We start from the raw sequence: 224,678 nt of genomic DNA on the forward strand, positions 1-224,678 counted from the left end.
CTTCTGGTCGGTGCCCGAGGCCGCCGCGCTGCTGGCCGCGCCGGGCGCCTCGGCCCTGATCGCGCGCATCCCCTCGCTGGCCCCCGCCGCCGGGGCCGCCATCGCCGGGCCGACCTACAACGAACACGCCGCCGCCTTTGCCGCCAATGGCTGGCAGGTCGGCCCGCCGCAGGACATGCCAGGGGCGCGGGCCTCGGTCATCGTGCATCCCAACAATCCGACCGGGCATTGGCACGCCGCCGCACCGGACTCTGCGCTGAGCATCGTCGACGAAAGCTTTTGCGACACCGATCCCTCGCGCTCGCTGATCGGCGCGGCGACCCGGCCCGGCAGGCTGATCCTCAAGAGCTTTGGCAAGTTCTGGGGCCTTGCGGGCCTGCGCCTCGGCTTTGCCATCGGCGACCCTGCCCTGATCGCGAGGCTTGCCGAACAGCTTGGCCCCTGGCCCGTGTCGGGCCCCGCGCTGGCCATCGGCACCGCCGCGCTGAGCGATCCGGACTGGGCCGCCGCGACCCGCCAGCGCCTGCAAGAGGACGCGGCGCGCCTTGACCGTCTGCTCACCCGCACCTTCACCGGCACCGGCGCGCGGGTCGCGGGGGGCACCCCGCTCTTCCGCCTTTACGAGACCCCGGATGCCGCAGCCCTGCAGGACCGCCTGGCCCGGCATCGGATCTGGACGCGCATCTTTCCCTGGTCGCCAACCCTGATCCGCCTGGGCCTGCCCGGCCCGTCGGGCTGGGACCGGCTGGAACAGGCGCTGGCGGGCTGAGCGCGGGCATGGACACCGCCGGACTGCTGACCCTTGCCCTGCTGCTCGACGCCCTTCTGGGCGAACCCGGCTGGCTCTGGTCGCGCCTGCCGCATCCCGCCGTGCTGATGGGCCGGGGCATCGGCTGGCTGGAGAGCCGTCTGAACCGCGGAACCGGGGCGCAACGCCTTGCCGCGGGGATCCTGACGCTGCTGGCGATCGTTGCCGTTGCCGGGGCAATCGGCTGGCTGATCCAGCAGCTTGGGCCGGTGGCGATCATTCCCGCCGCCGCCATCCTGCTGGCGCAGCGCTCGCTGGTCGACCATGTGCGCGCCGTCGCTGACGGGCTGCGCATGTCGCTGGCCGAGGGGCGCCGCGCCGTGGGCCGCATCGTCAGCCGCGACACCGCCGCGATGGACGGCCCCGCCGTGACCCGCGCCGCTATCGAGAGCGCGGCCGAAAACCTGTCGGACGGGGTCATCGCCCCCGCCTTCTGGTTCCTCGTCGCCGGTCTGCCGGGGCTGGCGATCTACAAGGCGGTCAATACCGCCGACAGCATGATCGGCTACCGCACGGACCGCTACGAACGGTTCGGCAAGGCCGCCGCGCGGGCCGACGACCTGCTGAACCTGATCCCCGCCCGGCTGACCGCGCTGATCCTGGCGGGCACTCACGGCGGGCTGGGCCACTGGCGCGACATCCTGGCCGAGGGCCGCCGCCACCGCTCGCCCAATGCCGGCTGGCCCGAGGCGGCGATGGCGCGCGCCATCGGCACCGCCCTGTCCGGCCCGCGCGCCTATGACGGGCGGATGCAGGACTTCCCTTGGGTCTTTCCCCAGGGCGACCGCGCGCCCGGCCCCGACAGGATCGACGCCGCCGTCGGGGCGCTCTGGCGGGTCTGGGCCGTGATGCTTGTGGCGAGCGCCCTGCTCTGGCTCGCCTGACCGCCCGCGCTCACGACTGCGCGAGGCTTTGCCGGGCCAGCCCTGCGCCATTGCCGATGCGCGCCAGACTGCTACGGTGCGGCGATTGCACAAACCCCGAGGCCGCCATGACCCTCCGCTCCATCGTCACTGCCCTTCTCCTGACCTGCGCCGCCTCTGGCCCGGCCCTGGCGCAATGCGGCGGGGGCTTTGGCCAGTTCGTCGCGGGGCTGAAGGCCGAGGCGATCCAGCGCGGCCATGCCCCCGCCGCTGCCGACCGCTTCTTCGCCGGGGTCCGCCAGGATCCCAAGGTGATCAAGGCCGACCGCGCTCAGGGCGTGTTCCAGCTGGATTTCACCACCTTTGCCCGCCGCCTGATCTCGGCCAACCGGCTGAACACGGGGCTGTCCAAGGCGAAACAGCAGGCCGCGACATTCGACCGGATCGAACGCGAATTCGGCGTGTCGCGCGGTGTGCTGCTGGCCTTCTGGGCCTTCGAGACAGATTACGGCGCCTTCCAGGGCGATTTCAACACGCTGAACGCGCTGGTCACCCTGGCCCACGACTGCCGCCGCCCCGAGCTGTTCCGCCCCCAGATTTTCGCCGCGCTCACGCTCTATGAAAAGGGCGATTTCGACCCGGCCCGCACCACCGGTGCCTGGGCCGGTGAAATCGGCATGGTCCAGATGCTGCCCGAGGATATCCTGGAAAACGGGGTCGACGGCGATGGCGACGGGCATGTCGACCTGAAGGGATCACCCCCCGATGCGCTGATGTCGGGCGGCAAGATGCTGCGTCACCTGGGATGGCGCCCGAACGAGCCCTGGCTGCAGGAGGTCACCCTTCCCTCCGGGCTCGACTGGGCGCAGACCGGGCTGAATCACAAGAAGACAGCCGCCGAATGGACCAGCCTGGGGGTCCGCCCCCGGTCGGGCCAGTTGCTGGCGCCGGGGCTGCCCGCCTCGATCCTGATCCCGCAGGGGCGCAAGGGGCCGGCCTTCCTCGTCTATCCCAATTACGACGTCTATTTCGAATGGAACCGCAGCTTTGTCTATGTGCTGACGGCGGCCTATTTCGCCACCCGCCTGCAGGGCGCGCCGGTCTTTGACGCGGGCAATCCCGATCCCGGCCTTTCGGGCCAGCAGATGCAGACCCTGCAGCAAAAGCTGATTGCCCGGGGCTATGACGTTGGCGCGGTGGACGGGATCCTGGGGGAAAAGACGCGCGAGGCGGTGCAGTCCGTGCAGCAGCAGCTTGGCCTGCCGGCCGACGCCTGGCCGACGCCGGACCTGCTGAACCGGCTCTGACCGGGGCGGCGGTTCATCCCGCCGGACCCCGCCCGCGCCACCGGGCCGGAATGGCCCGCGCCCCGGGTTTGCAAAGCACCGCGCGGCCGGACCGCGCGGGGTCAGGCCACCAGCGCCTCGGCCTTCTTCAGATCGACCGAAACCAGCTGGCTGACCCCCTGCTCCTGCATGGTCACGCCGAACAGCCGATCCATCCGCGCCATTGTCACCGCATGGTGGGTGATCACCAGGAACCGGGTGTCGGTGCGGCGGCACATCTCGTCCATCATGTCGCAGAAGCGGGTGACGTTGGCATCGTCCAGCGGCGCGTCGACCTCGTCGAGCACGCAGATCGGCGCCGGATTCGCCAGGAAGACGGCAAAGATCAGCGCCAGCGCGGTCAGCGTCTGTTCGCCGCCGGACAGCAGGCTGAGGGTCGACAGTTTCTTGCCCGGCGGCTGGCACATGATCTCCAGCCCGGCCTCAAGCGGATCGTCGCTTTCCACCAGCATCAGGCTCGCCTCGCCCCCGCCAAAGAGGTGGGTGAAGAGCAGCGAGAAGTTCGAATTCACCTGTTCGAAGGCCGTCAGCAGCCGTTCGCGCCCCTCGCGGTTCAGGCTGGCGATGCCGCTGCGCAGGGTGCGGATCGCCTCCTCCAGATCGGACTTTTCGCTCAGCAGGGTCGCGTGTTCGCCCACGACCTCCTTCATGTCCTCCTCGGCGCGCAGGTTCACCGCGCCCAGCGAGTCGCGCTGGCGTTTCAGGCGGTTCACCTCGGCCTCGATCGCCTCGACGCCCGGCATCCCCTCGGGGTCGACGGCCAGTTCCTCCAGCAGCTGCCTGGGCGACAGCTCCAGCTCTTCGGCGATCCGTTCGGCGGCAGCGGTCACCGCCTCGTCGGCGGCGTCAGAGCGCGCCTCGGCACGGGCGCGCGCCTCGCGGGCGTCGCTGGCGGCGCGTTCGGCCTCGCGCTCGGCGGTCACGGCCTCGCGCAGCACGGTCTCGGCCTCGGCCAGGGCGTCGGCGGCGGCCTTGCGGCGGGCCTCGGCGGTTTCGATCCCGCTCGCCAGGGTCTCGCGTTCGGCGGCGATGGCGGCGGGAACATCCGCGGCCTCGGCCAGTTCCGCCTCGCTTTCGTCGCGGCGTTCGGCCAGTTCGCCAACCCGCTTGCCGGCGCTGTCCAGCCGGTTGCGCCAGTTGCCCAGTTCCCGGTCGACCTCGCCCGCGCGGCGGGTCCGGGCCTCGCCCTCGCGGCGCAACTCGTCATGGCCGGCGCGGCGCGTCATCATCGCCATGCGCGCGCCTTCGACGGCGATCTTGACCTGTTCCACCGCATTGCGGGCGGCGTCCAGGTCGCCCAGCTCCGCCACCGCCTTTTCGGCCTCGGCGGTCTGCTTGCGGGCCATCATCGCGTCTTCCTCGTGGCGCGTGACCGCCAGGCCCAGGCTTTCCAGCCGGCTTTCCGCCAGCGCCTTGTCGGCCTCGGCCCGGCTCAGCGCGCGGGCGGCATCGGCGACCAGCCGGTCGGCATCGCGGCGGGCCTGGCGGGCCAGCTTGTCGGCCTCGGCCAGGTCGGCCAGACGCTTGGCCAGATGCTCATGCGCCGCCCGCGCGCCCTCGGCCTGGTTCGAGGCCCGCTCAAGCTCCTGCTTCAGCTCTTCCAGTCGGTTGAGCTGCTGCAGGCGAAGCGCCGCAGCAGAAGGCGCATCCTCGGCCCAGGCGCGGTAGCCGTCCCACCGCCACAGGTCGCCCTCGGTGGTCACCAGCCGCTGGCCGGGTTTCAGCTGCGCCTGCAGCCGTGCGCCATCCTCCGGGTCGACCAGCCCGATCTGCGAGATGCGTCGTTCCAGCACCTCGGGCACGGTCACGAAATTCGCCAGCGACTGCACGCCCGGCGGCAGCTCCTGCCCCGCGCCATAACCCGGAAGCCGGGTCCAGCCCGACGGGCCGTCGGCATCCACCACCGGCGCGCGCAGGTCATCGGCCAGCGCCGCGCCAAGCGCCTTTTCATAGCCGGGGCGGACCTTGACCAGGTCCAGCACCTGCCCGCCCTCGGCCGTGTCGCGGGCCACCAGCCGGGCCAGGGCCGAGACCTCGGCCCTCAGCGCATTGACCTCGCCATCGGCGGCGGAGCGGTGCGCCCGCGCCTCTGCCTCGCGCGACTGGGTGTCGGCGCGGGCGGTTTCCGCCGACACCAGCGCCTCTTCCGCCCGGGCCGCGGTGCCCTGGGCGGTTTCCTCGTCGGCCCTGGCCGTCTCGGCCGCCTCGGCCGAGGCCTGCAGCGCCGCGCGGCTCTGCTTCACCGCGTCGCGCGCCTTCTCGGCCTCTGCCTCGGACCGGGTCAGCATCTTGCGGCTGTCGTCCAGGAACCGGTGCGCCGACTGATGGCGCGCGGCCAGGCGTGCCACGTCCTCGGTCAGCTGCGACAGCTCGTCCTCGCGCTCCTGCAGCAGGGCGGCGGCCTCGCGCGATGCCTCGGCGGCAGCCTCCAGCGCGGCGCCGTGCCCTTCGCCAGCGGCGGCCAGCTCCTTTGCCTCATCCTCCAGCCGGGCGATGGTGTCCCCGGCGTCCCGGTTCAGCCCCGCTTCGCGTTCGATATCGCGGGAAAGTTGCGAAATCCTTGATTTCAGCGCCTCGATTGCCTGGACGGCGCGATTTTCCCGCTCCGCCAGGGTGTCGCGCTCCACCTGCAAACGCTGCAGCACGGCCGAGGCAATCGCCTCTTCCTCGCGCTTGGGCGGCAGGCCCTCTTCGGCCGCCTCGCGCGCCTTGGCAGAGGTGCGCGCGCCGGTCTCGGCCTGGGCGGCGGCCGAGGTGCGTTCGCGCAGGGCGGCGGCGGCGGCGGTGCGCGCCTCGTCGGCCTCGCACCAGCGGCGATAGAGCAGCAGCCCTTCGGCCTGGCGCAGCTCGGTCCCGATGGCGCGGTAGCGGGCGGCCTGCTTGGCCTGCCGTTCCAGCTGCGCGATCTGCGCGGCCAGCTGTTCCACCACGTCGTCGACCCGCGCCAGGTTCTGCTCGGCCCCGTTCAGCTTCAGCTCGGCCTCGTGCCGGCGGGCGTACAGGCCCGAGATCCCCGCCGCTTCCTCAAGGATACGGCGCCGGTTCTTGGGCTTGGCGTTGATCAGCTCGGAAATCTGCCCCTGCCGCACCAGCGCCGGAGAATGCGCCCCGGTGGAGGCATCGGCGAACAGCATCTGCACGTCCCGCGCCCGCACATCCTTGCCGTTGGCCTTGTAGGCCGACCCGACATCCCGGGTGATCCGGCGGACGATCTCGACCTGATCGGTGTCGTTGAACCCCGCAGGGGCCAGACGCTCCGAGTTGTCGATCTGCAGCGTCACCTCGGCGAAATTGCGCGCCGGGCGGCTGGCGGCACCGGCAAAGATCACGTCCTCCATCCCGCCGCCCCGCATCGCGGTGGGACGATTCTCGCCCATCACCCAGCGGAGCGCCTCCAGCAGGTTCGACTTGCCACAGCCATTGGGCCCGACGACGCCGGTCAGACCATCATGGATGATCAGATCGGTCGGATCGACGAAGCTTTTGAAGCCGGTCAGTTTGAGCTTGCTGAAACGCACGCGGCGGTCCCCTGTGAGTCCGGATGGATGATTCCGGTGGTACAGGGCAGCCTGCGGATGCACCCCCTGTGAGTCAACGCCAAGCGCGCTCCATATGGCTGCGCGACCTAGGTTATCCACAAGATATTGCGCCAAAGCAGCCAATTCGCCCCGAGTCCGGCAGGATCATGCCGGCCCGCAAGCCCATCGGGCGGACCGCCTGCGCTGCAGGCATTGCCCGGCGCGGCACTGCCGCCGCCCCGTTTCGCCCTTGACGCAGGCGGCCCCGAGGGCGCAATACGGTAGCTGTATGGTTCCCCGCCAAGGGCGCAAAGCGTCCGGGGAATAATCGGGAATGCGGAATGGACGACCCAACCCGGGATCCACAGCCGCAGCCGCCCCCGCGACTGTGAAGCGGAGAGCGGGCCCTCGGACGCCACTGGGAAACCGGGAAGGCGAGGGCCGGCACTGACCCGCAAGCCAGGAGACCGGCCATGCGATCGAAACCCATCCGCCGTCGGGGTTGACGGCAAAGGAGATATGACATGACCGCACTGAGCAAATCCGCAGGCCTCGTCCGTACCGAGATCCTGGGCATCGCCGCCGTTTTCGCCCTTGGCCTGGGCATCGTGACCCTTGCCGGCCACGTGCAGGCCGCGACCCTGCATGATGCGGCGCATGACACGCGCCACGCCACCGGCTTCCCCTGCCACTGACGGCCTGACCACAGTCAGATGTTCAGACAGGTTCTGACCAGCGCGTTGTTCGCTGGGTTTGCAGCGGGGCTGATTGCCGCCGCGCTGCAACTGGTATTCGTGCAACCCGTCCTGCTGGCCTCCGAACTCTACGAGTCCGGGGAGGTCGTGCATTTTGCGGGACAGGGCAGTTCCGCCCATGTCGCCTGGGCCTTCGACCCGGTGCGCGACATGCTCAGCATCCTCTTCGCCACGCTGATCTATTGCGGCTATGCCATGCTGCTGGTCGCCGCGATGGCGCTGGCCGCCCTGCGCGGGGTCGAGATCACGCCGCGGGCCGGGCTGCTCTGGGGCATCGCCGGTTTCGTCGCGGTGCACCTCGCCCCCGCCTTCGGCCTGCCGCCGGAACTGCCCGGCAGCGCCGCCGCCGATCTGGGCGCGCGGCAGGTCTGGTGGTTCTCGACCGTCGCGGCCACGGGGATCGGGCTCTGGCTCATCGCCTTCGGCACCGGCCCGGTGCCGCGCGTGATCGGCGCGCTGGCGATCCTGGCCCCGCAGGTCATCGGCGCTCCGCATCCCGACACCTTCGTCGGCCCGGTGCCGCCGGAACTCGCCGGCCTCTTCGCCGCGCGCGCGCTTGGAGTCGGCTTTGCGGCCTGGACGTTGCTCGGCCTCTTCGCCGGCTGGTTCTGGCAGCGCGAGGCCACGATGCAGGCACAGGAGGCCTGAGGTGAAGAACACGCTCTTCATGCTGGTCATCGGGCTCTTCTTCGGCACCGGCCTGGGCTTTCTGCTGGCACAGGCCGCTCCGGCCCCCGAGATGGCGCATGACCACTCCGCCCACGGCGCGCCGCATGACGACAACGGCCCGCTGGACGGGGCGATGGCAGGGCACGACCATTCCAAGCTGATCGAAACCGGGACCCCGGTCCCCTCGGTCAGCGCCGAGGTCATGCCCGAAGGTGGCGGCGGGCTGAACATCCATATCAGCCTGGAAAATTTCGCCTTCGCCCCCGACAAGGTGAACGGGCCCGCCACCCCCGGCGAGGGCCACGCCCATATCTACGTCAACGGCGTCAAGGAGCTGCGCGCCTACGGTCCCTGGGTGAACATCGCGGGGCTGAAGCCCGGCCCGGCCGAGGTGCGCATCACGCTGAACGCCAACAGCCACGAACAGCTCGCCCATGACGGTCAGCCGATCGAGGCGACCTATCAGGTGACGGTGGAATGAACTACGCCGGGATCCGCCCGATCAGGCAGAGCCTCAGCCGCCCCAGCGGGCGGGCGTCGGCGATCACCCCGTCGGGCGCCTGCGCGTACATCCGGGCAAAGGTGGCGACCGCCTCGGCCTCGTCCGGGGTCACGCCGCCAAACAGATATGCCGCCTTTCCCTCGGCCCGCGCCGCCACGGTGACGGGCCGGGAACACAGGTTCATGCAGGGGACCACGCGCACCTCGGCCCCGGGATCACGCGCGGCCACGGCTGCGGCCAGCGCCGCCCCGTCGCCCTCGCAGTCCCCGCAGATCGAAATCACATGCCGCATGGTCCCGGGCATACGCCCCGCCGTGCCCACGCTCAAGACCGGAGCCCAAAGATGCTGACCAAGACACCCGCCACGATCATCACCGGCTTTCTCGGCGCCGGGAAGACGACGCTGATCCGCCACATGCTGTCCAACGCCAAGGGCAAGAAGATCGCGCTGATCATCAACGAGTTCGGCGACCTCGGCGTCGATGGCGACATCCTCAAGGGCTGCGGCTCCGAGGCCTGCACCGACGACGACATCATGGAGCTGTCCAACGGCTGCATCTGCTGCACCGTGGCCGAAGATTTCATCCCCACCATGGAAAAGCTGCTCGACCGCCCCGACCGCCCCGATCACATCGTGATCGAGACCTCGGGCCTGGCCCTGCCGCAGCCGCTGGTGCGCGCCTTCAACTGGCCGGGCATCTCGACCCGGGTGACGGTCGACGGCGTGGTCACCGTGGTCGACGGCCCCGCCCTGCGCGACGGCCGCTTCGCCCATGACGAGGGGGCCGTGGCCGCCGCGCGCGCCGCCGACGACAGCATCGACCACGAGACCCCGCTGTCCGAGCTTTTCGAGGACCAGCTTGCCTGCGCCGACATGGTCGTGGTCAACAAGTCGGACCTGATGAGCCCCGAGGAGGCCGCGAAAATCCTCGCCGGTCTCAAGGACGGGGCCCGCTCCGGCGTGCAGGTGATCCCCTCCTCGATGGGCGCCCTGCCGGTGGAGGTGCTGCTCGGCATGGCCGCCGCCGCCGAGGCCGATACCGAGGCGCGGCACGAGGTGCACCACCATCATCATCACGACGATGACGAGGACGACGACCACCACGATCATGACCACGACCACGGGCATGACGAGTTCGAGACCTTCATCGTCACCCGCCCCGAGATCGCTGACGCCGGCGTCTTTGCCGAACAGGTGGCCGACACGATCCGCAGCCACGACATCCTGCGCCTCAAGGGCTTCGCCGCCGTCGCGGGCAAGCCGATGCGCCTGACCCTGCAGGCCGTCGGCCCCCGCGTCGACACCTATTTCGACCGCCCCTTCGGCGCCGAACCGCGCGAAACGCGCCTTGTCGTCATCGGCCAGGCCGGCCTGGACCGCGAGGCGATCACGGCGGCGCTTTCGGCATGAGCGAGGTGGTGACCATCGCGCCGGGCGACCCGCTCGACCCCGGCGCCTCCGCCCTGCTGGACGCAAGCCAGGCGCTCATGGTCCGGCTCTACTCGGCCGAGGAGAACCATTTCCTGTCGCATGAGGCCCTGCGCAGCCCCGATGTCCGCTTCCTCGTGGCCCGCCTCGGCGAGCGGCCCGTGGGCTGCTGCGCGGTCCGCCTCTGCGACGGCTATGGCGAGATCAAGAGCTTCTATGTCGACGAGGCCGCCCGGGGTCACGGCATCGGCCGCAAGCTGATCGCGGCGATCGAAGACCAGGCCCGCGCCGACTCCCTCCCCGTGCTCAACCTCGAAACCGGAGAGCTCCTCGACGCCGCCTGCCGCCTCTACCAACGCATGGGCTACACCCGCTGCCCGCCCTTTGGCGACTATGTGGACAACGGCTCCTCCGTCTTCATGACCAAGACGCTCTGACCCGCCAGACCCGGCCCCGGACATCCGCCCGGGGCGGGCCCGCGCGGCACACCTGAAAGACAGAAACGCCCCCCGCCAAACCACCTGCCTGCCACCTGCCAGACCAACGCCCCGCCCCCTGCCATACCAGCCCGTCCACCGAGGCCACGGCTCCACCCGAGCGCCCCACAGCCCAGCACCGGCACCCGCCCTCCCGGGCCCGCCGGGGCACCAGGCGCCATCCCGCCACCTGGCACCGGCCCCGAACCAGCCGCAACCGCCGCACCAGCAGCGCCCGACTTCGCACCCCGCGGCTCCACCGCCCGCAAACCGCCAGACGCCCGGACACAACACGGCCCCCAGCTTCATCTCGTCCCAAATACTCCCGCCGGAGGCGCCCGCCCCCTCCACCATCCGAAGGCCCGACCCATGCACCTCCTCGCCGCCACCCCAGGTTCCCACGACGACGGACAGGAGCCGGTCGACATCGGCCAGACCCCGGCCGACCTGGTGGTGATCTCGGCTGCCGACACCGAACTCGCCGCCCTGTCCGAGGCCCGCGCCGCCGGCGACGGCGCCCTCTCCCTGCGCCTGGCGAACCTCACCCACCTGCGCCATCCGATGTCCGTCGACCTGCACCTTGACCAATGCGCCACCGGGTCGCGCATGGTGGTGGCGCGGCTGCTCGGCGGGGCCGGCTACTGGCGCTACGGGCTCGACCAGTTCTCGGCCCGCCTGCACGAGGCCGGGGTGCCCTTCGCCGCCCTGCCCGGCGACGACAACCCCGACGCGGAACTCCGCGCGCTCTCCACCGTGCCGGATGCCGATTACGACCGGCTCTGGTCCTACCTGGTCGAGGGCGGCCCCGAGAATGCCGCCAACTTCCTCGCCCATGCGCGCCACATGCTCGACGGGGCCGAACCGCCAGCCCCGCCCCGCCCGCTGCTGCGCGCGGGTCTCTATTGGCCCGGCGCCAGCCAGCCCGACCTCGCGACGCTGCGCGCCCAATGGCCCGAGGGCGCCCCGGTTGTCCCCATCGTCTTCTACCGCGCGCTGGTGCAGGGCGCCGGACTCAACCCGATCAACCGGCTGGTCAAGGCGCTGCTGCGCGCGGGGCTGGCCCCGATGCCGGTCTTTGTCGCCTCGCTCAAGGACCCGGTCTCGGCCGCCACCCTCGACCACCTCTTCACCCAGGCCGCGCCCGCGCTGATCCTGAACTGCACCGCCTTCGCCACCGGCACCCCGCATCAGGGCGACACCGGATCCGGGAACCCGCTGACGGCCGCCTCGGCCAATGCCGCGCCCGTGCTGCAGGTCGTGCTCTCCGGCGGGTCGGAAGAGGCCTGGGCCTCCGGCCTCACCGGCCTTTCGGCGCGCGACATCGCGATGAACGTGGCCCTTCCCGAGGTCGACGGCCGCCTCCTCTCCCGCGCGATCTCCTTCAAGGACGAGGCCTATTTCGACGAGGCCACCCAGTGCCCGATCGCCACCTACCGCGCCCAGGGCGACCGCATCGCCTTTGTCGCCGAACTGGCGCGCAACTGGACCCGCCTGCGCCAGACCCCCGCGCCCGACCGCCGGGTCGCGCTGATCCTGGCGAACTATCCCAACAAGGACGGCCGCCTCGCCAATGGCGTGGGCCTCGACACCCCCGCCTCCACCGTCGAAACGCTGCGCCTGCTCGCCGCCGGGGGCTACCGGGTCGAAAACGCACCCGCCAACAGCGATGCGCTGATGCAGGCAATCCTCGCCGGCCCCACCAACTGGCTGACCGACCGCGCCACCCGTGCGGGCGGCGTCTCCTATCCCCTGGCCGACTACGAGAAACACTTCGCCAACCTCCCCTGGGAGGTGAAACAACGCATCACCGACCGCTGGGGCGAGGCGCGACAGGATCCCTTCATCTCGTCCCAAAAACTCCCCCCGGAGGGCCGCTCTCCATCCGCCCCCGATGCCGCGGAACCCTGCTTCAAGCTCTCCATCCTGACCCACGGCAATGTCGTGATCGGCATCCAGCCGGCGCGCGGCTACAACATCGACCCGACCGAGACCTACCATTCGCCGGACCTCGTGCCGCCGCATCATTACCTCGCCTTCTACTTCTGGCTCCGCCACCACTGGGGGGCGCATGCGGTGGTGCATATGGGCAAGCACGGCAACCTCGAATGGCTGCCCGGCAAGGCGCTGGCCCTGTCCGAAACCTGCCTGCCCGAGGCGGTTCTGGGCCCGATGCCGCATGTCTATCCCTTCATCGTGAACGATCCGGGCGAGGGCACCCAGGCCAAGCGCCGGGCGCAGGCGGTGATCGTGGATCACCTGACCCCGCCCCTGACCCGGGCGGAAAGCTACGGTCCGATGCGCGACCTCGAGGCGCTGGTGGACGAATATTACGAGGCCGCCGGCGTCGACCCCCGCCGGATCGAGCACCTGCGCCGCGAGATCCTGTCGCTGACCACGGCCACCGGGCTCGACAAGGACGCGGGCCTGACGGGCCAGGACAGCGAGGGCGACCTCGCAAAGCTCGACGCCTTCCTCTGCGAGCTGAAGGAGGCGCAGATCCGCGACGGGCTGCATGTCTTTGGACAGTCCCCGCAGGGCAGCCTGGCGCGCGACCTCGCCATCGCCCTGACCCGCATCCCGCGCGGCGACGGCAAGGGCGCGGACGCCGCCCTGCCCCGCGCCCTGGCCGCGGATATGGGGCTGGCCTTCGATCCGCTCGACTGCGACATGGCCGCCCCCTGGGACGGGGCACGGCCCGCGGCCCTTGCCGATATCGACCCGAGCCCCTGGCGCAGCCAGGGCGACACGGTCGAGCGGCTGGAACTGCTGGCGCAGAGCCTGGTCGACGGCGCGACCCCGCCGGGCCCGGCCTCGCAGGCGGTGCTGGACGGGATCGGGGCCTCCGTCCGCCCGACCATCGCCGCCTGCGGCCCGGCGGAAGGGGCGGGGCTCCTCACCGCCCTCAAGGGGCAGTTCGTCGCCCCGGCGCCATCCGGCGCGCCCACCCGCGGCCGGCTCGACACGCTGCCCACGGGGCGCAACTTCTACTCCGTCGACAGCCGCGCGGTGCCGACGCCCACGGCCTGGGCGCTCGGATGGAAATCGGCGAACCTGCTGATCGAGACCCACCTGCAGAAACAGGGCGACTGGCCGCGCGCTCTGCTGCTGACCGCCTGGGGCACGGCGAACATGCGCACCGGCGGCGACGACATCGCCCAGGCGCTGGCCCTGATGGGCGTCAAGCCGCAATGGGACAGCGCCAACCGGCGGGTCACCGGGTTCGAGATCCTGCCGCTCTCGATCCTCGGGCGGCCCCGGGTCGACGTGACGCTGCGCATCTCGGGCTTCTTCCGCGACGCCTTTCCCCAGCTCATCGCCCTGGTCGACCGCGCCGCCCGCGCGGTGCAGGCGCTGGAGGAACCCGAAGACATGAACCCCGCCGCGGCCCGCACGCGGGCGGGCGAACCCGCCACCCGGGTCTACGGCTCGAAACCCGGCGCCTATGGCGCGGGGCTGCAGGCGCTGATCGACGAGCGCGGCTGGTCGGACAAGGCCGACCTGGCCGAGGCTTACCTGCAGTGGGGCTCTTACGCCTATGCCGCCGAACGCGAGGGCGAGGCCGACCGCACCGGCTTTGAAACCCGGCTGAAACAGGCCGAGGCCATCGTGCAGAACCAGGACAACCGCGAGCACGACCTGCTGGACAGCGACGATTACTATCAGTTCGAGGGCGGCGCGGCCGCCGCCGTGGCCACCCTGCAGGGGCAGGACCGGCCGATCTACCACAACGACCACTCCCGCCCCGAACGCCCGGTGATCCGCACGCTGGACGAAGAGATCTCGCGGGTCCTGCGCTCCCGCGTGGTGAATCCCAAGTGGATCGCCGGGATGAAGCGCCACGGCTACAAGGGCGCCTTCGAGATCGCGGCGACGGTCGATTACCTGTTTGCCTTCGCCGCCACCACCGGCGCGGTGCAGAACCATCATTTCGACCTGGTCGAGGAGGCCTTCCTGAAGGACGAGGAGACCCGCGACTTCATCGCCGAACACAACCCGGCCGCCCTGCGCGAGATCGCCGAGCGGCTGCAGGAGGCCATCGAGCGCAACCTCTGGACCCCGCGTTCGAACTCGGCACGGCAGCGCATCGCCGGACTGCTCTGAGCCGGCTTCCAAGTTCCTCTGGCCGGAAATATCCTCGGGGGGAGTCGCACCCGGAGGGTGCGGCGGGGGGCAGACAGCCCCCCTGCCCCGCCAGACGAAAGCGCAGCCCATGACACCGATCCGCCTGACACCGCAAGACGACATGGCCCCGGTCCACCAGCTGCTGCAGGCGGCCTTTGCCTATATGGAGCCACGGATCGACCCGCCCTCGTCCCTGCTGCGCATGACGCCGGACAGCCTGGCGGAAGAGGCCGCGCGCAACGAGCTCTGGGCGATCCGCGACCCCGGGCCGGTGGCCTGCATGATCCTGACGCCGCAACCCGGTCACCTCTACCTCGGCAAGCTGGCCGTGGCCGCGACGCATCGCGGGCGCGGGCTGGCGCGCATGATGCTGGATCACGCCGGGGCGCGGGCCCTGGCGCTCGGGCTGCCGGCGGTGGTGCTGCAGACCCGGGTCGAGCTGGTGGAGAACCACGCCGCCTTTGCCCGGCTGGGTTTCGCGGAAACCGGGCGGACGGCGCATGCGGGATATGATCGCCCGACCAGCGTGACCTTCACGCGGATGCTGGGCTGAAAGGGAGCGCCGCGGGGGCCAGCCCCCGCACCCCCGGAGTATTTCGGACGAGATGAAGCAGGGGCGGGGCGCCAGCGGCAGACGGGCGGGCGATTTCCCGGCGCGGCTTGGGGACCCGGGCGGCCTGCGGCGCAGGGGACGGGTGGCGGATCAGCCCCTTGCGGCGGCGCGCAGTTCGCGCTCCAGCGCTTCGAGGAAGCGGGACCGGTCGGCCTTGGTGAAACCCTTGCCGCCGCCCTGGCGGAATGGGTCGGCGGCGCGCAGGTCGGTCATCAGGTCGCGCATCGCCAGCGCCTCGCGCACATTGGCCCCGGTCAGGGCCTCGCCGTTGTGCTTGAGCACCCGGGCCCCGGCCTCGACGCAGCGGGCGGCCAGGGGGATGTCGCCGGTGACCACCACATCGCCCGGCCCGGCGCGGTCCGCGATCCACATGTCGGCCACATCCGGCCCGTCGGGCACGATCACCACCTCCACCAGCGGGTTCTGCGACAGCCGCAGCCCGCCGTTGGACACGAGATACATGCGGATGCCGTGGCGGCTGGCCACGCGCTCGGCCTCGGCCTTGACCGGGCAGGCATCGGCGTCGATGTAAAGCGCACTCACGCCCAGAGCGCCTCGGCGTGGAAACTCACGTGATCCTCCATGAAGCTTGCCACGAAGAAATAGCTGTGGTCATAGCCCTGCTGCATCCGGAACAGGCCCGGCTGGCGGCGGGAGGCCATCGCGGCCGAAAGCGTTTCGGGTTTGAGCAGGTCGAGGAACTGGTCCTTGGTGCCCTGGTCGATCAGCACGGGTCCGTCGAACCCCGCCTCCTGCATCAGGACGCTGGCGTCATGGCCGGTCCAGGTGGCCTCGTCCGGGCCGAGATAGGCGGTGAACTGCTTGCGCCCCCAATCCGAGCCGAAGGGATGGCAGATCGGGGCGAGGGCCGAGACCGAGCGGAACCGCCCCGGCTGGCGCATCGCCAGGGTCAGCGCGCCGTGGCCGCCCATCGAATGGCCGGTGATCGCCTGCCGGTCCGCATCGACCGGAAAGGCCGAGCTCACCAGCGCGGGCAGTTCCTCGGCCACATAGTCCCACATGCGGAAATGCGGCGCCCAGGGGGCCTGGGTGGCATTGACATAAAACCCCGCGCCCTGGCCCATGTCGTAATCGTCGTGATTGGCCACGCCCTCGCCGCGCGGCGAGGTGTCGGGAAAGACCAGCGCGATCCCCTGCTCGGCGGCCCACATCTGGGCGCCCGCCTTGACCATCGCATTTTCATGCGTGCAGGTCAGCCCGCTGAGATACCACAGCACCGGCACCGGGCCGTCCGCCGACTCGGCCGGCAGGAACAGGCCGAAGGTCATGTCGCCGCCCGTCGCCTCGGAGGCATGGGTGTAGACGCCCTGCAGGCCGCCGAAACATCTGTGCTCGAAAAGTGCTTTCATCAATTGTCCTCTTGCCGCCCGGGGCGGGTTCAGCCGCGACGGATCGTCAGGATCTCGTCCAGCGGTTTCTTGATCTTGGCCACGGCAGGCACCGTGGCATCGGCATGGGGGTGCCCGACCGCGAGGATCATCACCGGCTTTTCGCTGTCCGGCCGATCGCAGAGGCCGTTGAGAAACCGCATCGGGTTGGGCGTATGGGTCAGGCAGGACAGCCCGGCAGTGTGCAAAGCGGCAATCAGGAAACCGGTGGCGATGCCGACGCTTTCGGGCACGTAGTAGTTCTTGTACCGCTCGCCGTCATGGGTGGTGCCGTAGCGCTGCGCGAAGATCACGATCAGCCAGGGCGCGATGTCCAGATGCGGCTTGCTGACCCCGGTCCCTATGGGTTCCAGCGCCTGCAGCCATTCGTCGCCCGCGCCGCCTGCATAGAATTTCTCTTCCTCGGCCTCGGCGGCGGCGCGGATCCGGGATTTCATCGCCGGATCGGCAATCGCCACGAAATGCCAGGGCTGGTGGTTCGCCCCGGAAGGGGCTGTGCCCGCGGTTTCGATGCAGCGCGCGATCACCGCCGCGTCCACCGCGCGGTCCGAAAACTCGCGCACCGTGTGCCGGCGGCGCATCAGGTCGTGGAAGGCATCCGCCTCGGCCTGCATCTGCCCGGGTGTGAGGTCGCGCCGGTCCGGCAGCGGCACAGGGCTGTAGCTGACCTTTCCCTTATGGTACATCTCCACCTCCGCTCTGTGTCCGGTCCGTGGTGTCACAGACCCCGATGCGGGGTCAAGCGCCGCCCGCTTCGCGCCGGAAGGCCGAGGGTTTCGGCCAGCCCAGCCAGTTCAGTTCCGGCCCCGGAGAGGGGGCAACCAGCGTGTCATGCCCGGCCTCGCGCGCCAGTTCGGGATCAAAGCGCGGACCCGAGGTGCGGCGCAGGGCCCTGGCCTCGTCCAGGATCACCGGGCCGAAGGGCGGCGGCAGTTCGCGCGCGAAATCCAGCACCACGTCGCTTTCCCGGCGCGACAGCCAGATCGGGGATTTCTTGAGGAAGGCAAAGCCCTGCGCCCGGTAGATCAGCCGGGGCAGCACGTAGCTGACGCCGACGCGGATGGCGACCGTCTTGATGATGCGCTCCAGCTCGGCCCGTTCGGCCGGGCTGCGGGCGGCGCTCAGGGCCGGGACATGGGCGTCGAGCCAGGCGACGGTTTCGGGCTGGTTCAGGGTGATCAGGTCGCGGGCGATACGGTCGATTTCGCTGTCACCGCAGGCGGCGAGGTCCTTGGCGAGCGACAGCACATCGTAGGTCGCGCCGTGGGAATGGCCGCTGTCGAGCACCCAGCGGGTCAGCCCGATCTCGCCCCGGCGCACGACCGTGTTCTTGACCTGCGTCAGCCGGTATTTCTGCCAGAAGCGGCGAAAGCCCGGATCGCGCAGGATCGCCGGGCGGATCGCCAGCGCGTAGGAGGCATAGTGGAAATGCCGGTGCCCGGTCGCAAGCCGCCAGTCGGGCCCGGCGGGATTGTCCAGCTCGGTCTTGGGCACGCCGTTCTGCGAGATCGCGCCGGCATAGTCGACATCCAGCGCCTCGGCCTGCTCCAGCCAGTCGCGCGCGCCGGGCAGCGGGAACCACGAGCTGTCGTTGATCAGCACCAGCCGCTCCAGCCCGTCGAGCCGGGGAAAGAGGTGCATCACCCCGTCGCGATAGGCGCCGAAATCGTAGCCGAAATTCGGGCGTTCGATGTAATGCCAGCAGGCTCCCAGCAGGCGCGTGCGGTCCGCCGCGCCAAGCGGGAGGTTCGACACGACAAGGCAGGCATAACCCCGGTCGTTGAAATAGCGCAGCATCTCGATATGCGAGGCCTCAAGCCCCTGCTGCGGGTAGATCACCACCACCGCAACGCGCTGGCTGTCGGGCCGCGCGCCGTCGTAATGGCGGATCAGGCGGGACAGGACCCGGTCGTAATAGGGCGTCGTGCCGTAGCGGTTCTTGAGCGTCACCGGCAGGGCGAGGATCTGGCCCTTCAGCCGCACCGCCTCGCGCTTCAGCTTGGACACCTGGCGGGGCTGACGCGCCTGCAGGATCGCGGCGCCCGAGGCCACACCGTCGAGAAACGCGCGCTGCTTGGCGCGTTTGCGGGCCGAGATCAGGTTCCACGGCAGCAGCATCTGGCCAAGCGCCGATCGCCGGGCGTCGCGCGCTGCGTTGCGATGGCCGTGCTTGGCCATGGCAAGGACGCGGCTTTCCCCCAGCAGCCGGCCCTTGAAGGCCGCCATCTCTGCCGTGCGGACCGAAGACCGCCCCGCCGCATGTTCCACCCGTGCCCCCGGGACGTGGATCAGCGGCCCCACGGTGCGGCGCAGGCGGATCGAAAGGTCGTCATCCTCGTGGTACATGAAGAGGTCGGGATCGAAGCCGCCAACCGTCTCGAAGGCGGCGCGGCGCAGGAACATCGCGGCGCCGGACAGGACCGGCATCTCGATCTCGCCCGCGGGCACCTCGCGCGGCAGCCAGTCGGATTTCGGCAGCAGGACCGAGCGGCGCTTGAACTGCACCTTCCCGTCCGAATTGGCCAGCGCGGGGTTGAACCCCGAGGCACGGGGATGCCGCGCCGCCGCCGCGACAAGTTCCGCCAGTGCGCCTGCGGTCAGGCGCGCGTCGGGGTTCAGGAACAGCAGGAATTCGGTCTCGGCCCCGGCGGCGCCAAGGTTGCAGGCCGGGCCAAAGCCGATGTTGCGCGGGCTTTCGATCAGCCGCGCGCCGTGGCCTGCGCAGATCGCGCGCAGCGCTTGCGCATCGGACGAGGCGTTGTCGACCACGACCACCGGCACGCCCTGCGGGATCGAGTCGAGCATCCCCCCGATCACCCCGGTCGAGTTATAGGCGACCGAGACGATGGTGACGGAAAGGGCGGGCGTGAGGGCGGGATCGGTCATGGCTGCCTTTGGCTGTGACCGGCTTATTTAACAACAGTTTCGCCGGAACGGAACCACCGCATGCAGCCACGCCGCAAGGCCCGGCGCACCCCCGCGGACCCGGGTGGATATCGCCGGCCGGATCAGCCAACCGTCCGGCAGGTTGAATTCATTTGACGGGTGGCGCGACTCGTCATAACGATCCGGATCGTGGCGCCATTCCCGGGCGTCATCTCTTCGCAACGGACGAACCCATGCTTCACCTGAAAGCTTACGCAGCCGCGGCTGCGCTCCTTGCGCTCGCCGGCACCCAGGCCCTGGCCAGCACCGATTTCACCTGCTCGTTCAAGGGCGGCAAACCGGGCGAGGAAACCGCCGATGGCGGCCTCGGCCCCTGGCAGGAAAACGGCAAGGATTATGCCGCCACCGATGCCACCGAACGCCTTGCGGCCCGGACCGCGCGGCTGGAATGCACCGCTGCCGAAGAGCTCGGCGCCAAGGGCTGCATGTTCGTGGCCTGTGTCGAAGGCGGCGCCGAGGCGAGCAAGGCCAGCAACTGACACCGCGCGCAGGGCGCCGGACCCGATCCGGCGCCCCCCGGTTTCAGCCATCGCGGCGCTTTGCCTTGTTGCCCGTCGCATTGCGGACCATCTTGCCGAATGCCTTGTCCCGCGCGCGCCTTTCGTGCAGCGCGGCAGAGTTGAACCGGTCCTCGGCCAGCAGCTTGCGCCAGCGCGCGATCCGTCCCGGCTCCAGCGCGCCCCTGTCGACGGCTGCCCGCACCGCGCAGCCCGGTTCGCTGTCGTGCCCGCAGTCGCGGAACCGGCACTGCCGGGCCAGCGCCTCGATATCGGCAAAGACCCCGGCGATGCCCTCGGCCGCATCGGTCAGCTGCAGTTCCCGCATCCCCGGCGTGTCGAGCAGCAGCCCCCCGCCCGGCATCAGGTGCAGCTGCCGCGCCGTGGTGGTGTGGCGCCCCCGGCTGTCATCTTCGCGGATGGCGCCGGTCTGCGCCGCCCCGGCCCCCATCAGCGCGTTGACAAGGGTCGACTTGCCCACGCCCGAGGATCCGACAAAGGCCACCGTCTGCCCGGTGCCGCACCAGCCCTGCAGGCGGGCTGCGGCACCCGGTTCCAGCGCATTGAGCGTCAGCACCGGCACCTGTCGCGCCACCGCCTTGGCCCGGTCGGCATAGCCGCCGGGATCCTCGCTGGCATCGGCCTTGGTCAGCAGTATCGCGGCCTCCACCCCCGCCTCATGTGCCAGCGCCAGGTAGCGTTCCAGCCGCGCGGGATTGAAGTCGTTGTTGCAGGAGCTGACGATGAAGAGCGTGTCGACATTGGCGGCGATCAGCTGCTCCTCGCGCCCCGTTCCGGCGGCGCGGCGGCGGAACAGGCTGCGCCGGTCCAGCAGCACGCTGCGCGCCGGGCGGGCCCTGTCGTGCAGCAGCCAGTCGCCCACCGTGACGCCCGGCATCGGCGGCAAGGTGATCTCGCCGTCCGCGCCAAGGGCCGTCAGGCCCGAGCGCTGGACCTCGCTCACCCGCAGGGGCGGGGTTGCGGCAAGGTCGAGATGTCCGGCCTGCCGGATGAAGAACGCCTGCCAGCCAAGACGCTGCAGCGCGTCGGGTTCACGGGCGGGTGCGCCGGTGTCTGCCGGCGGAAAGAAACGGGAATAGTCCCTGACCATGGTTGGGGTCTTTCATGTCCTGCTGCATCGCGATGCAGCCATCGTGTCGACGGGATCCGGTCACAGCCCCAAGGGCCCGGGAAATGCACCGGGACCGGATCGCTCAATTCGGATCACAGGGAAGGCGCGCGCGCCGTCCCTCCGACATCAGGACATAAACTCTCCATCGTTCACGGGCGAAATTAGGCGCCCCGCGGCGGGCTGTCAACGCAAGCGAAAGGGCCCCGGAGATCGCTCTCCGGGGCCCTTCATCCGCGAAACGGGTGAGGTTACTCCGCCGCTTCCTCTTTCTTGGCTTCTTCGCCGGTCTCCTGGTCGACAACTTTCATCGACAGGCGGACCTTGCCGCGATCGTCAAAGCCCAGCAGTTTGACCCAGACTTCCTGGCCTTCCTTGAGCACATCCGAGGGATGGTTCAGGCGGCGGTTCTCGATCTGCGAGACATGCACCAGGCCGTCGCGCTTGCCGAAGAAGTTCACGAAGGCGCCGAAATCGACGATCTTGACCACGGTGCCCTTGTAGGTCTTGCCTTCCTCGGGCTCGGCCACGATCGAATAGATCATGTCGTATGCCTTCTGGATGGCGTCGCCGTTCGGGCTGGCGATCTTGATGATGCCGTCGTCGTTGATGTCGACCTTGGCACCCGAGACTTCCACGATCTCGCGGATGACCTTGCCGCCCGAACCGATGACTTCGCGGATCTTGTCGGTCGGGATCTGCATGGTCTCGATGCGCGGGGCGTGGGCGCTGAACTCACCGGCGCCGGACAGCGCCTTGTTCATCTCGCCCAGGATGTGCATCCGGCCTTCCTTGGCCTGGGCCAGGGCTTTCTCCATGATCTCGGGCGTGATGCCGGCCACCTTGATGTCCATCTGGAGCGAGGTGATGCCGTTTTCGGTGCCCGCCACCTTGAAGTCCATGTCGCCGAGGTGATCCTCGTCGCCCAGGATGTCGGTCAGGATAGCGTAGGAGCCGTCGTCTTCCAGCACCAGGCCCATGGCCACACCGGCCACGGCGGCCTTGAGCGGCACACCGGCATCCATCATCGACAGCGAACCGCCGCAGACGGAGGCCATCGAGGACGAGCCGTTGGATTCGGTGATCTCGGACACGACGCGGATCGTGTAGGGGAAATCGGTGGCGGCGGGCAGGACAGCCTGCAGCGCGCGCCATGCGAGTTTCCCGTGACCGATCTCGCGGCGGCCGGGCGACCCCACGCGGCCAACCTCACCCACCGAATAGGGGGGGAAGTTGTAATGCAGCAGGAAGTTCGAGCGGAAGTTGCCGTGCAGCGCGTCGATGATCTGCTCGTCGTCGCCGGTGCCGAGGGTGGTCACCACCAGGCCCTGGGTCTCGCCACGGGTGAACAGGGCCGAGCCGTGGGTCCGGGGCAGCAGGCCGGTTTCGCAGACGATCGGGCGAACCTGGTCGGTGGCGCGGCCGTCGATGCGGCGGCCGTTCTTGACCACGTCGCCGCGCAGCACGCTGGATTCCAGCTTCTTGAGGGCGGAGCCCAGGTTCGCGTCTTCCAGCTGTTCCTCGGTCAGGGACGCCTTGATCTCGTCCTTGGCGGCGGCAACGGCTGCGACGCGCTCCTGCTTGTCGGTGATGGCATAGGCGGTGCGCATCTTGTCTTCACCGGCGGCTTTCACGGCCTCGTAGAGGGCGCTGTAATCCGGCGGGGTGAAGTCGAAGGGCTCTTTCGCGGCGTCCTCGGCCAGCGAGATGATCAGGTCGATCACCGGCTGGATCTGCTGATGCGCGAAGGTCACGGCGCCCAGCATCTCGGCCTCGGTCAGCTCATAGGCCTCGGACTCGACCATCATGACCGCGTCCTTGGTGCCGGCGACAACCAGGTCGAGCCGCTGCTCGGGGTTGTTGCGCAGGCCCTGCATGTCCTCGACATCGGGGTTCAGCACGTATTCGCCATCGACAAAGCCCACGCGGCAGCCGGCGATCGGGCCCATGAAGGGCGCGCCCGAAATCGTCAGCGCGGCCGAGGCGGCGATCATGGCCACCACATCGGGATCGTTGACCAGATCGTGCGACAGCACGGTGCACATCACCAGCACTTCGTTCTTGAAGCCGGGGACAAACAGCGGGCGGATCGGACGGTCGATCAGGCGGGCGGTCAGCGTTTCCTTTTCGGTCGGCCGCGCCTCGCGCTTGAAGAAGCCGCCCGGCACCTTGCCGGCGGCATAGTATTTTTCCTGGTAGTGCACGGTCAGCGGGAAGAAGTCCTGCCCCGGCTTGGGTGCCCGGGCGAAGGTCACGTTGGCCATGACCGAGGTTTCGCCCAGGGTGGCGATGACGGTGCCATCGGCCTGGCGGGCAATCTTGCCCGTTTCCAGAGTGAGGGTTTCATCGCCCCACTCCATCGTCTTCGTCGTTACATTGAACATCTAGCGTATCCTGTGAGGGAGCTCTCGCGGCCCCTGCCGCGTCTCCCGTTGGCTTGGCGGCCCCATTGCCGCCGCCCCCAATCCTTTTGCACAACGCCGGGGGCCGGAGCGTCACGTCTCAGATGGGCGGGCCATACAGGAGTTTTGTCCACAAGGAAAGAGGGAGCCGGGGGATCGCGGCTCTCGCGGGCATTTACCGGATGTTATCCAGGACAGTGTGAAATGGCCGGATGATGCAGAGCGTTCACACCCGGCCCCACAGCTGGATCGAGCATGTCTTTTCCGCCAAGGCGGTCCAGCGGGGCGCGGTGATCCGGCGGTCGGTGGCCTGGGTCGAGCACGAGATCGGGCGCGACAGGTTCGTCGCCGAAGTGCGGGCCCGGGATTTCCACCTGCTGGAAAGCGGCGGGCAGTTCATCGTGATCTGCAGCCGGGCTCCGATCCGGAGATTGGTGTGACATGCCGGCGGGGATGCGAATTTTCGTCGAAAATTCGGGGGCCGAAACGCAAAACGCCCGCTCGGTCCGAGCGGGCGCAGCCTGTCCGATCCGGTGCGGATCAGCGGCGGATGCCGAGGCTCTTGATCAGGGACTGGTAACGGCCCTCGTCCTTGCCCTTCAGGTAGTCCAGCAGCTTGCGGCGCTGTGCCACCAGTTTCAGAAGGCCACGGCGGCCGTGGTTGTCCTTCTTGTGGATTTTGAAGTGCTCGGTCAGCGTGGTGATGCGCGAGGTGAGGATCGCAACCTGGACTTCGGGCGAACCGGTGTCGCCTTCCTTGGTCGCGTATTCCTTCATCAGGCGGGATTTTTCTTCGACAGTGATCGACATCGGGGTCTCCTTGCGGTTGATGTTTCGGGCACAAGCCGGGATGTCGTCCAGCAGGGTCCATGGAGGTGTCCGCCCCAACGGCGCGGATCGGCAGCGATTAAGCGATTCATCCGAAAAAGAAAAGCGCAAACTTGGCCTGCGCGATCTTGGCCCAGGCGGCGTGGCACGGGCGTGCCGTCAGGCGCCAGGTTGCGCGATCATGGCGTCGGACGCGGTGAGCACGATATCCGCCTCGGTGACGGGCAGGGCGCTCTTGAGGCTCGCAAGCAAGGCGCCGTTCACCACCACGTGGGAATATCCCTCTGCACCCGTTGGCGCCACGATCTCGACCTCGGGCGGCGGGAAGTTCTGGTCGTAGAGCACGACAAGCTGATCCTGCCCCGGTTCGAAATCGAGCAGTTCGACCGGCGCGTCGCCATGGGCGCCCCCGGCACCGACGATGACCGCGTCCGCCCCTTCGCCCGCGGTGACGATATCCCCCGGGCCGGCCAGGATCGTGTCGGCCCCGCCCCCGCCGTTGAGGAAATCGACATCGCCCGCGGCGGGTTCCGGGTCTTCCGGCGATGCGATCCCTGCCCCGTCTTCTTCGGCCAGTTGGGCCGTGAGGCCCGAAATCCAGTCGTCGCCCCACCCGCCGAACAGCGTGTCGGCACCGGGCCCGCCGGTCAGGCTGTCGTCACCCAGCCCGCCCTGCAGCGCATCGGCGCCAGGCCCGCCGATCAGCACGTCGCCGCCCGGGCCGCCGACGAGGGAGTCATCCCCCGGACCGCCGGCGAGCCTGTCATCGCCGGGCATGCCGAACAGTTGGTCATCGCCGGGGCCACCCCGGACGGTATCATTGCCATCGCCGCCCCATTGCGTGTCGGACCCGGCCCCGCCGGACAGGCTGTCATCGCCGCCTTCGCCGCGGACGAGATCGCCTCCGTCACCGGACAGGATGGTATCGCCCCCCGGCCCGCCCGAAATCTGATCGGCGCCATCGGTGCCCACGATCAAGGACGGCGCCTCGCCGCCTTCGATGATGTCCTCGGGCCGATCCTCGGCAGGCGCCTCCGCGGGGACAGCCGGATCGGGGCCATCAGCGGGGCCCGCCATGCCAGCGCCGGCCGGACCGGTGGCAACATCGTTCAACAGGTTGGGGCCACCCGCCGGCCCGGGATCCGCCCCGCCGGGGGACTCGTCACCGTCAATATCCGGCCCGTCGCCGCCGAACCCGACAAAGGCCGTCGCGCCCACCAGTACCATGCCCATCAATCCCGCAAGGAACAGCATATCACCCGCCTTTCTCACCGTCGGGCATAAGGCCAGCATCGCGGGATTCGCACAAAACGTTTCGAAACAGTTGGTTAACAACCCCTTCAAAGGTAATCAGGCCCGCCCCCGGTGTCGGGGCGGGCCTGATCTGTTGCATGGGGTCTTGGTGTTGTCGTTTCTTGGGTCGTTTCGATCAGGCGGCGAGTCTGGGGCCCGCGTTCTGTTCCTGCATGATCGTCCGGTTGCGGCCCATGAACTTGGCCTTGTAGAGCCGCTGGTCAGCGATGTTCAGAGCCTCGGCCAGGTTCGGCTGCTCCCGGGTGCGGAAGTGGTAGCCGCCGACGCTGGCGGTGATCCGCATGTCCGGCTCGGTCGGGATGCAGACGCTGGCGGTGATCGCTTCACGGATACGGTCGGCGATCCGGCCGGCCTCTTGCTCGGTGGCCGAGGGAAGGTAGACCGCGAACTCCTCGCCGCCGATCCGGGCCAGCATGTCGCCCTTGCGGACCACCCGCTTCATCGCCTCGGCCGCCGTCTTGAGGACATCGTCACCCACGCTGTGACCGAAGGTGTCGTTGATGTTCTTGAACCGGTCGAGGTCGATCAGCAGCACGGCACCGCCGGTGTCGCTGTGGTGATCCTTGACCTCGTCGTACTTGCGGAAGAAGCCGCCACGGTTCAGCACGGTGGTGAGGAAATCGTGGTCGACGCTTTCCTGCAGCGCACGCTCCCGCTTGGCCAGCCGACGCTCGCGGGCCAGGAAGGTGCCAAAGGCGCAGGCCGCCAGGACGTTGAAGCCGGTGAGGCCGATGAAGACCGTCAGGAGCCCCTCCTGCTGGTTGAGAACCGGCACGAGGAAGACGGCGGCGAGCGGCAGCGACATCTGCAGGCCCATGAACACGAAGTGCTTCACCTCGATATCCTTGGGACGCAGCGCCGGGGCGCTCCAGAGCAGGCCGATGATGGCGGCCGACGCGATGGAGGTCACGTCGGTCACGGCGACCACGGTGTCCATGGTCATCCGGACGGCTCCGGTAACCAGGATGGCGATGGCGGCGCCGATCGGGCCGGTGAAGAAGGCAGCAAAGGCGATCAGCAGGTTGTGGGTTTCCAGGACGATGCCGGTCGACAGGACGATCGGGTCGAGCATGGAGTACCCGGCACTGGCCCCGAAGATCGCTCCCACAATGGTGTGACGCATCCACCGCGACAGGTTGCTTCGCTGAATGAACCCATAGGCGGTCGTGACAAGCGCCATGGCGCCGATACCGTGGATTATGGGAAGTACACTGAGCATTTGCGGGGCCTCCTTCTGTGGCACCCTCTGTTTGACCTGCTCAGAGGGCGCAACTTGGGCACCACTGTGACATTTGGATAAACACAAACAACTTCCGTTAACCCGGCCTTCACCGCAGTCTGGGCGTACCCCTCCAACCCTGTTAAGAATGCCCTAACGCCGCACCAAATGACGGCGAACAGAGGCAGAAAACGATGGCACGGACCAAGGCAGGTTCCCTCGCCCGGACAGGGTCGGGGACCCTCATTCCCATTCCCGTTTCAGGGCCCTATCAGGCCTTTGCCCCCCTCTCGACAGAGGCAGGGAACCCAGGGGTTTTCGCCCGAAATGCCGGTATACAGCTGAAAAACAAGGGTGTTTTCCCATCGGAAAGCCCCCGCCGGAAACATCCGCCTTCAGGGCATCTTTTCTGCACTTGCGAAATCGGCCGCGCCGCCGCCGCAGTTTCCCCGACGCGAATTCGCGTAAATCGACGCGATCCGGACGCTGCTTCGCGACACCCTGACGCCAGATCGCGCCAGGCTGACACGAAACGATTCAAGATGACGCCAATTCGCACCAAATTCTGTTCGAGCTCGTGTCAAATGATGACCAATTGTGGCACGTGCCACATTTTTGACACGCCTGACTCATCCCTCCGGCGAGCAGCCGCCACGATTCACCCTGGAATCGCCGCCGCCGGAAACGCCGATGACCCCTTCACCGACCGGGAGCCGATCTCATGACCATTGGAACCTACCTTCCTATCGCCAGACTGCGGGCCGCGCTCGCCGCCGGCGTCGCCCTGACCGCCCTGACCGCCTGCGATGATGTCCCGATCAGTATAGAGCGTTCGGCTCAAGAGACTCAGTATGTCGCGATCCCCGCGTCGCAGCTGTGGTTCTCGGTCCCCCAGGTCGCGGTGGCGATGGAACGCCGGATCCCCGGCGGCCGCGAACAGCGGGCCGGGCTGCGAAACGCGACGACGCTTGCCGGTGACAACTATCTACTGATGCAAGCCATGCCGCGGACCACCCGCCTGCAGTTCGAGAAGCTGGAGGAACGCATCGGCGGCTTCCCCGCGCCCTTCACCGACCTGGACGCAGGTACCATGCGTTCGACCACGGATTCCGGCGGGCAGTATTTCTGGGCGGATTATCGCGCCGGTGCCGACACTATATGTGTACTGGGCATTCGCCGCGTGGATTCCAGCACGCGCCAGATGCCCGCGGGCCTGCGCGCGGTGGACGTCATGCTGCGCAACTGCGTGCGCGGCACGGCCGAAGAGGCCCTTGTTCCCCTGAAAGAGCTGGGCATGCGGCGCGTCGGAGGGACCGTTAGCGGCGATTCTGGAAACAATAATCTCATGTTGTCGCCTTTGGCCGCACCGACGCCATAATGCGGCCCAACTTCATCTGCATAAGGCTTTGAATGACATCGTTAATCAAACGCTAACGCATTTCAGATGGGGTCAGAATGACGCCGATAGCACGCATAACTCTACTGCTCGCCTGGGGCGGGTTGCTCGCAGCCACATTACTTGTGACTTCGCTGCCCTCCTCCGTTCCGGCCCAGGCGCTGCTCGGGATTTCCACCGTTCTGGTGGTTATGCTGCTCAAGCCATTTGCCGAAAACACGGTCGCCCGTTTCGCCCTGATCGCCGTCGCGTCGGTTGTCGTGCTGCGCTACTGGATCTGGCGGATGACCACCACGCTGCCCGAGCCGGGGATCACCCCGTCCTACATTCTTGCCCTGATGCTCTTCGCGGTCGAGACCTACTCGATCCTGGTGTTCTTCCTGAACGCCTTCATCACCGCCGACCCGACCGAACGGGCCGAACCGCCCCGCGTCGCGGTCGAGAAACTGCCCACCGTCGACATCCTGGTTCCTTCGTACAACGAACCGATCGAGATGCTGTCGGTGACGCTCTCGGCGGCCAAGAACATCATCTACCCCAAGGACCGAATGCGCGTCGTGTTGTGCGACGATGGCGGTACGGACCAACGTTGCAACTCGGATGATCCCGAACTGGCCGCCGCTTCCCGCAAGCGGCGCGCAGACCTGCAAAAGCTCTGCGATGAGCTGGGCGTGATGTATTCCACCCGTGCCCGCAACGAGCATGCCAAGGCCGGCAACATGTCCGCCGCGCTGGCACGCCTGGACGGCGACCTGGTCGTCGTGTTCGACGCGGATCACGTTCCGACGCGGGATTTCCTTGCACGAACAGTCGGTTACTTCGTCGAAGACCCCAAGCTTTTCCTGGTTCAGACGCCGCACTTCTTCCTTAACCAGGATCCGATCGAACGGAACCTGGGCCTGACCTGCCCGCCCGAGAACGAGATGTTCTACTCGATGATCCACCGCGGGCTGGACCGCTGGGGCGGCGCGTTCTTCTGCGGCTCGGCTGCCGTTCTGCGGCGCGAGGCGCTGGACAGCGTCGGCGGTTTCTCGGGTGAAACGATCACCGAGGACGCGGAAACCGCGCTCGACATTCATGCCACTGGCTGGCGCAGCCTCTACCTGAACCGCGCGATGATCGCCGGTCTTCAGCCGGAAACCTTCGCTTCCTTTATCACTCAGCGTGGCCGTTGGGCGACCGGCATGATGCAGATGCTTCTGCTCAAGAACCCGCTCTTCCGCCGGGGCCTCGGCCCGCTGCAGCGCCTGTGCTACATCAACTCGATGGCCTTCTGGCTCTTCCCGATCATCCGCATGGTCTACATGGTCGCGCCGCTCGCCTATCTGTTCTTCGGGATCGAGGTCTTTGTCGCCACCTTCGACGAGGCACTGGCTTTCGTGCTCAGCTATATGGCGATCAGCTTCCTGGTGCAGAACGCCCTGTTCGCCCGCTACCGCTGGCCGCTGATTTCCGAGGTCTACGAGGTCGCCCAGGCGCCCTACCTGGCCAAGGCCGTGCTCAAGACAGTGTTGAAGCCCCGCGCCGCCAGCTTCAAGGTGACAGCCAAGGACGAGACCCTGCTGGAGGACAACATTTCCGATATCGCCCGCCCGCTGGTCATCCTTTTTGGCCTGATGGCGGCGGGAATCGGTGCCCTGATCTACCGTTGGCTGGCTTTCCCGGGCGATCACGGCGTTCTGACTGTTGTCGGAGCGTGGATGATCTTCAACTTCATGCTGGTGTCGCTGTCGCTGCGTGCGACCTGCGAAAAGCAGCAGCGCCGGTCCTCGCCGCGCGTCGAGATGAAGGTCCCCGCCACCGTCTGGTGGGAAGGGTCCGGCAAGCAGCCGCTGAACTGCACCGTGCTTGACGCCTCGACCAGCGGCGCCCGCCTGCAGGTGACCAATGTGGCCAGCGCCGGCTATGCCGCCCGTGTGGTGGAATCCGGTGAAATCATCACCTTCCGCCCCCAGTTCGAGGAAGCCTCGCATCTGGAACGCCCTGTCCGCGCCTCGGTCCGCAAGATCAGCGAAGACAAGGACGGCATGATCCTGGGTGTCCTCTTCCTGCCGGACGAGCCGATGCCGGTGCGCGAGACCGTCGCCTTCCTGATCTTCGGGGATTCCGACAACTGGTACCGCGTCCGCCAGAGCTATACCCAGAAGAAGGGTATGCTGGCCGGGCTGGCCTATGTGATCTGGCTCAGCATCTCGTCGCTGCCCCGGACGCTGGGCGACTACATGCGCGAACCCGCACGGCGCCGCCGCCTGGCAACCGAGAAGACCGGACCCAAGACCAAGCCGGCACATCTGGTCGCATTTGGCGCCACCTTCGAGGAAGAGGCCAAGAAGCAGGCCGACAAACCGCTCACCCCGACCCAGGCGGTCATGCTGGAGGCGCTCGGATGAACCCCTTTCGCACGTCGGGCGCGGCTCTGCGCCTGTCCTCCCTCGCGCTGGCCGCGGCCCTCGCCACCCAGGCCGGGGCGCAGTCCATCACCCTGCAACCGGCGCCGCAGCAGCAGTCGACCGACCGCGTGGCCTCGGCCGCCGTTCCGATGGCCGACCGTGGCACCGGGCTGACCGCCGCCCCGTCGAACGAGGCGCCGCAGGCCACGCCCGACCGTCCGGGCGCGGCGGACAATGTCCCGATCATCCGGCTGCCCGCCATGCCGGGCATGTCCGGAACGCCCGAGACCACCGGCTCGACCGGCGGCGGGACCGTGATGCTCGACGCCCTGCCCGTGGCCGACCGTGCCTCGATCGGGATGCGCGCCGCCAATCACACCCAGCCCGCCCCGGCCGAGATCCCGCGCAAGGCGGAATGGGTCATGCCGCTGATGCCTGCCGACGGCATTCCGCCGCGCCAGGTCAGCACCGGCGCCTCGATGCCGCAGCCCGGCATCATCCGCCTGACCGGCGAGATCGCCGAGGCGCATTTCCTGCTGGACATGCCCGCCACCGAGGAAAACCCGGCCGAACTGGTGCTGAACCTGCGCTCCAGCGTGAACGTGCTGCCCGACGCCTCGTCGATCACCGTGCGGGTCAACGACCAGCCGCCGGTGACCCTGCCGCTGGACAAGCTGGGCCCGTTCGAGCCGCTCCGCCTGCGCAATCCCGGCCTGCAAACCGGCCGCAACGACATCCGGATCGAGGTCACCCAGGCGCACCGCATCTATTGCGGGCCCGATGCAAGCTTTGACACCTGGACCGAGATCGACCTTGGTAGCAGCGGCGTGTCGGTGCCCGCGGATTCCCTGCCGCTGAATGGCGACGGTTTCTTGGCCGCCGTGCGCGCCCAGACCGCGCTGACCCGCTCGATCGAGGTGCTTGGCGACGACGAGGAGAACCTGGCCGCGATCGAGGAAATCTCGCGCTACCTCGGCGCCAGCGCCGGCTGGGCGCCCCGGATCAAGTTCGGCTCGTTCTACGATGTCGGCAACGGCTCGCCCGAACGTGCCCGTATCGCCATCATCAAGTCCGACCGTGACGCCGTCACCTTCCGGCGCGGGGCGCAGGGCGCCATCGTGATGCTGGTGGAACATACCGACGGCGCGGCGCCCGATTTCTCGGGCATCCTGCCGGCCCCGCCCGCCCCGGCGGTCGTGAACGCGGCGCAGGTCGGCCGTGCGACCACCTTTGCCGAACTCGACGTGCCGCTGGTGATCGGGAACAACCATTACTTCCGCAAGGACGTGCCGTTTGTGCTGCCCGACGACTGGCTGCTGATGGCCTCGCAGAAGGCGCGGATCGACCTGTATTACGGGTATTCCAACACCCTGGCCGAGGGCAGCATGCTGCTGGTCAAGGTGAACGGCGAGACCGTGCAGATGCTGCCGCTCGACGTGGACGGCGGCGATATCAAACCCCGGCTGGAAATTCCCTTTCCCGCCAATATCCTGAACGCGGGCATCAACCGCATCAGTTTCGAGATGATCGTGCCGGGCGATCCCGCCGACCTGCAATGCGTGCCGCGCGCCACCGATATGCTGGTGATCCTGGGCGACAGCTCGATCACGATCCCCGGCTCGCCCAGCATGACGCGCAATGACATGCGCACCGCGCTGGACCGGATGAGCGGCGAGAACGTGATCATCCCGACCCCGGCGCGCAGCGATCCCGACCGCGACGCCGCCCTGCTGATGCCCTTTGCCATGCGGTTCCAGCCACTGACGCGCGAAGGCAGCGCCTCGGTGCTGAACGTCATCACCCCGCAGTTCGTCGATGCCGTCCCGACCGGAGACACCGGCCTGAAACGCCGCGTCCTGCAGCAGGTGCTGACCGGCGTGCAGGTGAATTTCGAAAGCCCGGCGCTCCAGCCCATCGTGGTGCCGCAGAAAAACGCAGCCCCTGCCCCCTCGTTCCGCCTGTCGATGACCAATGACACCGTGGACACCGCCGCCGGGGCAGACGAGGACGCGGCAGAGCCGATGCTGGCCGGTCTGTTCGATCTGCCCAACATGTGGGCCACCGGCGTCGCGCAGTTCGAACGCCTGCGCGACTTCGCCAGCGCCGACGACCCGGACCTGACCACCTGGCTTGCCCGCCGGACCGGCGAAGCCGTGCTGATGCAACTGGATCCGGAAGATCCGAACAACCTGTGGCTCGTGGTGCGCCCGACCGCCGACATGAACGAGATCGCCGAGCGGATCGACGAATTCCGCCTGGACGGTCACGTGAAGGGCAACCTCGCGGTCCTGTCCTCGGATGGCACCTGGGAGACCTGGAATGCCGGCTGGCACCCCCGCCTGGCCGAACCGCTTGAGGCCGGCAACATCCGCACCGTGCTGGGCAACTATGCCTCGTGGTCGCCGATCACCTTCACGGCGCTGACCCTGCTGCTGGCGCTTGTCTCGGCCGTGCCCGCGCTGATCTACGTCGTCTCCACCCGCCGCAAAGGAAGCCGCACATGAACCGAAGGGACTTTCTCGCCATGACCAGCCTGGCACTGGCTTCGGGCTCGCCGCTTGCGGCGGCGGCCCAGCCGGGGACCCTGTCGGCTGCCGTCATCCCGGGAAACCACCCCCTGCAACAGGCGTGGACCGCGTGGAAAACGCTCTGCGTGACGCCCGAGGGCCGCATCATCGACGGCCCGCAGGACGCTGTCAGCCATTCCGAGGGGCAGGGCTATGGCGCCGCCCTGGCGACGCTGTTCGGTGACGTGGAGACCTTCGAACGGATTTACGCCTGGACCGAGGCGAACCTGGCCGTGCGCTCCGATGCGCTGCTGGCCTGGCGCTGGCGCTCGACCGAGATGCCGCATGTGAACGACCGCAACAACGCCAGCGACGGCGACCTGTTCTATGCCTGGGCGCTGGTCTCGATGGGCAGGCTGATGGGGCGCAACGATCTGATCGTCCGCGCCACCGACATCGCCCGCGATCTGGCAAGGACCTGCATCGTCACCCATCCCGACGGCAGCGGGGCCCTGCTGTTCCTGCCGGCCGAGGTCGGGTTCGATTTTGACGGCGGCTATGTGCTGAACCCGTCCTACATCATGCCCCGCGCGATGCGCGAAGTGGCCCATGTCACCGGCATTTCGGATCTGGACGCCGCCGGGCAGACCGGCGTGATGATGATCGAGGCGCTGGCCCAGAGCGGCCTTGTCCCCGACTGGGTCGCGATCACCGCCAACGGCCTCAGCACCCCGCCGCCGCGCTTCTCCTTCGATGCGGGATACGAGGCGATCCGCGTGCCGCTCTTCGCCGTCTGGTCGGGCAACCCGCAGTCCCAGGCCGTGGCGCGCTACCTTGCCGCGGTCCAGGCCAACAGCGACGTCGCCGGGTCCATCACCGTCTTCGACCGCGCCTCGGGCCGGCCCAAGGAAGTCAGCAACGACCCCGGATACCAGGCCGTTTCGGGCCTCGTCTACTGCGCGGCGACCACCGGCTTTGGCGCGCCGATCCCGCAGTTTTCGACCAATCAACCCTATTATCCCGCGACCCTTCAGCTGATGTCTCTGGTCGCCCAAGCGGAAATGTACCCCAAATGCGTTCCACTCTGAGCAACCTCCTCCTCTGTGCCGCCCTGCCCCTGTCCCTGATGGCCGGGGGTGCGCTGGCCCAGTCGCCCGCCAAACCTTCGCAGAAGGACCTTGTGGCGCTGGTCACCTATTACGACCAGGGCGATGCGCCCTCGGTCAATGCCGAGATGCGCCGCCTGCAGCTCAAGTTCCCGGACTGGGTGCCGCCCAAGGACATCGCCCGGCTCAAGAACCGCTCGCCCTCGACCGAGATCGACGCGATCTACAAGCAGATCGAGTTCGGCCGCCTTGCCTCGGCCCGCTCGCTGATCGAATCGACCCGGCGCGACTATCCCGACTGGACCCCGCAGGACGAAATGATCACCCTGCTGGAAACCGCCGAGGGCCAGGCCCAGCTGGACAACGCCCTGATGGCCGGCAATGCCGCCGAGGCGATCCAGGTCGTGTCGCGCACGCCCAGCCTGCTGCGCTGCGACCGGATCAACAACGCCTGGCGCATCGCCGAGGTGCAGGCCCAGCGGGTCAGCCCCGAGGCCGCCGCGGCGACCTTTGGCGCCATCGTCGACACCTGCACCGAGTTTCCCGCCATCGTGGCAACCCTGCAGAAGGCCGATGCGGCCACCACCTATCCGATCGCCGTCGGGCTGATCGACCGGGCCAAGACCCGCTTCGAAGACGAAGAAAAACAGCTCGAAGAGCTCAAGATCGCGCTGGCCCTGGGTCGCGGCCTGAAGGTCGAAGGCCCCGAACTGTCCGACTCCGCCATCCGCAAGCGCCCGCGCGCCCGCCCGATGCCGGGCGAGCCGTCGACCGACGCGCCCCGCCAGGCCGCGCCTGCCGCTCCGCGCGTTGCGCAGAGCAGCCCGTCGCGCAGGTCCCGCGACACGGCGCCCGCCAGCACGCAATATGCCTCGGCCCCCACGCCCTCGACCGGGGGCGGCGTGCTTGGCCAGGTGCGCGCGGCGGCCAAGTCGGGCGCATGGTCGCGCTGCCTGGCGCTTTCGGCCGGGGCCACCGCCCCCGCCGTGGTCTATGAACGCGGCTGGTGTTCCTACAACCTCGGCCGCCCGATGGAGGCGCTGGCCTCCTTCAAGCAGGCCGCCGGCGCCAATCTCGGCGGTACGGTCCAGCGCGACGCCCGCTTCGGCATGGCGCTGTCCTACCTCAAGATGAACATGACCGAGCAGGCCGCCCAGGTCGTGGCCAACACCAACCTGACGCATCAGCAGCGCGTGGATACCGAGACCATCATCCTCGACCAGCGCGGCGTCGCCGCCTACCAGAAGCGCGACTATGCCCGCGCGGTGCAGTATTTCAACGCGATCGAGAAGATCTCGGGCGGGCTGCGGCGCGACCTGGGCATGCTGCGCGCCTATGCCTACTTCAACATGGGCAAGCGGGACGAGGCACGCGACAGCTTCGAGGTGCTGAACAACCAGATGTCGACCCAGGAAACCCGCCACGCGCTGCAATCGCTGGAGTGATCCGGGACGACGGATTGGGAAACCAATGGCCCGGTCGCAGATGCTGCGACCGGGCCATTTCGCTTTGGGCCATTTTGCTTTGGCTCTGCGGGGCCTTGCCGCGCAGGGCGGTCAGGTACCGCACACGCCGCTGTCTGTCCGCCCGGTCAAGCCGCGTTCCGGCTCAGAACAGCGGCTGGTATTTCCAGTTGTCCGCATCGGGCGTGACCTCGTCCAGGTCATAGCCCGCCGACTGCAACCTGCGGGCCACCGGCAGGCCATGATCTGCCGCACGGTCCACCATCGCCCGACCCGCCACCTCGTCCGGCGCGACGCCCCGGCCGCGCATCAGGTCCAGCCCATAGTTGAACATGCCCACCGGATCGCCCGCCTCGGCCGCGCGGCGGTCCCAGGCGGCGGCGGCGTCGGGGTTCTCGTCGGCGCCCAGCCCGTTGTCATCCAGCTGGCTCATCCAGGTCATCGCGCCGGTGTATCCGTCCTCGGCGCAGGCTTCAAAGATGCGCCGCGCCTTTTCGTGGCGGCCCGATTTGGTGACGTAATAGCCCGCCGCGCAGCCGGTCATGCTGGTCTGTCCCCGGGCGATGTCGCTCATCAGGCGGTTCAGGGTCAGTTCTTCGGGGTTCAGCGTGCCGACATCGTCCTCCACCGTGCCCAGCTGGGCGGTTTCGGCAAAGGCGGGCAGCGCAAGGCAAAGCGCGGCAGCAGTCAGGATCGGTCTCATCATGTCTCCTCCGGTTTGGCAGAGCCTAGCACGAAAGTCGCACCCCAGGGATAACCCCATGGTCGTAGTCACGCCTTGCGCGCGGTCATCCCCCGGGCCGGATCGTAACCCCAGACCGCCGCGGCGCCAAAGACCGCCAGCGCCCCCAGCACCACCGCCAGCGACACCGGCGCCAGCTGGCCGTAAAGCGCAAAGCGGATCAGCTCGACCCCGTGCGAAAACGGGTTCAGCGCGCAGATGTCGTGCAACAGGGGCGAGGCCTCGGCCATCTTCCACAGCGGGTAGAGCGCGGTGGACAGGAAGAACATCGGGAAGATGACGAAGTTCATCACCCCGGCGAAGTTCTCAAGCTGCCGGATGAAGGAGGACAGCATCAGCCCGAGCGCCCCGAGCATCAGCGCCGCCACAAACAGCGCCGGGATCACGGCGAGGTAGCCGAACCACGGCACGCTCACCCCGTAGGCCGCCGCGATGGCAAGGAACACCAGGGCCTGCAGGACCGAAATCACGCTGCCCGCCATCAGCTTGCAGGCCAGCAGCCACCAGCGCGGCAGCGGCGCGGTCAGCAGCAGACGCATGGACCCCATCTCGCGGTCATAGACCAGCGAGAGCGAGCTTTGCATGCCGTTGAACAGCAGGATCATCCCGCAGAGGCCCGGCACGATATAGGTCTCGTACTGGATATAGGTCTGGTAGGGCGGCTGGATCGACAGCCCAAGCGCCGCACGAAACCCGGCGGCGAAGACGACCAGCCAGACCAGCGGACGCACGATGGCCGCAACCAGCCGGCCCTTCTGCCCGAGAAAGCGCAGCGCCTCGCGATGCGCGATGGCGAATAGCGCGGCAAAGGCATGTTTCACGCCGCCGCCCCCGTCATCTCCAGGAATCGCTCTGTCAGGTCCGCGCCGCCGATCTCTCCGGCCAGCCCGTCGGCCAGCACGCGGCCCCGGTGCAGCACCACCAGCCGGTCGCCGGGGTGAACCTCATCCGTCAGATGGGTGGCCCAGAGCACCGTCAGCCCCTCGTCCGCAAGCCCGTGCACATGATCCGTCAGCGCCCGGCGCGTGCCCGCGTCCAGCCCCACGGTCGGCTCGTCCAGCAGCAGGACCGAAGGGCCGTGCATCAGGGCGCGGGCGATCTCCATCCGCCGCCTGTGGCCGCCGTTCAGGGCCCGGGCGACCTCGCCCGCACGCTCTGCCATGCCAAGCCGGTCCAGCGCGGCATCCGCCCGCCGCCCGGCCTCGGCCCCGGTGATCCCGTGCAGCGCGGCAAAGTAGAGCATGTTGCGCCGCACCGTCAGATCGAGGTCTATGGTCGGCTGTTGGAACACCACGCCCATCCGGGCCAGCGCGGCGCGCGGATGGCGGGCCATGTCCTGGCCCGCGATCTCGATCCGCCCGGTCCGGCTGGCAAAAAGCCCGGTCAGCAGCCCGAACAACGTGGATTTCCCCGCCCCGTTCGGCCCGAGAAGGGCGCAGAAGCGCCCCGGCTCCACCGAAAGGGACACATCATCCAGCGCCTTCTTGGCACCCCAGGCATGGCTCAGCCCGGTGACCTTCAGCCCGCTCATGATGCCGCCGCGCCCTGGGTCAAGGCCGCACCGCCGCGCCCCAGGGGTATCGCCCGACCTTGATCGAACGGACCGCCTCGCGTTTTTCCACGTCGATGACCGAGACGTCGCCCGACACGCCGTTGGTGGTGAACAGCCACTTGTGATCCGGGGAAAAGGCCATGTGCCAGACGCGGCGGCCGACAAGGATGTAATCCTCGACCTCCAGCGTTTCGGTGTTCACCACCGCCACATGGTTCGACGGGCCAAGCGCGACAAAGGCGGTCCCCTCGTCGGGGGTGAAGGCAAAGCCCACCGGCTGGATCAGGTCGGGATGCACACCCTTGACCGCAAACCGCACCTTGCCGGTTTCGGCATGGGTCGCGCTGTCGATCACGCTGACCGTGCCGCCGATCTCGGCCGAGACCCACAGCTGCGCCCCGTCGTGGATGAACTCGGCATGACGCGGGCGGCTGTCGACCAGGGTATTGGCGACGATCTTGCGGCTGGCCGTGTCGATCCAATGCGCCATGTTCGTCGTCTCGGAGGTGGTGACGACGTATTTGCCATCGGGCGAGACGGCCATCCCCTCGGGCTCGATCCCCACGTCGATCTGCGCGACCACCTGGCGGGTTTCCACGTCGACCACCGTGGTGATCGCGTCATCCTCGTTGGCGATGTAGAGATGCCGGTCATCGGGGGCGAGGACGAACTGCTCCGGATCCTCGCCCGAGGGCAGGTCATGCAGGATCTCGCCCGAGACCGGGTCCATCACCTGCACGGCGTCGCTGTCGCTGGCGCAGATGTAGACCCGCGAATAGTCACTGTTGAAGGTGATGCCGCGCGGCCTCTCGCCCGTCGGGATGGTGCGGATGACCTCCATCCTGGCGACGTCGATCACGCTGATCGAATTGTCCTTTTCATTGGTCACCCAGATCTCGGCGGCCCCGGCGGGGGCGGCGGCAAGGCAGGCAATCAGGGCAGCGCGGATCATGTCATCCTCCAAAGGCTGTGCAGGCACTCTCGGCCCGGTCGGCGCCAAGGGTGTCGAGTTCGTTGACGCGGTGCAGGAATCCCTCCAGCGGGGCCATGGCGACCATGGCGCGTTCGGTCGTCAGCGGGATCGGCTGGCGCAGTTGCCCGTTCCACGGACGGTAGGACAGCGGACGGCCCTTGAAGCCGCCCAGTTCGAAGTCCTCGGACAACAGATAGGCGCGCAGCACATCCGCCTGCGCCTCCCCCGTCCGCGTCACCGCCTCGCCCAGCGAGCGCATGGCGGCCCAGGCGGCCCAGTCCTCGGGGCGCATCCCCCGGCCGGCCGCCTTGACGAAACGCGACTGCAACTGTGCCGCGCCCCATTGTTCGACCACCGGGGCCCAGGCCTCGGCCCGCAGCCCCTCGGACCCGGCCATCGGCACCGGCGTCCAGGTGTTGTAGGCCAGGTAGCGCGCGAAATCGTGCCGCTCGTCGGCGACCAGCAGGATGTCGGGGTCCTTCAGCTCCTGGGTGAAGAGCGGCCCCTCGGAAAAGGCCGACCGCCGCATGTCTGCGTCATAGGCCCAGGTCTTGGTGTCGCGCAGTTTCAGCCCGAACTTGGCGGCCGAGGCAGCCAGCGCCGCGCCCCAGGCCTGATCCTCGGGATGGGCGCCCTGCACCATCGCCAGGTCGCTCCAGCGCCGCTTGACCAGAAACTGCATCAGCGCGTCCGACCGCATCGCCAGCGACGGAAGCGTATGCAACACGTTCGCGCGGCAGTCACCGGCCCTCAGCGCATCCTCGGGCGCCGAGATCGAGAAGATCAGCGCCCCCTGCGCCTCGGGCAGGTCGGCCACGCGCAGGACATCCGCGGCGGGCGCGTCCAGCACCAGCATGGCCGTTTCGGACAGCGCCTCGCGGGCCGGGGCAATCAGGTCCCCGCCCGGCGGGACCGAGACCTCCTCCATCGAATAGTCATGCGCCAGGAACCTGCCGGTGGTGCGGTTGTCCTCCAGCCCCAGCCGTGCCCCGGCCAGGCCAAGATCCTCGGGCACGGTGTCGAGGTTGGACAGGACCGGGGGGTGCTCGACCTCCTGCCGCAGGTAGATCACGTGCAGCGCCACCTCGGCCCGCGCCGCGACCGCACTCAGCACCAACAGCGTTGTTATGCCCGCCCTGAGCCACATGAAACATCCTCCCTCCTCACACCTTATGGGCGTGAAGTGAGCCATCCCATTACGACCTTCGTCGCGAAACCGCCGGTCAATGCACCAAAGTCGAATAGGCGCATCGCTGCCGCGCCTTTACCCCTCGATACAACACGCGACGGGAGGAAAAGCATGTCGAAACGCAATACCCTTGGACTGGCCCTGGCAGGCGCGGCAATGGCCGGAATGGTCTGGGCCCATGGCGATGTCGCCCCGCAGCCGGTGAACACCGATGCCCTGCCCGATGTGGGCGAGGAATGGCTGACCGAAAACCCCTATCGCGCAGACGCGGCGGGCGAAGAGGTCTGGGAAAAGGCCATCGACATCGGGTCTTCGGGGTTCAACCAGAACTGTGCGCGCTGCCACGGCCTGGGTGCCGTGTCCGGCGGGCTGGCCCCCGACCTGCGCTACCTCGAAGCCGAAGAGTACGGCGACGAATGGTTTATCGAACGCTTCCGCCACGGCATGACCCAGAACGGCATCACCAAGATGCCCGCATTCGGCGACTTGCTGGGGCAAAAGGCCGCCTGGGCGATCCGCACCTATGTCGAGACGCGGCCCGATGACGGCGCGCTGGACGACCACGCCGACCGGCTGAAGGAAATCCGCGACATGCTCGAATCCGGCGACATTGCCGACGAGGCCGCGATCAAGGCGGAACTCGCCAGCATGGCCGAAGGGGTCGAAACCGGATCCGGCGCTCCGATCGCCGACAGCGCGCCGCGCCGCGCCGCGATGCAGCTTGACGGACCGGACAGCTACAAGACCGCAGCCGAGACGCTGACCCTGTCGCTCTCGGCCGCGCATTGACGTGATGCCGGGCCGCCGCGTCATCCTGGCGCTGCTGGCCTGCCTCGCCGCATCGCCGGCCTTTGCCCGGTGCGAGGACTACGTGCCCGGCCAGCGCCCGCAGAACACCGCCCCGCAGGATGTGGGGCGGGAGTTCGACCGCATCCTGGACGAAGGATGGATCGAGTTCGCGCTCTACGAGGACTATCCTCCCTGGTCCTACGCAGAGAACGGCAAGGCGGCCGGGATCGACGTCGAGATCGGCCGCCTTATCGCCGAGGACCTGGGGGTCGAGCCGCGATTCCGCCTTGTCGGCGCGGGGGAGAACCTGGAAGCCGACCTGCGCAATTTCGTCTGGAAAGGCGCGGTGGTGAACGGGCGGGTCAGCGACGTGATGCTGCATGTCCCCTATGACAGCGCCTTCACCTGCCGGGTCGAGCAGGCGGTGTTTACCGGGCTCTATGCGCAGGAACATGTGGCCATCGCCTATTCCGATGCCGAGTATCCCGACAAGGGGCCGACGCCGCCCTATTTCCGCTACGATACGGTCGGGGTCGAGAATGACTCGATTGCCGATTTCTATCTCACCTCCATCGGGGCGGGCGCCGACAAGGTGCACCGCTACCGCTCGACCCCAGCCGCGATGCAGGCGCTGGCGGCGGGCGAGGTGATGGCCGCGATGGGGCCGCGCGCCGAGCTGGAGGCCGGTCTGCAAGAGGGCCTTTCGCTGCATCAGCCGCCGCTGTTGGGCTTCTCGCGCTCGACCTGGACGCTGGGCGTGGCGGTCAGCCAGCAGCACCGCGACCTGGGCTATGCCGTCGACGGCGCGATCCGCGCGGCGATGGATGACGGACGCCTCGCCGCCGTCTTTGCGCGGTTCGGCGTCACCTGGAACCCGCCGGAGTGGTGACCCCCCGGCCTGATCGGCCCTGTGGGTCGGTCGGGCCGGGCCTTGCCCCTTGGCAGGGTCCTTTTCCTACGCCTTGCGCGGTCGGGCGGCCGCGGGTCCGGCGGAACCATACCGCCCCGCACACAGTCCGCGCGCGCAACCGGGCCGCTCAGGCGCTGATCAGGTTCCCGGCCTCATCCACCAGCAGGATGCGCCGTGCCATCCCGTCGCGCAGCAGCCGGTGCGCGGTGGCGCGGTCGCACAGGCACAGCGCGGTCGACAGCGCATCCGCCCGGGTGGCGCTGTCCGCCATCACCGAGACGGTCGACCAAAGCGGCACCTGCCCGGAGGGGCCGAGGATATGGCCCCCCGCACCCAGACTCATCGCCCCGGGGCTGGAGGTCGCAATCGCGGCATCGCGCAGGGTCTCCTGCGCCAGCAGGCCCTGCACGGGGTCGGCAACCCCGACCCGGAAGGGGCCGCCCAGGGCCGCCATCTCTCCCATGTCCACCAGCGCGTCGCGATAGCCTCGCCCGGCCAGCAGCGCCGCCACGCGATCCGCCGCATAACCCTGCGCGATCCCGTTGAGGGTCAGCGCCTGACCGGGCCGCATGGATACGGCGCCGTCGCGCATGCGCACCCCGTCCCAGCCCACGGCATCGGCGGCGGGCCGGGGATCGCGCCCCTCGGCCAGCGCGCGCCACAGGGGCTGGACCGTGGGATCGAAGGCCCCGCCGGTCAGCCGCCAGGCCCGGTCGCATTCCGCCAGGATGGCGCGCATGTCCGGGGATGCGCGTTCCAGCCGCCCTGCGCGGTTCAGGCGGGACAGTTCCGAACCGGGGTCGTGCAGGCTGAACAGCGCCTCCAGCCGCCGCAGCTCGCCCCGCACCGCGTTCAGCGCGGCGGCAGCGTCGCCCGGCCCCGTCAGGGTGATCCGCGCATCCGCGCCAAAGACCTGCCCCCGCCAGTCCACCGCCCGCGCCCCCACGGGCAAAACGGCGGCACAGGCCGCGATGGTCAGAAACCTCCGCCGGTTCATGCCGTGACCCCGCGCTTGCCGGCCCGGGCCGCCAGGATCAGCGGCACGCATTGCTGCGGGTCATCGTGGATGGTCACGCAGTCGAGGCAGCCGAAGCATTCCGAATACTGGATCGCCCCGCCCTTGGAGATGGCATTGTAATTGCAGCGCACCTTGCACAGCTGGCAGGGCGATCCGCAGGCCTGCCGCCGCTCGATCCACTTGCGCCCGCGCAGCAGCCCGCCGATGGCCATGAAGGCGCCCAGCGGGCAGAGGTAGCGGCAGAAGGCCTTGAAGGTCACCATGCCCAGCACCAGCCAGAACAGCGCATAGGCGACATAGTACCACTCGCGCTGGAATCCGACGGTGATCGCGGTTTTGAACGGTTCGATCTCGGCCGCCTTCTCGGCCTGCGCGGGGGCGATGAAGGCCACGGCGATCAACCCGGCCAGCGCGGGAAACTTCACCCATTTCAGCCGGCGGTCCCAGCGGTCCGACGGCTCCCACCGCGGCAGGTGCAGCAGGCGGCCCAGGTGATGGGTGAATTCCTGCAAGGCGCCGAAGGGGCAGAGCCAGCCGCAGAACAGCCCCCGCCCCCACAGCACGAAACCGACAATCGCCGCGCCCCAGATCATCAGCGAAAACGGGTCGTAGAGCAGCACCGCGAAGCTGCCCCCGCCAAAGGCCGCGCGCAGCGTCGCCATGACGGTGACGATGGACAGCTGCCCCTGCCCCCACCAGCCGATGAAGACGGTCACCACGGCGAGGATACCCAGCCGCACGGGTGTATAGAACCGCATCCCCGCCAGCCGGTTCATCCCCGGCCCCATCAGCGCCAGCACCGCCACCAGCAGCACGCCCAGCCCGATCAGGTCGCCCTGCCGGTTGAAAATCGCCTCGCGCCAGGGCGGCATGGCGCTGCGCGGGCGGGCGGCCTCGGTCGTGTCGTAGAACCGGGCGGGGGTGACGGTTTCGATTTCGAAATGGGCCGATCCGACCTCGGGCTGGAACATGCCATGCTCGCGCACCGCCTGCACCTTCATCACCCAGGGCCGGGTCGCGTCGAACCCCAGCCGCCGGTCGGTGCGCAGGATCATCTGCGTGCCCTCCGGCACGCCGTCGCGGGTGGAAAAGAACATGTCGGCGTCGCGCAGGGCAATGGGCAGCCCGTCCTGTTCCGCCGCCAGCCGGTCGGGCGCCGTGTTGCGCACGAAATCCGCGCTGACCAGCCCGTGCCGCCCGGCGTCGATCACCAGGATCGGCGCGTCGTCGGGCGACACCTCGCGCATGCGGGCCAGGTCGTCCAGGGCGGAGTCCTGGAGCACCGCGCGGGCGATGGCGGGCGGGCCGACATCGACCACCCAGAGGTCGAGGTACAGCCCATCGGGATCGGCCGCGGCCTCGGGGTCGTCATGGGCGAAGATGGTTCCGGCAAAGGCCTGGTCGACCTCGGCGTTGCTGACCGTCAGATGCGCGGCCAGCCCCTGGTCGACCAACTGCTGCCAGGTCAGATCCTCGGCATGATCAAAGTCGGGACGCGGGGGCGGCGCGGTGCGGATGCCCTGCATCTTTTCCCGCGCCACGGCGAGGGTGGCCGCCAGGATCGACTCATGCGCGATGCGGACCGAGGCGGTCGCCTTGGTCACCCCGGCGAGGTAGACCAGATCGCTGCCCGCCCCCGAGCCACCGTAGGGATTGCCGACAACCAGCGGCTCGGTGATCGCATGTCCGCGATATTGTTCAAGGAAGGCCCGCAACGGCGCTTCGCCCAGGCCCGAGACGAAAATCGGCTCGTTATGCGCGATCAGCCGTGTCGCGATGAACCGCCCTTCGAGGTCCAGCATCACCAGGATGTTGATCGGCGCGCCGGAAAAGCCCGGCAACGGGGCCAGCGGCGCGGTCTCGAAGACATAGCCCGCCTCGCCCCCGCCGGAATTGCGCAGCTCCCACACGCCACGGTCGTTCACCGGCTCGCCAAGCGCATAGGGCGCGACGATCATCTCCGCCATTTCCGCGCGGGACAGGGGGGCCGCATGGGCGGCACCGAGCAGCGCCAGCCACATGACAAGCACCCGGAACGGGGTGAGTCTCCTCCACATGGCGGCGATCCTAGGACCGGCCCCGGCGGGCCGACATACGACCAAGGTCCATGCTGGGGTCATGTTGGTCCCGGCGCTATCCTGCAAGGCGGAGGAGACCGCAGCCATGATGCGCGACAAGGGAATATTCGCCGCCTCGACGGGGCTGATGATCCTGGCCTGGGCGCTGGCCGCCTGGGTCAAGGCCGACCCGCAGATCCTGCCCGGCCCGCTGGAGGTGCTGCGCATCGCCTGGGCCGAAACGCTCTCGGGCGCGCTGCCCCATCACATGGCGGCAACGCTCTGGCGGGTGGCGCTGTCCTTTGCGCTGGCAATGGGGCTGGGCACGGCCATCGGCATCGCGCTTGGCCTGATGCCCCGGGTCGACCGTTGGGCCGACCCCTGGGTCATCGTCTTCCTGAACTTGCCGGCGCTGATGGTGATCGTGCTCTGCTACCTCTGGATCGGATTGTCCGAGGTGGCAGCCATCGTGGCGGTCACGCTGAACAAGGCGGCGATGGTCATCGTCACCCTGCGCGAGGGGACACGGGCGCTGGACCGGCCGATGGCCGAGATGGCGCAGGTCTATCGCCTGTCCCCCGCCGCCCGGCTGCGCCACGTGATGCTGCCGCAGCTGGCGCCGCATGTCGCGACCGCCGCGCGCAACGGGCTGGCGATGATCTGGAAAATCGTGCTGGTGGCCGAGTTCCTGGGCCGCTCCGACGGGATCGGATTCCAGATTCATTTCTATTTCCAGCTGTTCCAGACCGGGCACCTGCTGGCCTATGCGCTGGCCTTCGTCGCGCTGATGGTGGCGGCGGACCGGCTGGTGATCACGCCCTGGACCCGGGCCGCGAATGTCTGGCGGGGCAATACCATCGCTGTGGGCTGAGGGCCGGGCGCTGCCGTCCTGCAAGGACCCGTCCGCCGTGGACCGGACGCAGTTGCGCCTCGCGGTGCCAGCCCAGCGGATCAGACGCGGCCAAGCCTTGCTGCCCAAGCGTGTTAGACCGGACGCCGCCGCAACTCTCCGCCTTACCCCTTGGATCAGTCCCCGGTCAGCGCGGCGGGACGCCCCTCCAGCCGCAGCACGCGGTCGGCGAGCGCGTGGGCCTCGGCCATGTCATGGGTGACCAGCAGGGTTGCCGCCGGATGTTCGGCGCGCAGGTCGCGGAACAGCGCATGCATCCGCCCGGTGGTGTCACCGTCGAGCGAGACAAAGGGTTCGTCCATCAGCAGCAGATCGGGCCGCACCGCAAAGGCGCGGGCAAGCGCCAGCCGGCGCTGCTGGCCCAGCGACATCTGTCCGGGGCGGTAATCGCCCATCCCGTCCAGCCCGACGCGGGCCAGGGCGGCGCGGATCGCATCGGATCCCAGCCCCGCCGCGATGCGCAGATTCTCGGCCGCGCTGCGCCAGGGGATCAGGACCGGGTCCTGGAACACCACGGCGATCCGGCCCGACACCTCGCGCAGCCCGTCGAAGGAGGGTTCCAGCCCCGCCGCCACCCTGGCCAGCGTGCTCTTGCCCACGCCCGAGGGGCCGGTCAGGGCCACCGTCTCGCCCGGGCGCAGGACAAGCGACAGCGGCCCGAGTATGGTCGAGCCGCCCGGCCCTGCCCGGCGTAGGTCCAGCCGCAGCGCCGCCGGTCCGACCGGGGCGCTGGTCGCGCTACATGGCGGGGTCGTAGAATACACCGTCGGGAAGCTCCGCCACATCGCCCATCAACTCGCTCCCGCCGAGGTCGGCCATCAGCGCCAGCATCCGTGCCGCCGCATCGCGGCTGACGGGGCCCGGCGCGGGAATACCCGCGATCCACCCGGCCTTGAGCGCCTGGAACTGGGCGTCGTCCTTCGCGTTCATCCGGTCGCGCAGGCGCTCCCACGCGGCATCGTCCGTGGCCAGCCGGTCCTTGGCGGCCCGCGAGGCGGCGGCGAACCCGGCAACCGCCTCGGGATGGGCCTTGAGGAAATCGCCGCGCACCACATAGCCCAGCAGGGGCGTCTCGGGATCGAGGCCAAGCGCCTCGGCGGCCTCGGTCACGGTGACGACGGGGCGCATGCCCGCCGCCTCCATCTTGGCGCCGAAATGCCAGAAGTTGATCGCCCCCGCGACCTCGCCCGACAGCGCGGCCTTGAAGATCAGCGGCGGCGCACCGAACACCTGCTCGGTCGCGGTCTTGAGGTCAAAGCCCTCGGTCTGCTGGGCATAGGCGCGCAGGATCAGCCAGGACTTGTCCACCGGCCCACCGGCGATGCCGATCTTCTGGCCATCGAGGTCCGAAAGTTTCTGGACCGGGCTGTCGCCCTTGACCATCAGCGCGCCGACGGCCTTGGAATAGGGGATGAACACCAGATCCTCGCCCGCCGCCCGCTGGCGCGCGACCCACAGCCAGTCGGACACGATGGCATCCGCCTCGCCCGCCTGCAGCGCAACCGACGCACCGGATTTCCCGGCCACGTCGCGGATGTCGAGGCTGACGCCATTGGCGGTGTCGAGCCCGTAATGCGTGATGGTGTCCAGCTCCCAGGCGACGGTGCCCGAGGCCTGGGTGGCAATGCGCATAACCGGCGTTTCCGCGGTGGCTGGTGCGGCGAAGCACACGCACAGGGCGAATGCCCCTGCAAATCTGGCACGGATAGACATGGTTCCTCCCCTTTTCGGGGATACTGGACCGGGACGCCCCCGCGCGAAATACGACCAAAGCCGCAGGAGGCCCCGCCCCCAGTATCGCAGGTCCCCGGGACGGCGATCACGCAATACCGGGGCGGGGAGTCGCGGGGGTTGTCAAGTCTTTCGGGGTCGTAAGACCAATGTGCAATACCCGTTTCCCGAGCATGGATCCGATACTCAGCGCGATTTCCCGCCGGTCCCCCGGCGTGGAAATAGCAACGAGATGTGCCTGCATGGGAGGATTAACATGAACCGTTTCGTCGTGGCCGCGGTCGCGGCCTTGGCCGCCGCGTCACTGCCGGCCTGGGCCGAGGTGACCGAGGAAGACCTTCTCAACGATGCCACCACCACCGAAGACGTGCTGACGAACGGCATGGGCCGCTCGCTTCAGCGGTACAGTCCGCTGGAGACCCTGAACAAGGACAACGTCAAGAACCTGGTGCCCGCCTGGGCCTTCAGCTTTGGCGGTGAAAAGCAGCGCGGACAAGAGACGCAGCCGCTGATCTACGATGGCGTGATGTACGCCACCGGGTCCTATTCGCGCCTCTACGCCATCGACTTGAAGACGGGCGAAGAGCTGTGGCAATACGACGCCCGCCTGCCCGAGGGCATCCTGCCCTGCTGTGACGTGGTGAACCGCGGCGCGGCGATCTATGGCGACAAGATCTATTTCGGCACGCTGGATGCCCGGATCGTGGCGCTGGACCTCAAGACCGGCGATACCGTCTGGAACAAGAAGATCGCCGAGTACAAGGAGGGTTACTCCTACACCGCGGCGCCGCTGATCGTGGACGGGCTGGTGATCACCGGCAATTCCGGCGGCGAGTTCGGGATCGTCGGCGAGGTGCAGGCCCGTGACGCAGACACCGGCGAGATGGTCTGGACCCGCCCGGTGATCGAGGGCCACATGGGCACCTACAAGGGCGAGGATTCGACCATGACCGGGACGCTGAACGCGACCTGGCCGGGCGACATGTGGAAGACCGGCGGCGGGGCGACCTGGCTGGGCGGCTCTTACGACGCGGATACCGACACGCTGGTCTTTGGCGCGGGCAACCCCGCCCCCTGGAACAGCCATCTGCGTGACGCCGGTGCGCCGATGGAAGGCAACAAGGGCGACAACCTCTATGCCGCCTCGCGTCTCGGCATCAATCCCGAGAACGGCGAGATCAAGTGGCACTTCCAGACCACCCCGCGCGAGGGCTGGGATTTCGACGGCGTGAACGAGGTCGTGGCCTTTGTCGACGCAGAGGGCAACAAGCGTTTCGGCACCGCCGACCGCAACGGCTTCTTCTACGTGCTCAACCGCGAGGACGGTGCCTTCGTCAACGCCTATCCCTTCGTGAAAGAGATCACCTGGGCCTCGGGCATCGACGAAAACGGCCGCCCGATGTTCAACGAGGACAACCGCCCCGGCGATCCGACCGCCGCGACCGACGGCGGCAAGGGCGAGACGATCTTTGCCGTGCCCTCGTTCCTGGGCGGCAAGAACTGGATGCCGATGGCGCATTCGCCCAAGACCGGCCTGTTCTACATCCCCTCCAACGAATGGGGCATGGACATCTGGAACGAGCCGATCACCTACAAGAAGGGCGCGGCCTACCTGGGCGCCGGCTTCACCATCAAGCCGATCTTCGAGGACCATATCGGCAGCCTCAAGGCGCTGGATCCCAACAACGGCGATACCAAGTGGGAATACAAGAACGAGGCCCCGCTCTGGGGTGGCGTGATGACCACGGCCGGCGGGCTGGTCTTCTTCGGCACGCCCGAGGGCAAATTCATGGCGCTGGATGACGAGTCGGGCGAGGTTCTGTGGAGCTTCCAGACCGGGTCGGGCATTGTCGGCCAGCCGGTGACCTGGGAGATGGACGGCGAGCAATATGTCGCCGTGGCTTCGGGCTGGGGCGGTGCGGTGCCGCTCTGGGGCGGCGAGGTGGCCAAGAAGGTCAACTACCTGAACCAGGGTGGCATGATCTGGACATTCAAACTGCCCAAGCAGCTTGCCTCGATGCAGTAAGCGATCGCGGAAGGCGGGGCTTCGCGGCCCCGCCGCCTTGACGGCGCGTCCCTCTCCGGGGCGCGCCGTTCGCGTTTCAGCCCCAGGCCCGGATGACGGCGTCACTGCGCCGGCCCCACATTTTTGCGGCCGTTGTGAATCGGACATGTGGCAGCCCGCCCGGGTGACACAGCAAGATCAGGCACTTGCGCCCTGCGGTCCGGTGCCCGCAGCGCCCGGCGCGCACTCCATGTCGCAAGCGGGCGTCATCCAACCGTTACGTCGCTGCGCGAGACCTCGACTGTCGCGGCCAGTCCCGGTGCCGCCCATCGAACTGCACAGGAGCAGATCCCATGCCGGTCAAGACGCCTGCACGTGCCGCCCGCCCGTCGGCGCCTTTGGCCCGGTTCGAGGCGCCGGGGACCGGGCGCCGCACACACGACAGCCCGGGAAACCGCCACCGGCACGACCGGACCGGGCGGCCCTGACGCAGTTTGACCATCCCGCGATTCACATCCGCCCGGCATCGGTGTAGCACATGGGGGCAACCGCAGCCGGTCGCCCCGCAAAGGAGAAACGATATGTGGCTGAGCAATTTCCGTGTGGTCCTGGCCGATCGCGTGCTGCCCAGGGGATCCGTCCGGGTCGAGGGCACCCGCATCGCCGAAATCCGCGAGACCCCGGTGGCCGACGCCGAATGTGATGGCGGCGGGCTGCTGCTGATGCCGGGATTCATCGACATGCACGGCGACATGATCGAGCGCGAGGTCGAACCCCGCCCCGGTGTCCGCATGCCGATGGAACTGGGCCTGCGCGACCTGGACCGGCGGCTGAAGGTCGCTGGCGTGACAACCGCCTATGCCGCCGTCTCGTTCCAGCCGGGCAGCGCCTACGGGCATATCCGCAGCTTTGACAACACGATGGCGATGCTCCGCGCGCTCAAGTCGATGCGGGGCGAGCTGCTGGTCGATCACCGTGTGCATGCACGGTTCGAGGTGACATTCCCCGACGCCCTCTCGGTGGTCGAAGAGCTGATCGCCGAGGGCACCGTCGATCTTGTCTCGCTCACCGATCACACGCCCGGGCAGGGCCAGTACCGCGATATCGAGCGTCATGCCGGATTCATCGCCAAGACCAAGGGCGTCAGCGCGGACGAGGCGATGGCGATGGTCCAGGCCCGCATCGACGAGAAACGCAGCACCACCGGCGACATGATGGCGACCATTTCGGCGATTTCGGCGATCTGCGCCGAACATGGCATGGCCCTGGCGAGCCACGATGACGATACGGTCGAAAAGGTCGCGCTGATGCAGAAGATCGGCGCGACGATCAGCGAATTCCCGGTCTCGCTGGAGGCAGCGGCCGAGGCGCGCAAACGGGGCCTTGCCACCGCAATGGGCGCGCCGAACGCGCTCAGGGGCGTCAGCTATTCCGGCAACCTCTCGGCGCGCGAGGCCTATGCGGCGGGCGTGCTGGACATGCTGGCGGCGGATTACCACCCCTCGGCCATCCTGCCGGCAGTGCTGGCCATGGCGGGCGGGGACCTTCCGGCCTCGACCCGGCTTGCCAGCCTGAATCCGGCGCGGGCGCTTGGCCTGGCGGACCGGGGCGAGATCGCGACCGGCAAGCTGGCCGACCTGCTGATTGCCGACGACCGGGGCGTGGGCCACGTGCGCGCGACGCTGCGCCGGGGCGCGCCGATCTTCAGCGACGGCTCGCTGCGCTTTGACCCCGCGCCCAGCCCCGTGACCGCCTGATCCCGTATCGGGGCCCCTCCCCGGCCCGGGTGCCAGGGCCCCGCGGCCTGCGCTGGCAGGGGTCCCCGCCCCGGGCCGCTGCCCGCCCGCCGGAAGGGCAGCCATGACCCGGGATCGCGGGGCGGGGGGCAATTCCGCCGCGGTGGCGGTTGACGGCGGTGGGTGTGATAGTATCTGCCATGCATGAGCGCCCTCCGGCCCCCGCCGGACAGGGCCACGACCCCCGGATGCCGCAATGAGCCAAGTTCCCGACCTGCAAAGCTTTCGCGAAGGCATGGCCCGCCTCGGCGCCGCCGTCACCGTGCTGACAACCGACGGCCCGGCGGGCAAGCACGGCATGACCGCCTCGGCCGTCTGTTCGGTCACCGACACGCCGCCGACGCTGCTGGTCTGCGTGAACCGCACCAGCCGCAGCCACGACCATTTCGCGGGCAACAAGGTGCTGGCCGTCAACGTGCTGGCCGGCCGCCACCGCGCCCTGTCCGAGGTCTTTGCCCGCCAGAACGAGACCGACCGCTTTGCCACCGGAAGCTGGACCAGGCTCGCCACCGGGTCCCCCGTGCTGGCCGATGCCAGCGTCGCCTTCGACTGCCGGGTGAGCGAGACAAGCACCGTGGGGTCGCATACGGTCTTCTTCTGCGAGGTGCAGGCGATGGCGCAGCATGGCGGGCAGGCGGAAAGCCTGATCTGGTTCGGGCGGGATTTTCACCACATCGCGTCGGACTGACCGTGCCCCGCGCGGCCCCGGTCCACGGGCGGTGCATTGCGCTTGACCTCCCCCGCCCGGCGGCAGAGGCTTGCGCCATGTCTGCGCAGTCGTCCGCGTCCCGGCCCCGCGCCACAGACGCTGGAGCCCGGTCTTGATCCTCTCGGAACGCACACGCACGATCACCGCCCTGGGGATTGTCGAGATCCTCGCCTGGGGATCGTCCTTCTACCTGCTGGCGGTGCTGGCCGACCCGATCCGCATCGACACCGGCTGGCCGCGCGAGCTGATCACCGCGGGGATTTCGGTCGGCCTGCTTGTCTCGGGGCTGGCGGCAGCGCAGGTGGGCAACCTGATCCAGATCCACGGCGGGCGGCGCATCCTGGCCACCGGCATGACGCTGATCGCCGCAGGGCTGACGGTGCTGGCCCTGTCGCAGGGGATCGGCATGTTCCTGGGCGGCTGGCTGCTGATCGGGCTGGGCATGGGCGCGGGGCTGTATGACGCGGCCTTTTCGACCCTCGGGCGGATCTACGGCAGCGGGGCGCGCGGGCCGATCACGGCGCTGACGCTCTGGGGCGGCTTTGCCAGCACGGTCTGCTGGCCGCTCACCGCCTTCATGGCGGACCACCTGGGATGGCGCGGCACCTGCCTGGCCTATGCGGTGATGCATCTGGCGATCACCGTGCCGCTCTGCATCTACGGGTTGCCGCGCGGCAAGCCGCAGCCGGCGCAGACCGAAGACGACGAAACGGGCCCCGCCCCGAACGCCCTGGCCGACCACCGGTTCTGGTGCGTGGCGCTTGGCGGCACGGTGCTGGTGATGATGTCGTCGGTCTGGTCCGTGCACCTGATCACAGTGCTGACCTCGACCGGCCACACGGTTGCCGCCGCCGTCGGGCTGGGCGCATTGATCGGCCCGGCACAGGTCGGCGCCCGGCTGGTCGAGATGCTGGGCGGCGGCAAGCACCACCCGGTCTGGACCTTTGTGATCTCGACCTCGCTGGTCGCCGTGGGGTTCCTGGGCCTGCGCATGGGCCTGCCCGCCGCGGCGGCGCTGATCGCCTATGGCGGGGGCAACGGGCTGTGGTCGATCGCGCGCGGCTCGCTGCCGCTGTCGCTGTTCGGACCGCGCGACTATGCCCGGATCATGGGGCGGCTGGCGACGCCGATCCTGATCGCCTCGGCCGCCGCGCCGCTGATCGGCGGGGTGCTGATCGCGCGCATCGGGCCGCAGGGCCTGCTAGACGTGCTGTCGGCCGCCGCGGCGCTGCCGCTGCTGGCCGCGCTGATCCTGCTGCGCACGGTGATCCGCGACACCCGCCGCGCGACGGCGGCGGGAGAGTGAGCGGCGCGCCCTAGCCCGCCTGCCGGTAGCGGAAGACGCCCGTCGCGGTGGCGACCCTGGTGCCCAATTCGTCCGAGATCTTCGCCTCGCCAAAGAACGACTTGCGCCCGCCACCGGTGCGGAAGCCCTCGGCGATCATCAGCTTGCCCTGGATCTGGCCCAGATAATTGACGTTCAGGTTCAGCGTCATGCCCAGTTTGCGGTTGTCGGGATCCCCGGTGTAGCAGCCGGCAAATCCCATCACCGTGTCGGCCATCACGCTCATCACCCCGCCATGCAGGATGCCGTAGCGGTTGGTCAGGAAATCCTCGACCGGCAGTTCGAAGCGGGCGTAATCCTCACGCCAGTCCGCCAGGTAGAAGCCCATGTGCTTCTGGAACGGGTACGGGTCTTCGATCAGCTGCGGATCGAGCTGTGCGTCTTTCATGTCTTGTCTCCGTTGGGCCCCGGTCACACCGTCCTGGCGGCGGCCAGGCCGCCCGCCACGAAGCGCGGAACCCCCGCGGCTGCCTGCGCGGCCCGCGTCGGGTTGGACGCCGTGCCGTCGATCAGCCGCTTCTTGATGCCCTGGAGGATGCCCGCCATGCGGAAGAAGGTGAAGGCCAGGTAAAAGCCGAATTGCGGAATCTCGGAAATACCGGCCTGACGGCAGTATTCGGCGATGAATTCCTCGTCTTCCATGACACCCACGGCCTTGCGGTCGACCCCGGCCAGGCCGCGGCTCTCCTCGGGCATCTGCCACTGCATGATCACCGCGGCCACATCGGCATAGGGATGGCCGGTGGTCGACAGCTCCCAGTCGAGCACCGCGACGCAGCGCGGCTCGGTCGTGTGGAACAGCATGTTGTCGATGCGGTAATCGCCATGCGCCAGCGTGCGCTGGCCGTCCTCGGGCGGGATATGGCTGTCGAGCCAGGCGATCAGCTCTTCCATCTCGGGCAGGTCGTCTGTCTGGCTGGCGCGGTACTGCTTGATCCAGCGGTCGATCTGGCGGCGGTAATAATTGCCCTCGGGGCCGTAATCGGACAGGCCGGCCTTGTCGAGGTCGACCCCGTGGATGCGGGCCAGCACCCGCGCCATTTCGGCGTTGATCAGCCGGCGCTGGTCCTGGGCGACCTCGGGCATGGTGGGCTGGTTGATGTTGCGGCCCCGGACCGCCTCCATCACGTAGAACTGCGAGCCGATGACACTGTCGTCATCGGACAGCAGGTACATCCTGGCCACCGGCACATCGGTGTCCCAGAGCGCGGATTGCACCCGGAATTCGCGGTCCACGGCATGGGCCGACTTCAGCAACTGCCCCGGCGGCTTGCGGCGCAGGACATAGTCGCCCGACGGCGTCAGCAGCTTGAAGGTCGGGTTCGACTGGCCGTTGGCGAACTTCTCGGCCTTCACCGGCCCTTCGAAGCCGGGGATGCGGTTCTTGAGATATGCCTCGACCGCGTCGGTGTCCAGAACGGTGGGATCCTGTTGTGCCATCTCGGGCCCTCCTCCCTCAGCTGTAGGTCAGCATCTCGGCCTCGTTGGAGGCGTCGATGTACGGGGTTTCGTTGAACCCGTGCAGATAGGCGTTGCGCGCGGAATAGACGATCCGGTTCACGGCGCAGTTCTTCATCTGGAGCTGCAGCTTGACCTGGGTGATCGGCGGCGCGTCCAGCAGACGCGCGATCATCTGGCCGATGGCCCCGCCGGAGGAGACGGCAAGCACCGTCTCGACCCCCTCGCGCATGCAGAATGTCCGGGCATCCTCGACGCGGTCGCGGAAGGTGCCGTAGGTCTCGTAGGGGTCCGGGATCTCGTCCCGGTGCCATTCCTGCACGACCTCGCGCAGGGTGCGGAAATAGTTGCGCCGGTCGGGCGGCGGGGCGTCGTCCTGTCCGGCGGCCTTCATCTTGGCCTTCAGCAGGGCGCCGAAATCGTATTCGTTGAGGCCCGCGTGCACCTCGGGGGTGATGCCGGTGGCATCCATGCCGGTCAGGATGCCCTCCATCGTCTCGCGGTGGCGGCGCATGTCGCCCATGACCCAGGCGTCGGGTGTCACGCCCTGCGCGGCCAAGGCACGGCCGACGGCTTCGGCCTGGCGGTGGCCGGTCGGGGACAGCACATCATAATCGTCGGCCCCGAAGGAGGCCTGTCCGTGGCGGACGAGGTAGAGAACGGGCATGGAGGTCCTTTGCAGATGCGGGCGGGTTCCTGGGACCCCGCCCGCGAATTTTCGTCGAAAATTCGGGGATCGCGGCGCTCAGAGCACCTCGAACAGGCCCGCCGCGCCCATGCCGCCGCCGACACACATGGTGCAGACCACGTATTTGGCGCCCTGGCGCTTGCCCTCGATCAGCGCATGGCCGACCATGCGTGCGCCCGACATGCCGTAGGGGTGGCCGATCGAAATCGCGCCGCCGTTCACGTTCAGCTTGTCCATCGGGATGCCCAGCACCTTGGCCGATTGCAGCACCTGGCAGGCAAAGGCTTCGTTGAGCTCCCACAGGCCGATGTCGTCCATCTTCAGCCCGTGTTTCTCCAGCAGCTTCGGCACCGCGTAGATCGGGCCGATGCCCATCTCGTCGGGGTTCAGGCCTGCGGCCATCATGCCGACGTAGCGGCCGAGCGGCTGGATGCCGCGCTTCTCGGCCTCCTTGGCCTCCATCAGCACGGCGGCCGAGGCGCCGTCGGACAGCTGCGAGGCATTGCCGGCGGTGATGAACTTGCCTTCCTTGACGGTCTGGCCGTCCTTGAAGACCGGGTTCAGCTTGGCCAGGTCCTCGGCCGAGGTGCCGGGGCGGTTGCCCTCGTCCTTTTCGAGCGTGACCTCCTTGTAGGAAACCTCCTTGGTCTCGCGGTCCACAACCGCCATGGTCGAGGTCAGCGGCACGATCTCGTCATCGAACTTGCCGGCCTGCTGCGCGGCGGCGGTGCGGGCCTGGGACTGCGCGGAATATTCGTCCTGCTCCTCGCGGCTGACGCCATAGCGCTCGGCCACGATCTCGGCGGTTTCCAGCATCGACATGTAGAGCGAGGGCAGATGCTCGACCAGCCAGGGGTCGGTGCGGCGGTCCATCCGCATGTTCTGGTTCTGCACCAGGCTGATCGATTCGACCCCGCCGCCGACGGCGACCTGCATGCCGTCATGCAGCACCTGCTTGGCGGCCGTGGCGATCGCCATCATGCCGCTGGCGCACTGGCGGTCCATCGACATACCCGCGACAGAGGTCGGCAGCCCGGCACGCATCGCCGCCTGACGGCCGATGTTGCCGCCGGTGGAGCCCTGCTGCAGCGCCGCGCCGATGATGCAATCCTCGACCTCGCCGGCCTCGATGCCGGCGCGCTCGACCGCGTTCTTCACGGCATGGCCGATCAGCTCCTGCGCCTGGGTGTTGTTGAACGCGCCGCGAAAGGCTTTGCCGATCGGCGTGCGCGCGGTGGAAACGATTACGGCTTCCCGCATTTGGTCTCTCCTCTCTGGGTTACTTGTCCGGAAGCGTGATGCCGCGCTTTTCCGCGGCCATCCGGGCGTATTTGCGTGTCTGGGCGAAGGCGCCCGGCATGATCTCCTGCCCCGTCTCGTCGCGGATCTCGTCCATCCGGGCGGCGATGATATCGGGGTCCAGCTCGTCGTCGCCAAAGGCCACGCCCTGGGTCTCGTAGATGCGGCATTCGGCAAAGCATCCGCCGCCGGCACCCAGGATCATCCGGCTGGGCGCGTCCTCGTGCAGCAGGGTCAGCAGGCCGGGGGTGATCGTCTCGGGCTTGAGCAGGTCGAGCACCTGGTCGGGCAGCAGCCCCTCGGTCATCCGCGTGGCCGCCGTGGGGGCCAGGATATTGGCGCGGATGTTGTACTTGGCCCCTTCCTGGGTCAGCACGTTCATCAGCCCGACGACACCCGCCTTGGCGGCCCCGTAATTCGACTGGCCGAAATTGCCGTAGAGCCCCGAGGCCGAGGTGGTGTAGACGATCCGCCCGTATTCGTTCTGGCGGAAATGCTCCCACAGCGCCTTGGTCGGCACGACCGAGCCCATGAGATGGACCTCGACGACCTTGCGGAAGTCGTCCAGCTCCATCTTCACGAAGGTCTTGTCGCGCAGGATCCCCGCGTTGCAGACAAGGATATCGACCTTGCCCCATTTGGCGATGGCCTGGTCGACCATGTCCTGCACCTGATCGGGATCGGTGACATTGGCGCCATGCGCCATCGCATCGCCACCCATGGCCTTGATCTCGGCCACCACGGCCTCGGCCTGGGCGCTGGACTGGCCGGTGCCGTCGGTTGCGACGCCGAGGTCGTTCACGACAACCCTGGCCCCCCGCGCGGCCAGGCCGAGCGCATGGCTGCGGCCCAGGCCCACGCCCGCGCCGGTGACGATGGCGACACGTCCCTTGTAGCTGATGCTCATGCCGCGGCCTCCGCGAAATAGCGCCGGCCGAGCCATTGCGCGACCAGGGCGGGCTTGTCCTGGCCCTCGATCTCGACCGTCACGCCAAGCGTGGTCTGGATCTCGTTCGGCCCCTTCTGATCGACCGCGTCGAGGGTGAAGACCGCGCGCACCTTGGTCCCGACCTTGACCGGCGACACGAACCGCACCTTGTCGAAGCCGTAGTTCACGCCCATCACCACGCCGTCGACCTTGGGGCCGCCGTCGTAGACCATGGCCGACAGCATCGACAGGGTCAGGAACCCATGCGCGATGGTGCCGCCAAAGGGGCTGTCCTTGGCCTTGTCCGGATCGACATGGATATACTGCCAGTCCTCGGTCACATCCGCGAAGGAGTCGATCCGGGACTGGTCGATCAGGAACCACTTCGAGGTCCCGACCTCCTTGCCGATCATGGTGTTCAGTTCGTCTCTGGTCATTCGTCATCCACTACTGTTGTTGCCTTGACCTTGTTCGCGGGCACCGCGATCCCGGCATTGGCGCCGCCGGCGATCGGGATCGTGTGCCCGGTGACATAAGCCCCCGCCCGAGACGCGAGATACAGGACCGCGCCCTGGATATCCTCGGGCTCGCCCACCCGGCCCAGCGGGATGTTCCGGCCCGCCTTTTCGCGCTGTTCGGGGGTGCCGATGGCAAAGGCCATCATCTTGGACATGAAGGGCCCCGGCGCGATGGCGTTCACCGTGATGTGCTCTTCGGCCAGCTTGGATGCCAGCGTCTGGGTCATGAAATGCACCGCTGCCTTGGACACGCCATAGGAATGCGCATTGCCGCCGCGCGGCTGCCAGCCGCCGATGGACCCGACGTTGATCACCCGCGCCGGATCGGCCGGCGTTGCCGAGTTCCGCAGCAGGGGCAGCAGCTTCTGCGTCAGGTAGAACATGCCGGTGACGTTCACGTCGAACACCCGGCTCCAGCCCTCGTAGGGGAATTCCTCCAGCGGCGCGCCCCAGGTCTTGCCGGCGTTGTTCATCAGGATGTCCAGCCTGTCGGTGCGGGACATGACCTCTGCGACCAGCGCCTCGACGCCCTCCTGGCTGCCGACGTCGCCGGCAAAACCCTCGGCCTTGCCGGGCAGGCCCAGCTTGTTCAGTTCGGCCGCCGCGCCCTCGCAGTTGCGCGCCTTGCGCGAGGCGATCATCACGTTGCAGCCGGCGCCCATGAAGCCCTCGGCCGCCATGAAGCCGATGCCGCTGGCGCCGCCGGTGATCAGCGCTGTCTTGCCGGTCAGGTCGAACAACTTGTCGGGGGTCATGGTCTGTCTTCCTCCACTGGACGCCGGGGCCCGCCTCAGAACCCCCGGGCCGCGGCGACCTTCGCCGCGTGATACCCGTAGTCGCCCAGCCATTCCGCGCCGACCCGGGCGCGTTTCATGAAAAAGCCCATGTCGAATTCGTCGGTCATGCCGATCCCGCCGTGCATCTGCACGCCTTCGCTGACGACCAGCTTGGCGGTCTGCGTGGCGCGCGCCTTGGCGACCGACACCGCCAGTTGCGACTCGTCGGGCGACTCGTCCAGCACCCTACCGGCGTTGGCGATGGCAGAGGCAGTCACTTCGATCTCGCTCCACATATGTGCCGCGCGGTGCTGCAGCGCCTGGAAGCTGCCGATGATCCGGTCGAACTGCTTGCGTTCCTTGAGGTAGCCGGCGGTCATCGCAAAGGCCCCGGCAGATAGGCCCGTCAGCTCTGCCGACAGCGCGGCCTGCCCGGCGCGCAGGGCCAGGCCCAGCACCGCCATGCCGTTGTCGAGTTCGCCGACAATGTCGTCGCCCGTCGCCTCGACCCCGTCGAAATCCAGCTGCGCGTGATCGCGGCTGTCGACGGTCTTCCTGGCGCTCCGGCTCAACCCGGCGCGATCCGCGTCGAGATCGAAGAGCGTCAGCCCCGCCGCCTCGCCCGGGGCACCGGCGGTACGGGCCAGCACCAGCACCCGCCCGGCGCTGCCGCCGTCGGCGACAAATGTCTTGCGCCCCGACAGGCGGAAGGCGTTGCCGCTGCGTTCGGCCTGCAGCGCGGTCTTTTCGGGGCCGTGCTTGGTGCCTTCGTCCACCGCGATGGCATAGATCGCCGACCCGTCGGCAATGCCCGAAAGCCGGTCGCTGGCCGCCCCGCGCAGGGCGGTCGCGGCCATCACGGCGGACGAGATGAAGGGCGAGGCGGCCAGCGTCACGCCCATCTCCTCGGCCAGGATGCCGGCCGCGCGGTGGCCCATGTCGGACCCGCCGGCCTCTTCGGGGACCAGCACGCCGGTCCAGCCCATCTGGGCCATCTCCTTCCAGAACCCGGGATCATAGGCCCGCCCGCTGTCGCGGTTGGTGCGCAGCATCTTCACCGGGGCGGCGTCGTCCAGAAACCCGCGCGCCGAATCGCGCAGCATGGTTTCGTCTTCGTTCAGCATCAGGCTGGTCATGGCGGCAGTCCTTACTTCGTCGGCAGTTCGAGAACGCGTTTCGAAATGATGTCGAGCATCACCTCGGTCGTGCCGCCCTCGATCGAGTTGGCCTTGGTGCGCAGCCATTCCGCCGCCACCGTGCCGTGCGGGCCGTCCCATTCCACGCCCTCGCTGCCGGTCACGCTCATCAGCAGTTCGTAGCGGCGCTTGTTCAGCTCGGTGCCGTAGTATTTCAGCATGGCCGAGGCATTGCCGACCCCGCCCGCCTTGGCCATGTCCTTGTAGCGCTCCAGCGTCATACCCATGGCCAGGGTGTCGACCTCCAGCTCCATCGCCTGCGAGCGGATCACCGGCTCGTCCAGCACGCCCTCTTCCAGCGAGCCGAGGAAGGCGCCCAGCGACCGCCCCCCGAGGATGCCGCCAGCAGAGCCCGACCCGCCGCCGCCGATCATCGTGCGTTCATGCGTCAGCAGATGCTTGGCCACGTCCCAGCCGCGGTTCACCTCGCCCACCTGGGCGGGAATGTTCTCGCCATAGCTCTTGGGCACTTTCACGTTCTCGAAGAAGGTTTCGCAGAACGGCGAATAGCCCGAGATCAGCTTGATCGGCTTGGTGCTGACCCCCTCGCTTTCCATGTCGATCAGCATGAAGCTGATTCCGCGATGCTTGGGCGCCTCGCGGTCGGTGCGCACCAGGGCAAAGATCCAGTCGGCGTGGTCGGCATAGCTGGTCCAGATCTTGGACCCGTTCACCAGCCAGTGGTCGCCCTTGTCCTCGGCCCGGGTCTGCACGCTGGCAAGGTCCGACCCGGCGCCCGGTTCGGAATAACCCTGGCACCAGCGGATTTCACCCCGGGTGATCTGGGGCAGGAAATGCAGCTTCTGCTCTTCCGTGCCAAAGGCCAGCAGGGCCGGGCCAAGCATCCAGAGACCAAAGGATTCCAGCGGCGAGGGTGCCTTGAGCCTTGCCATCTCCTCGCGAAAGATCTTCTCTTGTGCGCGCGTGAGTCCGGCACCGCCATAGGCGACCGGCCAGCGCGCCGCGGTGAGGCCGGCAGAGGAGGCCGCCTCCAGCCACGACTTCTGTGCAGGGGAGGAGAACACCCAGCGCTTGCCACCCCAGCATACCGAACGTTCGGATGCTGGCATGTCACGAAGCTCTTTCGGGCAATTTTCGGCTATGAACGCCGAAATCTGTTCGCGGAATGGCTGCGGGTCCTGTGCGAAATCAACCACTTGGGTCCTCCTCCCTCGGGCCATGTTCTGCAATGCAGAATAAATTTCTACTAGTTCTTGACATTGGGGCTAGCAGACCTTTTGATCGGCGGCAAGGAAAGCCTTTTCAGGTTCGCGGCTTTTCTCATTCGGGAGGACTACCATGACCAACTTCAAACGTGCCGCGCTCGCGGCAACCGTTTCCGTACTTGCCATGGCGGGTTCGGTTTCGGCCGATACTGTCAAATTCGCCTTCATCGACCCGCTGTCGGGCCCGATGGGCAGCTCCGGCGACGCCGGCTTCACCTCGTTCAAGCTGGCGGCCGAGCACATCAACGCAGCCGGCGGCGTGAACGGCGACCAGATCGAGGTTGTCGGCTACGACAACAAGGTGTCGCCCAAGGAGTCGCTGGTGCAGCTTCAAAAGGCCATCGACTCGGGCGCCCGCTATATCCTGCAGGGCAACGGCTCGTCCGTGGCAGCCGCGATCATCGACGCGGTGAACAAGCACAACGCGCGTAACCCCGGCGAAGAAGTCGTCTACTTCAACTACGCCGCCGTGACGCCCGCCTTCACCAACGAGGCCTGCTCGTTCTGGCACTTCCGCTTTGACGCGCATGCCGACATGAAGATGAACGCCATCACGGACTGGATCAAAAGCCGCGATGACATCAAGAAGGTCTATCTGATCGGCCAGGACTATGTGTTTGGCGAAGCGGTTGCCGCCGCGGCGCTGGAACAGCTGAGCGAAAAGCGCCCCGACATCGAGATCGTCGGAAACGAGCTGCACCCGCTCGCCAAGGTCAAGGACTTCACCCCCTACATCCAGAAGATCATCTCGTCGGGCGCCGACGCCGTGATCACCGGCAACTGGGGTTCGGACATGACGCTGCTGGTCAAGGCAGCCGCCGATTCCGGCCTGAAGATCCCGTTCCTGACCTTCTACGGCGGGTCGCTGGGTGCGGTTGCCGCCCTTGGCGAAGGCTCCATCGGCACGCTCTACCAGGTGACCGAGGGTATCACCAACCTCGAAGCCAGCGACGATCAGTACGCGCTGATCGAAGAGTACAAGGACCGGTTCCCGGACTACGACTACTACTATCACCGTGCCTTCGTGACGATGAACATGTTCGACATGGCCGCCGAGAAGGCCGGTTCGAACGACCCCATCGCCGTGGCCAAGGCACTGGAAGGGCTGACCTATGACGGCGCCTACGGCACCGTGACCATGCGGGCCGAAGACCACCAGGCACAGCAGCCGCTGTACATCTCGACCGTGTCGAAAGACGTCAAATACGGCGTCGACAACATCGACCTGGGCTGGGCACTGGTAGACAACGGCACCATCCCCGCAACCGCGGCCGAAGCCCCGACCACCTGCAAGATGGAACGTCCGGAGTAATCCGCACCCATCCCAACTGACATAGAGAGCGTCGCGTTCACCGAGGACGCGGCGCTCTTTTTTCCTCAGGGGCAAACAATGGAAACCATCGTTTTCTCCCTGCTCAACGGCATTATCTACGGCCTTCTGCTGTTCATGCTGTCGAGCGGGCTGACGCTCATCTTCTCGATGATGGGCGTCCTCAACTTCGCGCACGCAAGCTTCTACATGCTGGGTGCCTATTTCGCCTATACGGTGATGGGGGCGACCAACTACTGGGTCGCGCTGATCCTGGCGCCGATCATCGTCGGTGTCGTGGGCATGGGCGTCGAACGCTGGGGGCTGCGCCGCGTGCATGCCAACGGCCACGTCGCCGAATTGCTGTTCACCTTCGGCCTGGCCTATCTGATCGACGAGATCGTCAAGATCGTCTGGGGCCGGACCTCGGTGAACTACCAGGTGCCCGATGCGCTGAACTTTCCGTTGTTTACCATCTACAACGCGCAGTATTCGGCCTACCGGATCTTCATCCTGTTCGTCGCCATCTTCATGCTCTGCGCCCTGTGGTACCTGCTGAAGAAGACCCGCGCGGGCCTGATCATCCAGGCGGCGCTGACCCATCCGCACATGGTGGGCCACCTGGGCCACAACGTGCCGGCCATCTTCATGGGCGTCTTCGGCGCCGGCTGCGCGCTGGCCGGCCTCGCGGGGGTGATCGGGGGCAACTACTTCATCACCGACCCGGCCATGGCCGTGCAGATGGGGCCCATCGTCTTCGTGGTGGTTGTCGTCGGCGGGCTCGGCTCGCTCGAAGGCGCCTTCGTCGCGGCCATGCTGATCGGCCTGCTGCAGACCTTTGCGATTTCGATCAACGCCTCCTTCGCCGACATCTTCGGCTTCCTCGGGCTGTCGCCCACGTCGGAATTCGGGTCGATCACGATCGCCTCGATGGCGCCGATGCTGCCGTTCCTGCTTCTGGTGCTGATCCTGATCGTGCGCCCGACCGGGCTTATGGGGGACCGTGAGGTATGACCGATATGACCACAGACTACGCGGCGCTCGAACCCAGCCGGTCCGAGAAGTTCCGCCAGCGGATCCTGCCGCTGATCCTGTTCGCCCTGCTGCTGGTGGTGATCCCGTTCTTCGGGCCCTCGCGCACCACGCTGACCCTGCTGAACCACATGGGCATCAACATCGTCTTTGCCCTGGCGTTCAACATGCTGCTCGGCCGGGCCGGGCTGCTGACATTCGGCCATGCGGTCTATGTCGGGCTGGGGGGCTATTTCTGCGTCCACATCCTGAACTGGATCGACGCCTCGGACGGCGGGTTCTGGTCCTCTGTTCCGGTGTTCTCGATGCCGATCTGGGGCTTTGCCATGGGTGCCCTGGCCGGTGCGGTCATCGGCTGGCCCTCGTGCAAACGCTCGGGCACGCCCTTCGCGATGATCTCGCTCGGCGTGGCGGAACTGATGGCGGCCTTTGCCTACATGTTCGACAGCTTCTTCGGCGGCGAGATGGGCATTTCCGGCGACCGCATGTCGGGGCCGGAGTTCCTGGGCCTGTCGCTGGGCCCGTTGGACGAGGTCTACTGGTTCATCGCCTTCTGGACCTTCGTCGGCGTGGCGCTGATGTTCGCCTTTACCCGCACGCCCCTGGGCAAGCTGTCCGAGGCGACGCGCGACAACCCGGAACGGGTGCAGTTCATCGGCTTCAACCCGACGCGGGTGCGCTATCTGGTGTTCATCTTCTCGGGGGCCTTCGCGGGCATGTCGGGCGGCATGGCGGCGGTGCAGGACGAGATCTTCACCCCGGAATCCCTGTCGCTGATCCCCTCGGGCGCGGTGCTGATCGCGGCCTATATCGGCGGGATCCGCTACTTCACCGGGCCGATCATGGGCGCCATCGTGCTGACCTATATGCAGTCGAACCTGTCCGACTATTCGGCCGGCTGGCTGCTGTATCTGGGCCTGCTCTTCATCTGCGTGGTGATGTTCGTGCCCAACGGCATCGCGGGCATGGTCTATGGCGGCTATGACGCGGTGCGCAAGGGCAAGACCGCCGAGGTGCTGGGCCAGTTCGCCCTGCGGGCCCTGGGCGTCGCGCTGATGGCGGTTTCCGTCATCGTGATCGTCGAGGTGGCCTTCCGCTACTCCGAGGGCTACGGCGAGGTGTTCGAACCCTTCGGCCTGTCGCTGCCGCCGGAAAGCGTGCTGACCTGGATCCTGGCCGTCGTGCCGCTGGCCGCTGGCATCTGGCTGACACGCCATGTCACGCGCAAGGCAGAGGAGGTGTGACCATGAATACCCCCGTACTCAAACTGACCGACGTCCAGAAGAGCTTTGGCCCCGCCAAGATCATCCAGGGCGTCGATCTTGAGATCGCCAAGGGTGAACGCCACGCGATCATCGGGCCGAACGGCGCCGGGAAATCGACCCTCTTCAACCTGGTCTCGGGGCTCTATTCCCTGAGCAGCGGGTCGGTCGAGCTGAACGGTCAGGTGATCTCGGGCAAGAAGCCGTTCGAGATCAACCGCATGGGCCTGTCCCGGTCGTTCCAGGTGTCGAACATCTTCTCCAACATGTCGGTGCGCGAGAATGTGCGCTGCGGCGTGCTGTGGTCGCTCGGCTACGGCTATTCCTTCTGGCGCAACGTCGGCAATCTGAAGGAAGTGCAGGAGAAGACGGCCCATATCCTTAACGAGGTCGGGCTGCTCGACAAGGCGAACCTGCCGGCCTCGCTGCTGCCCTATGCCGACCAGCGGACGCTGGAAATCGCGATCACCATCGCGGGCGGCGCCGAGGTCATCATGCTTGACGAACCGACGGCGGGCATGTCGCATTCGGAAACCGACCGCGCCGTGGCGCTGATCGAAAAGGCGGCCAAGGGCAAGACCCTGCTGATCGTGGAACACGACATGGGCGTGGTCTTCGGCCTGGCCGACCGTATCTCGGTCCTCGTCTACGGCGAGATCATCGCCACCGGCAAACCCTCCGAGATCCGGGGCGATCCGCGCGTGCGCGAGGCCTACCTGGGCGAGGAAGCGGACCACTTCGAAGGAGCCACGGCATGAGCACCGAACCGATGCTGTCCGTCACCGACCTGCATGCCTATTACGGCAAGTCGCATGTCCTGAACGGCGTGAACATGGAAATCATGCCGGGCGAGGTCATCGCCCTGCTGGGCCGCAACGGCGTGGGGCGTTCGACCACCGCCAAGGCGATCATGGGCGAGGTCGCGCCCGTGGGTTCGGTCAAGTTCAAGGGGCAGGAGATCGCGGGCCTGCCCAACCACAAGATCGCCCGCCTGGGCCTGGGCTATGTCCCCGAGAACCGGGACATCTTTCCCACCATGTCCGTCCGGCAGAACCTGATGCTGGGCATCAAGGACATGCGCAAGCAGGGCAAGTGGACCATCGAGCAGATGCTCGACATGTTCCCCAACCTGCGCTCGCGGGCGGACAACATGGCGGGGGTCCTCTCGGGCGGCGAAAAGCAGATGCTGACCATGTGCCGGACCCTGATGGGCGACCCGGACCTGATCATCATCGACGAACCGACCGAAGGGCTGGCCCCCAAGATCGTGCAGCAGGTCGGTGACATGATCGCCGAGATCGCCAGGGCCGGTGTCTCGATCCTGCTGGTCGAACAGAAGCTGTCGATTGCCCTGCGCATCGCCAACCGGGTCTATGTCATGGGCCACGGAGAGATCGTCTATGGCGGCACTCCGGAAGAGTTCAAGACCCGCGACGACGTCCGCAAGGAATGGCTGGAGGTCTGAGAGACCCCGGCCGCAAGCCGCAACACATGGCCCCGCCGGTTTCCGGCGGGGTTTTTCCTTGGCCCGGCGCGGGTGTCAGGACACTGGCATCGGGGGGTGAGGGCCGGGCCACGCATCGACGACGCGCGCGGTGGCAATCCCTGCCGGGCCAGCCTGTCGTTTCTTGGACGCCACCCCGGCAGGCGAGTCCAACGGCCCGCGGGCCCCGGCCGCCACCCCGATCGGGCGGACGCCAGCCGGCCCCGGCTATTCCTCGCGCTCTGTGGTGAAGGCCAGCGGATAATCCTGGCTGCGGGCCCAGTCGTTGGCCATGCCGGCCTTGGTCTCGGCCACCTCGCGGGTGTAGACGGCGACCACGCAGGCCCCCTTGCGATGCGCGGTCAGCATCACGCCATAGGCCTCGCCCTCGGTCATCCGGAACACGGATTTCAGCACCGTTACGACAAATTCGCGCGGGGTGAAATCGTCGTTCAGCAGGATGACCTTGTACAGCTTGGGCCGCTCGGTGCGGGGCTTGGCCTTGGTCTTTGGCAGGGTGACGGTGTCTTGCATCTCCGGACCTCTTGGCTGCGGGACCGTGGCAATCTTGGCCCAATATCGGCCATCGGGGCGTCGGAATCCACCAAAAACCCGCAAAAGGCGCACTGCCCGCCGGTTCAGCAGTCCGCCGGGAAATCCAGCTTCATCACCGTGCCGTCGGAATTGCCCGTCAGCGAATAGGCCGCCCGCATCTGGTGGGCCGAGGCCTCCATCACCGGCAGGCCGAGCGAGCCGCCCTCGCGTTCCGCGGGCAGGCCCACGCCATTGTCCGAGCAGGTCAGCAGAATGCTGTCGCCCTCGCATTCCCCGCGGATCGACAGGACGCCGGGCCGGCCGTCGGGATAGGCATGTTTGAAGGTGTTGGCCGCGAATTCGTTCAGGATCACGCCAAGCGCCGTCGCCTGGGTCGAGGAGATCTCGGCATCCGCCACATCGACCTGGATCGAGACATTCTCGGGCGCGCCGCCGCTGATCAGGGTGGCCACCTTTTCGACAAAGGGGCGCATCGCCACCATGCCGTCGGTGGCCGAGCGATAGAGCGCCTCATGCAGGGCGGCAACGGTGTCGACCCGGCGCTGCACGATGCCAAGCGCCTCGCGCGTGCCGGGATGTTCGGCCCGGCGGGCCTGCAGCCGCGTCAGGGACGAAATGGACTGCAGCGAGTTCTTGACCCGGTGATCCACCTCCTTGCGCAGCAACTCTGCCTCGTGCAGGGCGCGGCGCAGGTCGAGCTGCGTCATCACCTGCCGGGCCAGCACCTTGAGCGTGTCCCGCTGCAGCGGCGTCAGCTCGTTCGGCTTCTGGTCCAGCACGCAGAGCGACCCGATGGGCAGGCCGTCGGGCGTGGTCAGCGCGGCGCCGGCGTAGAACCGCAGCTTGGGGTCGCCAAGCACCAGCGGATTGTCCAGCGTACGCGGATCGGTGGTGGTGTCGGTGATTTCCAGAAACCCGTCCGTCAGGATGGCATGCGAACAGATCGAACCTTCCAGAGTGGTTTCGCGCGTGCCCATTCCGACCTCGGCCTTGAACCATTGCCGGTCGCGATCCACCAGGCTGATGATGGACATCGGCATGCCGCAGATGGCCGAAGCCAGATTGACGATATCGTCGAACACCGCCTCCGGCTTGGTGTCCAACACGTCATATTCACGCAGCGCCGCCAGTCTGGCTTCCTGCGTGGGGTGAATGTCGGCTTTCATGGTGCTGCTGTCGTGTCTGCTGGTCGGGAAATGATCATGGTTGCGCGGCGGGGAACTGGCATTCTCTATACATGAATTCTTTTCGAAGCAATCCCGCCCTCCGGGCGTCGGCAGCTATCCAGACAATCCCGGCCCGGTCAACCGGGCCAGCAATTCGGTGGCATTGCGGACCTCGAATTTGCGCAAAAGTCTTGCGCGCACGTCCTCTACGCTGCGCGGGGACAGGCCCAGCTGGCGGGCGATCTCCTTGCTTGTGCCGCCACGGGCCAGCCCGGCGACCACGTCGCGCTCACGCGACGTCAAGGTCAAGGGCGCGGCGGCGGCCTCGCCCAGCGGGGCAAAGGTCATGACCAGCCTGTCCAGCGGCGATTCGGGGGTCAGGGTCCGGGCGCGGAACCGGCACCATATCCGGTCGCCGCCACGCCGGCGGATCAGACGCTCGTCCGAGTAAAGTCCCGCATCGCGCAGCGGGCCAAGGCCGATGTCGCGGATGTCCTCGAATTCCTTCTCGCTGTCGTAGAGCAGGCGAAAGCTCTGCCCGATCAGGCTGGCGCGGTCATAGCCGAAGAGTTCGGCAAAGGGCGCGTTGCAGCTGCGGATCACCCGGTGCTCGGTCAGCACGATGGCGACAGGCGCATGGTCGAAGGCCAGCGCCGCAGCGTCATCCAGGGGCTCCGTGCTCATGCCCGGCCCATCCCCGACCCTTCCAGCGCGCCCATCAGCCAGCCGCGGAACAGGCGCTGCGGCTGCGAGAGCGACCGCTCCTGCGCCGAGACCAGCCAGTAGCTGAGGCCGGTTGGGTGGAACCGGCCGAATGGCGCGACGATCTGGCCCCGGTCGAGCGCGTCACGGCACAGGGTTTCGAAGGCAAGGAACACCCCCTCCCCCGCCATTGCGGCGTCCAGGCACAGCGAGGCCTCGTTGAACTCCGGCCCGTCGCCCAGCAGGTCCTCGCTCAGCCCCTCGGGGCCAAGCCAGGCGTCCCATCCGAACATCGGGCTTGGCTCGCGGATGATCGGGACATGGGCCAGGTCGCGCGGCTGGTGCAGACGGCGCGCCCAGTCGGCGCTGCAGACCGGCGTGACCAGCTGGTCGAGCAGGCGTTCGCTGCGCACACCGCGATAGCCGCCGCGCCCGATGCGGATGGCAAAGTCGATATCCCCCGCATTCGGATCCACCAGCCCGATGCTGCTGTCGATCCGGATGCGCAGCTCGGGATGCGCCCGGGTGAAATCGGGCAGCCGCCAGATCAGCCAGCGCGCCGCAAAGATCGGGGCGACCGACACGGTCAACACCTGCGAACGGTCCCTCTGCGTCAGCTCGACCGCGGCGGAAAGCTGCCCGAATCCCTCGCGCAGCAGGCGGAATGTCTCTTGGCTGCCGGGCACCGGCACCATACCGCCCGGCCTGCGGTCAAAGAGGATGCGGCCCAGCGAGGCCTCGCACCGGGTGACCTGCTGGCTGACGGCCCCGGGCGAGACGCCCAGTTCACGCGCCGCGGCCGCCAAGGTGCCCAGCCGGGCCACCGCCTCGGCCGCGCGAAGGCCGTTCAAGTGGGTGCGTCGCAGGATATCCATTCAGATTTTCTAAATTAGCCATCACAGAACATGCAATTCCTTATTGCCCTGCGGCCCCCCATATTCCGGCTATCTGAAGAAAGGAGAAAACCATGCGAAATTGGTTCAGACATTTGATGACCCAAGGGCAACCGCCCCGACCGTCCAGCTGCGATCCGTTTGCCAATCCGGATATCGCACGGATGTCGCTGCGCGATCTGGCGGATTTGCCGCTGTCGCCCCCGCCAACCCCGCCGCGGGCGGCGGCCCCCGAACGGGCGGTGCGGCATGCCTCGGGCGCACGCCCCCGCTTGGACCCGCGCCGGGCGGCTGCTATCTGACTCTGCGGGGCCTTCCGCCCCGGAGCTGAAAGATGAGACCTGCCCGGCCTATCCTGCCGGCCCTGATGCTGGCCCCGACACTGGCCGTAACACTGGCCCTGACACTGGCCATCGCCTTTGCCGCGCCCGCCACTGCGCAGCAGGTTCAGGACTGCGACGCGCGCGCCAGCGCCCGCAACCTGGCCGAACCCTGGGACGCCAGTACGCGCACCTTTGCCAGCGGCGCGATCCGCCTGGCCATGATCGACATGATCGAACCGGCCGGCGCGCCCTTCTACCTGCTGGTCCTCTCGCCGCCCTATGACGAGATCGGCGACCGCCAGTGCCGCCTGATCGAGGGGCCCGGCAACATGGGCTTTTACAGCATGGACCTGGAAACCGCCGAAGCCAGCTATGATCCAGCCCTGGGGCTGACCGTCCGTGTGCCCATCAGACTGTACGGCCAGGGTGACATCCCGCGCGAAACCATGCTGGACGTGCTGATCAACCAGGCGACCGGCGATATCTCGGCGCGAGTGGCCGGATGACACCCCGCGGGCGGGCCGGGGGCGCGGCATGATCCTGGGCATCGGCACCGACCTGGCGAATATCGAACGGATAGAGGGCACGCTGGAGCGTTTCGGCGACAGGTTCCGCAACCGTGTCTTCACCGAGACCGAACAGCGCAAGGCCGAACGCCGCGCCGATACCGCCGGCACCTATGCCAAGAGATGGGCGGCGAAGGAGGCCTGTTCCAAGGCGCTTGGCACCGGCCTGCGCATGGGCATCTCGTGGAAGGACATGGCCGTCAGCAACCTGCGCACCGGCCAGCCCGTGATGCATGTCACAGGCTGGGCGGCGGAGCGTCTGGCCGCGATGACCCCGCCGGGGCACGAGGCGATCATCCACGTCACCCTGACCGACGATCACCCCTGGGCACAGGCCTTCGTGGTGATCGAGGCCCGGCCCCTTGCGCCCGAACCGGAGCGCGGCCCGTTCCGCAGCTAGCGGACCAAGGTCTTCACGAACGCGATATCCGTCTCGGTCGCCCAATAGGACAAGCCGCCGCGTTTGAACGCGTGTTCATAGCCCAGGCTGGACAGGATCGGCGGACAGTTGCCTGAATTGTCCTCGATCATGATGACCGGACGATCCCTGTGAATGGTGCGCCTGGCGCCTTCCAGTGCGCTGGCCTCGTGCCCTTCGATATCCAGATGTATCAGGCAGATGTCGTTCAGCGGCAGGTCGTCTATGCGGAACGCGGGAACAAGTTCGCGTGCCCTGCCGTCATCATCCGCAATGGTGGACGCCCCCCCGGCAAAGCGACCGTCTTCCTGTTCTGTCACGATTCCGACAATCGTGTTTGCATCCGACAGGGCCGCATTCTGGAGCCGGACATTCCCCAGCCCCATCCGCATCGCGTTGACACGCGCAAGCACGAAATTTTCAAGGACGGGTTCGAATGCATGCACCACTGACGCCGAACAGGACAGCGTATGCAGCATGTCGCCGTAGAACGCGCCGGCATGGATGACCGACCCGTTGCCCTTCCGGTCCAGGATTCGCTTGAAGTTCAAATGAGATAGCGGCTCGTAATACTGGCCTTCGAGGTTGTGCCGCAGGGCCGGGCGATGCAGCGCCCTGAAGGGAATGCAGACTTCGGTGGCATAGCCCAGCCGTTCATGGCTCAGTTTTACGCGGCGAAAAGGCACTTCGAACGCGTCGTCAGCCTCGTCCATGTTCGATGTCCTTACCGTCCGGGGGCGCGAGGCCCGCTGAAACAGATTGCGTAATCTGGTCGCAACCCCGCAACTCCACACAGCAACCTGCCTTGACTCCCCGTACGCGTCCACCCATGAAACCTGCGAGGCACCAGCAGGGACAGAGACAATGGCAAAAGAAGGCGGCATCGGCGGCGCAATCTGGGAAACCGTCAAGACGATCTTCTGGGCCCTGCTCATCGCCGGGGTCTTTCGCACCGTCTTCTACCAGCCGTTCTGGATCCCCTCCGGGTCGATGAAGGACACGCTGCTGATCGGCGACTTCCTCTTCGTGAACAAGATGGCCTATGGCTATTCCTACGCCTCCTGCCCGACGATCCGGCTGGCCCGCTTCGGGATCGAGGTCGACGCCAAGGACATCTGCGGCTTCCTCGACGGGGACAACACCCGCTTCCTGGGCCGGCAGCCCACGCGCGGCGATGTCGTGGTCTTCCGCCATCCGGCCACCGGGCAGGACTACATCAAGCGCCTCGTCGGCATGCCGGGCGATACGGTGCAGATGAAGGACAGCGTGCTCTACATCAACGGCGAGCCGGTGAAACTGGAAGACGGCGGCACCTTTGTCGAGACCTACGAGCGCCAGGGCCCCGAAGGCCGACCCCCGCGCTGCGAGAATGGCGCCGTCGGCCCCGGTGCCGATTGCCTGAAATCGCGCCAGATCGAAACGCTGCCCGGCGGCGTCTCGCATGACATCCTGAACATCGGCACCTATCGCAATTCGGACGAGACAGGCGTGTTCCATGTCCCCGAGGGGCAGTATTTCATGATGGGCGACAACCGCGACAACTCTCTGGACAGCCGGTTCGCTCCGGCGGCGGGCGGTGTCGGCTTCGTCCCCTTCGAGAATCTCATCGGCCGGGCGGACCGGATCATGTTCTCTTCTGCCGGGCGTTCGATGCTGTTCTTCTGGACCTGGCGCAGCGACCGTTTCTTCAAGGGCATCACGTGATCGACGGGCGGGCACGGGTGCGCCCGACGGCGGCGTGAAGCTGTCGGCCGAGCAGAAGGCCTTCGAGGCGCGCCTCGGGCACCGTTTCGCACGGGCCGAGCTGTTGCAGCGGGCGCTGACGCATTCCTCGATCTCCTCGCCCACCCGCAGCGACAACCAGCGGCTGGAATTCCTCGGCGACCGCGTTCTGGGGCTGGTCATGGCCGAGGCGCTGCTGGCCGAGGACCGCGCCGCGACCGAGGGCCAGCTGGCCCCGCGTTACAACGCCCTGGTCCGCAAGGAGGCCTGCGCCGACGTGGCCCGCCAGGTCGACCTGGGCGCGGTGCTGAAACTGGGCCGGTCCGAGATGATGACCGGCGGGCGGCGCAAGCTGGCCCTGCTGGGCGACGGGATGGAGGCGGTGATAGCGGCCGTCTACCTCGACGGCGGGTTCGACGCGGCCAAGGCGATGATCCTGCGCCTGTGGGGCGAGCGCATCAAGAAGGTCGAGGCCGACGCCCGCGACCCCAAGACCGCGCTGCAGGAATGGGCCCAGGCCCGGGGCATGCCGCCGCCGGACTACATCCAGACCGACCGCAGCGGCCCGGACCATGCGCCCGTCTTCACCATCTGCGCCCGCCTCGCCGACGGGCAGGAGGCGACGGCCACCGCCGGGTCCAAGCGGCAGGCCGAACAGGCGGCGGCCGCCGCCCTGCTGGGCCGGGTCGAAGCGGACTGACGGGCGCCGCGCCCCGCGCCGTTGCAGATAGGCGCTGGCCGCAGGCGCCGAATTCCGGTACAGCGCACGCCTATTGTCATCGAAAGCACGCTCATGACCACACGCGCCGGATTCGTCGCCCTGATAGGCGAGCCCAATGCGGGCAAGTCGACCCTGCTGAACCGCATGGTCGGCGCCAAGGTGTCCATCGTGACCCACAAGGTGCAGACCACCCGCGCCCGCATCCGCGGCGTGGCGCTGGAGGGCGAGGCGCAGATCGTCTTTGTCGACACGCCGGGCCTTTTCCGTCCGCGCCGCAGGCTGGACCGCGCGATGGTCGCCGCCGCCTGGAGCGGGGCCGCCGATGCCGATGTCGTCGTCCTGATGGTCGAGGCGCATCGCGGCGTGACCGAGGGGGTGGAGCGCATCCTGGAAACCCTGCCCGAGGTCGCCACCGGGCGCACCGTGGCACTGGCGATCAACAAGATCGACCGGGTCGAGGCGCCCGTCCTGCTGGGCCTGAGCCGCGACCTGAACGAACGGTTCGAATTTGCCCAGACCTTCATGATCTCGGCCGAGCGCGGGCACGGGGTCGACGTGATGCGCCGCTGGCTGGCCGGGCAACTGCCCGAAGGCCCCTGGCTGTACCCCGAGGACCAGATCGCCGATCTGCCGATGCGCATGATCGCCGCCGAGATGACGCGCGAGAAGCTGACCCTGCGGCTGCACCAGGAAATCCCCTATCAGCTGACGGTCGAGACCGAGGCCTGGGAAGAGCGCAAGGACGGCTCTGCCCGGGTCGACCAGATCGTCTATGTCAGCCGCGACGGCCACAAGGGCATCGTGCTGGGCAACAAGGGCGAGACGATCAAGGCCGTCAGCAAGGCCGCCCGCGAAGAGCTGGAAGAGTTCATGGGCCGCCGCATCCACCTGTTCCTGCAGGTCAAGGTGCGCGAGAACTGGCTGGACGAGGCCGAGCGCTACTCGGAAATGGGTCTGAACTTCAAGGACGGCAACTGAGCCTGACGCGGCCCGGCCCGGGCCGGATGCAAAGGAATTGTGCTACTTTCGTCGCCCATCCGGCTGTCGCAATTGACGTGGACGTAAAGGGCCTTATTGCAGAAAAGTGCAAGGTTGCAACGGCGCGGTCACATTTCTCTCAATTCCGGAGTATGTCCCGATTCGCATTAATGCGTCAGGAATTGGCGCAACGGCGGAAAGCCGCCTGAGGGAGATTGCGCGATGCGCCTGATCACTTCGATATGGGTTTCGGCCTATCTGACCCGCCTCAGGCAGGAAAATATTCCGGCCTATGTCATTGCACATGGCGACGACACGGCGGGGGCCGTGCTGGTCAAGGTTAGCACCCTGGATGGCAAGGCCGCCAGCTATACCCGGGCCTTCGATCCCGGCACCGGGCAGCGCGGCTGGACCTCCCTTGTCTCGGGCCCGGAATCCGAGGTCGACGCGGCCATTCACAGACAGCGCGGATATGACCCGGATCTGTGGGTTATCGAAATCGAAGAAAGAACCGGGCGTCATTTATTGGACGAGCCGGGGATTTCCGATTGAAACCAATGCATTTTCGTGTTTCGGATAGAAAAGGGATTGTGCATTTGCAGGATTGGGCGTTGCACTTTCCCAAGAACCAGAAATAGACAGTTGTTCATGGTCCAAAAACAACGACTCTCTCCCGAAGACTGGCTGAATGCCGGGATTGACGCTCTGTCCCGCCTCGGGCCCGAGGGCCTCAAGGCCGAACCGCTTGCGCGGACGCTGCAGACGACCAAGGGGTCGTTCTACTGGCATTTCAAAGATGTGCCCGACTTTCAGCGCAAGGTCGTGGGCCATTGGTGCGACGGCGCCAGCGCCATGCCCGAGCTTCCCGGCAAGAAGAAGGAAGCGATCGCGGAATTGCACGACCGGATGGCCGAGGGCCTGTCCGACACCGGCCACCCCGAGGCCGCGCTGAGGGCCTGGGCCCGGACCGACGAAGATGTCGCGACAGCCCTGGCCAAGGTCGATGCCATCCAGCTGGAGCGGATCACCCAACTGCTGGACAAGGTCGGGGTGACCAATCCCGATGTGCCGCGCGCGCTCTATGCCGCGCGGATCGGGATCAGGCAGATCACCGAGGGCAGGGACAAGGCGAACCGCTCGGCCATGCGCAATATCGTGGACCTGGTGCTGGCCCTGCGCTGACGCATCTGCGGATCAAGGACATGACACCGGATCGCCCGCGGCGTTCCGGTGTTTCATGGTGCGGGGCCGGCGATCAGGCCGTGGCGGCTGTCAGCGCGGCATCCATCAGGGCGCGGATGTTGTCCTCGCGGGTCTCGGCGACAAGGCGGCCGATCTCGTCATCGCCTTTCAGAACCACCAGGGTCGACCGGCGCGGGATCTTCAACCGCGCGGCAAAGGTCGACTTGCCGTAGGTGTCCCAGTCGACCGCCACGAAGGTGATGTTCTGCTCATACGCCGGGTTCGCGGCCTTGAGCCTATCCATCACCCGTTCCTGCGCCTTGCAGGTCGTGCACCAGGACGCCTTGAAGTCCAGAAAGACGGTTTCGCCCGCGGCCAGACGGTCGCGGACCAGCCCGGGGGTGTAGTCCAGCGGCGCGGCCCGTGTGACGGCGGGCAGCAGCACGCTTGCCCCGGCCACTGCGATGAAGTCGCGTCGTTTCATGACATCTCCTCTGTTTGCAATGAATACGTCAGAACCGGACCGACAGATCAGTCAGCCAGCCCGGCAGGGTGTCCAGCGCCCAGGCCTCGGCCATGTGGTGCAGACGGAACAGGATCGCCAGCCCAACGGCGACAAAGATCGCGCCCATCAGCGGCCGGGCCCGGGCCGCGATGGCGCGCAGCAGGTCGCGCCGGGTGGTCAGCAGGGACCGGGCGCCGTAACCGAAGCCCAGGATCAGCGTGGCGACCCCGGCGGCAAAGGCGACCATGATCAGCGTCACCCAGCCCAGGTTGCGCCCCTGCGAGGCCAGCGAGATCGCGCCGCCCAGCGTCGGGCCGACACAGGGGCTCCAGACCGCGCCGAGCAGCATGCCGCCCAGGAACTGCCCGCCGGTGCCCGTGTGGTCCAGCCGGCCCATGCCCCGGTCGGCCCCTGCCGCGATCCCGCCGGTGGCATTGGAAAACGCCAGCGAGAAGCGGGGCACCAGCAGCACCAGGCCAAAGCCCACCATCAGCACCGCCCCGGCGCGCGAGACGCTTTGCTCGTCGATGCCCAGCAGGTAGCCGAAACTGGCGACCGTGACGCCCAGCACGACAAAGGACAGCGCCATGCCCGCGGCCAGCGCCGCAGGGCCCAGCCGTCCGGCCTGCAGCGCGGTGCCCAGCACAATGGGCAGAACCGGCAGGACGCAGGGGTTGATCAGTGTCAGCAGGCCCGCGAGATATGCAAATATCAGTTCCATCGCGGCCAGTTGCGCAAACAGCCGCCGGCCTGTCACCAGACATCTGCGTGATCCCGCTCACAGTGTTGCCAGCTTTGTTACCGGGCGCGCAGTTCAGAGCCCCCTTCCATCTGGTCGATCATCTGGCGCAGCAGCGCCGCGCGCCGGGGGCGGAAATTGGCCTGTGTCGGTGTCATCGCGGCGATGCGCGGCAGCAGGAAGCGGCGGAAATCCTCGCGCAGGCAGCACCAGGCCAGCAGGGTCGGGTGGCGGTCGGTAAAGACCAGGGCCAGGGGCATCACCCGCCGTTCGGTTTCCGCCCCCGCCGCGTCGGCATAGGCGATGTCGACCATGCGTTCCTCCCAGCAGGCCGCGCGCAGTTCGGCGACATAGGGCGGAACCGGCGGCGGGTTGAACTGATAGCTCATGCTCACGGCGTGGGCGATCTGCTGCTGCACCCGTCCCGGCAGAGAGCCCGAAATCTTGGCCAGCGCCCCCTCTGCCGCCCCGGCCAGCGCGGGGTCGCCGATCTGGCGCACCTCGGCCAGGCCCAGCACCAGCGCCTCGACCTCCAGCCGGTCGAACATCTGCGGCGGCAGGGCCGGATCCTCGGTCAGGGTATAGCCGAACCCCGCCTCGCCATCGATCACCGCCCCGCCGCTGCGCAGGGCGTCGATATCGCGGTAGAGCGTGCGCTCGGACACGCCTGTCTCTTCGGCCAGCCGCGCGGCGGTCACCGGCGGCGGGAGGGTCCGCAGCAGATGCAGCAGGCGGAACAGGCGGTCGGTGCGGGGCAAGCGGGCTCCTGACGGATTCTGACAGTACGGTGCCAGCATACTGCCCCTGTCACATCGAACAAGGAGAGCCCGACATGCTGACCTTCTACCATTCGCCCAAAACCCGTTCGACCCGCGTGCTGTCGCTGCTGCGCGAGCTGGGGCGCGATCAGGACGTCGAGACCCGGATCGTGTCGATCCCGCGCATCGACGGCACCGGCGGGCGCGACCCGTCGAACCCGCACCCCGACGGCAAGGTGCCGCTGCTGGTTCACGACGGCACGCTGATTTCCGAAACCTCGGCGATCATGCTCTACCTGACGGACATGTTCCCCGAGGCCGGCCTTGGCCCCCGGATCGGGGATCCGCTGCGCGGCGCCTACCTGACCTGGCTGGCCTGGTACGGCGACGTGATGGAGCCGGTCTATGTCGCGCAGGCTGCGGGCCTGTCGCACCCGGTGCTGCACGCCACGTTCCGCGACGTGCCCGAGGCGGTCGAGCGCCTGCGCACCGCCCTGGCCGATGGCCGTCCCTGGCTGCTGGGTGAGAGCTTTACCGCCGCCGACCTGCTGGTGCATTCGCCCTATGCCTGGTTCCGCGAGGCCACGCCCCAGGACCCGGTGATCGCCAACTGGGTCGACCGCTGCATGGCCCGCCCCGCTGCGCTCTGGGCGCTTGAACAGGACAGCCGCGCCCGGGTGGCCTGATGCGCGTTCAGGCGGTCCCTTCGGGGGCCGCCGCCTTCTGCCGGGACAGCTGCACCACCAGGATGCCGGCGGCCACGATCACCACCCCGATCACGTCGCGCAGGCCCACGGCCTCGCCCAGAACCACGGCGGCGACCAGCACGCCGAAGAACGGGTTCAGGAAGTGGAAGACCGAGGCCCGGACCGTCCCCACCTCGTTCACCAGGGTGAACCAGATCCAGGTCGCCACCAGCCCCGGCCAGATCAAGGTGTAGACAAAGGCCGCGACCAGCTGCCACGACCATCGCACCTCGAACGTCTCGAACATCAGCGCCAGAACGGCCAGCACCATGCCGCCGATCAGCATCTGCAGCCCCACGACCATCAGCACATTGCCGCCCGACGAGGCCCCCCGCGCCGACAGGGTCGCCACCGTCAGCGCCACCACCCCGATGACGCAGAGGACCACCCCGGTCGGATCGGCCCCGCCCGACAGGCGCCCGCCCATGATCACCAGCACGCCGCCAAAGCCCATCACCAGACCCAGCACCGCCACGCGCGGCAGCCGGTCGCGGAACACAACCCAGCCGGCCAGCGCCACCAGCAGCGGCATGGTCGAGGCCATGATCGAGGCCAGCGATGCCTCGATCGTCTGCATCGCCATGAAGAACAGGCCCAGATAGATCGCATTCTGGCAGACGCCAAAGATCGCCGTGCCGCGCCATTGCGCCCGTGTCAGGTGCCAGCTCTGCCCCATCATGCGGGCCAGGGCGATTCCCACGGCCCCCGAGATCAGGAATCGCAGCGACAGCGAGCCCAGCGGCGGCGCATGGGCCACGATCACCCGGGCCGAGGTAAAGGCCGAAGACCACAACAGGGCAAAGGTCAGCCCAAGGGCCAATGCGCGGATATTCATCAACTGCTCTCCCAGCCTCCCCAGCCTCGGCGCGACCTAACCAGATCGCACCGGCACGGAAAAGGCGATAGCGGCCCGCTGCACGGCTGCCGCGCGCCGCGAACCCTGGCCAAGGACAGCAAAGGGGCCGCGCCACTGCGCGACCCCTGACACCCCGAAAATGGGGAAAATCTATTGAAATCAGCCGTTAACGCTGTCTTTCAGGGCTTTCGCGATGGTCATCTTGACCACTTTGTCGGCCTCTTTCTTGAACTGCTCGCCGGTCGCGGGGTTGCGCACCATGCGCTCGGGGCGCTCACGGCAGTAGATCTTGCCGACGCCCGGCAGGGTCACGGCGCCGCCACCGGCGACTTCCTTGGTGATCACCGAAGTCACGGCGTCCAGTGCTGCCGAAGCGGTTTTCTTGTCGGCGCCCATCTCATCGGCCAGAGCGGCCACCAGTTGGGTCTTTGTCATCGGCTTTGCCATTGCTGGTCTCCTTCATCTGCCCGATGTCTTGGGCCTTATCCCCGGCATTTAACCGGATATTGCGTGGTAACACAACAAATAGTGCAAGGAAATAAGGGTTTTTCGCACCCCTAGAGGCAGCTTCCGTAAGGTCAGAGGAACGCCGTCTCGTCGAAGGACCGCAGCTTGCGCGAATGGATGCGTTCCAGCGGCATCTCGCGCAGCGTCTCCATCGCCCGGATTCCGATCATCAGGTGGCGCGAGACCTGGGTCTTGTAGAAATCGCTCGCCATCCCCGGCAGCTTCAGCTCGCCATGCAGGGGCTTGTCGCTGATGCAAAGCAGCGTGCCGTAGGGCACCCGGAACCGGAACCCGTTGGCGGCGATGGTGGCGCTTTCCATGTCCAGCGCCACGGCGCGCGACTGGCTGAGGCGCTGCACCGGGCCGCGCTGGTCGCGCAGTTCCCAGTTGCGGTTGTCCAGGCTGGCCACGGTGCCGGTGCGCATGATCCGCTTCAGGTCATAGCCCTGCAGCTTGGTCTCGCGCTCCACCGCGTCTTCCAGCGCCACCTGGATCTCGGCCAGGGCCGGGATCGGCACCCAGACGGGCAGATCGTCGTCCAGCACCTTGTCCTCGCGCAGATAGGCATGGGCCAGGACAAAATCCCCCAGGCTCTGCGAATTGCGCAGCCCGGCGCAATGCCCGACCATGACCCAGGCATGGGGGCGCAGCACCGCGATATGATCGGTCGCCGTCTTGGCGTTCGAGGGGCCGACGCCGATATTGACCAGCGTGATCCCCGCCGCGCCGGGGCGTTTCAGGTGGAACGCGGGCATCTGCGGCATCTTGGACGAGACCGGCAGATCGCCCAGCGGTCCGGTGATCTCGGCATTCCCGGTCGACACGAAACTGGTGTAGCCGCTGTCGGGATCGGCCAGCATGCGCCGGGCATAGGCTTCGAATTCCGAAACGTAGAACTGGTAGTTGGTGAACAGCACGTGGTTCTGGAAATGCTCGGGATCGGTGGCGGTGTAATGCGCCAGCCGCGCCAGCGAGTAATCGACCCGCTGCGCGGTAAAGGGCGCCAGCGCCATGGTGCCGTCGGCATCCGGCTCATAGGTGCCGTTGACGATATCGTCGTTGGTGGTGCTCAGATCCGGCACGTCAAAGACATCGCGCAGCGGGAAATCCGCGGCGCCCTCCTGCGGCACCGTCACCTCGCTGTCCGAGGCAACCGCGAAATGCAGCGGCATCGGGGTGTCCGACATGCCGACCGTCACCGCCACGCCGTGGTTCTCCAGCAGCAGGCCGATCTGCTGGCGCAGGTAATTCTCGAACATCGCGGGCCGGGTGATCGTGGCGGCATAGGTTCCGGGCGCGGGCACATGGCCAAAGCTCAGCCGGCTGTCGATATGGGCATGGGTCCGCGTGGTGATCCGCACCTCGGGGTAATAGGCGCGCACCCGGCCCGCCGGGCGCCCGTCGCGCACCGAGGCGGCAAAGGCCTCGCGCAGGAACCGGGCCGAGATCGCGTACAGCGCGATCAGCCGTGCGACCGCGGGCTCGGCCTCCATGAAGGCCTCGGCCTGAGGTGCCTCGGGGGTCCGGATATCGCTGCTCATGTCACACCCTCGCGTTTCCGGACTGTCTGTCCGGTTTCGCGTCAGCACGCAAGCCCGCCCCGCCCCCATATGGCAATTCCGCGCTCCCGCAGGGCCCGCAGCACAGGTTCCCCGGCTTCCTCTGGCCCGAAATATCCCGGGGGAGTCCGCGCGCAGCGCGGGCGGGGGCAGAGCCCCCCACCCCGCCCGGGGCACCGCCCCGGGCACCCGCCAGGGCGCCACGCGCGCGGCTATCGCCCCCTTCCACCGGGCCGGGGCCGCCCCCGCACTCCGGGCACCGCCCAGGCGGCAGCGCCGGGTTTCCCCCGGGCAAGGGCCGCGCCAGGGGCCTGCCAGCCCGGCAAACCGCCACCTCCCGCCCCCTTGCCAAACATCGCGACCGGGTCCATGTCACCCCGATGGCACCCATGCTCCTCTCCTTCGGCCACGGCTATTCGGCCCGCGCCCTGACCCGCCGCCTGCTGCCGCAGGGCTGGCTGGTGCACGGCACCACCCGCACGCAGGACAAGGCCGACGCGCTGCGCCCCGAGGGGGTCACGCCGCATATCTTCCCCGGCACCGACCTTGCCCCGCTGCTGGACCGTGTCACGCATCTGCTGATCTCGGCCGGCCCGGACGAGAGCGGCGACCCCACCCTGCGCGAGCTGCGCGACCAGATCGCCCGCCGCGCGGATCGGTTCGCATGGGTCGGATACCTCTCGACCACCGGCGTTTACGGCAATCACGATGGCGACTGGGTCGACGAGACGACGCCTCTCACCCCGTCCACCCGACGCGGCAAATGGCGCGTCGCGGCCGAGGCCGAATGGCAGGCGATCCCGCATCTGCCGCTGCATGTCTTTCGCCTGGCCGGGATCTACGGCCCCGGGCGCGGGCCCTTCGCCAAGGTGCGGGCCGGCACCGCGCGGCGCATCGTCAAGCCGGGCCAGGTCTTCAGCCGCATCCATGTCGAGGATATCGCCCAGGTGCTCGAAGCCTCGATCGCGCGCCCGAATCCCGGCGCGGTCTACAACCTCTGCGACGACGACCCGGCCCCGCCGCAGCAGATCATCGCCCATGCGGCAGACCTGCTGGGCCAACCCCTGCCGCCCGAGGAAGATTTCGAAACCGCCGAGATGACTCCGATGGCCCGCAGCTTCTACGCCGAAAGCAAGCGCGTGCGGAACGACCGGATCAAGTCCGAACTGGGCGTGCGCCTGCTCTACCCGACCTACCGCGAGGGGCTGCAGGCCCTGCTGGACGCGGAATGAATGCAAAGCGCGCTGCGCGATGCAACCCGATCCGCCCTCACGGCGTTGCCGAGACATGACCCTGACAATGAGCGACCCCGAGATGATGCCCACGCCCCCCGAGGCCGCCCCCGCCCTGCCCGGACCCGACCGCGAGTCCGACGGCAGCGAATTGCGCAGCCTTGGCGCCATCCTCGACGCGCTGGATCACACGGCCCGGCACGACAGTGTCTCGGTCGGCGACGTGCTGGAAGAGATCGGCGTCACCTCCTTTGCCCCGATCCTGCTGGTGCCCGCGATGATCCTAGTCTCGCCGCTGTCGGGCATCCCCGGCCTGCCGACGATCGGCGCCATGCTGATGCTGCTGATCTCGGTTCAGAAACTGCTTGGCCGCCCGCATATCTGGCTGCCCGGCTGGCTGAAACGGCGCAAGGTCGCCGGCTGGCGTCTGGCCAAGGCCACCACCTGGCTGCGCCGCCCCGCCGGCTGGATCGACCGGCGCACCCACCGGCGCCTGCCCTGGCTGGTCTCGCGCCCCGCGAACGTGCTGACGCTGGCGACGATCCTGGTGATCTGCCTGCTCATCCCGTTCCTGGAAATCCTGCCGATGGTGACCTCGATCTTCGCCACCGCCATCGCGTTTTACGCCATCGCCCTGCTGGCGCGCGACGGGGTGTTCACCCTGCTCGGCCATATCTGGTCCGGCGTGGCGCTTTTCGGGATCTGGTGGCTGGTCAGCGGCGGCGCGCTCGGCTGAGCCGGCTCAGGCCCGCTTGCCCAGCCGGGTGACGCCCAGGGCGTCCAGCGCCCGGGCCTCGATATCCGCCGCGTTCAGCGCCGCCACGTCATACATCGCCCGCGGGCTGGCCTGGTCGATGAAGATATCGGGCAGCACCATCGAGCGGAACCTGAGCCCGGTGTCGAACACGCCTTCCTCGGCCAGCAGCTGCGCCACATGGCTGCCGAAACCGCCGATGGCGCCCTCTTCGATGGTGATCAGCGCCTCGTGATTGCGGGCCAGGGTCAGCACCAGGTCGCGGTCCAGCGGCTTGGCGAAACGCGCATCGGCCACCGTGGGCGCGATGCCGCGCGCATCCAGCGCCTCGGCGGCCTTCAGCGTCTCGCCCAGCCGGGTGCCAAAGGACAGCAGCGCCACCCGCGCGCCTTCGCGCATCACCCGGCCCTTGCCGATTTCCAGCACCTCGCCGCGTTCGGGCATCGCCACGCCTTCGCCCTCGCCACGCGGGAAGCGGAAGGCAATCGGCCCCGCGTCATGGGCGGCGGCGGTGGCCACCATGTGGCGCAGCTCCGCCTCGTCGGCGGCGGCCATCACCACAAAGCCCGGCAGGTTCGCCAGGAAGGCGGTGTCATAGCTGCCCGCATGGGTCGCGCCGTCCGCGCCCACCAGCCCGGCCCGGTCGATGGCAAAGCGCACCGGCAGGCGCTGGATCGCCACGTCATGCACCACCTGGTCGTAGCCGCGCTGCAGGAAGGTCGAATAGATCGCGCAGAACGGCCGCATCCCGCCCGCCGCCAGCCCGGCCGAAAAGGTCACCGCGTGCTGTTCCGCAATGCCCACGTCGAAACAGCGCGAGGGGTAGCGCTCTGCAAACAGGTTCAGCCCCGTCCCGTCCGGCATGGCGGCGGTGACGGCGCAGATGCGGCTGTCGGCGGCGGCCTCCTGCAGCAGGGTATCGGCAAAGACGCGGGTGTAGCTCGGCGCGTTCGACGGCGCCTTGTGCTGCTGGCCGGTGGCCACGTCGAACTTGGCCGTGGCATGGCCGCCGTCCCGGGCGCGTTCGGCGGGGGCAAAGCCCTTGCCCTTCCTGGTGATCACATGGATCAGCATCGGCCCGGTCGCCCGCGCCTTGACGGTGCGCAGCACCGGCAGCAGCTGGTCCAGATCGTGCCCGTCGATGGGCCCGACGTAGGAAAATCCCAGCTCCTCGAACAGCGTCCCGCCGACGGTCATGCTTTTCAGCAGTTCCTTGGCCCGCTTGGCCCCTTCCTGGAACGGCGGGGGCAGCAGCGAGACGGCGCCCTTGGCGGCGGCCTTGAACTCCTGGAACGGCGCCCCGGCATAGAGCCGCGACAGGTAGGAGGACAGCGCGCCGACCGGCGGGGCGATGGACATCTCGTTGTCGTTCAGGATCACGATCAGCCGCTTCTTCAGCGCGCCCGCGTTGTTCATCGCCTCAAAGGCCATGCCCGCACTCATCGCGCCGTCGCCGATCACCGCGATGGCATCGCCGATCCCCTCGGGCGTCACCCCGCCCAGGTCGCGCGCCACGGCAAAGCCGAGCGCCGCGCTGATCGAGGTCGAGGAATGCGCCGCACCAAACGGATCGTAGGGCGACTCGGAGCGTTTGGTGAAGCCCGACAGCCCGCCTTCCTGCCGGATCGAGCGGATGCGGTCGCGCCGCCCGGTCAGGATCTTGTGCGGATAGGACTGGTGCGAGACATCCCAGATCAGCTTGTCGCGCGGGGTATCGAACACCGCATGCAGGGCGACGGTCAGTTCCACCACGCCCAGCCCGGCGCCAAGATGCCCCCCGGTCTCGCTGACGGCCGAGATCGTCTCGGCGCGCAGTTCATCGGCCACCCGGCGCAGATCGGCGTCGGTCAGAGACTTCAGGTCGGCAGGGCTGTTCACCCGGTCGAGCGTGGGGGTCTGGGGTCTGTCGGTCATGACCGGTCCTTGGCGCCTATGTCCGGCGCGAGATAGCGAAGCGGGCGGCAGCACGCAAGTTGTCGGCATCGGGGCCGTATCCGTCCAGCGCGGCACAGGCGGCATTTGCCAGCTCCGCCGCGCGGGCCCGGGCGGTTTCCAGCCCAAGCAGGGAAACGAAGGTCGCCTTGCCCGCCGCGCCGTCCTTGCCGACGCGCTTTCCGGTGGCCTTTTCGTCCCCCTCGATATCCAAGATGTCGTCTGCGATCTGGAAAGCAAGGCCAAAGGCACGGGCATATTCGCGCATCGGCGCCGGATCCGCATCCGCCATCCGGGGCCCGGCCATCGCCGACCATTCGAACAGCGCGCCCGTCTTGCCCTGCTGCAGGGTGGTGATCTCGTCCAGGGTCAGGGGCGTTTCGGCGGTCTCGGCGGCGATGTCCAGCGCCTGACCCAGCACCATGCCCCGCGCCCCGGCGGCCTGCGCCAGGGACAGGGCCAGCGCGGCGCGTGTCGCCTCGGACCCGGCCTCGGGGCGGGCGGCCAGCTCATAGGCCAGCGCCTGCAGGGCATCGCCCGCCAGGATCGCCGTTGCCTCGTCCCAGGCGATGTGGACCGTGGGCTGGCCCCGGCGCAGGTCGTCGTCATCCATCGCGGGCAGGTCGTCATGCACCAGCGAATAGGCATGCATCGCCTCGATCGCGGCGGCGGGCCACAGCGCCGTCCCGGTCGCGATGCCGTGCAGGCGCGCGCCCTCCAGCACCAGAAAGGCGCGCAGGCGCTTGCCCCCGGTGCAGGCATGGCGCATCGCGGCGCCGACAGTGCCCGGCATGCCGTCCAGCACCTCGCGCAGCCGGGCGTCGACCGCCGCGGCAGCCTCCGTCAGGGCCGCGTCGAATGTCACTTGGGATCGACCGGCGTCGTTCCGGTCGGCTGGCCCGCGCCGTCCAGCGTGATCGCGGCGACCTTTTCCTCGGCATCCTTCAGCTTGGCCTCGCAGCGCTTTTTCAGCGCGGCGCCGCGTTCGTAGAGGGCGATGGATTCCTCCAGCGCCACCTCGCCCCGCTCCAGCCGGGCGACGACGCGTTCCAGTTCTTCCATCGCCTGTTCGAATGTCAGGTCGTCCACGGGCGTGTCGGTCATCGGTTCCTCCGGCAGCAGATCGCGCGCAGCATATCCACGCGCGCGGCGAGGTTCAATTCACCCCGCGCCGCCAGCCGCGATCAGTTCGTCCACATGCGCCGCCCCGCTGGCGGCCAGCGCCTCAAGATCATAGCCGCCCTCCAGGCAGGACACGACGCGCCCGCCGCAGATCCCGGCCGCCAGGGCGCAGAGTTCGCGCGTGATATGGGCGAAATCCGCCTCCACCAGCCGCAGCCCGGCCAGCGGATCGTCGGCATGGGCGTCGAACCCGGCCGAGATCAGCAGCAGCTCGGGCGCGAAGTCGCGCACCCGGGGCAGGATCTGGCGGGCGAGGATGTCGCGGTAGACCGTGCCGCCGGTGCCCTGGCGCAGCGCGATATTCTCGACCGTGCCGTGGGGGCCGTGATCCTGCGGATCGCCGGTGCCGGGATAAAGCGGCATTTCGTGGGTCGAGACGAAAAGCACGCGCGGGTCGCCCTGCACCAGATCCTGCGTGCCGTTGCCGTGATGCACGTCGAAATCCACGATGGCGACGCGGGCCAGCCCGTGCCGGTCCAGCGCATGCTTGGCGGCGATGGCGACATTGCCGAAGAAGCAAAAGCCCATCGGCTGCGCGGTTTCGGCATGGTGGCCCGGCGGACGGCAGGCGACAAAGGCATTGTCGGCCTCGCCCCCCAGCACCATGTCCACCGCCCGCACCGCGCCCCCCGCCGCCCTGAGCGCAGCCTGCAGAGAGCCGGGCGAGAGGTAGGTGTCGGCGTCCAGCTGCCGCCACCCGGCGCGCGGAATCGCGTCGCGGATCGCATCGACATGGGCCAGCGGATGCGCCAGCAGCAGGTCGTCCTCGGCCGCAAGCGGGGCGCTGACCCTGAGCAGGTCCCGGCCCTCCAGCGCCGGCAGCAGGGCGTTCAGCCGCGCCACCCGCTCGGGGTGGCCGTCGGGGGTGACGTGAAGCAGGCAGTCGGGATGGGTGATCAGCGCGGTTGTCATGACGCGAGAGTAGGGCGGGCCGGGTGAGCCCGCAAGATGGCGGGGATGTTGCGACCGCGGCAGGTGACGGGCCGGCGGCAGAAGGCCGCCCGACAGGCAAAGCGCAGCCCCGCCCCGCCGTCGGCTGCCGCGCTCATCGCTCCGTCAGCCGGGTCCAGCTGTATTCGGCCGCCAGCCATGCCCGCCGCACCGGGCCCAGCGGGAACCGCTTCAGCGGCGCGGCAAAGGCGCGGGGATAGGGGCCCTCGGGCTCCTCTCCCCTGACCAGCGCGGCCAGCAGCGCCCCGCAATAGGACCCCATCGCCACCCCGTTGCCGTGGTAGCCGAAGGCGGCGAAGACGCCCGGCATCTCGGGAACCGGCCCGCAGAAGGGGCGCAGCGCCGCTGTCAGGCAGACCATGCCGGACCAGTAGAAGGGCGAGTCCACCGGCTCCCACGCCGGGAACATGGCGTTGAAATCGGCCCGCACGCGACGGGCGATGCGCTCCTCGTTCCCCGGGGTCGAGATCAGCCCGCCGCGCTGGCCAAAGACCATGCAGTTGTCGGGCGTGAGGTGAAAGTAATGCAGCAGCCGGCGGTTCTCGTAGGACATCTGGTGCGAGGTCCAGCCCTGGGCGGCCAGCTCATCCTGCGTCATCGGGCGCGTCGCGATGACCGAGCTCTGGGCGGGCAGGAAGCGGTGGCGCATCCATGCAGGCACATTCTCGGCGGAATAGCCGTTGGTGGCCAACACCAGACGGCGGCAGGTCAGTCGGGCCTCGGGCGTGATCAGCGCCCAGCCCTCGCCCGCCCGTTCGATCGCCATTACGGGGCTGTCGCCGAACATCCGCACCCCGGCGCGCGCCGCAGCCCCGACCAGCCCGGCCAGGTACTTGCGCGGGTGCAGGGCAAAGCCGATGGGCAGGGTCAGGGCGCCGTAATGCGGGCCCGTCATGCCGTGCGCGGGCAGATCCTCGCGTTCCACAAGGGTGCAGGTGACGCCATAGGTGCGCTCCAGCCTGGCCTTTTCGGCGCGCAGGCTGGCCATCTTCTGCGGGGAATGGGCCAGGACCGTCTCGCCCTCGGAATGGCGGTCGGCGTCGATGCCCAGACGCTCCAGCAGGGCGCCGACATGGGCGACGGAGGCGACCTCGGCGCGGTGCACCTCGGCGCTGGCACCGGCGCCGTGCAGGCGGTCGAGCACGCTGTCCGCGGCCCGCGCCCCGCCCAGGCAGCAGAACCCGCCGTTGCGCCCCGACGCGCCCCAGCCGGGGAATTCTGCATCGAGCAGGGTGACCTCCTCGCCCGCTTCGGCCAGGGCGAGGGCGGCGTTCAGGCCGGTGTAACCGCCGCCGATGACGGCAATATCCGCCGAAAGCGCCCCCTCGGCGGCAGGGGCGTGCAGGTCCTCGCCGGTGACCGCCTCGGCCCAGTAGCAGCGGCGGATCGGCCCCATCGAATAGGCATGCGCGGAATAGGGGCGTTTCATGCCCGCACGGCCGCGCGCTCGTCCTCGGCCCGTTTCACGGCGGCGCGTTTGGACATCAGCGAGGCGGTGATCACGCCGACGGTGACGATGGCGATCATGATGGTCGACAGCGCGTTGATCTCGGGCGAGACGCCAAGGCGCACGGCCGAGAAGATCTTGATCGGCAGGGTGGTGGCCGAGGGCCCGGCGGTGAAGGAGGCGATCACCAGGTCGTCGAGCGACAGCGTGAAGGCCAGCAGCCAGCCCGAGATCACGGCGGGGGCGATGATCGGCAGGGTCACCAGGCGGAAGCTTTCGAAGGGCGTGCAGCCTAGGTCGAGCGCGGCCTCTTCCAGCGAACGGTCGAAGGTGACGAGGCGCGAGGAAACCACCACCGAGACATAGCACATGGCAAAGGTGGTATGCGCCAGGATGATCGTGGTGATCCCCCGGTCGAGCCCCACGCCGATGAAGAGCAACAGCAGGGACAGGCCGGTGATCACGTCGGGCATCACCAGCGGGGCATAGATCATGCCCGAAAAGACGGTGCGCCCGGTAAAGCGTCCGGCGCGGACCAGGACATAGGCCGCCATGGTGCCCAGCACCGTCGCGATGGTGGAGGAGGCGACGGCGACCTTGAGCGTGACCATGGCCGCGTCCAGGAAGGCATCGTTCCTGAGCAGCTCGCCGTACCATTTCGTCGAGAAGCCGGCCCAGACCGTCACCAGCTTGGATTCGTTGAAGCTGTAGAAGACCAGGATGATCATCGGCAGGTAGAGGAAGGCAAAACCGAAGGTCAGCGAGGTGGCGTTGAACCAGGAAAAGCGTCTCATGCCGCACCTCGCCGGCCGGGGCGAATTTTCGACGAAAATTCGGGGGCGCTCATCCTTCGGCCTCCCTCTGTTTCTGTTCGTTGCGCTGGAACAGCACGATGGGGATGATCAGGATCAGCAGCAGGATCACCGCCACCGCCGAGGCGACCGGCCAGTCGCGGTTGTTGAAGAACTCTTCCCACAGCACCTTGCCGATCATCAGCGTCCCCGATCCGCCCAGCAGCGAGGGAATGACAAATTCCCCGAGCGCCGGGATGAAGACCAGGAAGCACCCCGCGATCACCCCGTTGCGCGACAGCGGCACCGTCACCAGCCAGAAGGCCGAGCTGCGCGAGCAGCCGAGGTCCTCCGCCGCCTCCAGCAGCGACCCGTCGAGCCGTTCCAGCGCCGCGTAGATCGGCAGGATCATGAAGGGCAGGTAGGTGTAGACGATGCCGATATAGACCGCCGTGTTGGTGTTGATGATCTTGAGCGGCGTGTCGATGATCCCGCTCCACAGCAGGACCTGGTTCAGCAGCCCCTCGTTGGCGAGGATGCCCATCCACGAGTAGACCCGGATCAGGAACGAGGTCCAGAACGGCAGGATCACCAGCATCATCAGGGTGGGGCGCCATTGATCGGGCGCCTGCGCCATGCCGTAGGCGATGGGGAAGCCGACCATCAGGGTGAACAGGGTCGAGAACAGCGCGATCTTCACCGAGGAGAGGTAGGCCTTCCAGTAGAGATCGTCGGTGGTGAGAAAGGTGAAATTCTCGAAATCGAGCCCGGAGAAGAAGTCCTTCACCCCCTGCCATCCCGCGGCAAGGTCGAGCTGGGGGGTATAGGGCGGGATCGACAGCGCCACGTCCGACAGCGAGATCTTCACCACGATCAGGAACGGGACGAGGAAGAGCGCGAAGAGCCAGAGATAGGGAATGAGGATCAGGACGAAGCGGCGCATCATGTGGGCTCCTGTCCGGGGCGGGGCGGTTCGAAGGGCGCGGGGCGTGCCCCCCCGCCGAAAGTCGGGCGAGGCGATACAGATCCGCCGGGTCGCCCGTCCGCGCCAGCCCGTTGCCACGGCGCGCCTGCCGGTAAAACGCCCTGTCGGAGCGGTTCGGAGACGGGGTTCACCGCTCCCCGCGCATGGGCACCTGCCGACGGCACGCACCGCCGGCCCGGTCCGGATGCTTCGGGGCGACCCAGCGGCCAGGGCTGATGGAACTGCCCCCCCGCGGTCGGGTGCCGCGCGTCGCAACGGGGTCGATCCCCTGGCGCGCCGCCATGTCCCAAGGCTGCCAGCTGCAGGCCAGGCGGAACTCGGCACGGGGCAAGGCCCTGCCCTGCCCGGCCGCTCCCGGCCCCCCGCACCGGCCCGATATCCGCGCGTCCCGTCATCCCTAGCCCTCCAGCAGCACGCCGGCGGTGTCGGTCCAGGAAATCCAGACCTCGTCTTTCCAGGTGAAGGTGCGGCGGGCGATGCGGCGGGTGTTGGCCTCCTGCGCCTTGATCACATGGCCGGTGGGCAGCTCGACGTGATAGGTCGAGATATTCCCCAGATAGGCGATATCCAGGATCGTGCCCTTCTGCACATTGGCCGCCGTGGGGCGCTCGGCCGAGATCGAGACCTTCTCGGGCCGGATCGCCAGGGTGCATTTCTGGTCGAGCGAGAAGTTCCTTTGCGTGGTGGCCATCAGCGGCGGCTGGCCCTCGGCCCAGATCAGCTGGACCTTCTCGCCGCTCTGGTGGGCGCGGCCCTCGATCAGGTTCACGTCGCCGATGAAATCGGCCACATAGACGGAATTCGGCGTCTCGTAGATCCGGTCCGGCGTGGCGACCTGCATCAGCTTGCCCTCGTCCATCACCGCCACGCGGCTGGCGACGGTCATCGCCTCTTCCTGGTCGTGGGTCACGATGACAAAGGTGGTGCCGGTCTTCTCCTGGATGTCCATCAGCTCGAACTGCGTCTCTTCGCGCAGCTTGCGGTCGAGCGCGCCCAGCGGTTCGTCCAGCAGCAGCAGCTTGGGCGCCTTGGCGAGCGAGCGGGCCAGCGCCACGCGCTGCCGCTGGCCACCGGAAATCTGGTGCGGCTTGCGATGCTTGAACTTCTCCAGCCGGGTGAGTTTCAGCATCTCCTGCACGCGGGTCTCGATCGTTCCCTTGTCCTTGCCCTCGCGTCTGAGGCCAAAGGCGATGTTGTCCCAGACCGACAGATGCGGGAACAGCGCGTAGCTCTGGAACATCATGTTCACCGCGCGCTTGTTCGGCGGCACCGGGCCGATGTCCTGCCCGGCCAGCAGGATCGTGCCCTCGGTTGGCGTTTCGAACCCGCCCAGCATGCGCATCAGCGTGGTCTTGCCGCAGCCCGACGGGCCAAGCAGGGCAAAGAACTCGCGGGTGTAGATGTCGAGGTTGATGTCGTTGATCGCGGTGAAGGAGCCGAAACGCTTGGTCACGTTGCGGAACTGGATCAGCGGCTTTTCGTCGGGGTCATCCCAGGGCGCGAAGATTTTCTGGGGCATGAAGCCTCCCGCAAGAGGGAAAAGGCCCGCGCGGGTCCCGCGCAGGCCGGTCTGTGTCGGCGATCAGGTGCCGGATTTCACGCGGGTCCAGACCCGGGTGACGATGCGCTGCACCTTGGGATCGTAGGGCGTGACGGTGTAGAGATTGTCCAGCGTCGCCTGATCCGGGTAGATCGCGGTATCGCCGATCACGTCCTCGGCCAGGAATTCCTGCGAGGCCTTGTTGCCGTTGGCGTAGTAGACGTAGTTCGACGCCGCCGCCATGTTCTCGGGATCCATGATGAAGTTCAGGAACTTGTGGGCCCCGTCGGGGTTCGGCGCGTCGACCGGGATGGCCATCTGGTCGAACCACATCAGCGCGCCTTCCTTGGGCGCGTTGTAGACGATCTCGACCCCGTTGTCGGCCTCGGCCGCGCGGTCGCGGGCCTGCAGGATGTCACCCGACCAGCCGAAGGCCACGCAGATGTCGCCATTCGCCAGGGCGTTGATGTATTCCGACGAATGGAACTTGGCGACATAGGGCTGCACGGCTTCGAGGACCTTGGCGGCTTCCTCGATCTTCTCCGGGTCCTTGCTGTCGGGATCCTCGCCGATGTATTTCAGCGCGGCGGGGATCATCTCGGTCGGGGCGTCCAGGAAATGCACGCCACAGCCGGCGAGCTTTTCCATGTTCGCCGGATCGAAGACCAGCGCGAGGCTGTCGAGCGGGGCGTCCTGGCCCAGCACCTCGGTCACCTTGGCCACATTCGCGCCAATCCCGGTGGTGCCCCACATGTAGTTGATCGAATATTCGTTGCCCGGGTCGTACTGGGCGGTCCGCTCGGCGATCACGTCCCACATGTTGCCGATGTTCGGCAGCTTGGATTTGTCCAGTTTCTGGAAGGCCCCGGCCACGATCTGGCGCTGCAGGAAGGTGCCGGTGGGCACCACGACGTCATAGCCCGATCCCCCGGCCAGCATCTTGGTTTCCAGCAGTTCGTTGCTGTCGAAGACGTCGTAGATCAGGTCGATCCCGGTCTCTTCCTCGAACTTGGTCAGCAACTCTTCGTCGATGTAGTCGGACCAGTTGTAGACGCGCACCTCCTCGGCCATGGCGGCGGTGCCGAGGGCCATGGCGGCGGTGAGCGTGATGAGTGTCTTGGTCATTGTTCGATTCTCCCGTTGGACGTTTCTGTCACGGCGTCCATGCCCCGCGACTCAAGCAATAAAATCGCGGCAACGCAACATGCTGCTGCAATCTGGCCTTTCCGGCACGCGGGGCATATCGTCCGCCAAAGACCAGTCAAACGCGGGTGCCCCATGAACAAGATCACCAACCACATGCCCACTGCCCAGCTGCAGGCCCTGGACGCGGCGCATCACATGCACCCCTTCTCGACGCAGAACGATTTCGCGACGCGGGGCGCGCGTGTCATCACCAGCGCCAGGGGCGTCTTCCTGCGCGACAGCGAAGGGCAGGAAATTCTGGATGCGATGGCGGGTCTGTGGTGCGTGAACGTGGGTTACGGGCGCGAAGAGCTGGTCGAGGCCGCCGCCCGCCAGATGCGCGAACTGCCCTATTACAACACCTTTTTCATGACGACCCATATCCCCGCCATCGCCCTGGCCGCCAAGCTGGCCGAGCTGGCGCCGGGCGATCTGAACCATGTCTTTTTTGCCGGTTCGGGGTCCGAGGCGAACGATACGAATATCCGGATGGTGCGCACTTATTGGGCAGAAAAGGGCCAGCCCGAGCGCAACGTGATCATCGCGCGGTGGAACGGCTACCACGGATCGTCCATGGGCTCGGGTTCTTTGGGCGGGATGGTGGGCATCCACTCGCAGGGCGGGCTGCCGATTCCCGACATCCTGCACATCGGCCAGCCCCACTGGTGGGCCGAGGGCGGAGAGATGTCGCCCGAGGAATTCGGCCTGATGCGCGCCCGCGAGCTTGAGGAGAAGATCCTTGAGGTCGGCCCCGAGCGGGTCGGCGCCTTCATCGCCGAGCCGGTGCAGGGCGCGGGCGGCGTGATCATTCCGCCCGACAGCTACTGGCCCGAGATCCAGCGCATCGTGGACAAATACGGCATCCTGCTGATCGCGGACGAGGTGATCTGCGGCTTCGGACGCACCGGCAACTGGTTCGGCTCGCAGACGCTGGATATCCGCCCGCATATCATGACCATCGCCAAGGGGCTGTCCTCGGGCTACCAGCCCATCGGCGGCTCGATCGTCTGCGACGAGGTGGCGGGCGTGCTGGCGGCCTGCGAGTTCAACCACGGCTATACCTATTCCGGCCACCCGGTCGCCGCCGCCGTGGCGCTTGAGAACCTGCGCATCCTGGAAGAGGAGCGTATCGTCGAGACCGTGCACGACGAGACCGCGCCCTATCTCAAGCAGAAATTCGAGAGTCTGGCCGATCACCCGATGGTCGGCGAGGCGCGGATCGTGGGGATGATGGGTTCGATCGCGCTGACCCCGGACAAGGCCGCGCGCGCCAAGTTCAAGGCGGATGCCGGGACGGTGGGCTACATCACCCGCGAGCGCTGTTTCGCGAACAACCTGATCATGCGGCATGTCTATGACCGGATGATCGTCTCGCCGCCGCTGGTGATCTCGAAATCCGAAATCGACCTGCTGATCCAGCGCGCCTGGCAGTCGCTGGACGAGGCGATGGCGCAGGTAAAGGCCGAAGGGCTGTGGGAAAGCGCCTGACGCTTTCTCTGGTCTGCCGGGCCGGGATCCGGTGCCGGGGCTGCTGAGGGCCAAGGCAGTCGCTCCGGGCAGGACCGGGCGGTGGCGCCGGCCCTGACACTGCGCGGCGGAGGATGGCACGGGACGACCGGCGCGGCACAACCGCGCGCAAGCGCCGGTCTGCCATGTCGCGCCGCCGGCCGTCGCGACATGGGCCAGCGGGTGCGGGGGCTGCCGGGTGAGGTACGGCGCGGCCACCCATGTCTGCCGGGCGCTTCGGGGATCGCAAGGCCCGACCCGGCGCGACACATCCCGCAGCACCCCCCCGGCGCCCCCATACCGTGGTTCTACGGTATTGCCGCCGTATCCCCGCGCGGCTCATCCTGTCGGCATCACTGGACCGGAGCCAAGATGACCTCCACCGCCGCATCCCTTCGCCTGCAGGACCGCCTGACCGCCGAGATCGAGGCCCGCCGCGACGACCTGATCGCACTGACCCAGGACCTGATCCGCATCCCCACGCTCAACCCACCGGGCGAGAACTATCGCGAGATCTGCGATTTCCTCGACCGTCGCCTGTCGGCTTCGGGCTTTGCCACCGAACTGGTCCGCGCCGTCGGCTCCCCCGGCGACAGCGACCGTTATCCGCGCTGGAACATCGTTGCCCGGCGCGAGGGCGCGCGGGCGGGCGATTGCGTGCATTTCAACTCTCACACCGATGTGGTCGACGTGGGCCGGGGCTGGACCCGGGATCCCTTTGGCGGCGAGCTGGCCGACGGCAGGATTTATGGCCGGGGCGCCTGCGACATGAAGGGCGGGCTGGCGGCCTCGATCGTGGCGGCCGAGGCCTTCCTCGCCATCTGCCCCGACTATTGCGGTGCAATCGAGATTTCCGGCACGGCGGATGAGGAATCCGGCGGGTTCGGCGGGGTGGCCTACCTGGCGCAGCAGGGATTTTTCGACCGGGTGCAGCATGTCATCATCCCCGAGCCGCTGAACAAGGACCGCATCTGCCTGGGCCATCGCGGCGTCTGGTGGGCCGAGATCGAGACCTATGGCGAGATCGCCCACGGCTCTATGCCCTTCCTCGGCGACTGCGCCGTGCGCCACATGGGCGCGGTGCTGCACGAGATGGAAGAGACGCTGTTCCCGGCGCTGGCCGCCAAGCGCACCGACATGCCCGTGGTGCCCGAAGGGGCGAAACAGTCGACGCTCAACATCAACTCGATCCACGGCGGCCAGTCCGAAATCCTGCGCCCCGACACCGGCCTGCCCAGCCCGGTGGTGCCCGACAGCTGCCGCATGATCGTCGACCGCCGGTTCCTGATCGAAGAAAACATCGACGACGTCCAGGCCGAGATCACCGGCATCCTCGACGGGCTGAAATCGACCCGCGACCGGTTCGACTATGGCATCCGCGAAATGCACCGCGTTTTGCCCACGATGACCGAGAAGGACGCCCCCGTTGTCACCACCGTGACCGACGCAATCCGGTTGACGCTGGGTAAGGATCCGGAATATGTCGTCTCCCCGGGCACTTACGACCAGAAGCATATCGACCGGATCGGCAAGTTGAAGAACTGCATCGCCTATGGCCCGGGCATTCTGGACCTTGCCCACAAACCCGACGAATATGTCGGTGTGGATGATATGGTCGATTCCGCCAAGGTCATGGCACTCAGCCTGTTGACCCTGCTCGGACCAAAGGACTGACGCCCCCGGACAGGGGCAAAAGCGCCCGCAGCGGCGCGATGACAAGGGAGCCACTCGATGACGTTCACCGCCCACCTGACCCGCCGCGGCTTTGGCATGGCCGGTCTTGCCTCGGCGCTTGCGCTGACCGCCGGCCTGGCCGCCGCGGCGCCCAAGACCGACATCACCGTCGGCCAGCAGCTGGAACCGCCGCACCTCGACCCGACCTCGGCCGCGGCCGGGGCCATCGACGCGGTGGTCTATTCCAACATCTTCGAGGGGCTGACCCGCTTTGCCTCGGACGGATCGGTCATCCCGGGCCTCGCCACCTCGTGGGATATTTCCGGGGACGGGCTGGAATACACCTTCCACCTGGCCGAGGGCGTGAAATTCCATGACGGCACCGATTTCGACGCCGAGGATGTGAAATTCTCGCTCGACCGTGCACGGGCCGAGGACAGCGCCAATGCGCAGAAGGGCCTGTTCTCCTCCATCGCGTCGGTCGACGTGGTCGACCCGATGACGGTCAAGGTCACGCTGTCGGCACCGAACGGCATGTTCCTGTTCAACATGGCCTGGGGCGACGCCGTGATCGTGGCGCCCGAGAGCATCGAGACGATCAAGACCGATCCCATCGGCACCGGCGCCTTCAAGTTCTCGAACTGGGTGCAGGGCGACCGGATCGAGATCGAGAAGAACCCCGATTACTGGGGCACCCCGGCCAAGCTGGACAAGGTGACGTTCAAGTACATCTCGGATCCGACCGCCGCCTTTGCCGCCATGATGGCCGAGGATGTCGATGTCTTCGGCCCCTTCCCCGCGCCCGAGAACCTGCCGCAGTTCGACGTCGACCCGCGCTTCAAGGTGCTTGTGGGCTCGACCGAGGGCGAGACGATCCTGGCGATCAACAACCGCGAGGCGCCGTTTGACAACGTCAAGGTGCGCGAAGCGGTGGCCCATGCGATCAACCGTCAGGAAATCATCGACGGTGCGATGTTCGGCTACGGCACGCCCATCGGCACGCATTTCGCGCCGCACAATCCCGACTATGTCGACCTGACGAGCCTGTCGAACTACGATCCCGAACTGTCCAAGAAGCTGCTGGCCGAGGCCGGAGTGCCCGAAGGATTCCAGTTCAAGATGACCCTGCCGCCGCCCTCTTATGCCCGTCGCGGGGGCGAGATCATCGCGGCCCAGCTGCGCGCCGTGGGTCTGGACCCGCAGATCGAGAATGTGGAATGGGCCCAGTGGCTGGAATCGACCTTCAAGGGCCACGATTTCGGCATGACCATCGTCAGCCATACCGAGCCGATGGACATCGGGATCTACGCCAACCCCGACTATTATTTCGGCTATGACAACCCCGACTTCCAGAAGCTGATGTCGGACCTGAACCTGGAAACCGACGCGGCCGTGCGCTCGGACATGCTGAAGCAGGCGCAAGAGATGATCGCGAAGGATTTCGTGAACGGCTTCCTGTTCCAGCTGGCCCTGACCACGGTGGCCAATGCCAAGGTCGAAGGGCTGTGGCTGAACGCCCCGACCCAGGCGGCGGACATGACCTCGGTCTACTGGACCGAATGACCAAAGCCCCGGCGGAAATCATGCGGCGCGCGATGCGTGACAGGGTTTCCGCCGGGACCCATCGACCGGATCCCGGACTAGCCGGTGATCGGGGCGGCATGTGCTTCGGCCACGCCCCCGGCGGCCAGCCGGTCGAGCGTCTTCTGCAGCACGGCGGTATCGGTCACGATGGTCAGCCGGGTGATCCGGCCCCAGGCGATTTCCACGATGTGATGCCCCGCGTTCGACGTGCGCACCCCGTCGGTGCCGGAATTGGTCTCGGTCCAGTCGGCCACCACGAGGGTGGCCCAGGGCAGGCCCCGGACCGCGATGCGCGTCACCTCGAACGAGATATCGGGCAGCAGGCGGTAAAGCCGCGCGTACCATTCCGCCGTCGCCGCGTGGCTGGTGCGCAGCCCGCCAAGCGCGTGATCGCCAAGGAAACCGTGTTCGAACCGCGGGGCAAAGGCCGCCATGATCGCAGGCGCGTCACCGCTGGAGGCCGCCGCGAACAGCTGCCGCACCCGGGACCGGACAAAGGCATGATACATCCGCCGCTCCATCTGAACAGGGATCGCCCGGTCGAGGGTGTGACCCGCGCCGCGCGCCGTCAAGCCGCAACCCCGGGCTGCGCCACCGCCCCGGCCCCACTTGCCCAGATCGACGCCATGAACGGACGGACATGCTCCGCTACACGCTGAAACGCCTCGTCTCGCTTGCGATCAGCCTTGCCATCGCCTCGGTGGTGATCTTCCTCGCCATCGAGATCCTGCCGGGCGACCCCGCCGCGAACATGCTGGGCGTGAACGCGCAAGAGGATACTCTGGCCGCCCTGCGCGACCAGCTTGGCCTCAACGGCACCCCGTGGGAGAGGTATTCCAGCTGGATCGGCGGGATGCTGACCGGCGATTTCGGCACCTCCTACACCTACCGCACCCCGGTGGCGGAAATGTTGGGAGAGCGGCTGTGGATCTCGCTGCCCCTCGCGCTTTACGCGCTGACCATGTCGACGCTGATCGCCTTTCCCGCCGGGATCTGGGCGGCCTCCAAGCGCGGTTCGGTCGCGGATGTGACGGTGATGGGCGTGACCCAGATCGGCGTCGCGATCCCGAATTTCTGGTTCGCCATGCTGATGGTGCTGGTCTTTGCCATCAACCTGCGCTGGTTTTCGGCCGGGGGCTTCGCGGGGTGGGACGCGGGGTTCTTTGCCGCGATGAAATCGCTCACCCTGCCGGCCATCGCCCTGGCGCTGCCGCAGGCGTCGATCCTGGCGCGGGTCATGCGCTCCTCGCTGCTCGACACCCTGTCCGAGGATTTCGTGCGCACCGCCCGCGCCAAGGGGCTGACCCGGCGCCAGGCGCTGTGGCGGCACGCGCTCAGGAATGCGCTGATCCCTGTGCTGACGATCATCGGCATGCAGTTCTCCTTCCTCATCGCGGGGGCGATCATCATCGAAAACGTCTTCTTCCTGCCCGGCCTCGGGCGGATGATCTTTCAGGCGATTTCCTCGCGTGACCTGATCGTGGTGGAAAGCGCGGTGATGCTGCTGGTCTTTGGCGTGATCGTGGTGAACTTCGCGGTCGAGATCGCCTATGCCCTGGTCGATCCCAGGCTGAGGGCGCGCTGATGGCCGATCCGCGCACCAATATCCGGCCCAAGGCGGTGGACTGGCGCCTGTGGCGGCAGGTCTTTGCCTCGCGCAGCCTGGCCATCGGGCTGGTGTTGACGCTGATCTTTGCCGGTGCCGCGCTGATCAGCCTGGTCTGGGCGCCTTATGACATCACCCAGATGAACATCGCCAACAAGATCAAGCCGCCCTCGGGCGCGCATTGGCTGGGCACCGATCACTTCGGGCGCGACATCCTGTCGATGATCATGGTCGGGGCGCGCACCTCGATCGCCGTGGCCATCGTGGCGGTCGGCATCGGCATGGCGGCGGGGGTGCCGCTTGGTCTCTGGGCCGCCGCGCGCAAGGGCTCGCTGCTGGACGAGGTGATCATGCGGGCCAATGACCTGGTCTTTGCCTTCCCCTCGCTGCTGATCGCGATCATGATCACCGCGACCTTCGGCCCCTCGGCGATCAACGCGATCATCGCCATCGGCATCTTCAACATCCCCGTCTTCGCGCGGATCACCCGGTCGGGCGCGCTGACCCTGTGGCAACGCGATTTCATCCTTGCCGCCCGGGTTGCGGGCAAGGGATCGGCGCGGATCAGCGTGGAACACATCCTGCCCAATGTGACCAACCTGCTGATCGTGCAGGGCACCATCCAGTTCTCGCTGGGCATCCTGGCCGAGGCGGGGCTGTCCTATGTCGGGCTGGGCGCGCAGCCGCCGACGCCGTCCTGGGGGCGGATGCTGGCGGACAGCCAGACGATGATCTCCTTCGCGCCGCATATGGCGCTGTTCCCCGGCATGGCGATCCTGCTGACGGTGCTGGGGCTCAACCTGATGGGCGACGGGCTGCGCGACCTTTTCGACCCGAAACTGCGGCGGGGGCGGACATGAACCTGCTGCGCATCGCGGGGCTGAACCTCGACATCCACGGCACACCGATCCTGCGCGACGTCTCGCTGTCGGTGGACCCGGGCCAGATCGTGGGGGTGATCGGGGAAAGCGGATCCGGCAAGTCGATGACCGCCTTTGCCGTGATGCAGCTGCTGCCGAACGGCAGCGCGGCGACGGGCCGCGTGACGCTGTCGGGGCACGAGATGCTGGAACTGCCGGAACGCGCGCTCTGCAAGCTGCGCGGCAACGAGGTCGGCATGGTGTTTCAGGAGCCGATGACCGCCCTGAACCCGATCCGCTCCATCGGCCAGCAGGTGGCCGAGACGATCCTGATCCACGAGGATGTGCCGAAATCCGAGGCGATGGCCCGCGCCCGCGAGGCGCTGAACCGGGTCGAACTTCCCGAGGACCGCTTTCCCCTGACACGCTACCCGCACGAGCTGTCGGGCGGCCAGCGCCAGCGCGTCGTCATCGCCATGGCCATCGCCCTGCGTCCCAAGCTGCTGATCGCGGATGAACCGACAACCGCGCTGGACGTGACCACCCAGGCGCAGATCCTCGCCCTGCTGACCCGGCTGGTGCGCGAGGACGGGATGGGCATGCTGATGATCACCCACGACCTGGCCGTGGTGTCCGGCATGGCGGATGAGATCGTCATCATGCAGAACGGCCGGGTGGTGGAAAGCGGGCCTGCGGCGACGCTGTTCGAGACGATGCAGCATCCCTATTCCAAGGCGCTGCTGGCGGCCTCGGGCCATGTGCCCGACCGGGTGGATCGCGACGGCGGCGCCCCGCTGCTGGAGGTGCGCGGCGTGGTCCGCGACTACCGCCTGCCGCGCAAGACCCTGTTCGGCGCGCCGGTGGTGATCCATGCGGTCAAGGGCGTGTCCTTCACGCTGGAGCGGGGCGAAAGCCTGGGCCTTGTCGGCGAGTCGGGCTGCGGGAAATCCACCCTGACCCGCGCGATCCTTGGGCTGGAAGAGGTACAGGAGGGCTCCATCCGGCTGGATGGAGAGCCGGTTTTCACCGGCCATACCGCCAACCGCGCGGTGCGGCGGCGGATGCAGGTGGTCTTTCAGGACCCCTATGGCAGCTTCAACCCGCGCCATCGCGTCTCGCGCCTGGTGACGGAGCCGTTCCACCTGCTCGACACCCCGCCCACCGGGGCCGAGCGCGAGGCGGCGATTGACGAGGCGCTGATCTCGGTCGGGCTGACGCCTGCGGACAAGGAGAAATACATCCACGAGTTTTCCGGCGGGCAACGGCAGCGCATCGCGATTGCCCGCGCGCTGATCATCAAGCCCGATCTGATCATCCTGGACGAGGCGGTCTCGGCGCTGGACGTGCAGGTGCGGGCGCAGATCCTCGACCTGCTGGCGGATCTCTCGGCGCGGTTCGGGCTGACCTATCTGTTCATCTCGCACGACCTGTCGGTGGTGCGCTCGATCACCGACAGGGTGCTGGTGATGAAATCCGGCGAGATCGTCGAAGAGGGGCCGACGGAGCGCGTCTTTGACGCCCCCCGGCACGCCTATACGCAAGAGCTGATCGCGGCAGCGCCGAAACTGCCGGAAGGGGTGGCATAGCGCGGCATTGCCCTTGCCCGCCTGCGACGGGGCATCGGGACGGAAGGCGCCCGCCCTTGCCGACCATTCCCCCTTGCACCCCGCGCCCGAGGCGATCACAAACCCAGCACCGGCCCAATCCACCGGGAGGAGCACAATGGACACCCTGAGAAACCCGCTCGACGCGCTGTGGTTCGACCCGGCGAAATGCCTGATCTCCGGCGAATGGATCGCGCCCGCGGGCGGCGGCACGCTGCCGCTCTACAACCCCTCCACCGGCCAGCAGATCGGCGAGATCGCAAGGGGCGGCGCCGAGGATATCGACGCCGCCGTCCATGCCGCGCAGCAGGCCCGTGACGGCGCATGGGGCAAGACCCCGGCGGCGGAACGCGGCCGCATCCTGATGCGGCTCGGCAAGCTGGTGGAGGCCCGTATCGACGACCTGGCCGCAATCGAGGCGCAGGATGTCGGCAAGCCGCTGAAACAGGCCCGCGCCGATGCCGTGGCCCTGGCACGCTATCTGGAATTCTACGGCGGCGCGGCGGACAAGCTGCACGGCCAGACGATCCCCTATCTGGAAGGCTACACCGTCTACACCCTGCGCGAACCGCATGGGGTGACCGGCCATATCGTGCCCTGGAACTACCCGATGCAGATCATCGGCCGGTCCGTCGGCGCGGCGCTGGCCACCGGCAATGCCTGCGTGCTGAAACCGGCCGAGGACGCCTGCCTGACCGCGCTCGCCTTTGCCGCGCTGGCGGCCGAGGCCGGGCTGCCCGACGGGGCGCTGAACGTCGTCCCGGGCCTTGGCTCCGAAGCCGGGGCCGCGCTGTCGGGCCATCCGGGCATCCAGCACATCAGCTTCACCGGCTCGGTCGCCACCGGCTCTGCCGTGCAGGCCGCCGCGGCCGCCAACGTTATCCCGGTGACGCTGGAGCTGGGCGGCAAGTCCCCGCAGGTGGTCTTTGCCGATGCCGATCTCGACGCCGCCCTCCCCTTCCTGGTGAATGCCGGGATCCAGAACTGCGGGCAGACCTGTTCGGCCTCCTCGCGCATCCTGGTGGAACGCGCGCGCCATGACGAGCTGCTGGAGCGGATGGCCGAACGCTATGGCGCCCTGCGCGTGGGCCGCGCGGTCGACGACCTGGATGTGGGGCCGCTGATCTCGGGCAAGCAGCAGGGCATCGTGCAGAGCTTCCTCGACCTTGGCGCCGATCTGACCGTGGCCGGGCAGGCCACCCTGGGCGAGCTGCCCGAGGGCGGGTACTACGTGCCGCCGACGCTGTTTTCGGGCGTGACCGGCAGCCATGCGCTGGCGCAGTCGGAAATCTTCGGCCCGGTGCAGGTGGTCATCCCCTTCGATGACGAGGCCGAGGCGGTCGCCATCGCCAACGGCACGGATTACGGCCTTGTCGCCAGCGTCTGGACCCGCGACGGCGCGCGCCAGATGCGGCTGGCCCGGGCGATCCGGGCAGGGCAGGTGTTCCTGAACAACTACGGCGCGGGCGGCGGGGTCGAACTGCCCTTTGGCGGGGTCGGCAAATCGGGCCACGGGCGCGAAAAGGGGTTCGAGGCGATGTACGGCTTCACCCAGCTGAAGACGGTCGCGGCCTATCATGGCTGAGCTTCCGCCCTTGGCCCGGCCCGCCCAGCGGGCCCTGGCCGGGGCGGGGATTTCACGGCTGGAGGACCTGACGCGGCACACCGAAACCGGGGTCGCGGCGCTGCACGGCATGGGTCCGAATGCCATTCGGAAGATCAAGGACGCGATGGCGCAGCACGGCCTGCAGTTCGCGCAGGATTGAAAGCGGCCGGTCCGGGGATCGGCCAAAGGGAGGCAAGACATGAGACTTGAAGGCAAGATCGCCATCGTGACCGGCGCCGGCTCCGGCTTTGGTGCGGAAATCGCCCGCCGCTTCGCGGCCGAAGGGGCCAGGGTGATGGCGGTCGATCTGAACGCCGAGGCAGCGGCCGAGGTCGCGGCCAGCTACGGCGGGCCGTCCTTTTCCGCCAATGTCGGCGACGGCCCTGCGATGGAAGAGATGTTCGCCCGCACCGCGGCCGACCTGGGCCCGGTCGACATTCTGGTCAACAACGCGGGCACCACGCATCTGCCGAAACCGATGCATGACGTGACCGAGGAGGAATTCGACCGCGTCTTCAACGTGAACTGCAAGTCGGTCTACTGGGGCGCGAAATACCTTGTCCCCGCGATGAAGGCGCGCGGCACCGGGGCCATCGTCAACATCGCCTCGACCGCCGGTGTCAGCCCGCGCCCGAACCTGAACTGGTACAATTCGTCCAAGGGCTGGATGATCACCGCGACCCGCGCGATGGCGGTGGAACTCGCGCCCTTCGGCATCCGCGTGAACGCGGTCAACCCGGTGGCGGGGGAAACGCCGTTGCTGAAAAGCTTCATGGGGCAGGACACGCCCGAGGTCCGGGCGAAGTTCCTGTCGACCATCCCGCTGGGCCGCTTCTCGACCCCGGCCGACATCGCCAACGCAACGCTCTACCTGGCATCGGACGAGGCCAGCATGGTCACCGGCGTCTGCATGGAAGTCGACGGCGGCCGCTGCATCTGACCCATTGCCCGGTCCGCCGGGTGGCGTCATCCTTGCGGCTCCAGCAAGAGGAGTCGCAGGGATGCCGACAATCGAGGCGGGCACCGGGGTCGTGACGCACATCAACACCTTCGAGGTCGATCCCGAAAACCAGGACGCGCTGGTGCGGTCCCTGACCGAGACGGTCGCGGCGGCCCGGGGCATGCCCGGCTGGATCTCGGCCAGCATCCACCGCAGCTATGACGGGCGGCGGGTGATCAACTACGTGCAGTTCGAAAGCCACGAGGCCGCGCAACGGGTGACGCAGGAGCTGCTGCGCCTCGGCCTGATCCAGAAGAACACCGCCATTGGACGGGTCATTCCGGGCCAGTACCAAGTTGTGCATACCCTGACCGCCGATTGAGGCGGATTGCCTTCCCCGTGCCACTCGGGCACATCTCGACGGCCCGAGGGGGAGGAGACCCATGCGCATCGATATCCTGCTGCTGTGCTTTGCCTATGTGCTGAGCCAGTTCTACCGCAGTTTCCTGGCCGTCCTGACGGGCATGCTGGAACGCGACGTCGGCACCACGGCCGAGGACCTCGCCCTGGCCTCGGGCCTGTGGTTCCTGGTCTTCGCGGCGATGCAGGTGCCGGTGGGCCTCGCGCTCGACCGGATCGGGCCCAGGCGGTCGTCCTCGGTCCTGCTGCTGATCGGCGGGGCGGGGGGTGCCGCGGTCTTTGCCCTGGCGACGCAGCCCTGGCATATCGTGGCGGCGATGGCCCTGCTGGGCGTGGGCTGTTCCAACATCCTGATGGCCGCCTATTACATCTTTGCCCGCACCTATGCCCCGGCCGTCTTTGCCACGCTGGCGGCGGTTTTCCTGGGCACCGGGATGCTGGGCAATCTGGCCGGGTCCCTGCCGATGGCGCTGGCCGCCGAGGCCTTTGGCTGGCGCGGCTGCATGGCGGTTCTGGCGCTGGTCAGCGCGGTGGTGTCCGTGGGCCTCTTCGTGCTGATCAAGGACCCGCCCCCGCCCGAGGGCGACGCCAAGGGCGGGCTGCTGGACCTGCTGAAAATCCCCGCCTTCTGGCTGCTGGTGCCGATGATCCTGGGCTGCTACGGCCCGACGGCCGGGCTGCGCGGGCTGTGGATCGGCCCCTATTTCCGCGAGACCTTCGGCGCCGATCCGACGCAGGTCGGGCAGGCGGCGCTGATGCTGGCCATCGCGATGATCCTTGGCACCTATGCCTATGGTCCGCTCGACCGTTGGTTCGGGACGCGGAAATGGGTGGTGCTGGCGGGCAATGCCGGGGCGCTGGCCTGCCTGCTGGGCCTGATCCTGGTGCCCGGGCTGGGGCCGGTGGGGGCGGGCGCGCTCTTCGTGGGCATGGGGCTGCTTGGCGCGTCCTACCCGCTGATCATGGCGCATGGGCGGGCCTTTGCCCCGCCGCACCTGGTCGGGCGCGCCGTGACGCTGGTCAACCTGCTGGCGCTTGGCGCGGCGGGGCTGATGCAGATGGTGTCGGGGCGGCTGCATGCCGCGGCGGGTGTCGAGGGGGCGGCGGCCTTCATCCCGGTCTTCTGGATGTACGCCGCCGTCATGGGCCTGGGGATCGTGGTCTACCTCTTTGCCGAGGACCGGACGGACTGACCTCCGCCCGGCCCCGCGCAAAAGGCCCCTAACGCCAGCCCAGCCCCGGCGCGACCTGGGTCACGATGCTTTCCAGCGCATGCAGGTTGTAATCGACCCCCAGCGAGTTGGGGATCGTCAGCAGCAGGGTGTCGGCCTCGGCAATCGCCTCGTCCCCCTTGAGCTGTTCGACCAGCTTGTCGGGTTCGTCCGCATAGCTGCGCCCGAAGATCGAGCGCTGCGCCTCGATATAGCCCCGGCTGTCGCCCTCCTTGCCGCCGCGCCCGAAATAGGCGCGGTCCAGATCGTTGGTGATGGCAAAGATCGACCGGCTGACCGACACGCGCGGGCTCCGCTTGTGCCCGGCGGCGGCCCAGGCGGCGCGATAGGCGCGGATCTGCTCGGCCTGCTGGACATGGAACGGCGCGCCGTTCTCGTCGTCCTTCAGGGTCGAGCTTTGCAGGTTCATGCCCATCTGCGCGGCCCATTCGGCGGTCTTGTTCGACCCGGCACCCCACCAGATGCGCTCCTTCAGCCCTTCGGAGAACGGCTCCAGCCGCAGACGGCCCGGGGGGTTGGGGAACATCGGGCGGGGGTTCGGCTCGGCAAAGCCCTGCCCTTCGAGCATCTGCAGAAAGACCTGGGCGTGGCGGCGGGCCATGTCGGCCTCGCTCTCGCCCTCGGCCGGGGCGTAGCCGAAATAGCGCCAGCCGTCGATCACCTGCTCGGGCGACCCGCGCGAGATGCCAAGCTGCAGCCGCCCCTGCGAGATCAGATCCGCCGCACCGGCATCCTCGGCCATGTAAAGCGGGTTCTCGTAGCGCATGTCGATCACGCCGGTGCCGATCTCGATCCGCGAGGTGCGCGCCCCCACGGCCGCCAGCAGCGGAAAGGGCGAGGCATGCTGCCGCGCGAAGTGGTGCACCCGGAAATAGGCGCCGTCGACGCCCAGTTCCTCGGCGCCCACGGCAATGTCGATCGCCTGCAGCAGCGCGTCGCCCGCTGTGCGCGTGGCCGAACCCTGCTGCGCCGACCAGTGGCCGAACGAGAGGAAACCGATGGATTTCATGATCAAGCTCCTTTCGAGCGCCGCGCGCCCTGCCTGGTATCCGATCTAGTGATCCCGCCCCCCGCCCGGCAATGCCCTGCCCTGTTGGCTCAGGCGCAGGCAGTGTGCTCCCATGCAGAGGCCGGTTGCGGGGGCTGCACCCCCGGGGTTCCGCCCCCCCCGGGGCGCCGCGCCTGCCCTCCGTAACGTCAATTCCATCGCTACGGTTGATATTCCATATCAGGACAACACCCTTTCAACCCAACTGCGGGTGCGGTATGGACCCGCGTCCAGATGAAAGGAGTCGTCCGACATGGGCTACAAAGTCGTCGTCGCAGGCGCCACGGGCAACGTGGGCCGCGAAATGCTGAACATCCTTGCCGAGCGGGAATTCCCCGTCGACGAGATTGCCGCGCTTGCCTCGCGCAAGTCGCTGGGCACCGAAGTCAGCTTTGGCGAGCGAACTTTGAAGACCCAGGACCTCGACACCTTCGATTTCACCGGCTGGGACATCGCCCTCTTCGCCGTCGGGTCGGGCCCGACGAAGGAGTACGCGCCCAAGGCCGCGGCGGCGGGCTGCATCGTGATCGACAACTCGTCGCTCTACCGCTACGACCCCGACGTGCCGCTGGTGGTGCCCGAGTGCAACCCCGAGGCCGTGCTGGGCTATGCCAAGAAGAACATCATCGCGAACCCCAACTGCTCGACCGCGCAGATGGTGGTGGCGCTGAAGCCGCTGCATGACCGCGCGCGCATCAAGCGGGTCGTGGTGTCGACCTACCAGTCCGTATCCGGCGCCGGGAAGGAAGGGATCGACGAACTCTGGGATCAGACCAAGTCGATCTACAACCCGACCCAGGATTACGACCCCAAGAAGTTCACCAAGCAGATCGCCTTCAACGTCATTCCCCATATCGACGTCTTCATGGAAGACGGCTCGACCAAGGAGGAATGGAAGATGGTCGCCGAGACCAAGAAGATCGTGGACCCCAAGATCAAGGTCACAGCGACCTGCGTCCGGGTGCCTGTCTTCGTCGGCCATTCCGAGGCGATCAACATCGAATTCGAGGATTTCCTCGACGAGGACGAGGCCCGCGACATCCTGCGCGAGGCGCCCGGCTGCATGGTGATCGACAAGCGCGAAGACGGCGGCTACGTGACCCCGATCGAATGCGTGGGCGATTTCGCCACCTTCATCAGCCGCATCCGTCAGGACAGCACGATCGACAACGGTCTTAACATTTGGGTCGTGTCGGACAATCTGCGCAAGGGCGCCGCCCTGAACGCCGTGCAGATTGCGGAAACGCTTGGAAACAGAGTGTTGAAGAAGGGCTGACAATCAATTTCAGCGCTGAATATCAGGCCGTCGCGGCGTCGCGGCGGCCTTTTGCTCTCCCTATGAGCGAAAAAACATTAACACCCTGCCCCCTTTTTGCCGTATTCTGACTCTGCGCCTTGGGGGGTGAGAGCAGAATCGGTTGATCTGCAGCTCGCCACGCGCGTTAACGGTGTTGAATGCGGCCTGGCCGTGTTGGTAACGAGTAGATCGTCCGAGCCCATCTTGTCAGCGGGATGGAGTACATTTGCCGGCTCGGGCGGTCGTTACGAAAAGACAGGGCGACCGCCCGCGATCTGGTCAATCGCACATGGGAGGTCGGGAACAAGGCGCTGGCGATAGCCTGCGCCTTTTTTGTTGCCCCATGCTCCTGTCGCCCGGCGCGTGGTCCGGCGGTCCGCCCCCGGTGCCGAACGCGGGCGCCGACACGATCCGCCTGACGCAACGTCCGACCGGCTCCGATCCGCCGCCCGGCCCGCATGAACGGCTTTGTCACTTGCCCGTTCCGGCCCCCTGCGCCCATCTTCGCCGGGAATTGAAGGAGATCCGTCCATGCGCACCCTCGTGCTGCTTTCCCTTGCCCTGCCGCCCGCCCTGCTGGCCCTGCCCGCACTGGCCGAGGACATCCCCGTGGCCAGCCGCGTCAGCGCCGCCACCGTCTTTCCCCAGGGCGCGGCCCTGACCCGCACCGCCAGCTTCAGCGCGCCCGCCGGGCAGCACCAGCTGATCCTGACCGACATGCCGCTGGTCGACAGCGGGTTGCGGATCGAGGTGTCGGGCGCCGTGATGGGCGCGGTCACCGTGCGCCAGAACTTCGTCCCGCCCCGCAACGATCAGGACAGCGCCGCCATCGAGGCCGCCCGCGACCGGGTCGAGGCCGCGCGTCAGGCGCTGCAATCGGGCCGCGACGCCGTGCAGACCCTCAAGCTGGAGGCCGAGGCCGCCCGCGCCCGCATCGAATTCCTGTCGAAACTGGGCGACGGCAAGGCCCTGGCCGAGGCCACCCCCGAACAGCTGCGCGCGCTGTCGCGCATGGTGGGCGAGGAAACGCTCGACGCGCAGCGCGCCGCCCAGCAGGCCCAGATCCGCGCGCGTGAGGCCGAAGAGGCGCTGAAGGACCGGATCGAGGCGCTGGCCGATGCGCAAAAGGCGCTGGCCGCGCTGGACCTCGACCGGGGGCCGCGCAGCTACATGGCGGTCGACATCAGCGCGGACTCGCCGGTCGATGGCGAGGTGGTGATCCGCTACATCACGCCCGACGCCTGGTGGCAGCCGGTCTACGACTTCCACCTGGATCGCAAGCCGGTGGCCAAGATGACCGTGGGCCGGGGCGCCTATGTCGGCCAGTCGACCGGCGAAAGCTGGGACGACATCGCGCTGACCCTGTCGACCGTGCGTCCCTCGGGCCAGACCATGCCGGGCGAGCTGTATCCCTGGCTGCGGCGGATCCTCGACAAGGACCAGCCCGTGCCAACCCCGCGCATGGCCCAGAAGTTCGGCGCCGCCGACGCGGCCGCCCCGGTGATGGAGGCCCCGGTGATGATGGAGGAGGCGCAGGCCAGTTTCGATGGGCTGAGCGTGACCTACACCTACGGACCCGCCGTGGATATCGCCACCGATGCCGACGATCTGCGCATCACGCTTGGCACCCTGGAGGTGACGCCCGAGGTCACGGCCCTGGCCGTGCCGCTGCGCGACCAGACCGCCTATCTGATGGCCGGTTTCGACAATGAGAGCGGAGAGCTGCTGGCCCCGACGGCGCAGTCGGAATTCTACCTCGACGGCACCTATGTCGGCACCCGTCCGACCGAGCTGATCGCCGAGGGCGACCATGTCGACCTGAGCTTTGGCCCGATCGAGGGGATCCGCCTGAAACGGGTGGTCAAGGACCGCAACGAGGGCGACCGGGGCGTCATCACCCGCGAGAACCGGCTGGACGAGCGGGTCGAGATCGAAATCCGCAACCTGACCGGCGAGGCCTGGGACCTGCGCCTGCTGGACCAGGTGCCCTATTCCGAACAGGAGGATCTGGAAATCGACTGGACCGCCAGCCCGCAGCCGACAGAGACCGACGTGGATGGCGACCGGGGCGTGCTGGCCTGGACCTTCCCGCTGGCCGCCGGTGCGACGCAGACCGTCACGCTGGACCACCGGATCACCTGGCCGACGGACAAGATCCTGCGCTGAGGCGCCGATATCAAAAGGGCCCGGGCGCACTGCGCTCCGGGCCCGAAAGTCCGTCCTGGGGTCGGCCCGGCGTCAGACCGGGCGGAACACCTTGTCCTCGGGAATGTATTCCGACACGCCGCCCTCGCCGATATCGTTCCACAGGCCATGCAGGGTCAGCTTGCCCTCCTCCACCGCCTGCTTGACGAAGGGAAAGGTCATCAGGTTGTCGAGCGAGACCAGAACCGCCTCTTTCTCCAGCGCCTTGCGGCGGTCTTCCAGATCCTCGATGTCCTGCACCCGCTCGTAGCCGGGGCGCAGGATGTCCATCCAGCGGCCGACAAAGCTGGATTTCTGCTCCAGTTCGGGGGCATGGCCGGAACACATGTCAAGGCAGCCCTTGACCCCGCCGCAGTTGGAATGGCCGACGACCAGGATATGCGCGACCTTCAGCGCGGTGACGGCATATTCCACCGCCGCCGAGGTGCCGTGCTGGTTGCCATCGGGCTCGTAGGGCGGGACGAGGTTGGCGATGTTGCGGTGGATGAAGAATTCGCCCTGATCCGCCCCGAAAATCGCGGTCACGTGGACGCGGCTGTCGCAGCACGAGATGATCATCGCCCGGGGGTGCTGGCCTTCGTCGGCCAGGTGTCGGTACCACGCGCGGTTTTCGGCGAAAGAGGTGGCTTTCCACCCCCGGTAGCGCTTGACCAGGTAAGCCGGGAGGGGGCTGACATGTTTCATCTTCGGTCCCTCGATCGTTGAACTGGCCGACATATAGCGGCCGATTTGGCCAGATGGAACGCATTCGCGAAAAATCCACAGAAGATGGAACCGTACGCTCAATGATTTGGGAAGAAATCGGGCGCATTTTGCCCCGGCCGTGGGGGCGGTGAAACGGGAAAGAAGGGGGTGCTATGGCGGAGGATGTGCTTGTCCTGACGCAGGACGAGACGGTCAGGCTGGACCCGGACCGGCTGGAACAGCTCTATCTCCGGCTGGGCGATGCCGGCGCCGACGACGTGGTCTGCCGCGCGATCGAGGAACTGGCGGTGCGCCTGTCGCATACGGAGCGGCTGTTCCGGCAGGGCAAGGCGGCCGAGATGCGCAAATCGGCGCGCTCGCTGGTGGCGATCTCGGACCAGATCGGGATGCGGACGCTGGCGCGGGTGGCGGGCGACGTGACCCGCTGCATCGACGCGGGCGACGGCGTGGCGCTGGCGGCGGTGCTGTCACGGCTGATCCGCATCGGGGAACGGTCGCTGACGGCCATATGGGATACGCAGGGGCTGCGGGTCTAGGGCCCGGGCCGGGGCGGTTTCAGTCGCGCCAGCGGGGCTGCCCGGACGACCCGGCGCGGGGGCTGCCGCCCGCCAGCCACCTGCCGTTTTGCCACGGTGTCCCGCCGCTGCGTCGCAAAGCGCTTGCAGGCGCCGCCCCCCGGGCTAGGCTCTGGCGAAACGCCATTCCCGAGGTACCGATGCCCCTGACCTTTGCCCCCGCCGACAGCGACGCCCTGCCGTTGACCCTGATCGCCTCCGACGACCTGACCGGGTGGCTGGAGGGCCAGCCGCCGCAGATCCGCGCCTGGGTCGAGGGGGCGGGCTTCACCGCCGCGCTCGGCAAGGTGCTCCTGCTGCCGGGCGCCGACGGCGCACCGGCCGGCGCGCTGGCAGGCTACGGCACCGCCGCGCAACGCAAGCGGGGCCGGTTCCACCTGGCCGCCGCCGCCGCTGCCCTGCCCGGCGGGACATGGGCCCTGCAGGCCGAGCTGCCCACCGACACCCTGGCCGAGGAATGCCTGGGCTGGCTGCTGGCGGGCTATGCCTTTGGCCGCTACCACAGCCGCGCCGGGGCCAGTGCCCGCCTTGTCGCGCCGCAGGGCGTCGACGCCGCCCGGATCGAGACGCTGGCCGCCAGCGAGGCGCTGGTGCGCGACCTGGTGAACACCCCGACCTCGGACCTCGGCCCCCAGGAACTGGAGCAGGCCTGCGCCGAGCTGGCCGCGACCTACGGCGCCTCGATCGAGGTGACACGCGGCGCGGACCTGCTGGACCGGAATTTCCCCATGATCCACGCGGTCGGGCGCGCCTCGGACCAGGCGCCCCGGCTGATCGACATGCGATGGGGCAGCAGCGGCCCGGCCCTGACGCTGGTGGGCAAGGGCGTCTGCTTCGACACTGGCGGGCTGGATATCAAGCCAAGCGCGTCGATGGGCCTGATGAAGAAAGACATGGGCGGCGCGGCCAATGTGCTGGGGCTGGCCCGCGCCATCATGGCGCTGAACCTGGATCTGCGCCTGCGGGTGCTGATCCCGGCGGTCGAAAACTCCATCGCCGGCAATGCCTTCCGCCCCGGCGACATCCTGACCTCGCGCAAGGGGCTGACGGTCGAGATCAACAACACCGATGCCGAGGGGCGGCTGGTGCTGGCCGACGCGCTGGCCTATGGCGCCGAAGAGTCGCCCGACCTGATGATCTCGATGGCGACGCTGACCGGCGCGGCGCGGGTGGCCGTGGGACCGGATATCGCGCCCTTCTACAGCGATGACGATGCCTTTGCCGCCGCGCTCTCGGCCTCGTCCGCCAAGGTGGCCGACCCGGTCTGGCGGATGCCGTTCTGGGAGCCTTATGAGCCGATGATCGAACCGGGCATCGCTGATCTGGACAACGCGCCCAAGGGCGGGTTCGCGGGTTCGATCACGGCCGCCCTGTTCCTGCGCCGGTTCGCGGGCGGGGTCAACTATGCCCATTTCGATATCTACGCCTGGCAACCCTCCTCTGCACCGGCCCGGCCCGCTGGCGGCGTGGGTCAGGGCTATCGCGCCATCCTCGACGCCCTGCCGCAGGTGCTGAAGTGACGACCCCGGACCGCCGCCGCTGGCCCTGCAACGGCCGTGCCGCCGCCGCACGGCTGAGGGGGCAGGCCGAGGCCGAGCGTTTCGTCGTCCCCGAACCGCGCAGCCTGGCCGTGGCCCTGGCCGACCTGCGCAATGCCCCCGACGGGCGGCGCGAGCGGCAGGTGGTGCATGGCGACCCGCTGGACGTGATCGAGGACCGCGACGGCTGGGCCTTTGTCGAGTCCCGCAAGGACGGCTATACCGGCTATCTCCCCTCCGCCGCGCTTGGCCCCGCCACCCGGCCCACCCATCGGGTGACGGCCGCCGCCTCGCATGTCTATGCGGCGGCAGACATCAAATCGCCCGACCTGATGCCCCTGACCCTTGGCGCCACCGTCGAAGTGCTGGAAACCGGCCCGAAATTCGCCCGTATCGCGGCAGGTTACCTGCCCGCCACGCATCTGGGCCCGCTGGGGCAGACCGGCTCCGACCCGGTCGCCGTGGCCGAGCGGCTGATCGGCACGCCCTACCTCTGGGGCGGCAACAGCCACGCGGGGATCGACTGTTCCGGCCTGGTGCAGGCGGCCTGCCTGTCCTGCGGCATCCCCTGCCCCGGCGACAGCGACATGCAGGAACGCGAGCTGGGCACCGCCCTGCCTGCCGATGCCGCGTTGCGGCGCGGGGACCTGATCTTCTGGAAGGGGCACGTGGCCTGGGTCGCCGACGAGACGCGCATCCTGCACGCCAATGCCTTTCACATGGCCGTGGCTTACGAGGATCGAGAGGCTGCAATCGCACGGATCGCACTGCAGGGCGATGGCCCCGTGACGGCGCGCAAACGTCTGCCGGGCTGACGCTATTCGACCACGCGGATCAGCTTGCGGTCCAGGTCGCGCAGCACCGTTTTCAGGTCGTGCCCGCGTTTCAGGATCTGCCCGTCCATGCCGATCAGCACATACATCCCCTGCCGGTTGCGCAGTTTCGGGTGTTTTTCGACGCGGTAGAGCGGGTTTTCGGCCGTGCGGCGAAAGATCGAGAACACGGCCCGGTCGCTGAGGCAGGAGATCCCGTAATCCCGCCATTCCCCCGCGGCCACCATCCTGCCGTAGAGCGACAGGATCACGCTCAGTTCCGTGCGGTGGAACGCCACCTGGCTGGCCCGGGACTCCGCCGCTGCGGGATTGGACGAGATGTTCATGACGGAAACCTTGCGCCGATCCGGACCGAAATCAAGGGGAATGCTCGTGCAGCATGCTTCTGCTATGTGGAAAGACCTTCCGCGTGCTTGACCCCAGGGTGCAATTTGCGCAGGTTGCCCGGCGAAACGGCATACCATCGAAAGGGAGGAAGACATGACCGAGGCATTTCTATGTGACGGGCTGCGCACGCCGATCGGGCGGTACGGCGGGTCCCTCGGCATGGTCCGTCCCGACGACCTGCTGGCCGGCGTGATGCGCGACCTGATGGCCCGCAACGCCGGGCTGGAGGTCGACGAGGTGATCATGGGCTGCGCCAACCAGGCGGGCGAGGACAACCGCAACGTCGCGCGCATGGCGCTGCTGCTGGCCGGCCTGCCCGACACGGTGCCGGGCGTGACGATGAACCGGCTCTGCGGCTCGGGGCTGGATGCCGTGGGCACCGCCGCCCGCGCGGTGAAGACCGGCGAGGTCGACGTGGTGATCGCAGGCGGTGTCGAGTCGATGAGCCGCGCGCCGCTGGTCATGCCCAAGGCCGACAGCGCCTTTTCGCGCAAGGCCGAGATCTATGACACCACCATCGGCTGGCGCTTCGTCAACAAGGCGATGCACAAGCATTTCGGCACCGACTCGATGCCCGAAACGGCCGAGAACGTGGCCGAGCAGTTCCAGGTCAGCCGCGAGGATCAGGACGCCTTTGCCCTGCGTTCGCAGACCCGCGCCATCGCCGCCATCGAAAGCGGACGCCTGGCCGAAGAGATCGCCCCCGTCACCATCCCGCAGCGCAAGGGCGACGCCATCGTCATCTCGCGCGACGAACACCCGCGCGAGACCTCGCTTGAAAAGCTGGGCAAGCTGCCGACCCCGTTCCGCGAGGGCGGTTCGGTGACGGCGGGCAATGCCTCGGGCGTGAACGACGGGGCCTGCGCGGTGATTATCGCCTCGGCCGCGGCGGTCGAGAAATACGGCCTGACGCCCAAGGCGCGGATCGTGTCCATGGCCACCGCCGGGGTGCCGCCGCGCATCATGGGCATCGGCCCGGCCCCGGCGACCGAGAAACTGCTGGCCCAGACCGGCCATTCGATCGGCGACATCGACCTGATGGAGCTGAACGAGGCCTTTGCCGCCCAGGGCCTGGCGGTCACCCGCCAGCTGGGCATCGCGGACGATGCGGACTGGGTGAACATGAACGGCGGCGCCATCGCGCTTGGCCATCCGCTGGGCATGTCGGGCGCACGGCTGGCACTGACGGCGGGCGTCTCGATGGGCAAGACCGGCGCGAAACGCGCGGTCTGCACCATGTGCATCGGCGTGGGCCAGGGCATCGCCCTGATGCTGGAAGCGGTCTGAGTCGCACCGACCGAACCCTGCGCAAGGGCCGCCCCGGGGCGGCCCTTTTCGTTGTAAGTCCTGTCAATCGCGTCCAGATTTCAACCGGGCAAATGCCCAACGGGGCGGAATCTGCCCGTCAAGGTCGGATTCCATGCCCGGTTTGGCGCAACCGGCGGTAGCATACCAACGAGAACGGTCCCCGGATGGGTGGGGAACGCCAACGATAACAAAAGACACGGAGAGACGGTCGATGGGATTTCTCGATACCATTTTCAACGCGATCAACGATTTGACATGGGGCTGGGCGCTAGTGCCCTTCCTCGTCGTGCTGGGCTGCTTTTTCACTGCGGCCAGCGGATTTGTGCAATTCCGCTTCTTCAAGCGCATGTTCGGTGTGCTGACCGGCGATGACAGCACCAGCGACCCGACCAAGATCAGCGCCCGCGAGGCGCTGCTTGTCTCGGTCGGCGGCCGGGTCGGCGGCGGCAATATCGCGGGCGTCGCGGTGGCCATCACGGCGGGCGGCCCCGGTGCCGTCTTCTGGATGTGGGCCATCGCGCTGGTCGGCATGTGCTCGGCCCTGGTCGAGGCGACGCTGGCGCAGGTCTACAAGCGCAGCACCCCGGCGGGCGATTATCGCGGCGGGCCGGCACGGGCGATCATCCACGGGCTGGGCGAGAATTACCGCTGGCTGGCGGTGATCTACGCGGTCTGCCTGATCGCCTCTTTCGCCATCGGGTTCAACGCGTTCCAGGGCAACACCGTGGCGGGTGCCGCGCTCGACTCGCTGTCGATTCCGCGGGTCTACACCGGTGCCTTCCTGGCCATCGCGACGGGCTTTATCGTCTATGGCGGCATCCACCGGATCGCCAAGGCGGCGGACATCATCATCCCGGTCATGGCCATCGGCTATATCGGCATGGCGCTGCTGATCATCATCCTCAACATCACCGGCCTGCCCGCCGTGATCTGGGACATCATCGCCAACGCCTTCGGCATTCGCGAAGCGGTGGCCGGCGGCATGGGCGCGGCCATCGCCAACGGCCTGCGCCGCGGCCTGTTCTCGAACGAGGCGGGCCTCGGCTCGGCCCCGAACGTGGCGGCCACGGCCTATGTGAAGCATCCCGTGAGCCAGGGCATCACGCAGAGCTTTTCGGTCTTCATCGACACGATCATCATCTGTTCCTGCACGGCCTTCGTCATCCTGCTGGGCGACGTCTACCAGCCGGGCGCCGAGGGCGTGGATGGCGTGGCGCTGACGCAGCAGAGCATGGTGAACCACGTGGGAAGCTGGGCGCAGTACTTCCTGACGGCGGCGATCTTCCTCTTCTCGTTCTCGTCGATCATGTACAACTACTACCTGGGCGAAAACGCGTTGAGCTTCATGACCGAAGCGCCCTCTGCCCTGCATATCCTGCGGATCGCGATCATCGGCATCGTCTTCCTGGGTGCCGTGGCGCCGGGGGCGACGGCGGTGTTCAGCTTCTCGGATCCGATGATGGGCATCCTGGCGGTGGTCAACCTGCTGGCGCTGATGATGCTGTTCCCGATCGCGCTGCGGCTGATCGGGGACTTCCGCGCGCAGCTTGCGGCCGGCGTGACCAAGCCGGTCTTCGACCCGGCGAAGTTCCCGGATCTCGACACCGATCCGACCGCATGGCCGGACGCGCCCAAGGCGTGACGCAAACGGCGCGCGGCGGGCTGTCCCGCCGCGCGCCACTGCCGTATCACTCTGCAGGGCCCATGCCCGAATGGAGGAGATACGATGGACAGCATTCCCGCCCGCCACCTGTTTGACCTGTCGCTAGAGGTCGGCCCGCCGCTGGATCTGCGCGGCGCGGACGGCACCGGGCGCTGCGTCTTCCACGTCCCCGGCGGCACCTTCGCGGGCGAGCGGCTGAGGGGCAGCGTGCTGCCGGTCAGCGGTGACTGGCTGACGACCGAGCGCGGTTATTCCCGGGTCGAGGTGCGCGCCATGCTGCGCACCGACGACAACGCGCTGATCTACATGACCTATGGCGGCATCAACACGCTGACCGCCGCGATCCGCGACCGCATCGCCGGGGGCGAGGATGTCGATGCGGGCGAATACTACTTCCGCACCGCACCGATGTTCGAAACCGCCGCGCCGCAATACGACTGGCTGAACCGGGTGGTCGCCGTCGGCATGGGCAAGCGCACGGGCGCCGGCGTCGAATACCGCGTCTGCGAGGTGCTCTGACCCTCAGGCGCCCCGGGTCAGTTCCACCACGCGCACCATCTGGGCCAGACGCTCAAGATCGCGGGTCAGCACCTTGCGGGTGCCCTCGTCGGTGATGGTGCCATCCGCCATCTTGCCGGCCACGCCGTTGATCGCGACCTCGCCGCCGGTCAGAAAGTCGGCCCGCATGACCGACAGCACCTGGCGCAGGTGATAATTCGCCAGGATCCCGCCAAGCGCGCCGGGCGATTGCGAGATGATGGCGACGGGTTTGTCGGCAAAGGGCGGCTCGGGCTCTTTCGACACCCAGTCGAGCGCGTTCTTGAGCACCCCGGGCATCGAGCGGTTGTATTCCGGCGTCACGATCACCACGCCATCGGCCCCGCGCAGCCCGGCGGCAAAATCCAGCACCGCCTGCGGCGAGCCATCGGCCTTCAGGTCCTCGTCGTAATGCGGCAGGTGGCCGATCTCCAGCACCTCGATCTCGGTGCCCTCGGGCGCCAGCTCCTGCAGGGTGCGCATCACGGTGGCCGAATGCGCGCCCTTGCGCAACGAACCGACGAGGCCGGCGAATTTCATCTTGCTCATGGTATGTCTCCTTTTCCTTGTGACAAGACGTAGTCCTCTCGCGCCCCCGCATCCAGACGCCGCGATGCGGCACCAGCGCACCCGGGATGTGCGTGCATGCATTGACGCCCCCGCCCCTCTCGGCCACCCTGCCGCGGAACCCGGAACGGAGAGGCCAATGACCAGGGCACTGATCGTCATCGACATACAGAACGATTTCTGCCCCGGCGGGGCGCTCGCGGTGGAGGGCGGACATGCCATCGTGCCCGAGGTCAACGCGCTGATGGCGGAATTCGACGCGGTGATCCTGACCCAGGACTGGCACCCCGCCGGTCACAGCTCCTTTGCCTCGCAGCATGCGGGCGCGGCGCCCTATGCGCTGGTCGAAATGCCCTATGGCCCGCAGGTGCTGTGGCCGGATCACTGCATCCAGGGGTCGCACGGGGCCGCCTTTCACCCGGATCTGACCACCGACCGGGCCGACATGATCCTGCGCAAGGGCTACAACCCGGCGATCGACAGCTATTCGGCCTTTTACGAGAACGACCACACCACCCCCACCGGGCTGGAGGGCTATCTGCGCTCGCGCAACATCACCGATCTGACGATGGTGGGGCTGGCGACGGATTTCTGCGTGAACTTTTCCGCCGTCGACGCGGCCAAGAGCGGGTTTTCCGTCACCGTACTGCAAGAGCTCTGCCGCGGGATCGACCTGGACGGATCGCTGGACGCGGCCCTGTCGGGCATGCAGGCCGCGGGCGTCACCCTGGCCTGATCCGGTCAGGCCAGCATCGTGCCCAGGCAGCCATAGACCACGAAACTGGCCATGAAGGTCGATGTCGCCCGCAGGATCTGCAATCCGGCCCCCGGCCCGCTGGGCGGGATCTCGCGGGCGCGGGCCTGGGAATGGGCCATCATCTCGGCCTCGGTCATCGGGCGAGCGGTGGCGTAGCAGTCGGTCAGGGCCTGGATGTCGAACCCGGCCCAGTCCAGCGTGTCGATCTCGGGCCTGGCCTGCTGCAACAGGTCGCTCAGGCGCATCATGGTGCGGGTGCGGCCATAGCTGTCCTCGGTCCGGTAGAACCCCGAAGGCGCGCCGCTGCGCCACGGCCTGAGGCCGAAACCCGCGCTTACGAACATGTCGCGCACCACATCATCGGCACGCAGAAGTGCCCCAACCGTGTCAGGATCGCGGAACAGCGCCATCTGCTGGGCGGCCATCTGCCGTGGCAGACCCTGCCTGCACGAGATCGGTTGAAGGTCCTTGGGCACTATCGAAAACATGTCAAAATCGTAAATCATTCTACTGCTCGTCACGCATCATGTTGTTTTGTAAAGTAAATGGCGGCCCATCCCGGCAGGAATAGGGCAGTTTGGTGAAGAGACGGCGACCTGCCCCACGGTCAACACGCCATATATCCACCACCCTCGCGCACAGAAGAAAGACCCGCGGGCTGTACCGGCGGGCTGGGGGCCTGTCGCGAAGGGCGGGATCGGCGGCCTAGAACAGCATGCCGGAATACTGGCCGATGGTGATGCCGAACAGGGTCCAGAACGCGACCTTGGTCATCAGCATAGGCAGATTGCGGCCCTTGTCGTCGGGCGTGTAAACCATCGGCAGCGAGGCGCTGGCCAGTTCCATCGACATCGGCGCATTGCGCTCGTCCGGGCGGATCCCGGCCATGTCGACCGGCTTCGCCGCGCCCAGATGATCGAGGAAATCGGTGATCGAGAACTCGCCCCAGTTGTTGCGCGTCAGCACCTGGCGCGACTCCGTCAGCGTCTCGCTCAGCTGCGCAACCGCTTCCAGCCGCGCGGCCTTGTCCTCAGCCGGATAGCATCCCTCGGGCGCGCCGCTGGAATAGACGTTGAGGCCGAACCCCGAGGCCAGGAACAGGTCCTGCACCTCGCTGTCCGCCTGCCACAGGGCGGCAACCGTCCTTTCGTCGCGGAACAGGGCGACGCGTTCGCTCACCTTGGCCTCGTCGACGCCCATGGCCCGCATCTGCTCCTGCAGGTGCCTGGGAACCACGTAGAACATGTCGAAATCGTATTTCAGCGTCATTGCGCCGTCTCTCCATCGCCGATTGGCGCAGAAAGCCCCGCAAAACCGGCCAGAATGGGGCGCATCTCGGGCTTTCCCCCGGCATTATGGCACGGGCCGCGCTGGACACGCCCGCGCCCCCTTGATTTAACCGGTCCGGTGCACGTCACCCGGAGGAGACCATGGCCGATATCGCCACCCGCGTGTGGAACCATCGCTGGAAGATCGACCCGATTGTCCGGTCCCTCATCGACACGGACTTCTACAAGTTGCTGATGTGTCAGTCGGTCTTTCGCAACAAGCCCGACACCGCGGTCACCTTCTCGCTGATCAACCGGACCAAGAGCATTCCGCTGGCCAAGATGATCGACGAGGGCGAGCTGCGCGAACAGCTCGACCATGTCCGCTCTCTCTCGCTGACGCGCGGCGAAAGCACCTGGCTGCGCGGCAACACCTTCTACGGACGCCGGCAGATGTTCCGCTCGGACTTCATGGAATGGTTCGAAAACCTGCGCCTGCCCGCCTATCACCTGGAAAAGCGCAACGACCAGTACGAGCTGACCTTCGAAGGCGCCTGGCCCGAGGTGATGCTGTGGGAAATCCCCGCCCTCGCCATCCTGATGGAGCTGCGCGGGCGCGCCGTGCTCGACACCCTCGGCCGGTTCGAGCTGCAGGTCCTTTACGCCCGCGCCATGACCAAGCTGTGGGAAAAGATCACCGCCCTGCGCGACCTCGACGGGCTGCGCATCGCCGATTTCGGCACGCGGCGGCGGCATTCCTTCCTGTGGCAGGACTGGTGCGTTCAGGCGATGGTCGAGGGGCTGGGGCCCAAGTTCACCGGCACCTCGAACTGCCTGATCGCCATGCGCCAGGATCTGGAGGCCGTGGGCACCAATGCGCACGAACTGCCGATGGTCTATTCCGCGCTGGCCGTTGGCGACGACGCCCTGCGCCGCGCCCCCTACGATGTGCTGGCCGACTGGCACGAGGAGCATTCCGGCAACCTGCGCATCATCCTGCCCGACACCTACGGGACGAAGGGTTTCCTGGAGAACGCGCCGGACTGGCTGGCGGGCTGGACCGGCATCCGCATCGACAGCGGAGACCCCGCAACAGGGGCCGAAACGGCCATCGACTGGTGGCGCTCCCGCGGGGAGGACCCGATGGAGAAGCTGGTGATCTTCTCGGACGGGCTGGATGTGGAAAAGATCGAGGAGCTCCACCGCCAGTTCGCAGGCCGCGTGCGGGTGTCCTTCGGTTGGGGGACGTTGCTGACCAACGACTTCCGCGGGCTGGTGGAGGACGACGCCCTGGCGCCGTTCTCGCTGGTCTGCAAGGCGGTCTCGGCCGACGGGCGGCCCACGGTGAAGCTGTCGGACAACCCCGAGAAGGCCATGGGACCGGCGGCCGAGGTGGAGCGGTACAAGCGGGTGTTCGGGGTGGGGGAGCAGGTCAGGATGGAGGTTGTGGTTTGAGGCTGAATATGGATTCTTGTGCACTTTTGCTGTATCCATGTAGAATCTACATGGAGAAAGACTTGTGAAAATGTTGCCTTTGGCCTTGGCTACCATGGTTTGGACGTCGTGCGCCTCTGCCCAAGTCACTAATTCCTTTGAGACTGACTATGACAACGGGGCGTTCAGCATCGACCCAAGAGAGTTCCAAGGAGCATACAATTTGTCAGAAGAGCTTTCTGACAAAGCTCTAGAGGCGCTGAGAAGGCACATAGAGCGCTCCACAAAAAATATTGACCAGCAAAACTTAGACGAATTTAGTTTCTTCGCTGCAGAACGAACTGTTCGCGGCGCCGGCTGGCTTCAGTTCGCCATAGGCGACCTCGAACTTGGCCCAAGAAGCTACGTTCTCTTGCAATCAGCTCTCGACGGCCAAACACAAGTGATTGACGAGAGAGTTGGCGAAACTGAGCATACATTGGCATTCAATGGCGACACAGTAATAGTCTACATCGCCACCCACCCATTAGATCTAGAATTTGAGAAGTCTCTACAAAAAGATGGCTTCAAGATTAAGGGGGCAATCTGGGGCGTTGAACCAGAGTTTAATAAACCGATTAAGCCATTCAGCTTAGATACAGAATCTCCGATAGTATTGAAAGAAGGCGGCCTTCTCACACTTAAGAGCCCGCTAAATACCTCTGAAATTACGGAAGCTGCGCGCTTGCTAATGCAATATGAGTCGCGGAAGATACTCTCGGCTAAAGAAGCTGCTCAGGTTGGAAGGTCGATTGGTCGCGCCTCACGAGCAATAAATGAGGCGGCATCAACGTTGGGCGCCGTCGCAGGTTTGGGTGTGGGTTACGTGTTGGGTCGCTCCGCAGGTGCCGCCTTTGGAGCTGGCCTCGGCACTCAATCTACCGTTGAGTCAGTTTGCGGAAATGATGACAGAATACCATCGAAACATCCATTTGTGGGTAGAGTTATGCCTGTTGGCTGCACTGGCTGGATTTCGACCGATGGTGTACTATTGACCGCCGGCCATTGTGTAGGCCCAACGATGCTGGATATTGAATTTGATGTCCCAAACTCAACGAGATCCGGAGTACCAGTAAGGTCGGCCTTGAAAAACCAGTATTCAATAATTCCAAAGAGCGTGAGGAGCTCAGAGCCCTTTGAGATGGGGAATGACTGGGCTGTTTTCGAAGTGGCGCGAAACACCATCACGGGGCTGAGCGTGTTCGAGGCACAGGGAGACGGTTTCGTTATTTCTCAACTAGAACCTCCTGAAACGGTGCGTGTAATTGGCTACGGGACGGACAATACCCCGCTTAGCCGAAACCAAACCCAACAAGAACAGGTTGGTGGATTTGTGAGCGAGCTAGTGCGTGCATCTGACAATGTCATTTTGAAACACAAAGTTGACACTTCAGGAGGCAATTCCGGCTCGCCTCTAATGGGGGTTTCGACCGAAGGGAAATTGGTTGCATTTGGGATACACACCAACGCTGGCTGTATGGGCGGCGGGGGGTCTAACAACGCAACTGGCTTCAAACATCAGTCGCTATACAGCCACGTAAAGGCTAGAAACTTGGTCGGCAGAAGATAGCAATTAGACAGCGAGATAGGGACTGTAGTTACTAAGTTTCGATCGAGGCATTCAGAGAATTGGCCACTGCCGCCTCACCGCTCCCACCCCCGCCCGTCCTTCACCTCCGACCGCATCTTCTTCGCCTCCACCCGCTTCCGCTTCTGGTTCGCCGAGACCTTCGTCGGCACCCGCCGCTTGGGCGCCACCAGCGCGCGTTTGACCAGGTCGGCCAGGCGCTCGCGGGCGATGTCGCGGTTGCGGGCCTGGGAGCGTTCCTCGGACACCTGGATCACCAGCGCCCCGTCCCGCGTCCAGCGGCGACCCGCCAGGCGCTTCAGGCGGGCCTTCACGGCGGGCGGCAGGGAGGGCGAGCGTTCCGCCTCGAATCGCAGCTCCACCGCCGTCGAGACCTTGTTCACGTTCTGACCGCCCGGCCCGCCCGAGCGGACGAACTGCTCGGTCAGCTCCCAGTCCTGGAGCGCGATCTGATCAGTGATGCGAAGCATGGGCCCCTCCGGCGGCAATAGGCGGACGGGGCGGATACTCGCCCGATCCGGCGGATTTTCAAGGGGGAGAGGGGGTGGCGGTGCCATCACCGCCAATGGAAAGGGCCGCCCAGTTTCGGAACGGGCGGCCCCCTCGAGATAAGGAGGTGGGGTCGGTTAGGTACCCACCAATCCGGCTGTGAAACGCCCAAGGGCTGCCTTAGACGTCATACCTCCGAACTGTTCCGACACCTCTCTCCAAAGTCCCAATAGACACTAGAGCACCTCCTTTCTGAATGTTTCCGATACGGGAATCGTCTCACAGATTCGCCCGATCGCAAAACACTTTTACGCAGGTCTTGCGGTCAATTTTACGACAGCCACACGGAATGGTATCAAAGCGAGCAGAGCGAGCCCCAGCTTGACCATCCAGTCGGCCACGGCGAGCGACACCCAGAGCGGCGCGACCGGCCCGGCGCCCAGCAGGGGCAGCATCTCTCCGGCCCATGAGACGTCATTGGCGGGGTCGATGAAGGTCAGCGCGCCCGAGAAGGCGACGGTGAAGAAGATCGCGGTGTCCAGCGACGATCCGACCAGGGTCGAGATCAGCGGCGCGCGCCACCAGGCGCCCGCGCGGAACCGGTCGAAGACCAGGATGTCCGACATCTGCGCCACGAGGAAGGCTAGGCCCGAGCCGATGGCGATGCGCAGGGTCACGAGGGGCCCGAACTCTCCCGTGATCTGGGTGCCGATCAGCGAGCAGATCACCCCGACGACAAAGCCGGCGATGACCACCTTGCGGGCGGGACCGGCGCCGTAGACGCGGTTCATCACGTCGGTGACGAGGAAGGCAAAGGGATAGGTGAAGGCGCCCCAGGTCAGCCACTGGCCGAAAAGGAACTGGACGAGGATGTTCGAGGCCACGACGATGGCGGCCATCGCGGCAATGCCGGGAAGATGTGTGCGGTTCATGATGATGCCCGTTTTTGCAAGGTAGCGGCGACTTGGCCCCCGGGATCCGGGAACGCGCGGTCCTTAGTGGGTTTGCCCCGGGTTGGCAAGGGGCAGGACATATTCCACGATCTCGGTCCGCTGGAACCATCTGAAATTGTCGTCGGACACCATCGTCAGGCGGATCGCCCCATCGGTGTCGCGCCAGGCGGCGATGCCTTCGAGGTTGTCGAACTGGCGGTTGCGCGACACCAGCAGCACGGTTTCGCCCGTGGCCCGGCCCGCGTCGAGGGTGAAGGCCCGGATGCGGCTGCGAAACCCGATGCCGGTGAAGTCGCGTTCGAGCAGGTAGAGCCGGCCATCGGGGCCGAAATCCGCGCCGACGGGCAGGAAGGGACCGCGCCGGGGGATGGTGAAGACCTGCCGCCAGCGCCCGTTATAGCGCCAGACCGGAAAGGGCCGTGTCAGCGCGCCGGAGCGTTCCGGCAGGGTGTAGAGACGGCCGCGCGGGTCGATGGCCAGCGCCTCCATCCCGGAATTGGTCTGCAGCGCATCGGCAAAGGGGGGCTGCGGCAGCGGCTGCGGGTGCAGGCCCCGCGCATCGTAGCGCCAGACGCGGTGCCGGCCTTCGAAGGAGACGAAGAGGCGGCCGTGGCGATCCCGGGCCAGCCCCTCGGCATCGGTCATCGGGCCGCTCAGCGCCTGCCCGTCCGGCCCGGTGAGGATCACGCCATCGGTGACGGACACGCCCGTCAGCCTGCCGCCCTTGCGCGTCAGGGCACCGCGGAACAGCCGGCCCCGGTCCGACAGGGCGACAAAGCTGCCGCCGTCGTCCGACAGGTCCAGCCCCGACAGCCCGCCGACCCCCTCCAGGCGTGACCTGACCGTGACGCTGCCCGCGAACTGCGCCGTTTCGGCGGCGCAGGTGGTGGCGAGGAGCAGCGCCGCGATCAGCGCGACTGCAGGACCTGCACGCATTGATTGGGCAGATCGGCCAGCGTCAGCTCACGCTTGGGTTTGGGCTTGGGCGCGTTCGGGTCCGGCGGCGGCGGGTTCAGGATGTTGCGCACCCACTGCCTGGCCTCTTCGCAGCCGTCGCCCGGCGGGGGCGCCGCCTGGTTCACGCAGCCGCTCATGCCCGGGGGGCAGGTCAGCCGCACGTGGAAATGATAGTGATGCCCGTACCAGGGCCGGATCTTGCGCAGCCACGACCGGTCTCCGGTGGCGGTTTCGCAGAGCTTCACCTTGCCGCCCGGGAACAGGAAGATACGGGCCACGCGCGGATCCGAGGCGGCGGCCTTCAGCAGCGCCTCGTGCTGGGGCGTCCAGTTGCCGTTGGTATAGGCCCCGTTCGACCGCCGCAGCGAGATCGACGAGATGCTTTCGCGCTGCGCCGCCGAAAGGTTCAGGCTCTTCGGCGGCAGCATCCAGATGTCGGCATCCAGCCCCATCTGATGCGAGGCATGGCCGGTCAGCATCGGCCCGCCGCGCGGCTGCGAGATGTCGCCGACGTAAAGGCCCGACCAGCCGGGCAGTTGCGCCGCCTTGCGCGAAAGGTCCTGGATATAGTCGATGGTTTCGGGGTGGCCCCAGTTGCGATTGCGCGACAGGCGCATCGCCTGCCATGTGGGCCCCGTTTCGGGCAGTTGCACCGCGCCGGCCACGCAGCCCTTGGCGTAAGAGCCGTAGGGCGCCGGGCTCATCGCCGCAAAGCTTTTCTGCGCGCCGAACAGCTGCTTGGCCGCCACGCCCCGCATCGAGGCCGGGATTTCCTGCTGGGTCGAAATGGCGTTTTCGGTTTCGCCACCGTCGTTGCCGCCACCGCAGCCGGTCAGGGCCAGCGCCAGCGCTGCTGCTATCAGGATGCGGGCCATGCTGCTGCCTCTTTCTCCGCCCCCCGGGCGGTTCCGCCTTCTGGGTCAACCCAGCGTAGCAGAATCAGGCCCAAAAGAAAGAGAAGGATCAGCGGCGAGACGCCAAGTTGCTGACTGCCGCTGATCGCCGTGGCCACCCCGATCAGCGTGGGCGCCAGGAACGAGGTCGCCTTGCCCGCCAGCGCGTAAAGGCCAAATGCCTCGGTCATCCTTTCGGGATTGGCCTGGCGCACCATCATGGTGCGGCTGGCCGACTGGATCACCCCGCCGGCCGCGCCGATCAGTGCGCCCATGACATAGAACAGGATGTCCGGCAGCTTGGACCCGGGCGCCAGGGCGATCCCGTAGACACTGTCGCGCGAGATCAGGACGATGGAGATCGCCACGAAGGTCAGGACCAGGATGCAGGCCTGGATCACCGGCCTGGGGCCAAAGGCCACGTCGGCCTTGCCGCCCAGCCAGGCAAAGACCGCGCCGGTGACGATGGCCAGGATACCGAAGACGCCGATATCCACCACCGACCAGCCCAGCACGCCCGAGGCATAGATGCCGCCGAACACATACATCCCGTTCAGCGCGTCGCGGTAGAACATCGACGAGCCGAGATAGGCAAAGAGCGAGGGCGTCGCCGGCAGGCCGCGCAATGTGGCGACCAGCCCCGACAGCGCCGCGCGGGTTGCACCACGCAGCACGACCGGCGGCTTGGGATCGCGGACATAGAGGAAGAAGGGGATCATGAAGACCGCGTACCAGATCGCCGTCAGCGGCCCGACGGCGCGGGTGCCCTCGCGCGTGGCCGGGTCGAGGCCCAGGATCGGCTCGATCCCGATCAGGGTGCGCCCGGTGGTGGCATTCTCGGCCAGCAGGGTCAGCATCAGCACCAGCGCGATCAGCCCGCCGACATAGCCAAAGGCCCAGCCGTTGCCGGAAATCCGGCCGATCTCTTCACGGGTGCCCAGATCGGGCAGCATGGAATTGGTGAAGATCGTCGCGAATTCCATCCCGATCAGCCCGATGGCAAAGAAGAAAAGCGTCCAGACCAGGTGGAAATCGCCCGGCGCGGCCCACCACAGGGCGTAGGATCCCACGACATACATGGCCGAGAACAGCCATATCCAGCGGATGCGGTGGCCCGACACATCGGAAATCGCGCCCAGGATCGGGGCCAGCAGCGCGATGCAGATGCCCGCCGCCCCGATGCCAAAGCCCCAGACCGCCTGGGCCTGCGCCCCGTCGCCGATCAGCTCCTTGACATAGGGGGCAAAGATGAAGGTGAGCAGCAGGGTATTGTACGGCTGGCTGGCCCAGTCAAAGAAGAACCATCCCCAGATGCGTTTGCGTACCGACATGCGCCGCCTCTCCCTGCCAAGGTTGCGCGGATAAGACCCGGGTTGCCCGCCGCTGGCAAGACCAGCTTTGCCGCGCCCCCGTCTTTGCCCCGGGGCCGGTCATTGCGCTGCAACTGTCCTCGCCGCGTGCCCGTCCCTGCCCCGCGCCGGTCAGACGGCTTCGGGCGGCCAGGGGCGCTTTGCCTCGGCCTCGGCCCAGGCGGCGATCCAGCCGGGCAGATGCGGCCGGTTGGCATGGATCGACTCGGAATCGAGCAGGGGGATCACCTCCTCTTCGAGGGGCACCATCTTTCCGTTGCGCACGATGGCCGCGCGGAACACCCCCTGCCCGGCACAGTCATCCCCCACCCACAGGGACTGGTCGAAATAGATGAACCGGCTGTCCCAGCCGGCGATGCGGGTCCGCTGCTCGACCAGCTGGAACCCGGTGATCCGGCGGCGATAGCGGATGCAGGACCCGGCGATGGTAAGGTAAAGTCCGTTCTTCTTGAACGTCTGGAATGCCCCGGTGCGATAGGCAAAGGGAATGCGCCCCAGGTCGTAGATCGTCAGGGTCAGCCCGTTGTTCAGCTCGGCGAACATGTCCAGGTCCCAGGGCAGGATCCGGTGGCGCGAGACATGGGTGCCCCAGGGATCGAGCGCCTGCTTGCGCCACCGCGCCAGCTGCAATGTCATGCGAAGGAACGGGTACATCGGCACCTCCAGGTTTCGCGGGCACCGTTGCCGCACCGCGGCGCCGCGTCAACCGCGACCTCGCGTCGTACTTGCCTCGCGCGGCCGCATTGCCTACCTCTGTCACGCAGCCGCGAAGGAGACCGCACCCGTGCAATCGCTTTTCCAGATCCTCATGCTGATCCTCGACGTCGTGTGGTTCTTCATCATCGTCCACATAATCATGAGCTGGCTGATCAATTTCGAGGTGCTGAACCTGCGTCAGCAGTTCGTCGCGCAGATCTGGTACGGGCTGAACCGCATCGTGGAACCGATCTACCGCCCGGTGCGCCGCATCCTGCCGTCGATGTCGGGCATCGACCTGGCCCCGCTGGTGGTGCTGATCGGCATCTACGCGCTGCGCATCATCCTGGCCAACAACGTCGCGTTTTTCGTCTGACCGGGGGCCCTGCGGCCCGGCCTGACCTTGTTTACCGAATCTCGTTATGGGACAGTCCCACCGAGAGCGGATTAACCAAGAAACAGGCCCGATGCAGGACGCTGCCCCCCTTCTGCGCGAGATTTTCGGATTCGACGCGTTTCGGCCCGGACAGGCCGAAATCGTGGATGCCGTGGCACAGGGCCGCGACACCCTGGCGATCATGCCGACCGGCGGGGGCAAGTCGCTCTGCTATCAGCTGCCCGCGCTGATGGACGACGGGGTGACGGTTGTCATCTCTCCGCTCATCGCGCTGATGCGGGACCAGGTCCGCGCCCTGCGCGAAGCGGGGGTCGAAGCCGGGGCGCTGACCTCGGGCAACACGCCGGAAGAGACGGATGCCGTCTGGGCCGCCATCGAGGACGGCCGGCTGAAACTGCTCTACCTCGCGCCCGAGCGGCTCGCCTCGGAGGGCACGGTGCGGATGCTGCGCCGGATCGGCGTGACCCGCATCGCGGTGGACGAGGCGCATTGCGTCAGCCAGTGGGGCCATGATTTCCGCCCCGATTACCTGCGCATCGGCCAGCTGCGCGACGCGCTGGACGTGCCGGTCGCCGCCTTCACCGCGACGGCCGATGCCGAAACCCGGGACGAAATCGTCACCCGCCTGTTCCGCGGGGTGCAGCCGGAAACCTTCCTGCGCGGGTTCGACAGGCCGAACATCCACCTGGCGTTTGGCGCCAAGGACAGCCCGCGCCGCCAGATCCTCGACTTCGCCGCCGCGCGGCGCGGCCGGTCGGGCATCGTCTACTGTGGCACCCGCGCCAAGACCGAGACCCTGGCCCAGGCCCTGCGCGAGGACGGACACAGTGCGATCCACTACCACGGCGGCATGGACCCCGAGGACCGGCGCATCGCCGAGGCCCGCTTTTCGCGTGAGGACGGGCTGATCGTGGTCGCCACCGTCGCCTTCGGCATGGGGGTCGACAAGCCCGATATCCGCTGGGTCGCCCATGCCGACCTGCCGAAATCCATCGAGGCCTATTACCAGGAGATCGGCCGCGCCGGGCGCGATGGCGCCCCGGCCGAGACGCTGACCCTCTTCGGCCCCGAGGACATCCGCCTGCGCCGCAGCCAGATCGACGAGGGGCTGGCCCCGCCCGAACGCCGCGCCGCCGACCACGCCCGACTGAACGCCCTGCTGGGCCTGGCCGAGGCGCTGGAATGCCGCCGCGCCCGCCTGCTGCGCTATTTCGGCGAGACCGAGGTGACCTGCGGCAACTGCGACCTCTGCGATACCCCGGTCGAGACCTTCGACGCGACCGAGGCGGTGCGCAAGGCGCTCTCGGCCATCCTGCGGACCGAGGAATGGTTCGGCGCGGGGCATCTGACCGACATCCTGACCGGCACCACCACCGACAAGATCACCCAGCGGCGGCACGACCAGCTGCCGACCTTTGGCGTGGGGCAGGAGTTCAACCGGCGGCAATGGTCCGCGATCTTCCGCCAGATGCTGGGGCATGACCTCGTGCGCCCCAATCCCGACCGCCACGGCGCGCTGACCATGACCGAGGCCGCCCGCCCGATCCTGCGGGGCGAGGACACGATCCTGATGCGCAAGGACAGCCTGGCCGCCGGCAAGGACCGCCGCCCCGCCGTCAAGACGCTGGTGAGCGAGGAGGACGAGCCGCTGCTGTCCGCCCTCAAGGCCAAGCGCCGCGCCCTGGCCGAGGCGGCGAAGGTGCCCGCCTATGTCATCTTCCCCGACCGCACGCTGATCGAGATCGCCGAGACCCGCCCCCGGACGCTGGACGAAATGGCCCGCGTCAACGGTGTCGGCGCCAAGAAGCTGGACCGCTACGGCGCCGATTTCCTGCAGGTCGTGTCGGGCGAGGCCGAAGCCCTGCATCCCACCCGGCGCAAGCTGGCCGGGCGCGAGGCCGGAACGCTCTATGACAGGCTGATGGAGGCGCAGACCCGGCTGGCACGGGGCGAGGACGGGATCGCCAAGCCGATGTCCTGTTCTGCCTCGCAGATCGCCAAGGTGGCCGAAAGCCGCCCCGGCAATGCCGCCGCGCTGGAACGCCTGCTGGGCGACAAGCGGACGGAACGTTTCGGCGCGGCCTTTCTGGACGTTCTGCAGTCCGACAGCTAGATCGTGGTCCGCAACGAAAGGGGCCTTGATGCTGAGTGTGATTTCACCCGCCAAGCGGCTCGACTGGAGCGAACGCGCCGTCGAGATGACCGAACCGCAATTCGCGGAGGAGGCGCTGCGCCTGGCCAAGACCATGCGCAACCTGACGCTGGGCGACCTGCGCGGGCTGATGGACCTCAGCGACGACCTGGCCCGGCTGAACCGCGACCGCTTCCGCGCCTATGACGCCGCGCCCGCCAAGGATCACCTGCGCCCCGCCGTGCTCGCCTTTGCCGGCGACACCTATCAGGGGCTTGAGGCCTGGACCTTCGACCCGGGCCAGATGGCGCGGGCGCAGCAGCGGCTGCGCATTCTCTCGGGGCTCTACGGGGTGCTGCGGCCACTGGACGGCATCCAGCCCTACCGGCTGGAAATGGGCTCGCGCCTCAGGACGCGGCGCGGGACGAACCTCTATGACTTCTGGCGCGACACCCCGGCAAAGGCGCTCAGGGCGCAGGCCGAGGAGTTGGGCACCGACACGCTGGTGAACTGCGCCAGCCAGGAATATTTTGGCGCGGTGCAGGTCAAAAAGCTGGGCCTGCGGGTGATCACCCCGGTCTTTCTGGAAGGCGAAGGCACCGGGGCCAAGACGATCAGCTTCTTCGCCAAACGCGCCCGGGGGGCGCTGGCGGGCTGGCTGATCCGCAACGACGTGACCCGGGCCGGGGATATCGCAGGGTTCGATGTGGACGGCTACCGCCACGATGCCGATGCCTCGGCCCCAGACGCCCCCGTCTTCCGCCGCCCGCGCCAGGGCTGAGGCGGCCAGAACCGCGGACGGCGACAACCCGCCCCAAAGCGGCAACCCGCCCCGGCGCGGCGGGCTGGCCCCGGGGTCAGCGCGCGGTGCGCCGGTGCCCCCTTGCCCGGCCACATGATCCGCCTACCCCGCCGCATCCATTTCCTCTGACGCGGCAAAGGGATCGGCCACGCCATCGGGGCGCAGGGCGCGGATGGCCTCGTGTATCGCGGCGCGGCGCATCGGCTTGGTCAGGTAGTGGTCCAGCCCGGCGGCCAGGATCTCGTCCCGGTCGCCATCCAGGGCATGGGCCGTCATCGCGACGATGGGCACATGGTCTCCGTCTCCCTCGGCGGCACGGATGCGGCGGGTCGCCTCTTTCCCGTCGACCCCGGGCATCGAGATGTCCATGAAGACGATATCGGGCCGCAGGTCGCGCCACATCGCCACCGCCTCCTCTCCGTTGCTGGCGAAATGCAGGTCGATCCCGGCTCCGCGCAGCATCCGGGCAAAGACCGTGCGGTTGGTCGCGTTGTCCTCGGCCGCCAGCAGACACAGGCGGCGCCCCTCGGGCGCGGGCGGGGCCGGTGGCGCCGGGGTCACGGCGCGTCGCGTGGCAAAGACCGGCGCGGGCGGGGCAAGCACACCGGCCAGCACGCGAAACAGCTCTCTGCGCGGGGTCGGGCGCTGCAGCACCGCCGCGAGGTGGCGGCGTGCCGGGTCCAGCTCTGCCGGGCCGGGGTTCGAGCTGATCATCACCACCGGCACCGGATCGCCCCGGTCGCGGATCGCCTGGGCCAGTTCCAGCCCGTCCATCCCGGGCATGTTGTGATCGGTCAGCACCAGGTCGACCTGGCCGTCCAGCCGGCGCAGCGCCTCGGCCCCGGAATGGCAGCGGATGACCTCGGCCCCCAGCGTCTGCATCTGCCGGGTCAGGATGGCGAGGTTGACCTCCAGATCGTCGACCACCAGCACCCGGCGCAGCCCCTCTGGCACTTCGGGCGGCGGGGCGCCCGTCTCCTCGGCCGCCTGGGGCAGGCTGATGCGAAAGCCGAAGGCCGAACCGACCCCCGGCTCGCTGTCGACCCAGACCTGCCCGCCCATCAACCCGATCAGGCGCTGCGTGATCGCCAGCCCCAGGCCCGTCCCCTCGAACGGGCGGTCGTGGCTGCCCTGCACCTGGCTGAAGTCGTCAAAGATCAGCGGCAGCTTGTCGGGCGCGATGCCGATGCCGGTATCCTCGACCGTGACATGCAGATGCGTCGCCGTGCCATCGGCCCCGGGCAGGCCGACGACGCGGACCAGCGTGTGCCCCTCGGGGGTGAACTTCACCGCGTTGCCGATCAGGTTGGTCAGCACCTGCCGCACCCGCCCCCGGTCGCCGACAAAGCGGGTGGGCAGGAACAGGTCGTAATCCACCAGCAGGTCCAGCCCCTTGTCGCGGGCGGCGGGCTGCAGCAGCATCACCACCTCGTGGATCGTGCGCTCCAGGTCGAAGGGCGCGGGATGCAGCACCAGCTTCTCGGCCTCGATCTTGGAATAATCCAGCACGTCGTTGATGATCACCAGCAGCGCCTCGCCCGACTGGCGGATGGTGTCGACATACAGCTTCTGTTCCTCGCTCAGCGCGGTATCGCCCAGCAGTTCGGCCATGCCCACGACGCCGTTCATCGGGGTCCGGATCTCGTGGCTCATATTGGCGAGGAAGGCGCTCTTGGCCCGGTTCGCGGCCTCGGCCCTGGCGCGGGCATCGCGCAGCCGCCGTTCGTAGAGCACCGTGGCCGTGATGTCGATCGCCAGCCCCACCACGTCGCCCCCCGCGCCGCGCTGGTGGATCACCCGCACGTAGCGGTCGCTCCACAGCCGCAGGGCCACGGGTTCGGGCGAGGGCTCGTGCCAGCGGGCCATCATTCGGGCGCGCCAGCGGGCGGGATCCTCGTCCCCGATGTTCACGATCCCCTCTTCGGTGGCGATCTGCAACATCTCGACCAGGGTGATGCCGGGGCGGACCGCCTCGATCCCGTCGAAGACGCCGGTCCAGGCCCGGTTCGCGCCGATCATCACCCCGTCCTGGTCGAAAAAGGCAAACCCGTCGCGGATCGTCTCGATCGAATGCCACAGGCGGCGTTCGGCGATCAGCACCTTTTCCTGCGCCACGCTCAGGTCGGAACGGTAGCGCTGGTTTTCGTCCCGCACCGTCTGCACCTGGGCGCGGGTCTCGACGATTTCCTCCGACAGCTTCTGCGCGTGGCGGCCCAGCTTGCGGTTGGCGGCCTGCAATTCTGCCTGCTTCTGCTCCAGCAGCCGTTCCGCCGCCAGCCGGGCCCGGCGCTCCTGCGAGAGCTTGCTGGCAAGGGTCATCTCTGTCTGCCCCCGGGTAAGGAATTCCACACCGGCAGCCTCAGTCAACTTGGTGAATAATACGTTCATGCCAGGGCACCGGGGCGGGAATCATTGCGCAAGCACGCGGTGCCTGCGACCCTGAGCACATTGGGAAGGAGCAATACCATGCATCGTATTCTGTCCACCGCAATTGCCCTGGTGCTGACGGCCCTGCCCGGCCTCGCCCAGACCGCAGCCGACCAGCCCCTGCCGCAAAAGCGCATGGTGGTCACGATGAACACCGACTTCCCCGGTTCGGATCTGCAAAGCCTGTTCGACACCACGTTCGAGGCCTGCCGCAGCGCCTGTACCGCGCTGGAGGCCTGCACCGCCTTTACCTACAACGCGAAATCCCGGGCCTGTTTCCCGAAATCGACCGTCAGCGAGCGCATCCCCTTCGACGGCGCGCATTCGGCCGAGATGTTCACCATGCCCCCCGCCGTCACCGCCCTGGCCGGCGCGCGCGTGGCCGATCTGGGCTTTGCCGGGGACAGCACGCTGCGCAAGGCGCGGGATCTGGCGGAACAGATCGGCTGGATACATCCCTCGGGCCAGTACGACCTGCAGACGATGCTGCAGGCCTCGCGCAATGCCCGCGCCTCGGGCGACATCCTGAACGCGATGCGCTGGATGGGCGGCGCGGTGGCCCGGTCGGATTCCCCCGACCAGTGGGCGGAATTCGGCCGCCTTCTGCTGGAGGTCCAGACCGGCAATACCCAGGACCGTCGCCGCTATCGCGAACGCGCGATGCTGGCCGCGATCAACGGCTATCTGCGCGCCGAGGCCGTGGCCACCCGGGTCAACACGCTGACCGTTCTGGCCGTCGCCTTCGAACAGAACGACCGCGGCCGCGACATGATCCCCGCCCTGCGCCTGGCCGAACGCCTGCAACCGCGCGAGGACACGACCGCCGCGCTGGAAAACGCCATTGCCAAATACGGCTTCCGCATCACCGAGCATCGCGTCGACAGCGACCAGGCTCGCCCCCGGATCTGCGCCGAATTTACCGAGCCCCTGGCCGAAACCGGGGTGAATTATGCCGATTTCGTCCGCCTGCCCGACCAGTCGATGGCGGTGGAGGCCGATGGCAACCAGATCTGCATCGCCGGCGGCACCCACGGCGAGCGCTATACCGTGACCTTCCGCGAGGGGATGCCCGCGCGTTCGGGCGAGACGCTGGCCAAGGATGTCGAGCTGCGGTTCTACATCCGCGACCGTTCGCCCATGGTGCGTTTCCCCGGCCGGGCCTATGTGCTGCCCGCCAGCGGCGAGGCCGCGCTGCCGATCGAGACGGTGAACCTCGACTCGGTCGACCTGAAGCTGCGGCGCGTGGTCGACCGCAACCTGCTGCGGGCGATCCAGAACAGCTATTTCGCGCGTCCGATCTACGAATACGAGGACGGCGATTTCGCCAGCGACGTGGCCGAGGAGGTCTGGCGTGGCACCGGCGCGGTGCAGAACGAGATCAATGCCGAGATGACGACCCGCCTGCCGCTCGGCGAGGTGCTGTCGGGCCTCACCCCCGGCGCCTATGCGCTGACCGCGACGATCCCCGGCGCCGATCCCTATGAAAACCAGCCCGCGACCCAGTGGTTCATCCTGACCGATCTGGGGATGACGACCCTGTCGGGCACCGACGGGCTGCATGTCTTTGTCCGGGGCCTGGGCGATGCCGCCGCCATGCCGGGCGTCGAGGTCGCGCTGCTGTCGCGTGCCAACCGCGTGCTGGGCACCGCGACCACCGACGCCCGGGGCTATGCCAGCTTTGCCGAGGGGCTGACCCTGGGCAAGGGCGGGGCCGAACCGGCGCTGGTGACGGCACGTTCGGGCACGGACGATCTGGCCTTCCTGTCGCTGACCGACCCGGCCTTCGATCTGTCCGATCGCGGGGTCGAGGGGCGCGAGCCCGCCCCGCCCATCGACGTCTTCCTGGCCACCGACCGGGGCGCCTATCGCGCCGGCGAGGTGATCCATGCCACGGCCCTGGCCCGGGACGGTGTGGCCCATGCCATCGACGGCCTGCCGCTGACCGCGATCCTGACCCGGCCCGACGGGGTGGAATATGCGCGCCTGACATCCACCGATGCGGTCGCGGGCGGCCATGTCTTCGCGATGCCCGTCGCCTCGACCGCGCCGCGCGGAACCTGGCGGATCGACATCAAGGCCGATCTCGACGCCGCGCCCCTGCGCTCGACCGAGGTGCTGGTCGAGGATTTCCTGCCGGAACGCATCGATTTCGAGATGACCCTGCCGGACGGGCCGATCACCCTGAACGACACGCCGCCGATGGCAATCGAGGCGAAATACCTCTTCGGCGCCCCGGCGGGCGGGCTGAAGGTCGAAGGCGAGGTCACGCTGACCGCGAAACCCTCGCTGCCCGATTTCCCGCGCTACCGTTTCGGCCGGCACGACACGACCTTCTACCCCCGGACCGAGGGGTTCGGGACTGTCGAGACCTCGGATCAGGGCCGCGCCATTGTGGACCTGGCGCTGCCGCAGCCCGAGGATACGCCCGACACGCCGCTGGAGGCCCGCATCACCACCCGGGTTCTGGAGGGATCCGGCCGCCCGGTGGAACGTCGCATGACCCGCCTTCTGGCGCCCCTGACCCCGGTCATCGGCATCCGGCCCGAGTTTGACGATGTGGTGCCCGAAAGCTCTGACGCCGCCTTTTCGCTGATCGCGCTCGGGCCTCAGATGACGCCGGTGCCGATGCCCGTCACCTGGACGGTCAACCGCGTGCGGACCGAATACCAGTGGTATCAGCAATACGGCAACTGGCAGTGGGAGCCCTTTACCACCCGCACCGAGGTGGCCACCGGCACCGCCACGCTGGGCGCCGATCCGGTGCAGATCAGCGCCCCGGTGGAATGGGGCGAATACGAGGTGATCGTGGAACGCGCCGACGGCGCGCCCATCGGCGCCTCGATGGATTTCTACGCCGGCTGGTACGCCCCGGCCGACACCACCACCACGCCCGACACGCTGGATCTGTCGCTGGACAAGCCCGCCTATGCCATCGGCGAGACGGCGCAGCTGCGCCTTGTGCCGCGCTATGCCGGGACCGCGCTGGTGACGGTGATGTCCAACCGTCTGATCGACATGAAAGCGGTCGAGGTGCGCGAGGGCGATAACCTGATCGAACTGCCCGTCTCGGACGACTGGGGCGCGGGGGCCTATGTCACCGCCTCGGTCATCCGGCCGATGGATATCGCTGCCGGGCACAATCCGGCCCGGTCGATGGGGCTGAGCTATGCCAAGGTCGATCCCGGCGAGAAAGCCCTGGCCGTCAGCTTTGACGCCCCCGCCGAAAGCGATCCGCGCGGGCCGCTGAGCGCCGCGGTGCGGGTCGAGGGGATTGCAGAGGGCGAAACCGCCTGGGTCACCGTCGCGGCGGTGGATGTGGGGATCCTGAACCTCACCTCTTTCAAGACGCCCGATCCGCAGGACCATTATTTCGGCCAGCGCAGGCTGGGGATGGATATCCGCGACCTCTATGGCCGGCTGATCGACGGGATGAACGGCGCCATGGGGCAGGTCCGCTCGGGCGGTGACGGGTCGAACCGCATGGCGATGGACAGCCCGCCCCCGACCGAAGAGCTGGTGGCCTATTTCACCGGCCCGGTGCAGGTCGGCCCCGATGGCACCGCCACCGTCACCTTTGACATGCCCGAATTCAACGGCACCGTCCGCCTGGCCGCACTGGCCTGGTCGCCGACCGGCGTCGGTTCGGCCCAGGCCGATGTGCTGGTGCGCGACCCGGTGGTGGTCACCGCCACCCTGCCCCGCTTCCTGCAGCCGGGCGACAGCTCGACCCTGATGCTGGAAATCGTGCATGCCTCGGGCCCGGTGGGCCGCGCGGGGCTGGACGTGACGGCAACGGGCGTGGCGCTTGGCGCCGGCGCGCCCTCGGGCATCGACCTGACGGAGCAGGGCAAGCAGGTCGTCCGCCTGCCGATCACCGCCTCCGGTGTGGGCGATCATGCGATCCGTGTCGCCCTGACCACGCCGGACGGCAAGCAGCTGACCAAGACGCTGACCGTTCCGGTGCGGGCCAACGACCCTGAGGTGTCGACCACGCAACGCTTTAGCCTCGCGGCGGGCGATACCTTCACGCTGGATGGCAATGTCTTTGCCGGGCTGATGCCGGGCACCGGGCAGGCCATCGTCTCGGCCGGGCCGCTTGCGCGGCTGGATGCGCCCGCGCTGCTGGCGACGCTGAACCGCTATCCCTATGGCTGCACCGAACAGGTGACCTCCAAGGCGATGCCGCTGCTGTATCTGTCCTCCGTGGCCGAGGCCATGGGGCTGGGCCAGCAGTCGACCATCCGGCTGCGCGTCGACCAGGCGATCGACCGGATCCTCACCCGGCAGGCATCGAACGGGGCCTTTGGCCTCTGGCGTGCGTCCTCGGGCGACTTCTGGCTCGACGCCTATGTCTCGGACTTCCTCAGCCGCGCCAGGGCCGAGGGCTACGCCGTGCCCGACATCGCCTTCCGCACCGCGATGGACAACCTGCGCAACCGCATCAACTATGCCCCCGATTTCGACGCCTCGACCAATGGCGGGGGCGAGGACCTGGCCTATGCCCTGATGGTTCTGGCGCGCGAGGGCGCGGCCTCGATGGGCGATCTGCGCTACTATGCGGATGTGAAGGGCGAGGATTTCGCCACCCCGCTGGCCGCTGCGCAACTGGGCGCGGCGCTGGCCGCCTATGGCGATCAGACGCGGGCGGATGCGATGTTCGCCATCGCCGCGCGCAAGCTGGCGCAAAAGGACGCCGCCGCCGAGGCGCAGGTCTATCGCACCGATTACGGCACCAACCTGCGCGATGCGGCGGGCCTGCTGTCGCTGGCGGTCGAAGCCGGGTCCAACGCCGTGGACACCGCAACCCTGGCCAGCCGCATCGGCGCGGTCGACGGGCCGATGTCGACCCAGGAAAGCGCATGGTCGCTGCTGGCCGCCAAGGCGCTGGTCGACGATCCCACCGTCGCCGGGCTCTCGCTGAACGGCGCTCTCGTCGACGGCCCCTTCGTCCGCGCAATGGAGGCCGAGGCGGCCGCGGGCATGGCGATCCGCAACGAGGGCACGTCGCAGACCGACATCACCCTCACCACCATCGGCATCCCCACCGACCCGGTGGCGGCGGGCGGCTATGGCTACACCATCGAACGCACCTACTACACGATGCAGGGCGATCCGGTCTCGCCCGCCACGGTGAAGGCCGGGGACCGCATGGTCGCCGTGCTGACCGTGACCCCCTTCGAGGCGACGGGCGCGCGTCTGATGGTGAACGATCCCCTGCCCGCCGGGTTCGAGATCGACAACCCGAACATCCTGCGCTCGGGCGATATCAAGGGGCTCGACTGGCTCAAGACGACCGAGGCAGAGACGACCGAGTTCCGCTCTGACCGGTTCCTCGCCGCTGTCGACTGGCGGTCGGCCAATGCCTTCGACCTGGCCTATATCGTGCGCGCCATCAGCCCGGGCGAGTATCACCACCCGGCGGCAGTGGTCGAGGACATGTACCGCCCGCGCTACCGCGCCCGCACCGATGCGGGGCGCGTGACGGTCACGCCATGACCGGCGCGACCCTGGCCACGGCGCACTGGCGGCGGCTGGGTGGCGAAGGCACCGACCGCTGCACCCTGGCGCAGGTCGACAACGGCTGGATCCTCGCCGGTCAGGCGCTCTGGCGCGAGGACGAAGTGGATTGCCGCCTGACCTACGCGGTGCGCTGCGACCCGGACTGGCGCTCGCTGTCGGCCGATGTGACCGGGCGGTGCGGGAAAACGGCCGTGCGGCTGCGCATCGCCGCCTCGGGCGATGGCTGGGCGCTGAACGACGTGGCCCAGCCGGGGACAGAGGGGCTGTTGGATATCGACCTCGGCTTCACCCCGGCGACGAACCTGTTGCCGGTGCAGCGCCTTGCGGGACGGGGCGGCGTGCAACAGGCCCCGGCGGCCTGGCTGGTGCCGGGCCTCGACCGGCTGGACCGGCTGGAGCAGACCTATGACCGGCAGGGCGCGGGCAAGGTCGGCTATACCGCGCCCTCCGTCGGGTACGAGGATATTCTGCGGCTTCACCCCTCGGGGTTCGTGACCTTCTACCCGGGCCTCTGGGAAGGCTGGGTGGATGAGTAGCACCTCCCGCGCCCTGCTGGCCCTGACCCTTGCGCTTGGCCTTGGCGCCGCTGCGCGCGACGCCTTTGACGACTGGATCGACAGGACGGAACTGCCGCCGCTGGTGGCCGAAACCTCGGTCGAGATGCGGGACCGGGACGGCGCGCTGCTGCGCGCCTATACGGTGGCGGACGGGCGCTGGCGTCTGAATGTCGGCACGGACCAGGTCGATCCGCTCTTCCTGCGGATGCTGATGGCCTATGAGGACAAGCGCTTTGCCAGCCATCATGGCGTCGACCCGCGCGCCGTGATCCGCGCCGCGTGGCAGGCGGTGTGGAACGGCGGCATCGTCTCGGGCGGGTCGACCCTGACGATGCAGGTCGCCCGGCTGATCGAGGAAAGCGGCACCGGGCGCTGGTCGGGCAAGCTGCGGCAGGCCCGCGTGGCGCTGGCCCTGGAACGGCGGCTGAGCAAGGAGCGGATCCTCGACCTCTACCTGACCCACGCGCCCTATGGCGGCAATCTGGAGGGGCTGCGCTCGGCCACCTATGCCTGGTTCGGCAAAGAGCCCGGGCGCCTGACCCCCGCCGAGGCCGCCCTGCTGATCGCCCTGCCGCAATCGCCCGAGGCGCGCCGCCCGGATCGCGACCGCGACGCCGCCCGCGCTGCCCGCGACCGGGTGCTGGAACGTGCCGCCAATGCCGGGGCGATCACGGCCGAGGCCGCCACCGCCGCCCTGCACGATCCCGTGCCGTACGCACGCCGCCCCTTTCCCGCCCTGGCCCCGCATCTGACGGACCGCGCCCTGGCCGAAGCGCCGGACCTGCCGCGCCATGACCTGACGGTCCGGGCCGCGCTGCAGGCCAAGCTGGAACGCCTGGCCCGCGACACGCTGCGCGGCAAGGCCCCGCGCCTGTCTGTCGCCATCGTCGCGGCGGATCACCGTACGGGCGAGATCCTCGCCTCCGTCGGCTCTGCCGGTTACGACATGGGGGCGCAGCGCGAGGGCTATGTCGACATGACGCGCGCCCTGCGCTCTCCGGGGTCGACCCTGAAACCGCTGGTCTACGGGCTGGCCTTCGACGCCGGGCTGGCGCATCCCGAAACGCTGATCAGTGACCGTCCGGTGGCGTTCGGCTCTTACGCCCCGCAGAATTTCGACGGCATGTTCCGCGGCGAGCTGCGGGTGGCCGAGGCGCTGCGCCTGTCGCTGAACATCCCCGTGGTGCTGCTGACCGACGCGCTTGGCCCGGAAAACCTGATGGCCGGGCTGCGCCGTGCCGGGGTGCGGGCCGACGTGCCCGGCGGCAAGCCCGGGCTGGCCGTCGCGCTTGGCGGTGTCGGCGTCACGCTGGAGGATCTCGTCACCCTCTACGCCGGGCTGGCCGAGGGCGGCATGGCCCGCCCGCTGTCTTGGCGGATGACCGGGGGCGAGACGGTCCGCCAGCGCAGGGTGATCTCGCGCGCGGCGGCCTGGCAGGTGGGGCATATCCTCGCCGGGATGGCCCCGCCGGTGGGCGCGCCGCGCAACCGGCTGGCCTACAAGACCGGCACCAGCTACGGCCACCGCGACGCCTGGGCCATCGGGTTCGACGGGGATCACGTGATCGGGGTCTGGATCGGGCGGCCGGACGGCACGCCCGTACCGGGCGCTTTTGGCGCCGAGGTCGCGGCGCCGGTCCTGTTCGAAGCCTTCCAGCGGCTGAAGGCGGATCTTGCCCCCCTGCCGCCGCCGCCGCCCGAAACCCTGCTGGTCGGCGCCTCGCTGCTGCCCGAACCGCTGAAACGCTTCCGCGCCCGCGATGCCGTCTTTGTCGCCGATCCGCGCGCGCCGGTGCTGGCCTTCCCGCCGGACGGTGCGGTGTTGAGCGTGCGGGACGGACAGATGCCGGCCAGGGTGAACGAGGGCCGCCCGCCCTTCACCTGGCTGGCCAACGGACGGCCCCTGGCCACCGGAATACGCGCGCGCTCGGTGCTGCTGGACGGGCTTGGCACCGGCTTTGCCGATATCTCGGTGATCGACGCGGCGGGACGCTCGGCCCGGGTCTCGGTGCGGATCGAATAGGGCTCAGCCCCGGCGCGGCAGCAGCCGGGCGATGCCGATCACGGCAAGGCCGCCCAGGAAGAAGCCGAAGGCCAGCCCGGCGGACCAGCCCAGCACCCCGGCCCAGCCCTGCGTGTCCGGGTTCACGAAGAAATAGGGATAGGTCCCATCGGACAGCCCGCGCAGCAGGGCGTAGACCACGTAGAGCAGCGGCCAGATCAGCCAGAGCAGCGCCGCCCGCAGGCCCAGCCCGGCGCGGTCGGCCCAGACCGCCCACCAGCCCAGGGCGCAGATGGGCACGATCGTGTGCAGGCCGAGGTCGGACCAGAACTCCAACCCCTGCAACTCGCGCGCCAGCAGCAGGTGATAGACCACCGCCGTGATCGCGATCCACAGCGTCAGCCCCCCGGCCCAGCCCGGGCGCAGCGCACGGCCCGAGAGCGCGACACGGGCGAAACCGGCGGCAATCATCGCATTGGTCAGGATGGTGAAATAGCGCGCCATCTTCCAGATCACGACAAGGGCCGAATCCCCGGGATGCTCGGCCGCATCGACCACGAACTGCGCCACCAGCGACACACAGGCGAGAGCCGCGACGGCGGCGGCGAAAAGGCGGGCGAGGCGCGACAAGGTCATGCCCCAGATTTGCCGATCTCGGCGCACCGGGCAAGCGGTCAGCCGCATGGAGGGACGCGCCGGAAGGGGCGGGCGGCCCTTGCGGCGGCGGCGCCCCGGCCCGATAGTTGCCGCATGGAATGGCGCGATCACGGGATTGTCCTGTCCGTGCGGCGGCACGGCGAGAACGCGGCGATCATCGAGGTCTTCACCCCCTCGCATGGCCGCCACGCCGGAGTCGTGCGCGGCGGCGCCTCGCGCAGGATCGCGCCGGTGCTGCAGCCCGGGGCCCAGGTCGACCTGGCGTGGAAGGCGCGGCTGGAAGAGCATATGGGCCATTTCGCGGTCGAGCCGCTGCGCTCGCGCGCCGCGGCGATGGCGGACCGGATGGCGCTGGCCGGGCTGAACGCGGTCTGCGCGCTGCTGTGCTTCTGCCTGCCCGAGCGCGAGGCGCATCCCGCGCTCTATCGCCGGACCGAGATGCTGCTGGACCTGCTGGGCGACGGCGAGCTCTGGCCGCTGGCCTACCTCCGCTGGGAACTGGCGCTGCTGGAGGAGACGGGATTCGGCCTGGACCTGGGCTCTTGCGCGGTGACCGGGGCAACGGAGGGGCTGGTGCATGTCTCGCCCCGGTCGGGGCGCGCGGTGGCGCGCGGGGCGGCGGGGGAATGGGAAAGCCGGATGCTGCCACTGCCGCCCTGCCTGCGGGGCGAGGGCGAGGCGCCGGATGCCGAGATCGTCGAAGCCCTTGGCACCACGGGGTATTTCCTGAACGCGCGGCTGGCGCCCGAACTGGGAACGCGGCCGCTGCCCGAGGCGCGGCAGCGCTATGTGGACCTGCTCGCGCGGCGGGTGCGGGCCGGGGCCTGAGCCCGGCCGGCCCCGAAATTTCGACGAAATTTCGGGCGCGCGCGGGGGGCGGGGGCGGACTCGACTCGCGGCGGCCGGAGCGGTAAATTGGAACAAATAGTGAACATATGCTGCCCGCCCGTCATGCCCGAAGATCCGCGCCCCTCCGCCCCCCGGCGGATCATGTCGCTCTGGTTTCCGCGCCTCGCTGCGGAGCATCTGCTGCGCGCCGCGCCCGGCGACACGCGCCCCTTTGCCGTGGTGCGCGATCACGGCAACATGCAGCTGCTCTGGTCGCTGTCGGCCGCGGCCTCGGCTGCCGGACTCAAACCCGGCCAGCCGCTGCGCGACGCCCGGGCGATGTGCCCCGAGCTGCACACCCGCCTGCGCAACCCGCAGCGCGAGGCCGCCTTTCTGACCGTGCTGCGCCGATGGGCGGGGAAATACTCGCCCTGGATCGCCGAGACAGCGCCCGAGTCGCTGCTGATCGACATCACCGGCTGCGCCCATCTGTTCGGCGGCGAGGCAGAGCTGATGGAGGCCATCGCCGGGGACTGCGCCGGGTTCGGCCTGACCGTGCAGGCGGGCATCGCCGACACCGTCGGCGCGGCCTGGGCCCTGGCGCATCACGCGGGCGGGACGGCGGCGCACAACCGCACCGGCGACGCGGTGGATGCCGAGGCCCGCGCCACCCGCTCGCGCGCCGCGCGGCGCCACTGGGTCAAGGGCGGCCCGGCGCCGCTGGCCGCTGCCCCCGCCGCCCCGGCGGGCCGGATCGCCCCCCCGGGCCAGACCCGCAGCGCGCTGGCCCCGCTGCCGCTGGCCGCCCTGCGGCTGGAGCCCGAGGTGCTGGCGCAGCTGGCCCGGCTGGGGCTGCGGCGGGTCGAGGATCTGCTGAACCAGCCCCGCGCCCCCCTCGCCCGCCGCTTCGGCCAGGCGCTGGTGCTGCGCATCGACCAGGCGCTCGGCCACGTGCCCGAGCCGGTCTCGCCCGCCCCGGCCGAGCGGGCGGATGCGGTGCGGATGACCCTGCCGGAACCGATCGGGCTGGAAACCGACATCGCCGCCGCGCTGGACCGGCTGCTGCCCCGGCTCTGCGCCACGCTGGAGGGGCGCGGCATGGGCATCCGCACGATCCGGCTGCAGGCGTTCCGCACCGACGGCACGATGCAGTGGATCTCTGCGGGGCTCGCCCGCCCGACCCACGACCCCGGGCGCATCCGCCCCCTGCTGGCGATGAAACTGTCCGAGATCGACGCCGGCTTCGGCATCGACATGCTGCGCGTCGAGGCGCTGCAGACCGAGCCGGTGCATCGCGAACAGGCCCGCGGCCATGCCGAGGCCGGGCAGGCCGTGTCGGAGCGGCTGGCCGCGCAGACCGCGCTGGACGACCTCGTGACCCGGATCGGCGCAAGGGTGGGGATGGAGGCGGTGACGCGGCTGCATCCCGGCGCCTCGCATATCCCGGAAAAGACGGCGATCGTGCTGGCCGCCGCCTGGTCCGACCCCGCGCCGGGCTGGCCCGCGCCGGCGGTGCCGCGTCCGCGGCTGCTCTGGCGGCCCGAGCCGGTGAGCGCGCCGGACGCGCCCCGCCCGCCCGGACTGATCCGCTGGCGCGGGCGGCGGCTGCGCGTGCTCTCGGCCACGGGGCCCGAACGGATCGCCCCGGAATGGTGGCTGGACGAACCCGCCTGGCGCACCGGGGTCCGCGACTACTGGCGCGTCACGGTCGAGGGGGGTGAGCGGCTGTGGCTCTACTATGCCCACGGCGCCACGATGTCCGCCGGCTGGTTCTGCCACGGCAGCTTTGCCTGAACACCCTGGCCGATATCCCGACGCCCCTCGTTCCGCTGGCCCCAAATATCCCGGGGGAGTCCGCGCACAGCGCGGGCGGGGGCAGAGCCCCCTCCCACCTCCGTCATTTGCATTTCCCCGGATAACGGGGGCGACGTCTCACCTGACCGCCGCGTCTCGCGTCGGGGGCACTGCAAACAACGCTCAGACCGGGGCCCCTCGTCCCCTCCCCCAACAGGGATCCCGCCCGGCCCACGGCAAGCGCCCGACATCTTGCCCGGCCCCGGCCTTGGCGCTATCAGGCGGCACATGTTCACCGTCGCAGCCCTCTATCACTTCACCCGGTTTCCGGATCCGGCCGGCCTGCGGCAGCCGCTGCTGGATCTCTGCCTGGCGCAGGGGGTCACCGGGACGCTGCTGCTGGCGCAGGAGGGGATCAACGGCACCATCGCCGGCCCCCGCGCCGGGATCGACGCGATCCTGGCCCATATCCGCGCCCTGCCCGGCTGTGACGGGCTGGAGCACAAGGAGAGCACCGCCAGCACCCGGCCCTTCGCCCGGATGAAGGTGCGGCTGAAGCGCGAGATCGTGACCATGGGCCAGCCCGATGTCGATCCGCGCGCCCGGGTGGGGCATTACGTCGATCCGTCCGATTGGAACGCGCTGATCCGCTCGCCCGATGTCGCGGTGATCGACACCCGCAACGATTACGAGGTGGCCATCGGCACCTTCGAGGGCGCCGTCGATCCGCAGACCGCCAGTTTCCGCGATTTCCCCGCCTGGTGGGAGGCGAACCGCGAGCGGTTCCACAACAAGCGGATCGCGATGTTCTGCACCGGCGGGATCCGCTGCGAGAAATCCACCAACTGGCTGCTGGGTCAGGGGGTGGAGGAGGTCTACCACCTGAAGGGCGGGATCCTGAAATACCTCGAGGACGTGCCGGAGGCGGAGAGCGCCTGGCGGGGCGAATGCTTTGTCTTCGACGGGCGCGTCTCGGTCGGGCACGGGCTGCGCGAGGGGCCGCACGAACTCTGCCATGCCTGCCGCCGGCCGATCCTGCCCGGGGACCGCGCGCGGGCGGAATACGAGCATGGCGTCTCGTGTCATCACTGCATCGGCGAGACCTCGCAGGGCGACAAGGCGCGGTTCCGCGAACGGCAGAAGCAGATCGCCCTGGCGCAGGCCCGGGGCGAGGCGCATCTGGGGCGCGAGGACGGCTGAGTCTGCGGCCCGTCCGGCGGGCGTGACCTGGCGGAGCGCCTGCGGCGCACATGAGGCTTGGCGCGCTGGCGCGCGCGGCCGGGGGCTCTGCCCCCATCGGCCTGCGGCCGACTCCCCCGGCATATTTCCGGCAAGAGGAAGCGAGGGGGCGGTCAGGCCAGGACGGGACGGCGGGTCGCGCGCAGGAGGATCAGCAGCATGATGCCGAGGTTCAGCGCGTTGAAGGCGATGCCGTTCAGGAAGGCCATGCGGTAGCTGCCGGTCACGTCGTAGATCCAGCCGGACATCCAGCCGCCCAGGGCCATGCCGAGAATCGTGCCCATGATGACGAAGCCGACCCGGGCACCGGCCTGGCGGGCGGGCAGGAATTCCCGCACGATCACGGCGTAGCTGGGCACGATACCGCCCTGGCTGAGGCCGAAGACCAGCGAGACGAGGTAGAGCGAGGTCAGCCCGCCCGAGGGCAGGTAGAGGATCAGGGCGAGGAACTGCAGGAAGGATCCGATCAGCAGGGTGCGCACCCCGCCCAGGCGGTCGGCCACCGCGCCCGAGACCAGGCGCGAGACCACCCCGCCCAGCAGCATGAGCGACAGCATCTGTCCGCCCGCCGCGGGGCCGTAGCCGAGGTCGATGCAATAGGCCACGATATGGACCTGCGGCATCGACATGGCCACGCAGCATCCCACCCCTGCCAGGAACAGCAGCAGGGTCAGCGGACCGGGGGCAAAGCCCGCAGTCTGGGCCCGTTCCGCCGAGGCGGCGTCGGAGCGGGCGGCGGCCTCTTCGGGGAGGCGGCGGCGCAGGGTCATGGCCAACGGGATCATCCCCGCCACCGAGATCACCGCCAGCACCAGATAGGCCGCCCGCCAGCCCTGATGTTCGAGGATTCCGGCCAGCACAACCGGCCAGACCACCCCGCTGAGGTAATTGCCCGAGGCCGCGATGCCGACCGCGATGCCCCGGCGTTTCATGAACCAGAGCGAGATATCGGCGATCAGCGGCCCGAAGCAGGCCGCGGTGGCAAATCCGATGGCCAGCTGCAGCGCGCAGACCAGCCAGAACTGCCCGGTCATCGAGGTGAGGGTGAAGCCGATTCCGCTGATCAGCGCGGCACAGATCAGCGCGGTTGTGGCGCCGTAGCGGTCCACGATCCGGCCGATCAGCAGGTTGCCCAGGGCATAGCCGAACATGGTGAAGGTGTAGGGCAGCGAGGCATCGCCCCGGTCGAGACCGAATTCCGCCTGCATCGCCGGAAGCACGACGATCGACGCCCACATCCCGACATTCCCGATGATCGCGATCAGCAGGGAGAACATCAGGCGGCGCCAGGAATAGGCGCTGTCGAGGGCGGACGGCTCTGTCATGGCGGGACGCTATTGCGCCGGATGCCGGGCGGCAAGATCGGGATGTCGCGCAGCCGGCAGCGGCGGATGTGCAAAAATGGCATGCTGGGGCGACGGCGCGCTATGGCCCGTCCTGCGGACCGCCCTTTCGGCTGGCAATCGCGGTCATGCCGTTCACGCAGAACGACACCAGCGTGTCGCGGTGATCCATCGCATTGCCCCCCGCATGACCCGTCAGCCCGGCGATGCGGGCGCGGCTGGCCACGAGCGACAGCATCGAGGCCACGGTCAGCGTCAGCGCGGTGACGAGGGCATCGCGATCCGCCTCGGGGCAGACCTGCTGCATGGCGTCGAGATATTCCCGCGCCATCGGGTCATAGAGTTCGCCGACATTCTTGTACCACCTGTCATCGGCCACGATCCGGGCGATCAGCCGGGCATAGGCGCCCCATTGCGGATCGTCGTGGCTGGCATATTCGAGGTAGGGCAGGATGTAGGCCTCGACCAGGTCGTCGAGTTTCGGGGCCGGGCCGGCCATCACCCGGGCCAGCCTGTCGCGCCGGGCGATGTTCAGGGCCTCGACCCGGCGGGAGAGGACGGTGCGGATCAGCTCGGTCTTGGAACCGCCGTGGAAGCCGACGACGCCGAGGGTCACCCCCGCCGCGGCCGCGATCTGGCGAATCGACACGGCGTCGACCCCTTCGGCGCTGAACAGCCGCTCGGCGGCATCGAGAACCCGCTCACGCGTGGCCTCGCCGCGCAGCAGGCGGCCGTCGGGGCGGGGGCAGTCGCCCGGGGTGTCGTCGGACGGGCCGGTATCAGCGCGGGAGTCGGTGTCGGGATCTCTCATGACGGCAGTATCCCTCATTTCTGCCCCCTTGACAATTTATACGTACGTTCAGATAGTTTTCCCGAGGCCGCCGGGGAGCGGCCGCCCGGAGACCTTCCGGGACACAAGGGAGGACGATCCATGAATTTCCTGAAACCGCTTCGCAGCGGTGCGCTTGCCGTATCCGCCGCCGCCCTGCTGGCCGGGCCGATCCGGGCCGAGACCATCGACGTGACCGTGGTGGCCGGCCATCCGCCGGTCTTTCTGTGGGTGAAGACCCTGACCGACGCCTTCATCCCCGCGGTCGACGCGGCGCTGGAGGGCACCGCCTATGACATCGCCTGGCTGGAGGCCTATGGCGGCACGCTGGCCAAGGTCGGCGGCGAGCTGGAGGCGATCGAGGACGGGCTGGCGCAGGTCGGCATCGTCTCGTCCCTGTTCGAACCGTCGCTGCTGAGCCTGCAGAACGTGACCTATGTGACGCCCTTCGGGTCGGACGATGTGGATATCGTCTTTGATACCGTCGACGGGATGCATGACGAGATCCCCGACATGCGCAAGCTCTGGGCAGACCACGACATGGAATATCTCGGCGGTGGCTTCGGGCTGGAGGATTACCTGCTGATGACCAAGTTCCCGGTCAAGACGCTGGCGGATCTGGCGGGCCACAAGATCAATGCCCCCGGCCCGGCGGTGAACTGGCTGAAGGACACCGGCGCGGTGGGTGTCTCGGGCAACCTGACGACCTATTACAACGACATCCAGACAGGCGTGGCCGAGGGGGTCATCGTCTTCCCGACCGCCGCCGCCGCGGCCAAGCTGCAGGAGGTCGCGCCCTATGTCACCCGCACCGGGTTCGGCGCGCAATATGCCGGGGCCATCGTGGCCAAGAAATCCTGGTTCGACGAGCAGCCCGCCGAGGTGCAGGACGCCCTGCAGGTCGGGGTGGATGCCTTTGCCAAGGCCTATCGCGAGGGGCTGGAGCAGCGCGTTGCCGGGGCCTTCAAGGCGATGGAAGCGGGTGGCGCGACGATCACCGTCCTGCCCGAGGAAGAGCGGCTGAAATGGGCCAATGCGATCCCCAATGTCGCGATGGAATGGGCCAGGGACCTGGACGCCAAGGGGCTGGCCGGAACCGAGGTGGTCAAGACCTACATGCAGAAGCTGAAGGACGCGGGCGTCACGGTGCCGCGCGACTGGTCGGCGGAATAGGGCGGGCCCCGGGCCCGGTGCCGCCCTCGCCAACTTAGGGCGGCGCCTGACCACAGTCGGGCGCGGTCGCGCCCGCCTTTGGGGCGGTCTGGCACTTCCCGGGCGGCCCGGCGATCCGGGCGGGTTCTGCGGCCCGCCGGATCGGGACGATCATGCCCCGGCCCGCACTGAGAGCCGACACCGACACCGACACCGACACCGACACCGACACCGACACCGACACCGACACCGACACCGACACCGACACCGACAGGCGTCCCGTATCCGCCACGACCGGACAAGACCGGGGCCGAAGGACAGTGACATGAGCCACACCATCGACACCACGCCCGAGCCCGAGGGCCCCCGCCCCCTGCCGCTGAAGCTGGCCGACGGGATCATGTCGGCGGCTAACGTGGCGGCGACGGCCTGGATCCTGCTGTTGATGGTGCTGATCCTGTCGGATGTCATCGGGCGCAATGCCTTCCTGCATCCCATCGCCGGGGTGCCCGAGATGGTGAAATTCTCGATCGTCGGCATCGTCTTCCTGCAGGTCGCCCACACCCACCGCAAGGGCGAGCTGATCCGCTCGGACGGGATCCTCGGCCTGCTGGCCAAACGTCGGCCCCGGGCCGGTGCCCTGCTGGACTGCGCCGGGCAGCTCTGCGGGGTGGCGGTGTCGCTGATGCTGGCCTGGGCGGTCTATCCAAAGGCCACCCGCGCCTTTGCCCGGGGCGAGATGGAGGGGATCGCCGGTCACTTCCAGATGCCCGTCTGGCCCTTCCTCGCCATCGTCACCGGCGGCTCGGCCCTGCTGGCGCTGTCCTTCGCGATCTCGGCCTTTTACGCCGGCAAGAGGGCCCTGTGATGGATCCGCTGACGATCGGATACCTCTCGCTCGCCGGGATCGGGATCGCCATCTACGGCGGCATCCATGTGGCCATCGCGCTGGCGGGCGTGTCGCTGCTGGGGGTCTGGGCGATCACCGGCAAGATCAAGCTGGCGCTGAACTTCGTCGCGCTGGCGGCCACCGATTCCATTGCCGAATACACCTTCGGGGTCGTGCCGCTGTTTGTGCTGATGGGCCTTGCGGTCAGCGAGTCGGGGCTGGGCCGCGACACATTCGCCATCATCGCGCGGGGCATGCGCGGCTGGCGCGGCGGGCTGGGCGTGGCGACAGTGCTGTCGAACGCGGTCTTTGCCGCGATCACCGGGATCTCCATCGCCTCGGCCGCCGTCTTTTCCAAGGTCGCGGTGCCCGAGATGGTGCGCGCCGGGACCGCCCGCAGCATCGCCGTCGGCGTGGTCGCCGGCTCCTCGGTGCTGGGCATGCTGATCCCGCCGTCGCTGCTGCTGATCCTGTTCGCCATCCTCACCGACAGTTCGGTCGGCGACCTGTTTGTCGCGGGCGTCGGGCCGGGGCTGCTGCTGGCGCTGGCCTATGGCGTCTACCTGACGGTGCTGGGCCGGGTGCGGCCCGACCTGTTCGACGGGCCACGCGGCACCGGCGGGGCCGAGGACCGCACGCCCGGTTACCTGATGCTGCCCGTCCTCGGCCTGGCCGGGCTGGTGCTGGGCGGGATCTACACCGGCTTCTTCACCCCGACCGAGGCGGGGGCCGTCGGCGCCGCCGCCGCGCTGATCCTTGCCTTCGGCATGCGCCGCATCGGCGGGCGCGAGGCCTGGCGGATCACGGTCCAGACCGGGCATATCACCGCCGCCGTCTGCTTCCTGATCGTCGGCGCCTCGATCTATGGCCGGATGCTGGGCTTTTCCGGCGTGCCGGGGGCGATCACGCAATGGGCCGTCGCCTCGGGCATCGGGCCGCTGGGGTTCCTGTTCGCCTTTGCGCTGATCGTGGCGCTGATGGGCACCGTGCTGGACAGCAGCTCTATCATGCTGGTGACCGTGCCGCTGGCCTTCCCGATCTCGCAGGAGCTGGGGATCGACGTGGCGCATTTCGGCCTGGTCACCGTGATCGCCGTAGAAATCGGCCTGCTGACCCCGCCGCTTGGCCTGTCGGTCTTTGTCGTGCAGGCCACGCTCAGGGATCAGGGCGTGACCCTGGGCGAGGTCTTCAAGGGCGCCGCGCCCTTTGCTCTTATCATGGCTGCGGTGCTGACCGCCGTCATCCTCTTCCCCGTCATTGCCATCGGCCTGCTGGGCCGCTGAAGGAGGTGCACATGAAACTGATCGACCTGGCCCGCGCGCTGGAAAACACGACATACGCCGACCCGCCGGGGCTGCATCCGCAGATCGAATACCAGGCGCATGACGACACGGCGCAGCAGATCCTGGGCTTTTTCCCCGGGGTGACCCGCGACGGCCTGCCCGGCGGCGAGGGCTGGGCGGTCGAGCGGGTGCAGCTGTCGACCCACAACGGCACCCATCTGGACGCGCCCTATCACTATCATTCCACGATGGACGGCGGGAAACGTGCGATCACCATCGACGAGGTGCCGCTGGACTGGTGCATGGGCCCGGGGGTCAAGCTGGATTTCCGCCACCTTCCCGACGGCCATGTGGTGACGGCCGAGGAGGTCGCGGCCGAGTTCGACCGCATCGGCCATGACCTGCAACCGGGCGACATCGTGCTGGTGAATACCGCCGCCGGGGCCGCCTATGGCCAACCGCATTACGTCGCAACCGGCTGTGGCATCGGCCATGCGGCGACCTGCTGGATGACCGAACGCGGCATGCGGGTCTGCGGCACGGATGCCTGGAGCTGGGACGCGCCCTTCATCCACACGGCAAAGAAGGTGGCCGAAACCGGCGATGCCTCGCTGATCTGGGAGGGCCACCGCGCCGGGATGGTGCGCGGCTATTGCCACATGGAAAAGCTCGCCAACCTCGAAGAGCTGCCCGCCACCGGGTTCGAGGTGCAGTGCTTTCCCGTCAAGATCAAGCAGGCGAGCGCGGGCTGGTGCCGCCCCGTCGCCATCATCCGGGATTGAGGAGAGAGAGCATGAAACTGGCAACATTCGATGCGGGCACCGGCCCCCGGCTGGGCGCGGTGACCGAGGCCGGGATGGTTGACCTGACCGCCACCGGCAGGCCCGAACTGGCCACGATGCTGGCGCTGATCGAGGCGGGGGAACCCGGTCTGGCCCTGGCCCGCGAGGCAGCCGGGGGTGCGGCGCTGCCGATGGAGGGGCTGAAGCTGCTGGCCCCGATCCCGGTGCCGCCGCAGATGCGGGATGCCTCGACCTTTCCCAAACATATCGTGCAGGCCCCGGTCGGCATGCAGAAGCTGGCCGCCGGGATGCAGGGCAAGCCGATCCCCAATGTCGAGCCGGGCGAGGTGCCCGACATCTATCGCCAGCAGCCGATCTTTTACATCACCAACCGCTTTTCCGTGCGCGGGACGGAGACCGATGTGCCCTGGCCGAAATATTCCAACACGATGGATTTTGAGCTGGAGGTCGCCTGCGTCATCGGCACGCCCGGCAAGGACATCGCCAAGGCCGACGCGCTGAACCATGTCTTTGGCTACACGATCTTCAACGATTTCTCGGCCCGCGACACCCAGCTGATCGAGATGCAGGGCATGCTCGGCCCGGCTAAGGGCAAGAGCTTCGACTGCGGCAACGTGCTGGGCCCGGTCATCGTGACGGCGGACGAAATCCCCGATCCCCGGGCGCTGAAGACCCGCGCGCGGATCAACGGCAAGACCTTCGTCGACACGGATATGAGCGCGGGGCTGCACGGGTTCGACGACCTGATCGCCTTCATCTCGCGTGACGAGATGCTGCATCCGGGCGAGGTGATCGGCGCGGGCACGGTGAACGACGGCTGCGGGCTGGAGCATTCGCACTTCCTGCAGGACGGCGATGTGGTCGAGCTGGAGGTCGACGGCATCGGCATCCTGCGTAACCGGGTCGTTCGGCAGGTTTGAGCGCATCCTGGGAACGTGATTTGGCTGCGGGCCCGGGCCGGCATAAGTTGTCGGCACCGGGCCCCTCGCCATCCATTCCCCGGATCGGGGCCATGCCCCGTTGAGCTGGGCTCCGGTGGCGCGGGCGGCAAACACGCCCGCGTCTCGGCATGTCCGGGTGTCGGGTCCGGCGCGGCCTTCCGCTGAAACCGGCGGCCCCTCCCCCCGTCCGCGCGCTGTCTGTGCCCCGTCCCTGCCGGGTCCGACAGGGACCTGCGACTCGTGGCAAACCGCTTTCGAACGACGGGTAAGCGCCCTAACACTCGAGTCGAACCGGTGCATGGCCGGTGACGGAGGAGGAACACCCGACATGATGGATCCCAAGGCCCTGCGCCTCAGCCCGCCCGATCCGGCGGCCTACACGCCCCGCCAGCAAGAGGTGCACGACATGATCGTCGCCTCGCCCCGGGGCCGCGTCGTGGGGCCGCTGGCCCTTTGGCTGAACCGGCCCGAACTTGCGGCCGGGGCAACCGCGCTTGGCACCTACCTGCGCTACAACACGGCCCTGTCGCCGCTGCTGTCGGAGCTGGCGATCATCACCACCGCCCGCTGCTGGAATGCGGAATTCGAATGGTTCGCGCACAAGAAGCTGGCCCTGGAGGCCGGGCTTGACCCGGCCATCGCCGATGCGATCCGCGACCGGCAGACCCCGTCGTTTGCGGACGAAGAGCAGGAGGTGGTCTTCCTCTTCACCCAGGCCACGATGGAACAGCGCCGGACCGATGACGCGCTCTATGCCCGCACGCTCAAGGCCCTGGGACAGGACAGGCTGGTCGATCTGGTGGGGCTGATCGGGTATTACAGCTTTGTCTCGGTGACGCTGAACAATTTCAACGTGCTGCCCGAGAACCCGGCGGATCGCGAATTCGGCTGACCGCCCCCCGGCGCCGCCCCGCATCCCGCGGGCGGCGCGCTGACCGTCAGCGCCATCAGGTGGTGGCGTTGACGATCTCTTCGGTCGCGGCGCCGTAGCGCTCGACCCATTTCTTCATCGCGAAATCGGCTGCGGACTGATCCCGTGCCTCGACCGCGCGGCGGATATCGTTCAGCGCGGCGGCCATCTCGATCTCGGACAGGTGCTCTTCCTGTGCGCGCAGGATCTTGGGATGCGGCGTGGTCAGCATGTCCGTCCCGATCAGCAGCTCTTCGTGCAGCTTCTCGCCATTGCGCAGGCCGGTAAAGGCGATCTCGATATCGCCCTTGGGATTGTCGGCGTCGCGCACGGAATAGCCCGCGCCCTCGATCATCTGGCGGGCGACCTGCAGGATCGGCACCGGCTCACCCATGTCGAGCACGAAGACATCGCCGCCCCGCGCGAAGGAGCCGGCCAGCAGCACCAGCCGCACCGCTTCGGAGACTGTCATGAAATAGCGGGTCACCTTGCGGTCGGTCACGGTGACCGGGCCGCCGCGGGCGATCTGCTCTTCGAACAGCGGAATGACCGAGCCGGAGGACCCCATCACATTGCCGAACCGCACCATCGAAAAGCGCGTCGTCTTGGACCGCGTCGCGAGGTCCTGCACGATCTGTTCCGCCATCCGCTTGGTCGAACCCATGATCGACGAGGGCCGCACCGCCTTGTCGGACGACACCAGGATGAAACGTTCGACACCCATCGCCCCGGCGGCATCGGCAACGATCTTGGTGCCCAGCACGTTGTTGCGCAGCCCCTCGATCGAGTTGCTCTGCACCATCGGCAGGTGCTTGTAGGCGGCGGCATGCAGCACGACGTCGATGTCGTATTGCTCCATCACCGACATCACCAGCGACTTCTCGCAGATCGACCCGAGGACCGGCACCACGTCCATCTCGGGGTCCTGTTCGACCAGTTCGCGCTGGATGTTGTAGAGCGCAAGCTCGCTGTGATCGATCAGCACCAGCCGGGTGGGATGGCAGGTCATCAGCTGGCGGCAGAGCTCGGATCCGATGGATCCGCCGGCGCCCGTCACCAGGATGCGCTTGCCGGCATAGGCGTCGCTGACGCCGGGCAGTTCCTCTTCCAGCCGGTTGCGGCCCAGAAGGTCATGGATGTCGACCGACAGCGGCTTGTGCGGGCCCTGGCCGTAATCCTTGTTCGCGACGATCTCGGCGAAGGAGGGCAGGGAATGCACCTCGCAGCCGATGTCGCGCAGGCGCTTGGTGATCCGGGCCTGGGTCGCGCGCCCGACCGAGGGCATCGCCAGGACGACGCGGTCGATCTCGTTGCGCTGCACCAGTTCCTTGATGTGCACGGGCGAAAACACCCGCATACCGGAAATCGTCAGGCTTTGCAGGCGCGGGTTGTCGTCGACAAAGGCCACGGGGACCACGGCATCGTCGGTCGACAGCGCGGCGGCCAGCTGGCGGCCGGTCTGCCCGGCGCCGTAGATCAACACGCGCTTGCGGTTGCCGCCGGTGACGTAGATCCACTTGACCACGCGCAGCAGCGTCAGCCGCGCCGTGACCGTGAGGATCAGGAACGTCATGGTGAAGACCGCGATTTCGACCACGTTCAGGCTCTGCCCCGGCAGGGAGTTTGCCAAGGCACAGGTCGCCCCCAGGCCAACGGCCAGCAGGGCGGAATCGGTGATGCCGTTGACCTCGTAGGCCAGCAGTTTGATCCGGTCGAGGCCCATGTAGACGATCATCGCGACCGCCACGGGAAGGGCGATCATCGGAAATTTCAGAGTGGAAAGGTCATTGAACGTGAACTGTGCGCCGTCACGGACAAAGCCGACGGCGAACAGAAGGGCCAGAAGGACCCAAACAGAATCCATCACAATGAGGATGACCCGCTTCTGCGACAGAGGCATTCGCAGGGCCATTTCGTAAAGCATTGGATCTACTCCAGAAAGTCAGTCGTCATCCCCATATCACCCGGGATGCTTCAAATTGGTTCACACTATCAAGTTGGGTGCAAAAATGAGGATGCCATCAAGTACGGAAATCCCTACCGAAACCCGAAATCTGCCGTATTTTCATGCAAATGAACGATTCGAACAACCCATTTTTCTGCACCTGCGAAATGATCGGCGGAAAGTCGCGTGCCGTTACGTCACGTCTTATCTGCGCCGACGTCCGGGCATTCGTCTGGTAACCGAGGCGCACATCAATGTGAAGTCCAGGCAAACATTCGAATGGCGCGCATAGATCAGGTCGATCCGGGCCTTGATCGGGACGCACCGGCGCACATAGACGGCCTCGGTCTCGTCCGGCGAGGTGCATTGGGACAACAGCCTGTCCTCACGCGCATGGACCATCAGCGTGGCCATTCCGGTGATCCCGGGGCGGCTCTTCAGCACCTCGGCGTAGAGCTCGGGGAACATCTCGACATAGCGGCGCAGGGGCGGCCGGGGCCCGACAAAGCTGATGTCGCCGCGAAAGACGTTCCAGAGCTGGGGCACTTCGTCCAGGCGGTAGCGGCGCAGCCAGCGGCCGGTGCGGGTGATCCGGCTGGTCTTGTCCCCCCCCGACACGCCCCGGTCGCCGGGATCGTTGCTCATGGTGCGGAACTTGATCAGACCGAAGGGCTGATCCGGGGCTTTCATCCGCTCGGCGACGTAAAACACCGGGCGGCCGTCCCGGATCAGGATCAGCAGGGTGATCCAGATCACCACCGGCCAGAGCACGGCTGTCAGCACAATGGCCGAGGCAAGGTCGAACAGGCGCTTGAGAGGCGTCATGCGGGCACCGCTCCCCAGCTGCGCCACTGCCGGACCAGCTGCTCCGGATGCGCACTGTCCGTGAGCGGGCCGATCAGCCGGGCAGCCCGTTCGTCCGACAGGGCCATCAGGGCCAGCGCATCGGACGGGGCGGGCCGCATCACCGGGCTGCGCCCGGCGGCGCGGGCAATAGCCTCCATCGCCACGGGGCGCGGGCCGGTCAGGTTCAGCAGGCGCGGCAGGCCGCCCGGCGGCAGGTCCAGCAGCGCGGTCAGGGCCTGGGCGAAATCCTCGGGCGCCAGATAGCTGCGGCGCGGGCCCTGCCCGTCGGCGAACCGGTCGATCTGCATCTGCCGCCCCTGTTCCAGCGCCGCGAACAACCCGTCCGCACCGGCGACATTGGCCATCCGCATGGCGCACCATTCCGGGCCATCGGGGTTCCGCCCGCTCCAGTCCGCCAGCGCCCGTTCCATCGCCGCCTTGGCCTGACCATAGGGCGACCACGGCGCGGGATCGTCGGTTTCGCGCCCCGGCCCGGCCCCGCCGGGATAGACCGCGGCAGAAGAGCAATGTAGCACCCGGGTCGCCCCGACCTGTCGGGCCAGCTCCATTGCGGCCAGGGCCAGCGCGGTATTGGCCGACAGGTCGCGCCCCGCGCCGGGCGTGACGCCCCACAGGGCAACGATGCAATCCGCCCGGGGAAGATGTGCCGTGGTATCGCCCGGCGCCCAGGCCAGATCGCCCGCCCCCGGATCCCGCCGCACGAGCCACGCGGTCTGACCCGGCGAACCGCGCCCCTCCGCCCAGATCCGCCGGACCATTGCGGCAATCTTGCCATTCGCGCCGAGAATAAGGCTGCGTCGGCGGTTTTTGGCACCCTGAGGCAATCCGGTCACAGGCCCTCCGCGCCTTTTCGTTTTCACTTCTGCAATGTTTGTCTATCAACGCCGTGATCGTCTAGGAAGACACTGCAGAATATGGAAGGCAAGGCATCATGGCATCAGCATTCGTGATCCGGCTGGCTGCAACAGCAGTCCTGTCGATCGCTCTGGCCGCCTGTTCCCTGCCGCGCGGGGCCGCCCTGCAATCCGAGATTCTCAGAGAGAAGGACAGCGCGCAGGCCCCGTATGAGGTCGTTGCCGTCTCGCGCAACTCTGTCGGCCCGATTTCCAGATGGCCGCAGACCGGCTGGCAGGGCGGGTACAACTGGCCGCGCGCCTCGGGCGGGCCGAAGTCCAGCATCATCCGTCCCTCCGACAAGGTCAGCCTGGTGATCTGGGACAGCCAGGAGAACTCGCTGCTGACCAACGACGCCGAGAAAGTCGTGTCGATGCAGGGGCTGACCGTCTCCTCGACCGGCACGATCTTCGTGCCCTATATCGAAGAGGTGGTCGTCAACGGCCAGACCCCGGATCAGGCCCGCAGTCAGATCCAGGAAAAGCTGAGCGCCATCCTGCCCTCGGCCCAGGTGCAGCTGACCTTTGAACCCGGCAAAGAGAATTCCGTCGACCTGGTCAGCGGCGTCACGCGTCCGGGCACCTACCCGATGCAGGGCCGCAACTTCACCGTCCTCGGCCTGATCTCGCAGGGCGGCGGCATCAGCAGTTCGCTGCGCAACCCGCTGGTGCGCCTGATCCGTGGCGGCCAGACCTTCGAAATCCCCGCCAAGACTCTGCTGTCGGACGCGTCGCGGAATATCGTCCTGCGCGGCGGCGACATGGTCGTGGTGGAAGAGGACGACCGCTTCTTCACCGCCCTCGGCGCGACCGGGAGCGAGGAAATCCTCTATTTCGACCGCGAAAACATCACCGCCCTGGAAGCGATGTCGATGGTTGGCGGCATCAGCGACGGCCGCGCCGATCCCAAGGGCGTGCTGGTCCTGCGGGAATATCCCGCCAAGGCGCTGCGCTACGACGGGACCGGGCCGACCAAGCGCCAGGTGATCTTTACCATCGACCTGACCTCGGCCGACGGGCTGTTCTCGGCGCGCAATCTGCGGATCAATCCGCATGACACCGTGCTTGTGACGGAAAGCCCGCTGACCACCGCGAACACCGTGTTCTCGCTGATCGGGCGCCTTGTCGGCATCAACAACCAGCTCGGCAGCCTCTGATCCCGGACGGGTGCCATCCGCCACAAACATGCGGATGGCGGGCCTGCAGATGCGCCGGGGCCGCGGTTCTCCTAGCCTGACCCTGTCAGGCAGGAGGACAGCGCGATGACCAGGGCCCGCAGCACGATCGACAGCCCCAGGCCGGACTGGCTGGACCAGCTGCGCGAAGAGATCATCGAGCCCGACCTGCCGATCATCGACCCGCATCACCACCTGTGGACCCGCCACGACGGTTACCTGCTCGACGATATCCTGGCCGATGCGGGGGACGGGCATGACGTGGTCGCGACGGTCTTTGTCCAGTGCCGTTACGCCCATCGGACGGACGGCCCCGTGCCGCTGCAGCCTGTCGGCGAAACCGAGGCCGTGCGCGCGATTGCCGAGGCCGGCGAGGCCCGCCCCGGTGCGCCCCGGATCGCCGCCGGCATCGTTGGATTCGCCGATCTCACCCTCGGCGATGCGGTGGACGAGGTGCTGGAGGCCCATATCGCCGCCGCCGGCGGACGGTTCCGCGGCATCCGGCACATCACCGCAAACGAACCCAGTTTCGAAAGCGCCCTGCTGCCGGTCGACCCGGGTATCATGGCCTCGGCCCCGTTCCGCGCGGGCTTTGCCCGGCTGGCGGCGCAGGGTCTCAGCTATGACTCCTGGCTCTATCATCCCCAGATTCCCCAGCTGACCGACCTGGCCCGCGCCTTTCCCGACACCGCCATCGTGCTGGACCATGTCGGCGGACCGCTGGGCATCGGGCGGTTCACGGGGCTGGAGCGCGAGGTGTTCGACAGCTGGAAGCGCGCCCTGACCGACCTGGCCACCTGCCCGAATGTCAGCGTCAAGCTCGGCGGGCTGGGCATGGACATCACCGGCGTCACATGGGCGCGCAACCCGCAGCCGCCCGGCTCGCAAGAGATGGCCGACCGCTTCCGTCCCTATGTGGAAACCGCGATCGAGCTGTTCGGCCCGAGCCGCTGCATGTTCGAAAGCAATTTCCCGGTCGACAAGGTGTCGTCCAGCTACCACGTGCTGTTCAACGCCTTCAAACGCCTCGCCTCGGGCGCCAGCGACGACGAGAAGCGCCTGCTGTTTCACGACACCGCCGCGCGCGTCTACCGCCTGTCCCTCTGATCCGCCGGCTTTAACGCCCCGCTAACAGCTCGCCTGTATACCCGGCCCCGGGTGAGAACAGAGGTGGTGTGGATGAGCGGGCAGTCAAACGCCGCGCCAGTCATCATCAAGCGGAAGAAGATCGTCGCGGGCGGCGGGCACCATGGCGGTGCCTGGAAGGTCGCCTATGCCGATTTCGTGACGGCCATGATGGCCTTCTTCCTGCTGATGTGGCTGCTGAACGCGACGACGGAAAAGCAACGCAAGGGGATTGCGGACTATTTCGCGCCGACCGTGCCGATCAACCGCGTGTCGGGTGGCGGCGACGGCGCATTCTCCGGCGATTCGGTGATGTCGGACATGTCGCTGGCACGAAACGGCACCGGCGCCAGCTCCCTGCACGCCACCGCCCAGAACCGCGCGCGCGGCGAAAGCGGCCTGTCCACGACCGGCGGCGAAGAGGTGATGATGGAGGAAATCCGGCGCGAGGTCGAAGAGGCCCTGCAGGGGCGCGGCGGCGAAAGCTCGGTCATCGACAACCTGCTGGAACACATCGTCACCCGCGTCACGGACGAGGGGCTGGTGATCGACATCTTCGACCTGCCCGGCGATCCGCTGTTTGACGGCCATACCGCCAGGCCCAAGGAATTGCTGAGCGAAATCGCCCGGCTGGTCGCCCGGTCCATCGACTGGATCGCCAACCCCGTGGCGGTGGAGGCGCATGTCGCCGCCCGCCCGGTTGTCCTGCGCGACAACCCGGTGTGGGAGCTGTCCAGCGAAAGGGCCGTGGCCATGCGCGACCTGCTGGTCCGCAAGGGGCTGGCCCGCGACCGCACCGAACGGGTGACCGGCCATGCCGACCGCGAGCCCGTCACCGGCGATCCCATGGCCCTGCGCAACAACCGGCTGGAGATCATCCTGATCCGCCTGCCCCCGCCCTGAGGGCAGGATCAACATCGGATTTTAGCTGTTAGGCGCATATTAAAGCGCAACGCCTTAGGTGTCGCACGACAGATCGTCGATGCAGCAGAAAGGCGTATCCATGACTATTTCTTCTTCCCTCAACGCGGGTGTGGCTGGCCTGTTCACCAATGCCACCAAGCTCGCGACCATTGCGGACAATATCGCGAACTCCTCCACCTACGGCTACAAACGGATGGAGGCCGATTTTCACTCGCTGGTCGTGGGCGGCACCGGGGGCGGCTACAATGCGGGCGGCGTGCGGGCCACCACCCAGCGGCTGATCGACCAGCGCGGCTCCATCGTCAGCACCTCGAATTCCACCGACCTCACCGTGCGCGGCCGTGGCCTGATCCCCGTCGCCGCCGCTTATGAGGTCGAGGGGACGGGAACCTTCAACCAGATGATGCTGACGACCACCGGGTCCTTCCGCACCGATGACGACGGCTACCTGCGCACCGAATCCGGCCTGATGCTTCTGGGCTGGCCCGCGGATTCGGGTGGTGAAATCCCCAGCTATCCGCGTGACACGAGCGAGGGGCTGGAACCCGTCCGGCTGAACGTGAACCTGTTTACGGGCGAACCGACAACGATGGCCGAACTGGGCCTGAACCTCCCCGCGACCGAGACCGAGGCGACCGGCGGCGGCAAGACACAGGACCTTTCGATCGAATATTTCGACAATATCGGCAAGTCCGAGACGCTGGAAATCCAGTTCATCCCGACCGTGCCCGCGACCGGTGTGTCCAACGAATGGACGATGGTCATCACCGATTCCGCCTCGGCCGGCGCGGTGATCGGCGAATACACGATCACCTTCAACGACACGCGCACAGCGGGCGGCACGCTGGCCTCTGTCGCTGTTGGCTCCGCCGGCGGGGCATACGATGCCAGCACGGGCACCGTGATCGTCGACGTCGCGGGCGGGCCGATCGAACTCGACATCGGCATGCTGGGCGAACCCGACGGCCTGAACCAGCTGTCCGACAACTTCGCCCCGGTCTCGATCAGCAAGGACGGATCGCCGGTCGGCAACATGACCTCGGTGGATATCGACGCCAACGGCTTCGTCCATGCCTATTTCGACACCGGGGTCCGGCGCACGATCTACCAGATCCCGCTGGCCGACCTGCCCAATACCAACGGCTTGATCGCGCTCGACTACCAGACCTACCTGCCCTCGCCCGACAGCGGCGCCTATTACCTGTGGGATGCCGGTGACGGGCCCACCGGCGACCTGCTGGCCTTCGCCCGCGAGGAATCGGCCACCGATGTCGCCGCCGAACTTACCGAGATGATCCAGACGCAGCGCGCCTATTCGACCAATGCCAAGGTTTTCCAGACCGTGGACGAAATGCTGCAGGAGACGACGAACATCAAACGCTGACGCACCCCCGGCCCGTGGGCGCAACCCGCCCGCGGGCCCAGAACCGAAAGGCTGATCCATGTCCATTTCCGTCGCATTGTCCAACGCGCTCAGCGGCCTGACAGCTTCGTCCCGCATGGCGTCCATCGTCTCGACCAATGTCGCCAATGCCTTGACCGAGGGCTACGGGCGGCGCGAACTCGCGATCTCGCCCCGGGTTGTCACCGGCGGCGGCGTGGGCATCGACGGGGTGATCCGCCATGTCGATGCGAGCCTGGTGGCCGAACGGCGCGATGCCTCCTCCGAACATGCCGGGGCCGATACCCTGGCCACCTACCGCCAGCAGATCGAAAGCCTGCTCGGCACGCCCGAGGACGGCCATTCCCTGAGCGCCGTCATCACCCGGTTCGAATCCGCGCTGGTGGCTGCGTCCAGCCGCCCCGACCTGCCGGAGCGCCTGACCGGCGTGCTGACCGCAGCCGGCGACGTCGCCGGGGCCTTCGGTGCGATCTCCGACCGCATCCAGGGCCTGCGAGAGGAGGCCGATGCCGAAATCGACGCGACGGTGAACCGGGTCAACGAACTGCTGGCTCAGGTGGTCGATCTGAACGGCGCCGTCACCGATCAACGGAACCGCGGCGGCGATGTCTCGGGCCTGCTCGACCATCGCCAGAAAGTGGTCGACGAACTCTCCGGCATCGTCCCGGTTCGCGAGGTGCCGCGCGGCCACGGGTCCATCGCCCTCTTCACCCCCGGCGGCGCGATCCTTGTCGACGGCACTGCGGCGGACCTGGATTTCACCCGCACAAACGTCATCACCCCGCATCTGACCGCCGATGCCGGCCTGCTTTCGGGTCTGACCCTGAACGGCCGGGAGCTGGACACCACCAGCGGCGGCCCGCTGGATGGCGGGCGCCTGTCCGCCCTCTTCGCGATCCGTGACGATCTGAGCGTCGCCATGCAGTCCGATATCGACGCGGCCGCGCGGGACATGATCGAGCGGTTTCAGCAGTCCGGTCTGGATGCGACCCGCGCCACCGGCGATCCCGGTCTCTTCACCGACAATGGCCTGGCCTTCGACCCGGGCGACGAGCTGGGCATCGCCGCCCGCATCGCGATCAACGCCCTGGTGGACCCGGATCAGGGCGGCGCCACCTGGCGCCTGCGCGACGGCCTCGGGGCCGCGGCCGCGGGCGCGCCCGGCGATGCCTCCCTGCTTCAGGCCATGCAAACGGTCCTTGCCGAACGGCGCACGCCCGGCAGCGGCAGCTTTGGCACCGGCGCGCTGGATGCGGCGGGCATCGCCTCCAGCCTGCTCTCCCTCGCCGGCACGCAGCGCCAGCTTGCCGAACAGACCCTGAGCTTTGCCGCCACCCGCCACGGCGAGGTCGAGGAAAGGTTCCTCGCCGACGGTGTCGACACGGACCAGGAGATGCAGCGCCTCATCCTGATCGAACAGGCCTATGGCGCAAATGCCAAGGTGGTCCAGACCATCGACGAAATGATGAACATGCTGCTGAGGATCTGACCATGACGAGCATCAGTATCGGCGACCTCGCCCAGGGCTACGTGCTGCGACGTCAGAACGCGGACCTGAAAGAACAGATGGGCCTGCTGGTCCGGGAACTGTCCAGCGGCCGCACCGCCGACGTGTCCCGGCACCTGTCGGGCGGCTACGCCTTCCTGGCCGATGTCGAACGCAACCTCGGCATGCTGGAGACCTACGCCGCCGCCGCGTCGGAAGCGGCCCTCTTCACCAACGGGATGCAGGACGCTCTTGAGGTCTTTCAGGCCTTCGCGACGAATCTGGGCTCTTCGGCCTTGTCGAGCGGCGCATCCGCATTGCCCGAGGCCGTGGCGAACACCTCGCACCAGGCCGCGGGCGATTTTACCCGGATGATCTCGGCGCTGAACACAGGCGTGGCCGGCCGGTCCCTCTTCTCCGGGGTCGCGACCGACACGTCGCCCCTCGCCACGGGGCCCGAAATCCTGAACGCGCTGCGAACCGCCGTGACCGGAGAGACAACCGCGGCGGGGGTCCAGGCGGTCCTCGACGACTGGTTCGACACGCCCGGCGGCGGTTTCGACACGATGGCGTACAAGGGGGCATCGCAATCCTTGTCCCCCTTCTCCGTCGCGCGGGGAGAGGCGGTGGACCTTGACCTGCGCGCCGACAACGGCGCCGTCCGCGCCTTGCTGAAACACGCCGCGACGGCCGCGCTGGCTGCGGATTCGTCCCTTGGGCTGGATGTCGGAACCCAGGCAGAGCTGCTCACATCCGCGGGCGAAGGCCTTGCCTTCGGCCAGGCCGGGCTCACGGAAATCCGCGCCGATCTGGGCTATGCCCAGTCCCGCATCGAGGACAGCGAGACCCGCATTTCCTCGGAACGCATCGGGTACCAGATCGCTCAGGCCGACCTGCTGGCCGTCGATCCCTTCGAAACGGCAACCGAGCTGGAAAACGTCCAGTTCCAGCTGGAAAGCCTTTACGCCGTGACGGTGCGCATGTCGCGGCTGTCGCTGGTGGATTTCCTGCGATGATTGTCGCGCTGCTCATCTGCCTCGGGCTCCTGTGGCCAAATGCTGCGGCCGCCTCGCCCATCCGGATCAAGGACCTGGTGGAATTCGACGGGGTCCGCGGCAACGACCTGGTCGGCTACGGGCTGGTCGTCGGCCTGAATGGCACCGGCGACGGGCTGCGCAACGCCCCGTTCACCGAGGATATCATGTCCACCATCCTCGAACGTCTCGGCGTGAACGTGACCGGGGAACAGTTCCGGCCCAAGAATGTCGCGGCCGTCATCGTGACCGGCAGCCTGCCGCCCTTTGTGCGCTCCGGCGCGCAGATCGACGTGACCGTCTCGGCCATCGGCGATGCCAAGAGCCTGTTGGGGGGAACCCTGGTCATGACCCCCCTGAATGCCGCCGATGGCGAGATCTACGCCGTGGCGCAGGGCACGGTGATCGCCGGCGGGGCCGAGGCGACGGGCGATGCCGCTTCGGTGGTTGTCGGGGTCCCGACCGCCGGGGTTATCCCCTCGGGCGCCCGGGTGGAAAAGGAGGTCGACTTCGAACTCGGCTCGCTCAGCACGTTGCGGCTGGCGTTGAGGACGCCGGATTTCACCACCGCCGACCGGATCGAGCGGGCGATCAACCGGTCCTTCGGGCGCCCCGTCGCGCGCATGCTGGATGCCGGAACGGTGCGGCTGGACATTGCCGCCACGCGGATGGGGTCTCCGGCCCACGCGCTGGTCCGGGTCGAGAACCTGTCGGTCGAGCCCGAACAACGGGCCCGCGTGGTGGTGGACCAGCGGTCCGGCACCATCGTGATGGGCGAAGATGTCCGGATCAGCCGGGTGGCGGTGTCACAGGGCAACCTGACCCTGCGCATCCAGGAAGAGCCGCTGGTGATCCAGCCCAACCCGTTTTCCGACGGCCAGACAGTGGTGGTGCCGCGCACCAGTGCCGATGTCCAGCAGGAACCGGGCATCGGCCTGGCCGAAGTCCCGGGCGGCACCTCCCTGTCGGAGGTCATTGCCGGGCTGAACGCGCTTGGCGTCTCTCCGCGCGACATGATCGACATCCTCAAGAGCATCAAGGCAGCCGGGGCCCTGCATGCCGAATTCGTGGTCCGGTAACCTGTCCCTGATGCGGGACAGGCCCGATCCCGAACCGGCCGGGCCGCGACGCTCTGCGTCCTTTGACAGAAATACTGGGGCCGATCCGATGAAATTCCACCTGACCTGCCGACAGGCAATGCGCTAGACTGGTGGTGCAAACGCAGAGTGACGTCAGGAGAACCCGCCACATGGATGCCGAAACCCGCGACGACCGCGCCTATGCCATCAAGGAAGGCTCCATCGGCTGGCTGGTGTTCCAGAACCCGACCAAGCTGAACGCGATCAGCGGCCCGATGGTCGAAGACGCCATTGCCATCGCCCGTGATTTTGCCGCCGATCCCGAAATCCGCACGGTGATCCTGCGCGGTGCCGGGGAAAAGGCCTTCATCTCTGGCGGCGACATCTCGAAATTCGAAAAGACCCGCTTCAGCCCGCAGGGCCAGAAGGAAGGGCGGCGGGCACTGGACATCCTGCGCGCGGAACTGATCGAGATGGACAAGCCCGTGATCGCGATGATCCACGGGTATTGCCTGGGTGGCGGCATGGGGGTCGCGCTCTGTGCAGACATGCGTTTCGGTGCCGAAACCAGCCAGCTGGGCATTCCCGCCGCCCTGCGGGGCGTGGCCTACCCGATTTCGGGGCTGAAGCTGCTGGTCGACCTTGTCGGCCCGTCGATTGCCAAGGACATCATGATATCCGGCCGCCGCCTGAAGGCGGAGGAGGCCCTGCGTGTCGGGTTGCTGAACCGTGTCGTGCCAGCCGATGAACTTGAGGACGTGACCCGGGCCTATGCCCAGACAATCGCGGACAACGCCCCGCTCTCGATCCGCGCATCGAAATTCTTCATCAACCAGCTCGGGCTGGAGGAAGATCAGCGCGACACCGCGCGGATCGAGGACATGGTGATCGCCGCGCGCGACAGCGAGGATTTCAAGGAATCCACCCGCGCCTTCATGGAGAAGCGCAAGCCGGTCTTCAAAGGCCGCTGAGCGGCGCCGCGTTGGCGGGTGGAGCAGACGCCCCGGAACGGTGAACCGCCCGGGGCGCATGCACATGGGGACAGGACAGGCCCTCGGCCGCGCCGGCGGCGTGCTACGGCCCTACAGGCCCGTCGCGTCCAGCGCCAATGCCAGGCCCGTGCGGAATGCCCCGGCGCCCCCTCTCGACGGGTGCCGGATCGCGGTGGCCCGGTGCCCCAGCCGGGCGAGGTGGCGTTCTGCCGTGCGGCCAACAGCCACGATCCGGGCGCCGGGGAACAGGGCGAGGAAGGCAGGCAGATGCCCGGCATGCTCCGCCAGTTCCCTGCGGGTCGGCAAGCGGTTGCTGAGCGGCTCCCCCGCGCGATGCGGATGGAAGGGGAACACGTTCCACAGCACCACGGCCGCGCCGGCCCCGGGCCGTGCGGCGAGGGACTGCCAGACCACCGATGACGTCGGTTCGGCATATCCGCCCAGCTGCGTGGATCGCACCGTGGTATGGGCCGGATCGCTGGTGCGCCGCGCCCGGCGGGGGCCAAGGATCCCGGCGGGCGCAACACGCGGATCGTGCCCCAGAAGCAGGCGCTCGCAGGTCATCGCGATGCCGGTGAACCGCGCGCCCTGATAGCCTGGCGCCTCGGCAATCAGCAGCAGCCGGGCCGAGGTGAGGCGCATGTCGAGATAGGCGGCCAGCTGGCGCGCGCGAACCGCTGCCGGGTCGGGCCCGAGGTCCAGCCCGGCCACGCGCCCGGCATAGGGGTTGACGCAGTCCACCCCCGGATCCGCCGCCCGCAGCCCGGCGACAAAGCGGCGGATGGCGGCGCGGCTCATCCCGGGCGGCCGGGGCGGATCACAGGTTGAAGACCCGGGCGGGGTGCAGCTCTCCGCCGCGATAATCGCCGACGGCCAGGGGTTTGCCGTCGAAACTGGCCCAGCATTCGGCGCCGTAATCCAGCCCGCTGGCGATCACCATCCCGGGGTTGCCGTTGCGCAGCCGGACGGCGCCGGCCTCGGTCGCGCGCACTTCGGGGATGTCGCACAGCCCGGCCTCGACCGGCAGCAGCAGGGCGTCCAGCTCGGGCGTGCGGGCCAGCGCCTCGACCCGGTCCAGCGTCACGCCGGCGGCGGCCTCGAACGGGCCGGACCAGACCCGGCGCAGCGACAGCACATGCCCGTGGCAGCCCAGCTTGTGCCCCAGGTCGCGGGCGATCGAGCGGACATAGCCGCCCTTGCCGCAGACCATTTCCAGCACGGCGTGATCCGCATCGGGCCGGTCCGTCAGCAGCAGGCTCTCAACCCAGAGGGGGCGGGCCTCCAGCGTCACGTCCTCGCCGCCCCGGGCCAGGGCATAGGCGCGTTCGCCGTCGACCTTCACCGCCGAGAACTTGGGCGGCACCTGCATCACCTCGCCCACGAAACCGTGCAGCGCCTCGGCGATCCCGGCGTCGGAGGGGCGCAGACCGCTCTCGGCGATCACCTCGCCCTCGGCATCGTCGGTGTTGGTCGCCTGGCCCAGCCGGACGGTGAACTCATAGGCCTTCAGCGCGTCGGTGATGTAGGGCACGGTCTTCGTCGCCTCGCCCAGGGCCACGGCCAGCACGCCGGTCGCCGCCGGGTCGAGCGTGCCCGCATGCCCCGCCTTGTTGGCGTTCAGCGCCCATTTCACCTTGTTCACCACGGCAGTCGAGGTCGGCCCGGCCGGCTTGTCGATGACCAGCCACCCCGAAATGTCGCGACCCTTCTTCTTGCGTGCCATGGGATCCTCCGTCTGACGAAGCCGGGGAGGTAGCGAATGCCGGCGCCTGCGTCAATGCGCAGCTCAGACCCGGCGCCAGACCGCCAGCACAGCCCCCGCCAGCACCAGCGCCACGCCCAGCAGGTTGATCCAGTTCACCGGCCGCGCCGCCAGGCCAAAGGCGCCGAGCCGGTCCCAGAGCATCCCGCCCGCCATCTGCCCGGCGACCAGCAGGACAAGGTAGCCCGCCGCGCCCAGCCGGGGCACCGCCTGGATCGAGACAAGGATCACGCAGACGCCGATCAGCCCCCCGGGCCAGACCCAGGCGGGCAGCTCGGCCAGGGCCTGCGCGCGGGGCACCGGGCCGCGCCAGGCGACCAGCAGGGCCAGCGCGGCGGTCGCGATGGAAAACGCCAGCAGCGTCGCGGGCAGCGCGCCGCCAAGCCCCGCCGCCGTGCGGGCGTAGATCGGCCCCTGCGCCGCGATCATCAGGCCGGCGAGGAAGGACAGCACCATCAGCCCGCCCGCCATGTCAGAGCATCCGGTACATGTAGGTCGTCGCCTCCAGCCGGTCCTCCAGCGGGGCGCGCGAGAACTGCGGGATGCTGCCCGCCACCTCGAACCCGGCGGCGGCATAAAGGCCCTGCGCGGCGCTGCCCGTGGTGGTGTCCAGGGTGATCAGCGTCTTGCCCGCGTCGCGCGCGCCCTGCAGCAGCCGCATCAGCAGCAGGCGGGCCAGACCCCGGCGGCGGGCCTCGGGGTGGACCAGCATCTTGGTCACCTCGGCCCGGTGGGTCTGGTTCGGCGGCGTGTCCCAGTCGAGCATCACGCAGCCCAGGATCCTGTCGCCCTCGCGCGCGACCCAGAGCCGGCGCTTGCCGCCCTGCATCGCCCCGGCCACCTTGCCGGTCCAGAAGGCGCGGGCCTCTTCCACCGGGAAGGGCAGGATGAAATTCACGCTGGCCCCGGCATGGACGCAGGCATGCAGCACCCCGGTCAGGCCGGGCACTGCGGCGTCATAGTCCCGGGGCAGGATCTCGACAACGGGATCGCGGGTCATCTCCATCCGTCACACCATGAACAGCAGGTAGAGCGCGCCCTCGGGCCCGCCGCGAAAGGCCGTCGGCCCGTCCAGCACGTAACGCAGGCAATCGCCGGGGCGCAGGCTGTGGGTGGTGGCGCCGATCTCCATCTCCAGCGCGCCCTCGCGCAGGATCAGATGATGCTCCAGCCCCATGACCGGGGGCGCCGCATAGCGGATCACGGTGTCGGGCGGCAGATGCCCCTCGATCACCTCGCCCGACAGCCAGGCGGCAGGGGGTGAGACGGCGCGGCGGCGGAATCCGGTGGCCGGGTCGATCCAGTCCTCCTGCGCGGCAAGGGGCACCAGCGGGGCGGGCGCCCCCTCGATCATGCGCATCAGGCGCGACATCGGCAGGCCGTAGGCGGCGCAGAGCTTGCCCAGCACCTCGGCCGTGGGGCTGACCTCGCCGTTTTCCAGCCGCGAGAGCGTGCCCCGGCTGACCCCGCTCAGAGCGGTGAGCTGATCGAGCGAATGCCCCCGCTCGCGCCTGAGCGCGCGCAGCCGTTCGGCAAGGCGGGTCGTGAGGGTGTCCATGCGGCGCTTTCCAGATCAGGGAATCATTCCCACATCCGGGATAGCGCCCGATGCCACCCGGGATCAAGCGCAATCGCGCCGGTCCTCAGCCGCAGGTCACCTTGACGATCACATCCTCATCGTTCAGCTCGACGTTCAGCCGATCGGACCTGTAATCCATTGTCACGACCATGCCGGGCCGCACGACCCGCACCGCCTTGGTCTCGGGCGGGATCAGCGAGGCGTCGAAGGCCTTGCCCACGATGCCCTGCAGATCCTCGGCCCCGCAGGACGGCGCGTCGCCCTCGACGGTCCCGGCGGTCTTTTCTTCCTCGATGCAGCCCGACAGCGACACCAGGGCGGCAAGCGTCACGAATGCCAATCTCATCTGCTCTTCCTCCTTGAGCTCTCCGGCTCTGGCGCAGGTTCACCGGCGGCGCGGGAAAGGCAAGTCACGGCCTTGTGGCGGTTGCAAATGGGTGCGCTTTCGCCCACGGTCGGCGGTAACACGCCAAAGGGAGAGCACCGATGCGAACAAGGGCCGCCGTCGCCACTCAGGCCGGAAAACCGCTTGAAATCATGGAAGTAAACCTTGAAGGCCCGCGCGCCGGAGAGGTCCTGGTGGAGGTCAAGGCCACCGGCATCTGCCATACCGACGAATTCACCCTGTCAGGCGCCGACCCCGAGGGGCTGTTCCCCGCGATCCTGGGCCACGAGGGCGCGGGTGTCGTGCTGGAGGTCGGCGAGGGCGTGACCAGCGTGAAGCCGGGCGATCACGTGATTCCGCTCTACACCCCGGAATGTCGCGAGTGCTATTCCTGCACCTCGGGCAAGACCAACCTCTGCACCTCGATCCGGGCGACGCAGGGCCAGGGCCTGATGCCCGACGGCTCGTCGCGGTTCACCACGCTGGATGGCGACCCGATCCTGCATTACATGGGCTGCTCGACCTTCTCGAACCACACGGTCCTGCCGGAAATCGCGCTGGCCAAGGTGCGCGAGGACGCCCCCTTCGACAAGATCTGCTACATCGGCTGCGGCGTCACCACGGGCATCGGCGCCGTGATCAACACCGCCAAGGTGGAAGAGGGCGCCACGGCCGTCGTCTTCGGCCTGGGCGGCATCGGGCTGAACGTGATCCAGGGCCTGCGGCTGGCGGGCGCGGACATGATCATCGGGGTCGACCTGAACAATTCGAAAAAGGAATGGGGCGAGAAGTTCGGGATGACCCACTTCGTGAACCCCAAGGAGATCGGCGAGGATATCGTCCCCTATATCGTCAACCTGACCAAGCGCCGGGGCGATCTGATCGGCGGGGCGGATTACACCTTTGACTGCACCGGCAATGTGACGGTGATGCGCCAGGCGCTGGAATGCGCCCACCGGGGCTGGGGCGAGTCGGTCATCATCGGCGTGGCGCCCGCCGGGGCCGAGATCGCGACGCGGCCCTTCCAGCTGGTCACCGGGCGGGTCTGGAAAGGCACCGCCTTCGGCGGCGCGCGCGGGCGCACCGACGTGCCCAAGATCGTCGACTGGTACATGGACGGCAAGATCGAGATCGACCCGATGATCACCCACACCATGCCGCTGGACGACATCAACAAGGGCTTCGACCTGATGCATGCGGGCGAGTCGATCCGCTCGGTCGTGCTGTACTGAGGCCGCCGCCATGCCCGCGCCCGTCTCCGACACCTCGGCGATGATCGCGGGCATGGACCCGGTGCTGGAACCGGGCACCTGGGTCTTTGCCACCTCCGAGGATCCGGCCCTGGCCGCGCAGGCCGTCGCGCTCTACCGCGAGGCCGAGGGAACATCGCTGATCCTGCCGCTGGAGGTGGCGCAGGCGGCGGGTTTCGACACATCGGCCCCGATGCGCTGCATCACGCTGCGGGTGAATTCCTCGCTTCTGGGGGTCGGGCTGACGGCTGCCGTGGCGGGTGTTCTGGCCGCGGCCGGACTGCCCTGCAACATGGTCGCCGGGCTGCGTCACGATCACGCCTATGTCCCCGCCGGGCAGGCGGAAACCGCGCTGGCCCTGCTGCGCGAGCGCGCCACGCGCGAGGCCGGTTGAGCGCGACAGAGGAACCGTGCCGCCAGCGTGGTCGCCTTTCTGAACGGCGGGCTTCCGCATGCCCTCCGACCTGCCCGACCCATCGCGACGGACCATGCAGACCCGCCACCCCGCCACGCGCGGCCGGTCACGATGGCCGCCGCCGGGCTGATCCCCGTGCCGCGGTGTGGCGGTTGACGCCCCCGGCCCCGCAGATGCCCGGGGGCCGCGCCACTGGGCAAGACCAACCGGCCCGGCATCCTGCGCCGGCTGTGCGACGGGCAGGGCCATCGCGCGCCCGGCACCCTCTCGGATTCGCCGGGCCGCTCGCTGGTCTTGGCGGGCGGCGCCCTGCTTGCCGCGCGCCTGCCGGACGAGATTGCGGGCCGGAGCGGTTGCGGTGACGCGGCGTCCCCGCCCGCCCTGGCGACGCCCCGCCCCCGGCATCCGACTGAAAACCAACGCAGATTTCGCCGCATCGCCGCATAGATGCGAATGATCCTCAATTACACTGCAAAATCATGGGGTTGCGCCCCATGTCCCGGCGCTGCTATGGCGCAGGCCCACCACCGCCGGAGCGCGCGCCATGTCCCCCACCTTCAAACTGGCCATCGGCAGCCTGATCGTCGGCGCGGTGGTGCTGGCGCTCAAGACACTGGCCTGGTGGCTGACCGGGTCGGTCGCGCTGCTGTCGGATGCGCTGGAAAGCACGGTGAACGTGGCCACGGCGCTGGCCGCCCTGGTCGCGGTGCGGATTGCCGAACTGCCCGCCGATGCGAACCATCCCTATGGCCACCACAAGGCGGAATTCTTCTCGGCCGTGCTGGAGGGGGTGCTGATCATCGTCGCCGCCCTGCTGATCCTGCACGAGGCATGGAACGGTTTCCAGTCGGCCCGGGTGCTGGACGCGCCGCTGGACGGGTTGGCGGTAAATGCCGTGGCCAGCGTGATCAACGCGATCTGGTGCAGCCGGCTGCTGACCCGCGGCCGGGCGCTCAGATCGCCCGCGCTGGTGGCCGACGGGCAGCATATCCTGGCCGATGTGGTGACCTCGGTCGGGGTGACCATCGGCGTGCTGCTGGCGATTGTCACCGGCGCCTGGTGGCTCGACCCGCTGATGGCAGCGCTGGTGGCGGTCAACATCCTGTGGTCCGGCTGGAAGGTGATGACGCAATCGCTGTCGGGCCTGCTGGACGAGGCGGTCCCGGACGAGACTCTGCGCAGGATCCGCGAGGCGATCTCGGCCAATGCCGATGGCGCGATCGAGGCGCATGACCTGCGCACCCGCCACGCCGGGCCGCGCACCTTCATCGACTTTCACCTGATCGTTCCGGGCGAGATGACGGTGCTGGACAGCCACAAGGTCTGCGACCGGGTCGAGGCCGCGCTGCGCGACCTGCTGCCGGATGCCAATGTCACGATCCATGTCGAGCCCGAGCACAAGGCCAAGCATTCCGGCATCGTCGTCGTCGAATAGCCCGGGCGCTATCGGCTTGCACCGCCTGCGCCACATCGTCCGTTGCACCCCCGCACCGAGGGGTCCCGGCGCAAGGCCGGGACACCACGGGTTGCGCCATCCCGTGCAGCCGTTCCAGCGCCCCCGGCACATCGTCCACCAGGTGCAGCAGATCGAAGGCCAGCACCGCGTCAAAGGGCCCGTCCTGACCCGCCTCCAGCGGCGCATGGCGGAAGGCGACAGTCGTGATGCCCTGCTCCGCCGCGCCCGGACCTCGCGGCGCATCGGCTGGTTTTCTACACCGATGCCGACGGCATGCTCGACGCGACCTGAACACCGTGCCGCGTTTCCGCCGCGTCTTCGACCGGCTGGCCGAGGCGCGTGCCACCTGATCCGGGCCTGCACGAGAGCACTTTGAATCCCGCGCCATCCGCGTTAGGTGGGGCGCAGCCAAGGAGGCCCGAATGCCCGACGTCCGCCCGCTCTACGCCGTGTTGATCGACGCCGACAACATCCCCGCCCGCCATGCCGCCGCGATCCTGAAAGAGATCACCTCTTTCGGCGAACCGGCCCTGCGGCGGGTCTATGGCGACTGGTCGGCGGAACGGCTCAGGCCCTGGGGCGAACAGACCCGCTCGCTGGGCCTTGTCGCGCATCAGGAGACAGCCAACACCAAGGGCAAGAACGCCAGCGACATCGGCCTGGTGATCGACGCGATGGACATCCTGCACACCGGGCGGTTCCACGGCTTCGTGCTGGTCTCCTCCGACAGTGATTTCACCGCGCTGGCGAACCGCATCCGCGAGCAGGGGCTCGACGTGATCGGCATCGGCGAGGCCAAGGCCCCCGAAAGCCTGCGCAATGTCTGCAACCGCTTCATCCTGATCGAGAACATCACCGACGAGCCGGAAAGCTCGCGCGGCGGGGCCAAGCCCGCCGGCAAGATGAAACCGACCGAGGCCGTGCCCCTGATCCTGCGCGCGATGGACAAGATCGAGACCGAGGACGAATGGTATCCCCTCGGCCAGGTCGGCCAGTACGTCACCGCCGAGAACCCGGATTTCGACACCCGCTCCTATGGCAAGCGCAAGCTGTCCGATCTGGTGCAGGAGCTGAAGCTGTTCGAGACAAAGCGCGGCGCGGGCAATCAGATGATGATCCGTCGGCTGGACTGAGGCCCCGTCTCAGCCCTCCTTGCCATAGCGCGCCAGGAAGGTCTCGACCGCCTCGTCGGCGAAATACTCGACCTCTTCGCGGGTGTAGCTGCTGCGGATGCCAAAAATCCGCTCGACAAAGATGCGCGACTTGCACAGCTCGGCGAACTGGTCGGCGGCCAGCTCGACATCCTTGATCACCAGCTCGCCCCGCGCCACGGCCACGGTCAGGTAGTCGCACAGCCGCCCCCGGGCCAGCATCGGGCCGCTGCGATAGAATTCCTGCGCCAGTTCCGGGAACCGTTCGCTTTCGGCCACGCAGATACGAAAGACGTTCATCGACAGGTCGGTGTTCATGAATTCCAGCATCTTGCGGGCCGCGATGCCCAGCAGTTTGCGCGGCGCGCAGTTCAGCTGGACCAGCTCCATCGCCTCGTCGGCCTGGCGCAGGCATTCGCCCTTGGCCACTTCAAGGAACAGCAGGCGCTTGTCGGGGAAATAGCTGTAGAGCGTCGCCTTGGACACGCCGGCCACCCGCGCGATATCGTCGACGCTGGCGCCTTCGAATCCTTCGGACAGAAAGACCTCGCGGGCGCCTTCCAGCACCTGGTCGAACTTGCGTCCCTTGCGAATGACGGCCTCTGTGGCACCCATGATTGACCCCGCTTTCACCGGACAAACTATAAACCGATCAGTTTAGTTCCCACAAGCGACGTCATGTCGACTTGTATACGGATTTTGGAATTCATATTCCCGTGGCAGGGTTCACCGGCAACGGGCGGAGGATGTATGCGCTTCGGATTGTCACGCAAGAGGTTCTCGGATCTCTCCGAGCAGGAGGTGCTGGCGCTGGCCATCTCCTCCGAGGAAGACGACGCCCGCATCTACCGCAGCTATGCCGAGAAACTGCGCGGCGAATTTCCCGACACGGCCCGCATCTTCGACGGCATGGCCGAGGAGGAGGACGAGCACCGCCGCCGCCTGATCGACCTGCACGCCCGCCGCTTCGGCACGGTCATCCCGCTGATCCGGCGCGAGCATGTGGCGGGCTATTACGCCCGCCGCCCGGTCTGGCTGGTCGAGAACATGAGTCTCGACCGCATCCGCGCCGAGGCCGAAGCGATGGAACGCGAGGCCGAACATTTCTACCTGGCCGCCGCCGGCCGCAGCTCCGACGCCGCCACCCGCAAGCTGCTCGGCGATCTCGCCGCGGCCGAGGCCGGTCACAAGGACCACGCCGGCCATCTGGCCGAGGCGCATCTGGACAGCGACAGCCGCGCGGCCGAGGATCGCAGCGCGCAGCGCCGGTTCCTGCTGACCTGGGTGCAGCCGGGGCTGGCGGGGCTGATGGACGGCTCGGTCTCGACCCTGGCGCCGATCTTTGCCACCGCCTTCGCCACGCAGAACACCTGGACGACTTTCCTGGTCGGCCTCGCCGCCTCGGTCGGCGCCGGCATCTCGATGGGCTTCACCGAGGCCGCCTCGGATGACGGCGAGCTCTCGGGCCGCGGCTCGCCGGTCAAACGCGGCATCTCCGCCGGGGTGATGACGACGCTTGGCGGGCTGGGCCATGCCCTGCCCTACCTGATCCCGCATTTCTGGACGGCGACGATCACCGCCTTCGTGGTGGTTTTCCTCGAACTCTGGGCCATCGCCTGGATCCAGAACCGCTTCATGGACACGCCCTTCTTCCGCGCCGCCTTCCAGGTCGTGCTCGGCGGCGCCCTCGTCTTCGCCGCGGGCGTGCTCATCGGCTCGGGTTGACGGCAGGGCCGGACCCGGCGCGCACCCCGGTTGCGCCGCCCCTCCGGCCCCCGATTCCGCACCCGCCCCGACCCTGCATCGGAACAGCGCGCCCCGCTCTCACGGACCGTCCCGCCCGACGGCCCCCGCTGCCATCCTGCGCAAGCCGCCCGGCCTCGACCACCAAACCGCCACGCCTCGCACTCCCGCCACCTCGCAGGCACAGCCGACCGTCACCCGCGCCCCGCCCGGCCCTCATCTCGTCAGAAATCCTCTCGGGGGACCGCAACGCCCCGCAATCCCGCCGCCGGCACAAGGCCGCCCCGCAGGCACAGCCATCTGTCACCCGCGCCCCGCCCGGTCTTCATCTCGTCAAAAATACTCTCGGGGGGAATTGCGCCGCAGGCGCAAGGGGGGCGGACAGCCCCCGGCCCCGGCGCAGGGCGTCAGCCCGCGCCAAGCCCCTGCAGGATCACCCGGTGCAGCCCGGGCCCGGCCGCCACGACCCCGCCGACCTGGGGATGGGGATTGTTGAACCGCAGCGCCCCGCCGCGCCGGTCGCTGGTCAGCGCCCCGGCCTCCCGCAGGATCAGCTCGCCCGCCGCGATGTCCCATTCCCAGCTGTCGCGCAGGGTGATCATCGCGTCGAACCGGCCCTCGGCCACCAGCGCCAGCCGATAGGCCAGCGAGGGGCGGTAATGGCGCACGACCTTGGGCACCCCGCCCGGCCAGTGCCGCGCGTCGTAATTCGGCTTGGCCGCCAGCATCGTCGCCCCGTCCAGACTGTCGCGCCGCGAGGCGCGGATCGGCCGGGCATTCAGATAGGCCCCACGCCCGGCCGCGGCCGAGTAGAGCTTGCCCTTCACCGGCAGGTAGACCGCCGCGGCGACAACCTCGCCCCGCTCGGCGATGGCGATGGAATGGGCCCAGGTGTCCGCCCCCTCGATGAAGCTGCGCGTGCCGTCGATCGGGTCGACGATGAACACCCGGTCGCGGGTCAGGCGGGCGGCGCTGTCGGTGCTTTCCTCCGACAGCCAGCCGTAATCCGGCCGCGCGCCGGTCAGCTGCGCCTCCAGCACCGCGTTCACCGCCATGTCGGCCTCGGTCACCGGGCCCAGATTGTCGGGCTTGTCCCACCTGCGGGCCGAGGGCCCGGTAAAGGTCAGCGCGACCCGGCCCGCGGCGCGGGCGGCCTCTTCCAGAAGCAGCAGGTCGGTGTCGCGGTCACTGGCCGGCAAGCGTCAGGCCCTCGATCAGCAGCGAGGGCACCACATGGGACATCCAGGCGCGGGCATCGTTTGCCGGCACCATGTTCAGGAACATGTCGCGCAGGTTGCCCGCGATGGTGCATTCGTTGACCGGATAGACCGGCTCGCCATTCTCGACCCAGAAGCCCGAGGCCCCGCGCGAGTAATCCCCGGTGTTGGGGTTGATCGTCGATCCGATCATCGAGGTCACCAGCAGCCCCGTCCCCATGTCGCGCATCAGATCGGCCCGGCTGGCGCTGCCCTGGGTCAGCGCCACGTTCCATGCCGCGGGCGATGGCGGCGACGACAGCCCGCGCGCCCCGTTGCCGGTGGGCGCCATGCCCAGCTTGCGGGCGTTGGCCAGGTCCAGTGTCCAGCCGCAGAGCATCCCGTCGCGCACGATGTCGCGCTGCCCGGTTGCCAGCCCTTCGCCGTCGAAGGGGCGCGAGCCGAAGACGCGGGGGCGATGCGCATCCTCGATCACCGACAGGCCCGCGGGCAGAATCCGTTCGCCCAGCGATCCGCGCAGGAACGACGCCCCCCGCGCGATGGCCCCGCCGTTCACGGCCCCCAGCAGGTGCCCGATGATCGAACTCGAAATCCGCTCGTCGAACAGCACCGGATAGGCGCCGGTCTGCGGCTTGCGCGCGCCCAGCCGTTCCACCGCCCTCTGCGCGGCCCTCTCGCCGATCTCTTCGGGCGCGCGCAGGTCGGCGCGATAGATGCGGTGGTCGAAATCGTGATCCCGCTCCATCCCGGTGCCGGTGCCCGCGATCGCGCTGCACGAGATCGAGCCCGAGCTGCGCGCCATCGCCGCCGAAAAGCCGTTGGTCGCCGCCAGGTGGCTTTCGCTCGCGCTGTAAGAGGCGCTGGCCCCCTGGGCCTGGCTGACGCCCTCGACCGCCAGCGCGGCGGCCTCGGCGCGCAGGGCGGCCTCTTCCAGCTCTGCCGGCAGGGGAGGTCCGGCCGGGTCGCACAGGTCCAGGTCGGGAGTCTCGGTGGCCAGCTGCGACGGGTCGGCCAGGCCGATCCATTTGTCCTCGGGCGCCTCGCGCGCCATGGCGACGGCGCGTTCGGCCACCGCCTGCATCGTCTCGGCCCGGATGTCGGAGGCCGAGACGCAGGCCTGGCGCTGACCGATCAGCACCCGCAGCCCCATCTCGATCCCCTCGGACCGTTCGGCCTGTTCCAGCGCACCGGCCCGCACATCGACCGAGATCGAGGTGCCGCGCCGCACCAGCACGTCGGCCTCGCCCGCGCCGGCCTTGCGGGCCGCCGCTATCAGCGCTGCGGCGATATCCGAAAGGGGGGCCGTCTGATCGGGGGTGGTCATGGCGCGAATGCTCCGTCGGGACAGGTGATCCTGCACCTAGCCCGACGGACGCCCCCAAGGCAAGGCACGCCGCCCGGCCGCTGCATGCCTGTCATGGCCCGGCGGTCACTGCAGCGGGATGGTTTTCCCGTTCACGCTCAGCGCGCCCTGGGGGCTCAGCACGATCTCGGCGGCCAGGTCATCGGGCCCGCTGACCTGCTCGGCCAGTTCCGAAATCATGCCCGAGGCCATCATCGCCTGTCCCGGCGGCACCAGGCCCATGTCCGACAGCGTGCTCAGCAGCGACTTGACGCCAATCAGGTTGATGTTCGCCGTGCCGAACACATTCGGGAACGGCCCCAGCGGGCTCATCGCATTGTTGTCCACGTCGAGGTCGGCCACCGCTTCGATCGAGGCGCCCAGGGCCTCCACCAGCAGGTTTTCCAGCTTCACCGACTGCACCTCGCCGGGGGTGCCGCCGGTGCTGCCCAGCTGGACCATCTGCTTCTCGTCGAACAGGTCGACAAAGAGCCGCCCGACGCCCGACAGGTCCAGCGAGATCGTCACCGGGTCATGCGGCAGCTTGCCCGTCGGATCGAAGGCCATCCAGAGTTCCGCCGGTATGCTCACCTCGGCCAGTGTCAGGCCGGCGGCAAAGGTCTTCATCTCGTCGGACTGCGCCACCGGCAGGGCCAGGTGCAGGCCAAGCTCGGTGCTTTCGATCACCACCGGGAACGGGATCGAGCTTCCCGCGACCGAGATCTTGGTGTCGTCGCTGCGGACCGAATAGCTCAGCCCGTCGATATCCATCGCAAAGCCGACCTCGCCCCCCGAGGAGGAGCTTTGCGAGGTGAAGCTGTCGGCCCCGTCGTCAAACGAGAGGCTGCTGTTGCCGCCCTCGTAGACAAAGGCGCCGTCCATGCCGTAGCCCGCCTTGAGTGCCGCGGCCATGTCGTTCAGGTCCACCCCGTCGGGAATGTCGAATGTCCCGTCAAAGGACAGCCCCGAGGCCATGCCCGTCATCTTCAGCGTGCCCGGCTCGGCCGGGTCGGGGCTGGTGATATCGACCGTGTAATTCAGCGACTCGGCCGACATCCGCTGCTGAGCGCTGGTGCCGTTCTCTGTCTCCATCGCGGTCACGCCCTCGATCCCCGCCAGGGTGAAATCGACGGTGCCCAGGTCCATCGGCTTGCCCTCGGCCTCCACCCCTTTCAGCACGATGCCGATGCTGTCGGCCGAATAGGTGTAGGTCGTCGCCTCCGGCGTGCCGCTCGCCTTCATCGCAAAGCCGGCGGTGGTGTAATCCAGGTCCACCTTGACCGGTTCCTCGCTGGCCACACCGTCGACGACCAGCGACATCGGCAGGCTGGCAGGCAGCGAGATATCCACGCTGCCATCGGGCATGCCGGTCAGCGTCATCTGACCCATGTTCATGGTCACGGTCGAGGTGCCGCCACCCTCTTCCATCGAGATGGTCATCTTCAGATTGTCGATCACCAGCGTGTCGCCGCTGCCGGATTCATCCGCCGTCACCATGTAGCCGAACCCTTCGAGGTAGTCGCGCCACTGTTCCCAGACATCGGCAGCCGTCAGGTCGGCCCGGGCCGGTGCGGAAAATGCCGCCAGGCAGGCCAAAACGGCCAGGCCACTCCGGGTCGCAGCTGCGGGGGTAAAGGTATCAATCATGAATTCGCTCCCAAGGAAATCCGCGCGCAGCTTCCTTTGTCCCGCTGCGCCGGTCAAGGGACAGGACACTGGACCCGGGGGTATGAGCGGGTTACTTCATCCCTGAACGAGCAGGAGGCCCGAGATGACGGACATGAGCGGCAAGACCGTTTTGATCACCGGCGCAAGCCGCGGCATCGGCGAGGCGGCGGCGCATGTCTTTGCCGAGGCGGGGGCCAATGTCGCCCTGATCGCCCGCAGCGAGGAACGCATCGCCGAAATCGCGGGCCAGATCGGCAAGCAGGCCATCGCCGTGCCCTGCGACATCTCGCGCTTCTGGGAAATCGAGGCCGCCGTGCGCGCCTGTGGCGAGGCTTTTGGCGGGCTGGATGTCTTCATCGGCAATGCCGGGGTGATCGAGCCGATTTCCCACATCGCCACCGCCGATCCCGAGGAATGGGGCCACACGATCGACGTGAACCTCAAGGGCGTGTTCAACGGTGTGCGCGCCGCCATGCCGGTGATGATCGCCGCCGGGGGCGGTACGATCCTCAACGTCTCGTCCGGTGCCGCGCACAGCCCGCTGGAGGCCTGGAGCGCCTATTGCGCCTCAAAGGCGGGTGCCGCGATGGTCACCCGCTCGGCCCATCTGGAAGGCGCCGACAAGGGGCTGCGGGTGATGGGCCTGTCGCCCGGCACCGTGGCCACCCGGATGCAGCGCGAGATCAAGGCCAGCGGCATCAACCCGGTTTCGGAACTGGCGTGGGAGGATCACATCCCCGCCGACTGGCCTGCCCGCTGCCTGCTGTGGATGTGCTCGCCCGAGGCCGATCCCTACCTGGGGCGAGAGATTTCCCTGCGTGACGAGGGCATCCGCCGCAGCGTGGGCCTGAACACGTGATCCGCGTCGAGCGGGGCGATGACGGGCTGTGGCTGGTCACCATCGACCGCGCCGACAAGGCCAATGCCCTGACCGCCGCCCTGCTCGAAGAGCTGGCCGACACCGCCGAGGCCGCGCAGGAGGCCCGCGCCTTCGTGCTGACCGGGGCGGGGCGGGTATTTTCCGCCGGAATGGACCTAGAGGCCGCACAATCCGGCCTGGCCACCAGCCCGGTCTGGGAACGCCTGTCCTCGGCCATCGCCGCCCTGCCGGGGCTGAGCATCGCGGCGCTCAACGGCACGCTGGCGGGCGGGGCCATGGGCATGGCGCTGGCCTGCGACCTGCGGCTTGCGGTGCCGGGGGCCAAGTTCTTCTACCCGGTGATGAAGCTCGGATTCCTCCCCCAGCCGTCGGATCCCGGGCGGCTGGCGCAGCTGGTCGGCCCCGCGCGGGCCAAGCTGATCCTGATGGGCGGGCAACGGATCACGGTCGAAGAGGCGCTGGCCTTCGGGCTGGTCGACCGCATCGTCGCGCCAGAAGAGCTGATCGCCACCGCGCGGGCCATCGCCGGCGACACACTGGCCGCCGATCCGGATTTCGCAAGCACGATCAAGGGGATGTGCCGGCCCTCCTGACCCGGCGCCGACAAGAGGACCCGGCCGGCCCTTTTGGCTAAGTTCGGGAAGGCCGGTCCCGGTCCCCGTGGGTTTCCGGCCAGATGCCGCCCCGGCGGCGCGCGTCGGGCCAAAGGTTTTCCCGGCGCATGCACGGCCCAGGGACTCAGCGCAGCTGGCGCCGGGCCCGGCGTTTGCCCGGCGTCTTGGAATGAAACCCCGGCGGGCGCTTGCCCACCCAGGCCGCGAATTTCGCCAGCCTGGGATGGGCACGCAGCTTTTCGGGCGTATCGTAGTCGCGGGCCAGTTCGGCCTCGGTCAGGGTGGCGTGGATCTCGTTGTGGCAGATCTGATGCAGCCGCACGACAGGCCCGCCCTTGCCGCCCTTCAGCCGGGGCGTCAGGTGATGCAGGCTCTGCCGCGCCTCGGGCGGAATCGGGCGCAGGCAGAGCGGGCAGATCGGGTCGGTCATTTGCTCTCGCCCTCGGCTCGGGCTAGAGGATGGCCGGACCCCGACGAAAGGCAAGGCCCTGCAGGACGAAGGACGCATCGAAGCGCTGGTGATCGGCGGTGGCCCCGCCGGGCTGATGGCCGCATCGGTCATGGCACGCGCAGGGCTGGGCGTGACTGTGGCCGAGCGGATGCCCACCGTGGGGCGCAAGCTGCTGATGGCCGGGAAATCCGGGCTGAACCTGACCAAGGACGAAGACGACGCGCGCGTCCTGGCGGCCTATCCCGACTGCCCCGCGCCGCTGGCCCGCGCCCTGGCGGACTTCGGGCCGCAACAGGCGATGGACTGGGCGCGCGGGCTGGGGCAGGAGGTCTTCACCGGCTCCACCGGCCGGGTCTTTCCCAAGGCGATGAAGGCCTCGCCCCTGCTGCGCGCCTGGCTGGCAGAGCTGCGTGGCCTCGGCACCACCTTCAACACCCGCTGGCGCTGGACGGGGCGCGACGGGGCGGTCCATCTGTTCGACACGCCCGACGGAGAGCAGCGGCTGCACCCCGAGGTCACCGTGCTGGCGCTTGGCGGGGCAAGCTGGGGGCGGCTTGGCTCTGACGGCGCGTGGAGCGCGCAGATCGCGGACACCGCGCCCTTTGCCGCGTCCAATGCCGGGCTGCGCCTCGACTGGTCCGACAAGATGGCCCCGCATTTCGGCAGCCCGCTCAAGGCGGTGGCCTTCACCGCCGGAGAGATCCGCTCGCGGGGCGAGGCCGTGCTGACGCCCGAAGGGATCGAGGGCGGCGGCGTCTATGCCCTGTCCCCCGCAATCCGCGCGGGCGCGGCGGTGACGCTGGACCTGTGCCCCGATGTCCCGCTTTCGGCGCTGGCGGCCAAGCTCTCGCGCCGCCGCCGGGGCGACAGCCTGGCCAACCACCTGCGCCGCGCCGTGGGGCTCGACAGCCTGCGCCGCGCGCTGCTGATGGAATGGGGCCGCCCCCTGCCCGACGACCTGGGCCCGCTGCTCAAGGCGCTGCCGGTGCCGGTGCGGGGGCTGGCACCCATCGACCGGGCCATTTCCACCGCGGGCGGCCTGCGCTTCGACGCGCTGGACGACAGGCTGATGCTGCGCGAGTCGCCCGGCACCTTTGCCGCGGGCGAGATGCTGGACTGGGACGCGCCCACCGGCGGCTACCTGCTGACCGCCTGCCTGGCCACCGGGCGGATGGCCGGGCTGGCGGCGGTGGATTACGCGGCGGCCTGCCGCAGCTCCATCGCGCGCAGATAGGCGGGGCGCGCGGTCATCCGGGCCAGATAGGCGTCCAGCTCGGGTATGCCATTGGCGAATTTCGCGCTCTGTGCCCAGTTCAGGCAATGGGTGGCAAAGATGTCCGGCACGCTCATCTTGTCGCCCATCAGGAACTCGCCCTTGAGCCGTTTCGCCAGGTTCTTCTCGTTCCGGGCGTATTCGGCCTTCAACGCGGGCTTGATCGCGGGCACGCGCATGTCCTCGGGCAGCAGCAGAGTGTGCTTGAGCGCAACCCACAGGATGGCGTCCATCTCGTCCAGCACCTGGTGCAGCACGGCGTCCTGCTGGGCGCGCTCGACCGATCCGGCGGGGGCGGTCAACTGGCCGTGCCGGTCCGCCAGGAAGGTCACGATCGCCGCCGAATCCGAAATCGGCGTGCCGTCGGCCACCAGCACGGGCACCTTGCCCAGCGGTGATAGGGCGCGCACCTCGGGGGCATGCGGGCCGAACTTGTGATAATTGTAGGCGATGCCGGCTTCTTCCATGAACCAGATCACGCGAAAGGCGCGCGAGGTCGCGCTGCCGTATAGGTCGTACATGTATCCTCCCTGAGGCGGCTCCGGGCCGCCAATGGCCGGATGCTAGCGCCCGCGCGCGGCCCGGGAAAGGGTTAACGCCGCCCCAGCATCGCCAGACGGATCAGCGTCCGCTCCACCAGCGCCATCGCCGGGGCGTTCTGCCCGGCAGAGCGCAGCTGCAGGTCGGTCTCGATGATCATGGTCAGGGCGTCTTCCAGCCGGGCGGCGCCCCAGGCCTGCGCCTGCCGCAGGATCCGGTCGCGGCGGGGGCCGAACACCGGCGGGCGCAGGCGCGAGATCCCCTCGGACGGCCCGCCGGGCGCGCTGGCCACGGCGTAGAGGATGCGGAAATGCCGGATCGCCCCGATGCACAGGCCCGTCGCATGGACCCCCTGCGCCGATAGCCGCTGCATCACCGGCCCGATCTCGCCGGGCCGCGCCTCGGCCACGATGTCGAGCACGTCGTCGATCTCGGCCTCGGTGGAGCCGGGGGCGCAGGCGGCGATATCGGCGGCGCTGAACGGCGCGGGATCGCCCAGCTTGTAAAGCGCGAGCTTTTCCAGCGTCTGGCGGAAATCGCCCGGGTCGATGGTCAGCGCCAGGGCCGAGAGGTCGCGCAGCGCGTCCTGCCCCAGTTCGCCCAGGCCCGCCTCCTTCAGCGCCGCCTCGATCTCGCCGCGCGAGGGCGGGTCGTCGTAGATCCCCACGGCATAGGCATTGCGGTGCCCCTCGAAGAACTTGCGCAGCTTCGACGTGGCCTTGAGCGCACCGGCGGTGATCACAACCTGCGCATCGCCGGGCTGCCAGTCCTCCAGCGCGGGCAGGATCAGCGGGGCCTGCTGCTCGCCCGCGTCCTCAAGGAACACCACCCGGGGGCCGGGAAAGAAGCTCTGCGCCTTGATCGCATCGGACAGGGCCGCCGGGTCCTTGCGCAGATCGCCGGCCAGCATCCGGGTCAGGCGCATCTCTTCCTCGCCCTGCGGACCGACCAGCGCCTTGACCACCTGCTGGCGGCGCAGGGCGACGCGCATGGCATCGCCGCCGTAGATCAGGATTCCGGTCTTGTCCGGGTCGGGCCGGGCGAAATAGCCCGGCGCGTCGCGGGCCGAAAGCTTCATGCCGGCAGGCTCGGCGCCAGGGCGATCAGGCGGGTGGTCAGCTGATCGGCCAGGATCACCATCAGCCGGTCGCGGGCATCGTCATTGGCTGCCCGCGTCGCGACGGTGGAACCGGTGGCGGAATAGCCGGTGAAGCTGTCGACCTTGCCCGCTGCGATCTGTTCCCCGGTGCCAAGACGCGACAGGGTGAAGGTCACGTTGCCCACCAGGTTGAACCGGCTGGTTGTATTGGTCGAGGTGATGCCCATGGCCTCTTCATAGATGCCGATGGCGTATTCCAGTCGCAGGTCGGGCGCGCTTGCCCGGCCCAGCCGGGTTTCCAGCTGGCGCACCAGCACATAGCCCTCGCGCCCGGCCGGTTCCGCGAACTGGATGCGGTTCAGCAGCCGGGTCGCCGGGGCGCCGGTGCCGAAGGACGGGCGGAACCCGCATCCGGTCAGGGCGGCCAGGCCCGCCAGTACAAGGCTGCGTCGATCAGGCGACCACATTCACGATCCGTCCGGGGACGACGATGATCTTGCGGGGCTGCGCCCCGTCCAGCGCCCGGATCACATTGTCGGCGGCAAGTGCCAGCTTTTCAACCTCGTCGGCCGGCATGTCGCGCGGCACGGTGATTTCCGCCCGCCGCTTGCCGTTGACCTGCACCGGCATGGTCACGCTGTCCTCGACCAGCATCGCCTCGTCGGCCTGCGGCCAGGGGGCCGAGGCCACCAGCCCCTCGCCGCCCAGCAGGTGCCAGCATTCCTCGGCCAGGTGCGGGGTCATCGGCGACATCAGCTGCGCCAGCACCTTGGCCGCCTCGCGTTTCGCCCCGGCGCCGGCCTGCGATTTCTGCAGCGTCGCGGTAAAGGCGTAAAGCCGCGCGATCGAGGCGTTGAAGCCGAAGCTTTCCACCCCCAGCGTCACGTCGCGGATGGCCTTGTGCATCTCGCGCAGCAGGGCGGCGTCTTCCTTGCCGTCGGCGGGGGCGTCGCTTTCCGCGATCTCGGCGGCGATGCGGTGGACGCGGGCCAGGTGGCGCGCGGCGGCCTCGGCCCCGGCGGCGGTCCATTCCACGTCACGCTCGGGCGGGCTGTCGGAGAGCACGAACCAGCGCGCGGTATCCGCGCCGTAATCGGCGATGATCTGCACCGGGTCGACGACGTTGTTCTTGGATTTCGACATCTTGGCCGAGGGGATGATCGTCACCTCGCGCCCGCCGTCCTTGAGGTAGGCGCGGCCGTCCTTCAGCTCGACCTCCTCGGGGTAGTGATAGACCGGCCGGCTGTTCCCGCCCTCGCTCTGGTAGATCGCGTGGGTCACCATGCCCTGGGTGAACAGGGCGTCGAAGGGTTCGTTCGCGGTCGAGGGCAGGTGGCCGCAGATATGCATCGCCCGGGCAAAGAACCGGGCGTAGAGCAGGTGCAGGATCGCATGCTCGATCCCGCCGATGTACTGGTCGACATTCATCCAGTACTTCGCATCCTCCATCACCGTGGGCGTGTCGGCGCGCGGCGCGGTGAAACGGGCGAAATACCACGACGAATCGACAAAGGTGTCCATCGTGTCGGTCTCGCGCCTGGCGGCGCCACCGCAGGACGGGCAGGCGCAGTCGCGCCAGGTCGGATGCCGGTCCAGCGGGTTGCCGGGGATGTCGAAGGACACGTCGTCCGGCAGTTCGATCGGCAGGTTTTCCTTCTTCTCGGGCACCACGCCGCAGTCGGGACAATGCACCACAGGGATCGGGCAGCCCCAGTAGCGCTGCCGCGACAGGCCCCAGTCGCGCAGGCGGAAGCGGGTCACGCCCTGCCCCACGCCGTTCGCCTCGCAGAAGGCGATGGCGGCTTCGATGGCCTGCTCACCCGTCTGAAACGGATCGCCGGCAAAGCCACGAACATATTGCACGTCTTGGGATTTCAGTGGGACGTACGCAGACTTCGTAATCTTGAAGTAAGTGGCCTCAGGCTCTCGCTCTCCGTCGAATTCAATGAGTTCCTGACCGACGTAGACTGGATTGTGATCGAACTCCCAATCAGGAATCGAAACGGGGGCATGAGCTCCTTCGGGCCGGAAGACCTCGATCACTGGCAGGCTGTACTTAATACAGAAATCGAGGTCTCTTTGATCATGGGCCGGGCAGCCGAAGATGGCGCCGGTGCCGTAATCCATCAGGATGAAGTTCGCGATATAGACCGGCAGCTCCCACGCGGTATCGAAGGGATGGCGCACGCGCAGCCCGGTGTCGTAGCCCTTCTTCTCGGCCGTCTCGATCGATTCAGCCGTGGTACCGCCCTGCCGCGCGTCGGCGCAGAAGGCCGCGACCTCCGGGTCGCGCGCCTCAAGGTGCTTGGCCAGCGGATGGTCGGGCGAGATGCCGACGAAGCTGGCCCCCATCAGCGTGTCGGGCCGGGTGGTATAGACCTCGACCCGGTCGAACCCCTCGGGCGCGTCGATCAGACCAAAGGCGAACTGCAGCCCGCGCGACTTGCCGATCCAGTTGGCCTGCATCAGCTTGACCTTGGCCGGCCAGTCGTCGAGCCCGTCGAGCGATTCCAGCAGATCCTCGGCATGGTCCGAGATCTTGAAGAACCACTGCGTCAGCTCGCGCCGTTCCACCAGCGCGCCCGACCGCCAGCCGCGTCCGTTCTCGACCTGCTCGTTTGCCAGGACGGTCATGTCGACCGGATCCCAGTTCACCACCGCGTTCTTGCGGTAGACCAGCCCCTTTTCGAGGAAGTCGAGGAACAGCGCCTGCTGCTGGCCGTAATATTCCGGATCGCAGGTGGCGAACATCCGCGTCCAGTCGAGCGAGAAGCCCAGAGGCTTCATCTGCGCGACCATCGTGTCGATGTTGGAATAGGTCCAGTCCTTGGGATGTCCGCCATTGGCCATCGCCGCGTTTTCCGCCGGCATGCCGAAGGCGTCGAACCCCATCGGGTGCAGCACGTTATGCCCGGTCGAACGCTTGTAGCGCGCAACCACGTCGCCCATCGTGTAATTGCGCACGTGCCCGATATGGATCCGGCCCGAGGGATAGGGGAACATCTCAAGCACATAGTACTTGGGCCGCGAAGGGTCGCGCTCGGCCCGGAACAGACCGGCGTCGTCCCAGACCTTTTGCCATTTGGGTTCGATTTCGGCTGCGGAATAGCGCGACATGTGCGGCGGTCCCTTACGTTTCATGGTCCCGGGGGTGATATGCGGCAATTCTGCAAGGGTCCAGTGCCAACCCGCACGGGGGCCGGGCCGGGCACCTGTTCACAGGGGGCGCGCGCGGTATAAATGGCGGATGCCGCTTAAAGGGGTTTCATGAATATCCTTTTTATACACCAGAATTTTCCTGGCCAGTTCAAGCACCTCTCGGTAGCGCTGGCCCGCGCGGGGCACCACGTCCTGGCCCTGACCCTGCGCGTCAAGGAGCCGACGAACTGGAACGGCGTGCACATCCTGCCCTATGCGATCCAGCGCAAGGTGGACCAGCGGACCCATCCCTGGCTCACCGACCTCGACAGCAAGGTGACCCGGGCCGAGGCCTGCTATACCGCCGCCATGCGCCTGCGCGGAACGGGCTATCAGCCCGACATCATCATCGCCCACCCCGGCTGGGGCGAGTCGATGTTCCTGCGGGACGTCTGGCCCAAGGCGCGGATCGGCATCTACTGCGAGCTCTACCATCACCCGGGCTATCCGCATGTCGGGTTCGACCCGGAATTCTCGCGCGGGGATTCCCCGTCCGAAGTGCTGCGCATCCGGATGAAGAACCTGAACAACCACCTGCATTTCGATATCGCGCAGGCCGGTCTCAGCCCGACGAATTTCCAGGCCGATACCTTTCCGGCCGAATTCCGCGACAAGATCAGCGTGATTCATGACGGGATCGACACCGATGCGATCCAGCGCAACCAGTGGGCCAGCTACACGGTCCCGACCGGCGCGACCCTGACCCGCAAGGACGAGGTGATCACCTTCGTCAATCGCAACCTCGAACCCTATCGCGGCTATCACATCTTCATGCGCGCCCTGCCCGAGCTGCTGAAGGCCCGGCCCAATGCCCGGGTTCTGATCGTGGGCGGCGACGGGGTGAGCTATGGCGCCCGCGCGCCCGAGGGCAAGACCTGGAAGGACATCTTCATCGGCGAGGTGCGCGGCCGCATTCCGGATGACGACTGGGCGCGGGTGCATTTCCTGGGCCGTATCCCCTATGACAAGTTCGTCAGCCTGCTGCAGGTTTCGCGCGTGCACGTGTACCTGACCTATCCCTTCGTCCTCAGCTGGTCCCTGTTCGAGGCGATGAGCGCCGAGGCCGCCGTTGTGGCCAGCGGAACCGCCCCGGTGCGCGAGGCCATCGTCGACAACGAGACCGGGCGGCTGATCGATTTCTTCAACGGCGGAGAGCTGGTGGCCGAGGTCGACCGCATGCTGGACAGCGCCGAGGCGCGCAACCGTCTGGGTGCCGCCGCCCGTGCCCATATCCGCGAGACCTACGATCTGAAGCGGATCTGCCTGCCCCAGCAAATGGAATGGGTGCAGAGTCTGGCCGACATGACCGTCTGATACGAAGCCCGGGCCGTCTTGCGGCCCGGCGCGCCGACAGATTGTCTTGCGGGTCGGCGCCTGATCAGAACTTCTTGTCGCGCACCCGCAGCTGCCGGGCCCTTGTCAGGATCGCATCCTCGACCGCGCGCTGAGTCGATGCGCTGACCGGCCGGTTGCCGCGGGTCTGCATCGCCACCTTCAGCGAACGTGCCTCCAGCGCGGGATCGCTGATGTAGACCGTCGCACGGTAGGACTGGCCGCCCCCCGGAGGCGTCCCGTACCCGGTGATGATCACCCCCGAGAAGGGATCCACCGACTGCACCGGCAGGAATTCGAGCACATCCAGCGAGGCATTCCAGAGGTAGCGATTCACGCCGACCTTGGTGCCGTCGTCGCGCTGGCGGAACAGGTCGAAGATTGACGTCCCGTCACCTTCCTCAAGCGGATTGCCGATGTTCTTGGGATTCGCCGCGCGCGCTTCCAGTTCGGTTGCGGCGCCGCTGCTGGGGGGGCCCAGCAACTTGAAACCGTTCCCACCACATGCGGCAAGAGTCAGGATCAGAACCCCGACCATCGCCTGCTTGAAAATGCGAGAAAATTCCATCGCCACGCCCAGTACCTCAAAGTTCACTCCGTCCTACCCAACGGCTCAATGCGGAGCAAGCGATTTAACGGCTGCGCGCGCGTGGCCGGCGGCTTCGGTCCGGGGCGGCAGGGGGGAGCGGTGGCGGCACTGTGGCAAAGCTGCACCAATTAGGGGTCCAAAACATGGCATGCCCCCCGGGCGCTTGCATTGAGGCCCCGAAAAGAGCGAAAGACCTGCCATGCCCAAATCGGATTCCCCGTTTGGGACTGACTGAGAAACCGAGGGAAAACGATGAAAAAAGTTCTCTTCGCTACGACCGCGCTGGTTGCCACTGCTGGCGTCGCAGCTGCGGACGTGTCCTTTGGCGGCTACGGCCGTTTTGGCGTGCTGTACGTTGAAAACGCAGCCAAAGACACCCGCATCGAATCGCGCTTCCGTCTGAACATCGATGGTTCGACCGAAGCTGATGGCGGCGTGACTTTTGGTGCCCGCGTCCGTATGCAGGCCGACGACACCGCAACCGCTGCAAACGCTGCTTCGCTGAACGGCGCGCGCTTCTACGCAATGACCGGCGGCCTGACCGTTGGCGTTGGCAACATCTACGGCGCCATCGACTCGATGCCGAACCTGTACACCGCTTCGATCGGTCTGTCGGGTCTCGGCTGGCACAACGTCGTGTCGAACTTCGACGCTGACTCCTACTCCTCGACCGGCGCTGGCCGGAACGGCGTGGAAGTCATCTACGAAGGTGGCGGCTTCGGCGCACACGTGTCGTCGTCGAACACCGGTGGCACCGAGCGTACCGCAATCGCTCTGTCGTACACCTGGAACGACTGGACCTTCGCAGCAGCCTACCAAGACTCGAACGTCGCTGACGACGTTGTCTACGCTGTGACCGTCGGTGGCGAAATCGGCCCGGTGACCGTTTCGGTCATGTACGCCGAAGACGACCTGGACCAAGCATCGGCCACCCTGGCTGGTGAGTTCGAAGTTGGTGGCGCCACGACCGTTCTGGCCTTCTACAACAACGACGACGAAAACAACGGCCTGAGCGCCGACAGCTACGGCCTCGGCCTGAAGCACAGCCTCGGCGGTGGTGTGTCCATCCGCGGCGGTGTCGTTTCGGCACAGGACGTGCTGACCGCAGACATGGGCGTCCTCTTCAACTTCTAAGTTGAACGGACCACAGTCTACGAGGGGGCAGGTCTCAGGACCTGCCCTTTTCGTTTTTGGGCCCCCTGCGGTTTGGGCCCTTCAGGTTGCGACCCCTTCCGGCAGGCCCCGCTCTCGCCCCGGCCCCGGCCCTTTTCCGCCGCGCCCCGCGCTCGCGCTTTTGTGGCTTGCCCGATCCCTGCATCCCGGGACACCCTGTCCGCGATTGCCGAAGGGAGCATCCCATCCGATACGCCGTCCTCCTGACCTGCCTGGCGCTTGCGCCGGCCCCTGCCCTGGCCCAGTTGCGGTTCGAGGGCGAGGCGCGGTTCGGCGTGTCCCATGACTCCTCAAGCAAGGCCGCGCGCATCGAAAGCCGCTATGGCCTGGACAGCACCGCCAGCACGACGTCCGACGGCGGGCTGACCTTTGGCGCGCAGGTGCGGGTGCGGGCCGGCAACGGGCGTGCCGCCGCGCCCAACGGTCCGCGCTATTTCGTGACCACCGGAACGCCACTGCCGCCCCCGCGCGAGCGCTGACTCTTTTCATCCCGGCCAAACTGGTGTTGTCTCCGCCGCAACGACGCAGCCGCCGGAGGACCCTATGCCCCTGACCGACATCCGCGCCCGCATCGCCGAGGCCGAAACCGCCGCGGGCCGCCCCGCGGGCAGTGCCCGGCTGATCGCCGTGTCGAAACTGCAGCCCGACGAAAGGGTCGAAGCGGTGCTGCAAGAGGGCCAGCGCGTCTTTGGCGAGAACCGCGTGCAGGAGGCCGCCGGCAAATGGCCCCGCTTCCGCGAGACCTACGACGGGGTCGAGCTGCATATCATCGGACCCCTGCAGACCAACAAGGCCCGTCAGGCGATGGAGCTGGCCCAGGCGATCCATTCGCTCGACCGGCCCAAGCTGGCGAACACCTTTGCCCGGCTGGCGCAGGAGATCGGCACCTGCCCGCAGCTTTTCATCCAGGTCAACACCGGGGAGGAGCCGCAGAAGGCCGGTGTCCTGCCCGGCGAGACCGACGCCTTTGTCGCCGAATGCCGCGGGCTGGACCTGCCGATCGCGGGGCTGATGTGCATCCCCCCGGTCGACGAGGAACCCTCGCTGCATTTCGCCCTGCTGGCCAAGATCGCCGCCCGCAACGGGCTGGAGGGGCTGTCGATGGGCATGTCCGGCGATTTCGAAAAGGCGATCATGCACGGCGCGACTCATGTCCGCGTGGGCAGCGCCATCTTCGGGGATCGCGACACGCACTGACCTCCGGGGCGTACCCGGCCCGCCCGCGCCTTTCAGGCGAGCGCGGCCAGCCCCGGCGCGGGCACGATCACCCCGGCGCCCGGCTGGATCCGCCCGGCGATCCAGCGCAGGTGGTCGCGGCGGAACGCGATGCAGCCCGCCGTCGGCGCGCCCGGCCTGCGCCACTGGTGCAGGAAGATCGCCGAGCCGCGCCCCGGCTGCGCCTCGGGCCAGTTCCAGTCGGTCAGCAGCACGATGTCGTACATCGGATCGGCCCGGCGCAGCGCCTCGTGGCTGGGGGCATAGGGCGCGCGGACCATCAGGTTATAGGCCGCGTCGCGCGGGTCGTCGGACCACAGGTCGCCCGGGCCGATCGGCTCGGCCCAGTCGGCGGGGCGGGCCATGCGGTCGGGGCGGTAGAGCATGCCCACCACGCGATGCCGTCCGACCGGCGTGGCGCCGTCGCCTTCGCGCTTGTCGGCCCGGATGCCGCCGCGCCCGATGGTGCAGGGAAACAGGCGCCCCATGAACCGGACGCCGCGCGGGGTCAGGACCAGATCGAAGGGGCTCACAGCAGGTGGCCCGATTTCCGGGCCTTGGTCGCCAGATAGGCGCGGTTATGCGCGTTCTCGCCCACCTTCAGCGGCACCCGTTCGGTCACGGCGATGCCGTTTTTTTCCATCATCGCGATCTTGGCGGGGTTGTTGGTCAGCAGCCGCACCTTGCGGAACCCCATCCGCGTCAGGATGTCCGAGCCGAGGCGGAAATCCCGCTCGTCATCCTCGAACCCCAGGCGGTGGTTCGCCTCGACCGTGTCGAATCCCTGATCCTGCAGCGAATAGGCCCGCATCTTGTTGGCCAGCCCGATCCCCCGCCCCTCCTGGTTGAGGTAGAGGAGCACGCCGGCCCCTTCCTCGCCCATCTGGTGCAGGGCGCCGCGCAGCTGCGGGCCGCAGTCGCATTTCAGGCTGCCCAGCAGGTCGCCGGTGAAACAGGCCGAATGCAGCCGCGCCAGCACCGGCTGGTCGCGCTTGGGGCGGCCGATCTCGATGGCGTAATGCTCTTCGCCGCCGTCCTCGGGGCGAAAGACATGCACCCGCCCCGCCTCTGAGGCCTCAAGCGGCACGCGGGCAAAAATCACCGGATGCAGCGGGCTGGCCGTGTCGATCACCGATTTGGCCCGCACGGCGTCCAGCGCGGTCAGCCCGTTCTCGCCCGCGAACCGGGCGGCGTCGGGGATCGGCAGCACCAGAACGGCGGGCAGGATGCGCGCCGCCTTGGCGATGCGCAGGGCCAGCCGGTGCAGATGCGCCGGGCCGGTCCGTTCGGCAACCAGCGGCCCCTTCATCGGCGATCTCAGATCGTCCGCCGGGTCCGAGATCGCGGCGATCCACGCCAGGCTGACATCCGCCGGCAGGGCGATGCGCGCCAGGTCGCCGTCATAGGGCCGCGCCTTCAGCGTCTCGGCCCGGCGCGCGGTCACCGCCAGCACCGGCGCGCCGCCAAGCGCCCGCAGGTCCGCCAGCCGCTGCGACGACAGGGTTTCCGCCGCCAGAACCAGCGCGCCCTCGGCTCCGTCCAGCAGCACGATCCCCAGCCCCATGCGCAGATCGGCCCGCGCGCGGGCCAGCATTTCGGCAATGTCAGGCATGAAACTCATGACGGGATCTCCGCGTTGATACGGGAGATGTAATGCTTCACGGGAAAATTTGAAACATTCCTCAGGTGCATACACGTCCGCGTGACAGGGTTGCAGCAAATCTTGCCGCCCGCGTGAAACACACCGATGTGAAGTGCACAAAGGAGGGCCCGCAATGGCACAACTGAAGAAAATCCTGCTTGTCGACGATGACGAGGACCTGCGCGAGGCACTGAGCGAGCAACTGGTGATGACCGAGGATTTCGACGTCTTCGAAGCCGCCAGCGGCGCCGACGCCATGAGCCGCGTCAAGGAAGGTCTGTTCGATCTGGTCATTCTGGACGTCGGCCTGCCCGACACCGATGGCCGCGAACTGTGCCGCCTGATGCGCAAGCAGGGTGTCAAAAGCCCTGTCGTGATGCTGACCGGCCATGACAGCGATGCCGATACCATCCTGGGGCTGGACGCCGGCGCCAACGACTATGTGACCAAGCCGTTCAAGTTCCCCGTCCTGCTGGCCCGCATCCGCGCGCAGCTGCGCCAGCACGAGCAGAGCGAGGACGCGATTTTCCAGCTTGGCCCCTATACGTTCAAGCCCGCGATGAAGCTGCTGGTGACCGAGGACGAGCGCAAGATCAGGTTGACCGAGAAGGAAACCAACATCCTGAAGTTCCTGTACCGCGCGACCGAGGGCGTGGTGGCCCGCGACGTGCTGCTGCACGAGGTCTGGGGCTACAATGCCGGGGTCACGACCCACACGCTGGAAACCCACATCTACCGCCTGCGCCAGAAGATCGAGCCGGATCCGACCAATGCACGGCTTCTGGTCACCGAATCCGGCGGCTACCGTCTGGTGGCGTAAGGAATACCTGACCTGACTTGGGGTCAGGTGACATGATACTCTCTCACTCGTGACGAGTGTGACGGAACCCCGCGCATGTCCGGGTGATTGATATGCACCTCCCTGTTGGACTGGCCCGGGCACTGCCCGGGCCTTTTTTTGTGCCCGGGCCTTTCTTGTGTGTCCACTGGAAGGCGCAGCCCGGTCCGCACCGCACCGCGCGCTTCGGCACGCGGGGTGTCTGCCACGCGCGCCGCGACCCGGGCGGGCCGATCAGCGCGGCGTGGCCGGGTCCATCATCGGGATGCCGGTGCAGCCCAGCCGGGCCGCCAGCTCCTGGGGCACCGTGCCGCCATCGGCGGGGGAGCCGCAGCTGAGGATCCGCTGCTCGGGGTCGATCATACCGGGATTTTCGGTATAGGCCACCAGCCCGCTGCCCAGCAGGATATACATGCCCGACCCGTCCCGCGCATCGGCCAGGTAGCCCTCGGCCAGCACCAGCCCGGCACTGTCGGGGAAGATGCCGAAGGACAGCCGCTCGGCCGAGATGCCGCCGGGGATCGGTTGGCCCTCGGCGCTCAGCACCTCGCCGGGCCCGGCATGGGTGGGGGAGATCCCCTCCAGCCGCGCGCCGCCGATGGTCACCCCGTCGGGCGTGCGCTTCCAGGTGCCCTGCACCAGCGCATGATCCTGCGGCGGGATCGGCTCGATATCCGAGGCGCTGAGCGCATTTTCCTGCCACAGCCCGCTGACGGCGACCCAGTCGCCCGGCTCCAGCTCTCCGGCATCGGCCAGCACCTGCGAGCCCATGACGGTGAAGCTGCCCCGGGCCACCGATTCGATCGGCCCGATCAGGGCAAAGACCCGGTCGATGGAGCGCGCGCGCCAGTCGTCGCCCTCGGGGTCGGCCATCACCGCCACCACGTCGCCCGGCTCCAGCATCTCGGCCGTCATGCTGCCGAGGGGCGAGTGGACGAGCAGGCCCGGGTCATAGACCACCCGCTGCCCGTTCACGTGGATCGAGCCCAGCCCGGTGATCACGCCATAGATGCCCGCGGGCGCGATGCCGGTTCCGACGATGCCGCCCTCGGCCTCGGGGATGTCCTTGTCGCGCGCCGGGGACAGCGCGGGCGCCAGCGCCGTGGCCAGCGCAATCAGGCCGGCGGCAAGGCGGGCCAGGGGCCGCCGGACGGTCGGAAACGGCTTCATTCGTGGTCCTCCGGTGGATCGGGCCGCACGAAAGCGCCCAGGACGAACCGTCCCGTGGCGCCCGGGAGGTCCCGGTCCCGTTTCTGCAATTCATGGGCCTTTCGGTCCAGCGCTACCAGCATCTCCTGCGCGGCCTTGCGCGCGGCGGCGTCCAGTTCTGCCACCGACTCGGGCGACAGATGGGAATAGCGCAGCGCACGGTCGTAATGCCGGGTGCCTTCGGTGGCGGTGAGGTTGTGCACCGCCGCGTCCAGATGCGGCGCCAGCGTGGCGCCAAAGGCGGCGACCATCTCGTCGCTGCCCGCGCGCGGCAGGGCGGCGGTGGTCAGCGGCACCAGCAGGCCCGCGTCGTCGGTGGTGACCGCGCCGTGATCCTGCAGCGCGGCCAGCACCGTGCCCGGGGCCATGTCGATGCGCGCGGACCGCACCAGCGCGTCGAACTCGGCCCGGGTCAGGGGGCGGCCGCCGTCGGGTCCGGCCAGATCCGGCTCTCCGCGCCAGTGGGCCAGCACCTGCGCCACAGCGCCGATGGCCGTCCTCTTGGGCTGGGGCATGGCCTCGCGCAGGCGCTTGACGTCCTTGCGGTGTAGCCCGGTGACCAGCGAGATGCGGCTGTCGCTGGCATCCGCGCCCTCGGTCCGCTCGGCCGACCGCACCATCGCGCCCTTCAGCGCCTCATAGGCCTGGCCCAGGCTGACCCCGCGCACAATCAGCGCCTCGGACAAAGGTGTCAGAAGGCGTTGGAGGACGTGCAGGAAGGGGTCATTCTGTCTGGTCAATCGCGCGGTCCGGGTTTCGACTGAACCTAGCGCGAAACCGCCCGCTCAACCAGCCGGGCGCCCGTCAAACCTGGGTGATCCGGATGTCATCGAAGGCTCAGGTCTTCAGCGCGTTGATCCGCATCTCGACCGCCACCTTGCCGTCCTTTTCGATGCAGAGCGCATCCCAGCCCCCGCCCGAGCGGCGGGCGAGGATGCGAAACCCGTCATCCCAGAACAGCGGCCGGCGGAAATAGATGTCGAGATCGGCCCCCGTCGGCGCGAATTCCCGCCAGATCGCGGCGGTCAGGTAGCGCACCCCATGCGCCCCGCCGATGATCGGCGCGCGATAGCCGGCGCGGTTGGCGGCCTCCATCTCGGTATGGATCGGGTTGCGGGTGTGCAGGCTGTAGCCCTGCACGATCTCGGGCGTCAGCTGCACCTCGCCCAGGCGGACCAGACCGTCCAGGCTGTCAAAGACCGGCGGGGGGCGTTCCCCCGCTCCGCGCAGCGCGGGATCGGCCTGTTTCGTCGGGTCGGTCTTGAGCGAGCGCCGCGCCGAAATCAGCGCCAGCGCCCCGTCCTGCCCGTGATAGCGCACCTCGCTGGTGGTCACCCGCCCGCGCGGGGCATGGGTGACGTCCAGGATACCGCCCTCCAGCATCACCTCTTCGTCCAGACGCGGCAGGCGGCGGATATCCAGCTTCTGCACCATGTTGACGCCGCCATTGGCCGAAACGCCGTTGCTCACGCCCTCGTTGATGGCATGGGTGATGAACTGCGCCGGGTCGGCCCCGCCGCTGTAGATCGCCGGGTCGATGCCGCAGAGGGCCAGCAGGCGGGCCTCCTCCTGTGCGTCCAGGTGAAAGCTGCGCCTGCGGTACTGGAACCCGCGATAGGGTTCGATCTCGGCCACGGTCCCGGTCTCGGTCATCACGCATCCCCCGATCATCAGGGGGACATGCTAGCACCGCCGCCCTGCGCGCCCCAACGGCGGGGGCGCGGATCGCAGGAATGCGCTCAGAGCACGGCGCCCCGCGCGTCCACCGGCCAGATGCATTCGACGATCCCGCCGCGCGTGCCGATGATCCAGTCGTGCAGGTTCACGGTCGGATCGCAATGCCCCGGGATCAGCGACAGCACCGCGCCCACGCCGGGCCGCCGCGCCGGATCGGTCAGGATCACCGTATGTTCGTCCGACACGCCCCGCACCCGGGCCCAGGGCGCATCCACCACGCGCGGCGGGCCGCTTTCGGTCGACATCGCCTTGAGGCCCGCATCGGTCACGATCCGGTCGGGCACCGGGGCGCTGATCACCGTGCTGCGGATCGTCAGGCTGTTGGCAAAGCGCCGGTCGGGCTGGCCATCGGGGCCGAGGTTGTCGGAATAATCCCCGTCCATGAAGACGTAGGAGCCCGCCTGCAGCTCGGTCCACAGGCCCAGCTCGGTCTCGAATTCGTGGCTGCCGGTGCCCGCCCCGCCGACGATGCGGCAGTCGAGCCCCTCGGCCGCCAGCAGGTCGAGCGTCTGGCGCAGGCCCTCGGCGGCGGCGGCGATGGCGGCGCGCCGGTCGTCGTGCCCCCGGATATGCTGGGCGCTGCCGTGATAGGCCTGCACCCCGCCGAACCGCAGGCTGTCATGCCCGGCGATGCGGCGGGCCAGGGCCAGGGCCGGCGCTCCCGGCGGCGTACCGCAGCGGCCGGTGCCGACGTCGATCTCGACCAGCACCTCGACCACGGTGCCGAACCGCGCGGCCGCGGCGGCGATCCGGTCGACATTGCCGCCGTCATCGGCGCAGACGGCCAGCCGGATACGCTTGGACAGGGCGGCCAGGCGGTCGAGCTTGCGCTCCCCCACCACCTGGTTGGTCACCAGAATGTCGCCGATACCGGCATTGGCCAGCGCCTCGGCCTCGCCCACCTTCTGGCAGCAGATGCCGACGGCGCCCGCGGCGATCTGCATCCGGGCGATGGCGGCGCATTTGTGGGTCTTGGCATGGGGCCGCAGGCGGATGCCGCGCGCGGCGGCGAAATCGGCCATCCGCCGGATGTTCGCCTCCAGCAGGTCGAGATCGACCACCAGGGCGGGCGTCTCGATCACGTCGACCGGATCGCCGACACAGGCGGCGGGGGCGTTCATCATGGCGGGCTCTCCGGGGATTTGCGGCGTGGACCCGCCCAGCTTAGCCCCTGTGCCAGAAGAGTGGAATATCCCCGCCACCCGGCCGCCCGGTCTGGTCATTCCGGCGCTGCTGCGCATGATGGCCCCGAACCGGGCCAGCCCTCTGGCCCCGCACCCAACAAAAGGTCCCGCCATGAGCATTTCTGTCGTCCTTCATCCCAAACTGCCCGAAGGCGTGCGCGAGTATGTCAGCGCCCTGCCCGGGCTGCAGATCGTCACGCCGCAGGACGACGAGGGTGTCGCCCGTGCCCTGCAGGACGGGGGCGAGGTGCTGGTTTCCTTCATCTGGAACGAAAGCTATCTTTCGCCCTCGCTGAAATGGGTGGCCAGCCCAAGCGCCGGATTCGACCAGTTCCCGGTGGCCGAACTGCATGCGCGCGACGTGGTGATCACCACCGGCGCCGGCGTGCATGCGGATGCCGTGGCCGAACATGCCTTTGCCTTGATGCTGGCGCTGACCCGCAACCTGGGCACCGCGGCGCGCAACATGGCCGAGGCGAAATGGCAGCGCCCGCTCTGCGACGAGGTATTCGGCAAGAAGATCGCCATCGTCGGCATCGGCCGCATCGGGGATGCCTTTGCCCGGCGGCTGGATGGCTGGGGGGCCGAGGTCGTGGGCGTCAAGCGCAACCCGGCCACCTATTCCGGCCCGGTCGAGGTGATCCACCCGGTCAGCGCATTGCGCGAGGTCTGCGACTGGGCGGATATCCTGATTCTGACCTCACCCGCGCAGGTCGACGGGTCGGCCCTGATTGGGGCCGCAGAGCTGGAGGCGCTTGGCGCGGGCTGGATCGTGAACATCGGGCGCGGCAGCCTGATCGACGAAACCGCCCTGATCGCGGCGCTCGATTCCGGAGAGCTGAGGGGCGCGGGGCTCGACGTGTTCTCCAAGGAGCCGCTGCCCGCCGACAGCCCGCTCTGGACCTCGCCCAAGGTGCTGGTCAGCCCGCATGTCGCAGGCTCCACCCCCGCCTTCGGCAAGCGCTACGTCAAGGTCTTCGAAACCAACCTCGCCGCCTATCGCGGGCAGGGCGAATGGATGAACCTGCTGGGCCGCGATATTCCGCTCTGAGCGCAGCAGGCGCCTGCAGGCCCCGGCGCGCGCCCGGGGCCCATGTCGCGAAGCGCCGCAGAGGGTCACGCCGCTGTGTGCCATCCTGCCGGACCGGCTGCGCGGTGTCGGCGCCCCGGCCCGGGCCCGAGCGCTCGCGCCCTATTGCGCCGCGCTGACCCGGTATTCGGACTTCGCCAGCCACTCCGGCGCGATCTCGACGCCCCAGCCGGGGGCGTCGGTGACCTCGGCCATGCCGTCCTCGATCCGGTAGGGATCATTGCGGAACAGGCCGTATTGCCAGGGGTAGTAATCCGCCTCTTCGATCGAGAATTCCAGATACTTGCCCGCGTTCGGCAGTGCCCTCAGCAGATGCATGGTGAACAGCGTCACCAGCCCCAGGTTGGCGCAATGCGGCGTGACCGGCTTGCCCGCCGCCTGCGCCATCCGGGCAACCCGCAGGGTCCGCCCCATGCCGCCGAGATACAGGATATCGGGCTGCACGATATCCACCGCGTCCATCTCGATCATCCGCCGCCAGGTGGGCAGCATGCAGTCCTGCTCGCCGCCCGTCACGTCGACATCCAGCGCGGCGGCGACCTCTCGTGTCTGCTCCAACTCCCAATAGGGGCAGGGTTCCTCGTAATGGCCGATGCCATTGTCCTGCAGCATGTGCCCGTAATGGATCGCCCGGTCCGGGGAATAGCAGGAATTGGCATCCGCCAGCAGGGCCACGTCCTCGCTGGCAAAGGCGCGGGCGACGGTGGGGATGATCTCTTCGGTCCGGCCCTCCCATTCATCGCGGTTGCGCCCGACCTCGGCCCCGATGCGGAACTTGAAGGCGTCGAACCCGTGCTCGCCCCGCAGGCGGCGGAACCGCTCGGCCTCTGCCGCCGGGGTGATGTCGCGTTTCATCGACGAGGCATAGGCCCGCAGCTTGCCCGGCGAGCCGCCCAGAAGCGTGGCGACCGGCTGGCCCGCCTGCTTGCCGCGCAGATCCCAGATCGCCGTTTCCAGCCCCGCGATGGCCCGGCACATGTAGGATCCGGGAAACTTGTGCTCGCGCTCCAGCACCCGTTCCAGGTGATCGTCCAGATCGGTGATCCCGATCCCCAGCGAATGCGGCGCGACCTGCCGGTGCAGCACCTGCGCGGTGATGTCGGACTGATAGGTCGACACCTGCCCCCAGCCCGTCGCCCCCGTCTCGTCGGTGACCCGGACAAAACCGATGTCGGGGGTGGCAAATGTCTCGATCCGTGTCAGCTGCATGGCGTCGGTCCTGTGGCCTGATGAGCGGCACCATGACCCGGACGCGGCGGGCTGGCAATCGGGCGGCGCTCAGGCATTCTGCGCATCCTCCAGCACCATCGCGGCCCCCTTGTGCCCGGTCATGATCGAGGGCGCGTTGATGTTGCCCGCAGGCACGCGCGGAAAGACCGAGGCGTCGATGACCCGCAGCCCGCTGACGCCGCGCACCCGGAGGCGCGGATCGACCACCGCCCCGGCATCGCCGTCCGGCCCCATCGAACAGGTCCCGCAGGGATGGAAGATCGAGCCGCTGCGCAGGCGGATATCCTCGGCCAGCTGGGCATCGTCCTGCACCTCGGTGCCGGGCGCGATCTCGCGCAGGAAGACACCGGCGAGCGGCGGCTGCGCCGCGATCCGGCGCAGCATCTTCACGCCTTCGACCAGCTCGGCGATATCGTCGGGCGCGCTGAGGTAGCCGGGCCGGATCTCGGGCGCCTGTGCCGGATCGGCCGAGCGGATGTGGATCTCGCCCCGGCTGGCGGGGTGGCAGTTCGACAGGCCGATCAGGATGCCCGAGAAGGGATCGGGCCTGGTCAGCCGCCGCTTGCCCGGTTTGGCCCGGGTATAGCTGACCGGCGAGAAGTAGAGCTGCATGTTCGGCCGCACCCGGTCGGGGCTTGAGCGGAAGAAACCACCGGCCTGGTTCACGCTCAGCGACAGCGGGCCGGTGCGGGTCAGGGCATAGCGCAGCGCGGCCAGGGCGCGCGGCAGCATCGGGCCAAGCTCGTCGTTCAGGGTCGGAACCGAGGTGGCATAGTTGTAATCCAGCCCGATGTGGTCCTGCAGGTTGCGCCCCACGCCCGGCAGATCGGCCACCGGCGCGATGCCAAGCGCCCTCAGCCGGTCGGGATCGCCGATGCCCGACAGTTCCAGCAGCTGGGGCGAGTTCACCGAACCGCCCGACAGGATCACCTCGCGCCGGGCCATCACGCGGCGGATCTCGCCGCCCCGGGTGTATTCCACCCCCACGGCGCGGCTGCCGTCGAACAGCACCCGGGTCGCCAGCGCATGGGTCACCAGCCGCAGGTTGGCGCGCGACAGCACCGGGTTCAGGAAGCCGGTTGCGGCGGAACAGCGGAACCCCCGGCGGGTGGAGATCTGGTAAAGCGCCACGCCCTCCTGGCTGGCTCCGTTGTAATCGGGGTTCAGCGCCAGGCCGGCGGCCTGGGCGGCGGTCAGGAAATCGTGGCTCATCGGGTGGACCGAACCGTCGGTGCGTGTCACCGTGATCGGCCCGCCGCGTCCGCGCCATGCGTCGGCCCCGGCCAGGTTGTCCTCGATCGCGCGGAAATGCGGCAGCACATCGGCATAGGACCACCCCGCGTTGCCCAGGGCCGCCCAGCCGTCGTAATCCTCGGCCTGGCCCCGGACATAGACCATCGCGTTGATCGAGCTGGACCCGCCGACAACCTTGCCCCGCGGCCAGTAAAGCTGCCGCCCCGCAGAACCGGGATCGGCCTCGGTCGTGTAGCGCCAGTTCAGCCGGGGGTGGTAATAGGCCCCGCCATAGCCGATGGGCATGCGGACCCAGATGCTGAAATCCCGGCCCCCGGCCTCTAGCAGGGTGACCCGGTGCGCAGGTTTTTCCGACAGGCGATTGGCCAGCACGCAGCCCGCGGACCCCGCGCCGACAATCACGAAATCGGCCTCGTCGGCCTGTGCCTGCATCGCCCGCCCCGTATCGCAGATGCCCGTGCCCGCGACGGCGGTCTGCCGTCTGATGCTGCGGGGTCATGCGCCCAGTGGTATCGGGAATCGACCGGGCGGCTTGCCCGGTTGCGACAGCTTCTTGTCCTATTCCGCCGGGACGGCTGCGGCGCGCGACACGGGCGCCACGGGACGCGCGACCTGACCCTTGCCCACGGGGCGGGGCATCCGGCGGCGGGCCTCCTCGCGCAGCCACGCGGCGGCCAGCATCAGGCCCACGCCCGCCGCCGGCAGCACCCAGGGCAGGGCGGACAGGTCCGGCTCGGCCGCCATCATGACCTGGAAGGTCAGCGCCAGCACCGTGCCCAGCGAGAACACCAGCAGCCCCTGCCGCCCCATCAGCCGCAGCGGCGCGGCGATGCGCGACCCGGAGAGGCTGCGCACCCAGCCCAGCGACGAGATCACGTAGACCAGCGCCAGGATGTGCAGCAGACGCGGCAGCGACACGAAGGTCTTGTCATGCGCGACGATGTGGAACGGAGCGCCCTGCGCGCCAAGCCAGGCCATGCCCGTGTTCAGCACCTCGGCCACCGCCGGGACGCGGACCCAGACCAGCACCAGCACCACGAAGGCCAGCGCGGGCCAGAACAGCCAGGGGCTGCGCGGCACCAGCCGTTCGCCGCGGCGCAGGGCCAGGCCGATCAGCAGGCCGGTGACAAAGACCACCTGCCACGAGAAGGGGTTGAAGAACCAGCCGCCCGGGTTGGGATAATTCGGCAGGTTCAGCCGGAAATGCCCCGCCGCGTACCACAGCAGCGCCGACAGCAGCGCCAGCGTCCAGGGGCGGCGCAGACCCAGCACGATCGCGGCGGGCAGGCAGACCAGCAGCACAGCATAGGCCGGCAGGATGTTCACATAGCCCAGCTGGTGTGTCAGCGCGGGCACCCCGGCCAGCGCGGGGCCGGTGTTTTCGAACACCTGGCGCAGGTTGATCGCCTGTCGCAGCTCCGGCAGGACAAAGGTGCTGGCGCCCCAGGCAAAGATCGCGATGGCCCAAGCCGTCAGGAAGACATGCACCAGGTAGAGCGTCCAGGCCCGCGCCCAGATCGGCGAGATCGCGGCCCAGTGGCCATTCCGTCTGAGCGTATCCGGCAGGAAGCGGCCGGAATAGGCGATCCCGGCGGCGATGCCGGACATGACAAAGAACGCCTCGGCCGCGTCCGAAAAGCCGAAGTTGCGGCTGGTGAAGGCCTCGTAGGGGTTGCCGGGCACGTGATCGACAAAGATCATCACCAGCGCCAGCCCGCGGAACATGTCGATGCGCAGGTCGCGCGGCGGCTTGACCGGCGGTTGCGCGGCAGGAAAGGCGACCAGGGTCGGATCAGGCTGCGGCATCGAGGCGCCCTCCGGTCCCGGTATCCTCGGGCGCGGCATGCCCGGCCCAGGTGCCGTGAATGTCGCGATAGGCCGCGACGACGGCAGGGGCCTGGTCCTCCTGCGGCACCCGGAACACGCCCTGCCCGGCGGGCTGCGAGCTCCAGGCGATCAGCATCGGCGCCAGCACCATCGGCAGGCTGACCGGCATCAGCCAGATCAGCAGCTCCGGCGCGAGGTAGGTCGAGGCGGCCAGCGACGCCGCCCCCACGACCGAGATCCAGGCCGAGGCGCGCCAGGCATCGGACAGCGACAGCCGCCCCTCGCCCCGCTGGTTCGCGGGCCAGCCGCCATCGCGGCCGGTCAGCACCTGCAGCACGGCGCGCGACTGGTACATCAGCATCACCGGCGCCAGCAGCGAGGACAGCAGCAGTTCGCACAGGACCGAGCGCAGCGCCGAGAGCCGCCCGCCGAACCCCGCCGCCCGTCCGTTGAGCGCGGATTCGGTCAGGATCGCCACCTTGGGCAGCAGCAGCAGGCCGACGATGCCGATGGCAAGGCCGACGATCTGCTTGGTCCGGTCGTCGGGGAAGACCGGGAACAGCTGATAGATGTCGGGGAAGTAATCCGGCGCGGGCGCGGTCACGGCGGCCACGATCGACACGATCAGGAAGGCCCCCCAGATCAGCGACGAGACATAGGCGAGGATGCCCTGAACAAAGACGAAGCGGCTCCACCCTTTCAGCCCGGGGGCGAAGATCAGGCGCGAATGCTGCAGGTTGCCCTGGCACCAGCGCCGGTCGCGGCGGGCAAAGGCGACGACGTTCTCGGGCCCCTCCTCGAAGGAGCCCTCGATATCCTCGTCCACCCGCACCTTCCATCCGGCGCGGGCCAGCAGCGCGGCCTCGACGTAATCGTGGCTGAGGATGTGCCCGCCAAAGGGCGGGCGCCCCGACAGCGAGGGCAGGCCGCAGCTTTCGGCAAAGGCGCGGACCCGGACAATCGCGTTATGGCCCCAGAACGGCCCGGTCCGCCCCTGCATCCGGGCCAGCCCCCGGGCAAAGACGGGCGAGAAGAAGCTGGCCGAGAACTGCATCGCCCGCCCGAACAGCGATTGCGCGCCGACGATCTTGGGCAGGGTCTGCAGCAGGCCAAGTTCGGGTTCGGCTTCCATCCGGGCGATCATCTCGCGGATGGTGGCGCCCTCCATCAGGCTGTCGGCGTCGAGGATGACGGCGAATTCGTACCCGCCGCCCGACTTGCGGATGAAATCCTCGATATTGCCGGCCTTGCGCCCGGTGTTCACCTCGCGCCGGCGGTAGAAGATGCGCCCGTCGCCGTGCCGTTCGGCCAGCAGACGGGCGAACCAGTCGCGTTCCCGCGTGGCGGCGGTGTCGTCACGGGTATCCGACAGGATGGCGATATCCGCATTCACCCCCGCAGCGTCGAGCGAGGCATCCATCGCGGCGATGCGGGCAAAGGTGGCAACCGGATCCTCGTTACAGATCGGCACCAGCACCACGGTCGGCGCATGCGGCAGGCCGATTTCGCCACGCTCGGGCAGGGTGCGGCGGGGCGGCAGGCCCAGCAGGGCCTGCATCGTGCCCCAGGCCAGCCAGGCCGTCGTCACCAGGATCAGCAGGGTGCGCAGGACATCCCACAGCTGCACGCCGTCCTGGATCGACGCCTCGAACATCAGCCCGGCGGCGGCCAGGCCAAGCGCGGCGCTGAAGGTCAGTGCCGCAATCCGCGCCAGGCGGAAACCGTCAGTTCCCAGCGAAACCGCCATGCGGATGCTCCTGCTGTTACGGGGTCAGCCGCGCAGGCGCAGCATCGGCGCGCTCAGCCAGTGCAGGACAGCGTCGACCCAGCGGTTCTGGGCCTCCAGCACCTGCGTCGGCATGTCGAGCGGGGCGGACGGGGGTTCCCAATGCGGCCCCTCGATGGCGCTCGCATTGTGGTGTCGAGCAGAGATCTGTTGTTCAGCGCTCATTCCTTGATCCACTGGTACAGCCAGCTCTCGGTCAGGTTTCGCCCATAGCCCGAGACACCGGCACGGATTTCGACAATGGAACCGGCAGGAGCGGAAATCTCGGCCACAAGGCGCCAGACTTTCGTCCCCGCAATTTTGGACAGGACCGCCTCTGCGACCTCGCCCCGGCTCACGGTGATCGACGGCGAAACCTTCGCATCCGCAGAAAGTTCCCCCAAAAGACCGCCAGCGAAGTCGACGACGAATTTTCGCCGATCCGCCTTGTCCGAAACGCCTGAAATTCCGCCTTCTCCGGTGCGGGTGCGTAGAACATGGGCAATATCCTCACCCGCATCGGGCGGCAGGTCGCCCCAGTGCAGACGGTAGGACACCTCCATCGTCTCGCCCGCGCGCACCGGCGCCTCGGGCACCCAGAAGGCGACGATATTGTCATTGCCCTCCAGGTCCGACGGGATTTCGACCAGCCGGACAGAGCCCCGGCCCCAGTCCCCGCGCGGCTCGACCATCAGCGAGGGGCGTTTTTCGTAATGGGCCTGGGCGTCGAGGTAATTGTCGAACTCCCGGTCGCGCTGCATCAGGCCGAACCCGCGCGGGCTCTGACTGCCAAGGTAGGAGCTTGCCAGTTTCGGCGGGTTGTTCAGCGGACGGTAAAAGACCTCGCCGGTGTGCGAACGCAGGATCAGCGCCTCGCTGTCGTGCACCTGCGGGCGGTAATCGTCGAATTCGCCCGGATCGTTTTCGCCGAACAGGTACATCGAGGTCAGCGGCGCGACGCCCAGCTGTTCGATATCCGCCCGGAAGTAGAGCCGCGCCGTCACGTCCATCACCGTGTCCTGGCCCGGCGTCACGACAAAGCGGAAGGCCCCGGTGACCGACTTGCTGTCCAGCGCGGCATAAAGGACGACGCTGGTCGCCCCCGGCGCGGGCCGTTCCAGATAGAAGGCGCTGAAACGGGGAAATTCCTCGGCCCCCGAAAGGCCGGTGTTCACCGCCAGGCCCCGGGCGCTGAGCCCGTAGAAATTGCCCCGCCCCAGGGCGCGGAAGTAGCTGGCCCCGAGGAAGGCCACGACCTCGTCGAACCGGTCGGCGCTGTTCAGCGGCGTGTTCAGGCGGAACCCGGCCACGCCCGGCATCGGCGTATCGGCGGGCACCTGGTCCTTGAGCGGGCCGTGATATTCGAAATCGGCGGTGGTAAAGGTCATCTCGCGCGCGGCGCCGTCGACCACCTCGTAGATCCGCACCGGCTCCTTGTAGAGCCAGCCCATGTGGAAGGCGTGCACCTGGAACAGCCCGCCCACATCGCGCCAGCGCGCCATCTCGGGGCGGAAGCGGATACGCTGATAGCCGTCATAGTCCAGCCCGGCCAGGAACCCCTCGACCTCTTCGGGCGCGGGTTGCGGCGCCTTGCTGCGCTGTCGCATCTGCTCGCTGAGCATATCGAAGGAAAACGCCGGCGCATCGCTCTGCGCCCTGAGCGGCAGCCCGGTCATTCCGAGGGTCGACAGCATTGTGGTGGCAGATAGCAGGCGCAACGCCTGACGGCGGCCGACCGCGCGCGGCCGAACCGAATTCATCGGTACGATTTTCCGATTCAACAAGAACCAAACCCTTTGACAGCGGCCCCATCAGCCAGCCTTGCGGAGATTTAGCACCGGCTTGCGCGGGCGCAATTGCCGCGACGCGGCGACGCGGTTTTCTGCCTGATATTGTTGTAAAAGTTGGCGGCTCTTCGCCGCTTTTCGCACCAAATCGCCCCGCGCGGGGCGGACGCGCGCAATTGTGCCGACCTGCTGCTCAAAGCTTGCGCAAATCGAAGAGACCCGGCCGCGACTCACCCCCGCCCGGTTCAGGCCCCTTCCGGCTATTCGGCCGGAAAACTCTTGCGCCACAGTTCGATGAAGGCCGCGCGCGCCTGCCGGTCCAATGCTACGATCAGGGCCGGGGTCAGGCTGATCGGGCGCAGTGCGGTTTCCGACAGGGCGGCCCCGTCCTCGCCGCTTTCCTTGCCGGTCAGCGGGCTGACCAGCAGCACCTGCGACAGCGCCTCGCGCCCCGGGGGCGACAGCAGAAAGTCGAGGAACTCTGCCGCCTCGCCCGGATGCGCCGCGCCGCGCGGGATCATCAGGGCGCGCGACAGCACCAGGGTATAGTCATTGGGCAGGACGATCCCGATGCGCCCGTCGGCCTGCGCCGCCGCCCGGGCATAGGAGCCGAGGACATTATAGGCCAGCAGGTATCGCCCCTCGGCCACGCCGGCGATGATTTCGGCGGAACAGCAGGTCGCGACAGCCCCGGTGCGGCCCAGGGCCTCCATCAGCGCGCCGAAGGTCGTCGCCTCCTGCGCGTCGGCAAAGGCAAAGAGGTAGCCGAGCCCCGAGCTTTCGATGTCATAGGTCGCAACCCGCCCGGCATAGCGGGTGGCCTGCGGGCGCAGCAGATCCAGCAGGTCGAACCGGGTGCGCGGCACCTCGGCGGGCGGCACCAGCGTGCGGTTGTAGACGATCACCGCCGGTTCGCGCGAAATGCCCCAGAGCTCGTCCCGCCAGCGCTGCGCATCGGGCAGGGCCGCCGTGAAGGTCGAGCGATAGGGCGCGGCGCAGGCGTCGTTCACCAGCTTGACCATCTGCTGCACGCCGGAAGAGATCACCGCATCGGCGGCGCGCCCGCCGCCCCGGCAATCGGTCTGGCTGAGGTCGAACAGGTCGTTCGATCCCCATTGCTCGTAATCCACCGCCAGCCCGGGGCGGCGCTGCAGGAAGGCCCGGATCACCGGGCCGAAGGCCGCAATATCGGTGGTGGAGCGGATGGACAGTCGCACGGGCGCATCGGCAGGGCCGAAGGATTCCCGCACCTCCTGCGCCAGGGCAGCGGGGGCCGTGCAGCCCGCAAGGACCAGCGCCGCCGCAAGGCGCAGCAGGCGGGCCCGCGCGCTCACGATACCGCCTCCGGTGCCAGGGGCAGCAGGATCGCCGCGCGAAAGCCCTCGGCCCCGCGGTCCAGCCGCAGCTCTCCGTGGCAGGCGCGGGCGACGGCGGCGGCGATCGACAGGCCCAGCCCGCTGCCGCCGCCGCGCGCGCTCTCGCCCGCGAACCGGGCGCCAAGCTGGGCCATCAGCGCCGCATCCGGCCCCGCGCCGCTGTCCACGACCCAGATGCAGGCGCGGCCCGCCTCGACCCCCGCGCCGATGCGCACCGGCGACTGACCGTGCCGCACCGCGTTGTTCAGCAGATTCTTCACCGCCTCGGACAGCGACAAGGCATCGGCCAGCGCGGGCACCGGGCTTTCGCCCACCTGCAGCGCGACCTCGACCCCCGGAGAGATCAGCGCATGGTCCCCGGCCTCGGCCACCTCCAGCGCGATGTCGCGCAGGTCGACCAGCTCACGGCGCGCGCTTTCGGCCCGGTGGATCACCAGGGCACGCGCCAGCATCTGGTCCAGCAGGTGGCCCAGGTCCTTGGTGCGGCTGTGGATCCGGGCGACGATGGCGTCGCGGCGGTCGGGATCGGGTTCTCCGGCGGCCAGGTCGGCCTGCGCCCTGAGCGCGGCAACCGGGGTGCGCAGCTGGTGCGCCGCGTCCGAAATCAGGTTCCGCATCGAGGCCAGCTGCTGGTCGATCCGCCCCATGAAACCGTTCAGCGCCCGCACCATCGCCTGCGCCTCGCGCGGGACATCGGTATCCACCGGGGTCAGGTCGTGCGGGTCGCGCGCGGCGATGGCCTGCTCCAGCCGGTCCAGCGGGCCAAGGGCGGTGCGTACCACCACCGCCGCCAGCATCACCATCGCGATGCCGACCCCGGCCAGCACCAGCAGCGCCCGGCGGGTGATGTCGAAGGCAAAGGCCCGGCGGGCCAGCAAGGTCTGGCCCACGATCACCTCGACCGTGCCCGAAAGATCGCGCTCGGCAAAGCGGCGGGTGACAGCGGCATAGCGTGCCGGTTCGCCCAGGAAATCCGCGTCGTAGAACACCACCCCGCCCAGCGGCCGGCGCGGCGGCTCGGGCAGGTCGTCATATCCGGTCAGCACCTCGCCCCGGGTATCGAGCACCCGGTAGGCGACCCGGTCGTTCGCCGCCAGCCCCAGCAACTGGAAGGCCGAGACGGGCACCGCGACCTCCAGCCCGTTCTGCCCGGCGGAAATCGAGGCGGCGATGTCGTTGGCGGCGCCCACCAGCAGCCGGTCATAGGCCTCCTGCGCGGCCTGCCGGCCATAGGCGAAGGCCGCGACCGAGACGATGACCCCGCCCGCCAGCAGCAGCACCGCCACGGCCACCGCGATCCGCCCGGTCAGCGAGGGCGCGCGCAGGGTCCCGGCCTCAGCCATCGGCATCCAGCCTGTAGCCCAGGCCGCGCTGCGTCTCGATCCGCACGCCGCTGCCGGACAGCTTCTTGCGCAGACGCGCGATGTAGAGCTCCACCGCGTTCAGCCCGACATCGGCATCGTCAAAGGAATAGAGTCCTTCGAACAGCCGCTCCTTACTCATCACCCGCCCGGGGTTGCGCATCAGCAGCTCCAGCAGCGTCATCTCGCGCCGGGTCATCTGCAGCGCCGCGCCGTCCAGCGTGACGGTCTGCGCCGCCGGGTCCAGCGCCAGCACGCCCAGGCGGATCTCTTCGCCCTTCTGGGACTGCTCGCGGCGGTAGAGGGCGCGGATCCGCGCCTCAAGCTCGCGCTGGTCGAAGGGTTTCACCAGATAGTCGTCAGCACCGAGGTTCAGCGCCGTGACCCGGTCGTCGACCGAAAACAGCGCGGTCAGCATCAGCACCGGCGTGCGCAGCCCCCCGGCGCGCAGCTTGCGCAGCAGGCCGGTGCCGGTGCCGTCGGGCAGGTCGATGTCCAGCAAGATGACGTCATAGGCCTGTACGGCAAGGTGGGCCTGCGCCTCGGCAACCGACCCGGCGGTGTCGCAGGCGATGCCGCTGCGGCCCAGGCGGATGGCGACGGCCTCGGCCAGGTCGGCGGTGTCCTCGACCAGCAACAAACGCATCCCGGGCTCCTCCCCTGTGCCGCGCCCGAGGACGCGCGCCAAAACGCGGTTCGCACAGCCTGTGACAGGTTAATGACAGGTTCAACCGCTAACAGGGGCCAGCACTCCGTCCGGCGGGCCCCCTGGGCTGCGCCCGGACCGGAAGGCGAAGACAACCGGAGGAGAGATATTCATGACATTCAAGGCAACCCGCCTGACCCTTGCCGCGGCCTTCCTTGGCCTGTCGGCATTCGGCGCCTCGGCGCAGGGCTTCACCCCCGAGAACCCGGAATGCATCGCGCCCGCCAACCCGGGCGGCGGCTGGGACTTCACATGCCGCCAGGTCGGCAAGTCGCTGCAGGACCTGGGCCTGATCGACAAGACCATGCAGGTCGTCAACCTTGCCGGTGGCGGCGGTGGCGTGGCCTATGCCGAGGTGGTGAACAAGCGCAACGACGACAACGACCTGATCGTCGCGGCCTCGTCTGCCACCGCGACCCGGCTGGCGCAGGGCGCCTTTCCGGGCAACACGATGGACCAGGTCCGCTGGCTGGCCTCGATCGGGGCGGATTACGGTGTGATCGCCGTCGCCAAGGACAGCCCGGTGCAGTCGCTGACCGAACTGCTGGACATGATCAAGGACGACCCGCGCTCGGTCTCCATCGCAGGCGGGTCGGCCGTGGGCGGATGGGATCACCTGAAGGTGCTGATCGCCGCCAATGCCTATGGCATCGAGGACGTGCGCAAGGTGAAATACATCGCCTTCGACGGCGGCGGCGAGGCGGTGACCCAGCTGCTGGCCGGGTCGGTCCAGGCCTTCACCGGCGACATCTCCGAGGCCAAGGGCTTTGTCGACTCGGGCGACATCCGCGTGATTGCCGTGCTGGCGCCCGAGCGGCTGGACGGCGAATTCGCCAGCTTCCCGACCGCACGGGAACAGGGAGTCGACGCCATCGGCGCCAACTGGCGCGGCTTCTACGCCCCCGGCGGCATGAGCGATGCGGCCTATGACGCCTGGGTGTCCAAGATCGCCGACCTCTATGCCTCGGACGAATGGAAGGCGATCATGGCCAACAACGGCCTGGCCCCGCTGGACCTGCAGGGCGCCGACTTCCAGAAATTCGTGGCCGACTCGGTCGCGCAGATCCAGTCGATCTCGAAGGACATCGGCATCATCAAGTAGGCACCCCCGGGTGCAGGCGGCGGGCATCCCCTTGCCCGCCGTCACTCGTTCGCGGCACCGCCTCGCAAGCCCGGGCCGCATCCAAGGGAGGACACCATGAGCGACCGCATCTTCGGCGTCGTCGGCCTGCTGCTGGCCGCCGGCTATATCTGGGCCGCGCTTCTGATCGAGGAAAGCTTCCTCTCGGACGCCGTCGGGCCCAAGACGTTCCCCATCATCATCGCCGCGATCCTGGCGCTGGCCTCGATCGCCATCATCCTGCGCCCCGATGCGGAACCGGAATGGCCCACCCTGGGCCGCCTGGCCGAGATCGCCGCCGCCGCCGTGGTGATGATCCTCTATGCCCAGTTGCTTCCGGAAATCGGCTTTGTCATCGCCACCGCCCTTGCCGCCGCCTACCTGACCTGGCGCCTCGGCTCGGGCCTTGTGGGCACCGTGCTGACGGGCGTGGGCACATCGGTCGGCATCTACGTCGTCTTCCACCTGGTTCTGGGCCTGTCGCTGGCCCGCGGCCCGCTGGGTTTCTGAGGAGCGGATCATGGACACACTTGCATCCCTCGGCGACGGTTTCGCCATCGCCCTGACCTGGCAGAACCTGCTGCTGGCCCTGCTGGGCTGTTTCCTGGGCACGATCATGGGCGCCCTGCCCGGCCTCGGCCCGTCAAACGGCGTGGCGATCCTGATCCCGCTGGCCTTTACCCTGGGCCTGGACGCGACGGCGGCGCTGATCCTGCTGACCTCGGTCTATTACGGCGCGATGTACGGCGGGCGGATTTCGTCGATCCTGCTGAACATCCCCGGCGACGAACCGGCGATGATGACCTGCCTGGACGGCTATCCCATGGCGCAGGCCGGACGCGCGGGCGAGGCGCTGGCCCTGTCGGGCATCGCCTCCTTCGTCGGGGCCTTCCTCGCCACCTGGGGGTTGATCCTGCTGGCCCCGCAGCTGGTCAAGATCGCCCTGCTCTTCGGTCCGGCGGAATATTTCGCCCTCTTCGCGCTGGCCTTTGCCACGCTGGGCGGCGTCTCTTCGACCAACCAGGCGAAATCGGCCTTTGCCGCGATGCTGGGCCTGGGCCTTGCGATGATCGGCGTCGACAGCCAGACCGGCGTGCCGCGCTTCACCTTCGGCGAGGTGCACCTGTACGACGGGCTCGACTTCCTTGTCGCCATCGTCGGCCTCTTTGCCCTGTCCGAGGTCTTTGTCTTCCTCGAACACCGTCACGGCAATGCCGATGCGCAGGGCAAGAAGATGGTGATCGGGCGGCTGACCCCGTCTTGGTCGCTGATCCGCAGCTGCACGCCCACCATGCTGCGCACCTCGGTCCTCGGCTTCCTGGCCGGGGTGCTTCCGGGGGCCGGGGCCTCGCTCGGCTCTTTCATCTCGTATTCGCTGGAAAAGAAGCTGGTCGACAAGGACAACACCTTTGGCAAGGGCGACCCGCGCGGCGTCGCGGCGCCCGAGGCGGGCAACAACGCCGCCGCGGGCGGGGCGCTGGTGCCGATGCTGGCGCTCGGCGTGCCGGGATCGGGCACCACCGCGGTGCTGCTGGCGGTGCTGCTGTCGCTGAACATCACCCCGGGGCCGCTGCTGTTTTCGCAGAACCCCGATGTGGTCTGGGGCCTGATCGCGGCGCTGTTCATCGCCAACTTCATGCTGCTGGCGATGAACATCCCGATGGTGGGCCTGTTCACCCGGGTGCTGCTGGTGCCGCCGCGCGTGCTGATGCCGGTGGTGGCCATGGTCAGTTTCGTCGGGATCTACGGCATCTCGGGGTCCAGCTTCGACCTGATGGTCATGGTCGGCTTTGGCGTGCTGGGCTGGCTGCTGCGCAAGTTCGACGTGCCGCTGGTGCCGGTGATCCTGGGCACCCTGCTGGGCAACGCGATGGAGAGCAACCTGCGCCGCGCGGTGACCATCTCGGACGGCGACTGGTGGACGCTGGTGGACAGCCCGCTGGCGCTGACGCTCTGGGCCATTGCCGCCGTGGGCTTCATCCTGCCGCTGATCTTCGGCCGGATGGTCAAGAGCAAGATGCAGCGCGAGGACGAAAGCTCTCTCGCCGACTGATCCGACCGGGGGCGCCGCGATGCGCCCCCCTTACCTTGCGGGCAGCAGCGCCTTCTTCAGGATGCCATGCACGCCCTTCTCGCTGTTGACCGTCTGGGTCACCGCGAAATCCACAGCCAGAGAACAGAACTGATAGGCCTCGGTCGGGGTGATGCCCAGCCGTTCCACCAGGATGGCGATCATCTCGCGCAGGGCGATGCGCATGGCGTCGTCCAGATCGGCATGGAACCCGAAGGAAATCAGCGCCGCCTCGGTCTCGGCCCGGGGATAGGCGATATCAAGTGTCCCGGCCTTGTGCAGGACAAAGGTGAAGGTGCCGGTCAGCGCCATTTCCAGCGCGGTCAGGCAGACCTCGCCATCGCCCTGGCAGCCGTGCCCGTCCCCGCAAGAGAACAGCGCCCCCTCGGCCTGCACCGGCAGGTAGAGCGTCGCGCCCTGGGTCAGCAGCTTGCAATCCAGGTTGCCGCCAAAGACCCGTGGCTCGCGCGAGGTGACCTCGCCATATTCCGGCGGCGGGGCGATGCCCATCACGCCGAAGAACGGGTCGAGCGGCAGTTCGGCCCCCCAGGGCAGGCGCGCGGTGCGGGCCGCCCGGTCCACCGGGATATGCGTCAGCGCCGCAAGCGAGGTCGGGAATTCGCCCGGCAGCGTGCCCGACAGCGGCCGCACCAGGTTGTAGCCCCAGTCCGACCCCATCTCGACCCGGTCGATCCTGACCTCAAGCACATCGCCCGGCATCGCGCCCCGGATCGCCACCGGGCCGGTCAGCAGGTGGCCGAACTGCCCCTTCACATCGGCGTCGCAGATCGCCGCCAGTTCGGGCGCGACGGTCATACCCGACCCTTCGGGCGGCCAGACGGCCCGGTTGCCGCTGAAGCACTGGATTTCCACCGTGTCGCCCGGGTCGACCTCCAGCACCGGCTCCAGCCCCGACCAGAAGCGGCCCCAGCTGACGGTTTCGGGCAAGGCGGACAGGCGGTGCAAGGTCATGGCGGGCTCCTTCAGGAACGGTTGGCGCGATGCTGCGTTGCCCCGGCAGCCAATGTCCAGACCGGATGCGGTGGCGCGCCCCTCGCGCGCCTGCTAGCCTGCCCGCATCGCCTGAAGGAGCACCGGATGTCCGCCCACGCCTTTGCCGATTTCGACACCGCCCTCGCCACGGCAGAGTCGCCCGATGCCGTCTGGGATGCGCTCTGCGCCCTGGCCCGCGCCACCGTGGGGGCCCGGCTGTTCACCATCATGGAGCTGGACCCCGGCGAACAGGTCGCGCGCCGCGCCTATACCAGCCACCCGGCGCAATATCCGACCTCGGGGACCAAACCCTTCGAGATGAACCCCTGGTTCGACACGGTCATGGGCCGGCAGGACACATTTGTCGCCAACACGATCGAAGAGATCGCCCAGGTCTTTGGCGATCACCTGCTGATCCATTCGCTGGGCTGCGCCTCGGTGGTGAACCAGCCGCTGATCGTCGGGGGGCGACTGGTCGGCACGATGAACCTGCTGGACGAGGCCGGGCATTACACGCCCGACAAGGTCGCCTATGTCCGCACGGTGCTGTCGGGCAGCGCGGTCAAGGCCTGGGAAAAGGCCGCGACCTTCGCCTGACAGCGGGCCCGGGCCCGGAACTCGGGCCGCGGCGAAGGCCCTGTTCAGACCCCTTTCCCGGCGTCCGATCCGGCCCGCGCCCGGCGTTTGCCCATCACCCAGACGGCAAACAGGAACACCCCGATGATGACAAAGGAAAACAGCGTCGTCAGCGTGCCAAGCGCATAGATCACCGGCGTGGTCACGTTTGTCGTCATGCCGAAGACTTCCAGCGGCAGCGTGTTGTAGCTGCCCGCCGTCAGCAGGGTCCGCGCGAATTCGTCATAGCTGAGCGTGAAGCCGAACAGCGCCACCCCGATCAGCGAGGGCGCGATGATCGGCAGCACCACCTGCGCGATGGTCTGCCACGCGGTGGCGCCCTGATCGCGGGCGGCCTCTTCATAGCTGGCATCGAACCGGTTGAAGACCGCGAACATGATCAGCAGGCCAAAGGGCAGGGTCCATGTCAGCTGCGAGCCGAAGCCCGAGGTCGCCCAGTGAATTTTCAGCCCCAGCTGGGTGAAGATCAGCCCCACCCCCAGCGAAACCAGGATCGACGGGATCACCAGCGAGGTGATGGCGAGATAGAACAACAGCCCCGACCCCGCGAACCGCTTGCGAAAGGCCAGCCCCGCCATGACCGATACGACCACCGTGGTGACCATCACCATGAGGCCCAGGGCAAAGCTGCGGCGGAAGGCGCCCCAGATGTCGCCCACGGCCTGCTCCTGGAACAGGTCGCGGAACCAATGCAGCGACACGCCCCGCATCGGGAAGGTCAGCCCCCCGCCCTCGCCCTGGAAGGACAGGATGCCGATGGTCAGCGTGGGCCCGTAGAGGAACAGCACGAAGAGCGCGAAAAAGACGGTCAGAATATAGAAGCTGCGCGGCCGGCGTTCCATCTCAGAGCTCCTTGCGGATGTTGACGAAGCGCAGCAGGATCCCGATCACGATGAGCACCGTGCACAGCAGCACCACCGCCGTCGCCGCGGCCGAGGGGTATTGCAGCAGCCCGATGTCGTTCGAGATCAGACGCCCCACATTGGCCCGCTGCGACCCGCTCATGAAGCGCACGGTGATGAAATCGCCCATCACCAGCGTCACCACGAAGATGGTGCCGATCATGATGCCCGGCTTGGTCAGCGGGATCACCACGTTCACCAGCGTCTGATAGCCGTTGGCGCCCCCGTCGCGGGCGGCCTCCAGCAGGGATTTGTCGATCCGCATCATGGTGTTGAAGATCGGGACCACCATGAACAGCGTGTAAAGATGCACAAAGGCCAGGATCACCGAAAAATCGGAATAGAGCAGCCATTCCAGCGGCTCGTCGATCACACCCCACGAGATCAGGGTCTGGTTCGCGATGCCGTTGCGGCCCAGGAAGGGGATCCAGCTGATCATCCGGATGATGTTCGAGGTCCAGAACGGGATCGTGCAGACCAGGAACAGCGCGATCTGGATCGACTGAGACCGGATGTGGAAAGCCAGGTAATAGGCCACGGTGAACCCGATGACGAGCGTCAGCGCCCAGGTGATCAGCGCGTATTTGAACGTCGCCAGGAACACCCGGTAGGTGACCGGCGAGCCGAAGAGGAATTCGTAATTCTCCAGCGAAAAGGCGGGGATGATCGAGAACTCGGTCGCCTGCCAGAAGCTGACGATGACGATCATCACGATCGGCGCCACGAGGAAGGCGATCAGCACGAAGGTCAGCGGCGCCGCCTGCAGCCAGCCCAGCACATGCCGGTTCTTCAGCGCGCCGCCCTTGCGGGGTGGCGTGGCGGGCGCCTGGGGCGCGGCCTGGGCCAGGGTGTCGGTCATCGGGGCCTACCTTGGGCGCGGGCCGGATGCGGGGCGCGATGCCCGTCATCTGGCCGGAAAACTCTCGGGGGTGGGACCGTCGGCCGCCGGGAGGGCGGCCAACGGGACGGGGCAGTTGGCCCCATGTCGGGCCGGGCCGGTCGCCGGATGCAGGACGCCGCCGCTGGCAATGTCCTGCATGGCGCGCCGGGCCCGGCGGGGATCAGGCCGCGATGAACTCGTTCCACTTGCGGACCATGTACTGGTTCTCGTCCATCACCGCGTTCCAGCAGGCGACCGCGCCCATGCGGTCGTAGAACGATCCGCCGTCGCGGGTCTCGCCCGCCTGGGCCAGGGTGTCGCCGGTGGGCGAGGTGATGACGTCGGTGGCTTCCTTGCCCTCGAACCAGTAGCCCCATTCGTTCGGGGACATGAATTCCTTGGAGGTCTCGGGCACGGCCGAGTAATAGCCCTGGCGCATCAGATAGCCGCCGACCCAGCCCGAGAGATACCAGTTGATGTACTCGTAGGCCGCGTCCAGCTCCATGCCCGACAGCGACTTCGACAGGCCGATGCCGCCGCCCCAGGAGCGGTAGCCCTCTTTCAGCGGCTGGTAGACACAGTCGATGCCGCGCGATTTCACCGCCGTGATGGCGGGCGACCACATCGACTGGATCACCACCTCGCCGCTTGCCATCAGGTTGACGCTTTCATCGAAGGTCTTCCAGAAGGCGCGGAACTGGCCTGCGCGCTTGGCCTCGGTGAAGATCGCAAAGGTCTTGTCGATCTCGTCCCTGGTCATGTTGCCCTTGTCGCCATACTGGATCTCGCCCATGGCCTCGCAGACCATCGCCATGTCCATGATGCCGATCGACGAGATGTCGAGGATCGAGGCCTTGCCCTTGAATTCGGGGTTCAGCAGCTCGGTCCAGCTTTCGATGGGGCGGCCGATCAGGTCGGGGCGGATCCCCAGCGTATCGGCATTGTAGATCGTCGGGATCAGGGTCATCCAGCCCGTTTCGGAGGCGGCAAAGGACTTGCCATCCGGGCCGTCGACAAAGCCCACGGTATGGGGCGCGGTGCCCTGAGCAATCGTGCTGTCGGGCGTCAGCTTGCCGTCACGGAAGATGCCGACGATCTTGTCGTAATTGGCGATCTTGCTGGTATCCATCGCCTGCAGGTTGCCGGTCGGCCAGACCTTCTTGCAGATCCAGTATTCGATATCCGCGATGTCGAAACTGTCGGGCTGGGTCGCCGCGCGCTGCGTCACGCTGTCGGAATCCAGCGCCGTCATCTCAAGCGTGAAGCCCAGGTCTTCCTTCACCTTCTTGGCCACGTCGTTCAGGTTCGACACGCCGGTGCCGAACTGGCGCAGGGTGATGTTCTTGGTCTCTTGCGCCCAGATCATCGGCGCGGGCAGGGTCGATGCGGCAACCGCCGCGCCCCCGGCCCTCAGCACCGAACGGCGGCTCCATCTCATCTTGCTCATGGTCTTGTCTCCCTATCGTATGTTCGGGGTGGTCAGGCCTGGAGGCGGTGCAGCCGCCCTTCGTCCCATGCCAGCGACACGGCGTCGCCGGGGTTCTTCGGGTCCTTGAAAAAGTCGTGGTCGGGGATCAGGGCCAGCACCTCGGCCTCGCCCATGGCCGAGGTCACGGCCACATGGTTCCCCTGATATTCGACCGTGCGCACGGTGGCGGCATGGCCCTGGGGCGCCAGGCGCACCTCGTCCGCGCGCAGGGCGTAGCTGGCATCGCCCAGAGTGATGATGTTGTGCCCGCCCATGAAGCGGGCGACGAATTCGGTGCGCGGCGCGGTGAACACCTCGCGCGCGGGGCCGGCCTGTTCGATCACGGCGTTGTTCATCACCACCATCTCGTCCGCCAGGGCCAGCGCCTCGTCCTGGCCGTGGGTGACGTGGATGAAGGTGATCCCCAGCTCGCGCTGCAGGCGCTTCAGCTCGGCCCGCACCCGGATCCGCAGAAAGGGGTCGAGCGCCGAAAGCGGTTCGTCCAGCAGCAGGACACGGGGGTTGGTGACCAGCGCGCGGGCCAGCGCGACCCGCTGCTGCTGACCACCGGACAGCTGGGCGGGCAGGCGGGCAGAGAGGTGGCCCATGTCCACCAGCTCCAGCATCTCGTCGGCCTTCCTGTGGCGCGTCGCCTTGTCCTCGCCCTTCATCTTGAGCGAGAAGGCCACGTTGTCCCTGACCGACAGGTGCGGGAACAGGGCGTAGCTCTGAAACATCATGGCGGTGCCGCGCTTGGCGGGCGGGAGGTAGGAAATATCGTGCCCGTCCAGCACGATCTGCCCCTCGCTCACGCTTTCATGCCCGGCGATCATCCGCAGCGTCGACGACTTTCCGCAGCCCGATGGGCCCAGCAGGCAGACGTAGGTGCCATTGGTGAAGACGTGGTTGATGTCATTGACCGCCAGCGCCGTGCCGTAGCGCTTGGTCAGATGCACCAATTCGAGATCGGCCCCTGATCGCATGTGTCCCTCGTGCGTTCCCTGCGGGCGAGGTTGGCCGACTCGCCCCGCGCACCGCAGGAAATTCCGCCCCGCCGGCAGGGCGGAACGACAGATGCCCAGAACTCGGGCGGCCCCCGGTGCACGCCGCCCAATATTTGGAACAATTCTGTATACAATATCGTTGACGATACCGGGCGGCGGCTGGCACCGCGTTCCGCCTTGCCGCCCGGCGGGTGTTCTTTCACGATCCGGACAAGTTGAAAGACCGGGGGGTGGTATGTTCGAAAGCCCAGACAGGGCCGATCCGGCCAGCACGCGCATCGCCCAGGCCATGGCCCTGGCGATCCACGAACACCGGCTGGCCCCGGGCGCCAAGCTGTCCGAGGACGAGGTGGGCGAGGTCTACGGCGTCAGCCGCACCGTCGTGCGCGCCGCCCTGCAGCAGCTGGCGCATCAGCGGCTGGTCGACCTGCGCCGCAACCGGGGCGCCTATGTCGCCCAGCCCACCGTGCGCGAGGCGCGCGAGGTGTTCGAGGCCCGCGCCCTGCTGGAACCCCGCACCGCCCGGTCCGCCGCCGAACGTGCCGGACCCGGGGATGTCGCCACACTGCGGGCCCACCTGGCCGAGGAACACGCCGCCCTGGCGCAGGAGGAACCGGCCCGCGCGCTCTACCTCTCGGGCCAGTTCCATGTCGAAATCGCGCGCATCGCCGATCAGGCCACGATCTTCGACTTCGTCTCGCAGCTGGTCGCCAGATCCTCGCTGATCATCGCGCTTTACTGGCAAAGACGCACCGCCCTGTGCGAAAGCAATGCACACCACGCGCTGATCGACGCCTTTGCCGCCAATGACGGCCCGGCCGCCGAAGAGCTGATGAAAAGCCACCTGCTGGACCTGCTGTCGTCTCTCGACCTGCGCAACCGGCCCAGCGTGGCCCGTTCGCTGCGCGAGGCACTGGAATAGCGCCGCACCCGGCGCGCGGGCTGCAAGGGAGGATGACATGGACCTGCAACTGAAGGGCAAGATCGCCGTGGTGACCGGCGGCAGCCGGGGCATCGGGCTGGCCGCCGCCAAGGCGCTGGCGGCCGAGGGCGTCGATATCGCCATCGTCGGACGCGACCGCGCCGCCGCCGAGGCCGCGGCGCAGCAGATCGCCGCCACCTATGGCGTGCGCGCCATCGCCAGCCCGGCGGACACAAGCGACGACGCATCGGTGGCGGCAATGGGCCGGCACGTGAG

At 68.0% G+C, this 224,678-nt stretch carries 209 protein-coding genes and 1 riboswitch (1 of these 210 running past the window's edge); of the genes, 104 read left to right on the forward strand and 105 right to left on the reverse strand.

Annotated elements, in window-relative coordinates:
• From GLS40_RS00005 to GLS40_RS00015, 3 genes are all read left to right on the forward strand, one after another.
• A partial coding sequence (locus GLS40_RS00005) for an aminotransferase class I/II-fold pyridoxal phosphate-dependent enzyme (protein WP_160380555.1) occupies window positions 1-769 on the forward strand: 769 nt, incomplete at its 5' end.
• 8 nt (window positions 770-777) lie between these two features.
• On the forward strand, window positions 778-1,692 hold the full coding sequence (cbiB, locus tag GLS40_RS00010) for an adenosylcobinamide-phosphate synthase CbiB (RefSeq protein ID WP_160380556.1): 915 nt from the start codon (window positions 778-780) through the stop codon (window positions 1,690-1,692).
• Window positions 1,693-1,799: 107 nt separating this feature from the next.
• The gene (locus GLS40_RS00015) at window positions 1,800-2,978 is read left to right on the forward strand and encodes a lytic murein transglycosylase (protein ID WP_160380557.1); all 1,179 of its coding nucleotides are present in this window, start codon (window positions 1,800-1,802) and stop codon (window positions 2,976-2,978) included.
• 101 nt (window positions 2,979-3,079) lie between these two features.
• Here the strand turns inward: GLS40_RS00015 and GLS40_RS00020 are convergent, their stop codons facing one another.
• Window positions 3,080-6,535, reverse strand: a complete 3,456-nt coding sequence (locus GLS40_RS00020) for a chromosome segregation SMC family protein (protein ID WP_160380558.1) — start codon at window positions 6,533-6,535, stop codon at window positions 3,080-3,082.
• A 273-nt stretch (window positions 6,536-6,808) separates the two neighbouring features.
• Window positions 6,809-7,025, forward strand: a riboswitch (cobalamin riboswitch).
• Window positions 7,026-7,059: 34 nt separating this feature from the next.
• Between GLS40_RS00020 and GLS40_RS00025 the strand changes: the two genes are divergently transcribed.
• From GLS40_RS00025 to GLS40_RS00035, 3 genes are read left to right on the forward strand one after another with little or no spacing between them, the layout of a single operon-like run.
• On the forward strand, window positions 7,060-7,230 hold the full coding sequence (locus GLS40_RS00025) for a CbtB domain-containing protein (protein ID WP_160380559.1): 171 nt from the start codon (window positions 7,060-7,062) through the stop codon (window positions 7,228-7,230).
• A gap of 18 nt (window positions 7,231-7,248) precedes the next feature.
• Window positions 7,249-7,938, forward strand: a complete 690-nt coding sequence (locus GLS40_RS00030) for a CbtA family protein (RefSeq protein WP_160380560.1) — start codon at window positions 7,249-7,251, stop codon at window positions 7,936-7,938.
• A 1-nt stretch (window position 7,939) separates the two neighbouring features.
• The gene (locus GLS40_RS00035; RefSeq protein ID WP_160380561.1) at window positions 7,940-8,440 is read left to right on the forward strand and encodes a hypothetical protein; all 501 of its coding nucleotides are present in this window, start codon (window positions 7,940-7,942) and stop codon (window positions 8,438-8,440) included.
• 1 nt (window position 8,441) lies between these two features.
• Here the strand turns inward: GLS40_RS00035 and GLS40_RS00040 are convergent, their stop codons facing one another.
• Window positions 8,442-8,765: a DUF1636 family protein gene (locus GLS40_RS00040; protein WP_235905726.1), complete on the reverse strand. Its 324-nt coding sequence runs from the start codon at window positions 8,763-8,765 to the stop codon at window positions 8,442-8,444.
• 39 nt (window positions 8,766-8,804) lie between these two features.
• Between GLS40_RS00040 and cobW the strand changes: the two genes are divergently transcribed.
• The 4 genes from cobW (at window position 8,805) to GLS40_RS00060 (ending at window position 15,041) form a co-directional block, all read left to right on the forward strand.
• Window positions 8,805-9,872 (forward strand): cobalamin biosynthesis protein CobW, encoded by a 1,068-nt coding sequence (cobW, locus tag GLS40_RS00045; protein WP_160380562.1) that lies wholly within the window; start codon window positions 8,805-8,807, stop codon window positions 9,870-9,872.
• Window positions 9,869-10,327: a GNAT family N-acetyltransferase gene (locus GLS40_RS00050; protein WP_160380563.1), complete on the forward strand. Its 459-nt coding sequence runs from the start codon at window positions 9,869-9,871 to the stop codon at window positions 10,325-10,327. The genes cobW and GLS40_RS00050 overlap by 4 nt, the downstream gene beginning before the upstream one ends.
• 408 nt (window positions 10,328-10,735) lie before the next feature.
• Window positions 10,736-14,467: a cobaltochelatase subunit CobN gene (gene cobN / locus GLS40_RS00055; RefSeq protein ID WP_160380564.1), complete on the forward strand. Its 3,732-nt coding sequence runs from the start codon at window positions 10,736-10,738 to the stop codon at window positions 14,465-14,467.
• Between the two features lie 109 nt (window positions 14,468-14,576).
• The gene (locus GLS40_RS00060) at window positions 14,577-15,041 is read left to right on the forward strand and encodes a GNAT family N-acetyltransferase (RefSeq protein WP_160380565.1); all 465 of its coding nucleotides are present in this window, start codon (window positions 14,577-14,579) and stop codon (window positions 15,039-15,041) included.
• Window positions 15,042-15,191: 150 nt separating this feature from the next.
• On the opposite strand, the gene GLS40_RS00065 is transcribed toward GLS40_RS00060, so the two are convergent.
• The 4 genes from GLS40_RS00065 to GLS40_RS00080 are packed head-to-tail and all read right to left on the reverse strand — an operon-like array spanning window position 15,192 to window position 19,396.
• Window positions 15,192-15,644, reverse strand: coding sequence for a YaiI/YqxD family protein (locus tag GLS40_RS00065; protein WP_160380566.1), 453 nt, complete (start codon window positions 15,642-15,644; stop codon window positions 15,192-15,194).
• A complete protein-coding gene (fghA, locus tag GLS40_RS00070) occupies window positions 15,641-16,471 on the reverse strand; it encodes an S-formylglutathione hydrolase (protein WP_160380567.1) in 831 nt (276 codons plus the stop codon). Before fghA ends, GLS40_RS00065 begins: the two co-directional genes overlap by 4 nt.
• A 29-nt stretch (window positions 16,472-16,500) precedes the next feature.
• A complete protein-coding gene (locus GLS40_RS00075) occupies window positions 16,501-17,196 on the reverse strand; it encodes a nitroreductase family protein (RefSeq protein WP_160380568.1) in 696 nt (231 codons plus the stop codon).
• A gap of 52 nt (window positions 17,197-17,248) precedes the next feature.
• Entirely contained in the window at window positions 17,249-19,396 is a 2,148-nt protein-coding gene (locus GLS40_RS00080) for a rhamnan synthesis F family protein (protein ID WP_160380569.1), read from the reverse strand.
• A gap of 233 nt (window positions 19,397-19,629) precedes the next feature.
• Here GLS40_RS00080 and GLS40_RS00085 point away from each other — a divergent pair, with 233 nt between their 5' ends.
• Window positions 19,630-19,935: a hypothetical protein gene (locus GLS40_RS00085; protein ID WP_160380570.1), complete on the forward strand. Its 306-nt coding sequence runs from the start codon at window positions 19,630-19,632 to the stop codon at window positions 19,933-19,935.
• 43 nt (window positions 19,936-19,978) lie between these two features.
• On the opposite strand, the gene rsgA is transcribed toward GLS40_RS00085, so the two are convergent.
• Together rsgA and pnp are read right to left on the reverse strand one after the other, a co-directional pair.
• Entirely contained in the window at window positions 19,979-21,064 is a 1,086-nt protein-coding gene (gene rsgA / locus GLS40_RS00090) for a ribosome small subunit-dependent GTPase A (RefSeq protein WP_160380571.1), read from the reverse strand.
• 269 nt (window positions 21,065-21,333) lie between these two features.
• Window positions 21,334-23,466, reverse strand: a complete 2,133-nt coding sequence (pnp, locus tag GLS40_RS00095; protein ID WP_160380572.1) for a polyribonucleotide nucleotidyltransferase — start codon at window positions 23,464-23,466, stop codon at window positions 21,334-21,336.
• Window positions 23,467-23,696: 230 nt separating this feature from the next.
• Here pnp and GLS40_RS00100 point away from each other — a divergent pair, with 230 nt between their 5' ends.
• The gene (locus GLS40_RS00100) at window positions 23,697-23,924 is read left to right on the forward strand and encodes an N-(5'-phosphoribosyl)anthranilate isomerase (RefSeq protein ID WP_235905727.1); all 228 of its coding nucleotides are present in this window, start codon (window positions 23,697-23,699) and stop codon (window positions 23,922-23,924) included.
• 100 nt (window positions 23,925-24,024) lie between these two features.
• Here the strand turns inward: GLS40_RS00100 and rpsO are convergent, their stop codons facing one another.
• The 3 genes from rpsO to GLS40_RS00115 all read right to left on the reverse strand — a co-directional run bounded on the left by rpsO (window position 24,025) and on the right by GLS40_RS00115 (window position 26,845).
• Window positions 24,025-24,294 carry a 30S ribosomal protein S15 gene (gene rpsO / locus GLS40_RS00105; RefSeq protein ID WP_160380573.1) on the reverse strand — a complete coding sequence of 90 codons (270 nt, stop codon included), beginning with the start codon at window positions 24,292-24,294 and terminating at the stop codon, window positions 24,025-24,027.
• A 177-nt stretch (window positions 24,295-24,471) separates the two neighbouring features.
• Window positions 24,472-25,566, reverse strand: a complete 1,095-nt coding sequence (locus tag GLS40_RS00110; protein ID WP_160380574.1) for a calcium-binding protein — start codon at window positions 25,564-25,566, stop codon at window positions 24,472-24,474.
• 175 nt (window positions 25,567-25,741) lie between these two features.
• Window positions 25,742-26,845 (reverse strand): GGDEF domain-containing protein, encoded by a 1,104-nt coding sequence (locus GLS40_RS00115; RefSeq protein WP_160380575.1) that lies wholly within the window; start codon window positions 26,843-26,845, stop codon window positions 25,742-25,744.
• Between the two features lie 721 nt (window positions 26,846-27,566).
• Here GLS40_RS00115 and GLS40_RS00120 point away from each other — a divergent pair.
• The 5 genes from GLS40_RS00120 (at window position 27,567) to GLS40_RS00140 (ending at window position 35,689) form a co-directional block, all read left to right on the forward strand.
• The gene (locus GLS40_RS00120) at window positions 27,567-28,223 is read left to right on the forward strand and encodes a hypothetical protein (protein ID WP_160380576.1); all 657 of its coding nucleotides are present in this window, start codon (window positions 27,567-27,569) and stop codon (window positions 28,221-28,223) included.
• 77 nt (window positions 28,224-28,300) lie between these two features.
• The gene (gene bcsA, locus GLS40_RS00125; protein ID WP_160380577.1) at window positions 28,301-30,631 is read left to right on the forward strand and encodes a UDP-forming cellulose synthase catalytic subunit; all 2,331 of its coding nucleotides are present in this window, start codon (window positions 28,301-28,303) and stop codon (window positions 30,629-30,631) included.
• Window positions 30,628-33,135 (forward strand): cellulose biosynthesis cyclic di-GMP-binding regulatory protein BcsB, encoded by a 2,508-nt coding sequence (locus tag GLS40_RS00130; protein ID WP_160380578.1) that lies wholly within the window; start codon window positions 30,628-30,630, stop codon window positions 33,133-33,135. The genes bcsA and GLS40_RS00130 overlap by 4 nt, the downstream gene beginning before the upstream one ends.
• Entirely contained in the window at window positions 33,132-34,226 is a 1,095-nt protein-coding gene (locus GLS40_RS00135; RefSeq protein ID WP_235905728.1) for a glycosyl hydrolase family 8, read from the forward strand. The genes GLS40_RS00130 and GLS40_RS00135 overlap by 4 nt, the downstream gene beginning before the upstream one ends.
• Window positions 34,211-35,689, forward strand: coding sequence for a tetratricopeptide repeat protein (locus GLS40_RS00140; protein ID WP_160380579.1), 1,479 nt, complete (start codon window positions 34,211-34,213; stop codon window positions 35,687-35,689). Before GLS40_RS00135 ends, GLS40_RS00140 begins: the two co-directional genes overlap by 16 nt.
• 163 nt (window positions 35,690-35,852) lie before the next feature.
• Here GLS40_RS00140 and GLS40_RS00145 read toward each other — a convergent pair whose 3' ends face one another.
• The 5 genes from GLS40_RS00145 to GLS40_RS00165 form a co-directional block, all read right to left on the reverse strand.
• Window positions 35,853-36,413 carry a sel1 repeat family protein gene (locus GLS40_RS00145; protein WP_160380580.1) on the reverse strand — a complete coding sequence of 187 codons (561 nt, stop codon included), beginning with the start codon at window positions 36,411-36,413 and terminating at the stop codon, window positions 35,853-35,855.
• A gap of 65 nt (window positions 36,414-36,478) precedes the next feature.
• Window positions 36,479-37,270, reverse strand: a complete 792-nt coding sequence (locus tag GLS40_RS00150) for an ABC transporter permease (protein ID WP_160380581.1) — start codon at window positions 37,268-37,270, stop codon at window positions 36,479-36,481.
• Entirely contained in the window at window positions 37,267-37,980 is a 714-nt protein-coding gene (locus GLS40_RS00155) for an ABC transporter ATP-binding protein (RefSeq protein ID WP_160380582.1), read from the reverse strand. Before GLS40_RS00155 ends, GLS40_RS00150 begins: the two co-directional genes overlap by 4 nt.
• A gap of 19 nt (window positions 37,981-37,999) precedes the next feature.
• Window positions 38,000-38,953, reverse strand: coding sequence for a YVTN family beta-propeller repeat protein (locus GLS40_RS00160; protein WP_160380583.1), 954 nt, complete (start codon window positions 38,951-38,953; stop codon window positions 38,000-38,002).
• 1 nt (window position 38,954) lies between these two features.
• Window positions 38,955-40,121, reverse strand: coding sequence for an ABC transporter substrate-binding protein (locus tag GLS40_RS00165; RefSeq protein WP_160380584.1), 1,167 nt, complete (start codon window positions 40,119-40,121; stop codon window positions 38,955-38,957).
• Window positions 40,122-40,274: 153 nt separating this feature from the next.
• Here GLS40_RS00165 and pedF point away from each other — a divergent pair, with 153 nt between their 5' ends.
• The gene (pedF, locus tag GLS40_RS00170) at window positions 40,275-40,952 is read left to right on the forward strand and encodes a cytochrome c-550 PedF (protein ID WP_160380585.1); all 678 of its coding nucleotides are present in this window, start codon (window positions 40,275-40,277) and stop codon (window positions 40,950-40,952) included.
• 4 nt (window positions 40,953-40,956) lie between these two features.
• A complete protein-coding gene (locus GLS40_RS00175) occupies window positions 40,957-41,841 on the forward strand; it encodes a substrate-binding periplasmic protein (RefSeq protein ID WP_202075729.1) in 885 nt (294 codons plus the stop codon).
• Window positions 41,842-41,989: 148 nt separating this feature from the next.
• On the opposite strand, the gene GLS40_RS00180 is transcribed toward GLS40_RS00175, so the two are convergent.
• Together GLS40_RS00180 and GLS40_RS00185 are read right to left on the reverse strand one after the other, a co-directional pair.
• Window positions 41,990-42,859 (reverse strand): FAD:protein FMN transferase, encoded by an 870-nt coding sequence (locus tag GLS40_RS00180; RefSeq protein WP_160380586.1) that lies wholly within the window; start codon window positions 42,857-42,859, stop codon window positions 41,990-41,992.
• Entirely contained in the window at window positions 42,856-44,937 is a 2,082-nt protein-coding gene (locus GLS40_RS00185) for a 4Fe-4S binding protein (protein WP_160380587.1), read from the reverse strand. The genes GLS40_RS00180 and GLS40_RS00185 overlap by 4 nt, the downstream gene beginning before the upstream one ends.
• Window positions 44,938-45,043: 106 nt before the next feature.
• Here GLS40_RS00185 and GLS40_RS00190 point away from each other — a divergent pair, with 106 nt between their 5' ends.
• Window positions 45,044-45,808 (forward strand): ABC transporter permease, encoded by a 765-nt coding sequence (locus GLS40_RS00190; RefSeq protein WP_328598856.1) that lies wholly within the window; start codon window positions 45,044-45,046, stop codon window positions 45,806-45,808.
• A gap of 155 nt (window positions 45,809-45,963) precedes the next feature.
• On the opposite strand, the gene GLS40_RS00195 is transcribed toward GLS40_RS00190, so the two are convergent.
• Both GLS40_RS00195 and GLS40_RS00200 read right to left on the reverse strand, forming a co-directional pair.
• Window positions 45,964-46,611 (reverse strand): ABC transporter ATP-binding protein, encoded by a 648-nt coding sequence (locus tag GLS40_RS00195; protein WP_328598857.1) that lies wholly within the window; start codon window positions 46,609-46,611, stop codon window positions 45,964-45,966.
• The gene (locus GLS40_RS00200) at window positions 46,586-47,479 is read right to left on the reverse strand and encodes an ABC transporter substrate-binding protein (protein ID WP_328598858.1); all 894 of its coding nucleotides are present in this window, start codon (window positions 47,477-47,479) and stop codon (window positions 46,586-46,588) included. The genes GLS40_RS00195 and GLS40_RS00200 overlap by 26 nt, the downstream gene beginning before the upstream one ends.
• Before the next feature lie 355 nt (window positions 47,480-47,834).
• Between GLS40_RS00200 and GLS40_RS00205 the strand changes: the two genes are divergently transcribed.
• The 4 genes from GLS40_RS00205 to GLS40_RS00220 all read left to right on the forward strand — a co-directional run bounded on the left by GLS40_RS00205 (window position 47,835) and on the right by GLS40_RS00220 (window position 53,394).
• Window positions 47,835-49,604, forward strand: coding sequence for a PQQ-dependent methanol/ethanol family dehydrogenase (locus GLS40_RS00205; protein WP_160380590.1), 1,770 nt, complete (start codon window positions 47,835-47,837; stop codon window positions 49,602-49,604).
• 560 nt (window positions 49,605-50,164) lie between these two features.
• Window positions 50,165-51,340 (forward strand): alpha-D-ribose 1-methylphosphonate 5-triphosphate diphosphatase, encoded by a 1,176-nt coding sequence (locus GLS40_RS00210; RefSeq protein ID WP_160380591.1) that lies wholly within the window; start codon window positions 50,165-50,167, stop codon window positions 51,338-51,340.
• Window positions 51,341-51,575: 235 nt separating this feature from the next.
• A complete protein-coding gene (locus GLS40_RS00215) occupies window positions 51,576-52,067 on the forward strand; it encodes a flavin reductase (protein ID WP_202075731.1) in 492 nt (163 codons plus the stop codon).
• A 133-nt stretch (window positions 52,068-52,200) separates the two neighbouring features.
• Complete coding sequence (locus GLS40_RS00220) at window positions 52,201-53,394, forward strand: MFS transporter (protein WP_202075738.1); 1,194 nt, start codon at window positions 52,201-52,203, stop codon at window positions 53,392-53,394.
• Window positions 53,395-53,404: 10 nt separating this feature from the next.
• Here GLS40_RS00220 and GLS40_RS00225 read toward each other — a convergent pair whose 3' ends face one another.
• The 9 genes from GLS40_RS00225 to GLS40_RS00265 form a co-directional block, all read right to left on the reverse strand.
• Window positions 53,405-53,821 (reverse strand): PaaI family thioesterase, encoded by a 417-nt coding sequence (locus GLS40_RS00225; RefSeq protein ID WP_160380592.1) that lies wholly within the window; start codon window positions 53,819-53,821, stop codon window positions 53,405-53,407.
• Between the two features lie 23 nt (window positions 53,822-53,844).
• The gene (locus tag GLS40_RS00230; RefSeq protein WP_160380593.1) at window positions 53,845-54,873 is read right to left on the reverse strand and encodes a phosphotransferase family protein; all 1,029 of its coding nucleotides are present in this window, start codon (window positions 54,871-54,873) and stop codon (window positions 53,845-53,847) included.
• A 16-nt stretch (window positions 54,874-54,889) separates the two neighbouring features.
• Window positions 54,890-55,558 (reverse strand): histidine phosphatase family protein, encoded by a 669-nt coding sequence (locus GLS40_RS00235; protein WP_160380594.1) that lies wholly within the window; start codon window positions 55,556-55,558, stop codon window positions 54,890-54,892.
• A 78-nt stretch (window positions 55,559-55,636) separates the two neighbouring features.
• The gene (locus tag GLS40_RS00240) at window positions 55,637-56,839 is read right to left on the reverse strand and encodes an acetyl-CoA C-acyltransferase (protein ID WP_160380595.1); all 1,203 of its coding nucleotides are present in this window, start codon (window positions 56,837-56,839) and stop codon (window positions 55,637-55,639) included.
• Window positions 56,840-56,858: 19 nt separating this feature from the next.
• On the reverse strand, window positions 56,859-57,785 hold the full coding sequence (locus tag GLS40_RS00245) for an SDR family NAD(P)-dependent oxidoreductase (RefSeq protein ID WP_160380596.1): 927 nt from the start codon (window positions 57,783-57,785) through the stop codon (window positions 56,859-56,861).
• Window positions 57,782-58,243, reverse strand: a complete 462-nt coding sequence (locus GLS40_RS00250; protein ID WP_160380597.1) for a MaoC family dehydratase — start codon at window positions 58,241-58,243, stop codon at window positions 57,782-57,784. The genes GLS40_RS00245 and GLS40_RS00250 overlap by 4 nt, the downstream gene beginning before the upstream one ends.
• Window positions 58,240-59,079 carry an SDR family oxidoreductase gene (locus GLS40_RS00255; RefSeq protein ID WP_160380598.1) on the reverse strand — a complete coding sequence of 280 codons (840 nt, stop codon included), beginning with the start codon at window positions 59,077-59,079 and terminating at the stop codon, window positions 58,240-58,242. The genes GLS40_RS00250 and GLS40_RS00255 overlap by 4 nt, the downstream gene beginning before the upstream one ends.
• Window positions 59,080-59,114: 35 nt before the next feature.
• Window positions 59,115-60,236, reverse strand: coding sequence for an acyl-CoA dehydrogenase family protein (locus tag GLS40_RS00260; protein ID WP_160380599.1), 1,122 nt, complete (start codon window positions 60,234-60,236; stop codon window positions 59,115-59,117).
• A gap of 11 nt (window positions 60,237-60,247) precedes the next feature.
• Window positions 60,248-61,477, reverse strand: a complete 1,230-nt coding sequence (locus tag GLS40_RS00265) for an acyl-CoA dehydrogenase family protein (protein ID WP_160380600.1) — start codon at window positions 61,475-61,477, stop codon at window positions 60,248-60,250.
• Between the two features lie 118 nt (window positions 61,478-61,595).
• Between GLS40_RS00265 and GLS40_RS00270 the strand changes: the two genes are divergently transcribed.
• The 5 genes from GLS40_RS00270 to GLS40_RS00290 all read left to right on the forward strand — a co-directional run bounded on the left by GLS40_RS00270 (window position 61,596) and on the right by GLS40_RS00290 (window position 66,590).
• Window positions 61,596-62,834 (forward strand): branched-chain amino acid ABC transporter substrate-binding protein, encoded by a 1,239-nt coding sequence (locus GLS40_RS00270; RefSeq protein WP_160380601.1) that lies wholly within the window; start codon window positions 61,596-61,598, stop codon window positions 62,832-62,834.
• A 78-nt stretch (window positions 62,835-62,912) separates the two neighbouring features.
• Window positions 62,913-63,845 carry a branched-chain amino acid ABC transporter permease gene (locus tag GLS40_RS00275; RefSeq protein ID WP_160380602.1) on the forward strand — a complete coding sequence of 311 codons (933 nt, stop codon included), beginning with the start codon at window positions 62,913-62,915 and terminating at the stop codon, window positions 63,843-63,845.
• Entirely contained in the window at window positions 63,842-65,107 is a 1,266-nt protein-coding gene (locus GLS40_RS00280; RefSeq protein WP_160380603.1) for a branched-chain amino acid ABC transporter permease, read from the forward strand. The genes GLS40_RS00275 and GLS40_RS00280 overlap by 4 nt, the downstream gene beginning before the upstream one ends.
• Before the next feature lie 2 nt (window positions 65,108-65,109).
• On the forward strand, window positions 65,110-65,883 hold the full coding sequence (locus GLS40_RS00285) for an ABC transporter ATP-binding protein (protein WP_160380604.1): 774 nt from the start codon (window positions 65,110-65,112) through the stop codon (window positions 65,881-65,883).
• Window positions 65,880-66,590: an ABC transporter ATP-binding protein gene (locus GLS40_RS00290; RefSeq protein WP_202075739.1), complete on the forward strand. Its 711-nt coding sequence runs from the start codon at window positions 65,880-65,882 to the stop codon at window positions 66,588-66,590. Before GLS40_RS00285 ends, GLS40_RS00290 begins: the two co-directional genes overlap by 4 nt.
• A 246-nt stretch (window positions 66,591-66,836) precedes the next feature.
• Here the strand turns inward: GLS40_RS00290 and clpS are convergent, their stop codons facing one another.
• The 4 genes from clpS to GLS40_RS00310 form a co-directional block, all read right to left on the reverse strand.
• Window positions 66,837-67,142: an ATP-dependent Clp protease adapter ClpS gene (clpS, locus tag GLS40_RS00295; protein WP_160380605.1), complete on the reverse strand. Its 306-nt coding sequence runs from the start codon at window positions 67,140-67,142 to the stop codon at window positions 66,837-66,839.
• Window positions 67,143-67,246: 104 nt separating this feature from the next.
• Window positions 67,247-68,329: a histidine kinase dimerization/phosphoacceptor domain -containing protein gene (locus tag GLS40_RS00300; protein ID WP_160380606.1), complete on the reverse strand. Its 1,083-nt coding sequence runs from the start codon at window positions 68,327-68,329 to the stop codon at window positions 67,247-67,249.
• A gap of 114 nt (window positions 68,330-68,443) precedes the next feature.
• Window positions 68,444-69,013 (reverse strand): PAS and helix-turn-helix domain-containing protein, encoded by a 570-nt coding sequence (locus GLS40_RS00305; RefSeq protein WP_160380607.1) that lies wholly within the window; start codon window positions 69,011-69,013, stop codon window positions 68,444-68,446.
• Complete coding sequence (locus GLS40_RS00310; protein ID WP_160380608.1) at window positions 69,010-69,906, reverse strand: LysR substrate-binding domain-containing protein; 897 nt, start codon at window positions 69,904-69,906, stop codon at window positions 69,010-69,012. The genes GLS40_RS00305 and GLS40_RS00310 overlap by 4 nt, the downstream gene beginning before the upstream one ends.
• 352 nt (window positions 69,907-70,258) lie before the next feature.
• Between GLS40_RS00310 and GLS40_RS00315 the strand changes: the two genes are divergently transcribed.
• Window positions 70,259-70,753, forward strand: coding sequence for a hypothetical protein (locus GLS40_RS00315; protein WP_235905729.1), 495 nt, complete (start codon window positions 70,259-70,261; stop codon window positions 70,751-70,753).
• A gap of 28 nt (window positions 70,754-70,781) precedes the next feature.
• Complete coding sequence (gene acpS / locus GLS40_RS00320; protein WP_160380609.1) at window positions 70,782-71,213, forward strand: holo-ACP synthase; 432 nt, start codon at window positions 70,782-70,784, stop codon at window positions 71,211-71,213.
• Here acpS and GLS40_RS00325 read toward each other — a convergent pair.
• A complete protein-coding gene (locus GLS40_RS00325) occupies window positions 71,210-71,944 on the reverse strand; it encodes an FkbM family methyltransferase (RefSeq protein WP_160380610.1) in 735 nt (244 codons plus the stop codon). The genes acpS and GLS40_RS00325 overlap by 4 nt on opposite strands.
• A gap of 151 nt (window positions 71,945-72,095) precedes the next feature.
• Here GLS40_RS00325 and lepB point away from each other — a divergent pair, with 151 nt between their 5' ends.
• The 5 genes from lepB (at window position 72,096) to GLS40_RS00350 (ending at window position 75,834) form a co-directional block, all read left to right on the forward strand.
• Window positions 72,096-72,935 (forward strand): signal peptidase I, encoded by an 840-nt coding sequence (lepB, locus tag GLS40_RS00330; RefSeq protein ID WP_160380611.1) that lies wholly within the window; start codon window positions 72,096-72,098, stop codon window positions 72,933-72,935.
• Between the two features lie 34 nt (window positions 72,936-72,969).
• Window positions 72,970-73,653: a ribonuclease III gene (gene rnc / locus GLS40_RS00335; RefSeq protein WP_160380612.1), complete on the forward strand. Its 684-nt coding sequence runs from the start codon at window positions 72,970-72,972 to the stop codon at window positions 73,651-73,653.
• Between the two features lie 93 nt (window positions 73,654-73,746).
• Window positions 73,747-74,652: a GTPase Era gene (era, locus tag GLS40_RS00340; RefSeq protein ID WP_160380613.1), complete on the forward strand. Its 906-nt coding sequence runs from the start codon at window positions 73,747-73,749 to the stop codon at window positions 74,650-74,652.
• Window positions 74,653-74,874: 222 nt separating this feature from the next.
• Window positions 74,875-75,204, forward strand: a complete 330-nt coding sequence (locus tag GLS40_RS00345) for a DUF1491 family protein (protein WP_160380614.1) — start codon at window positions 74,875-74,877, stop codon at window positions 75,202-75,204.
• 96 nt (window positions 75,205-75,300) lie between these two features.
• Complete coding sequence (locus GLS40_RS00350; RefSeq protein WP_160380615.1) at window positions 75,301-75,834, forward strand: TetR/AcrR family transcriptional regulator; 534 nt, start codon at window positions 75,301-75,303, stop codon at window positions 75,832-75,834.
• Between the two features lie 73 nt (window positions 75,835-75,907).
• Here GLS40_RS00350 and GLS40_RS00355 read toward each other — a convergent pair whose 3' ends face one another.
• The 3 genes from GLS40_RS00355 to GLS40_RS00365 form a co-directional block, all read right to left on the reverse strand.
• On the reverse strand, window positions 75,908-76,318 hold the full coding sequence (locus GLS40_RS00355; RefSeq protein WP_160380616.1) for a thioredoxin family protein: 411 nt from the start codon (window positions 76,316-76,318) through the stop codon (window positions 75,908-75,910).
• A 28-nt stretch (window positions 76,319-76,346) separates the two neighbouring features.
• Window positions 76,347-77,060 carry a cytochrome c biogenesis CcdA family protein gene (locus GLS40_RS00360; protein WP_160380617.1) on the reverse strand — a complete coding sequence of 238 codons (714 nt, stop codon included), beginning with the start codon at window positions 77,058-77,060 and terminating at the stop codon, window positions 76,347-76,349.
• Between the two features lie 77 nt (window positions 77,061-77,137).
• A complete protein-coding gene (locus tag GLS40_RS00365; protein ID WP_160380618.1) occupies window positions 77,138-77,836 on the reverse strand; it encodes a helix-turn-helix transcriptional regulator in 699 nt (232 codons plus the stop codon).
• Between the two features lie 74 nt (window positions 77,837-77,910).
• On the opposite strand from GLS40_RS00365, the gene GLS40_RS00370 reads away from it, so the two are divergent.
• Window positions 77,911-78,522, forward strand: a complete 612-nt coding sequence (locus tag GLS40_RS00370; RefSeq protein ID WP_160380619.1) for a glutathione S-transferase family protein — start codon at window positions 77,911-77,913, stop codon at window positions 78,520-78,522.
• Between the two features lie 7 nt (window positions 78,523-78,529).
• On the opposite strand, the gene GLS40_RS00375 is transcribed toward GLS40_RS00370, so the two are convergent.
• From GLS40_RS00375 to GLS40_RS00385, 3 genes are all read right to left on the reverse strand, one after another.
• A complete protein-coding gene (locus tag GLS40_RS00375) occupies window positions 78,530-79,417 on the reverse strand; it encodes a DMT family transporter (RefSeq protein WP_160380620.1) in 888 nt (295 codons plus the stop codon).
• A 180-nt stretch (window positions 79,418-79,597) separates the two neighbouring features.
• Window positions 79,598-79,885: an HU family DNA-binding protein gene (locus GLS40_RS00380; protein ID WP_160380621.1), complete on the reverse strand. Its 288-nt coding sequence runs from the start codon at window positions 79,883-79,885 to the stop codon at window positions 79,598-79,600.
• 131 nt (window positions 79,886-80,016) lie between these two features.
• On the reverse strand, window positions 80,017-81,486 hold the full coding sequence (locus GLS40_RS00385; protein WP_160380622.1) for an AMP nucleosidase: 1,470 nt from the start codon (window positions 81,484-81,486) through the stop codon (window positions 80,017-80,019).
• A gap of 398 nt (window positions 81,487-81,884) precedes the next feature.
• Here GLS40_RS00385 and GLS40_RS00390 point away from each other — a divergent pair, with 398 nt between their 5' ends.
• A complete protein-coding gene (locus GLS40_RS00390; RefSeq protein ID WP_160380623.1) occupies window positions 81,885-82,736 on the forward strand; it encodes an SDR family oxidoreductase in 852 nt (283 codons plus the stop codon).
• 55 nt (window positions 82,737-82,791) lie between these two features.
• Window positions 82,792-83,472 (forward strand): exopolysaccharide biosynthesis protein, encoded by a 681-nt coding sequence (locus GLS40_RS00395; RefSeq protein ID WP_235905730.1) that lies wholly within the window; start codon window positions 82,792-82,794, stop codon window positions 83,470-83,472.
• Between the two features lie 6 nt (window positions 83,473-83,478).
• Here the strand turns inward: GLS40_RS00395 and dxs are convergent, their stop codons facing one another.
• From dxs to GLS40_RS00440, 9 genes are all read right to left on the reverse strand, one after another.
• Window positions 83,479-85,404, reverse strand: coding sequence for a 1-deoxy-D-xylulose-5-phosphate synthase (gene dxs / locus GLS40_RS00400; RefSeq protein ID WP_160380624.1), 1,926 nt, complete (start codon window positions 85,402-85,404; stop codon window positions 83,479-83,481).
• 16 nt (window positions 85,405-85,420) lie between these two features.
• On the reverse strand, window positions 85,421-86,287 hold the full coding sequence (locus tag GLS40_RS00405) for a polyprenyl synthetase family protein (RefSeq protein WP_408003714.1): 867 nt from the start codon (window positions 86,285-86,287) through the stop codon (window positions 85,421-85,423).
• Window positions 86,284-86,526, reverse strand: a complete 243-nt coding sequence (locus GLS40_RS00410) for an exodeoxyribonuclease VII small subunit (protein WP_160380625.1) — start codon at window positions 86,524-86,526, stop codon at window positions 86,284-86,286. The genes GLS40_RS00405 and GLS40_RS00410 overlap by 4 nt, the downstream gene beginning before the upstream one ends.
• A 57-nt stretch (window positions 86,527-86,583) precedes the next feature.
• Entirely contained in the window at window positions 86,584-87,516 is a 933-nt protein-coding gene (locus tag GLS40_RS00415) for a histone deacetylase family protein (RefSeq protein ID WP_160380626.1), read from the reverse strand.
• A 133-nt stretch (window positions 87,517-87,649) separates the two neighbouring features.
• Window positions 87,650-88,984 (reverse strand): NAD(P)/FAD-dependent oxidoreductase, encoded by a 1,335-nt coding sequence (locus tag GLS40_RS00420; protein WP_160380627.1) that lies wholly within the window; start codon window positions 88,982-88,984, stop codon window positions 87,650-87,652.
• Window positions 88,981-89,796, reverse strand: a complete 816-nt coding sequence (locus GLS40_RS00425) for an ABC transporter permease (RefSeq protein ID WP_160380628.1) — start codon at window positions 89,794-89,796, stop codon at window positions 88,981-88,983. The genes GLS40_RS00420 and GLS40_RS00425 overlap by 4 nt, the downstream gene beginning before the upstream one ends.
• Before the next feature lie 49 nt (window positions 89,797-89,845).
• Entirely contained in the window at window positions 89,846-90,736 is an 891-nt protein-coding gene (locus GLS40_RS00430; protein WP_160380629.1) for an ABC transporter permease subunit, read from the reverse strand.
• 439 nt (window positions 90,737-91,175) lie between these two features.
• A complete protein-coding gene (locus GLS40_RS00435; RefSeq protein WP_160380630.1) occupies window positions 91,176-92,297 on the reverse strand; it encodes an ABC transporter ATP-binding protein in 1,122 nt (373 codons plus the stop codon).
• A 63-nt stretch (window positions 92,298-92,360) separates the two neighbouring features.
• Complete coding sequence (locus tag GLS40_RS00440) at window positions 92,361-93,443, reverse strand: polyamine ABC transporter substrate-binding protein (RefSeq protein ID WP_160380631.1); 1,083 nt, start codon at window positions 93,441-93,443, stop codon at window positions 92,361-92,363.
• A gap of 153 nt (window positions 93,444-93,596) precedes the next feature.
• Between GLS40_RS00440 and GLS40_RS00445 the strand changes: the two genes are divergently transcribed.
• From GLS40_RS00445 to GLS40_RS00455, 3 genes are all read left to right on the forward strand, one after another.
• Entirely contained in the window at window positions 93,597-94,991 is a 1,395-nt protein-coding gene (locus GLS40_RS00445) for an aspartate aminotransferase family protein (protein ID WP_160380632.1), read from the forward strand.
• Window positions 94,992-95,381: 390 nt separating this feature from the next.
• The gene (locus GLS40_RS00450; RefSeq protein ID WP_160380633.1) at window positions 95,382-96,683 is read left to right on the forward strand and encodes an acetylornithine deacetylase/succinyl-diaminopimelate desuccinylase family protein; all 1,302 of its coding nucleotides are present in this window, start codon (window positions 95,382-95,384) and stop codon (window positions 96,681-96,683) included.
• A 57-nt stretch (window positions 96,684-96,740) separates the two neighbouring features.
• A complete protein-coding gene (locus GLS40_RS00455) occupies window positions 96,741-98,246 on the forward strand; it encodes an ABC transporter substrate-binding protein (RefSeq protein WP_408003715.1) in 1,506 nt (501 codons plus the stop codon).
• 77 nt (window positions 98,247-98,323) lie between these two features.
• Here the strand turns inward: GLS40_RS00455 and GLS40_RS00460 are convergent, their stop codons facing one another.
• The gene (locus GLS40_RS00460) at window positions 98,324-98,776 is read right to left on the reverse strand and encodes a nuclear transport factor 2 family protein (protein ID WP_160380634.1); all 453 of its coding nucleotides are present in this window, start codon (window positions 98,774-98,776) and stop codon (window positions 98,324-98,326) included.
• A gap of 131 nt (window positions 98,777-98,907) precedes the next feature.
• On the opposite strand from GLS40_RS00460, the gene GLS40_RS00465 reads away from it, so the two are divergent.
• From GLS40_RS00465 to GLS40_RS00500, 8 genes are all read left to right on the forward strand, one after another.
• Complete coding sequence (locus tag GLS40_RS00465) at window positions 98,908-99,852, forward strand: ABC transporter permease (protein ID WP_160380635.1); 945 nt, start codon at window positions 98,908-98,910, stop codon at window positions 99,850-99,852.
• Complete coding sequence (locus GLS40_RS00470) at window positions 99,852-100,733, forward strand: ABC transporter permease (RefSeq protein ID WP_160380636.1); 882 nt, start codon at window positions 99,852-99,854, stop codon at window positions 100,731-100,733. The genes GLS40_RS00465 and GLS40_RS00470 overlap by 1 nt, the downstream gene beginning before the upstream one ends.
• Complete coding sequence (locus GLS40_RS00475) at window positions 100,730-102,319, forward strand: ABC transporter ATP-binding protein (RefSeq protein WP_160380637.1); 1,590 nt, start codon at window positions 100,730-100,732, stop codon at window positions 102,317-102,319. Before GLS40_RS00470 ends, GLS40_RS00475 begins: the two co-directional genes overlap by 4 nt.
• A gap of 136 nt (window positions 102,320-102,455) precedes the next feature.
• The gene (locus tag GLS40_RS00480) at window positions 102,456-103,922 is read left to right on the forward strand and encodes an aldehyde dehydrogenase family protein (protein ID WP_160380638.1); all 1,467 of its coding nucleotides are present in this window, start codon (window positions 102,456-102,458) and stop codon (window positions 103,920-103,922) included.
• On the forward strand, window positions 103,915-104,103 hold the full coding sequence (locus GLS40_RS00485; RefSeq protein WP_160380639.1) for a helix-hairpin-helix domain-containing protein: 189 nt from the start codon (window positions 103,915-103,917) through the stop codon (window positions 104,101-104,103). Before GLS40_RS00480 ends, GLS40_RS00485 begins: the two co-directional genes overlap by 8 nt.
• Window positions 104,104-104,142: 39 nt before the next feature.
• On the forward strand, window positions 104,143-104,883 hold the full coding sequence (locus GLS40_RS00490; protein WP_160380640.1) for a glucose 1-dehydrogenase: 741 nt from the start codon (window positions 104,143-104,145) through the stop codon (window positions 104,881-104,883).
• Window positions 104,884-104,944: 61 nt separating this feature from the next.
• Window positions 104,945-105,265 (forward strand): antibiotic biosynthesis monooxygenase family protein, encoded by a 321-nt coding sequence (locus GLS40_RS00495; RefSeq protein ID WP_160380641.1) that lies wholly within the window; start codon window positions 104,945-104,947, stop codon window positions 105,263-105,265.
• Between the two features lie 61 nt (window positions 105,266-105,326).
• A complete protein-coding gene (locus GLS40_RS00500) occupies window positions 105,327-106,496 on the forward strand; it encodes an MFS transporter (RefSeq protein WP_160380642.1) in 1,170 nt (389 codons plus the stop codon).
• A 28-nt stretch (window positions 106,497-106,524) separates the two neighbouring features.
• Here the strand turns inward: GLS40_RS00500 and GLS40_RS00505 are convergent, their stop codons facing one another.
• Window positions 106,525-107,544 (reverse strand): LLM class flavin-dependent oxidoreductase, encoded by a 1,020-nt coding sequence (locus GLS40_RS00505; protein WP_160380643.1) that lies wholly within the window; start codon window positions 107,542-107,544, stop codon window positions 106,525-106,527.
• A 292-nt stretch (window positions 107,545-107,836) separates the two neighbouring features.
• Here GLS40_RS00505 and GLS40_RS00510 point away from each other — a divergent pair, with 292 nt between their 5' ends.
• Complete coding sequence (locus GLS40_RS00510) at window positions 107,837-108,859, forward strand: aspartate-semialdehyde dehydrogenase (RefSeq protein WP_160380644.1); 1,023 nt, start codon at window positions 107,837-107,839, stop codon at window positions 108,857-108,859.
• 552 nt (window positions 108,860-109,411) lie between these two features.
• A complete protein-coding gene (locus GLS40_RS00515) occupies window positions 109,412-111,046 on the forward strand; it encodes a DUF4139 domain-containing protein (RefSeq protein WP_160380645.1) in 1,635 nt (544 codons plus the stop codon).
• 72 nt (window positions 111,047-111,118) lie between these two features.
• Here the strand turns inward: GLS40_RS00515 and GLS40_RS00520 are convergent, their stop codons facing one another.
• Window positions 111,119-111,769 carry a carbonic anhydrase gene (locus GLS40_RS00520; protein WP_160380646.1) on the reverse strand — a complete coding sequence of 217 codons (651 nt, stop codon included), beginning with the start codon at window positions 111,767-111,769 and terminating at the stop codon, window positions 111,119-111,121.
• Window positions 111,770-111,942: 173 nt separating this feature from the next.
• Between GLS40_RS00520 and GLS40_RS00525 the strand changes: the two genes are divergently transcribed.
• The 3 genes from GLS40_RS00525 to GLS40_RS00535 all read left to right on the forward strand — a co-directional run bounded on the left by GLS40_RS00525 (window position 111,943) and on the right by GLS40_RS00535 (window position 114,718).
• The gene (locus tag GLS40_RS00525) at window positions 111,943-112,326 is read left to right on the forward strand and encodes a hypothetical protein (protein ID WP_160380647.1); all 384 of its coding nucleotides are present in this window, start codon (window positions 111,943-111,945) and stop codon (window positions 112,324-112,326) included.
• Between the two features lie 179 nt (window positions 112,327-112,505).
• Window positions 112,506-113,885: a leucyl aminopeptidase family protein gene (locus GLS40_RS00530; RefSeq protein WP_160380648.1), complete on the forward strand. Its 1,380-nt coding sequence runs from the start codon at window positions 112,506-112,508 to the stop codon at window positions 113,883-113,885.
• Window positions 113,882-114,718: a C40 family peptidase gene (locus GLS40_RS00535; RefSeq protein ID WP_160380649.1), complete on the forward strand. Its 837-nt coding sequence runs from the start codon at window positions 113,882-113,884 to the stop codon at window positions 114,716-114,718. Before GLS40_RS00530 ends, GLS40_RS00535 begins: the two co-directional genes overlap by 4 nt.
• A 2-nt stretch (window positions 114,719-114,720) precedes the next feature.
• On the opposite strand, the gene GLS40_RS00540 is transcribed toward GLS40_RS00535, so the two are convergent.
• Window positions 114,721-115,062 (reverse strand): DUF2794 domain-containing protein, encoded by a 342-nt coding sequence (locus GLS40_RS00540; protein ID WP_160380650.1) that lies wholly within the window; start codon window positions 115,060-115,062, stop codon window positions 114,721-114,723.
• A 154-nt stretch (window positions 115,063-115,216) separates the two neighbouring features.
• On the opposite strand from GLS40_RS00540, the gene pcaF reads away from it, so the two are divergent.
• From pcaF to GLS40_RS00555, 3 genes are all read left to right on the forward strand, one after another.
• A complete protein-coding gene (pcaF, locus tag GLS40_RS00545) occupies window positions 115,217-116,410 on the forward strand; it encodes a 3-oxoadipyl-CoA thiolase (RefSeq protein WP_160380651.1) in 1,194 nt (397 codons plus the stop codon).
• Between the two features lie 232 nt (window positions 116,411-116,642).
• Window positions 116,643-118,073: an alanine/glycine:cation symporter family protein gene (locus GLS40_RS00550; protein ID WP_160380652.1), complete on the forward strand. Its 1,431-nt coding sequence runs from the start codon at window positions 116,643-116,645 to the stop codon at window positions 118,071-118,073.
• Between the two features lie 84 nt (window positions 118,074-118,157).
• Entirely contained in the window at window positions 118,158-118,613 is a 456-nt protein-coding gene (locus GLS40_RS00555) for a DUF3237 domain-containing protein (protein WP_160380653.1), read from the forward strand.
• 3 nt (window positions 118,614-118,616) lie between these two features.
• Here the strand turns inward: GLS40_RS00555 and GLS40_RS00560 are convergent, their stop codons facing one another.
• Complete coding sequence (locus GLS40_RS00560; RefSeq protein ID WP_160380654.1) at window positions 118,617-119,180, reverse strand: NADPH-dependent FMN reductase; 564 nt, start codon at window positions 119,178-119,180, stop codon at window positions 118,617-118,619.
• Window positions 119,181-119,337: 157 nt separating this feature from the next.
• Here GLS40_RS00560 and pncA point away from each other — a divergent pair, with 157 nt between their 5' ends.
• Entirely contained in the window at window positions 119,338-119,934 is a 597-nt protein-coding gene (pncA, locus tag GLS40_RS00565) for a bifunctional nicotinamidase/pyrazinamidase (RefSeq protein ID WP_160380655.1), read from the forward strand.
• Between the two features lie 5 nt (window positions 119,935-119,939).
• On the opposite strand, the gene GLS40_RS00570 is transcribed toward pncA, so the two are convergent.
• Both GLS40_RS00570 and GLS40_RS00575 read right to left on the reverse strand, forming a co-directional pair.
• A complete protein-coding gene (locus GLS40_RS00570) occupies window positions 119,940-120,461 on the reverse strand; it encodes a hypothetical protein (protein WP_160380656.1) in 522 nt (173 codons plus the stop codon).
• 199 nt (window positions 120,462-120,660) lie between these two features.
• Window positions 120,661-121,224 carry a hypothetical protein gene (locus tag GLS40_RS00575; protein WP_160380657.1) on the reverse strand — a complete coding sequence of 188 codons (564 nt, stop codon included), beginning with the start codon at window positions 121,222-121,224 and terminating at the stop codon, window positions 120,661-120,663.
• 161 nt (window positions 121,225-121,385) lie between these two features.
• Between GLS40_RS00575 and pncB the strand changes: the two genes are divergently transcribed.
• On the forward strand, window positions 121,386-122,678 hold the full coding sequence (gene pncB / locus GLS40_RS00580; protein WP_160380658.1) for a nicotinate phosphoribosyltransferase: 1,293 nt from the start codon (window positions 121,386-121,388) through the stop codon (window positions 122,676-122,678).
• A 202-nt stretch (window positions 122,679-122,880) separates the two neighbouring features.
• Window positions 122,881-124,266, forward strand: a complete 1,386-nt coding sequence (locus GLS40_RS00585; RefSeq protein WP_160380659.1) for a trypsin-like serine peptidase — start codon at window positions 122,881-122,883, stop codon at window positions 124,264-124,266.
• Between the two features lie 74 nt (window positions 124,267-124,340).
• Here the strand turns inward: GLS40_RS00585 and arfB are convergent, their stop codons facing one another.
• The 6 genes from arfB to GLS40_RS00615 all read right to left on the reverse strand — a co-directional run bounded on the left by arfB (window position 124,341) and on the right by GLS40_RS00615 (window position 129,600).
• The gene (gene arfB / locus GLS40_RS00590) at window positions 124,341-124,754 is read right to left on the reverse strand and encodes an alternative ribosome rescue aminoacyl-tRNA hydrolase ArfB (RefSeq protein WP_160380660.1); all 414 of its coding nucleotides are present in this window, start codon (window positions 124,752-124,754) and stop codon (window positions 124,341-124,343) included.
• A 327-nt stretch (window positions 124,755-125,081) separates the two neighbouring features.
• Complete coding sequence (locus GLS40_RS00595; protein ID WP_160380661.1) at window positions 125,082-125,705, reverse strand: queuosine precursor transporter; 624 nt, start codon at window positions 125,703-125,705, stop codon at window positions 125,082-125,084.
• 63 nt (window positions 125,706-125,768) lie between these two features.
• Window positions 125,769-126,662: an esterase-like activity of phytase family protein gene (locus tag GLS40_RS00600; RefSeq protein WP_160380662.1), complete on the reverse strand. Its 894-nt coding sequence runs from the start codon at window positions 126,660-126,662 to the stop codon at window positions 125,769-125,771.
• A complete protein-coding gene (gene mepA, locus GLS40_RS00605; protein WP_160380663.1) occupies window positions 126,635-127,558 on the reverse strand; it encodes a penicillin-insensitive murein endopeptidase in 924 nt (307 codons plus the stop codon). The genes GLS40_RS00600 and mepA overlap by 28 nt, the downstream gene beginning before the upstream one ends.
• Entirely contained in the window at window positions 127,543-128,907 is a 1,365-nt protein-coding gene (locus GLS40_RS00610) for an MFS transporter (RefSeq protein ID WP_160380664.1), read from the reverse strand. The genes mepA and GLS40_RS00610 overlap by 16 nt, the downstream gene beginning before the upstream one ends.
• Window positions 128,908-129,057: 150 nt before the next feature.
• Window positions 129,058-129,600 carry an acyl-CoA thioesterase gene (locus GLS40_RS00615; protein ID WP_160380665.1) on the reverse strand — a complete coding sequence of 181 codons (543 nt, stop codon included), beginning with the start codon at window positions 129,598-129,600 and terminating at the stop codon, window positions 129,058-129,060.
• A gap of 130 nt (window positions 129,601-129,730) precedes the next feature.
• Here GLS40_RS00615 and GLS40_RS00620 point away from each other — a divergent pair, with 130 nt between their 5' ends.
• The 3 genes from GLS40_RS00620 (at window position 129,731) to yaaA (ending at window position 132,951) form a co-directional block, all read left to right on the forward strand.
• Window positions 129,731-130,018: a YggT family protein gene (locus GLS40_RS00620; protein WP_160380666.1), complete on the forward strand. Its 288-nt coding sequence runs from the start codon at window positions 129,731-129,733 to the stop codon at window positions 130,016-130,018.
• Between the two features lie 91 nt (window positions 130,019-130,109).
• Window positions 130,110-132,152, forward strand: a complete 2,043-nt coding sequence (gene recQ / locus GLS40_RS00625) for a DNA helicase RecQ (protein WP_160380667.1) — start codon at window positions 130,110-130,112, stop codon at window positions 132,150-132,152.
• 28 nt (window positions 132,153-132,180) lie between these two features.
• Window positions 132,181-132,951 carry a peroxide stress protein YaaA gene (yaaA, locus tag GLS40_RS00630; RefSeq protein WP_160380668.1) on the forward strand — a complete coding sequence of 257 codons (771 nt, stop codon included), beginning with the start codon at window positions 132,181-132,183 and terminating at the stop codon, window positions 132,949-132,951.
• Window positions 132,952-133,074: 123 nt separating this feature from the next.
• On the opposite strand, the gene GLS40_RS00635 is transcribed toward yaaA, so the two are convergent.
• Window positions 133,075-135,291 (reverse strand): response regulator, encoded by a 2,217-nt coding sequence (locus GLS40_RS00635; RefSeq protein WP_160380669.1) that lies wholly within the window; start codon window positions 135,289-135,291, stop codon window positions 133,075-133,077.
• Window positions 135,292-135,438: 147 nt separating this feature from the next.
• Here GLS40_RS00635 and GLS40_RS00640 point away from each other — a divergent pair, with 147 nt between their 5' ends.
• The 3 genes from GLS40_RS00640 to pbpC are packed head-to-tail and all read left to right on the forward strand — an operon-like array spanning window position 135,439 to window position 143,499.
• Window positions 135,439-140,895, forward strand: coding sequence for an alpha-2-macroglobulin family protein (locus GLS40_RS00640; protein WP_160380670.1), 5,457 nt, complete (start codon window positions 135,439-135,441; stop codon window positions 140,893-140,895).
• Window positions 140,892-141,455: a putative glycolipid-binding domain-containing protein gene (locus tag GLS40_RS00645; protein ID WP_160380671.1), complete on the forward strand. Its 564-nt coding sequence runs from the start codon at window positions 140,892-140,894 to the stop codon at window positions 141,453-141,455. The genes GLS40_RS00640 and GLS40_RS00645 overlap by 4 nt, the downstream gene beginning before the upstream one ends.
• The gene (gene pbpC / locus GLS40_RS00650; RefSeq protein ID WP_160380672.1) at window positions 141,448-143,499 is read left to right on the forward strand and encodes a penicillin-binding protein 1C; all 2,052 of its coding nucleotides are present in this window, start codon (window positions 141,448-141,450) and stop codon (window positions 143,497-143,499) included. Before GLS40_RS00645 ends, pbpC begins: the two co-directional genes overlap by 8 nt.
• 3 nt (window positions 143,500-143,502) lie before the next feature.
• Here the strand turns inward: pbpC and GLS40_RS00655 are convergent, their stop codons facing one another.
• A complete protein-coding gene (locus GLS40_RS00655; RefSeq protein WP_160380673.1) occupies window positions 143,503-144,114 on the reverse strand; it encodes a Pr6Pr family membrane protein in 612 nt (203 codons plus the stop codon).
• 114 nt (window positions 144,115-144,228) lie between these two features.
• Between GLS40_RS00655 and recO the strand changes: the two genes are divergently transcribed.
• From recO to trhO, 3 genes are all read left to right on the forward strand, one after another.
• Window positions 144,229-144,963, forward strand: coding sequence for a DNA repair protein RecO (gene recO, locus GLS40_RS00660; RefSeq protein WP_160380674.1), 735 nt, complete (start codon window positions 144,229-144,231; stop codon window positions 144,961-144,963).
• 162 nt (window positions 144,964-145,125) lie between these two features.
• The gene (locus GLS40_RS00665) at window positions 145,126-146,757 is read left to right on the forward strand and encodes a Y-family DNA polymerase (RefSeq protein WP_235905731.1); all 1,632 of its coding nucleotides are present in this window, start codon (window positions 145,126-145,128) and stop codon (window positions 146,755-146,757) included.
• 288 nt (window positions 146,758-147,045) lie between these two features.
• Window positions 147,046-147,957: an oxygen-dependent tRNA uridine(34) hydroxylase TrhO gene (gene trhO / locus GLS40_RS00670; RefSeq protein ID WP_160380676.1), complete on the forward strand. Its 912-nt coding sequence runs from the start codon at window positions 147,046-147,048 to the stop codon at window positions 147,955-147,957.
• Between the two features lie 152 nt (window positions 147,958-148,109).
• Here the strand turns inward: trhO and GLS40_RS00675 are convergent, their stop codons facing one another.
• A complete protein-coding gene (locus tag GLS40_RS00675) occupies window positions 148,110-149,321 on the reverse strand; it encodes an MFS transporter (RefSeq protein ID WP_160380677.1) in 1,212 nt (403 codons plus the stop codon).
• A 100-nt stretch (window positions 149,322-149,421) separates the two neighbouring features.
• Window positions 149,422-150,150: a TetR/AcrR family transcriptional regulator gene (locus GLS40_RS00680; RefSeq protein WP_160380678.1), complete on the reverse strand. Its 729-nt coding sequence runs from the start codon at window positions 150,148-150,150 to the stop codon at window positions 149,422-149,424.
• Between the two features lie 120 nt (window positions 150,151-150,270).
• Here GLS40_RS00680 and GLS40_RS00685 point away from each other — a divergent pair, with 120 nt between their 5' ends.
• From GLS40_RS00685 to GLS40_RS00710, 6 genes are all read left to right on the forward strand, one after another.
• Window positions 150,271-151,341, forward strand: coding sequence for a C4-dicarboxylate TRAP transporter substrate-binding protein (locus tag GLS40_RS00685; protein WP_160380679.1), 1,071 nt, complete (start codon window positions 150,271-150,273; stop codon window positions 151,339-151,341).
• A gap of 304 nt (window positions 151,342-151,645) precedes the next feature.
• Window positions 151,646-152,188 (forward strand): TRAP transporter small permease subunit, encoded by a 543-nt coding sequence (locus GLS40_RS00690; protein ID WP_160380680.1) that lies wholly within the window; start codon window positions 151,646-151,648, stop codon window positions 152,186-152,188.
• Window positions 152,188-153,492, forward strand: a complete 1,305-nt coding sequence (locus GLS40_RS00695) for a TRAP transporter large permease (protein ID WP_160380681.1) — start codon at window positions 152,188-152,190, stop codon at window positions 153,490-153,492. The genes GLS40_RS00690 and GLS40_RS00695 overlap by 1 nt, the downstream gene beginning before the upstream one ends.
• 11 nt (window positions 153,493-153,503) lie before the next feature.
• A complete protein-coding gene (locus tag GLS40_RS00700; RefSeq protein ID WP_160380682.1) occupies window positions 153,504-154,274 on the forward strand; it encodes a cyclase family protein in 771 nt (256 codons plus the stop codon).
• A gap of 11 nt (window positions 154,275-154,285) precedes the next feature.
• Window positions 154,286-155,215 (forward strand): fumarylacetoacetate hydrolase family protein, encoded by a 930-nt coding sequence (locus GLS40_RS00705; protein WP_160380683.1) that lies wholly within the window; start codon window positions 154,286-154,288, stop codon window positions 155,213-155,215.
• Between the two features lie 349 nt (window positions 155,216-155,564).
• Window positions 155,565-156,128, forward strand: a complete 564-nt coding sequence (locus GLS40_RS00710; RefSeq protein ID WP_202075741.1) for a carboxymuconolactone decarboxylase family protein — start codon at window positions 155,565-155,567, stop codon at window positions 156,126-156,128.
• A gap of 55 nt (window positions 156,129-156,183) precedes the next feature.
• Here GLS40_RS00710 and GLS40_RS00715 read toward each other — a convergent pair whose 3' ends face one another.
• The 3 genes from GLS40_RS00715 to GLS40_RS00725 form a co-directional block, all read right to left on the reverse strand.
• Window positions 156,184-158,070, reverse strand: coding sequence for a polysaccharide biosynthesis protein (locus GLS40_RS00715; protein ID WP_160380684.1), 1,887 nt, complete (start codon window positions 158,068-158,070; stop codon window positions 156,184-156,186).
• Window positions 158,071-158,295: 225 nt separating this feature from the next.
• Window positions 158,296-158,916 (reverse strand): sugar transferase, encoded by a 621-nt coding sequence (locus GLS40_RS00720; protein ID WP_160380685.1) that lies wholly within the window; start codon window positions 158,914-158,916, stop codon window positions 158,296-158,298.
• Window positions 158,913-159,716: an NAD-dependent epimerase/dehydratase family protein gene (locus tag GLS40_RS00725; protein ID WP_160380686.1), complete on the reverse strand. Its 804-nt coding sequence runs from the start codon at window positions 159,714-159,716 to the stop codon at window positions 158,913-158,915. Before GLS40_RS00725 ends, GLS40_RS00720 begins: the two co-directional genes overlap by 4 nt.
• Window positions 159,717-159,889: 173 nt before the next feature.
• Between GLS40_RS00725 and GLS40_RS00730 the strand changes: the two genes are divergently transcribed.
• The 8 genes from GLS40_RS00730 to GLS40_RS00765 all read left to right on the forward strand — a co-directional run bounded on the left by GLS40_RS00730 (window position 159,890) and on the right by GLS40_RS00765 (window position 169,047).
• A complete protein-coding gene (locus GLS40_RS00730) occupies window positions 159,890-161,008 on the forward strand; it encodes a polysaccharide biosynthesis/export family protein (RefSeq protein WP_160380687.1) in 1,119 nt (372 codons plus the stop codon).
• Window positions 161,009-161,113: 105 nt separating this feature from the next.
• Window positions 161,114-162,133, forward strand: a complete 1,020-nt coding sequence (locus GLS40_RS00735; protein ID WP_160380688.1) for an amidohydrolase family protein — start codon at window positions 161,114-161,116, stop codon at window positions 162,131-162,133.
• 72 nt (window positions 162,134-162,205) lie between these two features.
• Window positions 162,206-163,054: a flagellar motor protein MotB gene (locus tag GLS40_RS00740; protein WP_160380689.1), complete on the forward strand. Its 849-nt coding sequence runs from the start codon at window positions 162,206-162,208 to the stop codon at window positions 163,052-163,054.
• A gap of 100 nt (window positions 163,055-163,154) precedes the next feature.
• Entirely contained in the window at window positions 163,155-164,459 is a 1,305-nt protein-coding gene (locus GLS40_RS00745; protein ID WP_235905733.1) for a flagellar hook protein FlgE, read from the forward strand.
• A 58-nt stretch (window positions 164,460-164,517) separates the two neighbouring features.
• On the forward strand, window positions 164,518-165,966 hold the full coding sequence (gene flgK, locus GLS40_RS00750) for a flagellar hook-associated protein FlgK (protein WP_160380690.1): 1,449 nt from the start codon (window positions 164,518-164,520) through the stop codon (window positions 165,964-165,966).
• Window positions 165,967-165,968: 2 nt separating this feature from the next.
• Entirely contained in the window at window positions 165,969-166,979 is a 1,011-nt protein-coding gene (locus tag GLS40_RS00755; RefSeq protein WP_160380691.1) for a flagellin, read from the forward strand.
• Window positions 166,976-168,076, forward strand: a complete 1,101-nt coding sequence (locus GLS40_RS00760) for a flagellar basal body P-ring protein FlgI (protein WP_160380692.1) — start codon at window positions 166,976-166,978, stop codon at window positions 168,074-168,076. Before GLS40_RS00755 ends, GLS40_RS00760 begins: the two co-directional genes overlap by 4 nt.
• Window positions 168,077-168,246: 170 nt before the next feature.
• Window positions 168,247-169,047, forward strand: coding sequence for an enoyl-CoA hydratase (locus GLS40_RS00765; protein ID WP_160380693.1), 801 nt, complete (start codon window positions 168,247-168,249; stop codon window positions 169,045-169,047).
• 111 nt (window positions 169,048-169,158) lie between these two features.
• Here the strand turns inward: GLS40_RS00765 and GLS40_RS00770 are convergent, their stop codons facing one another.
• From GLS40_RS00770 to GLS40_RS00795, 6 genes are all read right to left on the reverse strand, one after another.
• Window positions 169,159-169,866: a uracil-DNA glycosylase gene (locus GLS40_RS00770; RefSeq protein ID WP_160380694.1), complete on the reverse strand. Its 708-nt coding sequence runs from the start codon at window positions 169,864-169,866 to the stop codon at window positions 169,159-169,161.
• A 19-nt stretch (window positions 169,867-169,885) separates the two neighbouring features.
• Window positions 169,886-170,791 carry a tRNA pseudouridine(55) synthase TruB gene (truB, locus tag GLS40_RS00775; RefSeq protein ID WP_160380695.1) on the reverse strand — a complete coding sequence of 302 codons (906 nt, stop codon included), beginning with the start codon at window positions 170,789-170,791 and terminating at the stop codon, window positions 169,886-169,888.
• Between the two features lie 63 nt (window positions 170,792-170,854).
• Window positions 170,855-171,301, reverse strand: coding sequence for a DMT family transporter (locus GLS40_RS00780; RefSeq protein WP_160380696.1), 447 nt, complete (start codon window positions 171,299-171,301; stop codon window positions 170,855-170,857).
• Window position 171,302: 1 nt separating this feature from the next.
• Complete coding sequence (locus GLS40_RS00785) at window positions 171,303-171,830, reverse strand: GNAT family N-acetyltransferase (RefSeq protein ID WP_160380697.1); 528 nt, start codon at window positions 171,828-171,830, stop codon at window positions 171,303-171,305.
• A 9-nt stretch (window positions 171,831-171,839) separates the two neighbouring features.
• Complete coding sequence (locus GLS40_RS00790; protein WP_160380698.1) at window positions 171,840-172,388, reverse strand: XRE family transcriptional regulator; 549 nt, start codon at window positions 172,386-172,388, stop codon at window positions 171,840-171,842.
• Between the two features lie 85 nt (window positions 172,389-172,473).
• A complete protein-coding gene (locus tag GLS40_RS00795) occupies window positions 172,474-172,755 on the reverse strand; it encodes an I78 family peptidase inhibitor (protein ID WP_160380699.1) in 282 nt (93 codons plus the stop codon).
• Between the two features lie 140 nt (window positions 172,756-172,895).
• On the opposite strand from GLS40_RS00795, the gene GLS40_RS00800 reads away from it, so the two are divergent.
• From GLS40_RS00800 to GLS40_RS00815, 4 genes are all read left to right on the forward strand, one after another.
• Window positions 172,896-174,026, forward strand: a complete 1,131-nt coding sequence (locus GLS40_RS00800; protein WP_160380700.1) for an S-(hydroxymethyl)glutathione dehydrogenase/class III alcohol dehydrogenase — start codon at window positions 172,896-172,898, stop codon at window positions 174,024-174,026.
• 10 nt (window positions 174,027-174,036) lie between these two features.
• A complete protein-coding gene (locus tag GLS40_RS00805; protein ID WP_160380701.1) occupies window positions 174,037-174,438 on the forward strand; it encodes an ACT domain-containing protein in 402 nt (133 codons plus the stop codon).
• A gap of 565 nt (window positions 174,439-175,003) precedes the next feature.
• The gene (locus GLS40_RS00810; protein ID WP_160380702.1) at window positions 175,004-175,894 is read left to right on the forward strand and encodes a cation diffusion facilitator family transporter; all 891 of its coding nucleotides are present in this window, start codon (window positions 175,004-175,006) and stop codon (window positions 175,892-175,894) included.
• A gap of 443 nt (window positions 175,895-176,337) precedes the next feature.
• On the forward strand, window positions 176,338-177,048 hold the full coding sequence (locus GLS40_RS00815) for an NYN domain-containing protein (RefSeq protein ID WP_160380703.1): 711 nt from the start codon (window positions 176,338-176,340) through the stop codon (window positions 177,046-177,048).
• Window positions 177,049-177,057: 9 nt separating this feature from the next.
• Here the strand turns inward: GLS40_RS00815 and GLS40_RS00820 are convergent, their stop codons facing one another.
• Window positions 177,058-177,681, reverse strand: a complete 624-nt coding sequence (locus tag GLS40_RS00820; protein ID WP_160380704.1) for a TetR/AcrR family transcriptional regulator — start codon at window positions 177,679-177,681, stop codon at window positions 177,058-177,060.
• Window positions 177,682-177,816: 135 nt separating this feature from the next.
• Between GLS40_RS00820 and mbfA the strand changes: the two genes are divergently transcribed.
• Complete coding sequence (gene mbfA / locus GLS40_RS00825; RefSeq protein WP_160380705.1) at window positions 177,817-178,791, forward strand: iron exporter MbfA; 975 nt, start codon at window positions 177,817-177,819, stop codon at window positions 178,789-178,791.
• 425 nt (window positions 178,792-179,216) lie between these two features.
• Here mbfA and GLS40_RS00830 read toward each other — a convergent pair whose 3' ends face one another.
• The 3 genes from GLS40_RS00830 to GLS40_RS00840 form a co-directional block, all read right to left on the reverse strand.
• The gene (locus GLS40_RS00830; protein WP_160380706.1) at window positions 179,217-180,008 is read right to left on the reverse strand and encodes a 3'(2'),5'-bisphosphate nucleotidase CysQ; all 792 of its coding nucleotides are present in this window, start codon (window positions 180,006-180,008) and stop codon (window positions 179,217-179,219) included.
• Window positions 179,995-181,350 carry a TldD/PmbA family protein gene (locus GLS40_RS00835; protein WP_160380707.1) on the reverse strand — a complete coding sequence of 452 codons (1,356 nt, stop codon included), beginning with the start codon at window positions 181,348-181,350 and terminating at the stop codon, window positions 179,995-179,997. Before GLS40_RS00835 ends, GLS40_RS00830 begins: the two co-directional genes overlap by 14 nt.
• 105 nt (window positions 181,351-181,455) lie before the next feature.
• On the reverse strand, window positions 181,456-183,015 hold the full coding sequence (locus GLS40_RS00840) for a hypothetical protein (protein ID WP_160380708.1): 1,560 nt from the start codon (window positions 183,013-183,015) through the stop codon (window positions 181,456-181,458).
• Window positions 183,016-183,139: 124 nt separating this feature from the next.
• Between GLS40_RS00840 and GLS40_RS00845 the strand changes: the two genes are divergently transcribed.
• Window positions 183,140-183,895, forward strand: a complete 756-nt coding sequence (locus GLS40_RS00845) for an SDR family oxidoreductase (protein ID WP_160380709.1) — start codon at window positions 183,140-183,142, stop codon at window positions 183,893-183,895.
• Window positions 183,892-184,509, forward strand: a complete 618-nt coding sequence (locus GLS40_RS00850) for an enoyl-CoA hydratase/isomerase family protein (protein WP_160380710.1) — start codon at window positions 183,892-183,894, stop codon at window positions 184,507-184,509. The genes GLS40_RS00845 and GLS40_RS00850 overlap by 4 nt, the downstream gene beginning before the upstream one ends.
• A gap of 145 nt (window positions 184,510-184,654) precedes the next feature.
• Here the strand turns inward: GLS40_RS00850 and GLS40_RS00855 are convergent, their stop codons facing one another.
• Entirely contained in the window at window positions 184,655-184,960 is a 306-nt protein-coding gene (locus GLS40_RS00855) for an HNH endonuclease (RefSeq protein WP_160380711.1), read from the reverse strand.
• Window positions 184,961-185,048: 88 nt separating this feature from the next.
• On the opposite strand from GLS40_RS00855, the gene GLS40_RS00860 reads away from it, so the two are divergent.
• Window positions 185,049-186,215 (forward strand): TIGR03862 family flavoprotein, encoded by a 1,167-nt coding sequence (locus GLS40_RS00860; protein ID WP_328598859.1) that lies wholly within the window; start codon window positions 185,049-185,051, stop codon window positions 186,213-186,215.
• Here the strand turns inward: GLS40_RS00860 and GLS40_RS00865 are convergent.
• The 4 genes from GLS40_RS00865 to leuS form a co-directional block, all read right to left on the reverse strand.
• Window positions 186,176-186,775, reverse strand: a complete 600-nt coding sequence (locus GLS40_RS00865; protein WP_160380712.1) for a glutathione S-transferase family protein — start codon at window positions 186,773-186,775, stop codon at window positions 186,176-186,178. The two genes, GLS40_RS00860 and GLS40_RS00865, sit on opposite strands and share 40 nt — an antisense overlap.
• 71 nt (window positions 186,776-186,846) lie before the next feature.
• The gene (holA, locus tag GLS40_RS00870) at window positions 186,847-187,872 is read right to left on the reverse strand and encodes a DNA polymerase III subunit delta (protein WP_160380713.1); all 1,026 of its coding nucleotides are present in this window, start codon (window positions 187,870-187,872) and stop codon (window positions 186,847-186,849) included.
• Window positions 187,869-188,360: an LPS assembly lipoprotein LptE gene (gene lptE, locus GLS40_RS00875; protein ID WP_160380714.1), complete on the reverse strand. Its 492-nt coding sequence runs from the start codon at window positions 188,358-188,360 to the stop codon at window positions 187,869-187,871. Before lptE ends, holA begins: the two co-directional genes overlap by 4 nt.
• Entirely contained in the window at window positions 188,347-191,010 is a 2,664-nt protein-coding gene (gene leuS, locus GLS40_RS00880) for a leucine--tRNA ligase (RefSeq protein WP_160380715.1), read from the reverse strand. The genes lptE and leuS overlap by 14 nt, the downstream gene beginning before the upstream one ends.
• A 150-nt stretch (window positions 191,011-191,160) precedes the next feature.
• Between leuS and GLS40_RS00885 the strand changes: the two genes are divergently transcribed.
• Window positions 191,161-192,405: a glycosyltransferase gene (locus GLS40_RS00885; protein WP_160380716.1), complete on the forward strand. Its 1,245-nt coding sequence runs from the start codon at window positions 191,161-191,163 to the stop codon at window positions 192,403-192,405.
• A gap of 64 nt (window positions 192,406-192,469) precedes the next feature.
• On the opposite strand, the gene GLS40_RS00890 is transcribed toward GLS40_RS00885, so the two are convergent.
• Window positions 192,470-192,991, reverse strand: coding sequence for a DUF3576 domain-containing protein (locus GLS40_RS00890; protein ID WP_160381134.1), 522 nt, complete (start codon window positions 192,989-192,991; stop codon window positions 192,470-192,472).
• Window positions 192,992-193,264: 273 nt separating this feature from the next.
• Here GLS40_RS00890 and GLS40_RS00895 point away from each other — a divergent pair, with 273 nt between their 5' ends.
• The 3 genes from GLS40_RS00895 to GLS40_RS00905 all read left to right on the forward strand — a co-directional run bounded on the left by GLS40_RS00895 (window position 193,265) and on the right by GLS40_RS00905 (window position 195,382).
• Window positions 193,265-194,146, forward strand: coding sequence for a porin (locus tag GLS40_RS00895; RefSeq protein WP_160380717.1), 882 nt, complete (start codon window positions 193,265-193,267; stop codon window positions 194,144-194,146).
• 167 nt (window positions 194,147-194,313) lie between these two features.
• A complete protein-coding gene (locus GLS40_RS00900) occupies window positions 194,314-194,664 on the forward strand; it encodes a porin (RefSeq protein ID WP_268892913.1) in 351 nt (116 codons plus the stop codon).
• 64 nt (window positions 194,665-194,728) lie between these two features.
• Window positions 194,729-195,382, forward strand: coding sequence for a YggS family pyridoxal phosphate-dependent enzyme (locus GLS40_RS00905; protein WP_160380719.1), 654 nt, complete (start codon window positions 194,729-194,731; stop codon window positions 195,380-195,382).
• 32 nt (window positions 195,383-195,414) lie between these two features.
• Here GLS40_RS00905 and GLS40_RS00910 read toward each other — a convergent pair whose 3' ends face one another.
• Window positions 195,415-195,933 carry a L,D-transpeptidase family protein gene (locus tag GLS40_RS00910; RefSeq protein ID WP_160380720.1) on the reverse strand — a complete coding sequence of 173 codons (519 nt, stop codon included), beginning with the start codon at window positions 195,931-195,933 and terminating at the stop codon, window positions 195,415-195,417.
• Entirely contained in the window at window positions 195,930-197,021 is a 1,092-nt protein-coding gene (ribA, locus tag GLS40_RS00915) for a GTP cyclohydrolase II (protein ID WP_160380721.1), read from the reverse strand. Before ribA ends, GLS40_RS00910 begins: the two co-directional genes overlap by 4 nt.
• A 154-nt stretch (window positions 197,022-197,175) precedes the next feature.
• Here ribA and GLS40_RS00920 point away from each other — a divergent pair, with 154 nt between their 5' ends.
• Window positions 197,176-197,862: a response regulator transcription factor gene (locus GLS40_RS00920; protein ID WP_160380722.1), complete on the forward strand. Its 687-nt coding sequence runs from the start codon at window positions 197,176-197,178 to the stop codon at window positions 197,860-197,862.
• Window positions 197,863-198,114: 252 nt separating this feature from the next.
• Here GLS40_RS00920 and GLS40_RS00925 read toward each other — a convergent pair whose 3' ends face one another.
• From GLS40_RS00925 to GLS40_RS00940, 4 genes are all read right to left on the reverse strand, one after another.
• Window positions 198,115-199,050, reverse strand: coding sequence for a DUF5666 domain-containing protein (locus GLS40_RS00925; protein ID WP_160380723.1), 936 nt, complete (start codon window positions 199,048-199,050; stop codon window positions 198,115-198,117).
• A complete protein-coding gene (locus tag GLS40_RS00930; RefSeq protein WP_160380724.1) occupies window positions 199,047-199,829 on the reverse strand; it encodes a DUF6502 family protein in 783 nt (260 codons plus the stop codon). Before GLS40_RS00930 ends, GLS40_RS00925 begins: the two co-directional genes overlap by 4 nt.
• 97 nt (window positions 199,830-199,926) lie before the next feature.
• On the reverse strand, window positions 199,927-200,742 hold the full coding sequence (locus GLS40_RS00935; RefSeq protein ID WP_160380725.1) for a hotdog family protein: 816 nt from the start codon (window positions 200,740-200,742) through the stop codon (window positions 199,927-199,929).
• 86 nt (window positions 200,743-200,828) lie between these two features.
• Window positions 200,829-201,950 carry a DSD1 family PLP-dependent enzyme gene (locus GLS40_RS00940; protein ID WP_160380726.1) on the reverse strand — a complete coding sequence of 374 codons (1,122 nt, stop codon included), beginning with the start codon at window positions 201,948-201,950 and terminating at the stop codon, window positions 200,829-200,831.
• A gap of 172 nt (window positions 201,951-202,122) precedes the next feature.
• Here GLS40_RS00940 and GLS40_RS00945 point away from each other — a divergent pair, with 172 nt between their 5' ends.
• Window positions 202,123-203,061, forward strand: coding sequence for a D-2-hydroxyacid dehydrogenase (locus tag GLS40_RS00945; protein WP_160380727.1), 939 nt, complete (start codon window positions 202,123-202,125; stop codon window positions 203,059-203,061).
• A gap of 141 nt (window positions 203,062-203,202) precedes the next feature.
• Here GLS40_RS00945 and GLS40_RS00950 read toward each other — a convergent pair whose 3' ends face one another.
• From GLS40_RS00950 to GLS40_RS00990, 9 genes are all read right to left on the reverse strand, one after another.
• On the reverse strand, window positions 203,203-204,309 hold the full coding sequence (locus tag GLS40_RS00950; protein WP_160380728.1) for a mandelate racemase/muconate lactonizing enzyme family protein: 1,107 nt from the start codon (window positions 204,307-204,309) through the stop codon (window positions 203,203-203,205).
• Window positions 204,310-204,378: 69 nt separating this feature from the next.
• Window positions 204,379-206,016, reverse strand: coding sequence for a GMC family oxidoreductase (locus GLS40_RS00955; RefSeq protein WP_160380729.1), 1,638 nt, complete (start codon window positions 206,014-206,016; stop codon window positions 204,379-204,381).
• A gap of 126 nt (window positions 206,017-206,142) precedes the next feature.
• A complete protein-coding gene (locus GLS40_RS00960; RefSeq protein ID WP_160380730.1) occupies window positions 206,143-207,390 on the reverse strand; it encodes an OpgC family protein in 1,248 nt (415 codons plus the stop codon).
• Entirely contained in the window at window positions 207,377-209,158 is a 1,782-nt protein-coding gene (gene mdoH, locus GLS40_RS00965) for a glucans biosynthesis glucosyltransferase MdoH (RefSeq protein WP_160380731.1), read from the reverse strand. Before mdoH ends, GLS40_RS00960 begins: the two co-directional genes overlap by 14 nt.
• A gap of 24 nt (window positions 209,159-209,182) precedes the next feature.
• Entirely contained in the window at window positions 209,183-209,362 is a 180-nt protein-coding gene (locus tag GLS40_RS00970; protein WP_160380732.1) for a hypothetical protein, read from the reverse strand.
• The gene (locus tag GLS40_RS00975) at window positions 209,359-210,936 is read right to left on the reverse strand and encodes a glucan biosynthesis protein (protein ID WP_160380733.1); all 1,578 of its coding nucleotides are present in this window, start codon (window positions 210,934-210,936) and stop codon (window positions 209,359-209,361) included. The genes GLS40_RS00970 and GLS40_RS00975 overlap by 4 nt, the downstream gene beginning before the upstream one ends.
• Window positions 210,937-211,223: 287 nt before the next feature.
• Window positions 211,224-212,297 carry an ABC transporter substrate-binding protein gene (locus tag GLS40_RS00980; protein ID WP_328598860.1) on the reverse strand — a complete coding sequence of 358 codons (1,074 nt, stop codon included), beginning with the start codon at window positions 212,295-212,297 and terminating at the stop codon, window positions 211,224-211,226.
• On the reverse strand, window positions 212,294-213,682 hold the full coding sequence (locus GLS40_RS00985; protein WP_160380734.1) for a sensor histidine kinase: 1,389 nt from the start codon (window positions 213,680-213,682) through the stop codon (window positions 212,294-212,296). The genes GLS40_RS00980 and GLS40_RS00985 overlap by 4 nt, the downstream gene beginning before the upstream one ends.
• Window positions 213,675-214,346: a response regulator transcription factor gene (locus tag GLS40_RS00990; protein ID WP_160380735.1), complete on the reverse strand. Its 672-nt coding sequence runs from the start codon at window positions 214,344-214,346 to the stop codon at window positions 213,675-213,677. Before GLS40_RS00990 ends, GLS40_RS00985 begins: the two co-directional genes overlap by 8 nt.
• Before the next feature lie 172 nt (window positions 214,347-214,518).
• Between GLS40_RS00990 and GLS40_RS00995 the strand changes: the two genes are divergently transcribed.
• The 3 genes from GLS40_RS00995 to GLS40_RS01005 all read left to right on the forward strand — a co-directional run bounded on the left by GLS40_RS00995 (window position 214,519) and on the right by GLS40_RS01005 (window position 217,579).
• Window positions 214,519-215,508: a Bug family tripartite tricarboxylate transporter substrate binding protein gene (locus tag GLS40_RS00995; protein WP_160380736.1), complete on the forward strand. Its 990-nt coding sequence runs from the start codon at window positions 214,519-214,521 to the stop codon at window positions 215,506-215,508.
• A 96-nt stretch (window positions 215,509-215,604) separates the two neighbouring features.
• The gene (locus GLS40_RS01000) at window positions 215,605-216,036 is read left to right on the forward strand and encodes a tripartite tricarboxylate transporter TctB family protein (protein WP_160380737.1); all 432 of its coding nucleotides are present in this window, start codon (window positions 215,605-215,607) and stop codon (window positions 216,034-216,036) included.
• A 10-nt stretch (window positions 216,037-216,046) separates the two neighbouring features.
• Window positions 216,047-217,579, forward strand: a complete 1,533-nt coding sequence (locus GLS40_RS01005) for a tripartite tricarboxylate transporter permease (RefSeq protein ID WP_160380738.1) — start codon at window positions 216,047-216,049, stop codon at window positions 217,577-217,579.
• Window positions 217,580-217,609: 30 nt separating this feature from the next.
• Here the strand turns inward: GLS40_RS01005 and GLS40_RS01010 are convergent, their stop codons facing one another.
• Entirely contained in the window at window positions 217,610-218,569 is a 960-nt protein-coding gene (locus GLS40_RS01010; RefSeq protein WP_160380739.1) for an acetamidase/formamidase family protein, read from the reverse strand.
• Between the two features lie 126 nt (window positions 218,570-218,695).
• Between GLS40_RS01010 and GLS40_RS01015 the strand changes: the two genes are divergently transcribed.
• Window positions 218,696-219,187, forward strand: a complete 492-nt coding sequence (locus tag GLS40_RS01015) for a GAF domain-containing protein (protein ID WP_160380740.1) — start codon at window positions 218,696-218,698, stop codon at window positions 219,185-219,187.
• A 44-nt stretch (window positions 219,188-219,231) separates the two neighbouring features.
• Here the strand turns inward: GLS40_RS01015 and GLS40_RS01020 are convergent, their stop codons facing one another.
• The 4 genes from GLS40_RS01020 to GLS40_RS01035 form a co-directional block, all read right to left on the reverse strand.
• The gene (locus GLS40_RS01020) at window positions 219,232-220,068 is read right to left on the reverse strand and encodes an ABC transporter permease (protein ID WP_160380741.1); all 837 of its coding nucleotides are present in this window, start codon (window positions 220,066-220,068) and stop codon (window positions 219,232-219,234) included.
• A gap of 1 nt (window position 220,069) precedes the next feature.
• A complete protein-coding gene (locus GLS40_RS01025; protein ID WP_160380742.1) occupies window positions 220,070-220,987 on the reverse strand; it encodes an ABC transporter permease in 918 nt (305 codons plus the stop codon).
• A 202-nt stretch (window positions 220,988-221,189) separates the two neighbouring features.
• A complete protein-coding gene (locus GLS40_RS01030) occupies window positions 221,190-222,455 on the reverse strand; it encodes an ABC transporter substrate-binding protein (protein ID WP_160380743.1) in 1,266 nt (421 codons plus the stop codon).
• 32 nt (window positions 222,456-222,487) lie between these two features.
• Window positions 222,488-223,459 carry an ABC transporter ATP-binding protein gene (locus GLS40_RS01035; protein ID WP_160380744.1) on the reverse strand — a complete coding sequence of 324 codons (972 nt, stop codon included), beginning with the start codon at window positions 223,457-223,459 and terminating at the stop codon, window positions 222,488-222,490.
• Window positions 223,460-223,715: 256 nt separating this feature from the next.
• On the opposite strand from GLS40_RS01035, the gene GLS40_RS01040 reads away from it, so the two are divergent.
• Both GLS40_RS01040 and GLS40_RS01045 read left to right on the forward strand, forming a co-directional pair.
• On the forward strand, window positions 223,716-224,402 hold the full coding sequence (locus GLS40_RS01040; RefSeq protein ID WP_160380745.1) for a GntR family transcriptional regulator: 687 nt from the start codon (window positions 223,716-223,718) through the stop codon (window positions 224,400-224,402).
• A 37-nt stretch (window positions 224,403-224,439) separates the two neighbouring features.
• On the forward strand, window positions 224,440-224,678 hold the 5' end (the start) of the coding sequence (locus GLS40_RS01045; protein WP_160380746.1) for an SDR family NAD(P)-dependent oxidoreductase. 562 nt of this gene lie beyond the right edge of the window; the window shows 239 of its 801 coding nt (coding positions 1-239); it begins with the start codon at window positions 224,440-224,442; its stop codon lies off the right edge, out of view.

This window comes from Pseudooceanicola pacificus, from assembly GCF_009789075.1.
In the GTDB taxonomy this organism is placed as follows: domain Bacteria; phylum Pseudomonadota; class Alphaproteobacteria; order Rhodobacterales; family Rhodobacteraceae; genus Pseudooceanicola; species Pseudooceanicola pacificus.

Coding starts and splice junctions, on each gene's coding strand:
- GLS40_RS00360 (WP_160380617.1), bottom strand. CDS start 77,060: ATGGAACTGATATTTGCATATCTCGCGGGCCTGCTGACACTGATCAAC.
- GLS40_RS00285 (WP_160380604.1), top strand. CDS start 65,110: ATGAATACCCCCGTACTCAAACTGACCGACGTCCAGAAGAGCTTTGGC.
- GLS40_RS00720 (WP_160380685.1), bottom strand. CDS start 158,916: ATGACGCCTCTCAAGCGCCTGTTCGACCTTGCCTCGGCCATTGTGCTG.
- GLS40_RS00495 (WP_160380641.1), top strand. CDS start 104,945: ATGCCGACAATCGAGGCGGGCACCGGGGTCGTGACGCACATCAACACC.
- GLS40_RS00265 (WP_160380600.1), bottom strand. CDS start 61,477: ATGGCCCGAGGGAGGAGGACCCAAGTGGTTGATTTCGCACAGGACCCG.
- GLS40_RS00790 (WP_160380698.1), bottom strand. CDS start 172,388: ATGGACACCCTCACGACCCGCCTTGCCGAACGGCTGCGCGCGCTCAGG.
- lptE (WP_160380714.1), bottom strand. CDS start 188,360: ATGTGGTCGCCTGATCGACGCAGCCTTGTACTGGCGGGCCTGGCCGCC.
- GLS40_RS00970 (WP_160380732.1), bottom strand. CDS start 209,362: ATGAGCGCTGAACAACAGATCTCTGCTCGACACCACAATGCGAGCGCC.
- GLS40_RS00470 (WP_160380636.1), top strand. CDS start 99,852: ATGGCCGATCCGCGCACCAATATCCGGCCCAAGGCGGTGGACTGGCGC.
- GLS40_RS00810 (WP_160380702.1), top strand. CDS start 175,004: ATGTCCCCCACCTTCAAACTGGCCATCGGCAGCCTGATCGTCGGCGCG.
- GLS40_RS00425 (WP_160380628.1), bottom strand. CDS start 89,796: ATGAGACGCTTTTCCTGGTTCAACGCCACCTCGCTGACCTTCGGTTTT.
- GLS40_RS00525 (WP_160380647.1), top strand. CDS start 111,943: ATGGCGGAGGATGTGCTTGTCCTGACGCAGGACGAGACGGTCAGGCTG.
- GLS40_RS00890 (WP_160381134.1), bottom strand. CDS start 192,991: ATGGAATTTTCTCGCATTTTCAAGCAGGCGATGGTCGGGGTTCTGATC.
- GLS40_RS00255 (WP_160380598.1), bottom strand. CDS start 59,079: ATGACCCCCGACAAGTTGTTCGACCTGACCGGCAAGACAGCGCTGATC.
- GLS40_RS00430 (WP_160380629.1), bottom strand. CDS start 90,736: ATGCGCCGCTTCGTCCTGATCCTCATTCCCTATCTCTGGCTCTTCGCG.
- GLS40_RS00305 (WP_160380607.1), bottom strand. CDS start 69,013: ATGAGCACGGAGCCCCTGGATGACGCTGCGGCGCTGGCCTTCGACCAT.
- GLS40_RS00745 (WP_235905733.1), top strand. CDS start 163,155: ATGACTATTTCTTCTTCCCTCAACGCGGGTGTGGCTGGCCTGTTCACC.
- GLS40_RS00560 (WP_160380654.1), bottom strand. CDS start 119,180: ATGAGCAAGATGAAATTCGCCGGCCTCGTCGGTTCGTTGCGCAAGGGC.
- GLS40_RS00530 (WP_160380648.1), top strand. CDS start 112,506: ATGCCCCTGACCTTTGCCCCCGCCGACAGCGACGCCCTGCCGTTGACC.
- GLS40_RS00840 (WP_160380708.1), bottom strand. CDS start 183,015: ATGATTGATACCTTTACCCCCGCAGCTGCGACCCGGAGTGGCCTGGCC.
- GLS40_RS00645 (WP_160380671.1), top strand. CDS start 140,892: ATGACCGGCGCGACCCTGGCCACGGCGCACTGGCGGCGGCTGGGTGGC.
- GLS40_RS00080 (WP_160380569.1), bottom strand. CDS start 19,396: ATGACCGATCCCGCCCTCACGCCCGCCCTTTCCGTCACCATCGTCTCG.
- GLS40_RS00855 (WP_160380711.1), bottom strand. CDS start 184,960: ATGACCGACCCGATCTGCCCGCTCTGCCTGCGCCCGATTCCGCCCGAG.
- GLS40_RS00060 (WP_160380565.1), top strand. CDS start 14,577: ATGACACCGATCCGCCTGACACCGCAAGACGACATGGCCCCGGTCCAC.
- GLS40_RS00865 (WP_160380712.1), bottom strand. CDS start 186,775: ATGTACGACCTATACGGCAGCGCGACCTCGCGCGCCTTTCGCGTGATC.
- mepA (WP_160380663.1), bottom strand. CDS start 127,558: ATGGCCCGCATCCTGATAGCAGCAGCGCTGGCGCTGGCCCTGACCGGC.
- GLS40_RS00280 (WP_160380603.1), top strand. CDS start 63,842: ATGACCGATATGACCACAGACTACGCGGCGCTCGAACCCAGCCGGTCC.
- GLS40_RS00050 (WP_160380563.1), top strand. CDS start 9,869: ATGAGCGAGGTGGTGACCATCGCGCCGGGCGACCCGCTCGACCCCGGC.
- mdoH (WP_160380731.1), bottom strand. CDS start 209,158: ATGGCGGTTTCGCTGGGAACTGACGGTTTCCGCCTGGCGCGGATTGCG.
- GLS40_RS01010 (WP_160380739.1), bottom strand. CDS start 218,569: ATGACCTTGCACCGCCTGTCCGCCTTGCCCGAAACCGTCAGCTGGGGC.
- GLS40_RS00460 (WP_160380634.1), bottom strand. CDS start 98,776: ATGTATCATGCCTTTGTCCGGTCCCGGGTGCGGCAGCTGTTCGCGGCG.
- GLS40_RS00800 (WP_160380700.1), top strand. CDS start 172,896: ATGCGAACAAGGGCCGCCGTCGCCACTCAGGCCGGAAAACCGCTTGAA.
- GLS40_RS01020 (WP_160380741.1), bottom strand. CDS start 220,068: ATGGAACGCCGGCCGCGCAGCTTCTATATTCTGACCGTCTTTTTCGCG.
- GLS40_RS00935 (WP_160380725.1), bottom strand. CDS start 200,742: ATGACCGAGACCGGGACCGTGGCCGAGATCGAACCCTATCGCGGGTTC.
- GLS40_RS00945 (WP_160380727.1), top strand. CDS start 202,123: ATGAGCATTTCTGTCGTCCTTCATCCCAAACTGCCCGAAGGCGTGCGC.
- GLS40_RS00770 (WP_160380694.1), bottom strand. CDS start 169,866: ATGAGCCGCGCCGCCATCCGCCGCTTTGTCGCCGGGCTGCGGGCGGCG.
- dxs (WP_160380624.1), bottom strand. CDS start 85,404: ATGACCGACAGACCCCAGACCCCCACGCTCGACCGGGTGAACAGCCCT.
- GLS40_RS00300 (WP_160380606.1), bottom strand. CDS start 68,329: ATGAAAGCCGACATTCACCCCACGCAGGAAGCCAGACTGGCGGCGCTG.
- GLS40_RS00600 (WP_160380662.1), bottom strand. CDS start 126,662: ATGCGTGCAGGTCCTGCAGTCGCGCTGATCGCGGCGCTGCTCCTCGCC.
- GLS40_RS00075 (WP_160380568.1), bottom strand. CDS start 17,196: ATGTACCATAAGGGAAAGGTCAGCTACAGCCCTGTGCCGCTGCCGGAC.
- GLS40_RS01040 (WP_160380745.1), top strand. CDS start 223,716: ATGTTCGAAAGCCCAGACAGGGCCGATCCGGCCAGCACGCGCATCGCC.
- GLS40_RS00145 (WP_160380580.1), bottom strand. CDS start 36,413: ATGATGAGACCGATCCTGACTGCTGCCGCGCTTTGCCTTGCGCTGCCC.
- GLS40_RS00570 (WP_160380656.1), bottom strand. CDS start 120,461: ATGATTTACGATTTTGACATGTTTTCGATAGTGCCCAAGGACCTTCAA.
- GLS40_RS00990 (WP_160380735.1), bottom strand. CDS start 214,346: ATGCGTTTGTTGCTGGTCGAGGACACCGCCGACCTGGCCGAGGCCGTC.
- GLS40_RS00395 (WP_235905730.1), top strand. CDS start 82,792: ATGACCCTGACAATGAGCGACCCCGAGATGATGCCCACGCCCCCCGAG.
- GLS40_RS00490 (WP_160380640.1), top strand. CDS start 104,143: ATGAGACTTGAAGGCAAGATCGCCATCGTGACCGGCGCCGGCTCCGGC.
- GLS40_RS00315 (WP_235905729.1), top strand. CDS start 70,259: ATGAGACCTGCCCGGCCTATCCTGCCGGCCCTGATGCTGGCCCCGACA.
- GLS40_RS01035 (WP_160380744.1), bottom strand. CDS start 223,459: ATGCGATCAGGGGCCGATCTCGAATTGGTGCATCTGACCAAGCGCTAC.
- GLS40_RS00290 (WP_202075739.1), top strand. CDS start 65,880: ATGAGCACCGAACCGATGCTGTCCGTCACCGACCTGCATGCCTATTAC.
- GLS40_RS00885 (WP_160380716.1), top strand. CDS start 191,161: ATGAATATCCTTTTTATACACCAGAATTTTCCTGGCCAGTTCAAGCAC.
- GLS40_RS00485 (WP_160380639.1), top strand. CDS start 103,915: ATGGCTGAGCTTCCGCCCTTGGCCCGGCCCGCCCAGCGGGCCCTGGCC.
- GLS40_RS00420 (WP_160380627.1), bottom strand. CDS start 88,984: ATGAAACGCCCCTATTCCGCGCATGCCTATTCGATGGGGCCGATCCGC.
- GLS40_RS00785 (WP_160380697.1), bottom strand. CDS start 171,830: ATGACCCGCGATCCCGTTGTCGAGATCCTGCCCCGGGACTATGACGCC.
- GLS40_RS00595 (WP_160380661.1), bottom strand. CDS start 125,705: ATGAACCGCACACATCTTCCCGGCATTGCCGCGATGGCCGCCATCGTC.
- GLS40_RS00680 (WP_160380678.1), bottom strand. CDS start 150,150: ATGAGAGATCCCGACACCGACTCCCGCGCTGATACCGGCCCGTCCGAC.
- GLS40_RS00475 (WP_160380637.1), top strand. CDS start 100,730: ATGAACCTGCTGCGCATCGCGGGGCTGAACCTCGACATCCACGGCACA.
- GLS40_RS00185 (WP_160380587.1), bottom strand. CDS start 44,937: ATGTGGAGGAGACTCACCCCGTTCCGGGTGCTTGTCATGTGGCTGGCG.
- GLS40_RS00250 (WP_160380597.1), bottom strand. CDS start 58,243: ATGACCAGAGACGAACTGAACACCATGATCGGCAAGGAGGTCGGGACC.
- GLS40_RS00230 (WP_160380593.1), bottom strand. CDS start 54,873: ATGGCACAACAGGATCCCACCGTTCTGGACACCGACGCGGTCGAGGCA.
- GLS40_RS00260 (WP_160380599.1), bottom strand. CDS start 60,236: ATGACCAGCCTGATGCTGAACGAAGACGAAACCATGCTGCGCGATTCG.
- GLS40_RS00635 (WP_160380669.1), bottom strand. CDS start 135,291: ATGACCCTTGCCAGCAAGCTCTCGCAGGAGCGCCGGGCCCGGCTGGCG.
- GLS40_RS00845 (WP_160380709.1), top strand. CDS start 183,140: ATGACGGACATGAGCGGCAAGACCGTTTTGATCACCGGCGCAAGCCGC.
- GLS40_RS00665 (WP_235905731.1), top strand. CDS start 145,126: ATGTCGCTCTGGTTTCCGCGCCTCGCTGCGGAGCATCTGCTGCGCGCC.
- GLS40_RS00140 (WP_160380579.1), top strand. CDS start 34,211: ATGCGTTCCACTCTGAGCAACCTCCTCCTCTGTGCCGCCCTGCCCCTG.
- GLS40_RS00155 (WP_160380582.1), bottom strand. CDS start 37,980: ATGAGCGGGCTGAAGGTCACCGGGCTGAGCCATGCCTGGGGTGCCAAG.
- GLS40_RS00780 (WP_160380696.1), bottom strand. CDS start 171,301: ATGGCGGGCGGGCTGATGGTGCTGTCCTTCCTCGCCGGCCTGATGATC.
- GLS40_RS00575 (WP_160380657.1), bottom strand. CDS start 121,224: ATGACGCTGAAATACGATTTCGACATGTTCTACGTGGTTCCCAGGCAC.
- GLS40_RS00690 (WP_160380680.1), top strand. CDS start 151,646: ATGAGCCACACCATCGACACCACGCCCGAGCCCGAGGGCCCCCGCCCC.
- GLS40_RS00325 (WP_160380610.1), bottom strand. CDS start 71,944: ATGGACGAGGCTGACGACGCGTTCGAAGTGCCTTTTCGCCGCGTAAAA.
- GLS40_RS00710 (WP_202075741.1), top strand. CDS start 155,565: ATGATGGATCCCAAGGCCCTGCGCCTCAGCCCGCCCGATCCGGCGGCC.
- GLS40_RS00385 (WP_160380622.1), bottom strand. CDS start 81,486: ATGAGCAGCGATATCCGGACCCCCGAGGCACCTCAGGCCGAGGCCTTC.
- recO (WP_160380674.1), top strand. CDS start 144,229: ATGGAATGGCGCGATCACGGGATTGTCCTGTCCGTGCGGCGGCACGGC.
- GLS40_RS00835 (WP_160380707.1), bottom strand. CDS start 181,350: ATGACCACCCCCGATCAGACGGCCCCCCTTTCGGATATCGCCGCAGCG.
- cobN (WP_160380564.1), top strand. CDS start 10,736: ATGCACCTCCTCGCCGCCACCCCAGGTTCCCACGACGACGGACAGGAG.
- GLS40_RS00610 (WP_160380664.1), bottom strand. CDS start 128,907: ATGTCGGTACGCAAACGCATCTGGGGATGGTTCTTCTTTGACTGGGCC.
- GLS40_RS00695 (WP_160380681.1), top strand. CDS start 152,188: ATGGATCCGCTGACGATCGGATACCTCTCGCTCGCCGGGATCGGGATC.
- GLS40_RS00120 (WP_160380576.1), top strand. CDS start 27,567: ATGACCATTGGAACCTACCTTCCTATCGCCAGACTGCGGGCCGCGCTC.
- GLS40_RS00275 (WP_160380602.1), top strand. CDS start 62,913: ATGGAAACCATCGTTTTCTCCCTGCTCAACGGCATTATCTACGGCCTT.
- GLS40_RS00755 (WP_160380691.1), top strand. CDS start 165,969: ATGACGAGCATCAGTATCGGCGACCTCGCCCAGGGCTACGTGCTGCGA.
- GLS40_RS00310 (WP_160380608.1), bottom strand. CDS start 69,906: ATGGATATCCTGCGACGCACCCACTTGAACGGCCTTCGCGCGGCCGAG.
- GLS40_RS00795 (WP_160380699.1), bottom strand. CDS start 172,755: ATGAGATTGGCATTCGTGACGCTTGCCGCCCTGGTGTCGCTGTCGGGC.
- GLS40_RS00960 (WP_160380730.1), bottom strand. CDS start 207,390: ATGCCGCAGCCTGATCCGACCCTGGTCGCCTTTCCTGCCGCGCAACCG.
- GLS40_RS00135 (WP_235905728.1), top strand. CDS start 33,132: ATGAACCGAAGGGACTTTCTCGCCATGACCAGCCTGGCACTGGCTTCG.
- GLS40_RS00975 (WP_160380733.1), bottom strand. CDS start 210,936: ATGAATTCGGTTCGGCCGCGCGCGGTCGGCCGCCGTCAGGCGTTGCGC.
- clpS (WP_160380605.1), bottom strand. CDS start 67,142: ATGCAAGACACCGTCACCCTGCCAAAGACCAAGGCCAAGCCCCGCACC.
- pbpC (WP_160380672.1), top strand. CDS start 141,448: ATGAGTAGCACCTCCCGCGCCCTGCTGGCCCTGACCCTTGCGCTTGGC.
- GLS40_RS00465 (WP_160380635.1), top strand. CDS start 98,908: ATGCTCCGCTACACGCTGAAACGCCTCGTCTCGCTTGCGATCAGCCTT.
- GLS40_RS00165 (WP_160380584.1), bottom strand. CDS start 40,121: ATGTGGCTCAGGGCGGGCATAACAACGCTGTTGGTGCTGAGTGCGGTC.
- bcsA (WP_160380577.1), top strand. CDS start 28,301: ATGACGCCGATAGCACGCATAACTCTACTGCTCGCCTGGGGCGGGTTG.
- fghA (WP_160380567.1), bottom strand. CDS start 16,471: ATGAAAGCACTTTTCGAGCACAGATGTTTCGGCGGCCTGCAGGGCGTC.
- GLS40_RS00205 (WP_160380590.1), top strand. CDS start 47,835: ATGAACCGTTTCGTCGTGGCCGCGGTCGCGGCCTTGGCCGCCGCGTCA.
- GLS40_RS00440 (WP_160380631.1), bottom strand. CDS start 93,443: ATGACCAAGACACTCATCACGCTCACCGCCGCCATGGCCCTCGGCACC.
- GLS40_RS00905 (WP_160380719.1), top strand. CDS start 194,729: ATGCCCCTGACCGACATCCGCGCCCGCATCGCCGAGGCCGAAACCGCC.
- GLS40_RS00515 (WP_160380645.1), top strand. CDS start 109,412: ATGCGCACCCTCGTGCTGCTTTCCCTTGCCCTGCCGCCCGCCCTGCTG.
- era (WP_160380613.1), top strand. CDS start 73,747: ATGACCACACGCGCCGGATTCGTCGCCCTGATAGGCGAGCCCAATGCG.
- GLS40_RS00730 (WP_160380687.1), top strand. CDS start 159,890: ATGGCATCAGCATTCGTGATCCGGCTGGCTGCAACAGCAGTCCTGTCG.
- GLS40_RS00950 (WP_160380728.1), bottom strand. CDS start 204,309: ATGCAGCTGACACGGATCGAGACATTTGCCACCCCCGACATCGGTTTT.
- GLS40_RS00550 (WP_160380652.1), top strand. CDS start 116,643: ATGGGATTTCTCGATACCATTTTCAACGCGATCAACGATTTGACATGG.
- GLS40_RS00505 (WP_160380643.1), bottom strand. CDS start 107,544: ATGAAATCCATCGGTTTCCTCTCGTTCGGCCACTGGTCGGCGCAGCAG.
- GLS40_RS00920 (WP_160380722.1), top strand. CDS start 197,176: ATGGCACAACTGAAGAAAATCCTGCTTGTCGACGATGACGAGGACCTG.
- GLS40_RS00210 (WP_160380591.1), top strand. CDS start 50,165: ATGTGGCTGAGCAATTTCCGTGTGGTCCTGGCCGATCGCGTGCTGCCC.
- GLS40_RS00235 (WP_160380594.1), bottom strand. CDS start 55,558: ATGCCCGTTCTCTACCTCGTCCGCCACGGACAGGCCTCCTTCGGGGCC.
- GLS40_RS00130 (WP_160380578.1), top strand. CDS start 30,628: ATGAACCCCTTTCGCACGTCGGGCGCGGCTCTGCGCCTGTCCTCCCTC.
- GLS40_RS01000 (WP_160380737.1), top strand. CDS start 215,605: ATGAGCGACCGCATCTTCGGCGTCGTCGGCCTGCTGCTGGCCGCCGGC.
- pedF (WP_160380585.1), top strand. CDS start 40,275: ATGTCGAAACGCAATACCCTTGGACTGGCCCTGGCAGGCGCGGCAATG.
- GLS40_RS00390 (WP_160380623.1), top strand. CDS start 81,885: ATGGCACCCATGCTCCTCTCCTTCGGCCACGGCTATTCGGCCCGCGCC.
- GLS40_RS01005 (WP_160380738.1), top strand. CDS start 216,047: ATGGACACACTTGCATCCCTCGGCGACGGTTTCGCCATCGCCCTGACC.
- GLS40_RS00375 (WP_160380620.1), bottom strand. CDS start 79,417: ATGAATATCCGCGCATTGGCCCTTGGGCTGACCTTTGCCCTGTTGTGG.
- GLS40_RS00225 (WP_160380592.1), bottom strand. CDS start 53,821: ATGAAAGACGCACAGCTCGATCCGCAGCTGATCGAAGACCCGTACCCG.
- flgK (WP_160380690.1), top strand. CDS start 164,518: ATGTCCATTTCCGTCGCATTGTCCAACGCGCTCAGCGGCCTGACAGCT.
- GLS40_RS00345 (WP_160380614.1), top strand. CDS start 74,875: ATGCGCCTGATCACTTCGATATGGGTTTCGGCCTATCTGACCCGCCTC.
- GLS40_RS00245 (WP_160380596.1), bottom strand. CDS start 57,785: ATGAGCATCAGCTACAAGGGACGTGTCGCCATCGTCACCGGCGCGGGC.
- GLS40_RS00030 (WP_160380560.1), top strand. CDS start 7,249: ATGTTCAGACAGGTTCTGACCAGCGCGTTGTTCGCTGGGTTTGCAGCG.
- GLS40_RS00355 (WP_160380616.1), bottom strand. CDS start 76,318: ATGAAACGACGCGACTTCATCGCAGTGGCCGGGGCAAGCGTGCTGCTG.
- pnp (WP_160380572.1), bottom strand. CDS start 23,466: ATGTTCAATGTAACGACGAAGACGATGGAGTGGGGCGATGAAACCCTC.
- lepB (WP_160380611.1), top strand. CDS start 72,096: ATGGCAAAAGAAGGCGGCATCGGCGGCGCAATCTGGGAAACCGTCAAG.
- mbfA (WP_160380705.1), top strand. CDS start 177,817: ATGCGCTTCGGATTGTCACGCAAGAGGTTCTCGGATCTCTCCGAGCAG.
- GLS40_RS00895 (WP_160380717.1), top strand. CDS start 193,265: ATGAAAAAAGTTCTCTTCGCTACGACCGCGCTGGTTGCCACTGCTGGC.
- GLS40_RS00410 (WP_160380625.1), bottom strand. CDS start 86,526: ATGACCGACACGCCCGTGGACGACCTGACATTCGAACAGGCGATGGAA.
- cbiB (WP_160380556.1), top strand. CDS start 778: ATGGACACCGCCGGACTGCTGACCCTTGCCCTGCTGCTCGACGCCCTT.
- GLS40_RS00500 (WP_160380642.1), top strand. CDS start 105,327: ATGCGCATCGATATCCTGCTGCTGTGCTTTGCCTATGTGCTGAGCCAG.
- GLS40_RS00110 (WP_160380574.1), bottom strand. CDS start 25,566: ATGCTGTTCCTTGCGGGATTGATGGGCATGGTACTGGTGGGCGCGACG.
- GLS40_RS00760 (WP_160380692.1), top strand. CDS start 166,976: ATGATTGTCGCGCTGCTCATCTGCCTCGGGCTCCTGTGGCCAAATGCT.
- GLS40_RS00725 (WP_160380686.1), bottom strand. CDS start 159,716: ATGGTCCGGCGGATCTGGGCGGAGGGGCGCGGTTCGCCGGGTCAGACC.
- GLS40_RS00510 (WP_160380644.1), top strand. CDS start 107,837: ATGGGCTACAAAGTCGTCGTCGCAGGCGCCACGGGCAACGTGGGCCGC.
- GLS40_RS00240 (WP_160380595.1), bottom strand. CDS start 56,839: ATGCGGGAAGCCGTAATCGTTTCCACCGCGCGCACGCCGATCGGCAAA.
- GLS40_RS00450 (WP_160380633.1), top strand. CDS start 95,382: ATGACCTCCACCGCCGCATCCCTTCGCCTGCAGGACCGCCTGACCGCC.
- yaaA (WP_160380668.1), top strand. CDS start 132,181: ATGCTGAGTGTGATTTCACCCGCCAAGCGGCTCGACTGGAGCGAACGC.
- GLS40_RS00200 (WP_328598858.1), bottom strand. CDS start 47,479: ATGCGCATTGCCACCCAGGCCTCGGGCACCGTCGCCTGGGAGCTGGAC.
- GLS40_RS00705 (WP_160380683.1), top strand. CDS start 154,286: ATGAAACTGGCAACATTCGATGCGGGCACCGGCCCCCGGCTGGGCGCG.
- GLS40_RS00820 (WP_160380704.1), bottom strand. CDS start 177,681: ATGGGTGCCACAGAGGCCGTCATTCGCAAGGGACGCAAGTTCGACCAG.
- pcaF (WP_160380651.1), top strand. CDS start 115,217: ATGACCGAGGCATTTCTATGTGACGGGCTGCGCACGCCGATCGGGCGG.
- GLS40_RS00085 (WP_160380570.1), top strand. CDS start 19,630: ATGCTTCACCTGAAAGCTTACGCAGCCGCGGCTGCGCTCCTTGCGCTC.
- GLS40_RS00715 (WP_160380684.1), bottom strand. CDS start 158,070: ATGCTTTACGAAATGGCCCTGCGAATGCCTCTGTCGCAGAAGCGGGTC.
- GLS40_RS00445 (WP_160380632.1), top strand. CDS start 93,597: ATGAACAAGATCACCAACCACATGCCCACTGCCCAGCTGCAGGCCCTG.
- GLS40_RS00765 (WP_160380693.1), top strand. CDS start 168,247: ATGGATGCCGAAACCCGCGACGACCGCGCCTATGCCATCAAGGAAGGC.
- GLS40_RS00640 (WP_160380670.1), top strand. CDS start 135,439: ATGCATCGTATTCTGTCCACCGCAATTGCCCTGGTGCTGACGGCCCTG.
- GLS40_RS00190 (WP_328598856.1), top strand. CDS start 45,044: ATGATGCGCGACAAGGGAATATTCGCCGCCTCGACGGGGCTGATGATC.
- trhO (WP_160380676.1), top strand. CDS start 147,046: ATGTTCACCGTCGCAGCCCTCTATCACTTCACCCGGTTTCCGGATCCG.
- GLS40_RS00040 (WP_235905726.1), bottom strand. CDS start 8,765: ATGCCCGGGACCATGCGGCATGTGATTTCGATCTGCGGGGACTGCGAG.
- GLS40_RS00350 (WP_160380615.1), top strand. CDS start 75,301: ATGGTCCAAAAACAACGACTCTCTCCCGAAGACTGGCTGAATGCCGGG.
- acpS (WP_160380609.1), top strand. CDS start 70,782: ATGATCCTGGGCATCGGCACCGACCTGGCGAATATCGAACGGATAGAG.
- ribA (WP_160380721.1), bottom strand. CDS start 197,021: ATGAGTTTCATGCCTGACATTGCCGAAATGCTGGCCCGCGCGCGGGCC.
- GLS40_RS00015 (WP_160380557.1), top strand. CDS start 1,800: ATGACCCTCCGCTCCATCGTCACTGCCCTTCTCCTGACCTGCGCCGCC.
- GLS40_RS00805 (WP_160380701.1), top strand. CDS start 174,037: ATGCCCGCGCCCGTCTCCGACACCTCGGCGATGATCGCGGGCATGGAC.
- GLS40_RS01030 (WP_160380743.1), bottom strand. CDS start 222,455: ATGAGCAAGATGAGATGGAGCCGCCGTTCGGTGCTGAGGGCCGGGGGC.
- GLS40_RS00100 (WP_235905727.1), top strand. CDS start 23,697: ATGATGCAGAGCGTTCACACCCGGCCCCACAGCTGGATCGAGCATGTC.
- GLS40_RS00370 (WP_160380619.1), top strand. CDS start 77,911: ATGCTGACCTTCTACCATTCGCCCAAAACCCGTTCGACCCGCGTGCTG.
- GLS40_RS00160 (WP_160380583.1), bottom strand. CDS start 38,953: ATGATCCGCGCTGCCCTGATTGCCTGCCTTGCCGCCGCCCCCGCCGGG.
- GLS40_RS00940 (WP_160380726.1), bottom strand. CDS start 201,950: ATGATGAACGCCCCCGCCGCCTGTGTCGGCGATCCGGTCGACGTGATC.
- GLS40_RS00180 (WP_160380586.1), bottom strand. CDS start 42,859: ATGAACCGGCGGAGGTTTCTGACCATCGCGGCCTGTGCCGCCGTTTTG.
- GLS40_RS00815 (WP_160380703.1), top strand. CDS start 176,338: ATGCCCGACGTCCGCCCGCTCTACGCCGTGTTGATCGACGCCGACAAC.
- arfB (WP_160380660.1), bottom strand. CDS start 124,754: ATGCTTCGCATCACTGATCAGATCGCGCTCCAGGACTGGGAGCTGACC.
- GLS40_RS00025 (WP_160380559.1), top strand. CDS start 7,060: ATGACCGCACTGAGCAAATCCGCAGGCCTCGTCCGTACCGAGATCCTG.
- GLS40_RS00615 (WP_160380665.1), bottom strand. CDS start 129,600: ATGTACCCGTTCCTTCGCATGACATTGCAGCTGGCGCGGTGGCGCAAG.
- GLS40_RS00925 (WP_160380723.1), bottom strand. CDS start 199,050: ATGAAGCCGTTTCCGACCGTCCGGCGGCCCCTGGCCCGCCTTGCCGCC.
- GLS40_RS00555 (WP_160380653.1), top strand. CDS start 118,158: ATGGACAGCATTCCCGCCCGCCACCTGTTTGACCTGTCGCTAGAGGTC.
- holA (WP_160380713.1), bottom strand. CDS start 187,872: ATGAAGCTTTCGGCCCGCGACGCGCCGGGCTATTTCGCCCGGCCCGAC.
- rsgA (WP_160380571.1), bottom strand. CDS start 21,064: ATGGTCAGGGACTATTCCCGTTTCTTTCCGCCGGCAGACACCGGCGCA.
- GLS40_RS00115 (WP_160380575.1), bottom strand. CDS start 26,845: ATGCTCAGTGTACTTCCCATAATCCACGGTATCGGCGCCATGGCGCTT.
- GLS40_RS01025 (WP_160380742.1), bottom strand. CDS start 220,987: ATGACCGACACCCTGGCCCAGGCCGCGCCCCAGGCGCCCGCCACGCCA.
- truB (WP_160380695.1), bottom strand. CDS start 170,791: ATGGCACGCAAGAAGAAGGGTCGCGACATTTCGGGGTGGCTGGTCATC.
- cobW (WP_160380562.1), top strand. CDS start 8,805: ATGCTGACCAAGACACCCGCCACGATCATCACCGGCTTTCTCGGCGCC.
- pncB (WP_160380658.1), top strand. CDS start 121,386: ATGGCCGATATCGCCACCCGCGTGTGGAACCATCGCTGGAAGATCGAC.
- GLS40_RS00740 (WP_160380689.1), top strand. CDS start 162,206: ATGAGCGGGCAGTCAAACGCCGCGCCAGTCATCATCAAGCGGAAGAAG.
- rpsO (WP_160380573.1), bottom strand. CDS start 24,294: ATGTCGATCACTGTCGAAGAAAAATCCCGCCTGATGAAGGAATACGCG.
- GLS40_RS00380 (WP_160380621.1), bottom strand. CDS start 79,885: ATGGCAAAGCCGATGACAAAGACCCAACTGGTGGCCGCTCTGGCCGAT.
- GLS40_RS00175 (WP_202075729.1), top strand. CDS start 40,957: ATGCCGGGCCGCCGCGTCATCCTGGCGCTGCTGGCCTGCCTCGCCGCA.
- GLS40_RS00270 (WP_160380601.1), top strand. CDS start 61,596: ATGACCAACTTCAAACGTGCCGCGCTCGCGGCAACCGTTTCCGTACTT.
- GLS40_RS00415 (WP_160380626.1), bottom strand. CDS start 87,516: ATGACAACCGCGCTGATCACCCATCCCGACTGCCTGCTTCACGTCACC.
- pncA (WP_160380655.1), top strand. CDS start 119,338: ATGACCAGGGCACTGATCGTCATCGACATACAGAACGATTTCTGCCCC.
- GLS40_RS01015 (WP_160380740.1), top strand. CDS start 218,696: ATGTCCGCCCACGCCTTTGCCGATTTCGACACCGCCCTCGCCACGGCA.
- GLS40_RS00480 (WP_160380638.1), top strand. CDS start 102,456: ATGGACACCCTGAGAAACCCGCTCGACGCGCTGTGGTTCGACCCGGCG.
- GLS40_RS00520 (WP_160380646.1), bottom strand. CDS start 111,769: ATGAAACATGTCAGCCCCCTCCCGGCTTACCTGGTCAAGCGCTACCGG.
- GLS40_RS00685 (WP_160380679.1), top strand. CDS start 150,271: ATGAATTTCCTGAAACCGCTTCGCAGCGGTGCGCTTGCCGTATCCGCC.
- GLS40_RS00215 (WP_202075731.1), top strand. CDS start 51,576: ATGAGCCAAGTTCCCGACCTGCAAAGCTTTCGCGAAGGCATGGCCCGC.
- GLS40_RS00955 (WP_160380729.1), bottom strand. CDS start 206,016: ATGCAGGCACAGGCCGACGAGGCCGATTTCGTGATTGTCGGCGCGGGG.
- GLS40_RS00675 (WP_160380677.1), bottom strand. CDS start 149,321: ATGACAGAGCCGTCCGCCCTCGACAGCGCCTATTCCTGGCGCCGCCTG.
- recQ (WP_160380667.1), top strand. CDS start 130,110: ATGCAGGACGCTGCCCCCCTTCTGCGCGAGATTTTCGGATTCGACGCG.
- GLS40_RS00985 (WP_160380734.1), bottom strand. CDS start 213,682: ATGGCTGAGGCCGGGACCCTGCGCGCGCCCTCGCTGACCGGGCGGATC.
- GLS40_RS00540 (WP_160380650.1), bottom strand. CDS start 115,062: ATGAACATCTCGTCCAATCCCGCAGCGGCGGAGTCCCGGGCCAGCCAG.
- GLS40_RS00435 (WP_160380630.1), bottom strand. CDS start 92,297: ATGCCCCAGAAAATCTTCGCGCCCTGGGATGACCCCGACGAAAAGCCG.
- GLS40_RS00700 (WP_160380682.1), top strand. CDS start 153,504: ATGAAACTGATCGACCTGGCCCGCGCGCTGGAAAACACGACATACGCC.
- GLS40_RS00995 (WP_160380736.1), top strand. CDS start 214,519: ATGACATTCAAGGCAACCCGCCTGACCCTTGCCGCGGCCTTCCTTGGC.
- GLS40_RS00655 (WP_160380673.1), bottom strand. CDS start 144,114: ATGACCTTGTCGCGCCTCGCCCGCCTTTTCGCCGCCGCCGTCGCGGCT.
- GLS40_RS00455 (WP_408003715.1), top strand. CDS start 96,741: ATGACGTTCACCGCCCACCTGACCCGCCGCGGCTTTGGCATGGCCGGT.
- GLS40_RS00735 (WP_160380688.1), top strand. CDS start 161,114: ATGACCAGGGCCCGCAGCACGATCGACAGCCCCAGGCCGGACTGGCTG.
- leuS (WP_160380715.1), bottom strand. CDS start 191,010: ATGTCGCGCTATTCCGCAGCCGAAATCGAACCCAAATGGCAAAAGGTC.